Below are 230,686 nucleotides of genomic sequence, written 5' to 3'. Positions count from 1 at the left end.
CTTCCCTGTAGCCGGAGCGGGACGATGGCGCAAGCCCTGTGGACAAGATGGGGCAGCGCAATGTCAGACTAGGAGTAAATATGACCGATTTGCGGTATTGGACTCCGCTGGGCGTCGGAGTGTTGTCCACAGGCGGTGGCTGAAGTCAGCGCGCGGGACAAGAATCTGGGCATGATGTGAGCGCGACCACACCCGACGACGGGAGGCAGCGGTGAGGACAGCGACTCTGGGCCCGGCGGAGCGCGCCGCGGCACTGGCGGCCATGGCCGAGCGCGAGCTGGACATTCTCGTCGTGGGCGGCGGCGTGGTCGGCGCGGGCACGGCGCTCGACGCGGTCACGCGCGGCCTGTCCACCGGCCTGGTCGAGGCCAGGGACTGGGCGTCGGGCACGTCGAGCCGCTCCAGCAAGCTCATCCACGGCGGCCTGCGCTATCTGGAGATGCTGGACTTCGCCCTGGTCCGGGAGGCCCTGAAGGAGCGCGGCCTGCTCCTGGAGCGCCTCGCCCCGCACCTGGTGAAGCCGGTGCCCTTCCTCTACCCGTTGCAGCACAAGGCCTGGGAGCGGGTGTACGCGGGCTCGGGCGTCGCGCTCTACGACGCGATGTCGATGGCCCGGGGCCACGGCCGGGGCCTGCCGGTGCACCGCCACCTGACCCGCCGTCACGCCCTGCGCGTGGCGCCCTGCCTGAAGAAGGACGCCCTGGTCGGCGCCTTGCAGTACTACGACGCGCAGATGGACGACGCCCGCTATGTCGCCACCCTGGTCCGCACGGCCGCCGCGTACGGGGCGACGGTCGCCAACCGCGCCCGGGTGACCGGCTTCCTGCGCGAGGGCGAGCGGGTCGTCGGCGCCCGCGTCCAGGACGTCGAGGCGGGCGGGGAGTACGAGATCCGCGCGAAGCAGATCGTGAACGCCACGGGCGTGTGGACGGACGACACGCAGGCGATGGTCGGCGAGCGCGGCCAGTTCCACGTCCGCGCCTCCAAGGGCATCCACCTGGTCGTGCCGAAGGACCGGATCAACTCGACCACGGGCCTGATCCTGCGCACGGAGAAGAGCGTCCTGTTCGTCATCCCCTGGGGCAGGCACTGGATCGTCGGCACCACCGACACCGACTGGGACCTGGACAAGGCCCACCCGGCGGCCTCCAGCGCGGACATCGACTACCTCCTGGAGCATGTGAACTCGGTCCTCGCGGTGCCGCTCTCGCGCGACGACGTCCAGGGGGTGTACGCGGGCCTCAGGCCGCTGCTCGCCGGGGAGTCGGACGCCACCAGCAAGCTCTCCCGCGAGCACACGGTCGCGCACCCCGCGCCCGGCCTGGTCGTCATCGCGGGCGGCAAGTACACGACGTACCGGGTGATGGCCAAGGACGCCGTGGACGAGGCGGTGCACGGCCTGGACCAGCGCGTCGCCGACTGCGTCACGGAGGACATCCCCCTGGTCGGCGCCGAGGGGTACCGGGCGCTGTGGAACGCCCGCGCGGGCATCGCCGCGCGCACGGGCCTCCATGTGGTGCGCGTGGAGCACCTGTTGAACCGGTACGGCTCGCTGGCCGAGGAGGTCCTGGCGCTGATCGAGGCCGACGCCTCCCTCGCCGCCCCGCTGGGCGCGGCCGACGACTACCTGCGCGCCGAGGTGGTCTACGCCGCGTCCCACGAGGGCGCCCGCCACTTGGACGACGTGCTCACGCGGCGCACCCGCATCTCCATCGAGACCTTCGACCGGGGCACGCGCAGCGCCCGGGAGTGCGCGGAGCTGATGGCGCCGGTGCTCGGCTGGGACGAGGACCAGATCGAGCGCGAGGTCCAGCACTACGAGAAGCGGGTGGAGGCCGAGCGCGAGTCGCAGCGCCAGCCGGACGACCTGACGGCGGACGCGGCCCGCCTCGGGGCGCCGGACATCGTGCCGCTGTAGCGGGGGTGCCTTTAGTGGTCCCGGCGGGTCGCTGTCAAGGAGGGACACGCCGGGATCGGGCGGTTTTGGGCCGAGGAGGGTGAGCAAAGGGGGTATGGCCAGGGGGGTTTGGGGTGGTGCGCCGGGCTTGGCGCGGCCGGGATGTCCCTGATGGGGGAGTTCGGACCCGCGGCGTCGGCCGGTCCCCGGGTGAGGGACAATGGGGGCTCTGTCAGGGCGGGTTGTGCGGGTAGTTGAGGGGACGCATGTCGGAGGCGGAGCAGACGGGCGGGGCTCGTCAGGAACAGAGCGCGCGTCTCCTAGCGGGCCGCTACCGACTCGGTGACGTGCTCGGCCGGGGCGGCATGGGCACGGTCTGGCGCGCCAAGGACGAGACCCTCGGGCGCACGGTCGCGGTGAAGGAGCTGCGCTTCCCGTCGAGCATCGACGAGGAGGAGAAGCGGCGCCTGATCACGCGCACCCTGCGCGAGGCCAAGGCGATCGCGCGCATCCGCAACACGGGCGCGGTGACGGTCTATGACGTGGTCGACGAGGACGACCGCCCCTGGATCGTGATGGAGCTGGTCGAGGGCAAGTCCCTCGCCGAGGCCGTCCGCGAGGACGGGCTGCTCACGCCGCGCCGCGCGGCCGAGGTCGGTCTCGCCGTGCTCGACGTGCTGCGCTCGGCGCACCGCGAGGGCATCCTGCACCGCGACGTGAAGCCGTCGAACGTGCTCATCGCCGAGGACGGCCGCGTCGTCCTCACGGACTTCGGCATCGCGCAGGTCGAGGGCGACCCGTCGATCACGTCGACGGGCATGCTCGTCGGCGCCCCGTCGTACATCTCGCCGGAGCGGGCCCGCGGCCACAAGCCGGGCCCCGCGGCCGACCTGTGGTCGCTCGGCGGCCTGCTGTACGCGGCCGTGGAGGGCGTGCCCCCGTACGACAAGGGCTCGGCCATCGCGACGCTCACGGCGGTGATGACCGAGGCGGTCGACCCGCCGGAGAACGCGGGCCCGTTGCTGGAGAAGGTCATCTACGGCCTGCTCGCCAAGGACCCCGAGCAGCGCCTCGACGAGGCGGGCGCGCGCGCCCTGCTCCTGGACGTCGTCAACGCCCCGGACCTGCCGGACGACCAGGGGCACGAGGAGCCCGCGGAGGCGACGAAGGTCGTGCCGCTGCCGCCGGTGCCCCCGCAGGCGGGTCCGTCCGGCGGCCGCAAGACCGAGGGCCGCAAGGGCGAGGAGGCGGCGGAGCGGCTCAAGGGCGCGTTCCGCTCGGTGCGCAAGAAGGCGGGTACGGCTTCTCGGGGCGCGGGCGCGGGTGCGGGCGCCGGTGCGGTCGGGGGTGGCGCGGCGGCGAGCGCCGCGGGTTCCGCGTCCGTCGGCGGCAGCGGTGCCCTGACGTCCGGTTCCATCACCTCCTCGGGCCCGGCCACCGGTACGGCGGGCGGCGCGGCGGCGTCCGGCACCGGCGTGTCCGGTGCCGCGGGCAGGGCCGCCCCGAAGGCCGACGGGGCCGCCGCTGCCGGGACCGGCTCGGCCGCGGGCGCCTCGGGCCTGGCGGGCGCGCCGGTGACGCCGCCTGTGCCGCCCGCGCCGCCCGTGGCCACCGCCGCGGCGGCTGCCCGCGCCCCGCACATCCCCGCGCAGCCGGGCACCCCGCCGGGGACTGCGGGTCCGTCGGGGCCAGCGGGTCCGACGGGTTCGGCGGGTTCGACGGGCTCGACGGGTTCGTTCGGGCCTTCGGGGCCGCCCGCCCCGCCGCCGAGGGCGCCGCTCACGGACGTCGTGCCCCGGCGCACCCTCGTGATCATCGCGGTGGTCGTCGTCCTGGCCGTGCTCGGCACGGTGCTCGCGTTCGCGCTGAGCGGCGACGAGGGCGGCGGCAAGAGCGGCAAGGAGGGCCAGGACAAGTCCTCCTCCAGCGGCGCGACCGCGGGCGGCGACGGGGACAAGGGCGGCGGCAAGGACGACCAGGGAGACAAGGGAGACAAGGCCGACAAGGGCAAGGACTCCGGAGAGGGCGGGGATCCGGGCGAGAAGGGCGACGGCCAGGGTTCCGGCAAGGACGACGGCCAGGGCGCGCCCATCGGCGGTGACAAGGGCAAGGGCGACCGGGGCAAGGACGACGGTGCCGAGTCGACGTACCAGCACGCGCAGGGCTTCTCCATCGGGCTGCCCAAGGGCTGGAAGTTCAGCACGACGGACCGCGCGGGCGCCCGCTTCACCGGCCCGAACGGCCAGAAGCTGCTCATCGGCTGGACCGGCACGCCGAAGGACAACCCGGTGGCGGACTGGAAGAACCAGGAGCTGGGCATGCGCCGGGCGCAGTACAAGCGCATCCGGATAGAGAAGGTGGACTTCCGCGGCTGGCTCACCGCCGACTGGGAGTTCACCTACGTGGACGGCGGCACGAAGTACCGCTCGATCGACCGCGGCTTCGTGGTCAACGGCGGCTTGGGCTACGGATTGATGTACACGGCGAAGGCGGACGGCTGGCACGAGGGCCAGCGCAGGGACACCTGGCGGACGTTCACGCGGACCTTCGAGCCGAAGAAGTGACCGGAGCGGCGGCGCCGGGAGCGACCAGGGGGACCGGGGGAACCGGTGAGATCTCGCATCCCCTCATTACGTTCGGGCGCTGGCACGTATCGTGAGTGCTTGCGGAGGGTAAGCAGCCGCAACGAGCCGTAAAACGAACGGAATTGACCACCGGGCGGTTGGGGGAGGCATCGTGGACGACTATGCGGGACGGGTGCTCGCCGACCGCTACCGCCTGCCGCTGCCCCCGGCGGACGCGTACGAACTCGCCGAGACCCGCGCCTTCGACACCTACAGCGGTCAGGAAGTCCTGGTCAGGCAGGTGCCGTTGCCCGAGGTCGTGGACGCGGAGGTGGTCGGCGACGAGGGGTTCGGCGACGGTGACCTGAGCGACGTGCTGCCGGGCGGGCTGCCCGACGGCTTCCGCAGCGCGGGCCGCCCGGGGAGCCGGGGCGCGGGCCGCCCGGCGTCGCGGGCCACGCGCAGGCCCAGCGATCCGGCCGTGCGCCGGGCCGTGGAGGCCGCGCAGGCCGCCGCGCGCATCCCCGACCATCCGCGCCTGGACCAGGTCTTCGACGTGTTCGCGGAGGACGGTTCGCTGTGGATCGTCAGCGAGCTGGTCGCGGCCCGGCCGCTGGCGGCGCTCCTGGCCGACAAGCCGCTGAACCCGTTCCGGGCGGCGGAGGTCGCCGCCGACGTGGTGACCGCGCTGCGCGTGCTGCACGCGCACGGCTGGGTCCACCGCAACATCACCGCGCGCACGGTGCTGGTGTGCGACGACGGCCGCGTACTCCTCACGGGCCTCGCGGCGGGCGCCGCCGAGGAGGCCCTGTGCGGCTACGACCCGCGCCCCGAGGAGGACGACTTCTCCGGCTTCACCGCCACGGGCCCTCAGGCCGGGGGGCCCGACGAGGGGGAGCGGTACGAGGGGGGCGAGGAGGACTTCGGGGGGCCGGAGGGGGACGCGTACGGCGACGACGCGTACGGAGACGACGCGTACGGAGACGACGCGTACGGAGACGACGCGTACGGAGACGACGCGTATGGAGACGGGCGCGAGCACGGGGACAGGGACGGGGGCGGGGACGAGGCCGCGTACGGCGAGGCTGGTTCGTACGGGGAGTCTGATGCGTACGGGAAGTCCGCGCCGTACGGGGACTCGGGGGCGTACGGGGGGTCCGAGGCCCATGGTGCGTCCGAGCCGTACGAGGGGTCCGAGGCCTACGGTGCGTCCGAGCCGTACGGAAAGGCCCCGTCGTACGGGGAGTCCGAGCCGTACGCGGGCTCCGCGTCCCGGGGGGCGGGGGAGCCCTACGGGGCGGTCGAGCAGGATGCGCGAGCGGCGCGCGCCGGTGCGTTCGCCGCGTACCGCGCGGGCGCGGCGCGGGCCGCCGCGGCGCGGGTGAACGGGGCGGACGTCGAGGTGGACGCCGGGCCCGAGGGCGCCGACGACCAGGGGCGGATCTCGGACCCGTACGGGGTCCGGGGAACGGCCGGGAGCGCACCCCGTGGCACGGGGCGGTGCCGCGCGGCGGCCTCCCCGCCCAGGGCGCGCCGACGCGAGGCACGCCCCCGCAGCTCCCGCCCGCCCAGGGCGCCGCCCCCGAGGTCCGCGGGCTCGCCGAGCGCGGCGGCCCGCCCGCGCTCCCGGCCCAGGGCCGCCGGGCCCCCGCCCCCGACCTGACCAAGGCCCCCGCCCCGGAAGCGGCGCGCGCTCCCGAAGCCCCTGAGACCCCGGACGCCCCCGACACCCCGGAGGCTGGCGGCTGGGGCGACCCCCAGGAGCGCGGGCCCCGGCGCGGCCCCGCCACCGCCCTCGCCGCGGAGCGGGCCCGGCACGCGCGGATGACCGTCGTCGGCGCGGTCACCGAGCGCTGGGCGCCCGAGCAGGCCGGGCCGGTGCACGAGAACTGGCAGCTCGCCGCCCCCATCGGCCCCGCCACCGACCTGTGGGCGCTCGGCGCGCTGCTCTTCCGCGCCGTCCAGGGCCACGCTCCGTACCCGGAGGACAGCACGGCCGAGCTGGTGCAGATGGTGTGTGCCGAGCCGCCCGCGTTCGCCGAGGAGTGCGGGCCGCTGCGGCCCGTGGTGGAGTCGCTGCTGCGCCAGGACCCGACCGAGCGCATCGACTTCGAGGAACTGAGCGGCTGGCTGCGGTCGTTGGTGCGGTCCGCGCCCGAGCCGGAGGCGGGTGCGCACGTGGTCCCGGCCCCGCCGTACGACGGCGGCAGGCTGCCCGTCGTGCGCCGCCGCGGCGAGGTGGTGCGCAAGCGCCGCCCGCCCGCCCCGGTCCCCACGGGCAGCGGCCACGGGCGGCACAAGCGCGGCCGGGAGCGCGCCCGGGACACCCGGCCGGTGAAGGCGCCGCGCCCGGAGCGGGCGCCACGGACCGCGCGCGGGCCGCGCTCGCTCGGCCGGACGCTGCTCATCGTCATCCTCGCGGGCCTCACGGCCGCCGTGGTGTACGCGATGGTGTTCATGCCGAAGGCGGACGACGACGGCGGCGGCGCGGACCGCACGGGCAACGCGGGCGAGGTGAGCCCCGCGCCCGACGACCGCGGGGACAAGCCCGGCGGCGGGTCCGGCGACACGTCCGACGAGGAGCCGGACGGCGCACCGGGCGGCGACGACGATGAGAAGACATCCGGCGCGACCCCCGGTTCGCAGGAGCCGCAGACCACCGACCCCGACGTCGCGTCCGGCTTCACGCTGCGCAAGGACGAGGAGGGCTTCCGCGTCGCCGTGGCCAACGGCTGGGACCGGCAGCCGATGAACGGCCGCGGCCAGGTGGTGTACACGCACGGCAAGTTCGAGCTGCTCGTGGTGCCCGGCAGGGACGGCACCGACGAGTACGGCACGGACCCGATGAAGTACCAGAAGCAGGACGAGCGCGAGCTCCAGCCGTTCCGCGACTCCACGTGGGCCACGTCCGGCGGGCTGCGCCGCGTCGACGTGGGCGGCCGGACCATGGCCGAGGGGCAGTTCACCTGGCAGGCGCCCGACGGCACCGAGGTCTTCGTACGCAACCTGGCGATGGTCGTGGGCGGGAAGTACCACGTGGTGCAGGTGCGCGGCCCCGAGGCCGAGCGGGACGAGGTGACCCGGCTGTACGAGCAGGCGTCGAAGTCGTACCGGGTCACCAAGTAGGGCCGCGTCGCCGGGCCCACGGGGCAGGACGGCCGGGCCGCCAAGGAGGGCGGCCGGACCACGGGCAGGGCGGCCGGTCACGGGGCAGGACGGCCGGGCCGGGCGGTGGGGCAGGTCAAGGCGGCGCGCCGGGCCAGCCGTCCAGCGAGGACGGATATCCGGAGCTGACCGTTCCGTACGGGGGAAGTAGGGACGACTCCGTCACAGTGCGGTCTCCCAGGCCCCCCGGCCGTTCCCCGCGCCCAGGTGCCTCCTTAATCTGGCACTGTCAACCATCTGGGCCCTGTCCAGACCAACTGCGGGGAAACGTGAATCAGATGCAGGGCCTGCTCCTCGCCGGCCGCTACCGCCTTGGCGAGTCCATCGGCACCGGTGGCATGGGGCGCGTGTGGCGCGCCCGCGACGAGGTGCTGCACCGGGCCGTCGCCGTCAAGGAACTGACGGCCGCACAGTGGGTGCAGGAGGCCGACCGCGCGGTGCTCCTGACGCGGACCCAGACCGAGGCCCGCGCCCAGGCGCAGATCAACCACTCGGCCGTCGTCACCGTCCACGACGTCCTGGAGTACGACGACCGGCCGTGGATCGTGATGGAGCTGGTCGAAGGGCGCTCGCTCGCCGACGCCGTGCGCGACCAGGGCCGCGTCGAGGCCCGCGAGGCCGCCCGGATCGGCCTGTGGGTGCTGCGCGCCCTGCGCGCCGCGCACGCCGCCGGGGTGCTGCACCGCGACATCAAACCGGGCAACGTCCTGCTCTCCGACGACGGCCGGGTGCTGCTCACCGACTTCGGCATCGCCGCGATCGAGGGCGACGCGACCATCACCCGCACCGGCGAGGTCGTGGGTTCCGTCGACTACCTGGCGCCGGAGCGCGTCAGCGGCCGGGACCCGGGCCCGGCGGCCGACCTGTGGGCGCTCGGCGCCACCCTGTACACGGCGGTCGAGGGCAACTCGCCGTTCCGGCGCACCTCTCCGCTCGGCACCATGCAGGCCGTGGTGACCGAGGAGCCTCCGCCGCCCGCCCACGCGGGCCCGCTCGGACCCGTCATCGCGGCCCTGCTGCGCAAGGATCCGGCCAGTCGCCCGGACGTGGACGAAGCCGAGCAGATGCTCGCCGAGGCCGCGGAGGGGCGGCCGCCCAGCGGGTCGCAGGCGTATGTGCCGACGCGGGGTCACACCCGGCCGCAGGGCCCGGAGAACGCCCCGTACGGCACGGCCCCGAGCCCCCACGGCACGGTCCCGGGTCCTCACGGCGCGGCCCCGGCCCACGCCTCCTACGCCCAGGCCCCCGCCTCCCACCCCCTGGCCACCGCCGCGGCCCCCTACCCGGCGCCGCCCGCCCGGCCCCGGCGGCGCCGGACGCTCGCGCTGCTCGCCGCGGCCGTGCTGCTCGTCGGCGGCGGTGGCGTGGCCGCGTACCTCAACGCGAACGACGGCGGGAAGGACGAGGCCCGGACCGGTGCCGGGACCGGCGGCAAGGGCGGAGGCAAGGACGACGGCAAGGGCGGGGGCAAGGACGACGGGAAGCTCGTCGGCGGCATCCCCAAGGACTGGGTGCGCACGCGGGACGCGGAGGGCTTCAGCCTGATGCTGCCCAAGGGCTGGAAGCGCCGCGTGGACGGCAGCCAGATCGACTACACCCCGGACAACGGCCGCCACTTCGTCCGCATCGGCATCGACCGGACCCCCGAGTTCGACTCCCCGTACGCGCACCAGCTCGACCTGGAGAAGCAGCTCAAGCTCCCCGGCTACCGGCGGCTCCACCTGAACTCCAACACCTTCCGGGACCAGCCCGGCGCGCTGTGGGAGTTCAGCTGGACGGCCGGTTCGAGCGACACGACCAGGGGTCCGCGGCGCGCGATCTCGCAGATGTTCCTCAGCCGGGGCGGCGTCGAGTACGTCATCTACATGTCGGCGCCGGAGGGGAGTTGGGACACCACGCGGGAGCAGTTCGACGCCGTGCTGCGCAGCTGGCGCGAGTGAACCCCGAGCGGCGCCCCGCGCACACGCGCCCCGCGCCCGTGTGCCGCCCCGCGCCCGCGCGGGCACCGGCCTGAACTGGCCGTTCCCGCGGATTCGCCCCCGCTGACACGATCCGTGACCTTACCTGTGGGGCATGATGGCCGCATGGGGAGCCTGGGTGACAGCACCCGTGTGATCGCCGGGCGTTACCGCCTGGAGGCGCGCCTTGGCCGCGGCGGCATGGGCGTCGTATGGCGCGCGACCGACCAGCTCCTCGGCCGCCGCGTCGCCGTCAAGGAGATCGCCCTCGACGAGACGCTCTCCGACGAGGAGGCCGCGCGGCAGCGCGCGCGGACGCTGCGCGAGGCGCGCGCGGTGGCGCAGTTGCGGCATCCGCACATCATCGTGGTGCACGACGTCGTCGTCCACGACGAACGGCCGTACATCGTCATGGAGTTCATCGACGGCGGCTCCCTCGCCGAGCGCGTCGCGCGGGCGCCGCTCGGCCCGCACGCCGCCGCGCGGATCGGCCTCGACCTGCTCGGCGCGCTGCGCGCCGCACACGCCGCGGGTGTGCTGCACCGCGATCTGAAGCCCGCGAACGTCCTCCTCGAAGAGGCCACCGGCCGGGTCGTGCTCACGGACTTCGGCATCGCGAAGGTGTCGGGCGCGACCACGCTCACGGAGGGCGAGTCGTTCGTCGGCTCGCCCGAGTACACCGCGCCGGAGCGGATGTCCGGCGAGCGCACCGGGCCCGCGTCCGACCTGTGGTCGCTCGGGGCGCTCCTGGTCGCCGTCGTCAGCGGCGAGTCGCCCTTCCACCGGGACTCCATCGGCGGGGTGCTGCACGCCGTCGTCTTCGACGAGATCCGCCCCCCGCGCGCGGCCGAGCCCCTCGCGCCCCTGGTCCTCGGGCTGCTCGAACGCGACCCGGAGCGGCGGCTCGACGCGACGCAGGCCGAGCGGCTGCTGCGGGCGTACCTGGTGACGGGCGCGATGCCACGGCTCTCCGGGGACCGGGCGGGGCCGGGTCTGCTGCGCCCGGCGCTGCGGCCGCGGCCCCCGCGGGACGTGCCGCTGCTGCCCCCTCCGCTGTCCGGCGCGCCGGGGAACGCGTCCGCCGCCGGGGGCCGTCCGCGCGCGGCCCGGCCGCCGTACGCCGCGTACGCCACGCGCGCCACGCGTGCCGCGAGGCCGCTGAGGCCGCTGAGTGCGCGGCAGGGCCGGGCGATGCTGATCGCCGCGGTGCTCGTGGCGGCCGCGGCGGGCGGCGCGGTGTCGGCGGCGGCGCTGCTGCTCGGCCGTGACGGGGACGGCGCCCCGGCCGCGACCACGACCACCTCGCAGGGCACCGGGGGCACCCGTGAGGGGACGGCCGCCCCGCGCCCCACGGCCACCTCGACCGTCACCAAGACCCCCGGCACCGTGCGCCCCTCGCCGCCCGACGCCCCGCGCGGCTACCGCCTCGCCAGGGACCCGCGCGGCTTCGAGTTCGCCGTGCCCCGGGGGTACGTCCGCGCCTCGGACGGGCCGCGCACCCTGTACTCCTCGCGGGACGGCGCCGTCCGCGTCGCCGTCGAGCCGGGCCGCCCCCGGCCGGGCGGGCCGCTCGCCGCGCAGCGCCGCGCCGACGCCGAGGGCCCGCGCCGCCACCCCGGCTACCGCGACGGCGCGGTCACCGAGACCACCCGCAACGGCCGCCCCGCCGCCCTGTGGCAGTTCACCAGCGACGGCCGCACCGCGGGCGAGGGCGCCCGGCGCACATACGACGTCTTCTGGGAGGAGGGCGGCCGGGGGTACGAGGTGTGGGTGTCGGCCCCGCTGCGGCGGGCCGGGGAGGCGCGGCGGCACTTCGACACGGCGGTGGACACGTTCGTGCGGCGGTGAGTGGCGGGGGCGGGCGGGTTCGCCGAGGGCTTCCGTACGGGGCTTCCGTACGGGGCTTTCGTACGGGCTTCCTGCGGGGCTTTCGTACGGGGCTGGGGGACGGCGCTGGTACGGGGTGGACGGCGCTGGGGCGCACGCGCCGCATCACCCCGGTCACAAGTGCGTGACCCGACTGGAACCGGACAGCCTTGGCGGGATAAGCATGAGGCATGAGCAACGACGGGGGAGCCGTGCACGGCCCGAACGAGACCACCAGCTACGGGCTCCAGCCGCCCCGCCCGCCGGAGGACGCGGGCGCTTCGTACCCTGACCCGACGCAGGTGGTACCGCACCAGCAGGCCCAGGCCCAGGCCCAGGCCCAGGCCCAGGCCCAGGCCCAGGCCCAGTCCCAGGCCACCCAGGCCGACCCGGGCGCGGGGCGGCTGGTCGGCGGCCGGTACCGGCTGCTGTCCAAGCTCGGCCACGGCGGCATGGGCACGGTGTGGCGGGCCAAGGACGAGACCGTCGACCGCGAGGTGGCCGTCAAGGAGCCGCGCGTGCCCGACCACCTGCCGGAGCGGGAGCGGGCCAACGCCTTCGAGCGGATGCGCCGCGAGGCGCGCGCCGCGGCGCGCCTCGACCACCCGGCGGTGGTGAACGTCCACGACGTCGTCGTCGAGCACGGCCAGCCGTGGATCGTCATGGAGTTCGTGCAGGGCCGTTCGCTCGGGGCGGCGCTGCGCGAGGGCACGCTGGGGGCGCGGGAGGCGGCACGCGTGGGGCTCGAAGTCCTCGGCGCGCTCCAGGCCGCGCACGCCGCGGGCATCCTGCACCGCGACGTGAAGCCGGACAACGTGCTGCTCGGCAACCACGACCGCGTCGTCCTCACCGACTTCGGCATCGCCCAGATCGAGGGCGAGACGAACCTGACGGACACCGGCGGCTTCGTCGGCTCGCCCGAGTTCATCGCCCCGGAGCGGGTCCTCGGGCAGCGCCCGGGACCGGCGTCCGACCTGTGGTCGCTCGGCGTCGTGCTGTACGCGGCGACGGAGGGCGTGTCGCCGTTCCGCCGCAACAACACGCCCGCGACGCTCCAGTCCGTCCTCAACGCCACGCCCGCGGCGCCCGCGTCCGCGCAGGGCCCGCTCGCCGACGCCATCAACGGCCTGCTGCACAAGGACCCGGCCCACCGCCCGGACGCCGCGCGGGTCCGGGCGCTCCTGGAGGAGGCGGCGAGGCCCCCGCAGCCCCCGCCCACCCAGGTGATCACGGCCCCGGGCGACACCGCTCCGCGCGGCAAGGGCGTGTTCCTCGGCCCCAAGGCGCTCGCGGCCGTCGGGGGCGTGGTCGTGGCGGCGGTGGCGGCGGGCGTGCTGGTCGCGGTGAACCCGTTCGGGGGCTCGGACTCCGGCACCTGGCAGGAGAAGGAGGCGAAGGGCCTCGGCGCCACCGTCTCGGTGCCGGAGGGGTACGTCACGTCGCTGCCCGACCCCGGTTCCACGGCGAAGGAGCACTGGGTCACCTACCGGGACACCAGCGGCGCGGTGTCGGTGACGCTCTCCCTGGACAAGAAGTCCGAGGACAGCATGAACGCCATCGCGGGCACCTCGATGGCCGAGGCGTACGAGGACATGAAGGCCCTTCAGGACGGCGGTTCGGTCGGCGGCCTGAGCCCCGACGAACTGGGCAGCGGCACGAAGACCACGCAGGGCGACTACGAGGGCAGCCAGTCCGCGGAGAACCTCATCCCGTACGTGAACAAGGAGAGCGAGATCACCTACCCGCGCGAGGCCCGGATCTTCTACTACCGCACCAAGTCCGGCGACATGTACAAGCTGTGGATTGACTACCCGGCGAAGAGCGACTTCACGGAGCGCGGCCGGGAGGTGGCCCGGAAGGCCATCGACAACTTGCGCATCGCCAAGCCTTAACCTGGCGGGGGCGCCTCGCACCGCCCCCTCGGCGCACCGCGCCTCGTCCTCAAACGCCGGACAGGCTCCCCCTCCACGCGCCCCCGACGCCCCTCCCCCCGCCACGACTGATGTAGCCCGTCCGGCGTTTGAGGACGAGCGCGGAGCGCGATGGATCAAGCCCGTCCGGCGTTTGAGGACGAGCCGCGGAGCGGCGATGGAGGCGGGGTGCCAGGGGCGGCAGCCCCTGGTTTCGGGAAAGGGGCGGGATTGGGGGCCACGCGGCGGCGGACACCCCCACCCCCCCAAGAACCCCCTGATCAGCCACTTCACCGCCAGCAATCACTGGCGCCATGTGAGCGCCCGGTGAAACCTCGTTACCCATGGGTACCCAAAGCGCCCGCGCAGGCATACCCTCACCGGCATGACGGACTCGCAGGCCCCCGCGGCACCCCACGGCACCGGCACCGGCACCAACCCGACCGCCCCGACCCCCGCGGGCACCCGCACCGCCGCCGACGTGGTCACGCCCGAACTCGTCGCCCAGCTCACCCGAGGCGTGCTCGGCTCCGGCCGCACCGCCAACCACACGCCGTTCACCGGCGAGAAGCTGGCCGACCTGCCCGAGTCCACGCCCGAGGACGTCGCCACCGCCTTTGAGCGCGCCCGCACGGCGCAGATCGCCTGGTCCAGGACACCGGTGCGGCAGCGCGCCGCGGTCCTGCTGCGCTTCCACGACCTGCTGCTCCAGCGCCAGGCCGAGGCGCTCGACCTGATCCAGCTGGAGACCGGCAAGGCCCGGCTGCACGCGCACGAGGAGATCCAGGCCGTCGCCGTCGCGGCCCGCCACTACGGCCGCCGCGCCGCCGCGTATCTGAACCCCAAGCGGCACACCGGCGTCGTACCGACCCTGACGAAGGTCACCGAGCTGCGCCAGCCGCGCGGCGTCGTCGGCCAGATCGCACCCTGGAACTACCCCCTCGAACTGTCCATCGGCGACGCCCTGCCCGCCCTCGTCGCGGGCAACGCGCTGGTGATGAAGCCCGACACGGAGACCGCCCTGACCGCGCTGTGGGCGCGGGACCTGATCGTCGAGGCGGGGCTGCCCGCCGAGGCCTTCCAGGTCGTCCTCGGCGACGGCCCGGTCATCGGCCCCGAGGTCGTCCGGCACGCCGACTACGTCTCCTTCACCGGCTCCACCCGCACCGGCCGCGAGGTCGCCCAGGGCGCCGCGGCCCGGCTCGTGGGCGTCTCCCTCGAACTCGGCGGCAAGAACGCCATGCTGGTGCTGCACGACGCCGACGTGGAGAAGGCCGCCGCGGGCGCGGTGCGCGCCTGCTTCTCGTCCGCGGGCCAACTGTGCATCTCCATCGAGCGGTTGTACGTCCACGAGTCGATCGCGGACGCCTTCGTGGCGCGGTTCGCGGCGAAGACCAAGGCGATGCGCCTCGGCCGCTGTCTCGCGTACGGCGCCGAGATGGGCTCGCTGGTCGGCGAGCGGCAGTGGGAGACGACGAAGCGGCACGTCGAGGAGGCCGTCGCCAAGGGCGCCACGCTCGTCGCGGGCGGCACGCCCCGGCCCGACATCGGCCCGTACTTCTACGAGCCCACCATCCTGGACGGCGTCGAGCCGCCCATGGCCGTGTGCACGGAGGAGACCTTCGGCCCGGTCGTCTCGATCTACCGCTTCACCGACGAGAACGAGGCGGTCGAGCTGGCCAACGCCACGCCCTACGGCCTGAACTCCTCCGTGTGGACGAAGGACGGCAAGCGCGGCCGCGCCCTCGCCGCCCGCCTGCGCACCGGCACCGTCAACATCAACGAGGGCTACGCGCCCGCCTACGGCAGCGTGCAGTCGCCGATGGGCGGCATGAAGGACTCGGGCCTCGGCCGCCGCCACGGCGCCGAGGGCATCCTCAAGTACACCGAGGCGCAGACCGTCGCCCACCAGCGGCTGCTTCCGCTGGCCCCGTCGTTCGGCATGGACGACGAGAAGTACGCGGCGTTCATGACGGCGAGCCTGAGGGTGATGAAGGCACTGCGCCTGCGCTGAGCCCCCAAGGGGCGCGGGGCCGTGCCCGCGGGCGGCCCCGCCGCGTGGGCGCGCCCAGCCACGGACGGTCCACGGTTCCAACTCGCACCGAGGAGAGCCAATGCCACAGGAGAACTCTGCCCGGAGCGCGGGCAGCCCGGTCAGGGCCGACAGCACAGTCAGGGCAGCCAGGGCAGACAAGGCAGACAGCGCGGGCAGCGCGGACAGCGACGGCCACGGCTGCGACCACGACCACGACTACGACCACGGCTACGACTACGACTACGACTACGACTACGACGTCATCGTCATCGGGTCCGGCTTCGGCGGCTCCGTGTCCGCCCTGCGCCTCACGGAGAAGGGCTATCGCGTCGCCGTACTCGAAGCGGGCCGACGCTTCACGCGTGAGACGCTCCCGAAGAACTCCTGGGACCTGAAGAACTACCTCTGGGCACCGGCGCTCGGCCTCTACGGCATCCAGCGCATCCATCTGCTGGGCAACGTGATGGTCCTGGCGGGCGCGGGCGTGGGCGGAGGGTCGCTGAACTACGCGAACACGCTCTACGTGCCCCCTGCGGCGTTCTTCAACGATCCGCAGTGGAAGGACATCACGGACTGGCAGGACGAGCTGGGTCCCTACTACGAGCAGGCCAAGCGCATGCTGGGCGTGCGGCTCAACCCCACGACCACCCCCTCCGACGTGCATCTCAAGGCTGCCGCCGAGGCCATGGGGGTGGGCGACAGCTTCCACATGGCGCCGGTCGGCGTCTTCTTCGGTGACGGGCGCGACGCCACCGGTGAGTCAACGGCCGGGCCCGGCGCGGAAGTTCCCGACCCGTACTTCGGCGGTGCCGGGCCCGCCCGCAGGGCCTGCACCGAGTGCGGCGAGTGCATGACGGGCTGCCGCCACGGCGCGAAGAACACCCTCACCGAGAACTACCTCTACCTCGCCGAGAAGGCCGGTGCCGTCATCCACCCGATGACCTCCGTCGTCACGCTCACCGAGGACTCCCGGGGCGGCTACGCGGTGGGCACCCTGCCCACCGACAACAAGCGCCGCGGCCGGGGCCGCACCTTCCGGGCCCGCCGCGTCGTCCTCGCCGCGGGCACCTACGGCACCCAGACCCTGCTGCACCGCATGAAGGACAGCGGCCTGCTGCCCCGTATCTCGCCCCGCCTCGGCGAGCTGACCCGCACCAACTCCGAGGCGCTGGTGGGCGCCCAGACCAGCGACCGCCGCTACCGCAAGCGCCACGGCCACACGATGGGACCCCGCGCCGACTTCACCCGGGGCGTGGCCATCACCTCGTCCATCCACCCCAACGACACCACCCACATCGAGCCCGTCCGCTACGGCAGGAAGTCCAACGCGATGGGCGGCCTGACCATCCTCCAGGTCCCGTACACCGCCAAGGGCGGCAAGGCGCGCGTCGCCGGATGGCTGGCCAACTCCGCCCGCCACCCGCTGCTCACCCTGCGCTCCCTGTCCAACCGCCGCTGGTCGGAGCGGACCATCATCGGCCTGGTCATGCAGACCCTGGACAACTCCCTGACCACGTACCGCAAGGAGAAGGGCCTCGGCAAAGGCCTGCTGACGGCCCGTCAGGGGCATGGGGCGCCCAACCCGGACCAGATCCCGGAGGCCACCCGCGCCGCGAGCCTCATCGCCGAGGAGATCAACGGCTTCGCGGGCTCCAACGTCGGCGAGCTGATGGGCACCCCGCTGACCGCGCACTTCCTGGGCGGCTGCCCGATCGGCGACTCGGCGGCCACGGGCGTCATCGACCCCTACCACCGCCTCTACGGGCACCCCGGGATCAGCGTCGTCGACGGTTCCGCGGTCTCCGCGAACCTGGGCGTGAACCCGTCCCTGACCATCACCGCGCAGGCCGAGCGCGCCATGGCGTTCTGGCCGAACAAGGGCGGCGCGGACCCCCGTCCGGCGCCGGGCGCGGCGTACGCGCGGATCGCGCCGGTCGAGCCGAAGGCGCCGGTGGTCCCGGCGGGCGCGTTCGGCGCGCTGAGGCTGCCGTTCCTGGGGGTGCCTGTGGTGCCGCCCAAGGGGTGAGGCCTCGCCGCCGTACGTCCGTGACGCCGCCGTCCGGGCCGGGATGGCGAAAGGACCTGCACCCCCCTCCGAGTGCAGGTCCTTCGCGTCTTGCGGTGGTCTCGTGTCACACCCGCGCGCGGGGCGCGTTACGCGGTGGCGTCCGAGTTACCACGGCGGCGCACCACGTAGACGGTGCCCGCGCCCACGGCCACGGCGGCGCCGCCGACGATGCCGAGCGTCGGCAGCATGGAGCTGGAGCCGGTCTGGGCGAGGCTGCCGGACGGCGGGGTGCTGCTGGTGGGGGCGGTGTCGTCCTTGGCCTGGCTCACCGGCTTGATGCCGCCCTGCGGCCTGGGCCGGGGGCGCGGGGCGGGCTTGTCGGGCAGCGGCACCGCCTCGCCCGGGTAGTCGATGGAGCTGCCCGCCTTCTCGACCGTGAAGTCGAAGTACGAGAACGAGCTGTGCACGCACTCCAGCTCCTCGTCCACGTACCCGCCGAAGCCGAGCGCGTAGCCCGGGCCCGCGGGGGCCTTGGCGCTGATGCTGAGGCGCAGCTTCAGCTCGACCTGCTGGCTGGCGCCGAGCGTGGTCGAGTCGAAGTAGGTGCCGTTGGCGGCCTCGTCGACGATGGACTTCCAGCCCTTGGCGGCGGGGTCGTAGAACTGGACGCGCGCGTAGGTGCTCAGCCAGTCCTGCTCGTCCTCGCTCTCGGAGAAGTTGTCCGCGGCCACCAGCCAGTTGACCTCGCCGAGGTCGTCGTCGCCGACGTTGGTCGCGGTCAGCGTGAACTCGTGCCAGCCGCTGCCCGCGGCGATCCTGCCGGGGAGGCCGTCGAGTTCGAGTTCGAGGTCGTTGCCGAGGTCCTCGCCGTTGTCGTTGTCGTTGTCGTTGTCGGTGTCGCCGTCGGTGTCGCCGTCGGGCTCGCACGGCTCAAGGGAGGGGTCTTCCTCGCCCTCGTCCTCGCCGTCCCCGTTGCCGGGCTTGGCGCCGGGCTTCCCGCCGGGCTTGTCGCCGGGTTCGGTGCCGGGCTTGCCGTCGGGGTCGGTGCCCGGGTCGCCGGGTGTGCCGGGCTCGCCCGGCTTGCCGCCGGGCTTCTCCCCGGGCTTGCCGTCGGACGGCTTCTGGGGGTCGCCGGGGGTGCCGGGGTCACCCGGCTTGTCGCCGGGCTTCTGCGGGTCGCCCGGGTTCGGGCGGGACGGGTCGTCCGGGTTGGCAGGGGCGTCCGGGTCGGCCGGGTCCTCGGGGGCGCCCGGAGTGCCGGGGTCCGCGGGCTTGTCGGCGGGCGCCGGGGTCTCGTTGGCACTCGCGCCGGGCGTCGTGGTGCCGCCCTCAGTCGCGAGCGCGGCCGGGGCGGACAACAGTGCGAGGGGAGCGATGGCGGCCGTCGCGGCTGCGACGGACAGTGCGCGGCGAAGCTTCATGACGACCTCGGGAGTCCGGCGCACCGCGCGTGGCCACGCGGCACGGAGTGGGGGCCCACCCCGCCGGAGCGCGGGAGCGGCCATAGTTACGCATGCATGACTTGTGTTTGCTGTGAATGGTTGTAGGCGAACTCACGGAATATTTATGTGGCTTGGGTCACATGTTTGGAGGTTGTGGGAAGACTTGCCTTGTGCGCCCTCGGTGGGGTGCCGTAGAACTTCCCCCGTTTGCAAGCGAGATGGAACCCAGCAGGCATCCAGATCCAGAAGGCATCCACAGGGAACCCGCCGTGGGGGATCCGGGCGGGGGAGGGGGCGTAAGTGTCCGTGCAGTCGCCGCGTGAGCCCGACGACGAGGCGTCCATACCCGACGAGGTGTGGCGGAAGTTCGCGGAGGACAGCGAGCGGGACATCCGCGCCTCCGCGCCGAAGGAACCGTCCGCGCGGGCGCGCATGGTGGCCGACCGGCTGCGCCGCCTGGACGAGCAGGCGGCGCGCAAGGAGGCCGAGGGCACCTTGGGGCGCAGGCGCCGCCGCCGCAAGGAGGAGGCTGCGGCGCCCTGGCGCCCCGACGAGTGGCGCGCCGCGCCCACGGGGCCGCGGTTGCGTTCGGAGCGGTCCGAGCGCTGGCGCCAGGTGCGCAGCGTGGTGATCGTCGTGGGCTGCATGATCCTCGCCATCGCCCTCCTGGGCCCGTACCGGTTCTGGGCCTGGTAGCCCTCTTCTCCTTCCCTCTCCCTCCCTCTTTGCCGCCGGTGCGGTGGAACCGCGGGCGTGGATCTTCAGTCGTAGAAGTGGTGCGGGTGACTCCGCATCCAGGAGTTCCATGAGGCCCACGAGGTTTACGACGCCTACGAGGTCTACGGGCAGCAGGGCGTGGGCGTGCAAGGTGAAAGCAGGGGGAACGTGAAGTCAGCTGTGTCGCGTGTCGTGGTGACGGTCTCGGTCGCGGCGGCGTTGGGTCTGACCGCCGCGTGCGGCGAGGGTGACGGGGACGGCGGCGACGGCGGCCGCGACGGTGGCACGTCGTCGACGGCGCAGGCGAAGCCGGAGGGGCCGGGCGGCGGTTCCGGCGGTCCCGGCGGTTCCGGCGGGGGCGCCGACGAGGGCTCGCCCGCGGCGCGGAGGCTCGCGGCGTCGGCCCTGGCGAAGGGCGACGTCGACGGCTACGCGGTGGGCCGCAAGGAGGAGTCCGCCGTGGAGGCCGCGTCGGCCGGTGCCCCGGTGAAGCCGTCCGTCTGCCGCCCGCTCTGGGACGTGCTGGCCTCCGTGACCCCGCCGAAGGCGAAGGCCCGCGTCAGCCGCACGGTCGTGGCCACGTCCGACGCGGACGCCGCGACGACGGACGTTCAGCTCTTCGCGTACGCCGACGAGGGCGCCGCCCGGCAGGCGCTGCGGGAGGTGCGTACGGCGACGCGGGCGAACCCGTGCGGCTCCTTCCGCTCCGGCGGCCTGCGCTTCAGCGGCGTCACCGCGCTGCCCGCGCCGGACAAGGGCGACGAGGCGGTCGCGTACAGGATGGGCAGCCGCGAGCAGCAGTTCCAGCGGCGCAACACCGTCACCGTCGTACGCAAGGGCGTGACCCTCGTCTCCTTCGCCGCGTCGAACCAGTACGACCCCGAGAGCGTGGCCAACGACGAGCAGAGCCGCGCGGAGAACCCGGGCGGCCCCGACCTGCCCGGGACGGCGAAGGCGGACGACGAGCCCACGATCCCGACGGCGGTCGTGGACGCACAGCTCAAGAAGCTCAAGTAGGGGCGAGCGGGAGAGGGCGCCGGTCGCTCTGCGCGGCGCCGCGCAGAGCGAAGGGCCCCGCGGGACGGATCCGCGGGGCCCTTGGCCGTCAGCATCGACGTCAGGGCAGCGCCGATGCTTCGGGCGGCGCCGGGGGAGTACGCCGCCTGGTTCTCGTGTGCCGGTGGTCCACCCGGCGCGCCGGGGAGCGTGTCTGGATTAGACCAATGGCAATGACGGTGCGGAAAGCGGCGTTTGCCGCCTGCCCTCTAGGCATCGTGGAGGATGGCCGGTTCCCCGCGCAACCGTTTCGACTACATCCGGATGCCACCGTCTGCAGCGCCCGGAGCGGCACCCGGGCCCCGAATCCGCGAAGCGGAGGCAGGCCGCGCGGAAAGGGGTGCGGGGGAGCTGCGGGATCGGGAGAGCGGAACGAAATCCGGAAGGAGATCCGACAGGAGGTCTGGAAGAAGGTCTGGAAGACCGTCTGAGCGGAGATCCGAATGCAGATCCGAATGGATCGGAAAGGTGCCCGGACGGATCCGGAAGTGCAGGGAATCCGGTGGGGACTGGCCGATCGACCCCGGGCGTCCCCGGAGCCGACCGTTCCCTGGGTGACCGGGCTGCTGTCCCCTGCCGTCCGGTCACGTCTCTGGGGCGAGGTCCCACGGCGCACGGACGTGCCGTACGCCTCATCGCCCCAGCGGAGCCACGCGTGGTTCTTTCGGGCCCGCCCCTGGCTGGCGCGGACACACCGGGACCAACGAAGCCCGTCGGAACCCGGTCACGCGCCGTACGGGTGAGAAGCGATCCGAACTCAGGTCCGTGGCGCAGTGGTTCCGCCGGGCCCCCGCGCGGCCGGGCGCGGGGGTGCCGCCCGTGCCCGGCGGGGCCTGTGCCCGGCGGGGGCCTGTGCCCGCCGGGGGTCAGACGCGGCCCCGGCACAGTTCGAGCAGCGTCATGGCGAGGGCGGTGCCGGGCTTGCCGAGTGCGTCCCGGTAGTGGCTGAGGACCTCCATCTCGCGCGAGAGGTTCACGCGCCGCCCGCCCGACCCGATGCGGGCCTCCTGGATGACGGCGGAGACGGCCATCCGCTCCTGGACCAGACCAATGATCCGGTCGTCGAGCACATCGATCCGCTCACGGGCGGTACCGATCAGCTCCGCGGCCTCGGTGGTGCGGGCGCCGGTCTTCTCGGCGGGCGTGGCGGTCTGCGTGCTGGTGGTCATGCGGGGCTCCTCGCTGGAATCGGGTGGCGGGGTGCCCCGGGCGACAGGTCCGGAGACGACAGGCGCCCCGGGCCGTACGGCCCGGGGCGCCTGGAAGTCGCTTGTCAGGAGATCAAGCAGCTCGACCATGGCAGCCGGCGGGCCGGATGCCATAGGTAAAGAGGAAGCTGAGGTGCTTGGTCACCCGCCCAGTATGCCCGCAGCCACCGGCTCCCGGTCAAACGCGCGCCGCTTCAGCGCCGCCCGTCGGCTTCAGCGCCCCCGTCGGCGGGGGCGCAGCCCCGGGGCGGACGGCGGACGGCGGAGGGCGGGCGACGGGGGGCGGACGGCGGACGGCGGCGCAAGGGAACCCGACAGGAACCCGACGCCCACACGCCCCCCCCGCGGCAACCACGGCACACCCCGAGGACACCCCCGCGCCCCCACCCCGGCACACACCTCCGTCGGATGCGACGAACCCGCCGCACGCGAGCCCGTTAGAATCGACAAAACAACCCCAGCTCCAACCGCGCGCGCACGCCCCTCGCGACCCCCCGCTCGCGAGCGAACCCCCTGCGCACGCTCAACGCCGGAAGGCCGCCGCCGTGTCCTCAGCGACTCCCGCTGCCGCCGCTCCCGACACCGTCCTGGTCGTCGACTTCGGAGCGCAGTACGCCCAGCTCATCGCCCGCCGCGTCCGCGAGGCCCGGGTCTACAGCGAGATCGTGCCGAGCACCATGCCGGTCTCCGAGATGCTCGCCAAGAACCCTGCGGCGATCATCCTCTCCGGCGGTCCCTCGTCGGTGTACGCGGACGGCGCCCCGTCCGTGGACCGCGCCCTGTTCGAGGCGGGCGTGCCCGTCTTCGGCATGTGCTACGGCTTCCAGCTCATGGCCACCACCCTCGGCGGCACCGTCGACAACACCGGCGCCCGTGAGTACGGCCGCACCCCGCTGGCGGTCTCCAAGCCCGGCTCGACGCTCTTCGAGGGCACCCCGGCCGAGCAGTCCGTGTGGATGTCCCACGGCGACGCGTGCAGCGCCGCCCCCGAGGGCTTCACCGTCACCGCCTCCACGGACGTCGTCCCGGTCGCCGCCTTCGAGAACGACGAGAAGAAGCTCTACGGCGTCCAGTACCACCCCGAGGTCATGCACTCCACGCACGGCCAGCAGGTCCTGGAGCACTTCCTGTACCGCGGCGCGGGCCTCAAGCCGACCTGGACCACCGGCAACGTCATCGACGAGCAGGTCGCCGCGATCCGCGCCCAGGTCGGCACCAAGCGCGCCATCTGCGGCCTGTCCGGCGGCGTCGACTCCGCCGTGGCCGCCGCCCTCGTCCAGAAGGCCATCGGCTCCCAGCTGACCTGCGTCTACGTCGACCACGGCCTGATGCGCAAGGGCGAGACCGAGCAGGTCGAGAAGGACTTCGTGGCCGCCACCGGCGTCCAGCTCAAGGTCGTCGAAGCCCAGGACCGGTTCCTGTCCGCGCTCGCCGGGGTCTCCGACCCCGAGGAGAAGCGGAAGATCATCGGTCGCGAGTTCATCCGCGTCTTCGAGCAGGCCCAGGCCGAGATCGTCGCCGAGGGCGCCGCCGACGGCGAGGACGTCGCCTTCCTGGTCCAGGGCACCCTCTACCCGGACGTCGTCGAGTCCGGCGGCGGCACCGGCACCGCCAACATCAAGTCCCACCACAACGTGGGCGGCCTCCCCGAAGACCTGGAGTTCCAGCTCGTCGAACCGCTGCGCAAGCTGTTCAAGGACGAGGTCCGCATGGTCGGCCAGGAACTCGGCCTGCCCGACGAGATCGTCCAGCGCCAGCCCTTCCCCGGCCCCGGCCTCGGCATCCGCATCGTCGGCGAGGTCACGAAGGACCGCCTCGACCTGCTCCGCGAGGCGGACGCCATCGCCCGCGAGGAACTCACCGCCGCCGGGCTCGACCGGGACATCTGGCAGTGCCCGGTCGTGCTGCTCGCCGACGTCCGCTCCGTCGGCGTCCAGGGCGACGGCCGCACCTACGGCCACCCGATCGTGCTGCGCCCCGTCTCCTCCGAGGACGCCATGACGGCCGACTGGTCCCGCCTGCCGTACGACGTGCTCGCGAAGATCTCGACCCGCATCACCAACGAGGTCGCCGACGTCAACCGCGTCGTCCTCGACGTGACGAGCAAGCCGCCGGGGACCATCGAGTGGGAGTGACCTCCCCGCAGCGCTGACACGGCGCCGTCCGCCCCGCACGGGGCGGGCGGCGCCGTTCGCGTCCACGGGCCGCCCCCACCCCGCCGGGCCCGGCGTCAGGTGCGCCGGAACTTCCGCACCGGCCGCCCCGGCTGCCACAGCCGCACCGCCAGATATCGCCCCTCCTCGATATACGTTCGCACTACCTCCGTCAGCTCCGCCCGGAACAGGTGGAACGCGTCCGGGTCCGGCGGATGCACCGCGTCCGCATACCGCGCGATCACCTCCGGGTCCCGCACCTCCACCGCGCGGCCCGCGACCCGGATGTCCCCGCCGCCCATCTCCGTGCCCGGCCCCGGGTTCGCCTGCAGCGCGAAACGCGGGTCGCGCCGCAGGTCCAGCGCCTTGAGTGAGCTGGGCATCATCCCGAGCCACAGCTCCCCGTGCAGGAACCGCACCTCGATCCCGGTGGTCCGCGGCGCCCCGTCCCTGCGCAGCGTCGCGAGGACATGGTGCGTGAACGCCCCGAACCGCTTCTCCACGACCTCCGCGAACTCGGGCTCCGCAGCGGCGAAGGCTTCCCAGTTGAACGACATACGGGCTCCCAGGCTGGACGACATACGCCCAGCCTGCCGCCAATACCAGACACCTCTTGTCGCCTTTCCCGGCTCTCCTCTCACCTCCTCTCCCGACTCTCCTCTCGACGCCCCTCCCGCCCTCGTCCCCGTCCTCGGCGGCCCGCCCGCTTCCGCTCTCCGCCCCGCTGATCGCAAGGAACGGCTCGCGGGCGCCCTGCGGATCCTCGGACGGCTCGGCTACGAAGACGGCGTCTGCGGCCACACCGCCGCCCACGGCCCGGACCACCCTGACTGCTTCTGGGTGAACCCGTTCGGCATGCCGTTCCAGCACGTCACCGCCCGCGACCTCGCCCTCGCCAATGTCGACGGGCAGGCCGTCTAGGGCCGTCACCACCTCCACCAGGCGGCCTTCATCGACCACGACGAGCAGGCCCGGCCGACCCGCGACCACCTCGGCGGCGGCCTCGTGGCCTGGATCAGCTACCGGCCCCCCTGGCAGGGCATCAGCCGCGCCGAACCCGACCTGCTCGCCTGACCCCAGCGAACCCTTCGGACGCGTCACCCGCCCGGCCCCCGCCCGCCGCTCCACGGCCGACGTCAACACGCGTCCTCCAAGGCCACCCTCACTGACCTGACCCGAGGAGCACGCACAGGCGTCCGTACGGCACAATTCCCAGTCGGTGCAGGGTAGTTCACGAGCCCACGGCGGACGGGAGATCCGATCGCGGGTTCGACGACGACTTCGGTCGAGGGTGGGGAAGGCGGCGTACGCGGTGGCGGTGCAGGAAGCCAGGCAGGACGCGCACGGGGGTGGCTGCACGTGCGGCGACTGCCCGCACGGAGCGCGCGCGGGACACCGGCGCGCCGTGGCCGCGTTCCTCACCAAGCGCGACGAGCTAGCCGCCGGGCGCGGGCTGCCCGCGGCCGTCGCCCACTCCGCGGGCGCCTCCCGCCAGTGGGTCTCGGACGAGCTGACGCAGTCCGCCCGGGACGTCGCCGAACGCGGCCGCGCCGAGGGCGCCGCCTGGCTGTCCCGGCTGTGGCGGTACACCCTCGCCGCCGTCTGGGCCGGAGTCGTGGCACTGCTGCTCGTCCAGGCGCTCACCGCCGTCGGCACCGGCTGGACCGACACCCGCACGGCCGGGCTGCTCGCGGCCCTCGCCCTGGCCTGCCTGCTGTCCGGCGCCGCATACCTCCACCGGGCGCGGGGCGGGGTGCTCGCACCGGTGATCGGTGAGGACAACCGGCTGTCCACCTCGCGCGCCGTCGCCGCCAGCTGGGTGCTGCTGACCGTCTTCGCCGTGCTCGTCCTCGCCTGCGAGCTTGCCGCCGCCTCGTCCCGCGCGGAGCGGGACGGCCTCATCGACGGCCTCGAACTGGCCCGCGCGGCGGGTCTGGTGACCGTCCTCGCCGTCGTGTGCGCCGTCGCCGTGCTCGTCCGGCGCGTGGTGGGCCTGAGGGTCCTCGCCCAGCGGCTCCAGAAGGTCCGCGCCGACCGGCCGCGCGCCGCCGACCTGCTCACCGACGACTCGGGCCGGGGCCACTTCGCTGACGTCCAGTACGTCCTCGTCAGCACCGTCGCCGTGGTCTTCGCCGCCGTCCGGCTCGCCCGCCGTCCCGAGCAACTGCCCGACCTGCCGTGGGGCCTCGCCGTCCTCGTGCTCGTGTCGGCCGCCACATACGTCGCGGGGAAGTACGCCGAAGGCGGCCGCCCCGTGATCCTCTCCGTCGTACGGCGCCGCGAGGCGGGCGACCTGGACGCGCCGATCCGCACCGGCGACGACATCGAGATCCGCGGCGCAGGCTTCGTGCCGCCCGGCGCGGGCAGCGCCGACCGGCTGGCCCGGATGGCCGTCCGCATCGGCGCCGTCCACGTCCACGTGCCGCTCGTCCCCGTCTCCGGGGGCTTCACCAACCCGACGGACACCGTCCTGACCGTGCCCGTACCCGTCGACGTCGAGCCCGGCCGCGTCGACGTCCAGGTCATCACGGCGGCGGGCGTCGAGACCAACCGCTGCACCATCGACGTCACGGACTGACCCCACCCCCGCGCCAGCCCCACGCCACTCCGCGCGACCGCCCGCACCACGCCCCGCACTCCCTCGCGCACCGCTCCGAATGGACGCATGACATTCCCCCTCCTGTGTGCTCCCCGAACCCTCCCCGGGCCCTCCCCGACCCCGGACCACGCCCTTTCCCGCACCCCCGCCGCGACATCGGCCGCACGCCACTGAGCAGCGGCTCCCTCCCGTACGTATCGTCAGTTGACGAGTCAACGGGAGAGGCGGACAGCGATGGCTCACGGCATGCGCACCGACAGCCACACCAGCTTTGTCAGGCGCGACGACTGGCGGGAGTCCGCCACTCGCTACGCCCTGCTCCCGCTGAGGGTCTTCCTCGGCGTCACCTTCATCTACGCGGGTCTGGACAAGCTCACCGACAGCGCCTTCCTGAAGGCGAACGGAACCGGCTCCATCGGCGAGACCATGCGCGGCGTCCGCGACCTCGCCGCGTTCCCCGAACTCGTCGACCTGGCCCTGAAGAGCCCCGTCGGCTTCGGCTACGCCATCGCCCTCGGTGAACTGGCCGTCGGCATCGGCACCTTGATCGGCCTCTACGCCCGGCTCGCCGCGCTCGGCGGCGCCCTGATCTCCCTCAGCCTCTGGCTGACCATGAGCTGGCACGAGGAGCCCTACTACTACGGCAACGACCTCCCGTACCTGATGGCTTGGCTGCCGCTGCTGCTCGCCGGGGCGTCCGTCTTCTCCGTCGACAGCTGGCTCGCCGAACGCCGCCGCGGCACCGGACTGCGCCTCGGCTAACCCCCGCCGGACCCGGCGCCGGGCGCCCCGTCCGCGGCGGCGGCCTTCCTGCGGCCCGCGCGCTGCTTGCGTATGCCGTGGGCCACGGTCGCCGCGGCGCCCGCGAGGCACAGACCTCCCGTCACGATGGGGATGACCGCGAACCAGGGGGTCTCCCACAGGCCGCCCGCGTCGCCCGCGTACACCAGACCGGCCACGGTCAGGAAGAAGCCCGCCACCAGCCTGCCCGGCTGGAAGTCATGACGCAGCACGTGCCACCTCCGCCTGTCCGACGCCGACCTCAAGCCGCAGGTCGACGACGCCCGACGCCTTGCTGCCCTTGGGCGGCTCCAGGGTCGCCTCACGCTCCTTGCCCGGGGCGATGTCCACGTCCTGCCGGTCGTCGCTCGGCAACTGGATGTCCCCGACGCCCACTTCCGCCCGCAGCTTCACCGTGACGTCCCGCGGCACGATCACCCGCAGACGGCCCGCGCCCAGCTCGCCCCGTGTGGTCAGCGTCTGGCCCTTGCTGAGGTCGATCCGGCTCAGGTCCAGCGTGGCGACGCCCGAGCCCAGCTCGTACCTCGGGCGGACGTCCGCTGCCGTGGTGGGGCGCCAGTCCTTGCGTATCCAGTCCGTCGTGATGTTCTTCGGCAGGGCCGCCGAGGTCGCTACCAGGGCGGCCGTGAGGACCGCGAGGACGATCGAGCCCGCGCCCGTGCGCCCCAGGAACGAGCTGATCGCGATGCCGAGGCCGAGCACCGCGAGCGCGCACGCGAAGCCGGTCTGCAGGCTGGTGCCGAGCGGCTGCTCCTGCCAGGTCAGGCCGGTGCCGAGGCCAGCCGCGAGGAGGGCGGTGAGGAACACCCAGCCGCCGATCCAGCGCGGGCCGCGGACAGCGCTGCGGGCGGCGGCGCTCACACGGGCCGCGGCCGTGGCGTGCGCGGACACCGGGTCGTACTCGAAGGCGACCGGGTCCGGGCCCCAGAAGTACTGCGGGATCTTCTCCTGCACCCCGTCTCTGACCAGCGGGTCGCGCCACCAGGACGGGGCCCCCGTCATGGGCGGGGCCTTGGTCTCAGGCGGGGCGTCCGCCACGGCCTGCGCGGCCGCCGGGTCCGGGTCGGGGGCGCCGCGCTGCCGCGACCAATATCCCGCGCCCGCGAGGAGGAGGCTGAGGACCGCCGCGAACGTCAGCGCCTGGCCGTTGCCCAACAGCGTCAGGAACACCCCGCAGCCGACGAGCGCGAAGAGGACCGCCGTCAGCGCGTGACCGTCGACGCGGGCGGTCAGCAGGCGGCGCGCCTCGTTCTCCTCCTCGTCCTCGTAGGGAATCAGGAGCCATGCGAAGCCGTAGAACACAAGGCCCAGGCCGCTGGTGATCGCGAGGACCACCACGCCGATGCGGAAGATCACCGGGTCCATGTCGCAATGCCGCCCGAGGCCCGCGCACACGCCGCCCAGCTTGCGATGCCTGCGGTCGCGGCGGAACATGCGCTCCCGCACGCCCTCCAGCCCGCCCGGCTCGTCGACCGGGTCGGACAGGGGATCGCGCGGCGGGGCCGTCGGGCCCGGCGCGGGCTGCTGATCTGTCATGGATCCATGGTGACGTCCCCGGCCCGCCCGCGGCAGTCGGGACAACCCTGGCCGAACCCTGATATCGCCCCTGACGACCCCGGCCCGGCACGGATCAGGGCAGAGATCAGGGGAGTCTGGGGGATCGACCCTGATGCCCCCGCCGCCGCCCGCGTGTGACCATCGATGACATGCCAGAAGCCGCAGCGATTCCCATCGAAGACGAGCGGCCGCTGCGGAAGCTCTATCGCAGCGGCGAGGGCCGCATGCTCGGCGGAGTCGCACGCGGACTCGCCGGGCACCTCGGCCTGCCCGTGATCTGGGTGCGGCTCATCTTCATCGGCCTGTTCACGGCGAACGGCCTGGGCGCGCTGCTGTACGCGGCGTTCTGGTTCTTCGTCCCGCTCGGCGTCGGCGGTGTCGGCGACGGCCGCCATGGGGTCGTCGGCACGGAGACGGCCCCCGACGGCCGCCGAAGACTCGTCGCCCGCAAGCCGGACAAGGGGCAGATCTTCGCGCTGCTCGCGATGGTCGTCGTCTCCATGGTCTTCATCAGCAGCGTCGACCTCGGCGGCCCGACGAAGGCGTATCTCTGGCCGACGCTGCTCGTCGCCGCCGGTGTCGCCCTCGTCTGGCGCCAGGCGGACAACGCGCGGCGGGCCCGCTGGATGGAGGTCGGCCGCAAGAGACGCACCCTGACGATCGCCCGCACGGCCGCGGGCGTGCTCCTCGTCGGCGTCGGCGTGTCCGGCATCTTCGTGCTGCGCGGCTCCGCGTCCGACCTCGGCGCGGCCCTCCAGGCGGCGCTCGCCGTCCTCGTCGGCATCGCGCTGCTCGCGGGCCCCTACCTCGTGCGCATGACGCAGGACCTCTCCGAGGAGCGGCTGATGCGCATCCGCGCCCAGGAGCGCGCGGAGGTCGCCGCCCACGTGCACGACTCGGTGCTGCACACCCTCACGCTGATCCAGCGCAACGCGGAGAGCCCGGGCGAGGTGCGCCGCCTCGCCCGCGCCCAGGAGCGCGACCTGCGCGCCTGGTTGTACAAGCCGGAGGGCACGGGCAAGGAAGAGGCCGAGGAGCCCGACACGCTGGCCGAGGCGGTCCGCCGCAGCGCCGCCGAGGTCGAGGACAAGCACGGCGTCCCGATCGAGGTGGTCGTCGTCGGCGACTGCCCGCTCGACGACCGCCTGCGCGCCCAGATGCAGGCCGCGAGGGAAGCGATGGTCAACGCCGCCAAGTACGGTGGCGAGGGCGGCGCGGTGCAGGTCTTCGCCGAAGTAGAGGGGGAGACGGTCTTTGTGTCCGTCCGGGACCGCGGCCCGGGGTTCGACCTGGATTCCGTGCCGGACGACCGCATGGGCGTACGAGAATCGATCATCGGCCGCATGCAGCGCAACGGCGGTACGGCGCGGCTGCGCGCGGTGCCGGGCGGCGGCACGGAAGTCGAGCTGGAGATGGAGAGGACGGCGGCGACATGAGCGACGCGACCGAGGCGAGCGGGCCCGCGGAGCAGGCCGGGACGACGGGGCCCGCGGACCCCGCCACCGGAGCCGGGGAGGCCGCCGACACGGACGCGGCGACCGGCGCCGGGCGGCATGTGAAGGTCGTCCTGGTCGACGACCACCGCATGTTCCGCACGGGAGTGCAGGCGGAGATCGGCCGCACCGAGCAGACGGGCGTGGAGGTCGTCGGCGAGGCGGCGGACGTCGACCAGGCGGTCTCGGTGATCACGGCGACGCGGCCCGAGGTGGTGCTGCTCGACGTGCACCTGCCGGGCGGCGGCGGGGTCGAGGTGCTGCGCCGCTGCGCCGCGCTGATGGCGGACGCGGAGGAGCCGGTGCGATTCCTCGCGCTGTCCGTCTCCGACGCCGCGGAGGACGTGATCGGTGTGATCAGGGGCGGCGCCCGCGGCTACGTCACCAAGACGATCACGGGCACTGACCTGATCGACTCGATCTTCCGGGTCCAGGAGGGCGACGCGGTGTTCTCGCCCCGCCTCGCCGGTTTCGTCCTGGACGCCTTCGCGTCCACGGACGCGGCGCCGGTCGACGAGGACCTGGACCGGCTCACGCAGCGCGAGCGCGAGGTCCTGCGCCTGATCGCCCGTGGATACGCGTACAAGGAGATCGCCAAGCAGCTGTACATCTCCGTGAAGACGGTCGAGTCCCATGTGTCGGCGGTCCTGCGGAAGCTCCAGCTCTCCAACCGGCACGAGCTGACGCGGTGGGCGACGGCCCGCAGACTGGTGTGACGTCCGCCGGGCGCGGCGGTGTCACACCACCCGCGTCGCCCCGGCGAACGGCATCTGGTCGATGGGGGCGACGCGGACCGGGGCGCTCGGGTTGGGGGCGTGGATCATCTGGCCGTCGCCGACGTAGAGGCCCACGTGGCTGATGCCGGAGTAGAAGAACACCAGGTCGCCGGGGCGGAGTTCGGAGCGGGAGACGCGCTTGCCCGCGCCGATCTGGGCGTAGGTGGTGCGGGGAAGTGAGACGCCCGCCGCGCGGTAGGCGGCCTGGGTGAGGCCGGAGCAGTCGAAGGTGTTCGGCCCGGTGGCGCCCCACACATAGGGGCTGCCGAGCGCCTTGCGGGCGTAGGCGATCGCCGCGCCGGCCCGGGAGTCGGGGGCGGGCGCGGTGCCCGTCGCCGGGCCGCGGTCGGCGGCGCGCGAGGCCCGCGCCGAGCCGCCCGCGGAGCCACCCGCGCCCTCGCCCCGCTCGTCGGCGGCGAGCCGGGCGCGCTGGGCGGCGGTCAGCCGGTCGAGCAGCCGCTTGGCCTCATCCAGCTTGCCCGTGACGGTCTTCTTGTGCTTCTTCAGGGCGGCCTGGCGGGCCCTGAGGTCGGCGAGGGTGTCGTCCGCCTCGGCGCGCACCTGGTCGAGCTCGCGCAGCTGCCCGCGTACGTCGTTGACGGTGGCCGCTTGGCGCTGGCCCGCGCGGTCGGCGCGGCTGGCCCGGTCGAGGTACTCGTCCGGGTCGGAGGACAGCGCCAGCTGGAGGGAGGGGGCGACGGAGCCGGTGCGGTACTGGGCGGTGGCCAGGGAACCGAGGCCCTGGCGCGCGGAGTTGAGCCGTTCCGTCCTGCGGGCCGCCTCGTCGCGCAGGTCGTTCAGGGTCCGCTCGGCCTTGTCGGCCTTCTCCTTGGCGCCGTTGTACTTCTCGGTGGCGACCTCCGCCTCGCGGTAGAGCTTGTCGACCTTGGTCTTCACTTCGCTGGGGGTGAGCTGGGGCTCGGCGTGTCCGGTGCCTTCGAAGGCGGTCGCCGTGGCGGCCGACGCGAGGGCGAGGGTAGCGGCGGTGCGGGCGGTATGGCCGCTGAGCGAGCGCTTTCGGGGCTTGCGGTGCTCTGCCACGGAGGCTCCACGTCCTTCCAGGGGCCGGTCCGGTACGCGCCCGGGAGCCGCGGCGGGTGCCCGGCGGTCCAGCGCGGTCCGGCGGCGCCCCGCACAGGGGAACGGCGCGCCGCCGGACTTCTCGGCGGAGGCGATCGGCTGCCGTCCACGGACCGGACGGCGGTGGGGAGCCGGTCACCTGGAGCAGGACGCTAAACCGCGCCGTTGCCGGACCGTGACCCGATGCGCGGAAGTGGAAGGTGCGGGCCGCGGGGTGAACGCAAGCGATCGGGCAGGGGACCACCCGGTGCCCGCTTCGCCCGATCCTGTGACCGATGTGGCGTTAGGGGCCCACCTGCCTGGAGAGAGGTGCTAGGGGCCCGGCTAGGCTCCGCCCCATGGACGTACTCATCCATTTCTTCGTCGGCCTGCACATCATCGGCATCGCCTCGCTCCTGGGCGGCTTCCTGACCCAGATGAAGGCCATGGGTGAGGGCACGGCCCGGTTCAGCCCCGCGATGCTGCACGGCGCGCTGACCATGCTGATCACCGGTGTGGCCCTGGTCGGCCTGAACCAGGCCGACGACAACACGGTCAACAACGTGAAGATCGGCGTGAAGCTCGCGCTGCTCGTCGTGATCCTCGCGCTGGTGTACGTGAAGCGCGACGAGGAGAACCTCGACAAGAGCGGCAAGGCGATGTTCGGCGCGGTGGGCGCGCTCACGACGGCGAACATCTTCATCGCCGTCCTGTGGACCTGAGCGGACGGCCGCCGCGCGCGTGAGCGGGCCCGCACCCTGACAGGGGCGCGGGCCCGCCGTCGTATCGCCCTGCTCCCTGAGAAGGCGGGCCTCTCCGTAGGAGACGGGTCTCTTCGGAGACAGATCTCTACGGAGACGGGTCTCTACGGAGACGGGTCTCTACGGAGACGGGGCGCCGTCCGGCCGGAGGGTTACGCGGGGCGTGTCACGCTGTGGATCGGCATGGAGTAGATCGACTCGACGCGGACGTTCGCGCCGGGCTTCGGGGCGTGGATCATCTTGCCGTCGCCGATGTAGATCCCGACGTGGCTGATGTCGTCGTAGAAGAAGACCAGGTCGCCGCGCTTGGCGTTCGCCGCCGAGACCTTCGTGCCGACCTTCACCTGGTCCCAGGTGGTCCGCGGCAGCGAGATCCCCGCGGTCTTCCACGCGGCCTGGGTGAGCCCGGAGCAGTCGTAGGAGCCGGGCCCGGTGGCGCCCCACACATAGGGCTTGCCGATCTGCTGCTCGGCGAAGGCGATCACCTTCTCGGCCTTGGCGGCGTAACCGCTGTCCGTGCTGCCAGACCCGGAGCCGGACCCTGACCCTGTCCCTGAGCCGCCGTCCGAGCCGGACCCCGACCCTGACCCGGCCCCCGTCCCGGACCCCGACCCCGTACCGGAGTCCTGCTCCCGCTCCCGTTCGCGTTCCCGCTCGCGCCGCCGCTCCGCCTCCTCGGCCTTCCGCTCGCGCTCGGCCTCCGCCTGCTTGCGCGCGAGTTCGGCCGCCCTGCGCTGGGCCGCGGCCTCCTTCCGCTTCTCGATGGCGGCGAGCCGCGCCTTCTCCTCGGCGGTCAGCTTCGACAGGAGGCCGCGGGCCTCGCTCAGCTTGGTCTGGACGGTCCGCTTGCTCGTCCGCAGGTCGTCGCGGGAGTCCTGGAGCGACTTCAGGCTCTTGGCGGCCTTCGCGCGCTGCTTGGTCGCGGCGACGGTCTGCGTCTGGAAGTCGTCGACGGCCTTCTTCTGGCGGCTCGTGAGGCGGTCGGCGAGGTGGTTCTGGTCGAAGAACCCCTTCGGGTCGTCGGCGAGCATCATCGTGGCGGTCTCGGAGACGGTGCCGGTGCGGTACTGCGCGGCGGCGAAGGAGCCCAGCCGACGGCGGGCGTCGTTGAGGCGGTCGGTGCGGCGGGCCACGTCGTCCAGGAGGCGGTCGACCTTCTTGCGCTGCCGGTCGGTGCGCTCCTTGGCCGCGTTGTACCTCTGCGTGGCCGTGCCCGCCTGCCGGTAGAGGGCGTCGACCTTCCTCTGGACCTCTTCGAGGGACGGCTTGCCCGGCGCGGAGGGGGCGTGGGGGCGCGTGGGGGCGGACGGCGCGGCGTTCGCGCTCTGCGAGAGCAGGGCCACCGAGGTGAGGGCGGCCGTCGTGATGCCGAGGGCGGGGGTCGTGCGTATGCGGGCCGGGCGGCTGCGTGGCTTGCGGTGCGACGCCAAGGTCGGCGACTCCTTCCGTGGACCGCCTACCGGGTTAGCTGTCGGGTTCGGGCGGACGGATCGGAAGGCTGCCCTACCGTCCCGTACGGAGGTACGGGACCGATTCACCCCGGGATCGTGGTGGGTCCCCGGCTCCGGAAGCGTCACGTGACCGTGGCGTCACGCGGTGCGCCGGACTCGGCGGAGGCCGCGCGGTCCGGCGTGGTTCGCCGGTTGGGGGACGTGCGGCCCGCGGGGCACGCTAGCCAACTCCTGTGGCGCCGGGGAAGGTTGGTGTTCGATATGCCCGATACGTTTTCGTCGCGCTGCGGGGCCTGTGGCGCGACAGGGGGGCGCCATCGCATAGGGTGACCGCACGGTGACCGAGGGGAGTGGCCGGGGGCAGGGCGGGGTTGGCCGGAACCCGGGGCGGGTTGTCAGTGGGTCCGCCTAGACTCGGGAGGCGATGAGCAGCCTCTTTGACGACAGCTTCCTGGCGGACCTCACACCCCCACAGGGTGCCGAGGAGGAGCCCCCGCCGCCGCCCGAGGACAGCGCCCCGGAGACCGTTCCGGACGACCTGTTCGACGGGAAGTTCGACGCGCCCGTGGACCGGGACGCGTACTACCGGGACGGCGCCCCGCGCCCGGCGATCGACCCGGCCGCCCTCCTGGACGGGCTGAACGAGAACCAGCGCGCGGCCGTGGTGCACGCGGGCTCCCCGCTGCTCATCGTCGCGGGCGCGGGCTCCGGCAAGACCCGCGTCCTCACGCACCGCATCGCGTACCTGCTCGCCGAGCGCGGCGTGCACCCCGGCCAGATCCTCGCGATCACCTTCACGAACAAGGCCGCGGGCGAGATGAAGGAGCGCGTCGAGCAGCTCGTGGGCCCGCGGGCGAACGCGATGTGGGTGTCGACGTTCCACAGCGCGTGCGTGCGCATCCTGCGCCGCGAGTACAAGAAGCTGGGCTTCACGTCCTCGTTCTCGATCTACGACGCCGCGGACTCCAAGCGCCTGATGGCGCTGGTCTGCCGGGACCTCGACCTGGATCCGAAGAAGTTCCCGCCGAAGTCGTTCAGCGCCAAGATCTCCAACCTGAAGAACGAGCTGGTCGACGAGGAGGACTTCGCCGCCCAGGCCGCCGACGGCTTCGAGAAGACCCTCGCCCAGGCGTACGCGATGTACCAGTCGCGCCTCCGCGAGGCCAACGCCCTCGACTTCGACGACCTGATCATGACGACGGTCAACCTGCTGCGCGCCTTCCCGGACGTCGCCGAGCACTACCGCCGCCGCTTCCGCCACGTGATGGTCGACGAGTACCAGGACACCAACCACGCCCAGTACGCCCTCGTGCGCGAGCTGGTCGGCCCCTCCCGGCAGGACTCCGACGGCGAGGACGGCGGCGGGGGCGAAGGCGGTGGCGCAGGCGGGGCCGAGGGCCCGGCCGAGCTGTGCGTCGTCGGTGACGCCGACCAGTCGATCTACGCCTTCCGCGGCGCCACCATCCGCAACATCCTCCAGTTCGAGGAGGACTACCCGGACGCGACCACGATCCTCCTGGAGCAGAACTACCGCTCCACCCAGACGATCCTCAGCGCCGCCAACGCCGTCATCGAGCGCAACGAGTCCCGCCGCCCGAAGAACCTGTGGACCAACCAGGGCGCGGGCGCCCGCATCACCGGCTACGTCGCGGACACGGAGCACGACGAGGCCCAGTTCGTCGCCGACGAGATCGACCGCCTCACGGACGCGGGCGACGCCAAGGCGGGCGACGTCGCGATCTTCTACCGGACGAACGCGCAGTCCCGTGTCTTCGAAGAGATCTTCATCCGCGTCGGCCTGCCCTACAAGGTCGTCGGCGGCGTCCGCTTCTACGAGCGCAAGGAGGTCCGCGACGTCCTCGCGTACCTGCGCGTCCTCGCCAACCCGGAGGACGCGGTCCCGCTGCGCCGCATCCTGAACGTGCCCAAGCGCGGCATCGGCGAGCGCGCCGAAGCCATGATCGACGCGCTCGCGCAGCGCGAGCGGATCTCGTTCCCGCAGGCCCTGCGCCGCGTCGACGAGGCGTACGGCATGGCGGCGCGCTCCACCAACGCCGTCAAGCGCTTCAACACGCTGATGGAGGAGCTGCGGACCATCGTCGAGTCCGGCGCGGGCCCCGCCGTCGTCCTGGAGGCCGTTCTGGAGCGCACGGGGTACCTCGCGGAACTCCAGGCGTCCACGGACCCGCAGGACGAGACCCGCATCGAGAACCTTCAAGAGCTCGCCGCCGTGGCCCTGGAGTTCGAGCAGGACAGCAGCGCCGCCGCCGAGGGCGCGGAGGCCGCGGAGGGCGCCGCTCCGGCCGGGTCGCTCTCGGACTTCCTGGAGCGCGTGGCGCTGGTCGCCGACTCCGACCAGATCCCCGACGAGGAGGACGACGGCTCCGGCGTCATCACGCTGATGACGCTGCACACCGCCAAGGGCCTGGAGTTCCCCGTCGTGTTCCTCACGGGCATGGAGGACGGCGTGTTCCCGCACATGCGCGCCCTCGGCCAGACCAAGGAGCTGGAGGAGGAGCGCCGCCTGGCGTACGTGGGCATCACGCGCGCCCGGGAGCGGCTGTATCTGACCCGCTCGTCCATGCGCAGCGCCTGGGGCCAGCCGTCGTACAACCCGCCGTCGCGCTTCCTGGAGGAGATCCCGGAGGTGCACGTGGACTGGAAGCGGAAGGGCTCCGTCGGTGCGCCCGCCGCGTCCGGTCCGGCCGCGGGGGTCGCCTCGTCGCTGTCGTCGTCGCGTTCGCGCGCGGGCGGGGCGCAGGGCTTCGCCACGCGCCGGGCGGGCAGCGAGAAGCCCGTGGTGTCGCTCGCCGTGGGGGACCGGGTCACGCACGACCAGTTCGGCCTCGGCACGGTGGTCGCGGTGAAGGGCACGGGGGCGAACGCCGAGGCGTCGGTGGACTTCGGAGAGGGCAAGCCGAAGCGGCTGCTGCTGCGGTACGCGCCGGTGGAGAAGCTGTAGCCCTGAGGGGGCTGTAGAGAAGCTGTAGCCCCGAGGGGGCTGGGGTGGGTGACTCCGGTCGCGGGGGCCGGAGTCACGCCTCGCCCGGGTGCGCCGCGCCGCGCGCGATGGGTGCGGGGTGCGCGTCGGGCTGCCCGGTGGTTCGGCGGGCCCTACGTCGGGTCGAGTCCGTGGCTGCGCAGCCACGACAGCGGGTCTATGGCGGAGCCGCCGCCCGGCCGGACCTCGAAGTGCAGATGGGGACCGGTGGAGTTGCCGGAGTTCCCGGAGAAGGCGATGACGTCGCCCGCCTTCACGGAACCGCTGGAGACCTTGTGCGTGGAGAGGTGGCAGTACCAGGTCTCCGTGCCGTCCTTGGCGGTCACGATCGCCATGTTCCCGTAGGCGCTGTTCCACTTCGTGGAGACGACGCCGTCGGTCGCGGCCCGGACCGGCGTGCCGTACGACACCGGGAAGTCGATCCCGGAGTGCTGCGACATCCAGTTGACGCCCGCCTGGCCGTAGTACGCGCTCAGGCCGTGCTGGGCGACGGGCAGCGCGAACTTGGGGCGCAGCCGCTCCTTGCGGGCCGCCTCGGCGAGCGCCTTGCGGTGCGCGGCGTCCTTGGCGGCCTTCAGGTCAATACGTTCCTGCGTACGGCTCGCCCGGTTCTTGAAGTCCCCACGTCGGCGGAGACGTTGGCGAGCTGGGTGTCGAGCTTGCTGTTGGCGGTGGACGGTTTCACCGCCGTCGCGTCGGGGGCCGAGGCCCGCGACTCCTTGTCGCCGTCGCCTCCGCTGAGCCCGCCCACCGACGCGGCGGCGACGCCCGCGACGCCCATCACGCAGGCCGAGGGCACGGCCACGGTGAGCAGCGCCGAACGCTTCGCGGGGGAGCGGCGTCCCCGGCCGCGCGTCCGTGACGCGGCGGCGCGTGAGGCGCGACCGCGCTCCGCGCGGCTCGCGGGGGGCTGTTCGGGCGTGATGTCCGCGATGTCGGTGCTGTCGTCGTCCGCCGCGACGCCGCCGTCGATGCCGTTGACCGGGCCGCTGTCGATGCCGTTGCCCAGGCCGTTGTCGATGCCGTCGATGCCGTCGATGCCGTCGATGCCGTCGATGCCGTCGATGCCGTCGATGCCGTCGATGCCGTCGATGCCGCCGGGCTCGTCGGCGGAGGGGGCGATGGCCTCGAACTCGTGCGTGTCGCCCACCGCGTGGCCCTGCGGCGCGTCGTCGCTCTGGTGCGTGGAGGCTTCGTACGGCTCCTGGGGCGCGCTGTACGCCTCGTACGCGTCGTGCGCGCCGCCCGAGTTCCACGCCGTGGCGTCGTACGCGCCGCTGTCGAAGACCTGTGTGGTGGCCCACCGGCCGGTGCCCGTGTCGCCCACCGCGCTCCACGGGGAGGCGTCCCACACGGCGGAGCTGTCGGGGCCGGGCTGCGAGGGGATGTCCGCGAGCTGCTGGTAGCCGCCGGTGCCCCACAGGGCCGTCGCGTCGTGGCCGCCCGTGTCGTACGCGGCCGGTGCGGCGTACGGATCGTGGCCGACGGGCTGCTGGGTGGCCGTCGTCGTGGTCCACTGGCCGGTGTCGGCGGCACCGCCCGGCAGGTCGCCGAAGAGCGGGTCGGCGGCGAAACCCCCGCCGGGCACGGCGAATCCGGAGCCGGATGTGTCGAAGACGCCCGTGGTGTCGTAGGCGCCCAGGGCGTTGAAGCCGGTGGCGGAGAAGGTGCCGGTGGCGTAGCCGTCGTATCCGGCGTAGCCGACGTGCTGTGCGCTCTGCTGCTCGTAGGAGCCGTAGGGCGTGTAGTCGGCGTCGGGCGCCGGGGCCGGGGTGGGGGACCCCGACGGGTGACGGTCGTTCACCAACTTCTCTTTCGCCTCGACAGCATGGGCTGGCAGAGCAGTGCCGCGACTGTACCCGGCGGTATGCGGGCGCGACAATCTTCGGCAGGTTCCGCGCTCGCAGGAAACGGGCATTCGGCCGCCTTTCGGCGGACTGCGGGCCGAGGCTTGGCCTTGCGTTCGAGAGCTGTTCGAGTCGGGGAGGGGTCTGTCCGTCCGGTTGCGGGGGGCGGCGGGGGGCGATCGCGGGTGTTCTCGGGGTGCTGCGCGGGTGCGACGGGTGGGGCTGGACGTTCCGGTTGCCGTGGGCGGGCGGGGTGGGTTGCCAGGGGTGGCTGGGGTGCCTGGGGTGTCTCGGGTGGCGGGGGTGGTTGGGGCGGACGGGGTGGACGGGGCGGTTGGGGGCGGTCGGGGTGGTCAGGCCACCGTCAGGCCGTTCGCCGTGGCGGCGGGGTCCGTGCCCGGCTCCGCCGCGTCAAGGGCCTGCCGGATCGCGGCCGCGACCGCGGGGTGCACCGGCAGGGCGAGATGGCCGATGCCGGAGACGAGGACGTTGTGCGCGGTCAGGTCCGGGTGGTCGACGCGGGCCGCCTCGACGGGGTCCACGATCCGGTCCAGCTCGCTCCAGAAGCTCACGAACCGCGTACGGCAGTCCGGCGCGGGCTCGCGCAGCTCTTCCACGACGTCCGAACCCGGCCGCATCTGCCGGACGACGGGGTGCGCGTCGGCGAGCGGCGCGACCCGCGTGCCCCCGTGCGGTGTGCCGAGCGTGACCAGGGTGCGGACGCGGGCGTCGCCGCCGAGCCGCTGGGCGTAGTACCGCGCGATGAGCCCGCCGAGGCTGTGGCCGACGATGTCCACGCGCGGCTGTCCGGTGCGCTCGCAGACCTCCTCCACGTGGCGGCCGAGCAGCTCGGCGGCGGTGCGGATGTCGCAGGTCAAGGGGGAGTAGTTGAGGGACTCGACGTGCTGCCCGGCGTGCTGGGCGAGCGCGCGGCGCAGCAGCACGAACACCGAGCGGTTGTCGATGAAGCCGTGCAGGAGCAGGACCGGGGGCCTGGCCCGCGCGGGCAGCGTCGGCGCGTCCGGTGGCGGGGGCGCGGGGACGACCCTGCGCTCCTGTGTGATGCCCGACGGGTACAGCAGGACGTGACCGGCGAGGATCGCCAACTCCAGCGCGGTCGCCTTGAGGAGGGCGAGGGGGAGGCCGGAAAGGCCCGCCGACAGAAGTTCGCCGCAGCGGCGAAAGGGCTGGTGAAAAGGCTGGTGAAAGGGCTGGCGAAAGAGCTGGAGTCCCGCGACCGTCATGGCGACCTCCCGGTCGGCACGCGGGCGGACACCGCTGTCCCCCGTGTGCCCTCGTGGGAAACCGTGGCCGAGGCACGACGGATCACAGCGCGTCGTGCCTCGGGCGGCGCACCGCGGCCGCCGCGCCGTGCGGCTGGCGGCGCGGTGGTGCGGTGACCTCGCAGCGGCTCCCCTGGCGCGGCCCCTTCCGCGACCCGGGTGCGGGGCGGGAAACGGCCCGGGGGCCGGGCCGGGTCCGTCCCCGTGGGCCGGGTGGGACGGGAGCGGCGCGCAGCGAACGTGTCCCACCGTGTGATTTCCCCCTCCCTCTCCACCACGAAACTGCGGCTTGCGCGATCCTGGAGATAACGTTCGTTCACCTACCCGGCCGGTGCGGCGCGGGGTATCCGTGCTGGGACGCTGGATTTCCTTACGGGGACGTCGGTACATGGAGGCAGTGATGGGTGTGGGAGCCGGTCCGATCCGCGTGGTGGTCGCCAAGCCGGGCCTCGACGGTCACGATCGCGGGGCCAAGGTGATCGCCCGGGCCCTGCGCGACGCTGGCATGGAGGTCATCTACACCGGCCTGCACCAGACGCCCGAGCAGGTGGTGGACACCGCGATCCAGGAGGACGCCGACGCGATCGGCCTGTCCATCCTGTCCGGAGCGCACATGACCCTGTTCGCCCGCGTGATCGAACTCCTCAAGGAGCGCGACGCGGCGGACATCCAGGTCTTCGGCGGCGGCATCATCCCCGAGGAGGACATCCCGCCGCTGAAGGAGATGGGCGTCGCGGCGATCTTCACGCCGGGGGCGACCACCACGGCGATCGTGGAGTGGGTCCGGGAGAACGTGCGGCAGCCGGTTTAGCCCCGGCGGATTTCGCGGGGCGGGCCGCCTTCTGGCCGCGGGGCGGCGGGTGGCGCGCCATGCGGTGGGGCCCCGGCCGTGCGGTGCCCCAGCCGTGCGGTGCCGCCGCCGATGCGCGGGCGCCCTCCCTCCCCGGGTTGGGAGTCACGCGGCTAGCTCCTCGTGCATCGTCGCGCGCAGCCGCAGCGTCGTCACCAGGCGTTGGAACGCCTCCGACCAGTAGCCGCCCGCTCCCGGTGACGCGTTCTCCGGCTCGTCCGGTACCGCCGTGAGGGCGTCGAGCCGGACCGCTTCCGCCGGGTCGAGGCACCGTTCGGCCAGGCCCATCACGCCGCTGAAGCTCCAGGGGTAACTGCCCGCGTCCCGCGCGATGTTCAACGCGTCCACGACCGCTCGGCCGAGGTCCGGGGCCCAGGGCACCGCGCACACGCCGAGCAGCTGGAACGCCTCCGACAGGCCGTGCGCGTCGATGAAACCGGCGACCCACGCGGCCCGCTCGGGCGCGGGCAGGGCGGTGAGGAGCTTGGCCCGCTCGGCCAGGGACACCGCGCCGGGGCCCGCCGCCTCGGTCGCGGAGGGCGCGCCGAGCAGGGCCCGGGACCAGCCGGTGTCCCGCTGGCGCACGGCGGCCCGACACCACGCCGCGTGCAGCTCGCCGTGCCAGTCGTCGGCCACGGGCAGCGCCACGACCTCCGCCGGGGAGCGGTCACCGAAGGTGCGCTGCCAAGTGGCCAGCGGGGCCGCCTCCAGCAACTGGCCCAGCCACCAGGCGCGTTCCCCGCGGCCCGCCGGTGGCTTCGGGACGACGCCGTCCCGCTCCATGCCCGCGTCGCACGCGTGCGGCGGCTCCACCGCGAGCGTCGGCGTGCGCGCGGTGCCATCCAGGGTCACGCAGGCCGCGGCGCGCTCGGCCATCCGCCCCGCGAGGGCCGAGCCGGGCAGGGTGGACAGCAACTCGGCCGCCGTGGAGCGGACGTTGCGGCTGCGGTCGCCGAGGGCCCGCTCCAGGAACGGCTCGTCGGCGGTGCTCAGACCCGTGCGCAGCGAGTCGAGGAACATCAGCCGGTCCTCGGCCCGCTCCGTCGTCCACGTACTCATGAGCAGCTCGCGGGCCGCGTGGGGATCCTGCGCCCTCAGCGTGGTGAGCAGCGCGACGCGCTCCGCGAACAGGCCCTCCTGCCAGCGGCGTTCCACCTCTTCGGCGGCCCGTGCGTCCGGTGTGCCGGGGCCGTCCTGCGGGCCGGGTGCGGGGACGCTGCCGGGGCTTGCGCGCAGGGCGAACTTCCAGTCCGCGTTCAGCGTGGCCAGCCAGCGGGCGCGCGGGCCCGCGAAGGCGAGGGCCTGCGGGCGCAGGTCGGTGCGGCCACGGGCCGCGGACAGCAGGGCGGGCAGCAGCTCCGGGGGCGCCGCGAATCCCCGTTCGTTGGCGAGGGCCAGCCACTGGGGCAGCAGCTCCATCAGGTCGGGTGCGGCACCGCGGCGGCCGCCTCCCGGGCCCGGGCGGTCGGCCAGCAGCGTCGCTAGTCTGCGCCGGGCCGCCGGGGGCACGACCGGGCGGGGGTCCTCGGCCGCGGGCTCGGGGCGCGCGGCGGCCGGGGCGGGTCGCAGACCGGCCCGGCGCCGGACCGTCTGCACGGCGGCCGCGTCCAGGAGGGCGGTCGGGGCGTCCTTGCCCGGCACTGCGACGGGCGGCGTGCGCCGGTCCGTGCCGAGCAGCGCCGCCGTCACCAGGTCCTCCCAGGGGGCGCGCGCGAGGTCCGCGGCGGCGTCCGCGTGCGCCTGTTCGTGCGCCCGGGGCGCGGGTGCCTGTGCGGGGGTGGTGGGTGTGCTCATGTCCCCTCCTCCTGCTCCTTCTGCGTCCTGATGGGTCCGTACGCGTTGCTCCGGGCCGTCCTTCTGGGACCGTGCGCCGCCGCTCCGCGGGGTCGCTTCGTACCGGGCTCGGTCGTCACAGCCGTACCGTCTCCGCCTCGGCGTGCGGCCAGGCCGCCAGCGGGGTGAAGCCCCGGTGGCCGCACTCGCCGAAGACCGTGAGCGGGGCCCCTCCGGAGAGGGCCACCAGCCGCCACAGGCCCGAGCGGGACGTGGCGGGCGGGGCTATCGGCAGGGCCAGGTCGCCGTCCGCGTCGGCCAGTTGCCAGCCCGCGCCGTCCGGCACCGGGATCACCCGGCCCAGGGTGACGGGCCAGGACTCCAGCCAGGGGTCGTCGCGCACGGCCTCGCCGTACCGCGCCGCCGCCTCCGCCGTGGGCAGGCCCGGCGGGTGGCCCGTCGTGGGGCCCGGGGCGGTGAACTGCTCGCCCAGGTCCGCGCGCAGCTGCCGGGACGCCGGGTCGGTGGCGTACGGAACCAGCTCGGCGTCGAGCGCCAGGCCGACCGGCAGGGACAGCGCGGGCGCGCGGCCCGCCGCGCCGTACGACAGGAGCAGTGCCGTGCGCCCCGACTCCTTGCCGTACAGCCAGATACGGCGCGTGGTCAGCTTGCTGTCCGCCGTGTCGTACTGCGCGAGGACCTGCCAGTGGTCCTGGAGCGGTGGGCCCTCCGCCGCCGTCGGCAGGCCGACGCGGGAGCGGACCGTGGCCGCGAGGGCGTCCGGCAGCTGGTCCCGGCGCAGCCAGCCCGCGCCGAGCAGGTGCAGCAGCGCGCACTCCTCGAGCAGCCGCACCGGCCAGCCCGGCCCCGACCCGGGGAGGGCGCCCAACTCCCGCACGCGGGCGGCGAGCCCGGGTGCCTGCGCGTCGACCATGCGGGCCGCGGTCTCCTCCCACAGCCCGTACCCCGCCTGCTCGGCCGTGGCCAGGCCGCCGCGCAGCAGGTCGGTCAGGCGGCGCTCCAGCTCCGTCGCGCCCGCCGTGACGCGCTCGGCCCTGCGCTCCGCGCGCTTCCGCGCGGCCTCCGGATCGGACGGCTGCTGCGGCGCCGCGGCCGAACTCCGCTTGGCCTCGGCCCGCTTGCGCCGCCCGGCCAGCCACTCCCGCGCCCAGTCCGGCGGCTGCTCCCCGGCCGCCACGACCGGCTCGCCTCCGGGGCCCGCCCAGAGCAGCAGCAGCCCGAGGGCGTGCTTGCACGGGAACTTACGGCTCGGGCAACTGCACTTGTACGCGGGGCCCGCCACGTCCGCCACGTCGATCACCGTCTGGTACGGCTTGCTGCCGCTGCCCTTGCACAGGCCCCACACCGCCCCCTCGCCCGAACTGCCCGTCTGCGACCACGGCCCGGCCGTGCCGAGCTTGCTTCCCGCCTTGCGTGACGATGCGTCAGGTGCCAGTGCCAGCACCTGGTCCGCCGTCCAGCGCACCCCCTGCTGAGTCATGTCCTCGAAGGTAGGTCCCGCCACTGACAATCGACCGGCGGCCAATGAACGCCGCAGGTCAGAGCCGTTCTCAGGGCGATTGTCAGTGGCGTGGTGCACGGTGGGAACACATCGCGGCCGAGCCGTCGGCGAGGGCCGCGTCGTCGCTGCCGCATGCGTGAGCGCCGGTCGCTTCCGCATGCCCGAGCTGGAGGGGGACCACCATGACCGTTTCCGTGGAGCAGACCACGGGCGGCGCCGCGCAGGCCGCGCCCGGCGCCGCCGACGCCGTGCCCGAGTCCGCGGGCCAGGCCGCGGGCGGGAGTGCCGCGCAGGCCCTGCGGCCGCACGCCGAGGACGCCTTCGCGGCCGAACTCGCCGCGCTCGCCGCGCAGGACGACCGCCCGCGCCCCGCCCGCTGGCGGCTCTCGCCCTGGGCCGTGGCGACGTACCTGCTGGGCGGCACGCTCCCCGACGGGACCGTGATCACGCCGAAGTACGTGGGCCCGCGCCGCATCGTCGAAGTCGCCGTCACCACCCTCGCCACCGACCGCGCGCTGCTGCTGCTCGGCGTGCCCGGCACGGCCAAGACCTGGGTGTCCGAGCACCTCGCGGCGGCGGTCAGCGGCGACTCCACGCTGCTGGTGCAGGGCACGGCGGGCACACCGGAGGAAGCCATCCGGTACGGCTGGAACTACGCGCAGCTGCTCGCCCACGGCCCCAGCCGCGACGCGCTCGTGCCGAGCCCCGTGATGCGCGCCATGGCCGAGGGCATGACGGCCCGCGTCGAGGAGCTGACCCGCATCCCGGCCGACGTGCAGGACACGCTGATCACGATCCTGTCGGAGAAGACCCTGCCCATACCGGAGCTGGGCCAGGAGGTGCAGGCCGTCCGCGGGTTCAACCTGATCGCCACGGCCAACGACCGCGACCGCGGGGTCAACGACCTGTCCAGCGCCCTGCGCCGCCGCTTCAACACGGTGGTGCTGCCGCTGCCCGCGAGCGCCGACGCCGAGGTCGACATCGTCTCGCGCCGCGTCGACCAGATCGGCCGCTCCCTGGACCTGCCGACCGCGCCGGACGGCATCGACGAGATCCGCCGCGTCGTCACGGTCTTCCGCGAGCTGCGCGACGGCGTCACGACGGACGGCCGTACGAAGCTGAAGTCGCCGAGCGGCACGCTCTCCACGGCCGAGGCGATCTCCGTGGTCACCAACGGCCTCGCGCTCGCCGCCCACTTCGGAGACGGCGTGCTGCGCCCCGGCGACGTGGCCGCGGGCATCCTCGGCGCGGTCGTGCGGGACCCGGCCGCGGACCGCGTGGTCTGGCAGGAGTACCTGGAAGCGGTCGTGCGCGAGCGCGACGGCTGGAAGGACTTCTACCGCGCCTGCCGCGAGGTGAGCGCGTGACGACGGCCAGGGAAGTCACCGCGGCGGGCGGGCCGCTGCTCCTCGGGGTGCGGCACCACGGGCCCGGCTCGGCGCGGGCCGTGCGGGCCGCGCTGGACGCGACGGAGCCCCGCGCGGTCCTCATCGAGGGGCCGCCGGAGGCCGACGCGCTCGTCGCCCTCGCCGCCGACGAGGACATGCGGCCACCGGTGGCGCTGCTCGCGCACGTGGTGGACGAGCCGGGGCGGTCGGCGTTCTGGCCGCTCGCCGAGTTCTCCCCGGAGTGGGTGGCGATCCGGTGGGCCGTGGGGCGGGGCGTGCCGGTGCGCTTCATCGACCTTCCGGCCGCGCACTCGCTGGCGCACGGCGCGGAGGACGGGGACGAGGGCGAGCAGGACGCTCCCGAACCGCCGCGGACGGACCCCGAGGCACCGCGGGCGGACGGGGAGAGCGACGCCGAGGGCCTGCGCGTGGACCCCCTGGCGGCGCTCGCCGAAGCCGCCGGGTACGACGATCCGGAGCGCTGGTGGGAGGACGTCGTCGAGCACCGGGGGGCGGGCAGCGACGCGCTCGCGCCGTTCGCGGCGCTCGGGGACGCCATGGCGGTGCTGCGCGAGACGCACGGCACCGCCGGGCGCGACCGCGACCTGCTGCGCGAGGCGTTCATGCGGCTCCAGGTGCGGGCGGCCCAGCGGGAGTTCGGCGCCGACGGCGTGGCGGTCGTCTGCGGCGCCTGGCACGTGCCCGCGCTGCGGCAGAAGGTGACGGTCGCCGCCGACCGGGCGCTGCTCAAGGGCCTGCCGAAGGTCAAGGTCGACATGACGTGGGTGCCGTGGACCCACCGCCGCCTGGCCCGCGCCAGTGGGTACGGGGCGGGCATCGAGTCCCCGGGCTGGTACGGCCATCTGTTCGCAGCGCCCGACCGGCCCGTCGAGCGCTGGCTGACCAAGGTCGCCGGGCTGCTCAGGGACGAGGACCGGATCGTGTCGTCCGCGCACGTCATCGAGGCGGTGCGGCTCGCCGGGACGCTCGCCGTGATGCGGGGGCGGCCGCTGCCGGGGCTCACGGAGACGATGGACGCGGTGCGGGCCGTGATGTGCGAGGGCTCGGACGTGCCGCTCGCGCTGGTGCACGACCGGCTCGTGGTCGGCGACGTGCTCGGCGAGGTGCCCCCGTCCGCCCCGGCGGTGCCGCTCCAGCGGGACCTCACGCGCCTCCAGCGGTCGCTGCGGCTCAAGCCGGAGGCCCTGGAGCGCGAGCTGGAGCTGGACCTGCGCAAGGACACGGACGCGGCGCGCAGCCGACTGCTGCACCGGCTGCGGCTGCTCGGCGTCGACTGGGGCGAGCCGACGCGCTCGCGCGGCAGCACGGGCACGTTCCGGGAGACCTGGCGGCTGCGGTGGGAGCCGGAGCTGTCCGTGCGGGTCGCCGAGGCCGGGGTGTGGGGGACGACGGTGCTGGGCGCCGCCACGGCCAAGGCGGAGGCGGACGCCCTGGGCGCGGAGGTCCTGGCGGACGTCACGGCGCTGGCCGAGCGGTGTCTGCTGGCGGAGCTGCCGGACGCGCTGCCGGTGGTGATGCGGGTGCTGGCCGACCGGGCCGCGCTCGACGCCGACGTGGGGCATCTGGCGCAGGCGCTGCCCGCGCTGGTGCGGTCCCTGCGGTACGGGGACGTGCGGGGGACGGGCACGGGGGCCCTGGGGGAGGTGGCGCTCGGGATCGCCGAGCGGGTGTTCGTGGGGCTGCCCTCGGCCTGCGTGGGGCTCGACGCGGACGCGGCGGGCGTGGTGCGGGGGCACGTCGACGCCGTGCACATGGCGGTGGGGCTGCTGGGGGAGCTGGCCCCACCGCCCCCGCCGCCCTCGGAGGCACCACCTGGCGAAGCGGCGCCCGGCGCTGGGGAGCCGCCCACGGCAGGGGCGGGTTCCGGGGCGTCCGGCGCTGAGGGGCTCGGTGCCGGGCTTCGGGAGCGTTGGCAGGGGGTGCTGCGGGGGCTCGCCCGGGGGGAGCGGGTCGTGGGCGTGGTGCGGGGGCGGTGCGCGCGGCTGCTGCTGGACGACGGAGTGCTCGCGGAGGGGGAGGCGGCCCGGCTCATGGGGCTCGCCCTGTCCGTGGGGACCGAGCCCGCCGAGGCCGCCGCGTGGATCGAGGGGTTCGTCGGCGGCGGCGCCGGGGGCGGGATGCTGCTGGTGCACGACGAGCGGCTGCTGGGCCTCGTCGACCAGTGGCTGGCGGGGGTGCCGGACGACGCGTTCGTCGACGTACTGCCGCTGCTGCGCCGGACGTTCTCCGCGTACGAGCCGGGGGTGCGCCGCACGCTCGGGGAGCTGGTGCGGCGCGGGCCCGGGCAGGTGAGCGCGGCGTCGGCGACGGCGGGGACCCCCGGGTTCGGGGGCGAGCTGGACCGGGAGCGGGCCGAGGCCGTGCTGCCGGTGGTGGGACTGCTCCTCGGCCTGGGGAGCGGCATGGACGCGAACGGAACCGGCGGACCCAGTGGGTCCGGCAAAACCGGCAAAACCGGCAAACCCGATGGGTCCGGTGGGAACAGCCTTGTGGGGGTGGCCTGATGGTGGAGGTGGGCGGTCCGGTGGACGAGCGGCTGCGGCGGTGGCGCCTGGTGCTCGGCGGCGGCTCGGCGGACGGGACGGGGTGCCCGCTGGCCGGGCGGGACGCGGCGATGGACGGCGCGCTGGCCGCCCTGTACGGGGGCGGCGGCGGGGACAAGGAGCGGGGCCGGGAGCGCTCGGCGGGGCTCGGGGCGTCGGCGCCGTCGGTCGCGCGCTGGCTCGGCGACATCCGGACGTACTTCCCGTCGTCCGTCGTGCAGGTCATGCAGCGGGACGCGATCGACCGCCTCGGGCTCTCCGCCATGCTGCTGGAGCCCGAGATGCTGGAGGCCGTCGAGGCGGACGTCCACCTGGTCGGGACGCTCCTCTCGCTCAACAAGGCGATGCCGGAGACGACGAAGGAGACCGCGCGCGCGGTGGTCCGCAAGGTCGTCGAGGACCTGGAGAAGCGGCTCGCGACGCGCACCCGGGCGACGCTCACCGGCGCGCTCGACCGCAGCGCCCGCGTGACCAGGCCCCGCCACCACGACATCGACTGGAACCGCACGATCGCGGCCAACCTCAAGCACTACCTCCCGGAGTACCGCACGATCGTCCCCGAGCGCCTGATCGGGTACGGGCGGGCCGCGCAGTCGGTGAAGAAGGAGGTCGTCCTCTGCATCGACCAGTCGGGGTCGATGGCGGCCTCCGTGGTCTACGCCTCGGTCTTCGGCGCGGTGCTCGCGTCCATGCGGTCCATCAGCACGCGCCTCGTCGTCTTCGACACGAACGTCGTCGACCTGACGGACCAGCTCGACGACCCGGTGGAGGTCCTCTTCGGCACGCAGCTCGGCGGCGGCACGGACATCAACAGGGCGCTGGCGTACTGCCAGTCGAAGATCACGCGGCCCGCGGACACGGTGGTGGTGCTGATATCCGACCTGTACGAGGGCGGGATCCGTAACGAGATGCTGAAGCGGGTCGCGGCGATGAAGGCGTCCGGGGTGCAGTTCGTGACGCTGCTCGCGCTGTCGGACGAGGGGGCGCCCGCGTACGACCACGAGCACGCGGCGGCGCTCGCGGCCCTCGGCGCCCCGGCGTTCGCGTGCACGCCCGACCTCTTCCCCGAGGTGATGGCGGCCGCGATCGAGCGGCGCCCGCTGCCGGTGCCGGACCAGGACACCCGCCGGTAGCCCCCGGGGGGCACGTGCCGCCGGACGCCCGCCAGCGGCCCCGCCCCGCCAGCGCCCACGCGACACCCCGCCCCCCAGCGCCACCCGGCCCCAGCGCCACCCGGCCCCAGGCCCCCGGCCAGCCCACCCGGACCCCGCCGCTCCAGCGATCACGGTGGCAAACGGAACGCCCGGCGGCACCCCGCGCGCCACACCGGGCGCCACCGTCCCCCGCCCCGGAAAGCCCGGGACTGACCCAGGGAGCGGCCTTTGTGACCGTCATCACCGCGCAAATGTGATCTGCGATTTAGGGGCGCACGTCCGACGGCGATAACCTGCGAGACGGACATGCCGCGTACCGGACTCTTCGGCTACGCCTCCCTTGTGACAGCGCAGTCACGTTGCCCTTCGCGGCACGCCCACGCAGAGCACGCAGAGACTGAAGCCGCTGCACTAGCGACAGCGGCGCGAGATCACTGAAAAGGGACGGACGCGCGTGGACCTGTTCGAGTACCAGGCGAGGGACCTCTTCGCCAAGCACGGTGTACCGGTGCTGGCCGGTGAAGTCATCGACACGCCTGAGGCGGCGCGCGCGGCGACCGAGCGCCTTGGCGGCAAGTCGGTCGTCAAGGCGCAGGTGAAGGTCGGCGGCCGCGGCAAGGCCGGTGGCGTGAAGCTGGCCGCGACCCCGGACGAGGCCGTCGCCCGCGCGACGGACATCCTCGGCATGGACATCAAGGGCCACACGGTCCACAAGGTGATGATCGCCGAGACGGCCCCGGAGATCGCCGAGGAGTACTACGTCTCCTTCCTCCTGGACCGCACCAACCGCACCTTCCTCTCCATCGCCTCCGTCGAGGGCGGCGTGGACATCGAGGAGGTGGCGGCCACCCGCCCGGAGGCCGTCGCCAAGACCCCGATCGACGCCAACGAGGGCGTGACCCCCGCGAAGGCGCAGGAGATCGTCAAGGCCGCGAAGTTCCCGGCCGAGGTCGCCGACAAGGTCGCCGCCGTCCTGGTGACGCTCTGGGAGACCTTCGTCAAGGAGGACGCCCTCCTCGTCGAGGTCAACCCGCTGGCCAAGGTCGCCTCCGGTGACGTCATCGCCCTCGACGGCAAGGTGTCCCTGGACGCCAACGCCGACTTCCGCCAGCCGGAGCACGAGGCCCTGGAGGACAAGGCGGCGGCCAACCCGCTCGAGGCCGCGGCCAAGGCCAAGGGCCTCAACTACGTCAAGCTCGACGGCGAGGTCGGCATCATCGGCAACGGCGCGGGCCTGGTCATGTCGACCCTGGACGTCGTCGCGTACGCCGGTGAGAACCACGGCGACGTGAAGCCCGCCAACTTCCTCGACATTGGCGGCGGCGCCTCCGCCGAGGTCATGGCGAACGGCCTGGAGATCATCCTCGGCGACCCGGACGTCAAGTCCGTCTTCGTCAACGTCTTCGGCGGCATCACCGCCTGCGACGAGGTCGCCAACGGCATCGTCCAGGCCCTGGAGCTGCTCAAGTCCAAGGGCGAAGAGGTCACCAAGCCGCTGGTCGTGCGCCTCGACGGCAACAACGCGGAGCTGGGTCGCAAGATCCTGAGCGACGCCAACCACCCGCTGGTCCAGCGTGTGGACACCATGGACGGAGCGGCCGACAAGGCCGCCGAGCTCGCCGCGGCTGCGAAGTAAGGGATCGAGGGACACAGACCACCATGGCCATCTTCCTCAACAAGGACTCCAAGGTCATCGTCCAGGGCATGACCGGTGCCACGGGCATGAAGCACACCAAGCTCATGCTGGGCGACGGCACGAACATCGTCGGCGGTGTGAACCCGCGCAAGGCGGGCACCACCGTCGACATCGACGGCACCGAGATCCCGGTCTTCGGCACCGTCGCCGAGGCGATCGAGAAGACGGGCGCCAACGTCTCCGTCCTCTTCGTGCCCCCGGCCTTCGCCAAGGCGGCCGTCGTCGAGGCCATCGACGCCGAGATCCCGCTCGCGGTCGTCATCACCGAGGGCATCGCCGTGCACGACTCCGCCGCGTTCTACGCGTACGCCGTGGAGAAGGGCAACAAGACGCGGATCATCGGCCCGAACTGCCCGGGTCTGATCACGCCGGGCCAGTCGAACGCGGGCATCATCCCGGGCGACATCACCAAGCCGGGCCGCATCGGCCTGGTCTCGAAGTCCGGCACGCTGACGTACCAGATGATGTACGAGCTGCGGGACATCGGCTTCTCGTCGGCCGTCGGCATCGGTGGCGACCCCGTCATCGGCACGACGCACATCGACGCCCTGGCCGCGTTCGAGGCCGACCCCGACACCGACCTGATCGTGATGATCGGTGAGATCGGCGGTGACGCGGAGGAGCGCGCTGCGGACTTCATCAAGGCCAACGTGACGAAGCCGGTCGTCGGCTACGTCGCGGGCTTCACGGCGCCCGAGGGCAAGACGATGGGCCACGCCGGTGCCATCGTCTCCGGCTCGTCCGGCACGGCCGCCGCGAAGAAGGAGGCCCTGGAGGCCGCCGGTGTGAAGGTCGGCAAGACGCCGACGGAGACGGCGAAGCTGGCCCGCGCGATCCTCGCTGGCTGACGCTCGCGTCCCGCACGACGAAGGCGGGCCCGCACCCCATGCCCGGGGTGCGGGCCCGCAGTCGTCCCACGGCGGGGCTAGCGCGGCTGCGGCGTCAGGCGTTCCGGGCCCTGGTGGGGCTCGGACCGCAGCTTCTGCCGGAGGGACTGGTCCTGGTCGGTCAGGGGGCCCGGGCCCATGCGCGGGGGGACGCCGGAGATGGCCCGGCCGGGGGCCTGCGGGGGTTCGTAGTGGGTGGGGGCCGTGCGGACCGTGAGGGCCGTGGCACCGATGATCAGGGTGGTGAAGGCGATGGCCGCGCGGGTCCACAGCCGGGCGCGGCGTTCGCTGCCCGCGCGGACGGCGGCGGGCTGCGGGGGTACGAGGTCCACGGCGCGGCCCAGGTCGTCCAGGCGCTGGTGGAGGCAGTCGGGGCGGTCGGCGAGGTCGGGCAGGCGCTCGGCGAGGGCGGTGCGGGCGTGCGTCAGACGGGCGGCCGCGGTGGGCGTGCTGGCCTCGGTCTCGGCGGCGGTCTCGGGCAGGTCGAGGCCGACGCCGTCGTAGAGCAGCACGGTGCGGCGGCGCGCGGGCGGCAGGGCGAGCAGCGCGTCGAGGACGTCGCGGTGGGCGGCGTCGGCGGGCGGGGCGTCGGGCTGGCGCAGGCGCGGGCGGAACCGGTGCCAGGGCGACAGGGCGTACTCGTGGGCGGCCGAGCGGATCCAGCCCGCCGGGTCGCGGTCCCGGGCGACCTCGGGCCAGCGCTGCCAGGCGAGCTGGAACGCCCGTTCCACCGACTCGGCGGCGAGCGCGCGGTGGCCGGTGAGGGCGTAGGCCTGCCGGACCAGGACGGGGGCGGTGCGCGCGCACAGGGCGTCGAAGGCCGCCTCGGGGGTGGCCGGGGGTGATGCCTCGCCGGGCGGCTCCGGCTCGGGCACCGGCTCGGGCACCGGCACCGGCCGTGGCGTCGGCGGGCTCTTCGGCCGCTGCGCCTTCGGTCGCTTCCGCGGCCGGGACGCGCGGGGCGTACGGGGGGCGTGCTCCGTGGCGAAGGTCGCGAGGAGGCGCGCGTACGCCTCGCGGCGGCGCCCGCGCGGGTCGGTGCGGCCGGACTCCCAGGAGCGCACGGTCTCACGGGTGACGCCCACCAGCGCGGCGAGTTCGGCCTGGCTCAGCGACCTCGACTCGCGCAGCCTGCGGCGTTCCTTGGGGGACGGCAGCGGGAGGGCGGGGCTCTGCGTCATGGTCAGCCGTTCCGCCGTACGAAAAAGAACATAAACGTATCTTGAGCGACACATCCGGCATTCGCCCGTTACGCGGAGAAAGCGCGTGTCGTTGGGAGCATGGCCGGGTGACCCACAGCGCTGACTCCGGCTCCGTCTGGCCCGCCCGCGAGCCGTTTCCCGAGCCGTCATCGGAGCCGTCCCGCGAGCGGACGCCTGAGTGGACGCACGAGCGGACGCCCGAGCCGATGCCTGAGCTGGCGCAGCCGCCGGTGCCGCCGCCCGCCGCGCCCGCGGTGCCTGACCCGGCTGACCCGGCTGACCTGGCTGACCCTGCTGTTCTGGCTGTTCCGGCCGGGCGTGGGCGGGGCGCCGGGCCCGGGTTCGCCACGTGTGTCGTCGGCGGGGCGATCGCGGCGGGGCTCGGGCTCGGCGCGTTCGCGGTGCTGGTGATGGTGCTGTGGATCAGTTCGCCGTACCCGGACAGCGGACCGAGCGGGGCGCTGCACGTCGCGGCCTCGCTGTGGCTGCTTGCGCACGGCACGGAACTCATCCGTACGGAGACCCTGTCCGGGCTCCCCGCGCCGGTCGGCGTCACCCCGCTGCTGCTGGTCGCGCTGCCGGGCTGGCTGCTGCACCGGGCGGCGCGGGACGCGGCGGACCCGGAGGGGCGCGCGGGCGCGCCGCGCGCGGCGTGGTGGGGCGTGGTCACGGGCTACGTCGCGGTGGGCGCGGCGGCGACCCTGTACGCGCAGGGCGGCGCGCTCCGCCCCTCCTGGCCCAGCGCGGTGGCGCACGTGCCGCTGCTCGCGGTGGCGGCGGCCGGGCTCGGCGTCTGGACGGCGTACGGGCGTCCGCGCGGCCCCCTGCCGCAGGGGGTCGCGCGGGTGGTGGCGGCGCTGCCGGAGCCGGTGCGGGGCCTGGTGGTACGGGAGGGGGCGCGCGACTTCGTACGGGAGCGGGCGTTCGTGGTCGTCCGGGCGGCGCTGGCGGGCACGGTGGTGCTGGTGGGCGGTGGCGCGCTGCTCGTCGGGGCGTCGCTCGTGGCGCACGGGGGCCTGGTGCGGGAGTCGTTCCTGGACGTCACCGGCGTGTGGTCGGGGCGGTTCGCGGTGCTGCTGCTCGGGCTCGCGCTGGTGCCGAACGCGGCGGTGTGGGGGGCGGCGTACGGGCTCGGGCCGGGGTTCATGCTCGGCACCGGGACCGTGGTGGGGCCGCTGGGGACCGGGGCGGCGCCGCCGCTGCCGGAGTTTCCGCTGCTCGCCGCGGTGCCGCAGGGTGGGGGCGGGTCGCCCTGGACCTGGGCCGCGGGGGTGGTGCCGGTGGCCGCGGGGTGTGCGGTGGGGTGGTTCACGGTGCGGGCGGCCGCGGCGGGCCCTGGCGGGCGGGAGGGGATGTGGTCGGTGGGGCGTACGGCCTGGGCTGTGGGGGTGGCCGCGGGGCTCTGCGGGGGTGCGTGTGCGGTGCTCGCGGGGGCGGCGGGTGGGGCTCTGGGGGTGGGGGTGCTGGCCTCGTTCGGGCCTGTGTGGTGGTGGGTGGGGTGTGCGGCGCTGGTGTGGACGGGGGTTGTGGGGGTGGGGGTGGCGTTGGGGGTGCGGGCGTGGTGGGGGTGGCGGGGGTAGGGGGCCTCGCGGGGGCGCCCCAGACCCGCCCCTTCACCGAAACCAGGGGCTGCCGCCCCTGGCACCCCGCCTTAGTTGCCGCTCCGCGGCTCGTCCTCAAACGCCGGACGGGCTGAATCATCGCGCTGGCGCGCTCGCCCTCAAGCGCCGGGCGGGCTTGATTTGTCGTGGCGCGCGTCTCGTCCTCAGGTGCCGGGCGCCGAGCCGGGGGATTCAGCCCGTCCGGCGTTTGAGGACGAGCGCGGAGCGCGATGAAGGGCGGGTGGGTGGGACAAGGCAGGCAGGTGCAACCAGGGGGCACCGCCAGGCTCAGTCACGGTCAGTGAGCAGCGGCCGCAACTGGCTCGGCAGCAGATCCTCGCAGGACTGCTTCGACTCGTTGGTGAGGGCGTCGTCACGGCACGTGTAGTAGTCCCGGTAGACGAGCTGCGCCCCGAACGTCGCCAGGACCATGACCAGCGCGAGGGACGCCGTCACCAGGCCGCTGATGGCGGCGGTGGTCTGCGGACGCGCCCCCGAGCCGGGGGCGTCCCCGCGCGGCTTGCCCCGCAGCGCGCTGATCCCCCAGTACAGCCCGAGCGCCCCGAGCAGCAGCGCCACGTACCGCCAGCCGAACAGCGCGAAGAAGAAGCCCCACATACCGGACAGGAGCGCGTAGCGCGCCCGGCGCTGCGCGGGGTCGGTGGGGTCCCAGCGGAGCCCGCCCTGGCCGCCGCCGGGGCCGGACCCGGGGCCGTCGGGCCCCTGGCTGCGGGGCCGCTCGCCGAAGCCGCCGGAGGAGCGCCCCGGCTGCTGGTCGCTCCACTGGCTGCCCCACGGCGAACCGCCCTGACCGCCCTGACCGCCCTGGTCGCCGTCACCGCCGTCGCCGCTGCCGTCGCCCCCGTTCGCCGGGCGCCGCGGCTGCCACGGCTGCTCCGGAGCGCCCTCCGGCGGCGGCGCGAAGGGGTTGTCGTCCTGCGTGCCCTGTGACCCCTCGGGCGCCTGGGACGACGACCCGGGGCGCCCCTCGCGGAGCAGGGGTCGTACGGAGGGAGGCGTGCGGCGGAGGCTGCGGTCCGGCATCAGGTGTGCGTCTTCCCTTGGGTAGAGCTCGGCGGCTCGGCTTGCGGAGCCGGGCGGCGCCGGGCAACTGGGCGGTGGTGCTTGGTGACTCGGCCTGCGGGCGTCTGCCCCCTCAGACGCTACCTCGCGCCCGAGCCCCCGTCCCGTGAGGGGCCTGAAGGGAGTGCCGGTATCGTTGCTGGCGGTCGGCCGCTTCGTAGGGTTCCCCGTATCGGGCAGTGCGAAGCCTTCGTACGACCGTACAAAGAGCACTCCCGAGAAAGGGCCCCGCCGTGGCCAAGGCCAAGCGACTCGTCGTGCTGGTCTCCGGATCAGGAACGAATCTGCAGGCCCTCCTCGACGCCATCGCGGAGCAGGGCCCCGACGCCTACGGCGCCGAGATCGTGGCCGTGGGCGCCGACCGGACCGGCATCGCGGGCCTGGAGCGCGCCGAGCGCGCGGGCCTGCCGACGTTCGTGTGCCGGGTGAGGGACTACGCGAGCCGGGCGGAGTGGGACGCGGCGCTCGCCGAGGCGACCGCCGCGTACGAGCCGGACCTGGTCGTCTCCGCCGGTTTCATGAAGATCGTCGGCAAGGAGTTCCTCGCGCGGTTCGGCGGGCGCACCGTCAACACGCACCCCGCGCTGCTGCCCAGTTTCCCGGGGGCCCACGGCGTCCGCGACGCGCTCGCGTACGGCGCCAAGGTCACCGGCTGCACCGTCCACTTCGTCGACGACGGCGTCGACACGGGTCCGATCATCGCGCAGGGCGTGGTGGAGGTCAGGCCCGAGGACGACGAGAGCGCTCTGCACGAGCGCATCAAGGACATCGAACGAAGCCTGCTCGTCGACGTCGTGGGGCGCCTGGCCCGCGACGGCTACAGCATCGAGGGACGAAAGGTAGTTATCCCGTGACCGCCGAGAACACGGTGCCCGGAACCGATCAGCGGCCCGTGCGCCGCGCACTGATCAGCGTCTACGACAAGACCGGCCTCGAGGAGCTGGCGCGCGGCCTGCACGAGGCGGGCGTGGAACTGGTGTCGACCGGGTCCACCGCCGCGCGGATCGCCGCCGCGGGCGTCCCCGTCACCAAGGTGGAGGAGCTGACCGGCTTCCCCGAGTGCCTGGACGGCCGCGTGAAGACCCTGCACCCGCGCGTGCACGCGGGCATCCTCGCCGACCTGCGCCTTGAGGACCACCGCAAGCAGCTCCAGGAGCTGGGCGTGGAGCCGTTCGGCCTGGTCGTGGTGAACCTCTACCCGTTCCGCGAGACCGTCGCCTCCGGCGCCAGCGTCGACGAGTGCGTCGAGCAGATCGACATCGGCGGCCCCTCGATGGTCCGCGCCGCCGCCAAGAACCACCCGTCCGTGGCCGTCGTCACCAGCCCGGAGCGGTACGCTGACGTCCTCACCGCCGTCCGCGGCGGCGGCTTCGACTTCGCGACCCGGCGCGCGCTCGCCGCCGAGGCGTTCCAGCACACCGCCGCGTACGACATCGCGGTCGCCAACTGGTTCCTTCAGACGGAGCCGGGCGCCGACGAGCGCTTCCCGGCCTTCGTCGGCGCCGCCTTCGACCTGAAGAACCAGCTCCGCTACGGCGAGAACCCGCACCAGAAGGCCGCCCTCTACACGGACGGCAGCGGCGGCCTGGCCGAGGCCGAGCAGCTGCACGGCAAGGAGATGTCGTACAACAACTACACGGACACGGACGCCGCGCGCCGTGCCGCGTACGACCACGACGACCCCTGCGTGGCGATCATCAAGCACGCCAACCCGTGCGGCATCGCCATCGGCGGCACCGTCGCCGAGGCGCACCGCAAGGCGCACGCCTGCGACCCGCTGTCCGCGTTCGGCGGCGTCATCGCCGTGAACCGGCCGGTCACCAAGGAGATGGCCGAGCAGGTCGCCGAGATCTTCACCGAGGTCATCGTGGCACCGGACTACGAGGACGGCGCGCTTGAGGCCCTCACCAAGAAGAAGAACATCCGCGTCCTGCGCGCCCCGCAGGCGCCGTCCGCGCCCGTCGAGGTCAAGCCGGTCGACGGCGGCGCGCTGCTCCAGGTCACCGACCGCCTCCAGGCCGACGGCGACAACCCCGCCAGCTGGACCCTCGCGACCGGTGACCCGCTGTCCCCGGGCGAGCTGGCCGAACTCGCCTTCGCCTGGCGGGCCTGCCGCGCGGTGAAGTCCAACGCGATCCTGCTCGCCAAGGACGGCGCGTCCGTCGGCGTCGGCATGGGCCAGGTCAACCGCGTGGACTCCGCGAAGCTCGCCGTGGAGCGGGCGGGCGAGGAGCGGGCGCGCGGCGCGTACGCCGCCTCCGACGCCTTCTTCCCCTTCCCCGACGGGCTCGAGGTCCTGACGGCCGCGGGCGTCAAGGCCGTGGTGCAGCCGGGCGGTTCGGTCCGCGACGAGCTGGTGGTCGAGGCCGCGAAGAAGGCGGGCGTGACCATGTACTTCACGGGGACGCGGCACTTCTTCCACTGAGCCGCGCGCACCCGGACGCGGACGGCGCGGGCGCCGCACCCCTCGAAGGGTGCGGCGCCCGCGCCGTCCGTGCGTGGTGCGTGCCGCCGGGTCAGTTGTTGGAGCGCTGGATGACCATCGTCTTGGCGGCCTTGTCGTGCCAGCCCTGCTGGCGGCCGGTGTTGTCCCAGAACGGGGACAGATAGACCAGGAGCTGGCCGATGCCGCACAGGACGCCGCCCACCATGGGGATGATCCAGCGGATGAACGCGGCGCCGACGCCCGGCTTCTGGCCGGTCTCCGCGTCCACGACGCGGATGCCGACGGCGAGCTTGCCGAGGGTGCCGCCCGCCACGCTGATCATCAGCCACTCGTAGAGCAGGCTGATCACAGCGAAGGCGCCGAGCACGGCGCCGAACTGGGTCGCGAAGTCGGACCCCGCGTCGCTCATGCAGCTGTCGTAGGCCGCGGAGCCCGGATCGCAGTCCTTCGCGTCGTTGAACGCGCTGATCGCGCCCGCGGCGATGAGGATGCCGAAGACCACGCCGAACACCACGCCGTCGATGACGCGGGCGCCGAAGCGGCGGCCCATGGACGCCACCGTCGGGCCCATGCCGCCCGGGTAGCCGTAGCCGCCGGGCTGCTGCGGGTAGCCGCCGTACGGCTGGGCCTGCTGGGGGTAGGGGGCGTAGTGCTGGCCCGGGTAGCCGCCCTGCTGGGGCGGGACGCCCTGGGGGGCCTGCTGCGGGTAGCCGTATCCGGGGCCCTGGCCGGGCTGGGGCTGTCCGGGCTGCTGGGGCGGCGGCCCGTAGGGGTTGCTCATGGCGGGGATTCCTCCGTCGGGAGTGCGGGGACGACGCGGCCCGCACGCGGAGGAACATTCACAGATGCGTCCGTCCCCCCGACACCGGCCGCGGCACTGTGCGCCATATCGTTCTTCAGCGCGCGCTCGTTTGTCCAGCCGCTTCGCCGCGGGGTTGTGCGAGTGCAACGACGCGCCCCGTGGACGGCCGCGCGGGTGCCCCGGATTGGTACGCGGGCGGGCTCATCCGGGAGGATGGGAGCATGACCGCCCAGATTCTCGATGGCAAGGCCACCGCAGCAGCGATCAAGTCCGAACTGACCGCCCGCGTGGCGGCCCTGAAGGAGAAGGGCGTCACGCCCGGCCTCGGCACGATCCTCGTCGGCGACGACCCCGGAAGCCAGAAGTACGTCGCGGGCAAGCACCGCGACTGCGCGCAGGTCGGCATCGCGTCCATCCAGCGCGAGCTGCCCGCGACGGCCTCGCAGGAGGAGATCGAGGCCGTGGTGCGGGAGCTCAACGAGGACCCCGCCTGCACCGGGTACATCGTGCAGCTCCCGCTGCCCAAGGGCATCGACGAGAACCGGATCCTGGAGCTGATGGACCCGGCCAAGGACGCCGACGGACTGCACCCCACCAACCTCGGCCGCCTCGTCCTCAACGAGCCCGCGCCGCTGCCCTGCACGCCGTACGGGATCATCCGCCTGCTGCGCCAGCACGACGTGGAGATCAAGGGCGCGGAGGTCGTCGTCATCGGCCGCGGCGTCACCATCGGGCGCCCGATGCCGCTGCTGCTGACCCGCAAGTCGGAGAACGCGACGGTGACCCAGTGCCACACCGGCACCCGGGACCTGGCCGCGCACCTGCGCCGCGCCGACATCATCGTGGCGGCGGCGGGCGTGCCGCACCTGGTCAAGCCGGAGGACGTGAAGCCCGGCGCGGCCGTCCTCGACGTCGGCGTCTCGCGCGACGAGAGCGGGAAGATCGTCGGCGATGTGCACCCCGGCGTCGCGGAGGTCGCGGGCTGGCTGTCGCCGAACCCGGGCGGCGTGGGCCCCATGACGCGCGCCCAGCTCCTGGTCAACGTCGTCGAGGCCGCGGAACGCTCCGCGAGTTGAGCGGGGAGGGGTGACCCCATGAACGTAGAGGAGAAGGGCGCGGCGCAGCCCTCGGGCGCGGACGGCGCGGCGGAGCCCGCCGCCAAGGGCGCGGTCAGCGCGCCCGGGCCCGACGGGCAGCCGCGCAAGACCTCCCGGCGCTTCCCGCTGTTCACCCGGGACACCGCCCGGCCCGAGGGCGGCGGGCGGGCCGCCCGGGGGACGCGCCCGCGCCCGCGCGGCAGTGGCCGCTGCTCGCCGTCGCGTCGGTGGTGGCCTTCGGGCTGCTGCTGACCGCGCTCGACGTGTTCCGCGTCGGCACCCTGCTGGTCGGGCTCGCGCTGGTGGCGGGGGCCGTGCTGCGCTGGTGCCTGCCGGGCGTCGGCATGCTGGCGGTCCGCTCGCGGTTCACGGACATGGTGACGTACGGCGCGCTCGGCCTCGCCATCGTGCTGCTCGCGCTGATGGCCCAGCCGAATCCGTGGCTGGAGATCCCGTTCCTCGACGACACCCTGCACTTCACGGTCAGCAGCTAGCCGGAGCCCCGGCTGACACACCAACGGCCCGTACTCGCCAGGAGAGTACGGGCCGTTGGCCGTGGGGGCTGGGTGGTGCTGCTGCGGTCGCGGGCCCGTTCCCCCGTGCGCCCCTGCACGAGGCCGCGACCTCAGTGGTCATCGGTGTGTTCCGGCTGTTCTGGTGTTCCGGTTGTTGTTCCGGTTGTCTGGCGGTTTGTTGTTCCGGTTGTTTGGCGGTGCGCGCCGCCGTCGCGTGCCACCGCTTTCCGGGGCGCAGACCCAGTCCCCGTGAAACCCCCGTTTCGACGGGCCCGCGCCCCCTTCCCCCGGCGCGCCGTTCGTCGGGCGGCGCGGGCGGTGTTGCTGGAACAAGAAGCTACGGGGAGCGGGCGCCCGGCGTCGTCCCGTGCCGGGTTGACGTTCGCGTACCACCCAGGGCGTATCGCGCGGGGGCCTACAACTCCCGCGGTACGGCGACCGATGGACGTAGCACGCCGCACACGCGCGTTACCCTGCGGCGATGCGTCTGAGTCCGTTCACCGCCGACGTGCTGCTTACCCTCGGGCAAGTGGCGCTGCTGGCGTTGATCGGGCGGGAGGCGACCAACATCGGCTGGCCCGCGCTCGACGTCAGGGGGTACGCCCTCGCGGTCCTGGTCAGCCTGCCGACCCTGGTCCGCTCCCGGGCGCCGCTGGCCGTCTGCCTGGTGACGTACAGCATCTGGTTCGTGTACGTGGCCGCGGGCTACTGGCCCGTGGCGACCTCCTTCGGTCCGATGCTGAGCCTGTACACGGTCGCTGTGCAGTGCCCGCCGCGGACCACCGGGTACTGCGCGGGCCTGATCACCGCCATCTGGATCTTCGGCGGCATGGTCAGCCACGACAACGCCTCCATCCCGTCGGTGGCCGCGCAGGCGATCTGCATCAACGCCCTGGTGTGGCGCATGGGTTACCTGGCGCGGCGGTCCGCGGAGCTGGCCCGCAAGACGCGCGCCGAGCAGCAGGAGAAGGCGCGCCGCGCGGTCGTGGAGGAGCGCGGGCGGATCGCGCGCGAGCTGCACGACGTGGTCGCCCACCACATGTCGGTGATCTCCGTGCAGGCGGGCCTCGCGAAGTTCGTCTTCGACACCGACGCCAGCACCGCGCGGTCGGCGCTCGGCACGATCTCCGGCACCAGCGCCGAGGCCCTGGAGGAGATGCGGCGCATGCTGCGCGTGCTGCGCGCGCAGGAGGACGACGGCGAGGTGCCGGACGCGCCGATGCCGGGGCTCGCCCGCATCGAGGAGATGGCCGACCGGGTCAGGGCCGGAGGCGTGCCCGTCGAGTTCCGCGTCACCGGGACGCCGCGGCCGATCGCGCCCGGCGTCGAACTGTGCGCCTACCGCGTGGTGCAGGAGGCGCTCACCAACGTACTGAAGCACGCCCGGCACGCCAGTGCCACCGTTGAACTGCGGTATCACCGCGACCACATCGAGGTGTCCGTCGCCGACGACGGAGAGGGGGTGATTCCGGACAGAGTCGGACGAGGGGGCGGGCATGGCTTGATTGGCATGCGTGAACGGGCCAAGCTCTACGGCGGGACGATCAGCATCGGGCCGCGCAGCACCGGTGGGTTCGCCGTCAGACTGACCCTGCCCACGTCCGCGCGGGCCGCACCGCCGGGAGACGATGCCACCGCATGAGCCCGAACATCAAGGTGCTGGTCGTGGACGACCAGTTCCTCATCCGCGCCGGGCTCGTCGGTGTGCTGCGCGCGGCGCCGGGCATCGAGGTCGTCGGGGAGGCGGGTGACGGCGCGGAGGCGGTGGAGCTGGCGGCGGCCACGCGTCCGGACGTGATCCTGATGGACATCCGCATGCCCGGCACGAACGGCATCACGGCCACCGAGCGCATCCTCGCCGCGGCCGCCGACCCTCCGCCCCGCATCCTGGTCCTGACCACCTTCGACCTCGACGAGTACGTGTACGGGGCGCTGCGCGCGGGCGCCGCCGGGTTCCTGCTGAAGGACTCCGGGCCCGAGCGGCTGCTGGCGGCGGTGGCCGCGGTCGGCAGCGGCGACGCGCTGTTCGCGCCGAGTGTCACGCGCCGCCTGGTGGAGGCGTTCGCGGTGCGCACCGGTGCCGCGCCGGGCGCGGCGGGACCGCCGCCGGACCTGGAGGCGCTGACCGGCCGGGAGCTGGAGGTCCTGAAGCTGATCGCCCGCGGCCTGTCCAACGCGGAGATAGCGGACCGCCTCTACATCAGCGAGGCCACGGTCAAGACCCACCTCAACCGCACGATGAACAAGCTGAACCTGGACACCAGGGCGCAGGCCGTGGTGATCGCGTACGAGACGGGCCTGGTGACGCCGGGCGGCTCCGCGCTCTGATGCCGACGGCGGCCCGCCCTGCCCCCCGACCGGGGCGGGCCGCCGTGCGGCGCGCGGACTCAGCGGCGGGGCGTCGCGCCCCAGCCGCTGTCCTGGCCGTCCCCCGTGGCCGTCCGCGCCGTGCGATCGCGGTTCATGTGTGTCCCCCGTAGTGACTCGCTCTGGCTGACGTGCTGACGTGCTGTGCCGTGCTGGGTCGTGCTGTGCTGTGCTGTGCGGGCGACGCGGGGGTGGACCGCGTCGCCCTCTGTGCACTCACCGACTGTGCCGGTGCGCCCCGGGCGAAGGCGAGGGTTCCCGCTCCAGTTGGGTCGGCTTGGGACGTCCCACGCGCTGACCTGCGGGGACACGGCCCGGCGCGACGGCGTCGTGGGACGGCTCCGCGGGGCGGTCTCGCGGGGCGGGGACAGCGGACGGCGCCCGTCCTCTCCCCCGTGGGAGGACGGGCGCCGCCGGTCCGTGACAGCGGGCCGTGCGCCCGCTGTGACTCAAGCGTCATGGACACGCCGCACCCCGCTCAAGGGGCGCTGGTTCCCTGTGGCACGGAAGTGACCATTCCGCAACGGTGTTCTCGGGCCGCTACGGCTGGGGAACGGGCAGGTCGGAAAGGGGTGCACGGGCGAACCGGACACGCCCCCGGCTCGTCAGTGGGGCATACCCGGCCGCACAGGGGGGCTTCGTGGGGACAGGGGGTGCTTCGTGGGCGCACGCGCGGGCAACTGGCAGCCGCTGCCGGGCGGGCTGCCGCCCGAGGTACGGCACTTCGTGACGCAGCTGCGCCAGCTCAAGGACCGAACGGGCCTGAGCCTGGTCGCGCTGGGCCGCTCCACCGCGTACAGCAAGTCCTCCTGGCAGCGCTACCTCAACGCCCAGCAGCCCCCGCCCCGCCAGGCGGTCGTGGCGCTGTGCCGCATCGCCGGGGCGGACGCGGCCCGGCTGACCGCGGGCTGGGAGCTGGCGGTGAAGGCGTGGCCGCGGGCGACCGCCCCGGAGCGGCCGGGGCAACCGGAGCGGCCGGGGCAGGGGCGGCAGGCGGAGCGGGAGCGGCCGGGGCGTCCCGGCCCGGCGGAGCGGGACGATCGCCGGGTGCGTGCCGGGGCGCCGTGGCAGCGGGCGGCGCGGTCCTGGCGGCTGGTGGCGTGCTCGGCGTTCGCCGTGATCGTCCTGCTCCTCGCGAGCCTGCTGTGGGCGGTGGTCCAACTGGCGCTGGTGCGGGGGGAGTCCCCCGAGGGCCCGCCGTGGCGGCCGGGGGCGAGCGTGTCCGAGCGGCTGGGTACGGAGTCCGGGCGGGCGTCACGCACCGGGGACGGAGGGTGACGGGACGGTTGCCTATTGAGGGGGTGCGGTCGATAATGCGTTCCCACCAGGGGGCGTAAAAGGGGTCAACTGCCGTATTCGTGGTGCTTCTGGGGTGTCCGGGTACGGTAGCTGGGGTTCCGCTTCGGGGCGCGGGGCGGCGGTGGGAGACTGTGCCACGGTCCGTGAGGCGTGCGACGGGGGCACTCCGCGGCCGCCGTGCACCCGTGCGCCCCTGTTCCGGGAACTGCCGTCCCGGCCGCGCGCATCCCTCTGGGTAGTCCAGAACGGGGACGTTCGGGGGCTGTGCGGGGCGCCGGGGCAGGGGGCACGATGCGCGGGGAGCAAGCACGTACGGGGGAGTAGGGGGAGCAATGCCTCGTTGGAAAGCGCTACCGGACGACCTCGACCCGCAGATCAGGGAGTTCGCGGGCCAGTTGCGCGGACTCGTCGACCGCAGCGGGCTGAGCATCGCGGCCGTCGCCGACCGGACCGGCTACAGCAAGACGTCGTGGGAGCGCTATCTCAACGGGCGGCTGCTCGCTCCGAAGGGCGCGATCGTCGCGCTCGCCGAGGTCACCGGCACGCCGCCGGTCCACCTCATCACGCTGTGGGAGCTGGCCGAGCGCGCCTGGAGCCGCTCGGAGATGCGGCACGACATGACCATGCAGGCCATCCGCATCTCCCAGGCCCGCGCGGCCCTCGGCGAACTCGCCACCAGCCCGCCCAAGGGCAAGGCCCCCAAGGCCCCCAAGGACAAGGGCAAGGACAAGGCCGAGTCGGGTGCGTCGGGCAAGGCGGGCGGTACGGGCAGGGCGCGCGGCGGCGTCGGCGCGGTGACCGGTGTGGCGGGTCCCGCCGGGGTGTCGCCGACGATGCCGCCGCCGCAGCGGTACGGGACGGCGACCCCCACCGCTCCCGCCCCCTCCGCGTCGGCTTCGTCCTCCGCGTCCTCGTACGAGGCGTCGGCGACGCCCCCCACGGCGGCCGCGTCCGCGCTGGCGTCGGCCTCCACGGCGTACGGCGGTGCCGCGCGGGGCGTCGTGGGCGCGCCGCCCGGGCCCGGCGGGGCGGGGGCGGACGGGCAGCGGCGCAAGCGGAAGCTGACGATGTTCCTCGCGGGGGTCGTCGGGGCGCTCGTGGTGATCGCCGTCGCGGTGTTCCTCACCGGCGTCGGCGAGGGCGACGAGGGCGACGACGCCAAGGCGTCGCCGTCCCCGACCGCGTCCACCGCGAAGCTGCCCGCGGGCGTCGAGTGCAACGGGGCCGCGTGCGCGGGCAAGGACCCCGAGAAGATGGGCTGCGGCGGCGAGTTCGCGCGGACGACGGCCCGGGCGACCGTCGGCACGAAGACCCTCGTCGAGGTGCGCTACAGCAAGACGTGCGGTGCCGCGTGGGCCCGCATCACGCAGGCGACGCCGGGCGACAAGCTGCGGATCACTGGCAGGGGCGCCTCCGGTCGGCAGAGCGGCACCGTTGACGGCGACCTGGACGCGTACACCCGCATGGTGGCCGTCGCGTCCGCCGCCCAGGCCAAGGCCTGCGCGACGCTCGCCTCCGGCGAAACGGCCTGCACCAAGTAGCCCCCGGGCCGCACTGGTGTCCCCCCACCCAGCTCCGGGGGCCGGGCACCCACCGCCCCGCGCGGGGGTGGCCGCGCGCCCCGCGGCGGTACGGCTTGCGCCCCGCAGCCCCCGGCTGCAACGTCGCCGGTGTCCCCCACCCGCCCGCCCATGGCAGCTCCGGGGGCCCGGCATCCACCGCCCTGCGCGGGGGCGGCCGTGGACGGCGCGCGGCCGTGCGCCTCCGGCGGTAGGGCCTGCGCCACGCAGCCCCCGGGTCGCAGCGTGACCGGTGTCCCCCACCCGCCCGCCCATGGCAGCTTCGGGGGCCCGGCACCCATTGCCCCGCGCGGGGGCGGCCGCGCGCCCCGCGGCGGTAGGGCCTGCGCCCCGCAGCGTCGCCGGTGTCCCCCCACCCGCCCGCCTACAGCACACCGCCAACGCACTCAGCCGCGCGAGGGGCGCCCACCCCTCAGGTGACGGTCATGGGCGGGTGGGTGGGAGGGAAAACCACCCGCTCAGCCCCGGCGGGAGCGCCTGCCTGTCAGGTGACGGTGCCGGGTGGGCGGGTGGGAGGAGAAACCACCCACGCGGCGGGGGCCGCCGATGGTGCTCAGCCCCGGCGAGGGGCGCCCACCTCCCCGGTGACGGTGCCGGGTGGGCGGGTGGGAGGAGAAACCACCCACGCGGCGGGGGCCGCCGATGGTGCTCAGCCCCGGCGAGGGGCGCCCACCTCCCCGGTGACGGTGCCGGGTGGGCGGGTGGGAGAGGAGACCACCCGCGCAACGGGAGTCGCCGACGGCGCTCAGCCCCGGCGAGGGGCGTCCGCGACGCGGCGGCAGCCGCCAACGGCGAAGGACCCCCGCGAGGGGCGCCCGCCTCCCCGAGGGCGGTGCCGGTGGGGGGCCGCCGACGGCGAGCGGCCCCCGCGAGGGGGGGAGGGCGACCGCCACCTCGGGAGAGGGGACGTGGCGGCCGCCTGGGGGTGTGACCACTCCCGTGGGGGTACCGTGCGCCTGCCCCCGCAAGCCCGCCCCATGCCCCCGAACCGCCGACTTTTTCGCCCTCACCCCACCGTGTGGGGTGAGCCACACCGCCCGCTCGCCCCCGGCGAGAACCCGCGCGGTAGCCTGACCGCGGATCTCTCTTGATGCCGAGAGATCGATCATCGAGAGGCGATCGGCGACGGCGTCGGCACGGGGATCCAGCACATGGGGCAGGGACCCCCACCGCCAGCTCTCTTACGGAGATCGCCATGACCCGCACTCCCGTGAATGTCACCGTCACCGGCGCGGCCGGCCAGATCGGCTACGCGCTGCTGTTCCGCATCGCCTCCGGCCACCTGCTCGGCGCGGACGTGCCGGTGAACCTGCGCCTCCTTGAGATCACCCCGGCCCTGAAGGCGGCCGAGGGCACGGCGATGGAGCTCGACGACTGCGCCTTCCCGCTGCTGAACTCGATCGAGATCAGCGACGACCCGAACGTGGCCTTCGACGGCGCCAACGTCGCCCTGCTCGTCGGCGCCCGCCCGCGCACCAAGGGCATGGAGCGCGGTGACCTCCTGGAGGCCAACGGCGGCATCTTCAAGCCGCAGGGCAAGGCCATCAACGACCACGCCGCGGACGACATCAAGGTCCTGGTTGTGGGCAACCCGGCCAACACCAACGCGCTCATCGCGCAGGCCGCCGCCCCGGACGTACCGGCGGAGCGCTTCACCGCGATGACCCGCCTGGACCACAACCGCGCCATCTCGCAGCTCGCGAAGAAGACCGGCGCCGCCGTCTCCGACATCAAGCGCCTGACCATCTGGGGCAACCACTCCGCCACCCAGTACCCGGACATCTTCCACGCGGAGATCGCGGGCAAGAACGCCGCCGAGACCGTCAACGACGAGCAGTGGCTGGCCGACACCTTCATCCCGACCGTCGCCAAGCGCGGCGCCGCGATCATCGAGGCCCGCGGCGCGTCCTCGGCCGCCTCGGCCGCGAACGCCGCCATCGACCACGTCCACACCTGGGTGAACGGCACCGCCGCCGGTGACTGGACCTCCATGGGCATCCCGTCGGACGGTTCGTACGGCGTTCCGGAGGGCCTGATCTCCTCCTTCCCCGTCACCGCCAAGGACGGCAAGTACGAGATCGTCCAGGGCTTGGAGATCAACGAGTTCTCCCGCGCCCGCATCGACGCCTCCGTCAAGGAGCTGGAGGAGGAGCGCGAGGCGGTCCGCGCGCTCGGCCTCATCTGAGCCGACGCCCGCCGACAGCCAGCACGCGCTGAGCCAGCGTCTTCCGACGACCGCCCCCGGTCCTCCCGCCTACGCACGCGGGACCGGGGGCGGTCGTCAGTTCAGGGGACTGCCCCTCCGTTCGCCGGACAGGCGCGCGGACGCGCCGCTAGCGTGCCACCTCCGTCACCGCGCGAGCGCGGATCCCACGGGTATCGGGGGTAGCAGCACATGCAGGACGAACCGCCCACGCGGCGGTACGCGCGCACCGAGGCCACCCGGCTGCTGAGCGCCGGAGCCCATCTGAACGCGGCGTTCCGCAGACGGGTCGTAGAGGAACTCGTCGGCCACGCCGAGCGCCCCGTGGCACCGCCGCTCGGCGCCGACGTGCTCACGGTGCTGGCGCACGCGCTGCGCGCCCGGCGCGACGAGATCGTCACCGCGCTGCTGCTGCTCGCCGTGTGGGCGGGGTTCCTCGTCACCGACGCCGTGATGGCGTGGGACGCCCTGGAGGACCGCTCGGGCGGCGAGTCCGACCTCTCCTTCGGGGACTTCCTGGCGCTCGCCCTCGACGGCGACGACTTCGGCGGCGAGCGGCCCGGCGGCCCCGGCGGCCTGGTCCCGGGCGGCTGGGCGCTGCTGTACGCGGCGGTCGTGCTGCTGCTGTGGTGCGGGCGCGTCGTACGCGGCCGGGACACCGGCGGCGGGGCGCCGCTGACGCCCGTGGTGCTGCCGGGGTGGCTGAGCTGGCTGCGCGGCCGCCTCGGCTGGCTGGTGACGGTGAACGCGTGGGGGCTGGCCGCCGTGTACTGGTTCGCCGCCTGGGGCGGCGTCGCCGACTCCCCGTACCCTGTCATCTTCCCGCTGCTCGTCGCGGTCGTCGTCTGGCGCCACCAGGCCGTGCGGAAGCGGACGCTGCGCGCCTGCCTGACCCGGCAGCTGTTCGCCGAGTCCGACCAGCCCGCGCTGCCCGGCCGGTACGCGGCGATCGCCGCCTGCATCCGCCGCGAGCAGGACGCGCCGCTCACCCTGTACGACGTCAACCGGCCCTTCGTGGGCGCGGGAACGCCCCGCAAGCCCTGGTCGGTCGTCCTGGAGCTGAAGCGCGACGACACCCGGCACGGCACCGGCGCCCTGGAGGCCAACGGCGCGCTGCCCCCGCAGGGCGCCCGCGGCCCGCTGTCCGCGCGTGACGTCCTCACCATGATCCGGCCGCGCCTGCGGGCGCTGCGCCGGTCCGCCGGGACCACCGGCAAGGACCGCCTGCGGCACCTGGAGATCGAGGAGTTCGTCTACCTGCCGTCGGGCGCGGGCCGCGACGAGGAGCTGTACACGGGACAGGACGGCAGGACCGCCCTGGTGTACGACCCCGAAGAGGCCGAGCGGCACATCGCGGAGGCGGTCGGCGAGGGCGGCGAGGCCCGGAGGCACTTCCTGCGCATCCGCGTGGGCGCCTGGAACGAGCAGGTCGTCGTCACGCTCCTGGTCCGGGTGCACACCCAGGGCGGCATGCTGGTCCTCGAAGTGGTGCCGCACGTCCTCGGCCCGGTCCTGCCCGAGTTCCGCGCGGTGGACGCGGTCACGGCCAGCGAGCCGGAGGGCCCGGTGCGCGACGCCGTGCGCGCCCTCGTCGACGCCCCCGCGTTCGGCGTGACCACCGGCGTCGGCGCCCTGCGCGCGCTGCCCTCGCTGCTGCCGTCGCTGCGGCTGTGGCTCGCGGCCGACGCGGCGCCCGCGCCGGACGACAAGCCCGGGAGCGCGCCCCGGCACGCCCGCGCCGTCCACGCGCTGCGCGCCCTCGGCGCCCGGCTGCTGCCCGTGCGGACGGCGCCGCCCGACGCGCCGCTGGTGTCGCTGCGGCAGCTCGCCGCCACCGACGAGCTGTCCCTGTTCCAGGAGATGGACGTCGCCCGGTACACCCGGACCCTCCAGGACCGCATCGGCGAGGGCGTGCGCGACGCGCTCCGGGCCAGCGGCTACCGCACGGACCGCCTGGAGCAGAACATCACGCAGATCAACAACAGCGGCGTGTACATCAACGAGATGTCCGGCGGCGCCCTCGCCACCGGCAGCCACGGCCAGGCCACCCACACGGAGAAGAGCGCGCTATGAGCGACGAGACACGCGACGGCGGCGGAGTGACCGTCAACATCAACGCGATCAACGGCGGTTCCCAGGCCTTCGGCGCCCACGGGACGGCCGAGTCCACCAACTACACGGTCCTCGCGGCGAGTTCCGAGTACGCCTCCCTGCTCACCGCCGTGCGCGCGCTGCGCCGCGGCCTCGCGGAGGAGGAGCGCACCCCCGAGGACGAGGTCCTCGACGCCGAACTCGCCGACGTCGAGGGCGAGATCGCCCGCACCGGGCGCTCCACCGACGGGCCCCTGCGGCGGCTCGGCGACCGCCTCGGCGACTACGCGCCCGCCGCCTCCACCGCCGCGGCGGTCACCGCCGTGCTCCAGGCGCTCGCCCAGCTCCCCCAGATCCCCGGCTGAGCGCCGTGCGCGTCTTCGACAGCAAGCGCCAGGACTGGGTCGCCGTCGAGCGGGAGCGGCGCCTCGCCGACCTCCACCAGCGGGACGCGGGCCGCCAGCGGGCGGCGCTGCGCGGGGCCGCCGCCGTGCTCGCCGTCTGCGGCCTCGCCTTCGGCACGTGGGCCGTCGGCTGGAAGGACGAGCCGGAGCCCACGGTGTACTTCTCGGGTCCCGTGAGCGCCGGTGCGGACACCGCCGACCGCACGGGCTCGGGTTCGGGCTCGGGTTCGGGGGCGCCCTCGCCCTCTTCGGAGGGGGCCGGGCTGCCGTCCGGGTACGAGAGCGTGGCGGACCCCGAGGGGTTCCGCATCGCCCTGCCGATCGGGTGGGCCCGTACCTCCACGGGCGCCGACTACGGCATGGACATCGTCAACTACCGCAACCTCGACGGCACTCGGCGGGTCCAGGTGTACGAGGTGAGCGAGCCCACGCCCTACGCCTCCGTCATGGACTTCCTCGACGAGACGAAGGTGCCCAAGCCGGAGGGGTTCCGGCGGGTCTCCCTGGAGCGGCTGTCCGAGGACGGGCGGCCCGCCGTGCGCCTCGCCTACGTCACGGACCGGATCGAGGGGGAGCCGGACGTCGGGCTGTGGTACGTCGAGGACCACCGGTTCCAGGGGGCCGACGGGAAGCGGTACGCCGTCGCGGCGTACGGGGTCGAGGCGCGGGGGCGGGGGGAGGTCCGGGAGCTGCTGGACACGGCCGTCGGGGGGTTCTGTCCGCCCGGCACGGTGTGTGGGTGAGCCCTCGCGGGGCGCCCCAGGCCCGCCCCTTTCCCGAAACCAGGGGGCTCCGCCCCCTGGCACCCCCGGATATCGCCGCTTCGCGGCTCGTCCTCAAACGCCGGACGGGCTCTTTCTTCCCATGCCCGCCGTGGTGAGGAGTGCCGCCACGATGACCGCCGTGCCTATGACGCGCAGGGACGATGACATTCCTGTCGCGAAGTCCGTGTGCGTGGCCAGGATCGTGCCCGTGATGGCCACCCCCAGGGCCGCGCCCAGTTCCCGGACGGACGTGCCGAGGCCCGAGGCCAGGCCCGCCTGGTGCGGGGGGAGGGACGTGACCACGGCCATGGTGAGGGCGGGCATGCACAGGCCGGTGCCCGCCGAGATGACCAGGAGCCAGCAGGAGTACACCGCGTAGGGCGTGGTCGCGTCGGCGGTGGAGACGCCCAGCAGGCCCGCGCCGATGAGGAGGAGGCCGCCGCCCACGACCGCGCGGGGCGCGCCCGACCAGCGCGCGGCGATCCGGGGACGAGCACCATGCCGACCGTCAGCGGCACGATGGCGAGGCCCGCGCGGGCGGCTCCGTACCCCTTCACGTACTGCAGGTACTGCGAGTTGACGTAGAAGAGCGCGAACAGGCCGAAGAAGCTGGTGGCCGTGCCGAGGGCCGCCGCGCACAGGCGGCGCGAGCGGAACACGCGCGGGTCGAACAGCGGCGTCGCCGAGCGCAGCGCGTGCGCGGTGAAGCCCGTGATCAGCACCGCGCCGACGGCGAACGCGGTGAGGATGCGCGGCGACGTCCAGCCGTACAGCGGGCTCTCGATGATGCCGAAGAGGACGGCGACCAGACCCGCCGTGATCAGCAGCGTGCCGACCGGGTCGGGGACTTGGCGTCCGGCGCGGGGGCCGTACGGGGCGTGGTGCGGGCGACCGCCAGGGCCAGCAGCGCGGCCAGCGGCAGCATCACCCAGAACAGGGCGCGCCACGGCAGGTACGCGCCGATCAGGCCGCCGCCGAGGTTCCCGGCGAGGCCGCCCAGGCCCAGCGCGAGCGTCCAGGAGGCGAGTGCGCGCGGGCGCTGCTCGGGCGGGGCGGTCCGCATCAGGATGGTCATCGTCGCGGGCATGATCAGCGCGGCACCGGCGCCGGAGACGCCGCGCCCCGCGATGAGCACGGCGGGCGCGGTGGCGAGCGCGCTGACCGTGGCGCCCGCGCCGAACAGGGCGAGCCCGGCGAGCAGCGCGCCCTTGCGGCCGTACCGGTCGCCGAGCGCGCCCGCCGGGATCAGCAGGCCCGCGAAGACGACGACGTACGCGTCGACGGTCCACAGGATCTCGCTGGACGACGGGTGCAGGGACGACGAGACGAGCTGCGGGATCAGCAGGTTGATGGCGGCGACCATGCTCTGCGCGACGAGGACGCATGCGCAGAGGACGAGCAGGGCGGTCCGGGTCAGGGCCGGGGGAGCGGGCGGGACGGCCTGATCGGTGAGGGAGGCGTCCTGGGCTGCCGGGTGGTTCCGGGTCGGTGGCTGGTTCTGGGCCGGTGGCTGGTGCTGGGCCGGTGGGTGGTCTTGGGCCGGTGGCTGGTGCTGGGCCGGTGGGTGGTTCTGGGCAGGCGAGGGCAAGGCTCCTCCTCGGGGAGCGGCGTGGCGTGGGATGTGCCGCCACCGTAGGCTCGGCCCGTACCTGCTTTCCAGTGCAACTTTCGCAAGGGATACCTGCACGTGACGCAATCAAGGGAGCCGGGCCGCCCCGACCTGGACCTGAACCTCCTGGTGGCCCTCGACGTGCTGCTGGACGAGCGCAGCGTGCGCGGCGCCGCGCTGCGGCTGCACCTGTCGGAGCCCGCGATGAGCCGCACCCTCGGCCGGATCCGCAAGGCGCTCGGCGACCCGGTGCTGGTGCGGGCGGGCCGCCAGATGGTGCCGACGCCGTACGCGCTCGCCGTGCAGGCCGAGGTCAGCGCGGTGGTGGAGCGGGCGCGGGCGGTGTTCGCCGGGCCCGGGGCCCAGGACCTGCGGACCGTCGAGCGCACCCTGACGATCGTCGGCCAGGACGCGCTGGCCGCCACGTACGCGCCCGCGCTGTTCGCCCGCGCCGCCGCCGAGGCCCCGGGCGTGCGGCTGCGCTTCATGCCGGAGAGCCACCAGGGCGAGCCGGTGCTGCGCGACGGCACCGCCGACCTGGAGGTCGGCGTGATCGACACGGTCGCCCCCGAGGTGCGCGTCGAGCACCTCTACGAGGACGTGATGCTCGGTGTCGTACGCGCCGGACACCCCTTGCTGGAGGGCGAGTTGACGCCGCGTCGGTTCGCGGCGGCCGAGCATCTGACGGTGTCGCGCAAGGGGCGCATGGCGGGGCCGCTGGACGCGGCGCTCGCCGAACTCGGGCTGCGGCGGCGGGTGGTGGGCACCGTGGGGACGTTCACGGGGTCGCTGTTCATCCTGCTCGGCACCGACCTGGTCGGTCTGACCGCCTCCTGGGTCCGGCCGATGACCGACGCGCTCGGCCTGGTGACGTTCCCCGTCCCGGTGCCGCTGCCGCCGCTGTCCCTCGCCCTGGCCTGGCATCCGCGCCACGACGCGGACCCGGCGCACGCCTGGCTGCGCGGCTGCGTACGGGACCTGATCAACCCGCTCAGGCCAGGTCGAAGCTCAGCTCCGGGCGCTCCCAGGTGATCCGGGGCGGCTTGGGCGGCACGGTGCCGGTCCTGACGGCGCCGACGCTGCGGTAGAAGCCCTCGGCGGGCGGGTTGGACACCACCCGCACCGCGCGCAGGCCCGCGCTCCGGGCCCGCTCCTTCATGTGGTCCATCAGCAGCCGCCCGACGCCCCGCCCCTGCGCCGCGTCAGCCACGAACGCCAGGTCCAGCTCCGGCGGGTCCAGGACCAGGGGGTCGAGGACCAGCGCGTAGAACCCGAGCAGCCGGTCGCCGTCGTCGGGGTCGACGGCCTTGTACACCTCGTGGCGGGCTATGTACGCGGCGGTCACGCGGTAGCCCTCGATCATCGGGGCGTACGCGCCCTGGTAGGCGCGGGAGGCGTGCATCAGGGCGGTGAGCGGGGCGGCGTCCTCGGCCGTGGCGCGCTGGATGAGCGGTGTTCCCATGGGGGAGTATAGGGGCGCCATGCGGTTGTGACACTTACAGGTGGCTCACGCGGATGCGGGGCCGATGTTGCCTGCCTGCTGTGGAATGTAGTACTTCTTATACATGAGCGAGCAAGTCCACAACAGGTTGGCCGTGGTGCGCGCCGAGCGGAAGGTGTCGCGCCAGAGCCTGGCCGAGGCGGTGGGCGTCCACTACCAGACCATCGGCTACATCGAGCGGGGGCAGTACAACCCGAGCCTCGACCTCGCCCTGAGGATCGCGCGGCACTTCGGGCTGCCCGTCGAGGCGCTGTTCTCCCTCGAACCGTTCAGCCCGCTCACGGACCAGGTGTACGGGAGGGACCAGTAAGTCATGGCACAGCAGCAGTTGACCGCGTACGACCGGCGGATGCGCGCCCTCATGAACCGCACGGAGGGCCACCCCCTGCACCGCACGGCGGCCCGCCGCCGCGCCGCCGTGTGCGCGCACATCGCGCTGACGGCCGGTTCCGTCGCGGCCTGGCTCGGCCTGGTCCTGGGGGAGCGGGCCTGGTGGGGGTACGTACTGCTCGGGCTGCTGCTGCCCTGGTGCGTGGCCACCGGGGTCATCAACGGCGCGACGCGCGGCCTCCTCGAACTGCGCACCCGCGCCCTGGACGAGCGCCAGCGCGCCGAGCGGAACCGGGTGCGGGCCCGCGCCCACCAGCTCATGACCTGGCTGCTGCTGGCCGCGGCGGTCGGCACGGGCGTCGCCGGGATCTCGGGCACGGAGGTCAGGGCGCTGGTGTTCCCGGTGGTGCTCTGCGCCCTGGTGGCCCACTGGCTGATGCCGCTGTGGGTGGCGGGCCTCTCCGCGCGGGACGAACCCGCCGACGACTTCACCGACGAGGCAGCCGCCTAGCTGGCCGCCGCCTAGCTGGCCGCCGCCTGGCCCCGCCCTCCCGGCGCGTACGCCGCGTTCCGTACGCCGCGGCCGCCCGGTCAGGTCCGCTGCAACCGCTCCTTCAGCTTCGCGATGTCCACCGACTCGTCCGCCGATGGGGTCCTGGTCGGCACCGGCTCGTCGTAGTCGCTCAGGATGGTCGTCTTGTCCTCGCCGTCGCCCTTCTCCGTGGCGCGCAGCAGATAGGGCTTGCCCTCGGCGGCCACGTACAGGGTCTTCTCCTTGCCGTCGTCGGTGGCCGTCAGGGGGATGACCTTGGTGCCGTCGACGGTCGTGACCTCGCCCTTCTTCAGGTTCCTGACGTCGTCGTCGGAGCCGTCGGAGTCGTCGGCGACCGAGTCCTGGAGCTCCCGCAGGTCGCAGACCTCGGCGAGGCCCTTGAGCATCGGGTCGGTGGTGCTGCCGTGGATGTAGCGGTTCTTGAACAGCTCGGCGGCGGCCGCGCCGCCCCCGTTCGGCACCTGGGTGCGCCAGAAGGCGCTGTCCGGCTTCATCCACACCTTGTCGCCCCGCTTCACCAGGTCGGCGGAGCCACCACCGGTGCCGAAGGTGAGCTTGCCGACGCAGTTGCCGTCCCGGTCCAGGGTGAGGTCGACCGAGGCCGGGTCGTCCTTCTCGACGTCGGTGCCCTTGTCGGTCAGCCTCAGGTGCACCGACCTGGCGTCGAGCAGTTCCCGCTTCGCCTTGTCGGAGATCTCCCGGGCGCTGAGGTCCGAGGTCGAGTCCCCCGCGACCTCCTTGTCGCCCTTGCCACTCTTGCCGCCCTTGTCCCCGCTGTCGTCGTCCGACCCGCACGCGGGGACGAGCAGCAGGATCGCCGCCGCCGCGCAGGCTCCGGTCGCGGCTCGCGCCCGGGTAAGAGACATTCGGCTCATAACGTCACCTCCGGTGACACAACGTGCTTCGAGCGTACGTTTCACCTCGCGTACCCGCATACGCAGTGACACAGCGCACTTTCGGCCATCGAATGCGCATGCTTTCCCGGGGCCAGGGCAGGTGCACCCGGCCACTACGGGTGACCACGTGGGGCATCAGGCAGGAATGTGCCAGGAACGGAAGGCAACGAGGACGTGTCCGCTCAACAGACCATCCACGTCGGCGGCGAATGGCGCGCGGCCGCATCAGGCGCCACGCGCGACATCATCGACCCGGCGGACGCCAAGCCCTTCGCGGTGATCGCCGAGGGCGGGGCCGAGGACGCGGACGCCGCGATCGCCGCCGCCCGGAAGGCCTTCGACGAGGGCCCCTGGCCCACCACGCCCGTCGCCGAGCGCGCCGCGCTGCTGCGCCGCGTCGCCGACCTCCTGGTGCGCGACCGAGAGAAGATCGGCCTGCTGGAGTCCCGCGACGCGGGCAAGACCGTCGAGGAGGGCCGCGTCGACGTCGACTGCGTCGCCGACGCCTTCCGGTACTTCGCCGACCTCGTCGTCGGCGAGGGCGCGGGCCGCGTCGTCGACGCCGGGTCCGACGACGTCCACAGCGTCGTCGTCCACGAGCCCGTCGGCGTCTGCTCGATGATCACGCCCTGGAACTACCCGCTGCTCCAGGCCAGTTGGAAGATCGCGCCCGCCCTGGCGGCCGGGAACACCTTCGTCATCAAGCCCAGCGAGATCACCCCGCTCACCACGGTCGCGCTGATCGAGCTGCTGGTCGAGGCCGGTCTGCCCGCGGGCGTCGCCAACATCGTCACCGGCCCCGGCCACACCGTCGGCGCGCGCCTCGCCGAGCACCCCGACGTGGACCTGGTGTCCTTCACCGGCGGGCTCGTCTCCGGCACCAAGGTCGCCCAGGCCGCCGCGCTCGGCGTGAAGAAGGTCGCCCTGGAACTCGGCGGCAAGAACCCCAACGTCGTCTTCGCCGACGCCGTCGCCACCGACGAGGGCTTCGACACGGCCGTCGACCAGGCCCTGAACGCCGCGTTCATCCACAGCGGCCAGGTCTGCTCCGCCGGTGGCCGCCTCATCGTCGAGGAGTCCGTGCGCGAGCGCTTCGTCGCCGAACTCGCCCGCCGCGCCGAGCGGATCAGGCTCGGCCGGGGCACCGAGGACGGCGTCGAGTGCGGCCCGCTCGTCTCCGCGCAGCAGCGCGAGAAGACCGAGGGGTACGTGGCCTCCGCCCTCGCCGAGGGCGCGGTGCTGCGCTGCGGCGGCAAGCGACCCGAGCCCAGCGAAACCCGCCCCGCCACCGGCTACTTCTACGAGCCGACCGTCCTCGACCGCTGCCACCGCGAGATGAAGGTGGTCCGCGAGGAGGTCTTCGGGCCGGTCCTGACCGTGGAGACCTTCACCACCGAGGACGAGGCGCTCGCGCTCGCCAACGACACCGAGTACGGGCTCGCGGGCGCCGTGTGGACCGCCGACCCCGGCCGCGCCCGCCGCATGGCCCGCCGGATGCGCCACGGCACCATCTGGATCAACGACTTCCACCCCTACCTGCCGCAGGCGGAGTGGGGCGGCTTCGGCAAGAGCGGCGTCGGCCGCGAGCTGGGCCCGGCCGGTCTCGCCGAGTACCGCGAGGCCAAGCACGTCTACCAGAACCTGGCCCCCAAGCCGGTCCGCTGGTTCGCGGGCTGACCCCCGGCGCACACGAGGACGCGCGGGGCGGCGACCACCGTCCCGCGCCCCCGTTCCCGTACCCCCTCGCACTACCCGCGCGCACCCCACGCACGCGCCCCCACGCACCCCCTCGGCTCATCACGTCCCATTACGCGCGAGCACCTTGCACGACCTCGCAGGAAGAGGAGCACCCACGCATGTCCGACCAGACCGAGTTCGACTACGTCATCGTCGGCGGAGGCACCGCGGGATCGGTGATCGCCTCCCGGCTCACCGAGAACCCGGACGTCACCGTCGCCGTCATCGAGGGCGGCCCGAGCGACATCGACCGCGAGGACGTCCTCACGCTGCGCAAGTGGCTCGGCCTGCTCGGCGGCGAACTCGACTACGAGTACACGACGACCGAGCAGCCGCGCGGCAACTCGCACATCCTGCACAGCCGCGCCAAGGTGCTCGGCGGCTGCTCCTCGCACAACACGCTGATCTCGTTCAAGCCGCTGCCGTCCGACTGGGACGAGTGGGAGGCCGCCGGGGCCACCGGCTGGAACGCCAAGGCCATGGACCCCTACTTCGGCAAGCTGCGCAACAACGTCGTACGCGTCGCCAAGAAGGACCAGAACCAGATCGCCACCGACTGGATCGAGGCCGTCAAGCAGGCCCTGGGCGTCCCCGAGGTCGTCGGCTTCAACGACCGGCCCTTCGACGAGGGCGTCGGCTTCTTCGACCTCGCGTACCACCCGGAGAACAACAAGCGCTCCTCCGCCTCCGTCGCCTACCTCCACCCGCACATGGAGGCCGGGGACCGCCCGGGCCTCCACCTGTTCCTGGAGACCTGGGCCTACCGCCTCGAACTCGACGGCAAGGCCGCGCGCGGCGTGCACGTCCGCACCAAGGACGGCACGGAGAAGCTGCTCACCGCCCGCCGCGAGGTCGTCGTCTGCGCGGGCGCCGTCGACACCCCGCGGCTGCTGCTGCACTCCGGCATCGGACCGGCCAAGGACCTCGAAGCCCTCGGCATCCCGGTCGTCCACGACCTGCCGGGCGTCGGCGAGAACCTCATCGACCACCCCGAGTCGGTCATCGTCTGGGAGACCCACGGGCCGATCCCCGGCAACTCCGCGATGGACTCCGACGCGGGCCTGTTCGTGCGGCGGGACCCGGACCACAAGGGCCCGGACCTGATGTTCCACTTCTACCAGATCCCGTTCACCGACAACCCGGAGCGCCTCGGCTACGAACGCCCCGAGCACGGCGTGTCGATGACCCCGAACATCCCCAAGTCCCGTTCGCGCGGCCGCCTCTACCTCACCTCCGCCGACCCCGAGGTCAAGCCCGCGCTCGACTTCAAGTACTTCGAGGACGAGGACGACTACGACGGGCGGACCCTCGTCGACGGCATCAAGCTGGCCCGCAAGGTCGCCGAGGCCGAGCCGTTCAGGAAGTGGCTCAAGCGGGAGGTCTTCCCCGGCCCGCACATCACCGACGACGCCGAGATCAGCGAGCTGGTCCGCAAGGCCGCGCACACCGTCTACCACCCGGCGGGCACCTGCCGAATGGGCGCTTCCGATGATGAACTCGCCGTGGTGAACCCGGAGTTGAAGATCCGGGGCCTCAACGGAATCCGTATCGCGGACGCATCCGTCTTCCCGACGATGCCCGCTGTGAACCCGATGATCGGAGTGCTCATGGTCGGGGAGAAATGTTCCGAGATCCTCGGGGGTGACGCCCGATGACCCACCCCGTGACAGCCCCGGCAGCCGCCCCGCACGCCCCACCCGCCACGGCGGGCGCCCGTACCGCCCGCCCAGGCGCCCGCACCGCCCGCCCAGGCGCCCGCGCCCGGCTTCGCGCCCAGCGAGGTGAGCGCCGATGACCGAAGCCGTCGCCACCACCCCCCTGGACGAGAGCGGCGCCGCCCCGGCGGCCCCCGTGTTCGCCGTGCGCAACCTGTGGAAGGTCTTCGGACCGAAGGCCGACCGCGTCCCGGGCGACCCGGAGCTGACCGGCCTCGACCCCGCCGGGCTGCGGGAGCGCACCGGCTGCACCGCCGCCGTGCGGGACGTGTCGTTCGAGGTCGCCAAGGGCGAGGTCTTCGTCGTCATGGGCCTGTCCGGCTCCGGCAAGTCCACCCTCGTACGCTGTCTGACCCGGCTCATCGAGCCGACGTCCGGGTCCGTCGAGATCGACGGCGAGGACGTCCTCGCGATGGACGCGAACCGGCTGCGCGAACTGCGCCGCCACCGCGCGTCCATGGTCTTCCAGCACTTCGGCCTGCTCCCGCACCGCACGGTCCTCGACAACGTCGCGTACGGCCTGGAGATCCAGGGCGTCAAGCGCGCCGAGCGCCGCGCGCGGGCCGCCGAGGTCGTCGCCAAGGTCGGCCTCGAAGGCCTGGAGCAGCGCAGGCCCGGTCAGCTCTCCGGCGGCCAGCAGCAGCGCGTGGGCCTGGCCCGCGCGCTCGCCGCGGACCCCGAAGTCCTGCTGTTCGACGAGCCGTTCAGCGCCCTGGACCCGCTGATCCGCCGGGACATGCAGGAGGAGGTCGTGCGGCTGCACCGCGAGGAGGGCCGCACCATGGTCTTCATCACCCACGACCTGAGCGAGGCCCTGAAGCTCGGCGACCGCATCGCGCTGATGCGCGACGGCCGCGTCGTGCAGCTCGGCACGCCCGAGGAGATCGTCGGCTCCCCGGCCGACGACTACGTCCGCGACTTCGTCCGGGACGTGCCGCGCGAGCAGGTCGTCACCGTGCGCCGCGCGATGCGCCCGCTGGACTCCGCCTCCGAGGCCGAGGCGCGCGGCCCGGCGGTCGCGCCCGACGCCACCGTCTCCGAGGCCATCGAGGCCGTCGCCCGCACCGGCCTCCCGGCGCGCGTCATGGACGACGGCCGCTGCCTCGGCGTCGTCGACCAGGAGCGGCTGCTCGGCGTCGTCGCAGGAGTGCCCCAGGCCGACCCCGCCGGTGAGGTGGTCGACTGATGGCCACCGCCACCGCGTCAACGTCCGTACGAGATACGGGCATCGGCGCCCTGCTGCGGCACCGTGCCGTGCACAAGCTCCTGCTGCTCGCCCTCGCGGCAGCGATCACTGTGCCGATCGTCAACGCCAAGTGGGCCTCCGGCGCCTGGCCGGACGCGCTCACCGTCGACCTGTCCGAGCCGCTCGGCAAGGCCAGCGACTGGATCATCGACAACCGCGACAGCCACCCGCTGTTCCTCTACTTCCTCGGGCACGTCTCCAACGCCGTCGTGCTCGCCGTGCGCGCCGTCTACCTGACGCTGCTCGCCGCGGGCTGGGCGGGCGTGACCGTCGCCGCCGGGGTCATCGCCTGGCGCGTGGCGGGCGTGCGGCTCGCCGCGCTCGCCGCCGCCTCGTTCGGCCTGTGCGGGCTGCTCGGCATGTGGGTGCCGACGATGCAGACGCTCGCCCTGATGGTCGTGGCCGTCCTCGTGTCCGTGGCGCTCGGCCTGCTGCTCGGCCTCGCGGCCGGGCTCAACGACCGGGTCTTCCGCATGATGCGCCCGGTCCTCGACACCATGCAGGTGCTCCCGGCCTTCGCCTACCTGCTGCCCGTCGTCCTGGTCTTCGGTATCGGCGTGCCCGCCGCCGTCCTCGCGACGGTCGTCTACGCGGCCCCGCCGATGGCCCGCCTCACCGCGCTCGGCCTGCGCGGCGCCGACGGCGGCGTGATGGAGGCCGTGGCGTCGCTCGGCGCGACCGCCCGCCAGCGCCTGTTCTCGGCCCGTCTGCCGCTGGCCCGCAGGGAACTCCTCCTCGGCGTCAACCAGACGATCATGATGGCCCTGTCCATGGCCGTCATCGCCTCCGTCATCGGCGCGGGCGGCCTCGGCGACCGCGTCTACCAGGCCCTCGCCTCCGTCGACGTCGGCCAGGCGCTCGCCGCGGGCATCCCGATCGTGCTGCTCGCCGTCGTCCTGGACCGTGTGACGGCCGCGGCGGGCGAACGCGTGGGCGCCCCCGCCGAGCGGACCTCCCCCTGCACGGCTGGCGCGGCTGGTCCCTCGCCGCCGCCCTGGCCCTGGCCGCCGCGCTCGCCTCCCGGTTCGCCGACCGCCTGGAGTGGCCGACGAGCTGGGTCGTGAACATCGCCGAGCCGGTCAACACCGCCAAGGACTGGATGGTCGACCACCTCTACACCGGCGTCCCCGTCGTCGGCGGCACCGCCGACTGGTCCGCGCGCTTCACCACATACGTCCTCGACCCGGTGCGCGACGGCCTCCAGGGGCTGCCCTGGTGGTCGGCGCTGCTGATCGTCGCTGCCCTCGCCTGGGTCATCGGCACCTGGCAGACGGCCCTGACCGCCGTCCTCGCCATGGCCGCGATCGGTGTCCTCGGCGTCTGGAACGCCTCCCTGGACACCCTCTCCCAGGTCCTCGCGGGCGTCGCCGTCACCCTCGTCCTCGGCTTCGCGATCGGCGTGGCCGCCTCGCGCAGCACGCGCCTCGAACGCCTCCTGCGCCCGGTCCTCGACGTCTTCCAGACGATGCCGCAGTTCGTGTACCTGATCCCGGTCGTCGCCCTCTTCGGCGTCGGCCGCGCCCCGGCGGTCTTCGCCGCCGTGGTGTACGCGCTGCCCGCCGTCGTCCGCATCACCACGCAGGGCCTCAAGCAGGTCAGCCCCGCCGCGATGGAGTCCGCGAAGTCGCTCGGCGCCACCAACTGGCAGGTGCTGCGCCAGGTCCAGCTGCCGCTGGCCCGCCCGGCGCTCCTTCTCGCCCTCAACCAGGGCGTGGTCCTCGTCCTCGCCGTCGTCGTCATCGGCGGCCTGGTCGGCGGCGGCGCCCTCGGCTACGACGTCCTCGCCGGACTCGCCCGCGGCGACCTGGCGACCGGCCTGGTCGGCGGCATCGCGATCGTCTGCCTCGGCCTGATGCTCGACCGGGTGACGCAGCCGACGGAACGCCGCGCGAAGAAGGGAGCCTGACATGCGTACGCGTACGCGCGTCACCGCCGCCGTGAGCGCGGGCGCGGCCCTGCTCGCCCTGTCCGGCTGCGGCGCCGCCGACATGTCCAAGCAGGCCTCGCCGTACGCCAACGCGGCGGGCGCCAAGACCGTGACGCTGTCCGTGCAGTCGTGGGTGGGCGCGCAGGCCGATGTCGCCGTCGCCGAGTACCTGCTCAAGCACGAGCTGGGCTACCGCGTCGACAAGGTCCAGATCGACGAGATCCCCGCCTGGGACGCGCTCAGCCAGGGCCGCGTCGACGCGATCATGGAGGACTGGGGCCACCCCGACCAGGAGCAGCGGTACATCAAGGACAAGAAGACGATCGTCCCCGGCGGCGACGTCGGCGTCACCGGACACATCGGCTGGTACGTCCCGACGTACTTCGCGAAGAAGCACCCGGACGTCACCGACTGGAAGAACCTCAACAAGTACGCCGAGGACTTCCGCACCCCCGAGTCCGGCGGCAAGGGCCAGCTCATGGACGGCTCCCCGTCCTACGTCACCAACGACAAGGCCCTGGTGAAGAACCTCGACCTGGACTACAAGGTCGTCTTCGCGGGCTCCGAGGCGGCCCAGATCACCCAGATCGAGCAGTTCGCCAAGCAGAAGAAGCCGTTCCTGACCTACTGGTACAAGCCCCAGTGGCTGTTCGAGAAGGTCCCCATGACCGAGGTCAGGCTGCCCGCGTACAAGGAGGGCTGCGACGCCGACCCCGAGGCGATCAGGTGCGGGTACCCGCACACGCCGCTCCAGAAGTACCTCAACGCGGACTTCGCGGAGAACGGGGGCGACGCGGCAAAGTTCCTGAAGCGGTTCCGGTGGTCGGAGGCCGACCAGAACGAGGTCTCCCTGATGATCGCCGACCGGAAGATGTCGCCCGAGGATGCGGCGGAGGCCTGGGTGAAGAAGAACGAGCGGAAGTGGCGGGGATGGCTCCCGTAGGGGCCGCCGGACGGGCTGGAACTTTGCCGAGACCGGCGGAATCCAGCCCGTCCGGCGTCTGAGGACGAGGCGCGGAGCGCCGAACGGGGGAGAGGGGCGGAGCCCCATGCGGATGCGGGGGCCGGGGCCGCGGCCTCAGGGAAGGGCGGGTGGGCGGGGGCGGTCACGGCAGGACGCGGCACAGGGCGGCCAGGGTCGCGGGCCAGGTGTGGTCGGCGGGGGTGCCGTAGCCGACGACCAGGCCGTCCTCGGGAGGGACGGCGGCGGCGGGGTGCCGGAAGCGGGACAGCCCCTGCAGCCCGAGCCGCTGCCAGCTCGCCGCCCGCACCACGGACTCCTCGGTGCCGGGCGGCAGCCGCAGCACCGCGTGCAGCCCGGCGGCGATCCCGCTGACCTGCACCTCGGGCGCCGCGTCGGCGACCGCCGCGACCAGCTGGTCCCGCCGCCTGCGGTACCGCAGCCGCGCCGACCGCACATGCCGGTCGTACGCCCCGGACGTCAGGAACTCGGCGAGCGCCAGCTGGTCCAGCACCCCGTTGGACGCCCCGGCGGCGAACTTCAGCTCGGCGACCTCGGAGGCGAGCGCCGCGGGAAGCACCATCCAGGCGAGCCGCAGTCCGGGCGCGAGGGACTTGGAGGCGGTGCCGAGGTAGACGACGCGTTCGGGGTCCAGGCCCTGGAGCGCGCCGACGGGCTGCCGGTCGTAGCGGAACTCGCCGTCGTAGTCGTCCTCCAGGATCAGCCCATCGACGTGCCGCGCCCAGTCGACGGCCTCGGCGCGCCGGTCGGGGTGGAGCGGCTTGCCCATGGGGAACTGGTGCGCCGGGGTGAGCAGGAGCGCCCGGTGCCCGGCGAGCCCGTCGGTGCGGGTGCCGAGGTCGTCGACGCCGAGCGGTTCGGTGCGCAGACCGGTGCGGTCGAGCCGGTCCCAGTGCAGATCGAGCCCGTACGACTCGACGGCGATCCGCCGCAGCCCCCGCGCCACCAGCAGCTCGCCCAGCAGGGTCAGGCCGTGCATGAAGCCGGGGACGACGACGATCCGCTCGGGGTCGGCGCGCACGCCCCGGGCCCGGGAGAGGTACGAGGCGAGGGCGGCGCGCAGTTCGACGCGGCCGCGCGGATCCCCGTACCCGAAGGCGTCGTCGGGTGCGGCGGCGAGGGCGCGGCGGGCGGCCTTCAGCCACTCGGCGCGGGGGAACGACGTCACGTCGGGCGTGCCGGGCATCAGGTTGTGTAGGGGCGCGCCGCTGGTGCGGGGCGGGCGCGCGGCCTTGGCGGGGCGCGGCACGTCACGGGAGGCGACGCGGGTGCCGGAGCCCTGGCGGGCGGTGAGCCAGCCCTCGGCGACGAGGTCGGCGTAGGCGTCGGCGACGGTGTTGCGGGCGACGCCGAGGTCGGCGGCGAGCGTACGGGACGACGGCAGGCGGGTGCCGGGGGCGAGCCGCCCGCCGCGCACGGCCTCGCGCAGGGCGTCCGTCAGCCGCTTGCGCACCCCTGAGCGCCCACCCGTGCCCGCCGCGTCGAGATGCAGGTCGACGCTCCAGGCACCGCCGCCCTCACGCCCTGAAGTGGCCCAAGATTTCCCCATGGGAATGGACCATACCCGTGGGCTAATCGCCTCGTAGATTCAAGGCATGACCACGAACACCAGCACCCACGCGACCACCCACACCCACGACGACCGGCTCCCCGAGCACGCCCCGCCTGAACATGGCGGAGCACGCCCCGGAGGCGTACAAGGCCATGATCCGGCTGGCGGCGGCGGCCAAGAAGGGCGTGGACCCGGTCATCTTCGAACTGGTCCAGATCCGCGCGTCGCAGATCAACCACTGCGCGTTCTGCCTGGACATGCACACCAAGGACGCGCTGGCGGCGGGGGAGAGCGTCGAGCGGATCATCCAGCTCAGCACGTGGGAGGAGTCGAAGCACTTCTACACGGCGAGGGAGATCGCGGCGATCGAGCTGACGGAGGCCGTCACGGTCCTGACCGACGGGTTCGTGCCGGACGAGGTGTACGAGCGGGCGGCCCAGCACTTCGACGACACCGAGCTGGCCCACCTGATCGCGGCGATCACCCTCATCAACGGCTGGAACCGCTTCGCCGTGACCAGCCGCATGGTCCCGGGCCACTACACGCCGGGCTCGACCGCGCACCGCCCCGCCAACTGACCCCGTACGCCGACACGTACGTACACATCCAACACGTACGTCCGCAGCCAACACATACATACGCAGCCGACACATACGTCCGCAGCCAACACGTAGGCCGATGAGCACCCCCGAGGAGCCAAGCCCCCATGAGCAAGCGCGCAGCGAAGATCAAACTGCCGGTCGTCACGGCCCTCCAGCAGGCCACCGAGGCGGCGTCCCAGGGCATGAACGTCCACCTCAAGTACCTGGTCATGATCCGGGCCTCCCAGATCAACCACTGTGCGTACTGCATCGACATGCACATCAAGGAAGCGAAGCTCGCGGGCGAGACGGACGAGCGGATCTACTTCCTCAACGCCTGGGAGGAGGCGGAGGGTTCGTACACCGAGCGGGAGCGGGCCGCGCTGGCCCTGACGGAGGCGATCACGCTGCTCACCGACGGGTTCGTGCCGGACGAGGTGTACGAGCGGGCGGCCCAGCACTTCGACGAGGCGGAGCTGGGCCAGCTGATCTCGATGATCACCCTCATCAACGCCTGGAACCGCCTGAACGTCAGCATCCGCAACCCGCCCACCTACCAGCCCTCCCGGACCGAGGAGCACAAGTGAGCGCGACGGCCGAGGCGTTCGGCGCCCTGCACCGCGACCGGGCGCCGGGCGACCCCCTGGTCCTGCCGGGCCCCTGGGACGCGGCGAGCGCGCGCGTCTTCGAGGAGGCGGGCTTCCCGGCCCTGGCGACACCGAGCGCGGGCGTCGCGGCGTCCCTCGGGTACGCGGACGGGTCCGTGCCGCCGCGCGAGATGTTCGAGGCGGTGGGGCGCATCGCGCGGGCGGTGTCCGTCCCCGTCAGCGCGGACGTCGAGGACGGCTACGGGCTGCCCGCCCGCCAGCTGGTCGGCCGCCTCCTCGACGCGGGCGTCGTCGGCTGCAACCTGGAGGACTCCTGGGGCGGCAAGGACGACGCCGCCGGGTCCCTCAAGGACGCCGAGGCCCAGGCGGAGTACCTCGCGGCCGTGCGCGAGGTGGCGGGCGCGGAACTCTTCCTCAACGCGCGCGTCGACACCTACGTCCGGGGGGTCGCCGACCTCGACGAGACGCTGCGGCGCGCCCGGCTCTACGTCGAGGCCGGGGCGGACTGCGTCTACGTCATCAAGGCACCGCCGGACGTGCTGCCCGCGCTGCGCGACGGGGTGGCGGCGCCGCTCAACGCCCTCTTCCTGCCGGGGGGACCTTCGGTCCGGGAGCTGGGGGAGCTGGGGGCGTCCCGGGTGACGTTCGGCCCGGGGTTGCAGCGGCGGGCGATGGCGGCGGTCGCCTCTTTCGCGGGGGGTTTGGGGTGACGGTGGGGGGCCTGCCGGGGCCCTAAGGTGACGGTGGGTGGGCCCTGCCGGGGCCCCCAATCCCGCCCCTTCTGGGCCCTGCCGGGTGGCCCCCAATCCCGCCGCTTCTGGGCCCTGCCGGGTGGCCCCCAATCCCGCCCCTTCACCGAAACCATGGGGCTGCTGCCCCTGGCACCCCCGCCCTCGTTGCCGCTCCGCGGCTCGTCCTCAAACGCCGGACGGGCTAGATCCGTCGCGCTGCGCGCTCGTCCTCAAGCGCCGGACCGGCTTGATCTATCGCGCTGGCGCGCTCGCCCTCAAACGCCGGGCGGGCTGGAAGGGTCGTGCTGCGCGCTCGTCCTCAAGCGTCGGGCGGGCTGGAACGGGCGCGCTGCGTGTTCGGCCTCGGGTGTTGGCGGGTTTGGTCTGTCGCGCTGGCTTGGGGGAGGGGCGTGAAGGGGAGTGGGAGGGGGCGCGGGGGTGTGCCGTTCGCAACTTTGGCGGAGTTGATGGGGGAGGGCGTCGGCTTGCCCTCGGCTCTGGCGGATCCCCGAGAAGACGTGCTCCGCACCCGCCGCCCGAGCCGGGCCATGGACCACCGGGTCACCTGCCCCCACTCCACCCCCGCCTTCGACTCCGTCCTCGGCTCCGTCCGAGGCTGGGCTCCGCCTTCGACTGCGACTCCGCCCCCCCGCCCACGCTCCACCCCTGACCCCGCCCCGCATCCGTCTCCCCCTTCGTCTCCGTCTATGCCTGCGCCTCGCCCTGACCTTTCCCGGAGACCTCACCCTGACCGTTCCCCGAAGGGGATTCGATCCGCGCTCGGCATCCGGGCCGGGCCGCCACGTCACCGATTCCGACTTCGTGTCGGCCCGTCCCTCCGCCAACCCCTCCCCCCGGCCGCTCCCGCGAGAGGGCGCGGCCCGCACCCGGCATCCCGGCCGGGCTATCGCGCCACCGATTCCGTCTCCACCCCCGCCCACGCCTCCTCCCCCCACCGTTCCCGCGAGATGATCCGGTCCGCACCCGGCAACTGAGCCGGGCCATTGAGACACGGGCTCGGGTTTCCGCTCGTGCTCCACGCTGACCGTTCCCTCAGGGAGACACGGCCCGCACCCGGCATCCCGGCCGGGCCATCGCGCCACCGATTCCGCCTCCACCTCCGCCCATCCCTCCCCTCGCCGTTCCCGCAAGAAGATCCGGTCCGCACCCGGCATCCGGACCGGACCATCGCGGAACCGAACCCGCCTCCGCCCCTGCCCACGCCTCCTCCCCCCACCGTTCCCGCAAGAAGATCCGGTCCGCACCCGGCAGCGAGACCCCACGTGACCACCGCACCCCCCCGTGGCCCCACCCCCAGGGCCGCCCGGACAACGGCACCTCGCGCTGGAGGGGCGGGAGTCAAGGGTGGAGCGCAGCGGAATCGGCGGAGCCGACGCCCGAAGGGCGCCCTTGACGCCCGCCCCGGAAGCGCCACCCTCCAACTGCCGGGCGGCCACGCCCACTTGTCACCCGTACGGCAGGAAAGCGGCCCCCGCGGCCCCCGCGGCCCCCGCGGCCCCCGCGGCCCCCGCGGCCCCCGCGGCCCCCACGGCCCCCACGGCCCCCACGGCCCCCACGGCCCCCACGGCCCCCACGCCCCCCGTCAAATCCCCCTCAACGGAAGTCGCCCGCATGCTCCGCCGCCCAAGCGGCAAACGTACGGGCCGGACGCCCCGTAACGTCCTCAACCGCCGACGAAACGGTGTAAGCGATGGCAGGCGGATTCAAATACCAGCCCACCACGTGATCAACCCCTTCCTCCGAGGCCCCCGTCGCCCGTACGACGGCCCGCGCCTGCTCCTCGGTCAGCTCCTCGAAGCGGAAGTCCCGGCCGACGGCATCGGCGAGAACACCCACCCGCTCGGCGGGGGTGAGCGCCTCAGGCCCGGTCAGGGTGTAACGCCGCCCGACGTGCCGCCCAACACGCCGCCCGACGTGCCGCCCACCGCGCAGCCCCCCACCCGCACCCCCCACAAGCGACTCCACCAGCGCGACCGCGGCGACCTCCCCGATGTCCGACTCATGGACGAGCGCACCGGGCCGGTCACCCAGCAGCCGGGCCACCCCCTCCGCCCGCAGGGAGTCCGCCCAGTCCAGCGCGTTGGACATGAACTCCACGGGTTCGAGAACGGTCCACCCGAGGCCGCTCTTCGCCAGGGCCCGCTCCACCGCCCCCTCCACTCCGCTCCACAGCACGGTCACGTGCCGCACCCCGCTCCGCTCCGCCAGCGCGACGAGCTCGCCCGCGACCTCCTCCGTGACGGGCTCGCCGTTCGCGCTGGTCATCAGGTGCACCCCGGTCACGCCGTCGAGGGCGGGGGCGAGGGAGGCGGGGTCGGACAGGTCCCCGGCCACCACCTCGACGCCCTCGGGGAGCCGGGCGGCCTCCGGCCGCCGGGTCAGGGCGCGCACGCGCACACCCCGCTTCAGCAGATGGCCGACGACTTCACGGCCGACCCGCCCGGTGGCCCCGGTCACCAACACGGTCATGACGCACTCCTCCGACTCTCCGGCTTGTCCACAGCTCTCCGCAGCCCACCGCAGCCCACCGCACCCCTCCACGGCACTTCACTTCTCCCCACGCGGCGGCAGACTCGCCAGGACCGTAAAAGGTGAAGGGAACTTGAGGTCAAGGGCAGGGATTATCGGCTTGCCGCAGGTCACCAGGGTCGGATAGGAAGCCCGCATGCTCAGAGGCAACAAGATCGGGCTCAGGGCCCGGTACGAGGACGACATCCCGGTCCTGCGGGCCGAGCTCTACGACGACGTGGCCGAATCCGCGCGGGCCGAGGGCGTGCCGTGGCGGCCCATCCCGCCCGGCACGAAGGACCCACGGCTCGTGGTGGACGAAACGAACCAGGGGAGCGTCCAGTTCTCCGTGGTGGAGCTGGAGGGCGGCGCACTCGTCGGCACGGCGGTGCTGTGGGGCATCGACACCCACAACCGCTGCGCGCACATCGGCCTCGGCCTGTTCCCCTCCGCCCGCGGCAAGGGCTACGGCACCGACGTGGTCGGGGCGCTGTGCCACTACGGCTTCGTCGTACGAGGCCTCCACCGGATCCAGATCGAGACGCTGGCGGACAACTACGGGATGCTGCGCGCCGCGGAGCGCAACGGCTTCGCCCGCGAGGGCGTGCTCCGGGCCTCGTCCTGGGTGATGGGCGAGTTCCTGGACGAGGTGGTCCTGGGCCTCCTGGCCCAGGACTGGAACCAGCGCCCGACCTCCCAGCCCGCGACCTGAAGGCCAGCGCGGCGGCGCGACGGCGCGACGGCGCGACGGCGCGGCAAACCAAGCCCGTCCGGCGTGTGAGGACAAGCCACGAAGCGGCAACGAGGGCGGGGCGCCAGAGGCGGCAGCCCCGGCACCCCGCCCTCCCCTCACGCACCCCCTTTGCCGCCATCCCACCTCAACTGCCCCTTAAGTACCGGCAGTTGACAAACGATCGAACGAACGTCTAGACAGGTCTCGCTCCTGGCATCTCATGAGCGCGTCTTCGCGCTGCCCGCACTTCCCCCATTAGCGGAGGTAGTTGGCACAGTGAGTACCAGACCTCGTACAACAACCAAATCGCGATCCCGAACCGGCACCAAATCCGGCACCAGAACAACCCCCACAACCACCCCCACAACCCCCCGCACCACCACCCGCCGCCTCCTGATCGGCGCCATCCTCTCCGCGGTCCTGGCCACCGCCCTCCCCCAACTCGCCGCGGCGACCCCCGCCCCCACGGCCCCCAACGCCCCCACCACCCCCACGAAGAGCAGCCCCACCCCCCACACCACCCCACCCAAGGACCCCCCGAAGCGGACCTACCCCCGCAACTCCCCCCACCTGCGCGTCACATACGGCGTGAACGGCACCCCCGCCCTCCGCGCACCCGCCGTCATCCACGGCACCGGCCCCGAACTCAGCTGGCCGAAGGCCACCTCCTTATCCGGGACCGGCCCGCACGCCAAGGGGGCCCGCGGCAGCGAGGTGACCGGCTACGAGGTGCACCGCTCCACCCGCCGCACCTTCTCGCCGACGACCTCCACCCTGGTCGCGGCCCTGGGCCCGGACGCCACCCGCTTCAGGGACACCAGCGCCGAACCGACCCCGCCCCGCAGCGCGTCGGAGACCGGGCGGACGTACGCGTACCGGATCGTCACGAGGACCAGGGACGGCCGCTTGTACGGCTCGCCGATCCGCAGCGTGGCGGTACCGAAGGCGGGCCACACCCTCCACCGGACCGAGCCCGGCACACACGAGCCCGGCACGCGCAGGCCCGGCACACACGAGCCCGGCCCGCGCAAGCCCGGCACACACGAACGCCGCACCCCGCACCCCGGTCGGCACCACCCCGCCCTCCCCAAGAAGGCCCGCGTCCTCAAGACCACCCCCCACCACGTCCTCTACACCACCCCCACCCCCTGGGACACCTACTACGCCCCCGCCACCCCCACCCGCATGACGGCCCGCAACACCTACCCGGTGGCCGTCACGCTCACCAACACGACCACCACCGACTGGCCCGCGGGCGAGCGCGAGCTGAGCTACCGGTGGGCGCACCCGGACGGCTCGGACGCCACGACCGCCGACAACCAGCTCCGCGCCGACGTCCCGGCGCTCGCCGCGGGCGCGTCGACGACCGTGCGGGCCACGGTCAAGGCCCCGGCCGTGGACGGCAACCGCCGCGCCGGGTACACCCTGACCTGGGACGTCCACAACAAGGCGGACGACACCTGGCTGTCGCAGAAGCCCGGCATCGGCGGCCTCGCCCAGACGACGGCCGTGGAGGACCCCACCGCGGACCGCCTGGGCCTCGAGGACTACCACGCGTACACCGGCAAGAACACCGGCGCGGGCTCCACGCTGATGTCCAACCTCGGCTCGGGCAACGCCGTGTGGTCGTACAACGCGTTCACCAACCCCGGCCGCGGCATCAACACCTTCGCGCGCTTCACGTACAACGCGCAGGACACCTCCGACAGCCACCTCGGCCACGGCTGGTCCGCGCAGGCCGCGGGCCCGCTGCGGCTCGGCACCGTGCTGGACTTCCACCCGGACGTCGACCCCGGCGAGGCGTACGTCGCCGACGGCGACGGCACCCAGCACATCTTCCGCAAGCAGGCCGACGGCAGCTGGCGGCCCTCGCCCGGCTACCACTACCGCCTCACGGCGAAGGACGGCGCCCCGACGTCATGCCTGCCCGGCGGGGGCCGCGAGGTGCCGGACGCCTGGACGCTGACCCGCCCCGACGGCACCCGCCTCCTGATCGGCTGCGACGGCTACCTGACGTCGATCGTGGACCGGAACGGCAACACGCAGACGTACGAGTACGAGCTGCGCGACTCCGGCAACCGCCGCGTCAAGTTCCTCACCCGCATCAAGGACCCGTCGGCCCGCACGACGCTCACGCTCGACTACTACCGGCCGGGCGACGCGACGTACGAGTACATCGACGACAAGGGCGACCGGGCCACCGGCAAGGACCTGTGGAACCCGCGCATCTACGACCACCTGAAGTCGATCACCGACGTCTCCGGCCGGAAGGTCGCCTTCCACTACACCGAGAAGGGCCTGCTCGGCCGCCTCACCGACGGCGAGGGCGCGTCCCAGCCGAAGGTCTTCCGGTTCGCGTACGACGGCACGCAGGGCGCCAGGAACCCGAAGCTGACGAAGGTCACCGACCCGCGCGGCCACGCCACCGGACTCGACTACTCCGTCACCGCCGACACCGACTACCGCTGGTCGACGAAGACCCTCACGGACCGCCTCGACGGCACCACGGACTTCGCGTACCGCAAGCGCTCGGGCGGCGGCGACGAGACCAAGGTCACTGACGCCGAGAAGCACACCTCCACATACGAGACGGACGACGGCGACCGCCCGGTGAAGGTCGTCAACGCCAAGTCCCAGTACACGAAGATGACGTGGGACGGCGACAACAACGTCACGCTCCTGGAGGAGAACAACGGCGCGAAGACGGCGTACTGCTACGACGAGAAGACCGGCTACCCGCTGTGGGAGCGTTCGGCGGAGGACAACAAGGAGGGCGTGCCGTCGGCCGACGAGTGCGCCCCGAACAAGTACCCGTCCCACGCGGTCCGTTACGAGTACCAGACGAGCGAGGGCGGCCACGTCGCCGACCTGCGGAAGAAGACCTCGGCGGAGAACCGCACGTTCGAGTTCGGCTACGACGCCAAGGGCAACCTGACGAAGGTCACCGACCCCAAGGGCGTCGCGTCCTCAACGGACGGCGACTACACGACGACGTACGCCTACGACGCGTACGGCCAGCTGACCAAGGCCACCGACGCCAACGGCAATCCCACCCTGTACTCGGACTTCGCGCCGTCCGGCTATCCGCGCACCACCACGGACGCGCTGAGCAAGACCACCAAGACCGAGTACGACGAGCGCGGCCAGGTCACGGCGGTGACGGACGCGCTGGGCAAGAAGACCACGCAGACGTATGACACGTATGGCCGTCCGCTGGTGTCGAAGGTGCCGAAGGACCAGGCGGCCGGGGTCTACATCACCACTCCCGCCCCTGACTACGACGCGAACGACAACGTCACCAAGTCGACGGCGCCCAACGGCGCGGTGTCGACGGCGGTGTATGACAAGGCGGACCAGGTCACGGAGGCGACGGCGCCGAAGGACACGGACACCTCGGGTGAGCGGCGCACGCGGTACGCGTACGACAAGGTCGGCAACCTGCTGACGACGACGGAGCCGAAGGGCGTGGCGACGCCGTCGGACCCCGACGACTACGTGACGACGAACCACTACGACGAGATCTACCAGCTCACCGAGGTCGTCAACGCCAAGAAGGAGAAGGTCAGTTACGTCTACGACGGCGTCGGCAACCCCGTCCGCGTCATCGACCCCAAGAAGAACCAGACCCCCGACCCCGACGACTACACCACCAAGACCGACTACGACATGAACCACCGCGTCGTGGCAGTCACGGACGCCACGGGCCGCACCACCAAGCAGGCCTACGACAAGGACTCCCTGGTCGTCTCCACGACCGACCAGGAGAACAACACCACCAAGAACCACTACGACGAGCGCGGCAAGCTCGCGGTGGTCGAGGTGCCGCACAAGGACGGCACGCTGCGCACGACGAAGTTCGGCTACGACGAGGTCGGCAACCAGATCAAGGTCTTCACGCCGCGCAGCGTCGCCGCCGACCGCGCTGACGCGTTCGTGGCGGAGACCACGTACGACGCCCTGAACCGTCCCGCGCGGCAGATCCAGCCGTACGACCCGCGCGATGCGCGCTACAACCGGAAGGTCTGGACGGAGACGACGTATGACGCGGTGGGCCGCGTGGCGAAGGTCTCCGCACCGCCCTCCGAAGGCGAACAGACCCGCGTCGACACGACGTACTCCTACTTCGACAACGGCTGGGTGAAGTCCTCCAAGGACGCCTGGGACATCACGACCACGTACGACTACACCGAGCTGGGCCAGCAGAAGGCGCGCCAGCTCACGTCGGCTGCGGGTTCGTCGAGCCGGACGATGCGCTGGGGGTACTTCCCCGACGGCAAGCTGAAGTCGCTGGACGACGACGGGGCGCCGGTGGGCCGCAACGAGGTGCTGGGGGAGCCGTCGCAGAGGCTGCCGATCCCGAGGTCGGGCACGTACACCGCGTACGCGGACCGGGCCGGTGACGGCAAGGGCTGGATCAAGCTCGGCAGGCAGGAGTACGAGAAGAACGAGTTCGTGACGCTGAAGGCGCAGGGCGCGGAGAAGGTCAAGCTGGTCCGGGACACCGCGGGTGTGGCGGACACGGAGAACAAGCGCTTCGCATACGCCTATGACGTCAACGGCAACCTCACCTCGATCGACGACAAGTCCACGGGCACGAAGGTCGACGCGTACACGATCTCCTACACCGGGTTGAACCAGGTCGAGAAGGTCGTGGAGGCACTGGCGGGCCAGGAGAAGAAGACGACGTCGTACACCTACGACGCCAACGGCCAGCCGGAGACTCTGAAGCACCCCGATCAGTACGCCAAGTACACCTACGACCTGCGGGAGCTGGTCAAGGAGGTCTCAGTAGGCAAGTCGCCCTCGGACTCCACGCCGAAGGTGACGACGTACGACTACACGTGGCGCGGCCAGAAGGCCAAAGAGACCAAGGCCAACAAGAACACCGTCGACTACGCCTACTACCTCGACGGCACGCTCAAGTCCCAGACGGAGAAGAAGCCCAACGGCACGCTGGTCTCCTCGCACACCTACGCCTATGACCCCAACGGGAACAAGGCGCAGGACGTGGCGAAGAAGATGAGCGGCGACGACACCACCAAGTACCTGTCGTCCACGACCGACTACTCCTACGACCCGGCCGACCGCCTGTCCAAGTCCGTCCGCACCGGCGACGGGGCCGGGACGGAAACCTACGTCCACGACGACAACGCCAATGTCGTCTCCCAGACCGTCAAGGGCAAGACGACGACGTTCGGCTACGACCGCAACCGCCTCCTGAAGGCCACGTCGGGCGGGGCGGAGGCCTGGTACACCTACGACCCCTTCGGCCGCCAGGAGTCAGTCACCAGCGGCGGCAAGGTCATCGAACGCAACGTCTACGACGGCTTCGACCGCATCCGCCAACACGAGAAGGCCGACACCGCCGGGGCCCTGAAGGCGACGAAGTACGCCTACGACCCCCTGGACCGCACCGCCTCCCGCACCGAGGCCTCCGGCAAGACCACGGACTACACCTACCTCGGCATGTCCGGCGAGGTCCTGGGCGAGGAAGTCGCGGGCAAGCTCACCAAGTCCTACCAGTACAGCCCCTGGGGCGAACGCCTCTCCCAGATCAAACACGCCGCCGACGGCAAGACGGAGGACACCTACTACGGCTACAACAGCCACACCGACGTCGAGACCCTGACAGACAAGGACGGCAACGCCAAGTCCACCTACGGCTACACCGCCTACGGCGACAACGCCCCGTCCGACTTCACGGGCATCGACAAACCCACGGCCACGGACCCCACGAAGGAGTCCTACAACCCCTACCGCTTCAACTCCAAACGCTGGGACGCGGCATCCTCCACCTACGACATGGGCTTCCGCGACTACAGCCCCGGCCTCAACCGCTTCCTCACCCGCGACATGTACAACGGCGCCCTCGCCGACATGAACCTGGTGTCCGACCCACTGACCGGCAACCGCTACGCCTTCGCGGGCGGCAACCCGACCACCTTCGTGGAGTTCGACGGCCACGGCTTCGGGATCCCCGCGCTGGACAACGCGCTCAAGGGCATACGCGAGGGCCTGAAGGACGGCCTGAAGGGCACCGTTAAGGGCGGCGCCAAACTGGCGGGCAAACGGAATCCTGTGGGCTTGGTCTTCAGCGCCCTCAGGGTTGTCGGAGCCATCGACGAGAACCCCTGGGACCGAGCTGTGGACAGCGCGGCTGACAGCGTGGCGGACGCGGTCTTCGGAGAGGACTCCGGTGGTGGGTCCAGGACGCGCAACCGGACGCTCAAGAAGCGCTGTGATGACGAACCGCGGTCCAAGCGGTTCAACTACCAGCCGCTGAAGGATGGTGCTCCCACGGGTGCTACCGCCCTGATCTGCCCGGAGGACCACAAGCCCCCGAATTCCCGAAGTAGTCGTCCCAGGACCTTGCCCAACCCGCCTGGTTACCTGGCGGCCAGGGATCGTGACGGGGTGTGGATATTCAATCGATCCCACATCATTGGCGACCGCTTCCGCGGTGAATGGGTGAGGGAGAACCTCTTCACCGGTTACTGGGAGATGAACCAGAAGGCGATGCTGGCCTGTGAGGATGAAATCGCCAGGGCTGTCAAGGGTGGCCAACCAGTCCTGTATTCAGGCCAGTTACATTATGGTGATGGTCGTCAGAACCTGCCGACCGGGATCACCATGACGGCTTCGACGTCAAGCGGTCGTCTCTTCAACGAGACCATAGAGAACAGGCCAGGAGAGCAGGTAACCTGTTGAGTGTCCAGCGTTTGGAGCAGGAGCTTTCCGGGCTCTTGCGGCATCGTGCCACAGAAACTCGCGCCATCAACTGGGGTGAGATCTCCGCTGAGCTCGGAACGGATCTTCCAGCGGACTTCAAGGCGCTGTCCGAAGCCTACCCCCGTTGACCATCGACGAATTTCTCGCGATTCTCATCCCGTCCCCCGGAGGAGAGCGCTTCTTCATCTCCGGAGTGCGGAGACTGCTCGACTTGCTGAGGCATCGACGGGATCGGGGGGCGTCGCACGGGTATGTCCCCTACCCCGAGGCGCATGGTCTGCTGCCCTGGGGGTCGTCCTCAGAAGGGGACATCTTCTACTGGAAGACTTCGGACGAGGGGCCCGATTCATGGACCATTCTCGTGAGTGGGCGCAACGACGACTGGTGTGAGTTCCAGGGGAGCCTCACGGAGTATCTGGCGGGGCTGGTCTCCGGAGCGGTGCCGCCTGATGGGCTGCCGCCGGACTTCCCCGGGCGGACGCCGACGGTCGAGGTCGGCTGAGATGGCGCCGGGCGGGCCGAGTGTGGCCCGTCCGGCGTTTTCGGGTGAATCGGTGCAGAAGGAGCCAAGTGGCGTGGAGGGAGGGGGCGCGGGCCAGGGGGGTTGGGGGTTTGCCTAGGGTGGGGCGCTGGTTGCGTACGTAGGTGTGCGTGGCAGGCGTACGACACGGGGGAGTGTCACCTGGCATGGCGGAAGAACAGGCCGCGCGGCGGCCGCGGCGGCTGCGGTCGAGCACCGTCGCCCTGGGATCCATGGGCGTGCTCGCCGCCGCCCTCACGTCCTGCGGCTCCGAGCCCGACAAGCGGTGCGTGGACCGGGGCAGCTACGACCTGGCCAAGGGCTACGAGATCGTGAGCGAGCGGCTGTGCGGCACCGGTGGCGCCGGATCCTCCGGCGGCAAGGCCCGCGCGGGCAGCCCCGGCACCCGCACCGACGCCGCCTGGTACTACGACCCCGACGTCGACGGCCGCCACGCCGACAACGGCACCTTCAGCCGCAGCGCGGCCGTCGACCGCGACGGCTTCGGCTGCTCCGGCTCCGGGGGCGGGTGACCCGGCACCACCATGGAACGCCGCACCATCACCCCCCGCCCCGACTGGCAGCGCACCGTCGAGGAGCAGGGGCTCATCTACCCGCTCACCCGCCACCCGGACGGCACCCTGCGCCCGTACTGGGACGAGTCCGCGTACTACGTCTTCTCTCTGCCCGAGGTCGAGGCCCTGGAGGAGGTCGTCGAGGAGCTGCACGCCATGTGCCTCGCGGCGGCCGCGCACATCGTCGAGCGGGACCGCCTCGCCGACCTCGGCATCACCGACCCGCGCCTGGCCGGGCTCGTCACGGAGGCCTGGCACCGGCGCGCCGAACTGCCCTCCCTGTACGGCAGGTTCGACCTCCGGTACGACGGCACGGGCCCCGCCAAACTCCTGGAGTACAACGCGGACACCCCCACCTCCCTCGTCGAGGCGGCCAGCCCCCAGTGGTTCTGGATGGAGGAGCGCTTCCCCGGCGCCGACCAGTGGAACTCCCTGCACGAGCGGCTCGTCGAGGCCTGGCGGAAGCAGGCGAAGCTGCTGCCCCCGGGCAGCCCCGTGCACTTCGCGCACTCCGCGGGCGACGAGCTGGGCGAGGACCTGATGACGGTCGCCTACCTGCGCGAGACCGCCGACCAGGCGGGCCTCGCCACGGAGGCCATCTCCATGGAGGACATCGGCTGGGACCGCCTCTCGGGCCGCTTCGTCGACCTGCGGCTGCGGTTCATCCGCGCCTGCTTCAAGCTCTACCCCTGGGAGTGGCTCACCACGGACCGCTTCGCGCCGCACGTCCTGGACACCCTGGACAACGGCGGCGGCACCGGCACCACCCTGTGGATCGAGCCCGCCTGGAAGATGCTGCTGTCCAACAAGGCGCTGCTCGCCGTGGTGTGGGAGCTGTACCCGGGGCACCCGAACCTGCTGCCCGCCTACCTCGACGGGCCCCGCGAGCTGGCCTCCGGCCCGGGATACGTGGCCAAGCCGCTGCTCGGCCGCGAGGGCGCGGGCATCACCGTGCACGAGCCCGGCGCCGCCCCCGTCGTACGCGAAGAGCCCTGCTGCTACCAGGAGTTGGCGCCGCTGCCCGACTTCGACGGCAACCGCGTCGTGCTCGGCGCGTGGGTCGTCGAGGACGAGGCCGCGGGCCTCGGCATCCGCGAGTCGACGGGACTCGTCACGGACGAGTACGCCCGCTTCGTACCGCACGTGATCCTCTGACCCGCGCCACTGACCCGCGCCACTGACCCGCACCACCATTACGCCCCCCCCACACACAGAAGACTGATCGGAAGCAAGGCATCCCATGAACACCCAGCGAGCCGTCCTCTCCCGCCGCCCCCACCGCCGTCGCCTCGGTCTCGCCGCCCTCGCGGTCGTCACCGCCGTCTCCCTGACCGCCTGCGGCGGCTCCGGCAAGAAGGACCGCAAGGACGGGAAGGCGGACGGCGCCGCCCAGGAGGCGAGCGAGGCCCCGAAGGACCTCAAGGTCGGCCAGGCGGGCCCCGTGCAGGAGATCACCCGCTACAAGAAGACCGGGAAGTTCTCCCTCACGCCGACGAAGGTCACCCTCGGCAAGCCGGAGGACCTCAAGGAGCTGAACGACCCGAAGAAGTACAAGGACCAGAAAATCGCCTGGATCTACGTCAAGGCCAAGCACGTCGGCGGGCCCGCCGTGAAGGAGCCGATGGTGATGAGCGACATCGGCGCCGAGACCACCTCCGGCTCGCCCGCCCGGAAGTTCATCGTCATCGGCGACCTGTCCAGCCAGCCCGCGGACTGCAAGGGCAACGACGCCGCCAAGGACCTCGGCGGCGACGACATCTGGAAGCGGGGCGAGGAGCGCACCGTCTGCGAGCCCTACCTCATCCCCGCCAACGCCGAGGTCAAGAACGTCACCTACTCGCAGGGCTTCTACAAGGAGCCCGTCAAGTGGGCCCTGCGGTAGCCCCGGCCTCCGGGGTTCGTAGGGTGACGGCGGGGCCTGGGAGAGTCGGCCCCGCCGTCCCGGCCGGACGTGCAGCCGAAGCGGAACGCTACGGGCCGGACGGCGGCTCCCCCAGGGGGCACGGCCCCAGACGACCGGGAAGGCGGAGCGGGCAGTCCGCGCGGGCGCCCCACCTCCGCGCCGCGAGCGCCCCGCGCGGGTGGGCGCCCCGTGCGGGTGGGTGCCCCGAGCGGTGGGCGTCCGGCGCGGTGGGCGCGCCCGGTTCGCTCGTGCGGGTGAGCCTCGGCATACGCGGAGACGACTGCGGGGAGTGACGAAACCGTTACGCTCGCCACTCCCCGAAAGGACCGCGCACATGCGCTTCCGCACCGCCCTGGCCGCCGCCGCGGGTGCCCTGATCCTGATCGTCGCCCTGCCCGTGTCGGCCGTCGCCGCCGAGGGTCAGTTCCAGTACACGTACAGCGGCCTGGACGGCAGGCCCCAGGTCGCCGTGGTCGACAACCCCGAGAGCGGGGAGTGCGTGACGCTGCCCGAGGTGGCGGACCCGGCCGACAGCTCCCCCGCCCACTCGCCGCGCAACCGGACGGACGAGTACGCCGTGGTCTTCACCGGCCCCGGCTGCACGGGCGACATGTTCAAGCTGCGCCCGCACACCGGCTACGGCAGCGAGCGGCTGAAGCTCCGCTCGGTGGTGTTCTTCAGCGCGTAGCCGCGTAGCCGCGTAGCCGCGTAGACACGTAGACGCTGAGCCCGTCACCCGGCGCCCGAGGCGGCCCGCGCGGACACCGCGCGGGCCGTCGCCGTGATGCGCTCGCGCACCCCCTCGACGTACCGCCGCATGTTCTTGTGCGCGGTGTCGGTGTCGGGGTGGCGGGCGGAGAAGTGCAGGCCGTCGTGGAAGCGGGCGATCCAGGCGCACACCTTGTCGCCGTACGAGACCCGGACCAGGCCGTGCGCCCGCATGTCCGGCCAGCGCTCGGAGCCGGGGATGCCGCGGGTGTCGACGTACGACACGATCGCGTACAGGTCCGGGGAGGTGGGCCGGAAGTCGGTGCCGAGCTGGTGCAGGACGCGGGCTATGGGGATGCGGGACAGCGGCCGGTTGCGGCGCAGCTCGTCGCGGACCAGGCGCAGCGCACTGTCGAAGTCGGGCGCCCGCGCGAGCGGGACCTCGATGGGCGCCCCGCCCACGTACCAGCCGAGGGAGTCCTGCCACTGGGACTTCACACGGGTGTGGAACGGCACCACCGCGCGGTACACCGGCTGGCCGCCCATCTCGTGCAGCACGAGCGCGGTGGCGGCGAGCATCCCGACCAGGCTGCCCCCGTACGGTCGGCAGTACGCCTCGAACGCGGCGGCGTCCGCGTCGTCCGCGAGCGGGGCGCGCAGCAGCTTCTGGGTGGGCAGCGGGCCGCCGGGGGTGAGGCCGAGGTCGATGGGAAAGTTCGGCAGGGTGCCGTCGCACTGGGCGAGGAACGCGCGCCAGCGGGCGACGATCGCGTGCGTGTCGTCGATCCGGTCGGCGCTGTCGCGCTCCACGGCGCAGAAGTCGACATAGCTGGCGACCGGCGGCGTCGGGTCGGGGCGGCCCGCGCGGGCGGCCTCGTACAGGTCGTGGATCTCGGCGGGCAGGCGGTACAGGGAGTACGCGTCGACGTTGCTGTGGTCGAACGCCGCGTACACGCTCGCCCCGCTCTCCCTGAGCACGGCCGTGAAGATGAAGTTGGGCCAGCTCAGCGCGTTCGCGGCGGTGTCGAAGCGGTCCTGGAGGTAGCGGGTGAGCACCGCCGCGTCGGTGAAGCCGCCGACCTCCTCGCGGTGCAGCGCGACATCGGCGGCGGCGAGCGTGAAGCGGCGCAGCTCGCCGTCCACCCAGCGCAGGCCGCTGCGCAGCGTCTCGTGCCGCAGCGTCCACGCCGTCAGGGCCTGTTGGAGCGCGGCGGTGTCGACCGGCCCGGCGAGGTCGAAGGCCGCGCCGAGCCAGGTCGGCACGGACAGCCCGCCGTCCCGCACCGAGCGGGCCGTGCGCACATGGGACTCCTGCACATAGGCGGGCGGCCGGGAGTCCTCCGGCAGTCCGGCCGCCGCCTCGACGGAACTGGGGTGCAGCGTCCACTCCACGACCCGCCCGGGGCGGACCTCGCAGCGCTGGATGTCGGTCATTCGCACGGGGCGCTCCGTTCCCGGGACGGCCAGGGCCGCCCCCGGCTGGCTTCGATGCCCGCTTGGGCCCGGCGGGGCATCCTCTGAGAGAGATCGGCGCGGCCGCAACCGCGCGATTCGGCCGTCGGGCACCCCTTCGGCCCCGCGCCGGACGCCCGCCGCTCAGGCTCGGGCGGCCCGGTAGTGGTCGGCGATCTCGTCGGACGTCGTCACCCAGACCGAGGGGTGGTTCACCACGTACTCCAGGGCCTGGTCCAGGTACTTGGCGCGAAATGCCTGACCGATGACGAAGGGGTGCAGCGCCAGCGGCAGCACGCGCCCGCTGTCGGAGGCCTCCGCGTCGGCGTGCAACTGGTCGACCTGGTCCTTGACCATCCGGACGAAGTCGGGACCCGTCGTGTTCTTGACCACGAACAGGTTGATGTCGTTCAGCTCCACCGTGTACGGCACGCTCAGGACGCCCGGCACGTTCAGCTCGAACGGCTGGTCGTCGGCCGTCCAGTCCAGTACGTAGTCCAGGCCCAACTCCTTGATCAGGCGCGGGGTGTTGAAGGTCTGGGTCAGGGCGGGGCCCATCCAGCCGCGCGGGCGGCTGCCCGTGGTCCGCTCGATGGTGGCGACGATGTCCTTGAGGGCGGCGCGCTCCTGGTCCTCCGACAGGCCGGTGTGCAGCACCGAGTTGGTCCTGCCGTGCGCCAGCCAGGCCCAGTCCCGGTCGCGGCCCGCCCGCACGATCTGCGGGTAGCGGTCGCCGACGTCGGAGTTGAGCAGGACGCTGGCGCGCACGCCGTGCCGGTCCAGGGTCTGGAGCATGCGCCAGAAGCCGACCCGCGCCCCGTAGTCGCGCCAGCCGTGGTTGAGGGGGTCCGGGGTCAGCTCGGCGGTGCCCGGATAGATGCTGGTGGAGGGCTTGCCCACCTCGAAGTGCTCGATGTTCAGGCCGATGTAGAAGGCGACGCGCTTGCCGTCCGGCCAGCGGATCGGCTCCCGCTCGACGATGGGGCTGTAGTCGTAGAGCTGGTTGTCCATGCTGCTCACCTCGGAGTGCGTCGTGACCGGTGACTGCCGTGCGCTGTGCACGGCAGTCATGCTCGAACGTTCACACTGATGTGAGGGTCAAGGCGATCGCGAATGTGGCGTGGGTCACGGTGGTACCGAGTGTGCGCCCTGTCCGCATGGTTGGCCCAGACCAATGAACTGTCAATGCCGGAAGGGGCTTCCGGCCCGTCCGGCAACGTATCCGGCCCGTCCGGCAACGTATCCAGCCCGTCCGGCGACGGATCCAGCCCGTCCGGCGTTTGAGGACGAGCCGCGCAGCGGCGATGGAGGCGGGGTGTCAGGGGGCGGCAGCCCCCTGGTTTCGGTGAAGGGGCGGGCCCGGGGCGCCCCGCGAGGGCCCAGCCCCCGGCACCCGGCCCGCCCCCGGGGCCCCGCTAGGCCAGCACGGCCCGCAGCTGATCAAGCCCCCAGTCCAGGTCGTCCTTGCTGATGACCAGCGGCGGCGCGATCCGGATCGTCGCCCCGTGCGTGTCCTTCACCAGCACCCCCCGCTCCATCAGCCGCTCGGAGACGTCCCGCCCCGACCCGTACGCCGGATCGATGTCCACGCCCGCCCACAGCCCGCGCCCGCGCACCTCCGTGACCCGGCCCGACTCCGTCAACAGGGCCAGCTCACCGTGCAGATGGTCCCCCAGCTCCGCCGCCCGCTGCTGGAACTCGCCGGTCTCCAGGAGCGCCACGACCTCCAGGGCCACCGCGCACGCCAGCGGGTTCCCTCCGAACGTCGACCCGTGCTCGCCCGGCTTGAACACGCCGAGCACGTCCGCGTCCGCGACCACCGCCGACACCGGCACCACACCGCCGCCCAGCGCCTTGCCGAGGACGTACACGTCCGGGACCACGCCCTCGTGGTCGCACGCGAACGTCCGGCCCGTCCGGCCGAGGCCCGACTGGATCTCGTCCGCGACGAACAGCACCCCGCGCTCCCGCGTCAGCTCCCGCACCCCCCGCAGATAGCCCGGCGGCGGCACCAGCACCCCGGCCTCGCCCTGGATCGGCTCCAGCAGCACCGCCACCGTGTCCTCGGTGACGGCCGCGCGCAGCGCCTCCAGATCGCCGTACGGCACGATGTCGAAGCCCGGCGTGAACGGGCCGTAGTCCGCCCGCGCCTCCGGGTCCGTGGAGAAGCTGACGATCGTCGTCGTACGGCCGTGGAAGTTGTCCGCCGCCACCACGATCCGGGCCCGGCCGTCCGGCACCCCCTTGACCTGGTACCCCCACTTCCGGGCGGTCTTCACGGCCGTCTCCACGGCCTCCGCGCCCGTGTTCATCGGCAGCACCATCTCCTTGCCGCACAGCCGCGCCAGGCGCGCGCAGAACTCCGCGAACCGGTCGTGGTGGAAGGCGCGCGACGTCAGCGTCACCCGCCTGAGCTGCTTCTCCGCCGCCTCGATCAGGCGGCGGTTGCCGTGCCCGAAGTTGAGCGCCGAGTAGCCCGCGAGCATGTCGAGATAGCGGCGGCCCTCCACGTCCGTCAGCCACGCGCCCTCCGCGGACGCCACCACGACGGGCAGGGGGTGGTAGTTGTGCGCGCTGTGCGCTTCGGCCGCGGCGATGAGGTCTTCCGTAGTCGTCACGGGGGGCTCCATTTCTCGCGTTTCGCACTCCGTCGTGCGAGTTCTTCCGGCTGGGAACGGCGCGGTGCGCGTTCTTGCGGGACAGGACGGGCACGCGGCCCAATTCCTATCGTCGCTCGCATCCTGGACGAAGAACCACGACACAGTGGAGCGCCCGATAGGCTGGTTTGCACAGCACGGCGACTGGCGCACAGGGAATCGACCCTGAGGGAGCCGTGCGAGGCAGGCCTTACGAGGTGCCGCCCTTCCCCAAGGTCTCGGCTCCGCTCGACCAGGGGAGACCCCATCGGCACCCCGGGGACACGACCGGACACCACCACCGCTCGCACCCGGAGGACGCCATGACGCCCACGCCCGCCCCCCGCCACCCCGCGCTCGCCGCCGCCGACCCCGAGCTGGCCGCGCTCGTCACCGCCGAGGAGCGCCTCCAGGCCGACACGCTCCGCCTCATCCCCAGCGAGAACTACGTCTCCGCCGCCGTCCTCGAAGCCTCCGGCACCGTCCTGCAGAACAAGTACAGCGAGGGCTACCCGGGCCGCCGCTACTACGAGGGCCAGCAGAACATCGACCAGGTCGAGCGGCTCGCCGTCGCCCGCGCCAAGGCCGTCTTCGGCACCGACCACGCCAACGTCCAGCCCTACTCCGGCTCCCCGGCCAACCTCGCCGTCTACCTCGCCTTCGCCGAGCCCGGCGACACCGTCATGGGCATGGCCCTGCCCATGGGCGGCCACCTCACCCACGGCTGGGGCGTCTCCGCCACCGGCCGCTGGTTCCGCGGCGTGCAGTACGGCGTGCGCCAGGACACCGGGCTCATCGACTACGACGAGGTGCGCGCGCTCGCCCTCAAGGAGCGCCCGAAGGTGATCTTCTGCGGCGGCACCGCGCTGCCCCGCACCATCGACTTCGCCGCCTTCGCCGAGATCGCCCGCGAGGCCGGGGCCGTGCTCGTCGCCGACATCGCGCACATCGCCGGGCTCGTCGCCGGTGGCGCCCACCCCTCGCCCGTGCCGCACGCCGACGTGATCTCCACCACCACCCACAAGACACTGCGCGGCCCGCGCGGCGCGATGCTGTTCGCCCGCGAGGAGCACGCCAAGGCCATCGACAAGGCCGTCTTCCCCGGCCTCCAGGGCGGGCCCCACAACCAGACCACCGCCGCGATCGCCGTCGCCCTGCACGAGGCCGCCGCGCCCTCCTTCCGCGACTACGCCCACGCCGTCGTCGCCAACGCCAAGGCCCTCGCCGAGGCACTGCTCGCCCGCGGCTTCGACCTCGTCTCCGGCGGCACCGACAACCATCTGATCCTGATGGACCTCACGCCCAAGGACGTGCCGGGCAAGGTCGCCGCGAAGGCCCTTGACCGGGCCGGGATCGTCGTCAACTACAACACCGTGCCGTTCGACCCCCGCAAGCCCTTCGACCCCTCCGGCGTGCGGATCGGGACCCCTTCCCTCACCTCCCGCGGGCTCGGCGCCTCGCACATGGAGGCCGTCGCCGACTGGATCGACCGGGGCGTGCGCGCCGCCCGCGAGGAGGACGAGGACGCCCTGCGGAAGATCCGGGGCGAGGTGGGCGAGCTGATGGCGGCGTTCCCCGCGCCTGGACTGGCCGTCGGCTGAGCAGGGGCTTTCCCGCCCGCCTGCCTGCCCGTGACCGTTGGCCGAGGGGGACCGCCCCTTGTGCGGGTGGTTCGCCGTCGGTGGCTGCGGGCGCGTTGGCGTGGGTGGGGGGCGGGCGCTAGGCGTCCAGGAGTTCCTGGCGGGGGGCCGTCTCCTTCGGCTCTCCGCGCCTGAGGCGCCAGACCGCTGCCGCGCCCATCGCCGCCCCGGCCGCCGCGCTCGGTATCGCCCAGCGCCAGCCCGTGTCGCCGTCGGCCGGACGGGCCGCCGCGGGGCCTTCCGGCCGCTCGGGCCTCTGCGGCGGCGGGGCCACTGCGCCGCGGCTGTCCTCGGAGGCCTGCCCCAGGACGTTCAGGTCGTGCAGCAGGGCGCGCAGGGCCCTTGGGTTCTCCGCCTTGTGCCAGCGGCCGGTCAGGGAGTCCATCTTCGTCGTCGAATGGATCCATATCGCCCGGTCCGCGGGCTTCGACACGGTGGGCATCGCGTACACCCGGTCCACCCGCCAGGGGCGCACGTCATGGACCAGCCAGGTCACGTTGATCTGGCGGGTCGCGGCCAGGCCCAGGCCCGGCGGGCGGTCGCGGTCGCCGCGGTCCGCCGAGCCCAGCAGGGTCTCCAACTCCTCGTACCGCCTGTCGCTGGTGTAGAGCGAGGCCGTCCGCGCGCTCTCCGGGGACGCCATGAGCACGCTCGTCGACCCGCCCGCCGCCGCGCCCGGCGCCCCGATCAGCACCGCCGCCAGCGCCCCCAGCAGCAGCACCGGCAGCCCCCTGATCGCCCTCGCGCCCTTCCTCCCCCGCGCTTCCGCTCGCATCCCAGACCCCCTACGACGTCCCCGGCACGGCCCCTCCGCGCCGACTCACTCCTGGTACACCGCCCAGCCCCTCCGGGTTCCCCTTTTCCTCCCACCGTTTTCCACCCCCGGCGCCGGACACCGACGGCCCGCTGCCACAGCCTCGGTACCGGGGCCACCGCTCGGCCCGCCCGGCGTCGACGGGGGAGCGACCAGCCTGCGGGCAGGGCATCTCCCTTCGTCAGCGCCGCGAACCTCCGTGTGAACCTCAGCAGGGCACTGACGTGTGGCCCCCGCGCTCCCCGATCAGTTGCGCGCGGCCCACCGCCCCTCCCGCCCGGGCCCGATCCCGTTCCGGCGGCCCAGCCCAGCGGCCGTACGCCCGCCTCACCCCACGATCACGGCCCCCCCGGAGTCACCCCCCACCGACCGGGCCACCCGCACCGCCCGGTCCTTCGTCGGGATGCCTTCGAGGCGGAGGGTGAGGGTTTCCGCGTGGGTCCATAGGAGCGTCGGGCCCGCTGGGCGGGCCGTGCGGGACCAGTGGTCGCCCCGCGGGGTGCGCATCCAGAATTCGAGGCGGTGGGGGCGGGGAACCACAGGGCCGTGTCGCGGCCGACCTGTGTCCACTCCGGGTGGTCGTCGATTCCCTTGGTGAAGCCCGGATCCAGCGGGGCCGGGAACTGGTCGAGGCGAATGGTCCGGCCCCGCTCGCGCCAGCACAGGGTGATCAGGAAGCGGTGGCGCGGCTCACGCGTCACCGACACCGCGTCCGGCTCGCCCAGGGCCCGCGGCACGACCGGGCGGAACCCGGCCTCGCGGGCCGCCCGCGCCAGCGGCACCGGGGCCGCGCCGCAGCCCGGCACGCCCGCGCTCGACGGCGGCGCCGACGGGTCGTACCGCACCTCGACGCCGCCGAAGTCGAACCAGGGGAACCAGTCGGAGACGGCCGCGCGCACCGGCGGGGTCAGCGCCAGCACCGTCAGCAGGGCGCACACCGACGCCGTGAGCGCCCGCCAGCGCGCTCGCAGCCCGCGCCGCAGCCGCCGCCCCCGCTCGCGGAGCCGGTCACCGGGGCCGGGCCGCCCCGGCAGCGCGCCCTCGGCGACTATCTGCGCCAGCACCCGCTCGACCATCGTCTCGCCGCGCTCCGGGCGGTCGAGGGCCCGCCCGAGGGCCCGCAGCTCCTCCGGCAGCAGGCGCGGGTAGTCACCCCGCCGCTGGCCGTCCCGCTCGCCGTCCCGCTCGCCGTCCCGCTCACCACCCACGCCTGCCACCTCCCTCGCGTCCCTCGTAACCCTCGCGTCCCTGGTATTCCTCGCGTTCGCGCCCCGCGCGCCCGGTCCCGCCGCACTCGGCCCCCGGCAGCAGCCGCTCCAGCTTGCGCAGCGCCCGGCTCAGCCGGGACTTGACCGTGCCCCGGGGCCAGCCGAGGGCCTGGGCGGTCTCGGCCTCGTCCATGTCCAGGAGGTACCGGTACGTCACGACCAGGCGGTGGGGCTCGCTGAGCCGGTCCAGGGCGGACAGGAGCACGGTGCGGCGCTCGCGGTCCAGGGCCGCGACCGCCGGGTCCGCCGATTCCGGTATCAGCGGCTCCGCCTCGGCGAAGAGCGCTTCGCGCCCCACCACCGAGCGCCGCCGCGCCGCCGAACGCACTGTGTTCCTCGTCTCATTGGCCACGATCGCGAGCAGCCACGGCCGGAACGCCGCGCCGTCCTGGAACCGCCCCAGCGCGCGATACGCCTTGAAGAAGGACTGCTGCACCACGTCCTCGGCGTCCGCGCCCGCGCCGAGCGCGGCCGCGGCCCGCAGCGCCACGCCGGTGAAGGCGCGCACCAACTCGGCGTACGCCTCCGGCTCCCCGGCGCGCACCCGCGCGATGACCGCCGCCTCGTCGACGCCGATGCCGTCCCCCTCCAGCGCCCGCCCCGCCTCGCGCCCCGGAGCCCGCTCCCGGGCCTTCCCCCGTGCACTCACACCTTTGGTACACCGCCCGGCCCCCGTCGGTTCCCACCCGGCGCCCCCTCTTTCCGGCCCGTTCCCGAGCAACGGGCGACACCTGAGAGAATGCTGGGCATGGCCTCTGAAAGTCCCCGCGTGCTCCCCGGCGACCGACCCCGGGTGCTCTCCGGAATCCAGCCCACCGCAGGCTCGTTCCACCTCGGCAACTACCTGGGCGCCGTACGCCAGTGGGTGGCCCTTCAGGAGTCCCACGACGCGTTCTACATGGTCGTGGACCTGCACGCGATCACGGTCCCGCAGGACCCGGCGGACCTGCGGGCCAACACCCGGCTCGCCGCGGCGCAGCTGCTCGCCGCGGGCCTCGACCCGGACCGCTGCACGCTGTTCGTGCAGAGCCACGTCCCCGAGCACGCCCAGCTCGCCTGGATCATGAACTGCCTCACCGGCTTCGGCGAGGCCTCCCGCATGACCCAGTTCAAGGACAAGTCCGCCAAGCAGGGCGCCGACCGCGCCTCCGTCGGCCTGTTCACGTACCCGATCCTCCAGGTCGCCGACATCCTGCTCTACCAGGCCCACGAGGTCCCGGTCGGCGAGGACCAGCGCCAGCACATCGAGCTGACCCGCGACCTGGCCGAGCGGTTCAACGGCCGCTACGGGGACACGTTCACCGTCCCGGCGCCGTACATCCTGAAGGAGACCGCGAAGATCTACGACCTCCAGGACCCGGCGATCAAGATGAGCAAGTCGGCGTCCACGCCGAAGGGCCTGATCAACCTCCTCGACGAGCCGAAGGCCACCGCGAAGAAGGTCAAGAGCGCCGTCACCGACACCGACACGGTGATCAGGTACGACGTCACGGACAAGCCGGGCGTCAGCAACCTCCTCACCATCTACTCGACGCTCACGGGCACCGGTATCGCGGAACTGGAGCAGAAGTACGAGGGCAAGGGCTACGGTGCGCTCAAGACGGACCTCGCCGAGGTCATGGTCGAGTTCGTGACGCCGTTCCGGGAGCGCACCCAGGAGTACCTGGACGACCCGGAGACGCTCGACTCGATCCTGGCCAAGGGCGCGGAGAAGGCCCGTGCCGTCGCCGCCGAGACCCTCGCGCAGGCGTACGACAAGGTGGGCTTCCTGCCCGCCAAGCACTGACGCGCCGCCGCGCGGGCCGCCCGCGCGTCCAGCAAGACGCCAAGGAACACGACGACAGGAGTACGACGTGGGGACCGTAACGATCGGTGTGTCGATCGCGGTCCCGGAGCCTCACGGCAGCCTGCTCCAGGAGCTGCGCGCGGGCTTCGGTGACCCCGCCGCGCACGGCATCCCCACGCACGTCACGCTGCTGCCGCCGACGGAGGTGGACGCCGCCGCGCTGCCCGCGGTCGAGGACCACCTGGTGGCCGTCGCGGCGCGCGGGCGCCCCTTCCCGATGCGGCTCAGCGGCACGGGCACGTTCCGGCCGCTGTCGCCCGTGGTGTTCGTGCGGGTCGTCGAGGGCGGCTCGGCCTGTGCCTGGCTCCAGGAGCGGGTCCGCGACGCGTCCGGCCCCGTCGCGCGGGAGCTGCAGTTCCCGTACCACCCGCACGTCACCGTCGCGCACGGCATCGCCGAGGAGGCGATGGACCGGGCGTACGAGGAGCTGGCGGAGTACGAGGCCCAGTGGTCCTGCACCGGCTTCGCGCTCTACGAGCAGGGCGCCGACGGGGTGTGGCGCAAGCTGCGGGAGTTCCCCTTCGGCGGCAGCACCGTGCCGCCGCAGGGCACCGCGCGGGACCGGTTCACACGGGGAGCCGTCTGAACACCGGGCGCGGCACGTGCCGCAGCGCCGACATCACCACGCGCAGCGAGCCCGGCACCCACACCGTCTCCGAGCGGCGCCTGAGCCCCGTCTCGATCGCCTCCGCTACGGCCTGCGGGGTCGTCGCCAGCGGGGCGTCCGGCAGACCCGCCGTCATCTTCGTCCGTACGAAGCCGGGGCGCACCACCATCACGTGCACGCCGGTGCCGTGCAGCGCGTCGCCCAGGCCCTGGGCGAAGGCGTCGAGGCCCGCCTTGCTGGAGCCGTAGATGAAGTTCGAGCGGCGGGCGCGCTCGCCCGCGACGGAGGACAGCACGACCAGGGAGCCGTGGCCCTGGGCCTGGAGCGCGCGGGCGCACACCAGGCCGGCGGAGACCGCGCCGGTGTAGTTGGTCTGCGCGACGCGGACCGCGGCGGCCGGGTCGTCCTCGTCCCGCGCCTGGTCGCCGAGGATGCCGAAGGCCAGCAGCACCATGTCGATGTCGCTCTGCGCGAAGACCTTGCCGAGGGTCTCCTCGTGGGAGTCGGCGTCCAGGGCGTCGAAGGGCACGGTGTGGACGACCGCGCCGCGGTCGCGGAGGGTCTGGGCGGACTCCTCCAGGGCGGGTGAGGGGCGGCCCGCCAGCCAGATCTCGCGGGTGCGGGTGGCGGTGAGGCGGGTGGCCGTGGCGTGGGCGATCTCGGACGTGCCGCCGAGGATCAGCAGCGACTGGGGGGTGCCGAAGGCGTCCTTCATGGGGGTCCTTTGGGTTGTCGTGGGGCGGGGGACGGGTCTCGCGGGCGCGCCCCAGGCCCGCCCCTTCTCCGAAACCAGGGGCTGCCGCCCCTGGCACCCCGCTCTATCGGCGCTCCGCGCCTCGTCCTCAAACGCCGGACGGGCTGAGATCGGGGGCGGGGATGCAGCCCGTCCGGCGTTCGAGGACGAGCGCGCAGCGCGATGGGGCGGTTGCCCGGGCCGGTCAGAGGCCCAGGCGGCGGGAGAGGTCGGAGCGGAACACGCGGGCGGGGTCCAGGGTTTGGCGGAGCGCGCGGAAGTCGTCGAGGCGGGGGTACATGGCGGCGAGGAGTTCGGGGCGCAGGCGGGAGTCCTTGGCGAGGTAGACGCGGCCCCCGGCGGCGGCGACCTCCTCGTCGAGGGCGTCGAGGAACGCCGGGAGGCCCGGCAGCGTCGCCGGGATGTCCAGGGCGAGGGTCCACCCCGGCAGCGGGAAGGACAGCCAGCCGGGGTCTCCGGCGCCGAACCGCTTCAGGACCGCGAGGAACGAGGGGCAGCGGTGCCGCGCGATGCGGTCGACGATGCGGCGCAGGGCCTCCTCCTGCCCGTACCCGACGACGAACTGGTACTGGACGAAGCCGCCGCGGCCGTAGACGCGGTTCCAGTGCGGGACGCCGTCCAGGGGGTGGAAGAAGGCGGAGAGCTTCTGGAGTTCGCCCGTGCGGTGGCGCGGCGCCTTGCGGTACCAGAGTTCGTTGAAGAGCCCGACGGTGGTGCGGCCGAGGAGGCCGGAGGGGAGCAGGGAGGGGGCGGGCGGGAGGCTGCGGGGGTGGAAGGCGCGGGGTGCGCGCCGGGCGCGCGGCGGCAGCGCGTCGAGGGGTGCGTGGTCGCCGCGGGTGAGGACGGCGCGGCCGGTGGCGGCGCCCCGGGCGAGCAGGTCGATCCACGCGACGGAGTAGCGGTAGCGGTGGTCGGTGGCGGTGAGGCGGGCCATCAGGTCGTCGAGGTCCGTGGCGCGTTCGGTGTCGACGGTCATCAGGGACGTCTGCACGGGCACGCACTGGAGCCTGGCCCGCAGGATCACGCCGGTGAGGCCCATGCCGCCCGCCGTGGCGTCGAAGAGCCTGCTGCCGGGGCGGACCTTGCGCACGGTGCCGTCGGCGGTGAGCAGGTCGAAGCCGCGGACGTGCCGGGAGAAGGACCCGGAGACGTGGTGGTTCTTGCCGTGGATGTCGGCGCCGATCGCGCCGCCGACGGTCACGTAGCGGGTACCGGGCGTCACCGGCACGAACCAGCCGAGGGGGAGCAGGACTTCCATCAGGTGGTGCAGCGAGACGCCCGCGTCGCAGACCACCGTGCCCGCGTCCGCGTCGACGGTGTGCACGCGGTCCAGGCCCGTCATGTCCAGGACCGCGCCGCCCGCGTTCTGCGCGGCGTCCCCGTAGGCGCGGCCGAGGCCACGTGGGATGCCGCCGCGCTCGGCGCAGGCGCGCAGCGCGGCCACCGCCTCCTCCTGCGAACGGGGCCGCACCAGGCGGGCGGTGCTGGGGGCGGTGCGGCCCCAGCCGGACACGGACACGGGGGTGGCGGGCGCGGGCACGGCCGGTTCCGTGCCCGTGGACGCGGGTGCGGTGGTGGGAGACATGCCAGTGACCGTATCGCCCGGAAACAGCGTGTTAAGGGGGAGTTGAATGCTGTTTGGTATAAATCACCGTGCTCTCACCGAAATGGGTGATTACATGAGTGTCACCCAAGATTGTCCCGATTATTGGGGTGGCGGCTAGAAGAGTCGACCGCATGCATGACATGGACCACCGGCTCCTCACGGCCCTGCGCGACTGCGGCGGCGACCCGCGGGTGGCCGCCGCCGCCCGCGCCCTGTCCTTCAGCGGCGAGCACGGCGCGGTGTGGCTCGCCGCCGGTCTCACCGGCGCCGCGCTCGACCGCGAGCGGCGCACCGCCTGGCTGCGCGGCACCGCGCTCACCGCGGTCGCGCACCTGGTCAGCATGGGCGTCAAGCAGGTCGTACGCCGCCCGAGGCCCGGCCACGTACGGCCGCTCGTGCGCACCAGCGGGCGGCACTCCTTCCCCAGCTCGCACGCCACGTCCGCGGCGGCCGCCGCCGTCGCCTTCGGCGCGCTGCGCCCGGTCGGCAGCCACCTGGTGCCGCCGCTCGCCGCCGTGATGTGCGTGTCCCGCATGGTCGTCGGCGTCCACTACCCCTCGGACGTCGCGGCGGGCGCCGCGCTCGGCGCGCTCACCGTCTACGCGGGCGCCCCCTGGATGAAGGGAGCCCACCGCGATGCCTGAACGCACGAGCACCGCCAGCACCGCCAGCACCCGCGGCGGCACCGGCACGGCCACCACCGCCGTCCTGGCCCCGCCCCGCTCCCCGGCCCCCCGCCGCCCCGGCCCCGTGAGCCTGCCGCTCGGGCTCCTGAAGACCGCGCGGCCCCGGCAGTGGGTCAAGAACGTCCTGGTCATCGCCGCCCCGGCCGCCGCGGGCGAGCTGTTCTCGCGGCACGCCCTGGTCCAGGTCGCCCTCGTCTTCGCCCTGTTCACGGCCGCCGCCAGCGCCGTCTACCTCGTCAACGACGCCCGCGACGCCGACGCCGACCGCGCCCACCCCACCAAGCGGCGGCGGCCCGTCGCCGCGGGCCAGGTCCCCGTGCCCGTCGCGTACGCCGCGGGCGCCGCGCTCGCCGTCCTCGCGCCGCTGGCCGCCGCCGTCCTGTGCACCCCGGCCACGGCGGGCCTGCTCGCCGCGTACGTCGTGATGCAACTCGCGTACTGCGTCAGCCTCAAGCACGTCCTGGTCGTCGATCTCGCCGTGGTCGCCACCGGGTTCCTGATGCGGGCCATGATCGGCGGGCTCGCGCTCGACATCCCGCTGTCCCGCTGGTTCCTGATCACCACCGGGTTCGGCGCGCTGTTCATGGTGTCCGCCAAGCGCTACTCCGAGGCCGTGCAGCTGGCGGATCGGGCGGGCGCCACCCGCGCCCTGCTCACCGAGTACACCACCGGCTACCTGCGGTTCGTCTGGCAGCTCGCGGCGGGCGTCGCCGTCCTCGCGTACTGCCTGTGGGCCCTGGAGTCCGGCGGCATCGCGGGCACCGGACTGCTGCCGTGGCGGCAGCTGTCGGTGGTGGCCTTCATCCTCGCGGTGCTGCGCTACGCCGTCTTCGCCGACCGCGGCACGGCCGGTGAGCCCGAGGACGTGGTGCTGCGCGACCGGGCGCTCGCGCTGATCGGCGCCGTCTGGCTCGCCATGTACGGCCTCGCGGTCGCGGACTGGTGAGCGGGGTGCGCCCCGGCGCCCGCGAACTGCTCGGCTTCGCCGCCGCCGGGATCTGCGCGTACGCCGCCGACCTCGGCCTGTTCGTGTGGCTGCGCGGCCCCGGCGGCCTCGACCCGCTCACCGCCAAGGCCCTCGCGTTCGTCGCCGGGTGCACGGTGGCGTACGCGGGCAACGCCCTCGGCACCTACCGGCGGGCCGCCACCGGCACCTCGCGGGCCCGCCAGTACGCCGTCTTCGTCGCCGTGAACGTCGCCGGGGCCCTCGTCCAACTCCTGTGCCTGGCCGTGTCCCACTACGGCCTCGGCCTCACCTCGCGGCGCGCCGACATCGTCTCCGGCGCGGGAATCGGCATGGCACTCGCCACTGTCCTGCGGTTTTGGGGTACCCGGACCTTGGTATTCCGCTCACAGGCCGCGCGGACCGCGCGGGCCGCACCAGGAACGGGGCAGGCGACATGGACTGGCTGAAGAAGCTTCCCGGCATCGGGCCGTACGTCGAGAGACTGACGCGCACCCACGCGTGGCGCTCCTACGAACGCCTCGACCAGGTGCACTGGACCCGGCTCGCCGCCGCGATGACCTTCATCAGCTTCGTCGCGCTGTTCCCGCTGATCACGGTCGCCGCCGCCATCGCCGCGGCCACCCTCTCCACCCAGCAGCAGAAGAACATCGAGGACAAGATCGCCGAGCAGGTGCCGGGCATCTCCGACCAGCTCGACCTGGACGCGCTCGTCGCCAACGCGGGCACCGTCGGCCTCGTCGCGGGCGCCCTGCTGCTGTTCACCGGCGTCGGCTGGGTCGGCTCGATAAGGGAGTGCCTGCGCGCCGTCTGGCTCCTGGAGGACACCGACGAGAACCCGTTCCTGCGCAAGCTCAAGGACCTCGGCGTGCTCGCCGGGCTCGGCGGCGCCGGACTCGCCTCGCTGATCGCCTCCGCCGTGGCCTCCACCGCCGTCGGCTGGACCGCCGACCAGCTCGGCGTCGACCGCGACGGCCCCGGCGGCGTCCTGCTCCAGGCGGCCGCCTTCGCCATCGCCGTCCTCGCGGACTTCCTGCTCCTGCTGTACGTCCTCACGCTGCTGCCCGGCGTGCAGCCGCACCGGCGCGCCCTGCTCGTCGCCGCGCTCATCGGCGCCGCCGGGTTCGAACTCCTGAAGGCGCTGCTCGGCGGCTATATGAAGGGCGTCGCCGCGAAGAGCATGTACGGCGCGTTCGGGGTGCCCGTCGCGCTGCTGCTGTGGATCAACTTCACCGCGAAGCTGCTGCTGTTCTGCGCCGCCTGGACGGCGACGCCGAGCCAGCGGCGTACGGAGGACTCGCCCCGTACGGAGGACTCGCCTCCGACGGCGGAAGTCCCCCGTACGCAGGACGTCACTGGCGGCGCAGCGGCCAGCGGCGGTTGAGCAGGAACAGGCCGCCCGCGATCACCGCGAGGACCCCGGCCGCGATGCCGAGGGCCACGCCCATGCCGCCCGACTTCTCCTCGGAGGCGTGCGCCACGCTCTTGGCGGCGTCGCCGTTCGGCGCGCCCTTGCCCGCGCCGGTCCGCGCGCCCTTCGGGGCGACCAGCTCGCCGACCGGCTTCACCTTGCCGTGCGCGGCGAAGCCCCAGTCGAGCAGGCGGGCCGTCTCCTTGTAGACGGCGTGCGGCTCGGTGGACGACGGGTTCATGACGGTGACGAGCAGCACCTTGCCGTCGCGCTCGGCGACGCCCGTGAACGTGTTGCCCGCGTTGGTCGTCGAGCCGTTCTTGACGCCCGCGATGCCCCGGTACTGCCCGACGCCGTCGGCGCCCGTGAGCAGCCGGTTGGTGTTCTGGATGCCGAAGGACTCCCGCTTGGTCTTGCCCTTGTCCTTGCCCTTCTTGACCTTCACGGTCTTGCCGGGGAACTGGGCGGTGGCCGTCGCGCAGTACTCGCGGAAGTCCTTCTTCTGCAGGCCGGAGCGGGCGAACAGGGTCAGGTCGTACGCGGACGACACCTGGCCCTTCTCGTCGTAGCCGTCGGGCGTGACGACGTGCGTGTCGAGCGCCTGCAGCTCCTCGGCGTGCTTCTGCATGTCCTTGACGGTCCGCGCCACGCCGCCGTTCATGTGGGACAGCACGTGCACGGCGTCGTTGCCGGAGCGCAGGAAGACGCCGAGCCACAGGTCGTGGACCGAGTACGTCTCGTTCTCCTTGATGCCGACCAGGCTGCTGCCCACGCCGACGTCCGCCAGGTCCGCCAGCTCCACCTTGCGCTTCTGCGTCTTGGGGAACCTCGGCAGGATCGTGTCCGCGAACAGCATCTTCAGGGTGCTCGCGGGGGCCAGCCGCCAGTGCGCGTTGTGCGCGGCGAGCACCTCGCCGCTCTCCGCGTCCGACACCATCCACGAGCGGGCCGACAGCTTCTTCGGCAGCACCGGCGCGCCCGTCCCCAGGTCCACCTGCGTGCCGGGCTTGCCGAGGCGCGCCCCGCCGACCGTGGACATCTGGGCGGGCGGCTTCGGCTGTGTGGTCTTGTCGGCGCCGGGCTTGCCGTCGGCGAGCGCGGGCGCGGTGGCCGACAGGGACATCAGGGTCGCGGAGGCGACGACCAGGGCGGTCTTCTTGAGGACAGGCACGGACGAAAACGTACAGGGCCGGGCCGCGCCGCCGTCCGCCGAGGCCGCCCGCCGCGCCCCGCCGTGGTGACGGTCCTGGTCCGCACCGTGGTGACGGTCCTGCTCCCCGCCGTGGTGACGGTTCTGCTCCCCGCCGTGACGACGGTCCTGCTCCCCACCCCGAAGGCGGTGCGTGAGGGCGGCTGGCGATACTGAGCGTATGAAGCTCAGCCGTCCCGTCTCCTGGTTTCTGCTCGCCTTCGGCGTGTGGAGCTGGTTCATCTGGATCACTTTCGTCAAGAACCTCTGGAAGGACGGCAGCGGGCTCGCCTTCGACGACGCGGACAATCCGACCGGGTACTTCTGGGTGCACCTGACGCTCGCCGTTGTCTCCTTTGCCTTGGGGACGGCGGTAGGGGTCATCGGGTTCCGCGGAGTGCGCGCACTGCGCCGAACGTCATAGCCGTGGTCGTCCTGGTCCTGCTGGGTGTGGCCGTCGCCTTCGGCGGGCTGCTCTGGTACGTGTGGCGGCGCGTGGTCCGCGACACGACGGTCAAGGGCTCGCGGGCCCGCCGCCTGGGCACGGTCGCGTACGCCGCCGGGCCGCTCCTGATGTTCGGGGCGCTGGCCGCCGAGCGCTCCGGAGCGCCCTTCTGGCTCCAGCAGGTCCTGGCGTGGCCGGGCTTCCTGTGGATGCCGTTCGCGCTGTACCTGCTGTTGGCGCTGCTGGTGGGGGAACTCGTACGCCCCCTGCTGCTGAGGTGGACCCGGCGAGCCCGTCCGGCGCCTGAGGACGAGGCGCGCAGCGCCGACGAGGCGGGGCCCCCGCCGGAGGAGAAGCCCGCGGGGGAGTTGCCCCGGCGCCTCTTCGTGGCCAGAACGGTGGCCGCGGGCGCGGCCACCGTCGCCGCGGCCACCGTCGGCCACGGCACCCACAACGTCCTGCGCGGCCCCCGCGTGAAGCGCGTTACCGTGCCCCTCGCCAAGCTGCCGCGCGCGGCACACGGCTTCCGGATCGCCGTGGTGAGCGACGTCCACCTGGGCCCCGTCCTGGGCCGCGGCTTCGCCCAGCGGGTCGTGGACACCGTCAACTCCACGCAGCCGGACCTGATCGCGATCGTCGGCGACCTGGTCGACGGCGACGTCGAGGACCTGGCGGGCGCCGCGCGCCCCCTCGCGGACCTGCGCGCCCGGCACGGCGCCTTCTTCGTCACCGGCAACCACGAGTACTTCTCGGGCGCCGAGCAGTGGGTCGAGCACGTGCGGGAACTCGGCCTGCGCCCGCTGGAGAACGCCCGTACCGAGCTGCCGTACTTCGACCTCGCGGGCGTTAACGACGTCCAGGGCGAGGACGAGGGCGACGGCCCCGACTTCGTGAAGGCGCTCGGCGACCGGGACCGGGCGCGGGCGTCGGTGCTGCTCGCCCACCAGCCGGTCGTCATCCACGACGCCGTGAAGCACGGCGTCGACCTCCAGCTGTCCGGCCACACCCACGGCGGACAGCTCTGGCCCAACAACTTCGTCGCCGACCTCGCCAACCCGACGCTCGCGGGCCTGGAGCGGTACGGCGACACCCAGCTGTACGTGACGCGGGGAGCCGGGGCGTGGGGCCCGCCCGTACGGGTGGGCGCCCCGTCGGACGTCACGGTGGTGGAGCTGGCCTCGACGCGGGCCTGACCGGGGGGCCGGGGGACCGAAGGCGTCGGCGGGCGGCTCGGGCGGCCTGGGCGGCGCCGGTGGCCCCGGCGGCAGCGGCGGCTCCGTAGGCACCTCCGGAACTTCAGGCACCCCAGACTCCGTCGGCACCTCAGGCACCTCAGGCACCTCAGGCACCTCAGGCACCTCAGGCACCTCAGGCATCCCAGGCCCCTCCGGCACCCCCGGCACCCGCCCCGCCCCCGTCGGCGTACGCTGCGGCGGCACCGTCGGACGCGGGGGCGCCGCCGGGCCGACCGGTGTGCCCGGGAGCGTGACCAGGACCGTCAGGCCCTTGCCTGGGGCCGTGCGGACCGCGACGTCACCGCCGTGCGCCGCCACCACGCCCCGCACGATCGCCATGCCGAGCCCGCTGCCCGCGCCCCCGCCCGCCCCCGGAAGAACCGGTCGAAGACCCGGGCCGCGTCCCTGGGCGCCATGCCCGGCCCCTCGTCGGCCACGGTCAGCCGCACCACCCGGCCGCCGCGCCGCTCCAGGCGGATCCGCACCGGCGTGTCGGCGGGCGTGTGCGCGCGGACGTTGGCGAGCAGGTTGGCGAGGACCTTGCGCAGCCCCTGCTCGTCGGCCTGCACCAGGATCGCGCCGTCCGCGGACACCGTCAGCGGACGGCCGGGCTCCTGCGCGCGCAGGTCGTCCGCGGCGTCCCGCACCAGGCGGCTGAGGTCGACCGAGCGGTAGCGCAGCTCCGGCCGCTGGTCGAGGCGGGCCAGCGTGAGCAGCTCCTCGACCAGGTGGTTCATGCGGTCGGTCTCGGCGTTGACCCGGTCCCAGGCGCGGGCGCGCTCCTCCGGGGTGTTCAGCATCCCCCGGTCGTACAGCTGGAGGTAGCCGCGGATCGCGGCCAGCGGGGTGCGCAGCTCGTGCGAGGCGTCCGCGACGAACTGCCGCAGCTGGGCCGCGCTGCGCTCCCGCGTCGCGAAGGCCGCCTCGACCTGCTGGAGCATCGAGTTCAGGGCGAGCCGCAGCTGCTCGGTCTCCAGGACGGCGGCGCTGCTGGAGGGCACGCGCCGCTTCAGGTCGCCGTCGGCGATCGCGGACGCCGTCGCCACCATGTCCTCCAGGGGCCGCAGCCGCTGGCGCGCGGAGATCATCGTGAGGACGGCGAGCAGCGCGAGCAGCACCGCCCCGAGCGCCAGGTCCAGCTTGAGCGCCTGGCGGACACCGGCGTGCACGTTCTCCGTGGAGCTGGCCATCACCAGGACGGCCCCGCCGTCGAGCCGCGCCCCGATCGCGCGGTAGGAGTCGCCGCCGAGGCTCACGTCCCGCGGCGTGTCGGACCGGGCGAAGTCGGTGACGGGGGCGACGGCGCGGACCAGTTCGCGCTGGAGCCGCGACGGGGGAAGCGCGGTGAGGGAGACGGGCCCGTTCTGCGCGTTGGCCGCGACGATGACCGACTCGGACGCGGGCAGGGTGGTGGAGCCCTCGGTGTCCCACGGCAGGCCGTCGACGGAGTCCATGCCGATCAGCGACCTGAGCACGTCGACCCGGACCGACTTGTCGTCGAACGCGGAGCGCGACGACGTGAGTTCGGTGTCGGTCTTGTGCAGCAGGTAGTGCTTCATGCCCATGACGCTGACGGCGGTCGCGGCGACGATGCCGAGCGCGAGCAGGGCGACGTTCACCAGCGTGAGCTTGGCGCGCAGCGACTTCATGCCGAAGCGCCCGCGCGGGGCGCGCGCCGGGGCGCGCGGCGGCACGTGCCAGGGCAGCAGCCCCGGCACGGAGGTGCGGGCGGGCGCGTCAGGCAAGGCCGTACCCGACGCCGCGGCGCGTGGTGATCAGCGGCGGCCCCACCTGGTCGAGCTTGCGCCGCAGATAGCTCACATAGGTCTCGACGACCGTCGACTCCGCCGTGTGCTCGATGTTCCACACGTGCCGCAGCAGCTGCTCCTTGGGCACCGTCCGGCCGCCGTTGCGCACGAGGAAGCGCAGCAGCGCGTACTCGGTGGGCGTGAGCTGCACCGAGTGGCCGCCGCGGCGCACGACGTACGTGGTCTCGTCCAGCTCCAGGTCGCCGTAGCGCAGCGGCGGGCGCTGCGGCAGGACGTCGCCGGGCCGGGTGCGGCGCAGGACGGCGCCGATGCGGGCCACCACCTCGTCGATGTTGAACGGCTTGGTGATGTAGTCGTCGCCGAAGCCGAGCGCGCCGACGACCTCGGCGGGCGCGTCCCGCGCGGTGAGGAACACCAGCGCCAACTCGGGCCGCCGGGACCGCAGTTCCCGGCCGAGGGCGCGCCCGTCGCCGTCCGGCAGCATCACGTCGAGCAGCGCGCAGTCGGGGCGGGTGCGCTCGGCGCGGGCCAGGGCCTCGCGGACCGTCCCGGCCGTCATCACGTCGAAGTGGTGGTAGCGCAGGGCGATGGCGAGGACGTCGGCGATGCTCGGCTCGTCCTCCACGACGAGCACGGTGGCGCGCCGCGCGCCGGACGGGGGCCGCTCCCCGGCGGGCGCCCCGGCGGACACCCCCGCTGCCGCCCCTGCCGGTGTTCCGGCAGACGCCCCGGCGGGCGCCCCCGCGGACGTCCCGGCTGGTGCTCCGACAGGTGTTCCCCGGTGACCTTCGGCGTGGCTCATGTCCCCAGTATCCGCACGCTCGTTGTACGGCAGGTGGGTCCGTGCCTTGGAGTTCCTTGTGAATCCGGTCCGGGCCGCTCCGTTCACCGTCCACGCACCTGATGCTGGTGCGCGGCTCCCGAGCGGAGGGGCCCCAGCGGGCGGATGAGCACACGGAGCGGACCGGACCGGACGGCGGACAGCGCGAGACGAAGGGGCGTACATCGTGGCGGGGTTGGCACGCTGGTGCTGTCGGTACCGGTTCGTGGTCCTGGTGCTGTGGCTGGGCGCGCTGTGCGGGCTCGGCGCGGCGGGCACCGCCGCGGGCACCGCCTACACCAACGTCTTCACGCTGCCCGGCACCGACTCCCAGCGCGCCCACGACCTCCTTGAGCGGGCGTTCCCCGACCGCGGTGGCGACACCGACACCGTGGTGTGGCGCACGACTCCCGGCACCTCGGTGCGCGACGCCGCCGTACGCGGCCGCGTCGGGCCCGCCCTCGACCGGATCGCCGCGCTCGACGGCGTCGGCGAGGTCGCGAGCCCCTACGCGCCGGGACCGGCCGCCGCCGCGCAGGTCAGCGCGGACGGCCGCACCGCCTACGCGCGGGTCACCTTCACCCGGCAGGCCAACGAGATCCCCGAGGACCTGATCGAGACGGTCGTCGACACGGCGCGCGCGGCCGAACGCCCCGGCCTCGACGTGGCGTTGGGCGGCCAGGCCGTCGCCCGCACCCAGGAACCGCCCGCGGGCACCGCCGAACTCGTCGGCGTCGCGGCGGCGGCCGTGGTGCTCCTGCTCGCCTTCGGCTCCCTGTTCGCGATGCTCCTGCCGATCCTCACCGCCGTGTGCGCGGTCGGCGCGGGCACCCTCGGCACGGTGCTGCTCAGCCACGTCACGGACGTGCCCGAGGTGGCCCCGCTGCTCGGCACGCTCATCGGGCTCGGCGTCGGCATCGACTACGCCCTGTTCGTCGTCACCCGCCACCGCCGGGGCGTCCTGAGCGGACTCGACCCGTGCGAGGCGGCCGTGCGGGCCCTGGACACCTCGGGCCGTGCCGTGGTGTTCGCGGGCGGCACCGTGTGCGTGGCGCTCGCCGGGATGCTCGTGACGGGCCTGCGCTTCCTCGACGGGGTGGTCATCGCCGCGTCCCTCACCGTCGTCCTGAGCGTCCTCGCCGCGGTCACCCTGCTGCCCGCGCTGCTCGCCCTGCTCGGCACCCGCGTGCTCAGCCGCCGCCAGCGCCGCCGCCTCGCCGCGGCGGGCCCCGGGCCCGAGGAGCCGGGCGGCCTCGCGGCGCGCTGGTCCGCCGCCGTGGAGCGCCGCCCCCGTACCGTCGCCGTCCTCGCGCTCGCCGTGCTGGCGGCCCTGGCCGTGCCGCTGCTCTCGCTGCGCCTCGGCACCACCGACCAGGGCAACCACCGCGAGTCGACGACGACCCGGCAGGCGTACGACCTCCTCGCGGAGGGCTTCGGGCCCGGCGTCAACGGCCCCCTCCAGATCGTCGTCGACCAGCCGGACCCCGGGCGCGCCGAGGCCCTGGTGCGGCGCATCCAGGACACCGACGGCGTCGCACACGTCACGGCCGTGACCCCGCAGACCACCCCCGGCGCGCGGGGCACGGCCGTGATCCAGGTCGTCCCGGACTCGTCCCCGCAGTCGCGGGAGACCGACGTGCTCATCGACCGGCTGCGCGCCGACGTGCTGCCGCACGCGGGCGCCGAGGCGCACGTCGGCGGCGTGACGGCGGTGTTCAAGGACTTCGCCGCGGCGACGGCCGACCGGCTGCCGTACTTCGTCGGCACGATCGTCGCCCTCGGCTTCCTGCTGCTGCTCGTCGCGTTCCGCTCGGTGGCGGTGCCGCTCACCGCCGCCGCGATGAACCTGGTGGCGGCGGCCGCGTCCTTCGGGGTGCTGGTCGCGGTCTTCCAGTGGGGCTGGGGAGCGGAGGCCCTGGGCGTCGGCAGGGAGGGACCCATCACGGCCTTCCTGCCGGTCATCATGCTCTCCCTGCTCTTCGGCCTGTCGATGGACTACCAGGTGTTCCTGGTCAGCCGCATGCACGAGGAGTGGGCGCACACCGGTGACAACGCGCGCGCCGTGCGGGTCGGCCTCGCGGAGACCAGCCGGGTCATCACCTGCGCGGCGCTCATCATGATCTGCGTGTTCTCCGCGTTCGTCCTGAGCGGCGACCTGGAGGGCGCGATGGCGGGCGTCGGCCTCGCCGCTGCCGTGGCCCTGGACGCGTTCGTGCTGCGCACCGCGCTCGTGCCCGCCGTGATGCACCTGCTCGGCCGCGCCAACTGGTGGCTGCCGCGCGCCCTCGACCGCCGTCTGCCGCACCTCTCCGTGGAGCCGCGGCAGGCCCGGCCGCCGGAGCCGGAGGAACTGGAGGCCCTGGTGGCGGCGGCCCTCGGCAGACCGCACCCGGCGCCCACCCGGGACCGGGCGGCGGCCTGCGGACTTCCACACCAGCACGAGGGGCCTCCGTACGACCACGGGGCACTTCCGTACGACCAGGAGGGGCCTCCGTACGACCACGGGGCACTTCCGTACGACCAGGAGGGGCCTCCGTACGACCACGAGGGAACTCCGTACGCGTACGAGGGGCTTCCCTACGCGCACGAGCGACTTCCGTACGACCACGAGCGACTTCCGTACGCGCACGAGCACGCACCGCCGGACCAGAACGACAGGCTGACGAGACCGAACGGGGACGACATGCTGGACACCTACGGGCCGCTGGACGGATACGAGCCGCTCGACAGCTTCGAGCCGCTGGACAAGTACGGCCCGCTGGGCACCCACGAGCCCCTGGACGCCTATGTGCCGCCCGACGCTCCCGACGTCTGCGCGCCGCTGGACGCGTACGCGGCCCTGGCCATGCCCGAGCAGGCCGCGCCGGAGTGCCCCGAGGACACCGCGCCCGCCGTGCACGGCTACATCCTCACGCCGGACGGCGAGCCCATCCACGGCGTGACCCTCACCCTGCTGGCCAAGTCCGGCCGCCAGCTCGACCGCGTGTCGTCCCGCGCCGACGGCGCCTACGCGCTCCTGGCGCCCGCCCCCGGCGTATACCTGCTCGCGGCGACCGCACCCGGGTACGCGTCACGGGCGCGGCACATCATGCTCGGCGAGGGCCCGCTCACCTACGACCTGGAGCTGGTGGAGGCGGTGGGGACGGGGCGGCCCGCCCGGCCACCGCGCTGAGCGACACCGCCGACGCGGCGGCGGCCGCCCTGACCAGGGGGAGGCCGCCGCCGCGTCGGCAGCGCGGGCGGCCCGGCTCGGCGTCGTCCGAGGGCGCCCGGCGGGGCACGCCGTCCGACGGGGCCCGGCGGGGCGCCAGCTGGGCGCGCAGCCGCCGCAGCCCGCGGTGCAGCGCCATCCGCACGGCGCCCGGGCGCTTGCCGAGGAAGCGGGCCGCGGCCGGGCCGTCCAGGCCGACGACCACCCCGAGGTAGACGGCCCTGCCCTGGTCCGGGGGCAGCGCGAGGACCAGCTCCAGGGTGTCGTCGGCCGCCAGGCGCTCGATGACCTGCTCGGCGGGGTCACGCGGATCCGGCACGTCGAGCGCGTCGCCCTCGGCGAGGATCAGACGGGGGCGGCTCATGCGGCGGCGCAGGTGGTCGCGGGCGCGGTTGCGGGCGACGGTGGCGGCCCAGCGGCGGAAGTCCGCGCCGTCGCCGCTGAACCGGCGCAGATCACGGGCGATCTGCAGCCACGCCTCGGACGCCACGTCCTCGGCCTCGTCGCCGACGATGCCGCGCACGCAGCCGAGCAGGCCCGGGTGCACCCACCGGTACACCGTGGCGAACGCCGCGTCGTCGCCCCGCTGGGCGTCCGCGAGGGCCCGGCTCAGCGCGGCGTCGCCGATCTTCGCGCGCTCCCCCTGGCCCTGGCGCCCCCGCTCCCCGCCGGGGCCCCGTCTTCGGTCCCGTCCCTGCTCCCCGCCCGAGGTCACGCGCTCCTCTCCATCCGCTCGATCCGCTCGTTCCGCTCGATCCGCCAGTTGGCTCGTTCCGCTGGTTCCGCCCGGCCCGGGCCGGTGCCGTTCCCTCGGGTTCGCGTCCGCACCGAGGCCATGCCCTTCACGCCTTCGCCGCCGTCACCGGGACCGCGCGGGCTCCGGCTCCGCCCGCCCGTCGCCGGTGCGGGCGGCGTGCCGTCCCGGCAGGGTCAGGTAGAAGAGCTGAAGCGACTCCTCGGCCCCGGCCTCGTACCGGTTGACGACCTTGCCGAGCGGGCTCCACACCCGCCCGTCGGGCATCCGCACCCCCACCGGCTGCCCGAAGAACCGCCGCTGGCCGTCGTCGAAGTCCACCCAGACGGCGCCCGCGCGGCGCACCAGCACCTCGCCCACGTACGCCCCGAAGCCGAAGAGCGGCCCGGCCACCTCGGCCCGTCCGCGCCCGCTCCCGCGCAGCCCGTCGAGGACGAAGTCCACGACCCGCAGGCTCCGCACGGAGAAGTCCAGGGGGAGCCGGTTGCGCTCCGTCACATCCGCGACGAACCGCCGCGCGTACCCCCGCATCTGGTCCGCCCTCGGCGCCCTGGGCGCGCTCTGCCCCGCTCCGGCCACGGTTCCCCACCCCTTGTCCCCATGTCGTCCCCACTGTGCTCCGCTGTGTACGAGAGCAACGAGTGCCCTCACCGCTTAACAAGCGCAACCGACCGCCCGACTGTCACACTCCCACGCGGTGTCCGTTGTCACACGGCCAACTCCAGCCAGACGCACAACCTTTGATCACACGGCGGGTCTCCCCTCCCGGAGTGAGGGGGCGCAGTGGACAGGGACGAACTGTCGGAAGACGTGGTGGAGCTGACCGAGGAGGAACGGTCGGCCCTCGTGGGGGAGGTCCCGGACAGCAGGGTGGTGCTGGGCTGCCTGGTGGTGTGCGCGGTGCTGCTGGCGGCGGTGCTGTACGCGATCTGGGGCGGGCGGTGAGCCGCGGGGTCAGGCCCGGGCCAGCTCCGGCCGCTTCGAGTAGTCCGTGAAGCCGATGACGTTCCCCCAGGGGTCGGCGATCTCCACGGTCCAGCCCGTCGCCACGGCGAACGGCTCCGCGAGGACGGGGATGCCCGCCGCCGCCAGGGCCGCCGCCTTGGCGCGGGCGTCGCGCACCTCGATCCACACGCGGGGGGTGGGCCAGGGGGGTGGGCGGTGGGCGGCGCCGTCCTCCACGCGGAGCAGGAGGCCGGGGGTCTCCGGGCCCGCCTTCAGGATGGCGAGCCCGGCCTCGTCCAGGCGGTGGACGAGGGGGAAACCGGCGCGCCCGTAGAAGCCGACGGCCTCGTCGAGGGCGCCCACCGGGAGCAGCACGTGGTCGAACCCGAGGGGTACGGTGGGCTCCGCTCCAGCACGATCTGACATGCCGTCACCATAGGTCGGCCCCGCCCCCACCGGCGGTAGCCCTGCCGGGTGGCCCCCAATCCCGCCCCTTCACCGAAACCATGGGGCCAGCCCCCTGGCACCCCCGAATCGGCCTCCGGCCTCGTCCTCAAACGCCGGACGGGCTGGATCCAGCCCGTCCGGCGTTTGAGGACGAGCCGCGAAGCGGCAATGAAGCGGGGGTGCCAGGGGCGGCGCCCCCTGGTTTCGGGAAAGGGGCGGGTCTGGGGCGCCCCGCGGTGGATTCGGCCATGCGCGCGGTGTTCACTCGTACGGTGGAGAGTGATCCAACGCCCCTGGGTACGCTGGAGGAACAGGCGAGACTCCGTCCCATGGGAGCAACCATGAGCGCCGCATCCGACCAGGAGCACGAGCTCCAGGACGAGCCGGAGCAGTACCACTGGCCGATCCCGCCCGTCGAGGGCTGGACCGTGGACGACCTCGACCGGATTCCGGGCCTCCCGCCGCATACGGAGTTGATCGACGGGAGTCTCGTTTTCATGAGTCCGCAGCGCAGGTTCCACACGCGCACGATGTACTTGTTGGAAAGTGCACTCCTGCGGCAGACGCCGGACCATCTCGATGTCGACCGGGAGATGACGGTGAAGCTGGACGTATGGAACCGCCCCGAGCCGGACATCGTCGTCTATCACGCCGAAGCGGACACCGGGGATGACCAGACGTGGTTCAAGCCGGAAGACATCGTCCTCGCCATCGAAGTCGTCTCACCTGACTCCGTCATCCGCGACCGCGACGTCAAGCCGCGCAAGTACGCGGAAGCTGGTGTTCCGCACTTCTGGCGGGTCGAGCAGGACGGGGCCACGGGCCTCCCCGTCGTCCACACCTTCGTACTGGACCCCGGCACCAAGGCCTACGGCCCCACCGGTGTCCACTTCGACCGTCTCAAGACGTCCCGCCCCTTCGACATCGACATCGATCTGACGGCCCTCAACCGCCGCAGGCCGTGAGGGCGAGACCACGAGGGCCCCGCACCCGGAACCGGGTGCGGGGCCCTCGCTGCGGACCGGGCCGGAGGCTCAGTAGCGGCGCGTGATCAGCGCCCGCTTGACCTCCTGGATCGCCTTGGTGACCTCGATGCCACGCGGGCAGGCGTCCGTGCAGTTGAACGTGGTGCGGCAGCGCCACACGCCGTCCTTGTCGTTCAGGATCTCCAGGCGCTGCTCGCCCGCCTCGTCACGGCTGTCGAAGATGAAGCGGTGCGCGTTCACGATCGCGGCCGGGCCGAAGTACTGGCCGTCGTTCCAGAACACCGGGCAGGACGACGTGCACGCGGCGCACAGGATGCACTTCGTGGTGTCGTCGAAGCGCTCGCGGTCCTCGGCGGACTGCAGGCGCTCCCGGGTCGGCTCGTTGCCGGTCGTCACCAGGAACGGCATGACGTCCCGGTACGCCTGGAAGAACGGCTCCATGTCGACGACCAGGTCCTTCAGGACCGTCAGGCCCTTGATGGGCTCGACCGTGATCGGCTTGGCCGGGTTGATGTCCTTGATCAGCGTCTTGCACGCCAGGCGGTTCTTGCCGTTGATGCGCATCGCGTCCGAGCCGCAGATGCCGTGCGCGCACGAGCGCCGGAAGGTCAGCGAGCCGTCCAGGTCCCACTTGATCTTGTGGAGACCGTCGAGCACGCGCTCCTTCGGGTCGATCTCGAACTGGAAGTCCTCCCAGGTCGCCTCCGCCGAGACCTCGGGGTTGAAGCGGCGGATCCGGAAGGTGACGGTGATGAGGTGCGACGAGGCCGCGGCGTCCGCCTCGACCTTGTCCATCGTCGGGGTTGCCATCAGTACTTACGCTCCATCGGCTGGTAGCGGGTCTGGACGACGGGCTTGTAGTCGAGCCGGATCGAGTCCTTGCCGTCGGCCGTGACCTCGCGGTACGCCATGGTGTGGCGCATGAAGTTGACGTCGTCGCGGTTGGGGAAGTCCTCGCGGTAGTGACCGCCGCGGGACTCCTTGCGGGCCAGGGCCGACACCGCCATGACCTCGGCCAGGTCGAGCAGGTTGCCCAGCTCGATGGCCTCCAGGAGGTCGGTGTTGAAGCGCTTGCCCTTGTCCTGCACCGAGACGTTCTTGTAGCGCTCGCGCAGCTCGGCGATCTTCTCGACGGCCGTCTTGATGGTTTGCTCCGTGCGGAACACCATCACGTTGGCGTCCATCGTCTCCTGCAGCTCCTTGCGGAGCACGGCCACGCGCTCGGTGCCCGTCGACTCGCGCAGCCGCTCCACCTGGGAGGCGACGAACTCCGCCGGGTTCTCCGGCAGCTCCACGAAGTCGGCCTTCGCCGCGTACTCCGCGGCGGCGATGCCCGCGCGGCGGCCGAAGACGTTGATGTCGAGCAGCGAGTTGGTGCCCAGGCGGTTGGCGCCGTGCACCGACACGCAGGCGACCTCGCCCGCCGCGTACAGACCGGGGACCACGGTCGTGTTGTCGGCGAGCACCTCGCCCTCGACGTTCGTCGGGATGCCGCCCATGGCGTAGTGCGCGGTCGGCTGGATCGGGATCGGGTCCGTGTACGGCTCGATGCCCAGGTACGTGCGCGCGAACTCGGTGATGTCCGGGAGCTTGGCGTCCAGCTGCTCCGGCGGCAGGTGGGTCAGGTCCAGGTAGACGTGGTCGCCCTCGGGACCGCAGCCGCGGCCCTCGCGGATCTCCGTGTAGATGGACCGGGACACGACGTCGCGGGACGCCAGGTCCTTCATGACGGGAGCGTACTTCTCCATGAAGCGCTCGCCGTCCTTGTTGCGCAGGATGCCGCCCTCACCGCGGGCGCCCTCCGTGAGCAGGATGCCCATGCGCCAGATGCCGGTCGGGTGGAACTGGAAGAACTCCATGTCCTCCAGCGGCAGCCCGCGCCGGTAGCAGGCCGCCTGGCCGTCACCGGTGAGGGTGTGCGCGTTGGAGGTCACCTTGAAGAACTTGCCGGTGCCGCCGGAGGCGTAGATCACGGCCTTCGCCTGGAAGACGTGGATCTCGCCGGTGGCCAGCTCGTACGCGACCACGCCCGCCGACTTCTTGACGCCGTCGACCTCGGTGATCAGCTGGTCCAGGACGTAGAACTCGTTGAAGAACTCCACGCCCTCCTTCACGCAGTTCTGGTACAGCGTCTGGAGGATCATGTGGCCGGTGCGGTCCGCCGCGTAGCAGGACCGGCGCACCGGCGCCTCGCCGTGGTTGCGGGAGTGACCGCCGAAGCGGCGCTGGTCGATGGTGCCGTCCGGGGTGCGGTTGAACGGCAGGCCCATCTTCTCCAGGTCGAGGACCGCGTCGATGGCCTCCTTCGCCAGGATCTCGGCGGCGTCCTGGTCGACCAGGTAGTCACCGCCCTTGATCGTGTCGAAGGTGTGCCACTCCCAGTTGTCCTCCTCCACGTTGGCCAGCGCGGCGGCCATGCCGCCCTGCGCGGCGCCCGTGTGGGAGCGGGTGGGGTACAGCTTGGTGAGCACGGCGGTGCGGCTGCGCTTCGTCGCCTCGATGGCGGCGCGCATGCCCGCGCCGCCCGCGCCGACGATGACGGTGTCGTACTTGTGAATCTTCACTGCGGTCGCCTCGGCTCTAGCGGATGTTCGGGTCGAAGGTGAAGATCACCAGCGTGCCCAGGAGGATGGTGAACACCGTGGCGGTGTACAGCAGGCCCTTGAGCCACAGGCGCGTGTTCGGGCGCTCCGCGTAGTCGTTGATGACCGTGCGCAGGCCGTTCGCGCCGTGCAGCATGGCGAGCCACAGCATCAGCAGGTCCCAGACCTGCCAGAACGGGGACGCCCAGCGGCCCGCGACGAACGCGAAGCCGATCTTCGAGACGCCGCCGTCGAGCACCAGCTGGATCAGCAGGTGCGTGATGACCAGGACGACCAGGACGACGCCGGACAGGCGCATGAACAGCCACGCGGCCATCTCGAAGTTGCCGCGGGTGGAGCGGGGGGTCTTCGCGGTGCGCTTGCGCGGGGCCTCGATGACCGGGGCCGGGTTGTCGACGTCGTAGAGCGAGCCGCCTTCGACCGGGCCCACTCCGGACTTCTCAAGCGTGGTGTCGGACATATCGGCCTCAGCTCCCGAACAGTTCGCGGACGGCGTGGCCGAGGACCGGGTACAGCGCGCCGACCATCAGCACGACCCAGACGCCCACGACGGTCCAGAGCATCTGCTTCTGGTAGCGCGGGCCCTTCGACCAGAAGTCGACGGCGATGACACGCAGGCCGTTCAGCGCGTGGAAGAGGATGGCGGCGACGAGGCCGTACTCAAGGAGCGCGACGATCGGCGTCTTGTAGGTGGCCACGACGTCGTCGTACGCCTCGGGGGAGACACGGACGAGAGCGGTGTCGAGGACATGGACGAACAGGAAGAAGAAGATGAGGACACCGGTGACTCGGTGAGCCACCCATGACCACATGCCTTCCCGGCCGCGGTACAGCGTTCCAGCCGGCACGGAAGAACCCTCCGGGAGCGGGGATGTGGGGCCGGCCGGCTTCGGTGTCGGACGAGCCCGGCCGGGTACGGTCCACCGGCCGCTCGTCATCGTATCGACGACTTGTCGGCGTCCTCGCCCCGGGTCCTCGGGTGTGATCAAACAGGCAATCAAACTGGTACGTACGGGCTATCGCCACGTGATCCGGCGGCGCGGTCCGGGGCCTCGTGGGGCGCCGGAACGGCGGCCGCGGACCGGGCCCAGGAGTGCGCGAGCCGGGTGAGCCGACCGCGGGCCACGCGCCGCAGCTCCTCCGCCGCGACGGCGCGCTCCTCCTCCCGCTCGTGGCCGAGCCGGGCGCGCAGCGAGGCGAGCAGGTGGTCCAGGGCCTCGCTGGGCGGCACGTCGTCCAGGCAGATCACGAAGGCGTGCCCGAAGCGGTTCTCGTACGCCGCCGTGGCCGCGCGCAGCGCCGTCGCGGCCACCGCGGCGTACGCGCTGCCTGGGGGCAGCGCCGGTGCCAGGGGCTCGGCGGCCAGGGCCTCGGCGAGGTCGGCGGGCGTCAGGTCGTACGCCGCCTCGTCCGCGGCGGCGAGCAGGGCGTCCAGGTCCGGATAGGGCCGGTGCGCGGTCAGGCGGCGCGCCCAGTGGCGGCTTCCGCAGCAGGTCAACAGGGTGCGGGTGGCCTCGTCGGCCGGTGCGGCGTTCAGGGGTTCCGGTATGGCGCGGTGCGACGGCAGGGGGGCTCCTCGGCGGAGGCGTGGGTGGGGTGTGGCGCAACGCTATCGGGGTGGCGCAGGGGGTGGCGGGCGGCTTCGGGGAGTTCTCGGAAACGCCGGGGGGATTTCATTCGGATGAGGGAGTTTGGGCGGCGGGTCTGAACGGGCCCCGCGGGGGTACGCCGCACGTGGGCGGAGGGGTCCCGCGTCCGCCGCCGCCGTGGCATCTTTGGCGGTCCTCGTGCGGGCGCGGCACGCTGGACGGGGTGTCCGCCGGGGGCGGGAGAGCGCGGGCGGGCGGTGGGGGAGGGACGGAGGCGTGTGCGGGTGAGGCGTACCTGGGTGGCCGTGGGCGGAGCCGCGGTGCTGGTCGTCGGCGTCGGCGTGGGGGTGCTGGCGTGGCCCGACGGGGACGGAGGCGGGGGCGGGGGCGGGGGCGGGCGCGCCGCCGAGTCCGCGCCCTCGCGGTCGCCGTCGCCGACCCGCGCCTACCCCTGGTCCAAGGCCCCGGCCACCATCCCCGCCGTACGGGAGCACCAGGCCGCCCGCGGCCCCGGCTGGCGCCCCGAGAAGGGGCGCCGCGTCGTCGTCGGCGACGAGCGCCTCGCCGGGGAGGCCCGGCTCCTCGCGGGCGAGCTGCGCCTGCGCTACGGCGGCACGGCCCGCCCCCGGCCCGGCGACGTCCGCCTGGACCTCGCGGGCACCGGCGACCCGGAGTCGTACACCCTCACCGTCAAGGACCGCCTGGTGCGGATCGCCGCCCCCGCCGACGCGGGCGTCTTCTACGGCACCCGCACCCTCAAGCAGGCCGTCGCCGACGGCCGCACCGCCCCGGAGGGCACCGTGCGGGACGCGCCCGCCAAGCCCCGCCGCGGCTTCATGGTGGACATCGCGCGCAAGCATTTCGACGCGGAGTGGATCGAGGACCGGATCAAGGAGCTGGGCGACCTCAAGTACAACGAGATCGGCCTGCACTTCTCCGACGACCAGGCCTTCCGCATCGCCTCCGACTCGCACCCCGAGGTCGTCTCCGCCGACCACCTCAGCAAGGACCGGGTGCGCCGCATCGTGGATCTCGCCGCGAGCCGCCACCTCACCGTCGTACCGGAGATCGACTCGCCCGGGCACCTGGGCGCGGTGCTCCAAGCCCACCCGGACCTGCGGCTGCGCGACGCGCGCGGCGCGGTGGCGGGCGGCGCCGTGGACATCGCGAACCCGGGGGCGGCGCGGATCGTCGACGACCTGCTGAGGGAGTACGCGGAGCTGTTCCCCGGCGCCCGGTGGCACATCGGCGCGGACGAGTACCGCGCGCTGATGTCGGCGTCGCCCGAGACGCGCTACCCGCGCCTGGCCGCCGCCGCGCGGGAGCGGTTCGGGCCGCGGGCGCGCGTGCGGGACCTGGCGACGGCGTGGCTGAACGACCGCGCGCGGACCGTGGGCGCGGGCCGCGCCGTCCGCGCCTGGAACGACGGCTTCTACCGCGGCGGCGTCGTGGCCGCCGACGACGCCATCGAGGTCGCGTACTGGACCGGCAAGGAGATCGGCGCGCGCGAGCCCCTCGCCTATCTGGAGGAGGGCCGGAAGGTCGTCAACTACAACGACGAGTTCCTCTACTACGTCCTCGGCGAGCCGAACGACTTCCGCTATCCGACCGGGCAGCGCATCTACGAGCACTGGACGCCCCGCGTGCTGCGCGGCACGGCCCCCGTGCCCGCCGCCCACGACGGTCGCGTCCTCGGCGCCAGCTTCGCCGTGTGGTGCGACATCCCCGGGGCGCAGACGCAGGAGCAGGTGGCCCGGGGCATCCGTATGCCGCTGCGGGCGACCGCGCAGAAGGTGTGGGACGCGCGCCCGCCGACCCGCCCCTGGCCGGAGTTCGTCCGCCTGGCCGCCGCGGTGGCGCCCTGAGCGTCCGGCAGATCCGCGGTTCTGGTGGCGGCCGCCGCGTGCCGTGTGGTGTATTCGGCCGGAAGTCGCAGCTACGGGGAAGCAGTACGGGGGGCACGGGCATGGGGTACTGGGGCTACTACGTCGTGGGCCGCAGCGAGCGGCCGCTCGGCGAGTGCGCGACCGTGGAGGGCGTGCGCGGCGAGCTGACGCTGCTTGAGCGGCGGCCCGACGGCTGGCAGGTGTGGGAGTGCCCGAGCGACGGCAGCCAGGACGTCGGCAACATGAACGCGCTCGCCGAGGAGACCGGCGCCCCCGCGCTGTTCGGCTTCGTCCTGGACAGCGACTGCGTGGTGGTGGAGGCCGCCGCGCCCAAGAGCGGCGCGTGGACGACCTGCCTGGGGCGCGCCGCGATGGCCGGGTACCTGGCGGACGCGGACCTGACCGTCGACGACTACTTCCTGGAGCCGCGCGACGCCGCCGAGCGGGCGGTCGCCTGGGCCGCCGAGTCCGGTCGGCGGGCGCGGACGGCGGCGCTGCTCGACGTCCTCACCGCCGACGCCGAACCCTCCGCCGAGGAGCTGTTCTTCCGGCTGCTCGACCGGCTCGGGGTGTTGCCCCAGTAGGAGCCGCACGGCCGCGAGCAGCGGCCCGCACGGCCCCGGCGGCGATCACTTTCGGCCTCAGTGACGTTATTCCGCCGCCGGACGCAGTAAGGGCGTGAGGGGTGCGTGCGGGTGCCCCGTCCGGGACAGGAGACCGCGTACGCCATGACTGCGAGCCCTTTGCCACGCCCCGACTCCGGCGCGCACCCCAGCCTGGTGGAGCTGATAGCGCAGGCCGACGAGCGGGCCCTGGCCGCCAGCGGGCTCGCCTGCCTGGACCGCTGCCTGCCGCTGCTCGGCGGCGCGGACCAGGCGCTCCGGCCGCTGTGGGTGAGCCTGGCGGAGGACACGGCGTGGGGGGCGGAGCTGGCCGAGGTCCGCGGGGAGCTGGCCGCCGACGCGGACGGCGGGGACGCCGCCGCCCTCACCGCCCGCATGCTGGACGCGGTGCCCGCCCAGCGGTCCGCCGACGCGCTGCGCCCCTGGGCGGACGCCTGCTCGGCGGCGGCCCTCCAGATCCACCGCCTCCTGGACGGCCCCACCGACGGCGTCTCCCCGCTGGCCTCCGCCGAGCTGCGCCGCCAGATACGGGTCCTCGAACTCCTGGCCGCGGGCGGTCTGCGGCAGGTGGTGGAGGTGTCGGCGGAGGGCCGCCGGGTCCTCCAGGCGGCGGTGTCCCGGGCGCGGCGCGCCCAGACGTCGCCGTCGTAGCCCGTCGCCCTTGTAGCCCGTCGCCCTCGCAGCCGCCGGACGAGCGCGGGGCTGAGCCGACCGCGGCGGACCCGCCCATCGACAAGCACCCCTCGGGGCTAAGGCGCCAGGGCCTGCCCCAGATAGGCGCCCGCGGGCGTACCGAGCTGGGCCCGCCCGTAGTACACCCCGCGCCCGACCGACAACACCGTCCCGGCGTTCGCGTCCTCCCCTTCCACGCCGACCACCGGGTCGCCCCGGCCGTCGCCGTCGAAGTCCCCGAGGCTGACGGCGGACCCCAGCCGGTCCCCGGACTCCGTGGCGCCCGGCACCCCCGGCTCGTCCTGGCTGACGGCCACCGCGCCCGTGCCGGTGAGCCCGGACCGGCCGCCCTTGAACAGCAGTGAGGTGCCCGCGTCGACGCGGGTCTTGCCGTCGCGTGTGATGTCCTCGCCGGGGGCGCCCGCGTAGACGTCCGCGTACCCGTCGCCGTCGGTGTCGCCGACCGCCACCGACCAGCCGAGCGCGTCGCCCGCCTCGGCGGCGCCGACGACGCCGGGGGTGGCCTGGTGGACGGTCTTCGCGCCGGTGGAGGTGAGCCCGGAGGCGGAGCCGGGGACGACGGTGACCTGGCCGCCCGCGTGCGCGCCGGACTCGGAGGTGTAGGGCTGGCCGATGGCGAGGTCGTCGTAGCCGTCGCCGTTGACGTCGCCCGCGGCGACCGCGCGGCCGCCCTTGGCCGACAGGTGGCCGACGCGGCTGAGGCCCGACCGGGTGCCCTTGAACCAGACGACGCGGCCCTTGCCCGCCGCGTCGCGATAGCTGAGCGCCACGTCGGCGTACCCGTCGTGGTTGAAGTCGCCGGACGCCGCGTCCGGGTACGCGATCGGCCGCTCGTCGGCGGTGAAGGTGCCCGCGGCCTGGTGGTCGGGGAGAACCGCGCGGCCCAGCTGCCGCCGGTGCCGGTGGACGCGGCGAACACGTCGGCCCTGCCGTCGGCGTTGAAGTCGCCCACCGCCACCGCCGAGCCGAACCGCGCCCCGGTGTACGCGAAGTCCTCCGACAGCTGCATGTCGGTGCCGGAGGTGAACTCCGGCCCGAACAGCACGGTGACCGCGCCGCGGTCCTTGTGGCCGTCGGTGTCGTCCTCGCCGGGCGCGCCGATGGCGAGGTCGGCGTGGCCGTCGCCGTCGATGTCGCCCCACGCGGTGGCGGCGCCCCACTCGTCGCCGGACTCGTCGCGGCCGGGGACGCCGGGGCTGGACTGGGTGAGGGTCTTCTTCGCGGCGGCGACGGGGCCGTCGGGACCGCCCGGCACGATGGTCAGGGCGCCCTTCTTCTTGTTCGCGCGGGGTGTGGGCGCGACCAGGTCGGCGGTGCCGTCGCCGTTGAAGTCGGCCGTCGGGGCGGCGGAGTTCCGGCCCGCGGAGGCGGCGTACCGGCGGATCTCGCCGAGCCTCGCGTACAGGTTCTTCCCGGGCGACGCCGTCTTCGCCGCGTCGCGGCCGCCGGAGATCACGGGGATCCGGGCCCGCTCGTCCTTCTTCCACACGCCGGTGTCGGCCGTCGCGGTGAGCGTGGCCGTGCCGTTCGGGTCGCCGCCGTACTGGCCGAGCTTGTACGCGGCGACGCGGGCCACCGCCTCCAGGGCGGCGCGCGTGGGCCGGGCGGGCGCCGGGCCGCCTTCGAAGTCGCCGAGCACGGCGACGCCGGTGGTCTGGCCGTCGAAGCCGTCGGTGTGGCCGCCGACCACGGGCCGGTCGACGCCGCCCGCGCGGCCCTCGAAGATCCGGCCGCACTTGTCGACGACGAAGTTGGCGCCGAGGTCGGGCAGGCCGCGCGCCTGGACGTCGTACGCCATCAGGCCGCGTATCAGCGCGGGCGCGTCCGCGCAGCGGTAGTCGTTGGTGCCCGCCGTGTGGTGCACGAGGACCGCCGCGACCTTCGTCGCGTACCCGGGGTCCTTGGTGACCTGCGACTCGTCGGCGCCCCAGGCGGCGCGCGGGACGATCGGGGGCTGGCGGACCGTTGACGGAGGGGCGGCGGGGCCTGCGGGCTTCGCGGCGTACGCGGCCGGGGCCAGCGCCGGGGCGCGGGACTCGCGCGCCGGGGCGCCCGGGTCGACGAGGCTCACCTTGAGGCCGTCGGGCAGGGCGGCCCGGCCGGTCACCCGGGCCTGGACGCCGTCGGAGGGGCCCACCCACAGCGGCGCGGAGCCGGTGCCGTCCGCGCCCGCCGTGTCCAGGTGCCGCCAGGCGCTCCACCGTCCCGAACCGGCGGCGCGGGTGCGGACCTCGGCGGTGCCGTCGAGTGCGCGGCCTGCCCCGTCCCAGGCGATGCCGAGCAGCGAGAACCGGGCGGTGGACGTGCGCGGCAGCTCCCGCCGACCGGTGTCCGGGCCGCGCAGCGCGAGGTCCCGTACGGCCGCCGGGCGCGGGGAGCGCGCGTCGGCCGCCGGTGGCGGGCCACCGGCGGGCTCCGCCGTCGCGTACGTCACCGCTCCGGCCCCGCCGACGACGACCGCGCCGATCGTGAGCCACGCCCTGCGCCGGAGACTGAGCGGCCGGTAGGCATGCTTGCGCGGGCTCAATCGCCCCACCCCTTAGCGAACTCCTGGTCAACCTGGTGAATCAGCGAGTTCGTAAGACTTCCGGAAGAACGGAAGGGTTGTACGGGATCGAGCGAAAGACGACGTGATGTTTGCCGCAGCGTACGAATGTGACAACGCGGCGCCCGCGTGCGCAGGGTTCATGAGAGGCGCCGCTCATGAGAAGCGCATGAGAAACACGTACGAGCACACGCACGGGCACGCGCGAGCACACGTACGGGCACACGCGCGAGCACACGCACGAGAACGCCCATGAGGCACAGACGGCGGGCGCGGGACGTAACCGGAGAGGTCGGCGAAGACGGGTGGGGACTGTGGGGCACAAGGCCACGTGCGGAACTCGGGGCGGCGGGCGCCGCCGGAGGGCGCGGGCCGCGGCCCTCGCGCTCGCGGTCGGCGCGCTCGCGCCCTTGGTGGCGTCCTGCGGCGAGGAGGAGCCGGTGCGGCTGACCGGCGGGACGTTCACCGAGGAGCTGCCGCCGGAGCAGCGGCGCGGCCTGGAGCTGGCCGTGGACGGGGTGGAGCTGCTCAGGTCGGCCCGGTCGGTGCGGATCGACGTGACGCAGACGAAGGGCTCGGCGGTGGCCGGGACCGCGCGGCGCGAGCAGGTCGCGCTGCACATCGACCGGCGGAGCAACTGCACGGGCACGTTCGACGCGGGGCCCGGCCGCAGCGGCGACCTGATCGTGATCGGGGGCACCGCGACCTACATACGGTTCTCGGACGAGTCCCTGGACACGCTGGTGCGGATGGGCGAGGCGCGCGGGCCGCAGGCCGCGGCGACGGTCCGCGAGCGGGTCGCGCTGGTGCGCGGCAAGTACCTGAAGGCGCCGACGGAAGCGACCGGCGGGCGCCGGGCGACGCCCGCCCAGCAGTGCGACCTGGACGAGCTGGTCCGGAAGCTGGGCTCGCCCGACGACGCGGAGAACTCCGATGATGTCTTCCAGGCCGGATCGCCGACCTACCGGTACGGCAAACACGTGATCCCGATCGTCGACCCGACGGGCGACTCGGACGCCTCCATGTATGTGGCCGCCGAGGGAAAGCCGTACATCGCGGCCTTCGAGATGGAGCAGAACGGCCAGCGGATGGTCATGAAGATGTCCGACTATGACGAGCCGGTCGAGGCCCACGCACCGCCCGCGTCGCAGGTGGTGGAGGCCGACGACATCCGGGGGCCGGGGGCGCGGACCTCTTCGAGGTCTGACCGGGGTCTGACCGGGGCCAGGCCCGGGGGTCCCGCGCGGGGGTGAGCGGCCGGGGCCGCCACCCCCCACAGGAGAGGCCCCGGCCGTCACACGGCACGAACCGCGTGGCGGTCCGTACTCCCTACTGCGTCGGGGCTGCGTTTTGTGTCACACCTCCCCGGGGCACCCGCTAGTTGCATGTTGTACAAACATGGACGCGCACCGGTTTCACGCCGTAGCGTGCAGTTTCGCGCCGTGCTGCGACCCACCACCGCAGGCGCCCCCGGGACCGGGGAGGCGGCGCGCGACCGCGACAGGGACGACCCGTGAGAGCCGCGCCTGACCAGGCGCAGAGGGGCACGCAGTGCAGGGGGAGGACGACGCTGAGCTGACCGCCGCCGTGCTCGCGGCACAGGACGGTGACGAGACCGCGTTCCGTCATGTGTACCGCTCCGTGCACCCGCGGCTGCTCGGCTACGTACGCACGCTCGTCGGCGATCTCGACGCCGAGGACGTGGCGTCCGAGGCGTGGCTCCAGATAGCCCGCGACCTGGACCGGTTCAGCGGGGACGCGGACCGGTTCCGCGGCTGGGCCGCGCGCATCGCCCGCAACCGGGCCCTGGACCACATACGCATGCGCGGCCGCCGCCCCGCCATCGGCGGCGACGAGACGGAGCTGACCGGCAGGCCCGCCGACGCGGACACCGCGGGCGAGGCCATGGAGTCCCTCGCCACGGACGCCGCGCTCGCGCTGATAGCCCAGCTCCCGCAGGACCAGGCGGAGGCCGTGGTGCTGCGGGTCGTCGTGGGGCTCGACGCGAAGAGCGCCGCCGAGACCCTGGGCAAGCGCCCCGGAGCCGTCCGTACCGCCGCGCACCGCGGGCTCAAGCGGCTCGCCGAGCTGATGGGCGCCGACGACGCCGCGCGGCGGCGCGGTCTGGGCGCCGTGCCCCCGCAGCCCGACCCGCACGACCGCGCGGCGCCGTCGACCCCGTCGTGTGTGACGCATTCGCGTACGCGGACGCAGAAGGACATGTGATGGCCGACGAGCAGGACAAGTGGCTGGACCGTGACGTGGCGGAGCGTTTGCTGCGCGGCGAGCGGCCCGACGACACCGGCCATCACGAGAGCGAACAGCTCGGCCGCCTGGCCGACGTGCTCGGCGCGCTGTCCGCGGCGAAGCCCGCGAAGACCGGCGCGGACGGTGAACTTCCGGGCGAGGACGCGGCGTTGGCGGCGTTCCGCGCGGCGCGCGGCGGGCGGACGTGGGCGTCCGCCGGGGCTGCCGAGTCCAGCGGGGGCGCTTCGGGGGCGGCGGTGGCTGCCGGGGCGGCTGGGTCTTCCGGGCCTTCCGGGTCTGCCGGGTCTGCCGGGGCCGCTGGTGCGAGTGGTACTCGTGGTACTCGTGGTACGAGTGATGCGGGCGGGGCGCTCGGTGTGGCCGGAGGGCGCGCCGTCGGCACCGCGGACGGTGGTGTCGGCGACGGCGGTGACCCGCCCGTGCGCCTGGGCGCCGGTGGCGCCGTCACGCGCCCCTTGCGCTGGGGGCGCCCCGTGCGCTTCGGCGTGGCGGCGGCGCTGGCCGCCTGCATGGCGGGCGGTGTCGCGGCGGCCGGGGCCGGGGTGATCCCGTCGCCGTTCGAGTCGGGCGAGCGCGGGCCCGCGACCAGCGCGTCCCCCGCCCCGTCGCCGACGAAGCCGCTGCGCTCGCCGTCGGCGGACGTTCCCGCGCCGCCGGACGACGTCCCGGACGACGCCAGCTCCTCGCCCGACGACGACCCGTCCCGCTCCCCGGAGACCAGCGCGCCCCCGACGGACGAGGACCGCGCGGGCGCCAACGGCGAGGGCACGGGCCGCGCCCCCGACGACCGGCCCGACGCGGGCGAGGACGGCGGCGGCGACGGCGATGGCAAGGGCGGCGTGAAGAAGTGGTACAAGCGCGCCGCCGACGACTGCCGCGCCTACCGCAACGGTGAGCTGAACGACGCCAGACGCCGGGGCCTGGAGCGGCTCGCCCGTGGCAGCGAACGCCTGACCGCGTTCTGCGACCGGATCCTCGGCGGTGGCGGCAAGCACGACGGCGACCCCGGCGGGGGCAACGGCAACGGCGGTGGCAACGGCGGCGGCCGCCCCGGCGGCGGCGACGAGGACGACGACTCCGGAGGCGGCGGCCACCACGGCCCCGGGAACGGTCACGGCAACGGCCCCGGCCATGGCCCTGGCAAGGGCCCCGGAAACGGCCACGGCGGTGGCGGCGGCCACGGCCGCGTCCCACCGGTCACCCTGCCCCACCACCCGGACCCGACCCCGACGTACTCGGCACTCCCGGTCCTCTGAGCCCAGGCGACGACGGCCCGCCGCGCCCGGCGGGCGGTGGCACGGCCGTCACGGCGGCCGCCGGTCGCGCTCCGGTGCGGGCCCGGCGCCCCCTTCCGTGCGGGGGTGTGGGGCTGAGGGTTTGCTGATCCGGGCGGCGGCCCCACGGTGTGCGGGGCGCGGGTGGTGCTGCCCCGCCGGATGCCGGTTGCCAGTCGCCTTGCTCCGTGTCCGGCGCTCGTCCCGCTGTACGGGGCTCAGCCCGCCCTGCGGCACCGGGCTCGGCCCTCACCGAGGGCCCGGCACCCCTGCCCGTGCGGGGGTGTGGCGCTGGGGGTCTGCTGATCCGGGCGGCGGCCCCACGGCATGCGGGGCGCGGGTGGTGCTGCCCCGCCGGTCGCCGGATGCCGGTCGCCAGTCGCCTCGCTCCGCGTCCGGCGCTCGTCCCGCCGTACGGGGCTCAGCCCGCCCTGCGACTCGACGGCTGACAGTTCCCTTGCCTGACGGGCGGCGGCCCCACGACGTGCGCGGCGCTGGCAGCCCTCCCCGCCGGATGCCGGATGCCGATTGCCGGTCGCCTCGCTCCGCCTCCGGCGCTCGCCCCGCCGTACAGGGCCCAGCCCTCGCCAGTACCGGGCTCGGCCCCCAATGAGGCCCGGCACCCCTCCCGCGCGGGGCGCCCAGCGCCCCCAAGCGGCGGCCCGGCCAGCCCCGGCAGTGGGCCCCCGGCCAGCCCCGGCCGCCCCCCACCCGAGTGTGATCCAGACCGCACCACCCAGGTGTGACGTTTTCCGGAGTGACGGCGCAGTAAGGAGTGAGCCGACTGGTCATCGGCCCACGCACGAGCCGGGGTTCCCCCGTACCTACGGCTCCGTGCCATTGGCGCGGGCGGGATTCGTTCCCCGATCCCGCCCGCGCCCTCAATCCGGCAGCGCGGCAGCCCGGCACCTAGGGGGCCCGGCCCCGTCACCGATAGATGACCACCCGATCCCCGTCCTTCACCTGCTTGAACAGCCGCGCGATCCCCGCCTTGTCCCGCACGTTCACGCACCCGTGCGACGCCCCGGCGTACCCGCGCGCCGCGAAGTCGGACGAGTAGTGGACGGCCTGGCCGCCGCTGAAGAACATCGCGTACGGCATCGGCGTGTCGTACAGCGTCGACACGTGGTGGCGGGACTTCCAGAACACGCGGAACTCGCCCTCGCGCGTCGGCGTGTACTCCGAGCCGAAGCGCACGTCGACCGTCGTGACCGCCTTGCCGTCGATCATCCACGTCAGCGTGCGGCTCTTCTTGCTGATGCACATGACGCGCCCGGTCAGGCACCGCCGGTCGGGCTTCGCGGGCGGCATGCCGCCGTCCGGGTACAGCTCGTACCGCGTCGGGCGGCGCGTCATCCGCACCAGCGCGTCCCACGTACGGGTGTCGGTCGCGCCGGTCTGCCGCAGGCCCCGCTTGCCCTGGAAGCCCGCGACCGCCGCCGTCGTCGCCGGTCCGTACAACCCCGTCGGCGCCTGGTGGAACCAGGCCAACTGCCGCAGCCGCGCCTGGAGTTCGCGCACCTTCGCGCCCCGCTCGCCCCGCGCCATGAGCACCGGGCCCGGCGGGGGAGGGAGCGGCGGCGTCGCCCGGGGCCTAGTGGGCGTCGGCGTCGGCGAGGGCGGCAGCTCGGCCCGCGACACCGGGGACTTGATCCTCGGCTTGGGCGAGCGGGTGTACGTCGGCTCCGGGGCGTCCGGCGCCGAGCGGGCGCGCGGGGCCCGCTCGGCCCTGGACACCGGGCCGCCCCGGTCGTCCGCGCTGGCCCTGCCGTCCCGGCCGCCCCGGCCGTCCCCGCCGTCCCGGCCGGACGAGTCGATGGCCCCCGCCGTGCACCCGCACGCCAGGGCGAGGGCGACCACCGCGCCCGCCGCCGCGCGCGCCGTGGCTGCCGTGCCCCTGCTCATGGCATCCCCCACGTCATCCCACTGTCACCAACACTGTCGAACGCTGTCGCTCGGCTGTCACTTCACTGGACAACTCCCTCTGAAGTCTTGCCCATTGGGCTGCGGATGGGAACCGGGCCCCGACCGGGCCTCAGTGGTGCCAGGCCCGGCCGCCCACGTTGTGGATCATCCGCTGGAGCACCTTGAGGGCGCGGACGTACTCCTCGTCGTCGATGCCCTCGTGGATCTCGTCCCGCGTCCGGCCCTGCTGCTCGGCGACCTTCCGCTGGAGCGCGGCGCCCTCGGCGGTGATGTGGATCCTGCCGTCGCCGTCCTGCGTGAGCAGCCCGCGCGCGATCAGTACGTCGGTGTTGTGCTCGATGCCGCTCGCGCCGAACTCCAGGTAGCCGCGCAGGACGTCCACGACCTCCGCGCGGTCGCGCCCGCCGTCGTGGCCGATGACCTGGTTGAGGACCCACCACTGCGGCTGGGTGAGCCCGTGCTCGGCGAGCATGGTGCGGATGTGGTGGACGACGGCCTGGCCCGCCGCCGAACTCCAGTAGCCGATGGGCTGGTTGACCAGTTCGGCGTCGCTGTGGGAGGGGGTGAAGGGGGTCTTGGCGGCCTCGATGGTGCTCGTGTCGTTCGTCATGCCCCCGAACGTAGAACCTCAAGTTTGGTCGAGGTCAAGAAGTCCCCGAGGCCGTCCGCGTCCCGGCCCGCCCAGCCCACGTAGCCGTCCGGCCGGATGAGGAAGACTCCCGGGCCGTAGGCGTCCAGGGCGTCGGCACGTCGTACACCTCGTATCCGCACCAACTCGCTCTCTCTGTACGGGAGTTCCGATGCCCCCTGGCCGACGGCGAGGAGGGTGAAGTGCGGCCCCCGGAGCGCGTCGAAGAGGCGCCCGGCGTCCAGGGGCCCGTCCGGGGCGCGGTCGCCCGCGCGCACGCCGTCCCCGGCGGTCCGGTCGGTCCGGGTGTCCCGGGTCAGGGAGGAGTCCCGGTAGGCGAGCCCGAGCTGGCGCGTCGCCGCGCCCCGGCGGGCCTCGCCGCGGTGGATGCGGGTGGACAGGTCCAGCATGCCCGCGGCGATGGGGCGCCGCTCCTCCTCGTACGTGTCGAGCAGTGACGGGCTCGCGCCGTGGCGTACGACGAGGCCGAGCTTCCAGCCCAGGTTGTACGCGTCCTGGACGCTGGTGTTGAGGCCCTGGCCGCCCGCGGGCGAGTGCACGTGCGCCGCGTCGCCCGCGAGGAACACCCGGCCCGCACGGAAGCGGTCCGCGAGGGCGGCGCGCGGCCGGAAGTCGGAGGCCCAGCGCACCTCGGTGACGTCCTCGGCGGCCAGGTGGGTGCGGGCGGCGACGGCCTTGCGGACGCCGTCGGGGGAGGTGTCGGGCGCGCCGCCGTCCGTGAACTGGGCGGTGAGCTGGAAGTCCGGCGTGCCGGGCAGCGGACAGATCGCCGTGAAGCCCACGCCGTCGGACGGCGGGAAGATGTGCCAGTTGTCCCGGTCGAGCGCGGCGCCGCGGACGCGGATGTCGGCGACGAGCACCGGGTGCGGGTCGACGGTCTCGCCGGTCATGCCGATGCCCAGGGCGCGCCGCACGGTGGAGCGCCCGCCGTCGGCGGCGACGGCGTACGCGGCCCGGACGGCCCCGCCGCCCGCGAGCCGCACGGTGACGCCGTCGGCGTCCTGCTCGACGCCCACGGCCTCCGTGCCGAAGGCGACCGCGCCGCCGAGTGCGACCAGCCGCTCGTACAGGATCTCCTGCGTACGCCACTGGGGCACCAGCCACGGCCCGGCGTACGGCGCGGAGTCCGTCGGCGCCGGTTCGTCGAACATGCGGTGCTCGCCCTGCCGGACGCCGTCCGCCCACACCATCCCGACGGGCGGGGGCCCGCCCGCGGCCCGGATCTCGTCGCTCACGCCGAGGTCGTCGAAGACCTCCAGCGTGCGCGGCTGCACCCCCTTGCCGCGCGAGCCCGGGAACAGGCGCGGGGCCCGCTCCAGGACCAGGGCGCGCACGCCCCGGCGTGCGAGATCGCAGCCGAGCGTGAGCCCGGCGGGCCCGCTCCCCACGATGACGACATCCGTTTCCTTAACGTCGTTAAGTTCCATGTCCGCGAGCGTGCACTTAACGTCGTTAAGCTGTCAAGCCCGAACGCTGTTAAGTTGTGGGGGTGGCTAAGGACGCGACCGACGGTGTGACCAAGGGCGGCGGCAAGGGGCGCGGGAACCGGCTCGACCGCGCCCGCGTGGCGGCCGTCGCCCTGGACCTCCTGAACGAGACCGGCCTCGACGGCCTGACCCTGCGCGCGATCGCCCAGCGCCTGGACGTCAAGGCCCCGGCCCTGTACTGGCACTTCAAGGACAAGCAGGCGCTGCTGGACGAGATGGCGACGGAGATGCTGCGCCGCATGGCGGCGGACCTGGAGGGCGCCCCCGACGCCGACTGGGCCACCGCCCTCACCGACGCGATGCGCGGCCTGCGCCGCCACCTGCTCCGCTACCGCGACGGCGCCAAGGTCTACAGCGGCACCCACTTCACCGACACGTCGTACGCCGCCCCGATGGAGGCCCAGCTCCACCGCCTCACCCGCGCGGGCTTCACCCCGGCCGCCGCGGCCCGCGCCTGGCTCACCGCGTACAGCTACACCATCGGCTACGTCATCGAGGAACAGGCCACGGCCCCCGACCCGACGCACGCCCCCGACGGCTACGACCTCGCCGCGCGCGCCGAACGCCTCCGGGACTATCCCCTGGCGGTGGCGGCGGGGAGGAACTGTTCCGGGGCTACGAGGAGGGCTTCGAGACGGGGCTGGCGGCGGTGGTGGCGGGCATCGGGGCGACGCTGCGGCCCGCCTGAACGGCTCCTCGCGAGGCGCCCGTTACTCGCGGGGCGCCTGTCACTCGCGGGGCGCGTTCAGCTCGGCCCAGACCTGCTTGCCGGGCCCGTTCCGCGCGCCCGCGCCCCACCGTTCCGCCAGCGCCGCGACCAGCGGCAGCCCCCGGCCGCCCTCCGCGCACGGATCGCAGGCGGCGCGCACGACCGGCAACTCGCTCGCCGCGTCGTGCACTTCGATCCGTACGGTGCCGCCTTCCAGGCGCCGGAAGCGGGTCTCGACCTCCCGGCCGGGGGTGCCGTGCGCGTGCCGCACGGCGTTGGTCAGCAGCTCGGACAGCACGACGAGCGCCGCGTCCTCGATGCCGACGGCACCCCAGTCGGCCAGGCGCTTCCGCAGCTCCTGGCGGGCCCTGCTCACGGAGCGTGGATGCCGTGGCCACCGCAGAATCACTTCTTCGCCGTCCGTCGTCACCTGAGAACTCCCTCGTCGCCCCGCGTACCGGCGTTTACCCGACGAGCGTCCCAGCGTGACGCTACGCTCACCAAGAGTTACGGTTTTCAGCGGCCCGACGCGAAAACGGGGGCAACGATGCCCGCACCGAAGAAACTTGACCCGACGACGTCCCTGGCGGCGCTCTACGGCACCAAGCTCCGCCGACTCCGCCAGCGCGCGGGGTGGACCCAGCGGCAACTGGGCGCGCAGGTGCCCATCGCCCACAGCCGCATCGCCCAGTACGAGCTGGGCAACGAGATCCCGACCAAGGATGTCTCGGACATCCTCGACCGACTCCTAGGCGCCAACGGCGAGTTGAGCGAGCTGTGGTGGCATGTGCAGCGGGAGGCGATTCCGGATTGGGCGCGGAAGTATGTGGAGTTGGAGGCGAGGGCGAACGTCATCCGGAAGTATCAGGCGCACACCGTTCCGGGGCTGCTCCAGACCAACGCGTACGCATGGGCTCTGTTGGCCTTGGCGCACGGTGGTGATGAGCTGGAGAAGTTGGTGTCGGCCCGGCTAGTACGCCAAAAGCTCCTGACCAAGCCCAGTCCTCCTGTGCTCTGGGTCATCCTGGATGAGGCGGTGCTGCGGCGCCCAGTGGGCGGAGCCACTGTCATGCGGGGTCAGCTTGCTCATTTGCTCCGCACTGTGGAGGAGTTCGGCCGTGTGACGGTTCAGGTGCTGCCCTTCGAGCAGGGAGAACACCTGCTCATGGGTGGTTCAGCGACTGTACTGTCGTTTCCCCGGCGGCCGGATGTGGCGTACTTGGAAGGCCCTCAGTCGGGAGAGCTTGTCGAACGAGGGGACTCGGTCACAGAGTATGCCTTGGCGTTCGAACACTTGGTGGCCCGGGCGCTGCGGCCGGAAGAGTCGGTCGACCTGATCCGTTCCGTGATGGAGGGGCTTCACCGTGACGCGCATGTCCCAACTCGACCTCAGCGGCGCCGTCTGGCGCAGGTCCAGCTACAGCAACCAGGCGGGTGGCGACTGCGTAGAGGTCGCTGACGGCTTCCCGGGCGTGCTGCCCGTACGGGACAGCAAGCGCCCGGAGGGTGCGGTGGTCCTCGTCTCTACGAAGGCGTGGACCGCTTTCGTAGACGGCCTACGAGGCACGTCGTGACGCGCGCGCCCCACCCTGCCGCGTGGCGCAGGTCCAGCTACAGCAACGCGCAGGGCGGCGAGTGCGTAGAAGTCGCTGAAGGGGCCCGGGGGTGCTTGCCGTGCGGGACAGCAAGCACCGGGAGGGGCCGAGCGTGGTCTTCTCGGCGGGTGCGTGGGTGGGTTTCGTCGAAGGGGTGCGAGGCCCGTGGCGCCGGTCCAGTTACAGCAATACGCAGGGCGGCGAGTGCGTCGAGGTCGCCGACCGGCTTCCTGGCGTGCTGTCCGTGCGGGACAGCAAGCGCCCGAGGGGTGCGGTGGTTCTCGTCTCAGCGAAGGCATGGACCGCTTTCCTGGACGGCATGCGAGGTGCGTCGTGACGCGAGTGTCCCGCCCTGACGTGTGGCGCAGGTCCAGTTACAGCAACCAGGCGGGTGGCGAGTGCGTGGAGGTCGCCGACAGCGTCCCGGGGGTGCTTGCCGTACGCGATAGCAAGTACCGGGAGGGGCCGAGCGTGGTCTTCTCGGCGGGTGCGTGGGCGGGTTTCGTCGACGGGATGCGAGGCCCGTGGCGTCGGTCTAGTCACAGCAATACGCAGGGCGGCGACTGCGTGGAGGTCGCTGACCGGCTTCCTGGCGTGCTGTCCGTGCGGGACAGCAAGCGCCCGGAGGGTGCAGTGGCGATTGTCTCGGCGAGGGCGTGGGCCGCTTTCGTTGAGGGCCTACGGGGCGCGTCGTGACGCGAGTGTCCCGCCCTGACGTGTGGCGCAGGTCCAGCTACAGCAACGCGCAGGGCGGCGAGTGCGTAGAAGTCGCTGAAGGGGCCCCGGGGGTGCTTGCCGTACGCGACAGCAAGTACCGGGAGGGGCCGAGCGTGGTCTTCTCGGCGGGTGCGTGGACGGGTTTCGTCGACGGGATGCGAGGCCCGTGGCGTCGGTCCAGTTACAGCAACGCGCAAGGCGGCGACTGCGTGGAGGTCGCTGGCGGCTTCGTGGGGGTGCTCGCTGTCCGGGACAGCAAGCACCCCGAGGGGCCGAAAGCGGCCGTTTCGGTGGAGCGTGGGCGGCCTTCGTCGGTCAGGTGGTGTCGTTGACCCAGCCGACGTCCAGGTAGGTCGTGCGGGACGTCGGCCCTTTGAGGGGCGTGCTCCGGTCCTCCAGGACGCGCCCGTTCTTCGGGTCGATCACACAGGAGAAGGAGCGCCTGGACGGGTGGGGTTCGACGAAGGTGATGCCGGTGCCGGGGCGGCCCCTGCTGTCCTCGGTAGCGCCCGTCAGGGTCGCCCCGGGAATGCGGGCGAGTACCTTGTAGAGCGCGGACCGCAGGTGCGGGTTCCCGGGAGAGTGCTCCAGGAGTTCCACGGCCTGGCGGAACCGCAGCCTGGGATCCCGGGGGAGCCGCTTGGACAACTCCGGTGCTATGGAGAGCTTTTCGAGTTCCGCTGGGCTGAACCGCGACGCCCCTACTGACCAGCGGCTGATGCCCAGACTGTAGAGCTTGCCGTCGGGCTTCCGCTCCAGGCCCTCGCCGCCGATGCTGGTGTACCACGTCCTCGTGAACACCTTGTTGCCCTCAGCCGTTTCGTACCGGACCCTCCAGTACTTGGTGGGCCTCCGCAGCGGCTGCTGCGCGGAGATATCCGCCATCTTGTTCAGGAACGGGGCCGCCGAAGGCTGGGACGCGGGCGTCGTGCCGTCCACCCTCAGCACCGGATACGACGCCGCCCCCGCGGCGACCGCCGCCACCGCCGCCGCCGCGATCAGCACCCGGCGGCGGGAGTGCCGCGCGGCCGGTGGGGGCGCCCCGTGGCCGAGGACGATCAGGGGGGCCTCCGGCGCGGCGGGCGGTGCGGTGGCCGTCGGGGCCGGGGGGAGCGCCAGCCGCCTGCGTACCGCCGCGATCGCGTGGGGCGGCGGTGGGGGCACCGCGCCCGCCGCGATCAGTTCGTCGGCGCCGGGGAAGTCAAGGAGGTCGTCGCGTTCGGTGCGCTCGGTCATGTGCGGTCTCCCGTCATGTCGCACGCGGCACCGGCGCGCATGCGGTTGCGGGCGCGGTGCAGGCGGGTGCGGGCCGTCGCGGCGGGGATGCCGACCACGGCCGCCGCCTCGCTGGGTGTGAGCTGCTCCCAGGCGACGAGGAGCAGTAACTCCCGTTCCATCGGGGGGAGTTCCCGGAGCCGTTCTCTGAGTCTGGGCGCCAGCGCGGCGGCTACCAGGCGGTCGTCGACGGCCTCCCACGGGTCGTCGCTCCCGGCAGGACGGGGCACGCGGGGCCCGCCGGAGGCGAGACCGCGCCAGTGCGCCGCCAGCACGTTCCTGGCCACGCCGAACAGCCAGGCCCGTACGGAGCCGCGCGCGGGATCGAAGCCGCGCCGGGCGGCGTACGCCCGCAGCCACAGCTCCGCGTGCAGGTCGTCGGCGGCCTGGGGCGCGCGGCGGGCGAAGTAGCCGTGCAGGTCCGCCGAGTGCCGTTCGACGAGCGACGCGAAGACGGCCGGGTCCCGTACCGCGTGCCGCTCCTCGTCGTCCGGGTCCTTGGCCACGGAGCCCCCCTCTCAGGGACCGCCCGTCGGCGGCCCTCACCCCGTACTTGTCACCGGGGCGCCACAGCGTTCGCGGGGCGTGCCCCCAGGGCGCCGCCGTCGCGCCCGCTTCCCCCGGCCCCCACGGCCGCCCCCCTCTCCGCGCCCGCGTGTTCGCCCAGCACGCCCCGGCGTTCGCGGCAAGGCGCGGACCAGGCCACTTTTCGACGGGCCGCCCCCGCAGGACCCGAGGGTCCGGCGCCCGCGCCCCTCGGCCATTTCAGGGGGAGCGGGCGTTCGCGGGCACGGACTTCCGCCGTGAGTTCATCGGCGTACGGCGCTGAGTTCACCGTGAATTCAGGCAGCGAACGGCCGGGAGGCGACGGTCCGGCCACCCGGTGCGTTGAGCTGGCCGGAGTCCGCCTGTCAGCATCAGGCCGCCGCCGAGCGGGCCGCCGCCCCGCACCGCCGCGCCGCCCGCCACCCCGCCGCCCGCCACCAGAGCGCGCGGCAGCGCCGCCGAGCGCCGCACCACCCCGTACCGGAAACCCGCCCGAGAGAGCACAGGTGCGCCCGTGAGCCATCGACCACCGAGACTGTCCGTCGTCGTGCCCTGCTTCCACGTCGAGGCGTACGTCCCGGACACCGTGACCAGCCTCGTCCACAACGCCCGGGACGACATCGAGTTCGTCTTCGTCGAGGACCGGTCGACGAGGGACCGGACGTACGAGGCGCTCCTGGCGCTCACCCGGCGGCTGCCGAACAGCCGGGTGATCCGCCACGAGCACAACAGCGGCCTCGCCACCGCCCGCAACACCGGCATCGACGCCGCCGAGGGCCGCTACCTCACCTTCCTCGACGGCGACGACTGGCTCGCCCCCGGCTACCTCACCGCCCTCGTCGACTGCGCCGAGCACTTCGACGCCGACTTCGTCCGCACCGACCACGTCCAGGCCGACGGCACCGCCCGCACCCTCCACCGCGCCCCCGAAGGCCGCCGGAACACCCTGCTCGACCCGCGCTCCTCCATCCTCCCCGTCGACGCCACGACCATGGTCGACTACCCCTACGCCTGGGCGGGCGTCTACCACCGGCGGCTGCTCGACCGGGGCCTGCTGCGCTTCCACGACGGCCTGCGCACCGCCGAGGACCGTCCCTGGATCTGGGCGCTGCACCGGAAGGCGGACTCCTACGTCGTCTCCAGCCTGCGCGGCGTCTTCTACCGCCGGGGCCTCGCCGCCTCCCTGACCCGCATCGGCGACGACCGCCAGCTGGACTTCTTCCGCGCCTTCACCCTCGTCCTCACCGAACTCGCCGACGACCCCCGGGCGGACGCGCTGCGCCGCAAGGCCCTGCGCGCCTACTGCGTGGTCATGGCCCACCACCTCCTCGACCGCGACCGCTTCGACCGGGCCGTCTACGCCGAGCTGCGCAGCAGGAGCGCCACCGCCCTCGCGCGGATGACGGACGCGGAACTCGACGACGCGCTCGTGGGCATGGGCGAGAAGCGCGTCCACACCCTGCGGCGCGTCCGCGGCGGCATGAAGGACATCGCGACGTGATCCAGCTCTTCTTCGCGGCCACGCAGTACGCCGCCGCCACCGTCACCGCCGCCATCCGGGCGGGCCTCTTCGGGCCGCGCGCCGCCCACCGGCGCGTCCTCGTCGTCAGCAACGTCGCCCCCGTACCGGAGGTCACCACCCCCTGGGACCGCACGGCGGGCTTCGAGGAACTGCGCACCGAGTTCGACGCCGTCCACTCGTGGAACGCGTGCGTCGCGCCCTACCACCCCGCGGGCTGGTCCCCGCGCGCCCAGGACGTCCCTCTGTGGGAGAAGGCCCTGCGCCTGCGCTGGGACCTGGGCGACGCCCCGGTGGAGATCGCCTGCGAGTCGATCCAGGCCAACCCCTCCCGGGCCGCGGCGGAGATCTTCGCGGACAGCCCCCTGCACGTCTACGCCGACGGCCTGATGAGCTACGGCCCCACCCGCAACCGCGTCCCGCAGGGCGTCAACAGCCGCATCGTCCGCGTCCTGCACCTCGACCTCGTCCCCGGCCTGCGCCCCCTGCTGCTGTCCGAGTACGGCGTCGAGCCCCAGGTCATCCCCGACGAGGCCGTCATCGACGTACTCGCCCGGATCGGCGCGGACGGCGCCCGGGCCCTCGACGACGCCCTGCCCGCCACCGGGCGCCCCACGGCGGTCCTCCTCGGCCAGTACCTCTCCGCCCTCGACCTGATCAGCCCGGACGAGGAGGCGGACCTGTACGTGCGCATGGTGGGGGCCGCCGTTCGGGCCGGGCACCGCAGCGTGCTGTTCAAGCCCCACCCCAGTGCTCCCGCCGGGTACGACACGTCCCTTGAGGCCGCCGCTCAGGCGCTCGGCGTGCAGCTGACCGTCCTGCGCGAACCCGTGCTCGCCGAGACCGTCTTCGCCCGCCTGCGCCTGGCGCTGGTCATCGGCTGCTTCTCCACGGCCCTGCTGACCGCCGCCGCCTTCTACGGCATCCCCGTCGCCCGCGTCGGCACGGACCTGCTGCTCGAACGCGTCACGCCGTACGAGAACAGCAACCGCGTCCCGCTCACCCTCGTCGACGCGGCCCTGCCCGACGCCGAGCACGACCCGGTCGGCACCCCGCTGGACCTGGCCGCGCTCGCGCCACGACTGGGCCCGCTGCTGACCGCCGTCGGGTACTGCATGCAGTCCCGCAAGCACCACGCGCTGCGGGCCGAGGTGGCCGCCTGGCTCGACGGCCACCTCGCCGACCACGCGCGGTACTTCAAGAAGCGCCGCCTGACCAGCCTGCGGCTGCCCGGGGGCAGCCCCGTGCGCGCGGAGGCGCTGCGGCGCAACCCGGTGGTGCGGCGCGTCGTGCGCCGGATCCGCTCGGCGCGGACGTCCTGACCGCCGCCCGCGCCTACGACCGCCCCTTCCGCACAGCCCTCCGCACCACCGGCGGCAGCAGGTCCGCCGCCAGGCGGCGGGCCCGGGTGCGGGAGGGCTGGGGTGGGAGGGACGGCAGGGCGGGGGCGGGCGGGCGGTAGTGGCGGGAGCGGGGGAAGGGCGGCGGGGTGAGGCCCTTCTTGGACTTGAGGCGGATGATGCGGTGGCCCGCGGCCTCCTGGACGCTCAGGTGGCAGTCGTCCCGGCCGCGCACCATCGCCAGCAGGTCCTCCTGTACGGGCTCGGGGTCGGCCCACGTCCCGTACAGCTTCTGCGTGCTCAGGCAGATCGGCCTCAGGCCGCGGTTGAGGACGGCCTCCCAGGCCGCGATGGACACGCCGGGCGTGTGCTCGGAGCGGAAGTCGTCGAGGACGACGACGCCCTCCGGCTTCAGCGTGTCGCGCGCCGCGCCGATGTCGCCGCGCACGTGCTCGTACAGGTGCGAGGCGTCGACGTGCACGAACCGGCAGGAGCGCGGCGCCACCTCGTCGGGCACGACGGAGCTGGGGGCGCGCAGCACGCGCGGCAGCTCGTCGTGGAACGAGAGGTAGTTGCGCTCGAAGGCGCGCTTGGTCAGCGTCGGGTACGACTTCGCCGACTCCGCCTTGTTGGCGCCGTCCGGGGCCTCGTCCTCGAACAGGTCGCACACCGTGTAGTCCTCGCCGTCCTGGCGGTGGTGGCCGAGGAAAATCGCACTCTTGCCCATGTACACGCCGATCTCCAGGAGATCGCCGCGCATGCCCCGGGATTCCTGTCTGGACAGGAACCAGTCGAACAGCATCTGGTCGAGGTGCGGGAACCAGCCGGGTACGTCGCCGAGTTCCCGCGGAAGCGTGGAAGTGTCGTGCGCAGCAGGCATGAGGGAATATCGCTCTCGTGTCGCGGACGCAATTCCTCCGGGACGCTAGGGGCTCATTCCAGGAGTGGTCAAGGCGGGCGACGCAATGCCGGTTTCGGCCAAAGAGGCACGGCCGGGGGATGAATTCCCGGTAAAGGGGGGCGGGGTGCGGGGTGAAAGTCAGACAACCCCGCACCCCGCACCCCGCGTGCCGCTCGCGTGCGCCGGGACGTCAGCCCAGCGCCGCCCGCTTGATCGACCGCGCCCGCCGCGCCACCTTCCGCACGGCCGCGTTGCGCGGGATGAAGGCCAGCTGCACCGGAACGCCGCCCGGCAGCGCCAGCGACGTCAGCCGCCGCTTCTTGAAGTACCGCCATGTGCGGTCGTTCAGATGGGCCGTCAGATAGCGCTCCGCCGCCGGGCGCAGGCTCGGGTAGATCTTCGGCTGCATGGCGAAGCCCACGGCCCGCACCAGGGAGCCGAGCGCCTGCGGGTCGGGGCGCGGGCCCTGCCGCTCGACGGCGGCCCGGTCGGTGACGTCGGGCAGGAGCGCGTCGACGAGGGTGACCGGAACGCGGTTGCTGTTCTCGTACGGCTTCAGGCGCTCAAGGAGCAGCTCCGTGCCGGTGCGGGCCACCGGAAGGTCGTAGAACGCGGACGCGGTGAGCAGCGCCGTCGAGAAGCAGCCGACGACGAGCGCGGGCCGCATCCGCTGGTAGAGGACCTCCGCGAGCACCGGCGTGTCCAGGACGGTCAGCTCCACGCCGAGCCGCTCGGCCTCCGCCTCCAGCTGCCGCGACCAGCGCGCCGGGGCCGTCGGGTGCGGCTTGAACACCACGCGGGTGTGGCCGAGCGCGGCGGCCGAGCGCAGCATGCGGCTGTGCAGGTCCTCCTCCTCCTCGGCGGTGAGGATGTTCAGCGCGGACAGGTACTGGCCGAGGAGCAGGGCGGGCCCGGTGATCTGCGGCAGCGCGTCGAGGGTGCCCGACTCGGCCTCGCCGTCGGCGAGTTCGCCGAGCACCTTCAGGAAGGTCTCGGTGGGGACGACCTCCGGCTCCACGCCGAACTCGGTGAGCAGCATCGGCTTCAGGCCCGGCACCAGGTCCAGGTGGAGCAGGCGGCGCACCCGCGTGCCGACCAGCGGGTCCAGCTTGCTGCGGGTGGGGCCGTAGCTCATCAGGCCGTCGGCGTAGACGGTGACGGGGGCGCCCTGGAAGATCCGGGTGACGGCGAGGGCCGGGTTGACCTGGATCGACTCCACGGCCAGCTCGACGTTGTCGTCACCGAGGTGCCAGGCCAGGCGCAGATAGCGCTCCCACAGCGGCAGGTCGTCACCGCGCGGGGACCAGCCGCCGGGGTGGAAGGGCGAGATGGCCTCGTTCCACGACAGCACGTCGTCGAAGCGGCCGCGCAGCTTGTCGAAGCCGGGCATCGTGTCGACGGACGGGGTGGTCTCGGGCGTCGCCGCGTTGTTGGCGACCAGCAGCACGCGCCGGTCGGCGGGGGCGAAGCGGTCGGCGTCCAGGGCGGCGGCGAGGGTGGCGACGCCGTACAGCGTGGACGCGAAGAAGATCTGGGTGGTGCGGCGGCGCGCGTCCGGGCGCGCGGCGGCGAGGGCGGCGGCGTGCGGGTCGCGCACCGGGGCTCCGGCGGGGGTCACGGTGACTCCGGTGGGGGTGATTCGGGTGGTGGGGGACACGGGTGTGTCGGGGGTTTCGGGGGTGTCAGCTGTGCCGGGTGTGGCGGGGGTGTCTGCGGGGGCGGGGGCGCCGGACGCGTCAGGGGCGCTGGCGGACGCGTCAGGGGCGCCGGAGCTGCCGGAGGCCCCGGAGCTGCCGGTGACCCCCGAGCCGCTGGAGGCGCCGGAGGCGTCCGCGGGGGCGCTCACGCGGCCACCTCCCCGGGGTCGACCGCCCGCCGCCGCAGTCGGCGCAGGCGCGTGGCCCGCTGGACGTCCATGGAGTCGAGGGCCTCGTCGAGGACGCCCTGCGGCATCCGCTTCAGCGCGGCGGCGCTCAGCGTCTTCAGCTTCTTCGCCACGGCGGGCTCGAAGCGCTCGATGGACCCCAGGTGGTGGGAGATGATCGCGCAGTACGTCCGCACGGCCTTCGGCAGCAGCCGGGCCGCCTCGCGGTCCTCGGCCGTCTCCCGCACCACTTGGTCGAACGCCTTGATGAAGTCCAGCTGCCGCACGTCACCGATCTGCGTCAGCGAGGAGGCGACGCCGCGCCGGTAGAACACGCCGAGCAGGCTCACCACGGCGAAGGTCTCCGCCTCCCGGTGCAGCTTCCAGATCCACGGCCGGTCCTCGGCGGTGCGCAGCCCGTGCGTGAAGTGCAGCAGGCCCTGGTCGAGCAGGCGCCGGTGGTAGACGCCCGCCCACGCGAAGGCGTAGTCGACGGACGTGGAGCGGTCCGCGGGCAGTATCACGTCGCGCGGGTTGAGGACCGTGCCGCGCAGGCCGACCGGCACCCGGTGCACGCCGCGCGCCCGCGCCGTGCACTGCACGTGGTCGGTGCGCAGGAAGTCGCAGCCCAACTCCTCGATGGCGCCGACCAGTTGCTCGTAGTACCCCGGAGCGAGCCAGTCGTCCCCGTCGAGGAAGGTGATGTACTCGCCGCGGGCCGCGTCCAGGCCGGTGTTGCGGGCGGTGGCCAGGCCCCCGTTCTGCTCGTGTCTGAGATGCACGGCGCCCGGGAGTTCGCGCGCGGCGCGCTCCAGGATGTCGGGCGTCCCGTCCGCCGAGCAGTCGTCGACGAGAATGAATTCGAAGTCTCTCCGCGCGTTCGCACGCAGGGACTTCAAGGTGTCGGGCGCGTATTGCTGCACGTTGTAGAACGGCACGATGACGGAGAGCTTAACCACGTGCGAGACGTTAGGTGTCGGCCCGGCATTCGTCTTGACCCAGGGTGGGATGTCAGGTGAACGAAGCGTGGCGGGATGGTTAACCGCCACCCGTCCGCGTTCGGCTTCACCCGTTCGCGTCACCGATTCGCCATTCGTCGGCTCGCTGTTAACCGTTTGTTGCATCTGAGTTGGGCCATCAATCGAAATCGGTTCCTAGCGTCTTCGACGTGCCAGTAAGCAACAAGACGACGCGAGTCGCCGTGCTCGCCGACTCCGACACCCGGTGGAAGTGGGGCGCGCTCACCGCGAGCCGCCTCGCGGGTGCCGCCCCCGGGGCCAGTGAGGCCGGAGAGGCCAGTGAGGCCGGGGAGGCCGAGGAGTTCAGCCTCGACGGATATCTCCTGCGCGGCCGCGCCACCCCCACCCCCCGCCAGCTCCAGGAAGTCGGCGTCCGCGCGGACAGCCTGCGCGAGGTCACCGCCATCGAGTTCCTCAGCGAGCTGCGCGACCGGGCCGGGGAGTACGACATCCTCGTACTCGCCCTCGTCGGCGGCGGCGTCCAGGCCGTCCTGCACGGCCTCGCCCGCGTCTGGGAGGGCGCCCGGCAGCGCCCCGTCGTGGTCACCGGCTACGTCGGAGTGGTCTACGAGAAGCTGGCCGACGGCCTGCTGCTTCGGCACGGCGCGGACGTGGTCCTCGCCAACTCCCGCCAGGACGCGGAGCGCTTCCGCGCGGTGTACGAGGGCGTGGGCGCCGACGCCACGAGTGTCGTGGAGGCCGCCCTGCCGTTCCTCGGCGGCGAGCCGTACGCGCCCCGCGACCCGTACACCGTCGTCTTCGCCGCCCAGCCCTCCGTGCCGGAGAAGCGCGCCGACCGCGTCTACCTGCTCGAACGCCTCATCCGGCACGCGCGCCGCCACCCCGACCGCGAGGTGCTGCTCAAGCTGCGCAGCAAGCCCGGCGAGCACACCACGCACATCGAGGAACTCCCGTACCAGAAGCTGGTCAAGGGCATGGACACGCCCGCCAACTTCCGCCTCGTCTACGGGCACATGGGCGAGGTCCTGGACCGCACCGACCTGCTGGTCACGGTCAGCTCCACCGCCGCGCTCGAAGCGCTGCACCGGCGCGTCCCGACGGCCGTCCTCACCGACTTCGGCATCCGCGAGGCCCACGGCAACCACCACTTCATCGGCTCCGGCTGCCTCGCCTCCTGGGACCAGCTCGACGAGGGCCACACCCCGAAGCCGGACCCCGAGTGGGTCGCCCGGCAGGGGGTCGCCGCCGACGGCACGTACGCCACCGCCTTCGACGAGGCGCGCGAGCGCGTCACCGAGCTGACCGGGCGCGCCCGCGCGGAGGGACTGCCGCCGCTCGCGCCCTACTACACCCGCACCACCGCGCCCGGCTACCTGCCCGGTATCCTCGCCCGCCACCACCTCGGCCCCGACGGCGCCCCGCTGCCCGGCGCCCCCGCCGCCGACCGCGACCCGGGCCCGGTCCGCCAGGCCGTCCGCAGCGCGGCCCGCGGCGCCTACCGCCACGGGGTGCAGCGCGTGGCGCCGGTGATCCGGCGGATGGGGGAGCTGTGACGGCGCCGTACGAGTCCGAGGGCCAGGGCGCCGTGATCCCGCCGCGGGGTGCCGGGCGCCCCGCCCGGTCAAGCCCCCGTCCGGCACCCCCGGACCAGGCACCCCCGAGTCCGGCACCCCCGAAGGAGCCGCCATGAGCAACCCCCACCAGCAGGGCGCCCGCCGCGTCCTCGCCGTCATCCCCGCGCGCGGCGGATCCAAGGGGGTGCCCGCGAAGAACCTCGCGCCGGTCGGGGGCGTCCCGCTGGTGGCCCGCGCGGTCCGCGCCTGCACCGCGGCGGCGCTGGTCACCGACGTCGTGGTCTCCACCGACGACACGGTGATCGCCGAGACGGCCCGCGCCGCGGGCGCCGAGGTGGTGCTGCGCCCGGCCGCGATCGCCGGGGACACCGCCACCAGCGAGGCCGCGGTGCTGCACGCCATGGACGCGCACGAGGCGCTGCACGGCGCGCCGGTCGACGTGGTCCTGCTCGTGCAGTGCACCAGCCCCTTCATCACCCGCGAGGACGTCGACGGCATCGTCGAGGCGATCGTCACCGGCGGCGCCGACACCGCGCACACGGTGGCCCCCTTCCACGGCTTCGTCTGGCGCGACGCGGGCGACGAGCCGCCCGCCATCGACGCCGAGCGCGCCGCCGTGGAGGGCGGCGCGACCGCGGTCGTCACCGAGACCACCACGTCCGGCGGCTACGGCGTCAACCACGACAAGTCCTTCCGCCCGCGCCGCCAGGACCGCCCCCAGGACCTCCTGGAGACCGGCGCCGTCTACGGCATGGACGCGGCGGGCTTCCGCGCCCACAAGCACCGCTTCTTCGGCCACACCGAACTCGTGCGGACCGACCCGGCGCGGGTCCTGGAGATCGACGACCCGCACGACCTGGCCCGCGCCCGCGCCCTCGCGCCGCTCTTCGACGCGGACCGCGCGGTCGCCGAGGCGGCCCTTCCGACCCGCGACGACATCGACGCGGTCGTACTCGACTTCGACGGCACCCAGACCGACGACAGGGTGCTGATCGATTCCGACGGACGGGAGTTCGTCACCGTGCACCGCGGTGACGGCCTCGGCATCGCGGCCCTGCGCAGGTCGGGCCTGTCGATGCTGATCCTGTCCACGGAACAGAACCCGGTCGTCGCCGCCCGGGCCCGGAAGCTCAAGATCCCGGTCCTGCACGGCATCGACCGCAAAGACCTCGCACTGAAGCAGTGGTGCGAGGAGCAGGGCATCGCTCCCGAGCGCGTGCTCTACGTCGGCAACGACGTCAATGACCTCCCGTGCTTCGGCCTCGTCGGCTGGCCCGTGGCGGTCGCGAGCGCCCACGACGTCGTACGCGGCGCCGCACGCGCGGTCACCACCGTCCCCGGTGGCGACGGCGCGATCCGAGAGATCGCCGCCTGGATCCTCGGCCCCTCCCTCAACAGTTAAGGACAGTTCCTGCCATGAGCAACACGGCCGCCAACAACCGCCTGCGCACCCTCGGTTCCAAGACCGCAGGACCTGGCCAGCCCGTCTACGTCACCGGCGAGATCGGCATCAACCACAACGGCGACCTGGAGAACGCCTTCGCGCTCATCGACGTGGCCGCCGACGCGGGCTGCGACGCGGTGAAGTTCCAGAAGCGCACGCCGGAGATCTGCACGCCGCGCGACCAGTGGGACATCGAGCGCGACACCCCCTGGGGCCGGATGACGTACATCGACTACCGCCACCGCGTGGAGTTCGGCGAGGACGAGTACCGCCAGATCGACGAGCACTGCAAGAAGCGCGGCATCGACTGGTTCGCCTCCCCGTGGGACACCGAGGCGGTCGCCTTCCTGGAGAAGTTCGACGTCCCCGCGCACAAGGTCGCCAGCGCGTCCCTCACCGACGACGAACTCCTGCGCGCCCTGCGCGCCACGGGCCGCACGATCATCCTCTCCACCGGCATGTCGACGCCGAAGCAGATCCGCCACGCCGTCGAGGTCCTCGGCTCGGACAACATCCTGCTGTGCCACGCCACGTCGACGTACCCGGCGAAGGCCGAGGAGCTGAACCTCCGCGTCATCAACACCCTCCAGGCCGAGTACCCGAACGTCCCGATCGGCTACTCCGGCCACGAGACGGGCCTCCAGACCACGCTGGCCGCCGTCGCCCTCGGCGCCACCTTCGTCGAGCGCCACATCACCCTCGACCGCGCCATGTGGGGCTCCGACCAGGCCGCCTCCGTCGAGCCGCAGGGCCTGACGCGCCTCGTCCGCGACATCCGCACCATCGAGGCGTCGCTCGGCGACGGCGTGAAGAAGGTGTACGAGTCCGAGCTGGGCCCGATGAAGAAGCTGCGCCGCGTGGCGGGCGTCGTCGCCGAGGCGGAGTCCGCCGAGCGCGAGACGGTCGCTGTCTGAGCCGCCGTCCCAGGGGCCTTCGCCCCACGCGGGCGGGCGCGTACCGATCACTCACGCCACCGGTACGCGCCCGCCGGTCCCCGGCGCCTCCCGGGGCGCGCGGGTGCCGCTCCCGCGCCCGCGTCCCCGGGCGGCCTCTCCACACTCCCCGCATCGCACGCCACCCCACCCCCCTCACCCGCCCCGCCCGCACGGGAGGACCCATGTCAGCACGGAGCGCGCGCCGCGCCGCCGCGAAGGCACCGCACGGCACGCTCGCGTTCGTGGAGTCGCCGGTGCAGTTGCTCAACGTCCTGGAGTGGGCGTACGCGACGGGGGCGGCGGGCGGAGCCGAGACGGCGCTGCCGCCCGGTGACCTGACCCTGGTGGTCCTGTCGCCCACCGACCCCATGACCCGGGGCCAGCTGCGCCGCATGTCCGAGCTGGCCCGCGCGGAGGGCTACCAGGTCCGCTGGGAGGAGGCCCGCGGCGGCACCACGGCGCCCTTCCACACGGTGGGCGGCCTCGCCGCGCCGCTGCGCAGGGCCGCCCGGATCGTGATCGGCGACCCCTTCTCCCGCTACGTACAGCTCCTGCTCACCATCACGCGCGCCCGCGACCTGGTCGTCGTCGACGACGGCACGGCCACGATGGAGTTCGTGTCGCAGCTGGCGCGCGGGGAGCGCCTGACGCGCTGGCACCGCAGGGGCGGCCGCCCGAGCGCGCGGGACATGGTCTTCATGCCGGTGTCGTCGTCGGCCCGCCGCCGCCTCACGCCGAGCCCCAAGGGCCGCCGCCGGGTGGAGGTCTTCTCCTCCATGCCCATCGAGTCGGCGCCGGACGGCGTCCGCGTCACGACCAACGCCTTCGCCTGGACCAGGGCCCGCTTCGGCCCGCCGCGCATCACCAAGGGCGCGGACCTGGTCGGCACGTCGCTGGTGGAGACGGGCGTGGTGGACCTGGACCGCTATGTGGAGGCGGTGGCCGCCCTCGCCCGCACGCACGGCGCCGCGCGCTACTTCGCACACCGCCGCGAGAGCGCGGAGAAGCTCCACCGCCTGGCGGTCGACACGGGCCTCCAGGTGGTCCGCCCCGACCTCCCCCTGGAACTCATCGCCCGCCGCGGCCCCATCGGCCGCACCATCCTCAGCTTCCCCTCCACGGTCGTCCACACCCTCCCCCTGGCCCTCGCGGGCACGGAGGTCCGCGTCGCGGTCATGGACATCGACCCCACGTGGCTCACGGACACGGCGTCCCCCGGGCACAGGGCTTCCTGTCGGGGGTGACGGGCACGGCGAGAGACGTCCACCGGTTGGCGACGGTGGCCCATGGCTCGGAGTCGGCGTCGGCGGTACCCGCGTAGCACGCGGTGCCGACGGAGATCGACGAGGCCCTGACGGCCGGGCCCGTTTGGCAAAATCTTCGGGGAGCTGTGCGTGACGTGACGAGCCACGCCGGGCGGACGCCTGGCTGGTTCTCTGCACCCCAGCCGAGATCCTTTGCTTCTGCTTATGGATTGATCCTCTTGTGCCGTCGCTGATGAGCCCGTGTGTGGCGAGCCCAAAGCGCTCTGCCGCCTCCTGGGTGTCACGGGTTCCCGCCCAGTTGGCCGGTATTTACAGCGGGCTTCCTCCCTTGCTTACGCGCTGTGAGTCGGCGCTCAGCGCAACCCGTGCGCCCCCGTTGACGCCCCCACTCGGCCAGGTCTTTACTTCTGCACTCATGAACGCTCCGTAACGGCGATCCATGACTCTGGGGTGGGGACTGTGGAGTGGGGCCAGAACGTGCGCAGTGGTCTGAGGGTGACGAGTTGGGGAGCGGTCGCGAGCGCTGGTGGCCGCCCTGACGCTGTCCGTGAACGTGCCGTCGGCGGGCGCGGCGCCCGCGTGCACCGCCGGGACGGAGTCGGACTTCAACGGAGACGGCATCCGGGACACCGCCGTCGCGGACGCCGAGGCCACCGTGGACGGCAAGGTCGGCGCGGGCCTCGTCCGCGTCGTGCTCGGCGGCGGCAAAGGGGTCGCCGAGTTGTCCCAGCAGCTGAGCGACATGACCGCGAACCCGGAGGCAGGCGACAAGTTCGGCTCGTCGATCGCCGTGTACGACGCCGACCAGGACGGCTGCGCGGACCTGGTGGTGGGGACTCCGTACGAGGACGTCACCACCGCCGCCGGGCCGCAGGAGGACGCGGGAGCGGTGTACGTGATCCACGGCAGGCCCGCGGGCATCGGCGAGGGCTCCGTGATCGACAGCTACACCCAGGCGGGGCTCGACGGCTCCACCGTCACCGAGGCCGGGGACCTGTTCGGCGTGGCCGTCGCGGCGGGAACGACGTCGCACGGCAAGCCGTTCCTGGCCGTCGGAGTGCCGGGGGAGGACATCGGCACCGCGCAGGACGCCGGGAGCGTCCACTACGTCCAGGGCACCACCAAGTCAACGGTCAGCCAGGACGATCCGGGAGTCCCCGGCGTGGTCGAGGCGCACGACCGCTTCGGGTACGCGCTGGCGGCGACCGACCGGTACCTCACGGTGGGCGCGCCGGGCGAGGCGATCGCGGCCGAGTCCGGGGCGGGCGCGGTGGCGCTGTTCCGCCACACCCTCGACAACGGCCGCCCGGCCGTCGTCGACGGCCTGGACGAGAACCATTCGGCCCTGGTGTCCGGCACGTCCGAGAAGGGCGACCGCTTCGGCACCTCCCTGTCGATGGTCGCGTACCGCCCCGCGGGCACGGAGTCCGAGAAGGACGCCCTGCTGGCGATCGGCACCCCCAACGAGGACGTCAGCGACGTGACCGACGCCGGAGCCGTCACGGTCGTACACGTCAAGGAGAACGGCACCGTCAGTGAGGTGAACCTCATCGACCGCCTCTCCCCGCAGGTCGAGAGGACCCCGTGGTGAGCGACTTCTTCGGCCAGCGGGTCGCCCTGGCGCACACGGCTCCCGGCGCGGTGGGCACCGCGTCGACAGTCAAGCTCGCGGTGAGCGTGCCGAACCAGGAGGTGGGCCCCGCGGAGAACTCGGGGGCCGTCCATGTCTTCCGGGGACTCGGGGCACCGGGCACGGGTGACCAGATCCTGACCCGCGGTGGCGGGGTGCTGCCGGACGCCCCGGAGGCACGCGACTTCACGGGGCTCGGCCTGTGGGCCTCGGCCACGGACCTGTACGTGGGGGTGCCGTACAGCAAGACCGTGGGCGCGCAGAAGGGCGTGGTGTACGTGGCGCCGTGGAGCCGCGTCGGCGGTGGCGCAGGAGAGGTCCGCACGCTGAAGCCCGGCGCGGACGGCCTGCCCGACCAGGGCAAGGCCTTCGGCACCGCCATCCGCTGACGCTCTCCTCATGCCGCGAGGCACGACGGTGAGGCAGCACGGCGACGCACGACTCGACACCGACCGGCCACGGGGCGCGTCGGCACTCAACCAAAGGTGGGGGACACCGTGAACAGCAGAGCCATGCGCCGAGCCCGCGGTCGGGCCGCCATCGTGGTGTGCGCGCTGACCGTCTTGCTCACCGCCGGGATCTCCGGCCTCCCAGGGCCGGACACCGCGGTCGGCGCCGCGGACGGCGAGCGGAGGGGGAGCGCCACGGGCGACGCACCGCGTGCGAAGGCGCCCCGGAGCGCACCGACGGAGAGCGCCGCGACCACCGCGGCCGCACGTTCGGGCAAACCGGTCGAGGTGCTGTCCCTGCGGGGCGAGCGCGGTCAGACCTTCGCCAACCCCGACGGGACCTTCACCGCCAAGGAGTACGCGCGGCCCGTACGCACGCGCAAGCACGGCAAGTGGGTCGACATCGACACCACCCTGGTGAGGCGGCCGGGCGGCCACCTCGCGCCACGGGCCACGGCCACGGCCGTGACCGTCTCCGGCGGTGGCACCGGGCCGTTCGCGACCATGCAGCGCGACGGCAGGACAATGTCCGTCTCCTGGCCCGGCAAGCTGCCCGAGCCCGTGGTCGACGGCGACACCGCGACGTACCGGTCCGTCCTGCCCGACGTCGACCTGGTCGTCCGCGTGGAGAACGAGGGGTTCGCGCACCTGCTGGTGGTCAGGACTCCGGAAGCCGCGGACCACCCGCGGCTGAAGAGCGTCGAACTGCCCCTCCGGGTGCGCGGAGTCGACCTCGGCGCACACCCCGACGGCGGGTTCGTGGCCCGCGACAGGACGTCCCGAGGCACCGTGTTCGAGGCTCCGCAGCCCGTCATGTGGGACTCCCGTGGTGCCGCCCGGCCGCGCGGTACGGCCGCCGTGGCCCGCGCCGCCGCCGCGCCTCCGGACGGAGCACGCGTCGCCGACGTGGGCCTCGGCGTCGGCAACGGGAAGCTCACCCTGAGGCCGGACATGAACCTGCTCAAGGACAGGGAAACGCGGTACCCCGTGTTCATCGACCCGGTCAACAGGACCACGAGCCGCACCGGCTGGACGTGGGTGTCGTCCGGCAGCCCCGACAAGGAGGGCTGGAAGTTCCCCGACTCCGACGGCCCGGAGTTCGGTCGCGGCGTCGGCCGCTGCCCGACGAACGCCTCCACCCGCTGCACGGGGACGAACGACGTCCAGCGGCAGTACTACGCCCTGCCCACCGGCGGCCTCGGCGGCAAGACGATCCTGAAGGCCGAGTTCGCGATCACCCTCGTGGGGACGTACAACAGCGAGGCGCGCTCGGTGCAGTTGCACCGCGTCAACAGCTCCGGCGGCAGTGCCATCAACGCCCGGACGAACTGGTCCAATAAGCCGTCGAACAAGGAGCACCTGGCCTCCGACTCGCCGACGAACCCCGCGGGGACCTGCTCGCCGGTCAACCAGAACGTGCGGTTCAACGTCAAGGGCACGATGGAGAAGGCGGCGGCGAGCGGCTGGGACACCACGACCTTCGGACTCCAGGCCGCGACTGAGGACTCCGTCGTCTCCTGGAAGCGGTTCTGCAACAACGCCGCGCTGGAGATCACGTACAACCGGCCCCCGTACCAGCCGAAGATGAGCGAGCTGTCGATGGACCCCGGCGGCCGGTGTGTCTACGACGAGCCCGACAAGCACCTGACGAAGGTGCCTCCGACGCTGTCCGCGGTGATCTGGGACCCCGACCACGGAGACGCACAGGGCAACACCGAGAAGCTGCGCGCACAGTTCGAGGTCTTCTGGACGGAGAAGAACGGAGAGAAGAAGAGCTACACCGTCACCACCGGCTTCCTGCCGTCCAACACGTCCCCGACCCGCGACAGCGGGTTCGAGGAGTTCACCTACAAGGTGGGCAGCGACATCCCGGGTGATGGAACCGGCGCGTTCAAGCTGCCGGAGAACACCGAGATCGGCTGGTGGGTCCGTGGCGGCGACAGCGAGGCATGGGGCCCGTGGAGCCACGAGGGAGACGCGACGCGCTGCCAGTTCATCCTCGACACGACCAAGCCGGACGCCCCGGCGGTCACCTCGTCGGAGTACCCCAACGACGGCAAGCCGCACGTGGGCGTCGGCGACTACGGCACGTTCACGGTGCACGCGCCCGGCACCGACGTGGCCAGGTACCGCTATCAGTTCACCGGCGAGGCGGAGCGGATCGCCACCCCGCCCGAGCCGGGCAGGCCCGCCGTGATCCGCTGGATGCCGCCGCGCGAAGGGATCACCACCCTCTACGTCGAGGCCGAGGACAGGGCGGGCAACAGCCGCCGCGTCACCACGTCCCACCGCTTCCGCGTCACCAAGGGCCGGGCGCCGAAGGCATCCTGGGCCCTCGCCGACCCCGTCGGCTCCTCACACGCCGTCGGCGGCGACGGAACGGCACCCGCGCAGGCGGGGCGCGGGGTGGCCTTCGGCGCCGACGGGCCGCACGGCTCGCTGCGCACCGGAGCGCGGCTCGACGGCACGGCCGAGGCGTACCTCAACGCGGGCCGCCACATCGTGGACACTGACAAGACCTTCACGGTGGCCGCGTGGGTGCGGCTCCCGGAACTGCCGGACACCTCGATGAGTGTCCTCAGCCAGGACGGCTCCGCCCAGTCCGGCTTCTCGCTCGGCTACGACGCCTCGTCCCGGCGCTGGTCCTTCCTCGCCCCCGACACGGAGGTCGACTCAAGGATCTCCTGGGAGGTCCGGGGCCCCAGCCGGTCCCCGGCGAATGGACGCACCTAGTCGGCGTCTACGACAAGGATGAGGCCACGGCCGCCCAGGCGGGCCCGACGGGCGTCATGCGCATGTACGTCAACGGGACGCTGGTCAGCGGCGACGTCCAGGAACGCCCGACGACCTGGAACGCCACGGGCTCCCTCCAGATCGGACGGGCCCTCGAACCCGCCGGGTACACCGCTCACCTCAAGGGCACGATCGCCGACGTCCAGGTCTTCGACCGGGTCGTGACCGCGGAGGAGACCCAGAGCCTCGGCGGCGTCCCGCCGCTCCAGCTCGCCTACTGGGACGCGGACGAGGCCGTCGCCGGACAGGTGCCCGACCGCGTCGGCGGCAGCGGTCTGACGCTCGCGGGCGACGCCTCCGTCTACCAGCCGGACGACACCTGCGAGCCGACCGACCCGTCATGCGTCCCCGCCGCCCAGCCCTTGTGGGGCGACGGCCACCTCGCGTTCCCCGGCAAGGACGGCTACGCGAGCCGCCCGCCCGGCCTGCTCCAGCCGAAGGCGAGCTTCACCCTGGCCGTCCGTGCCCGGCTCTCCGCGCCGGACGCCAGGACCGACCAGGCCGTGATCACGCTGCCCGGCACGAAGGGGCAGGCCGCACGGGTGCGGTACGACGCCGGGAGCAAGCGCTGGCAATTGGTCCTCACCGCGAAGGACGCGACCAACGCGGCCGAGACCCGCGTCGAGGCCACCGGAACCACCCCCAGCAGCGAGGGCGTCGGCGACCACCTGGCGCTGGCCTACAACGCGCTCTTCGGCGAGGTACGGCTCTATGTCAACGGCAGGTGGACCGGACAGGCCGTGCCGTGGACCCACAGCTGGGACCTGTCCACGACCGGGCTCCAGGTCGGGCGCACCGGCCTCGCCGCGAACGGCTCGGAGTACTTCTCCGGCGCGATCGACGAGGTGCGCGTCTTCGCGGGCGCCCTGGACGAGCCGCTGGTGGCACGGATCTCGGGCCTCACGTCCGGCCGGTCCGCCTCCTGAGCACGGCCCGAACCCCGACGTCAGACTCCCTGGAGAGGTGACATGCCTACGCTCAGATGGTTCCGCTCGCCGTCGCGTCGCGCGCGTCGGGGGATCCGCCGTCAGATCGTGACCGGCCTCGGCGTCGCGCTCGCCGTGAGCCTGCTGCCCCCGTACACGCCAGCAGCCCCAGCCGACGATTCACGCACCCAACCCCCGAGTCTCCAGAGCGACTTGGGCAAACCCGTACCAGGCGAGGATCTGAAGCCGAAGGCGCGCGGAGCCAACCCGGTGGACAAGGCGAGGGTCACCGAGGCTCCCGACGTCAGATGGCCGAAGCCGGGCCGCGACGTCGTCACCCTCGGTGACAAGGGGACCCGGGCAGAGGGGTTGCCCGTCGAAGCCGGACCCCCGATCCCAGGGCGAGATCGAGACCCGTTCCCGAGACGGTCGCAGTCCGCGTACTGAGCCGGGAGCGAGCGAAGGCGGCGGGCGTCGACGGAGTGCTGCTCACCGTCGCCGACGCGCGGCCCGAGGACGCGAAGGCCGGGGGGACCGTCCACGTCGCCCTCGACTACTCCGGCTTCGCCGAGGCCTACGGCGCCAGCTACGGCTCCCGACTTCGCCTCGTGCAGCTGCCGGAGTGCGCCCTGACCACCCCGCGCACCGACCGCTGCACCACTCCGCGCGCGCTGCCCAGCAGCACCAACCACAGCGCGGACCGGACCGTGAGCGCGGACGTGCCGGTCCGCGCGGGCGGCCCGGCGGACGAGGCACCGGTGACCGTGCTCGCCGCCACGGCCGGTCCCTCGGGCGACCAGGGCAGCTTCGGCGCGACCCCGCTAGCACCGTCGTCGGAATGGAGCGTGGCGAACTCCTCCGGCGCCTTCAACTGGTCCTACCCGCTGCGCACCCCGCCCGCGCCGGGCGGCCTGGTCCCGTCGGTCACCCTCGGCTACAACTCGCAGGGCGTCGACGGCCAGACGGCCGCCACCAACAACCAGGGCTCCTGGATCGGTCAGGGCTTCGGCTACGAGCCCGGCTACATCGAGCGCCGCTACAAGCCGTGCGCCGACGACGGCCACCCGAGGACCAACGGCGACCTGTGCTGGGCCTACGACAACGCGACCATCCAGCTCGCGGGGGGCACTTCTGGGGAGCTGATCAAGGACGACGACACCGGCGAGTGGCGGGTCAGCGGCGACGACAACAGCAAGATCGAGAAGCTCACCGGTGCGAGCAACGGCGACGACAACGGCGAGCACTGGCGCCTCACCACCACTGAAGGCACTCAGTACTACTTCGGCCTGGACAACCTCCCCGGCTACACCACGGGCAAGGAGCAGACCCGCTCCGCCTGGACCGCCCCCGTGTACGGCGACGACTCCGGCGAGCCCTGCCACGACGCGGACCTCGGCAAGGCCCACTGCAAGCAGGCCTGGCGCTGGAATCTCGACTACGTCGTGGACCCGCGCGGCAACGCCATGTCGTACTTCTACGGCAGGGAGACCAACCACTACACGCAAGGCCTGCTGACCGAGGAGAACGGCAAGCCCTACACCCGGGGCGGCTACCTCAAGCGCGTCGACTACGGGCAGCGCGACGGCAAGGTCTACGACGTCCCGGCCGCAGCGCGCATGGTCTTCGACATCGACGAGCGCTGCCTGGGCCCGGCCGCCGACTGCGAGCCCGGCGACCTCAACGACGCTACGGCCGCCCGCTGGCCGGACGTGCCGTGGGACCTCAACTGCAATGCCGACACCAAGTGCAAGGGCCAGAACAGCCCGACCTTCTGGACCCGCAAGAAGCTGAGCAAGGTCACCACGCAGATCCGCGACGGCTCCGGCTACGCCGCCGTGGACTCCTGGACGCTTGGTCACGACTTCACCGACAACCGCGACAGCTCCAAGTCCCTGTGGCTCAACAGCATCAAGCACACCGGCCACGCGGGCTCGGGCACCGCTGAGTTGCCCGCGGTCGAACTCCTCGGCCAGCAGCTGCCCAACCGGGTCGACAAGCCCGGCGACAACATCCAGCCGATGAACCGCTTTCGCCTGTCCGGCGTGGCCAACGACACCGGCGGTCAGCTGAACGTCCACTACCGCGCCGCCGAGTGCAAGGCCGACGCGTTGCCGGACCCGGACGCCTCCAGCAAGGCCTGCTACCCGGTCAAGTGGAACCCGCCCGGGGAGGACAAGCCGATCACCGACTGGTTCCACAAGTACCTGGTCGAGCGCGTGGTGGAGAAGGACCTGACGGGCGGCGCCCCGGACATGGTCAGCACCTACGACTACCTCGGCAACCCCGGCTGGCGGAAGGCCAAGGCCGACGGCATCACCAAGGACGAGTACCGCACCCGCAGCGACTGGCGCGGCTACGGCAAGGTCCGCGTCACCAAGTCCGACGGCACCGCCCACGCGTCCAACCAGCGCTCGGAGCACGTCTTTCTGCGCGGCCTCGGCGGCGACGTCACCGACTCCACCGGCACCAAGCACGCCGACAACGAGGAACTCTCCGGCCACGAGCTGGAGACGACCACCTACGACGGTGGCTTCGCCGAGGACAAGGTCGTCGAGAAGAGCATCAGAACGACCTGGTCACGCGCCACGGCGACCCGCGTCAAGGACTGGGGCACACGCAAGGCGCACTACGTCCGCCCCGCGGCCACGACGACGTACACGGCACTCTCGTCCGGCGGATGGCGGGAGACCAAGTCCATCCACCGCTACGACACGGCCACCGGCCGCGTCGTCGAGACCGACGACTACGGCAAGGTCGGGGACGCCGACGACAACCAGTGCGTCCGCACCGAGTACGCGGACAACGCGGGCAAGCGGCTCCTCGGTCTGGTCTCCCGGGTGGAGAAGGTCGCCGTCTCCTGCGACGCCAAGCCTGACCGGGCGAAGGACGTCATCTCCGACGACCTCACCTTCTACGACGGCAAGGGCCTCGGCGAGGCCCCGGTCAAGGGCGACATCAGCAAGGTCCAGCGGCTCGCCTCACACGACGGCACCAAGGCTGTGTACGAGACGGTGACCGAGACGCCCGACTACGACGTCTTCGGTCGCCCGCTGCGCGTCAAGGACGCCAAGGGCGCCGAGACGAAGCTCGCGTACACCGAGACGGATGGTCTGACGACCAAGCTCACCGAGACGAACCCGCTCGGCTGGGAGATGTCGACGGAGTACGTCCGCTCCTGGGGCAGCGTGGCCGCGCAGATCGACATGAACGGCAAGCGCACCGACCTCGCCTACGACCCGCTCGGCCGCCTCACCTCGGTCTGGCTGCCCGACCGCTCCAAGTCCTCCGGCGTCACCCCGTCGGTCAAGTACGGCTACCTCGTCCGCAAGGGCGCGCCGACCGCCGTCAAGACGGAGCGGATCGGGAACGACAACACCTACGGCACCGAGTACGCCCTCTACGACGGCATGCTGCGGCCCCGCCAGGAACAGGTGGAGGGCCCCGAGGGCGGCCGCCTCATCGCGGAGACCCACTACGACGGCCTCGGCAACGTCGTCGAGACGGACAGCGACTACTACGCCAGGGGCGCCCCGAGCGACGCGGTGTTCGTACCCACCGGCGAGATCGACGGGCGGACCCTCACCCGGTACGACGGCGCCGGACGCAAGACCGCGGAGATCTTCCAGTCGGCCGACGTGGAGAAGTGGCGCACGACGTACGCGTACGGCGGTGACCGGGTCCACGTCGACCCGCCCGCGGGCACCCCGCCCACCACGACCATCACCGACGGCCGCGACCGCACGACGGAGATACGCCGCTACAAGGGCGACAAGCCGCAGCCCACGGGCCCGGCCGCCGACTACGAAGCGACCACGTACACGTACACCCCGGCCGGTGAGCTGAGGGCGGTCAAGGACCCGGCGGGCAATACCTGGTCGTACGACTACGACCAGCGAGGCCGCAAGGTCGCGTCGCGGGACCCGGACACGGGCAGGTCCACGTACGCGTACGACGTCCTCGACCACCTCACGGCGACGACGGACGCGCGCGACAAGAAGACATCCACGAAGTACGACGTGCTCGGCCGCCCGAGTCCACCTGGGAGGGCGAGCCGGACACCGGCACCCGCCTCACGGTCACCAGCTACGACAAGGTCGCCAAGGGGCAGCTGTACGGCACGTACCGGTATGACGAGGGCAAGCCGATGGCCGCGACCCTCAATGTCCAGCTCGACGCGATGTACCAGCCGCTCAGGACCCAGGTGGCGCTCAGCGGCACGGCCGAGCCCGAGCTGAAGGGAACCTACGAGTTCGGCACGTCGTACAACCCGGACGGTACGGTCGCCGCGCAACGCCTGCCCGCGGCGGGCGGCCTGCCCGCCGAAACCCTCGACTACGTCTACGACGACCTTCAGCGCCCCACCCGCCTCAACACCACCCTGGGTGACCAGCCCACCGGCACCTACGTCTCCCAGGCGGCGTACGCCCCCACCTCCCAGCTCCAACGCTTGACGCTGGGACCGACCGGAGGGTCCGGGACCAGGACGGCGCAGCTGTCGTACGAGTACGAGCGTGGCACCGACCGGCTCACCAACTCCAGTGTGTACACCGCCGACACGGACCTGCTGTACGACGCCGACTACACCTACGACGAGTCCGGCAACGTCACGTCCATCGCCGACACCCCCAAGAACGGCCAGGCCGACGTCCAGTGCTTCCGCTACGACTGGCAGCGCCGCCTGAAGACGGCCTGGGCGACCGCCCTCTCCTCCGACGGCGCGGCGGGCACGAGCAAGCAGAACGCGGCGTGCGCCCCCGACCCGACGCGGGCGACGCTCGGCGGCCCGGGCGCCTACTGGCAGGACTTCGCCTACGACACCGCGGGCAACCGCAGTCAGCAGACCCTGCACGGGGTGGGTGGCAGGCCCGACGTCACGCGCACCTACACGTACGGCGAGGACTCGTCCGGCGACGGCGGCCCGCACACACTCACCAAGGTCGTTCAGGAAACCCCCGCCAGCGGTGCGGGACCGGCGGTCACGTCCCAGGACACGTACGAGTACGACCAGGCGGGCAACACCGAGCGCCGCGTCCTCAACGGCACGACGACGGACCTGAGGTGGAACGTCGAGGGCGGTCTGGCCAGGGCCTCGAAGGGCGGCGGTCAGGACACGGCGTACCTCGCTGACCCGTCCGGCGCCCGGCTGCTCCGCAAGGCACCGGGCAAGCACACGCTGTACCTGCCGGGCATGGAGCTGGCCCTCGACACCTCCTCGCGCGCGGTCGAGGCGACCCGTTACTACACCTTCGCGGGCCAGACGGTTGCCCTGCGCACCGCGAAGGGTGTCCAACTCCTGGCGGGCGACCACCACGGCACCATGTCCCTCGCCCTGGACGCGGCCTCCGGCCAGGTGACCCGCCGCCGCCTCGACCCCTTCGGCAACGGGCGCGACCTCGCCCCCGGCGGCGGCTCCTGGGTCGACGACAAGGGCTTCCTGAACAAGCCGGTCGACGCCGCGACGGGCCTGACGAACATCGGTGCCCGCGAGTACGAGCCCGAGAACGGCCGCTTCATCTCCGCCGACCCCTTGATCGACTTCACCGATCCCCAGCAGATCAACGGCTACGCCTACGCCAACAACAACCCCGTCACCCAGTCCGACCCGTCCGGCGAGGCCCCCATCGACTGCGCCCTGATCGGCGTGTCGTGTGCGAAGAACGACAAGGGCGGTTTCGACGTCAAGACGACGGACGCGTACGAGGAGTACCACGGGGTCGGCAAGACCGACACGGAGAAGAGGGCCGAGTCCGCCCGGGCGCAGGCCAATCACGAGAGCTCGACGGCGAAGTCGACCGCCAAGGCGCTCGCCAAGCTCGTCGGCGAGGAGCTGGGCATCAGCGACGCCCTCGACTGCTTCACGACGGGCAGCCTGGGCAGCTGCGGCAATACCGCGATCGGCGTGCTCACCAACCTGGGCCCGGCGAAGATCGCCAAACTCCTCAAGAAGTACGCCCTGCATCCCCGGAAGCTCGCCGTCCTGGTGAAACGCACCGTGGGGCTGATCGACAAGCTCAAGGACAGCTTCCAGCGCTGGCGCAAGCTCGACAAGAAGGCCGACGAACTGGAGGACGCCGCCAGGAGGGAGTGCCTGTCCAACAGCTTCACACCGGACACGAAGGTCCTGATGGCAGACGGCCGTACGAAGGCCATCAAGGACGTCAAGGTCGGCGACAGGGTCGTGACCACGGACCCGAAGACCGGTAAGAAGCGGATCAGGACGGTCACGGCGGAGATCAAGGGCGAGGGCGCCAAGCACCTGGTCAAGGTCACGATCGACGTGGACGGCGGCAAGGGCACCAGGACGTCCTCCATCACCGCGACCGGCGGCCACCCCTTCTGGGTCCCGAAGCTGAACCGGTGGCTGGACGCGACGGACCTTCACCCGGGCCAGTGGCTCCGCACGAGCGCGGGAACACTCGTCCAGATCACGGCGGTCGAGCGGTGGACCCAGCGGGCAGGCGTTCACAACCTGACGGTCGCGGATGTCCATACGTACTATGTGCTGGCGGGACAGACGCCGGTGCTCATTCACAACAGCAATGGCTGTCCTAATGGCAAGCTGTCAGATCCGCTTCCGCAGGGGATGTCGAGGCACTTCGTCAATGCGTATGACGAAATCAGGGCCGGGAGAGGCGTTCCGCAGACGGATCCTGCCACGGGAGCGCAGAAGGTATTCCAAGGCAGGGCGACTCACGAGAAGCGATGGGCCGGCGCCTTGGAGTATCGAGTTCCCGGATCTAAGGGGGACAGCGCTCGGATTCTAGCGAAGACCCTGCCCGATGGTCGGGTAGTGATGGGATGGACGAACGACCACTACAAGACGATCAAGCCCTTCAGTGCGCCTCACTTCCCTGACTCTGGGTGGTAGTAGGTAGGAGTAAATACAATGGAGAGTCCGGAGAGGTCACCGTCAAGCCTCTCCGGATTCTCCGCTAGAATTCGCCTGGTCGGCAGCGGGAAGGTGCGAGATGAGTGAAAGCGGTTCGATTATTCCCCTCTATCACCTAGTCGAAGAAGAGACCGGAACGGTAATTATCGCGGCGCGCGAAATTGGCGGGTTCTTTGTGGAGTCGGATCACGCGCAACCAGAGGAAATCTTGATCTACGGGTCGGCGCGAGAACCGGTCCGCCTCGGCAAGGACCTGTTCGACGTGGAGCTGCGCGTGGTCAACTCGCTCGGCAAGGCGATCGGGTCGTATTACATCGGGCGGGTGGGGCTGCGCTCTACGTTCGAAGGGGAGGGAATACCCGAGCGGGGCGGCTTCGTTGCAACCTTCTATGGCCATACCTGCCCGTACGCCACGGCGGGAGCGATCTGGCGTCGTTGGGCTTCGGGAAGTCCCCTCGAGAATGGGGAATGGGCCAGGTATCCCGTCGAATCGCATGATAGCTGGCTCCATGTGGTTCAGAACTCCTGGTTCGAAACTGGTCATGCGGCTAAGAGATACGGCGGTGGAGAGACCTGTGTAATCGATGGCAGGCAGATTCTCGGTGAAAGTAGCTTCTACTGCGCACTTGGTGAATCGGTTAATGGCCCCGGTGGATATTTTGGATCCACTCTCGACGGGCTTGCTGATTGTCTTGCGTCGTCCCGAAATGCTGGCGCTCCGTTCGAGTTGGTCTGGGAACACTTTTCCGGTGCGCAGGAAAGGATGGGTGCCTCGCTGTCGGCGTCCGTCATGGACGTTCTGAGGGAATTCGGCGTAGACGTGAAGCTCAGGTAGAAGCGCTCGGTTTCTGGAAATCGGGAGTGCAAATTTGAAGGCCCGCCGGGCGATTCCTGGTGGGCCTTCAGTGGGTCTTTACGGCAGTAGTTGACGGCAACGTCAGTGGGCGCGGGCGGCACAGATTGGCGGTTCGTCGCCGTCGGAGCGTGCCGTCTCGTCGGCCTCCCGGCTGACGAGCACGGTGCCGAGGGTGTCGATGGCGTCTCGCTGGGGGCGGAGCCTGACGTGGGCGTAGACGGTGGCGGTGACGCCGATGTGGGCGTGGCCGAGGAGTTCTTTGATCACGACGAGTTCGACTCCCTGCTTCAGGAGCAGGGTTGTGGTGGAGTGGCGGAGGTCGTGAAAGCGGATGCGGCGGAGACCAGCACTGCGGAGGAGTGTGGTGAAGGCGCGGGTGAGGTTGGTCGGGTCGATCGGTCGGCCTTGCGCAGTGGTGAACACGTGCCGCTGTGCTGCCACGCGGCGTCTGCGGCCTCACGTTCGCGCTGTTGCTGCTCACGGTGGAACTTCAGCGATTGGACGCAGCGGGTGGGGAGGGCGATGCGGCGCTCGGAGGCTCGCGTCTCGGTGGGCAGCGTGGTGAGATCGCCCGCATTGGTGCGCTGGAGGGTTCGGCGGATGACGGCGGTGCCCGTGTCGAGGTTGAGGCCTTCCCAGTGGACCGAGGAGTTCGCCCTTGCGGAGTCCGGTGTGGAGGGCGAGTTCGAACAGGGCGTACAGCCGGTGGCCTTGGGCTGTGGTGAGGAGCTGGCGGGCTTCGTCGGCTGTGAGGGGTTCGAAGCGTCGGGGCCGCGGAGTGCCGGTGCGGACGTTGCGGGCGGCGTTGCGCGGGATCTTGTCCTCCCTGACGGCGTGCTCGAGCGCGGACACGAGGACGGAGTGCACGCAGGTCAGCGTCAGCGGTGACAGGGTCATTCCGCGGCACCTGCCGAGCGCACAACAACGGGGGTGGTTGCGCCGGGTGTCGAGGCCGCCTGCGCGGCTGGCACTGGGTGCGGAGCTGGTTGAGCCAGGCGCGGACGTCTCCGGCCCTGCGGGGCCGCAGCCCGTTCCTGTCTCCGCCCCGCTTGCCGTCGGCCTCACCGGTGCGGGTGCGCAACTGCCCTACAGCGAACTACCCGCGGCACTGCCGCAGACCTCGGCCCTCTTTGAGGGTGGCGGACTGGCCTGGAAATGGCCCTTGGCGCAAGAAACTGAACAGGTACCTTGGGCCAAGATCAGAGACTCGCATTTCGTTCAACCTGGACGGGTTCACAGACCCCGTGGCGTCAGCACGTGACGGCAGGTTGGTTGACCCGAGCGGATTCGAAGGGTTGACCAACTGGGAACTCTATCGGGTGATCCAGTCTCCACACGTGTGGGGCAGGATCACTGGTACAGAAGGGGAGAGCCGGTTGACAATCCATTCCGATGATGAATCCGATCCTTCCGCATGGCTCTCCTCTGAACGCACTTTTAGGGTTTGGCGCTATGAGGGGCACTCCCAGCTTCTCATCCATGCCGCTCCGGCCGACGCGGAGGAGTCATCGCTCGACTTGCTCTGTGAAGGCGTGCAGGCGATGCAACTGGTCGTGTGGTACCGAGAGGTCGTTGATCCGCTGTGCCGAGGAAGCGGAGCGCATGCGGATGTTGGCCTTCGCTGACATCCGAGAAGAATGGTGGGAGCGGTATCTCACTTGGACTGCGCTACCTGAGCGGATCGGGATTCGTGCTGTGCGGGCACCTTTCTGCGGTGCGTCGAGAGCCCGAACACTCGCTTGGTGCTGGCGAGTTCGACGGGCCACATGTCGTATGGAGAACTCGCCGATAATGGCTCCGGGGGCGGAGGCGCGCTCTGTTTGGACGTTGGTCGAGCGGTCGGTGGCGGTTTACCGCCGTCGGGCCGCACACCCGGCCACGCGACTGGGCCCCACCCCGCTTCTCGTCTGCCAGACGTAGTGCGTGCGTGACAGTCCTGATGGCCGCTCAAGAACCCCGCTTTTCTGAGCAGGGCGAGGGACGAGGGATGGGGCTGGGCGGAGGTGTTCCGTTGACGACATCCCCGTAGACCCCGTAGACCCCGTGGGCCCGCGCTTCAAAGGCCTGCCTTGTCCTCAGAGGCGGAAGACGCGGCCGTGGCGCCACCGCTGCGGCCGTGGTCAGCAGCGCCGTCGTACAACTCGGTGCCAGGAGAGGCACGGTGTGCGGGACGCGTCCGCTCATGGTGCGAGGGCAGAGGGGCGGGCGGGGCGGGGAAGAGGGGAGCTGTCATGCAGGTGGTGGGACGTGGCGGGCGCTGAGGGATAGGGCGTTCGTTGTTGTGTAGTAGGGCCTGAGGCGGGTGGGGCCGGTGTGGGGGTGGGGGAGGTGCACCGGGGGGTAGGGGTTGGGCTTTTTGCGGTCGGGGATGTCGCCGGTGATGCGGCCCAGGGGGACGCGGGTCGTGGGGGTCTGGACGTGGAGGTCCCAGATGGTGTGGTCCGCCGTGCCGTGGTGGGTGTGGGCCTCGGCGTAGGGGAGCGTGAACTGGAAGCGGGGGGTGGGGGGGCGGTGAGGGGAGGGGGTGGAGCGGGACGGTGATGTCCGGTGCGAGTGGGGGTGTGGGGCCGCCGGGGATCGGCGGCGCCGGTGTGCGGCGCGTGGCCGTTGCCGTCGCGCCGGTCGGGGGGAGTTCCGCGGCGCCCAGGAGCAGCCCCGTCACCGTCAGGCCCTCCTCGGTGACCAGCACCCGTTCCACCTCCGCGTGCGCGGGCCGCAGCCAGGTGCGCAGCGCCAGGTAGCCGTCCGCTGTGGTGTACGGGATCCAGGAGGAGACGGACCCGTCGGCGGCGATGACCGGTGGGAGGGTCAGCAGGGCCGCGGTCTCGACGAGATGGGCGCGCAGGCGGTGACGGTCGGCGGGCTTGTCGCTGGGCGTGACGTGGTCGCTGGGCGTGACATAGCAGTCCCAGCGGCCCTCGGTGAGGACGTGGGCCGCGCGGCGCACGGTGGCGACCGTTTCCACCACACGCGGCGCCACCGGCACCGGCGGCGGCACCGGCAGCCGCACCTCGCGCCGCTCGGGGTCCTTCCGCTTGCGCAGGAGCAGGTCGAGGGGGCCCCGCGGGAGCGTGCGGTGGGCGAGGACGACGGCCAGGCTCCCGTCGGCGGTGACGCGGGCGGAGGCGGTAGCGGCGGTAGCGGCGGTGGCGGCCGTGGGGAGCGCGGTGGCCCGCTCCGGCACGGGCGCGGGCGTGGCGCGGTACGGGCCGCCGGTCACGGCCCGGCGGAGCCGCGTACTCAGGCGCGGCCGGGCCGGAGACGTGCGCAGCAGGGACTCGAACAACTGCTCATAGCGGCGCGCGATCACCGAGGGGGCGTACGTCGCCGCCTTCGCGCGGGCCGCCGCGCCCAGTCGGGCGCGCAGACCACCGTCCCCGATGAGCGCCTTCAGCGCGTCCGCGTACGCGTCCACCTCGCCCGCCAGCGGTACGAGCAGACCGTCCTCGCCGTGCGTGATGATCTCCGCCGGGCCGTGGGGGCAGTCCGTCGCGACGACGGGGACACCGCAGTGCATGGCCTCGACGATCGTCATTCCGAACGACTCCATGTCGGAGGAGACCGCCGCGACCGCCCCCTTCGCCCACTCCGTCTCGACCGGCGACACCGGCCCCATGAGGAACGCCCGGTCGTAGAGCCCGAGTTCGTCGATGAGGCGGCGCAGCCGGGCGCGGTCGGGACCGCGGCCGTAGATCCGCAGCGTCCAGTCGGGGTACTCGGCGGCGACCTTCGCGAACGCGGAGACCAGCCGGTCGTACCGCTTCACCGCCACCAGGCGGCCCGCCGCCACGATCACACGGGAGTCGAGGCGCGACGGCGCGACCGCGGGCGCGCTGACGCCGTTCGGTACGCACAGGATTCTGGCCCCGACGCCGGGAAGCGCCGCGCGGTACGCCGCCGCGTCCGCCTCGGAGACCGTCACGAAGGCGTCCAGTCCCCGCGCCGTCGCGGAATTCTGGTCGCGGCGCAGCTGCTCGCTGTGGGCGTTCAGAGAAAGGTGTTCCTGGCCTATGCGGAGATATCCGCCGCGCTCGCGCATCGGGCGCCCGTAGCGCGCCAGATATCCGTTGAGTATGGGGCGCGTCGCGATGACCGCGTCGGCGTCCGTCGCCTTCAGGTACGCGGCGATGCGCCGGTCGTGCAGCGCGGTGAAGCGCAGTCGGCCGAAGTCCACGCCCTTCTCGGGGAACATGCTGTTCGGGCGGCGCGTCAACGCGTGCTCGCCCTCGTACGACGGGCTGTCCTCGCGCATGTCGATCAGCGCGTGTAACCGTACGCGCGGGTCGAAGGGTAATTCCGGTTCCTCCGCCACCCGGTGCACGCTGACGACCTCGACCTCGTGACGGGCGGCGGCGAGCGCGCCGGAAAGGTTCGCCGTGGCGCGGATGGTGCCGCCGATCCCGTACGCGTTGTGAATCAGGAATGCGATTTTCAACCCAGATCTCCCGGTCCGAAGAACGGGCATGAATTCATGGCGCGCGAGGCGTTGTCAACGCGGGGGATAAAAGCGGCGAATGGGGGGTGGGGTGCTGTCGTGGGCCGGGCGTGCGGGGGCGGTTCGCGGGTGGGGCGGGTGTGGTGTGCGGGCGGGAGGTGTGGCGGGGCGTGTGGGTGGGGCGTGCGCGGGGCATGCGCGGCGGGCGTGCGGGCCGGTGGGAAGGTCACCGGCCCGCACCGTCCGCCGCTCCGGTGGGACAACCGGCCGCGACGCGGCGGACCACCCGGCACCCGGTCGTCGCGGGGAGCATGCCGGGTGCTGGCGCGCGGCTCGTGACTCCCCGGCCAGGGACAGTCCGCGGAGCCCGGGACGGAGCCGCACACCCTTACGTTCGGCCGGGAGCGGCGCGCGGATTGGTGCGGGCCCCGTGGATTCGGTGGGGGCGGATGTGGAGCGGGGCGCACGGATCGGTGTGCGCCGCACGGCTTCGGCGGTGGCAGGCGCCGCGCCGAGCGCCAGCGGCGGACCGTTCAACCGTTGTTGATCATTCGTTGAGCGGCGCCCTCGAGAATCGGGCGCAGGCACCGCGCCCGCCCCCCTGGCCGGTGCCGACCACCTGCGGGCCGCGCCGCCGTGCGCCGACCCGGTCGCGTCCGGGAGTCATGTGCTGTTGTGTCCCGGCCCGGACAGCGGCGACGCGCCCGCAGGCCCACCCGCGCGCCAAGGCGGGCCGCCCCAAGCCGCGCCACACCCCGCCAAGCCAGCGCCCCCAGCGCCCCTGGTCCCCCCAACGGCCCGAGTGCCCCGGCACCCCGGCACACCCACCCCACCCCGCCACAGCCCCGCCCCCTGCCCGTCAGCCGCTTGGCGGGACTCGCCCCCCTCCTCCGCCTCAAGGATGACCCTGCATCGCTGGTTTGAGGCAGCTGACCTGCGGTGATCGCTCTCCGCAAAGAGGAGGTAACTATTCTTCCTACCCTCCGGATGAAGCGGACATGCGCTCGGGGGCCACTTTTCTTACCTCAATCTGGCTGAACTTTTGTTGATCGAGGCTTAGTTGACCGGTTGGTCGTCTTACCCTTCACAGGGTGAAGCAATTGATGTCCCGCGAGTCCGCATCCGAAGGCACGTCCGAAGGCGCCGGGGCCACGCCACCCGGAGAACCAACGGGCGCCGCCGAGCCGACCGGCGCGCGCCCCGACCTGCCCGGCACCCTGCCGGAGGCCCTCCGCGTCGAACTCGTCGCGTTCCGCCGCGACTTGCACATGCACCCGGAGCTCGGCAACCAGGAGTTCCGTACGACGTCGGCGATCAAGGCCCGCCTGGAGCGGGCCGGACTCGCGCCCCGCGTACTCGGCGGCGGCACCGGACTCGTCTGCGACATCGGCGGCACCCCCGACCTGCGCGGACGGCCCATCCTCGCGCTGCGCGCGGACATCGACGCCCTGCCCATCCCGGACACCAAGCGGAACGTGCCGTACCGTTCCACCGTCCCGGACCGCGCCCACGCCTGCGGCCACGACGTGCACACCACCGTCGTCCTCGGCGCCGGGCTCGTCCTCGCCGACCTGGCGGAACGCGGTCAACTGCCGCAGCCGGTGCGGCTCGTCTTCCAGCCCGCCGAGGAGGTGCTGCCCGGCGGCGCCACCGACGCCGTGGACTTCGGCGTCCTCGACGGGGTGGGCCGGATCATCGCCGTCCACTGCGACCCGCGCGTCGACGCCGGGCGCATCGGCCTGCGGCAGGGCCCCATCACCTCCGCCTGCGACCGCCTTGAGGTCTTCCTGGACGGCCCGGGCGGCCACACGGCCCGCCCGCACCTGACCGTCGACCTCGTCACGGCCGCCGCGAAGGTCGTCACGGAGGTGCCCGCGCTCGTCGCCCGCCGCGTCGACGCCCGCTCGGGCCTCGCCCTGACCTGGGGCCGCGTCGACGCGGGCCACGCCTGCAACGTGATCCCGCAGCACGCCGAGCTGTCCGGCACCATCCGCTGCCTCGACATCGACACCTGGCGCCGGGCCCCCGACCTCGTGCACGCCGCGCTCCAGGAGGTCGCCGACCTGTACCGCGCCAAGCTGGAGATCAACTACGTCCGGGGCGTGCCGCCGGTCGTCAACGACCCGGACGTGACGGAGCTGCTGCGCGACTCCATGGCCGCCCGCCGCGGCCCCGACGCCGTCGAGGGCACCGAGCAGAGCCTCGGCGGCGAGGACTTCTCCTGGTACCTGGAGCACGTGCCGGGCGCCATGGCCCGGCTCGGCGTCCGCTCGCCCGGCGAGCGCACGGTCCGCGACCTCCACCAGGGGGACTTCGACGCCGACGAGCACGCGATCACGGTGGGCGTGGAGCTGTTCACGGCCGCCGCGCTCCTGGACGCCGCCACGAATCGGTAACGGCCGTCTCCGGACGCGTTCCCCTCCCTTTCCCCTCCCTTTCTACGCGCGTTAGGGTGCGCCGGATCGGCGCCCACAGCGGCGCGGAATCCGCGCCCGTCAGGGGCGCGTCGGGGAACGTAAGGGGTGCGTCCAGTGCTTCCAGTACGTCCGCAGCAACCACGTCCCGTACCTCCGCAGCAGTCCCGTCCCGTCCGTCCGTCGCGGCAGTCCCGTCCCGTCCGTCCGCGCAAGCGCGTGACCCGCGTGTGCCTCGCGGTGGCCGCCCTCGCCCTGGTGGCCACCGCCTGCGGTGAGACCAGCAGCGACGCCGCCAAGGACGACGACAGCGGCGGCCGCGACAAGGGCGGCTACCACGGCAAGGGCATCGGCCTCGCGTACGACATCGGAGGCCAGGGCGACCAGTCCTTCAACGACGCCGCGCACAGCGGCTACGAGCGGGCCCGCAAGGACTTCAAGATCGGCGGCGTCGACATGGAGCCGGGCGACGGCGAGTCCAGTGCCGACAAGGTCCAGCGCATCGAGCAGCTCGCCCGGCAGGGCTACGACCCGGTCATCGGCGTCGGCTTCATCTACGCCCCCGCCGTCCAGGAGGTCGCCAAGAAGTTCCCGAAGACCACCTTCGGCGTCGTCGACGACAACACCGTCCAGGCCGACAACGTCGCCGACCTCGTCTTCCACGAGGAACAGGGCTCCTACCTCGCCGGGGTCGCTGCGGCGAAGGCCACCAAGGCCCGGCACGTCGGCTTCATCGGCGGCGTCGACATCCCGATCATCCACAAGTTCGAGGCCGGGTTCGTCCAGGGCGTGAAGTCGGTCGACCCGAAGATCAGGATCGAGAAGCGCTATCTGACCGAGAAGCCCGAGGAGGGCGGCTTCGCCAGCCCCGACAAGGGCCAGGACGCCGCGAGCGGCCAGCTCGAAGCCGGGGCGGACGTCCTCTACCACGCCGCCGGGCTCTCCGGGCAGGGCGTGATCCAGGAGGCGGGCTCCCAGAAGAAGTGGGCGATCGGCGTCGACTCCGACCAGTACCGGCAGAAGGCCCTGGCCAAGTACCGGAAGTACATCCTCGGCTCCGCCTTCAAGGACGTCGGCGGCGCGGTGTACGACCTGACGAAGTCGGTCGTACGGGGCAAGCCCATGTCCGGCACCCAGCGGTACGACCTGCGGTCGGGGCGGGTGGGGTTCTCGGACTCCAACCCCGCGTACCGGAACAACAAGGACATCGTCGCCGCGGTCGAGAAGGCCAAGGAGGACATCATCAGCGGCAGGGTCAAGGTCAGCACCAAGCCGTAGGGGAGCGGCCCGCCCGGAGGCCGGGGGCGAGCCCGAGGGGCGATTTCCAGCCTCCGCGCGGCCCTCGCAGCGGCCTCCGCGCGGCCCCCGCCCGGCCCTCGCAGAGGCCCCCGCCCAACACCCGCAGAGGCCCCCGCCCGCCCCCGCCCGCCCAGGCGCCGGTGATCACTCCGGGGCCCAAAGCCACCCCACCGTGGGGAGGTTCACGTCGTACGTATAACTCCCGCGCCACCCGCTTCACACCGCGTTCACGCGTCGTACGTATAACCCGTTGGCCCCCGGACGATCCGCCCCAGGTGGGGCCCCTGACGGCGTGATCACCCGGCCGTCATCCCCCCGTCGCCCGGGGGCCACAGCTCGATAACGGAGCGGACAGAAGGGTTCTTATGTCAGGTCTACGCGCGTTACGCTGCGGCGAAATCGCGCCGGGTGAGGCGCACCTCACGTACGTCCTCGCGTACGCCCCCGTACGTCTTCGCCGCGCACGCACGCCAAGCCGCGCACCCGCGGCGACCGTGCCCGCGTACGCGCCAGGTCCTTGTCTAAGGAGTTCGTCCCTATGCGCCGGGTGTCCCGAATCGCGCTCGCGTCCGCCGCGACCGCCGCCCTCGCCGTCACCGCCACCGCCTGCGGCGGCACCTCCAGCGACGCCGCCAAGAGCGAGGACGGCGGCAAGAAGAAGGGCGTCGCGATCGCGTACGACATCGGCGGCGCGGGCGACCAGTCCTTCAACGACGCCGCGACGGACGGCATGAACCGCTCGGCCAAGGAGTTCGGCATCGGCAAGAAGGCCGTCGAGCCCACCGACGGCGAGTCCGACGCCGACAAGATCCAGCGCCTCACCGAGCTGGCCAAGCAGGGCTACAACCCGGTCATCGGCGTCGGCTTCGCCTACGCGCCCGCCGTCAAGGAGGTCGCGGCCAAGCACCCCGACACCACCTTCGGCATCGTCGACGACGCCACCATCGACGCCAAGAACGTCGCGGACCTGGTCTTCAACGAGGAGCAGTCCTCCTACCTGGCGGGCGTCGCGGCCGCCAAGGCCACCAAGTCCAAGACCGTCGGCTTCGTCGGCGGCGTCGACAACCCGCTGATCCGCAAGTTCGAGGCGGGCTTCGTCCAGGGCGTGCAGGCCACCGACAAGTCGGTGAAGATCAAGCGCCAGTTCCTCACCGAGAAGGCCGAGGACGGCGGCTTCTCCAGCCCGGACAAGGGCAAGGAGGCCGCCAGCGGCCAGATCGAGGACGGCGCCGACGTGGTCTACCACGCCGCCGGTCTCTCCGGTCAGGGCGTGATCGAGGCCGCCGCCGCCAAGAAGGTCTGGGCGATCGGCGTCGACTCCGACCAGTACCAGCAGAAGGCGCTCGACAAGTACAAGAAGTACATCCTGACGTCCGCCACGAAGGACGTCTCCGGCGCGGTGTACAACCTGGTGAAGTCGGTTCAGGATGGCAAGGCCGAGGGCGGTGTCGTGCGCGCCGACCTGAAGTCCGGCGGCGTCGGACTCGCCGACTCCAACCCGGAGTTCACCAAGATGAAGGACCTTCAGGCCGCCCTGAAGAAGGCCGAGCAGGGCATCACCAGCGGCAAGATCAAGGTCAAGACGGCGCTGTAGCGGCGACGTGATCGCCGCGGGACGGGGTGTGGGGACGACGGCCGGACGGCCAGCTCACACCCCGTTCGCGCGGCCAAGGCCTCCACCACCGCGCCCCGCCGGTCAGTCGGCGGGCGCGGTGGCGCCAGAGGCGTGAAGCAGGGGCACCACCGCGTGCGCGGCGCAGGCCCCTTTCCTTATCGACCTGGGGTGCGACAGGTCGTAAGTCCCCAAGGAGAGTGCGCCATCGACGCGTCCACCACCCCTCCGCCCACCGCCACCACCGCCTGCGCGGTGGAACTGACCGGCATCACCAAGCGGTTCCCGGGCGTCGTGGCCAACCACGACATCCACCTGAGCGTCCGCAAGGGCACCGTGCACGCCCTCGTCGGCGAGAACGGCGCGGGCAAGTCGACCCTGATGAAGATCCTCTACGGCATGCAGAAGCCGGACGAGGGCACCATCGCCGTCGACGGCCAGCAGGTCGCCTTCCACAGCCCCGCCGACGCCATCGCGCGCGGCATCGGCATGGTGCACCAGCACTTCATGCTCGCCGACCAGCTCACCGTCCTGGAGAACATCGTCCTGGGCAGCGAGAAGCTGTACGGGATCGGCTCCCGGGCCCGCCGCAGGGTCCTGGAGATCTCCGAGCGGTACGGCCTCGGGGTGCGCCCCGACGCGTACGTCGAGGACCTCGGCGTCGCCGACCGCCAGCGCGTGGAGATCCTCAAGGTGCTCTACCGCGGCGCCACCACCCTGATCCTCGACGAGCCGACCGCGGTCCTCGTGCCGCAGGAGGTCGACGCGCTCTTCGACAACCTGCGCGAGCTGAAGTCCGAGGGCCTGTCCGTCATCTTCATCTCGCACAAGCTCGGCGAGGTCCTGTCCGTCGCCGACGACATCACCGTCATCCGGCGCGGTACGACGGTGGGCACCGCCGTGCCGTCCGAGACCACCCCGCGCCAGCTCGCCGAGCTGATGGTCGGCAGCGAACTGCCGACCCCGGAGACCGCCGAGTCGACCGTCACCGACCGGCCGATGATCGAGGTCGAGAGCCTCAGGCTGCTCGCCGACGGCTCGGACCGGGCGCTGCTCGACGACATCTCCTTCACCATCCACGAGGGCGAGGTGCTCGGTCTCGCGGGCGTCGAGGGCAACGGCCAGACCGAGCTGATCGACGCCCTCATCGGCCTGAGGCACGCCGACTCCGGCACCATCCGGCTCGCCGGTGAGGACATCACCGCCTGGGAGACCCGCAGGCGCCGCGAGGAGGGCGTCGGCTACATCCCCGAGGACCGCCACCGCCACGGCCTGCTCCTGGAGTCCCCGCTCTGGGAGAACCGCATCCTCGGCCACGTCACCGAGAAGCCCAACGTCCGCGGCAAGCGCGGCTTCTGGCTCGACACCAAGGGCGCGCAGGCCGACACCCGGCGCATCGTCGAGGAGTACGACGTCCGCACGCCCGGCATCGACGTCACTGCGGCCTCGCTGTCCGGCGGCAACCAGCAGAAGCTGATTGTCGGCCGCGAGATGAGCCACAAGCCGCGCTTCCTGATCGCCGCGCACCCCACCCGGGGCGTGGACGTCGGCGCGCAGGCGCAGATCTGGGACCAGATCCGCGAGGCCCGCCGCGAGGGCCTGGCCGTGCTGCTCATCTCCGCCGACCTGGACGAGCTGATCGGGCTCTCCGACACCCTGCGGGTGATCTACCGCGGCAAGCTCGTCGCGGACGCCGACCCGGCGTCGATCACGCCGGAGAAGCTGGGCTCGGCCATGACGGGCGCGGCGTCGGGGCACCTGGAGCAGGCTCAGCCGCCCCGGGAGCCCGGCGACACCGTGGCCCCCGAAGACGTAACAGAAGAAGCCGGTCCGGAGGACGAGGCCCGATGAAGAAGTTCGACAAGGAGCGCCTGCTCCTCGCGCTGGCCGGACCGGTCATCGCGCTCGTTGCGGCCATGGTGCTCACCTCGGTCGTCCTGCTCGCCTCGGGCAAGAGCCCGATCGAGCCGTACACCCTGATGTTCGAGCAGGCCACGTACTCCGACGTCCAGGTCCTGATCATCAACGAGGCCGGGATGTACTACCTGGCCGCGCTCGCGGTGGCCATCGGCTTCCGGATGAACCTGTTCAACATCGGCGTCGACGGCCAGTACCGGCTCGCCGCGATGGTCACCGCCGTCGTCGGCGCGCACGTGTCGCTGCCGTCCGGGCTCCAGCTGCCGCTGCTGATCCTGGTCGCCATGCTCACCGGCGCGTTCTGGGCGGGCATCGCGGGCGTGCTGAAGACCACCCGCGGCGTCAGCGAGGTGGTCGCCACGATCATGCTCAACGCGATCGCGACGAGCCTGATCGCCTGGCTCACCCTGGACGAGAACTTCGGCGTCCCGGTCGGCAACAACCAGACCACCGGCGTGATGCACAAGTCGGGCTGGTTCCCCGGCATCGACATGGGCGCCTCCGGCGAGATCTACGGCTTCGTGATCCTCGCCGTCGTCGCGGGCGTCCTGTACTGGCTGGTCCTCAACCGCACCCGCTTCGGCTTCGACCTGCGCGCCACCGGCGCCTCGCAGTCCGCCGCCGCCGCGTCCGGCGTCAACGCCAAGCGCATGATGCTCACCGCGATGGTGCTCTCCGGTGCCGTCGCCGGTCTCGCGGGCATGCCGATCCTGCTCGGCGACGTCCACACCTACAGCCTGAGCTTCCCCACCGGACTCGGCTTCACCGGCATCGGCATCGCCCTGCTCGGCCGCAACAACCCCGTCGGCATCGCCCTCGCCTCGCTGCTGTGGGCCTTCCTCGCCAAGGCCTCGCAGGCCCTGGACTACGAGGGGTACGACAAGGAGATCGCGGTCATCATGCAGGGCCTGATCGTGATCGCGGTCGTGGTCAGCTACGAGGCCGTGCGCCGCTGGGGCCTCAAGCGCCAGCAGCAGCGCGTCGGTGAGGAACTCGCCGCGGCCGCCCGCGCTCAGCACAACGGCACCAACGACTCCGTGAAGGAGGTGGCCGCCCGATGAGCACGGCGACCGTCACCAAGGCAGCGCCCGCGAAGCCCACCCCGGGCAGCCGCCGGATCTCGCTGCCCGTCCTGCTCCTGATCATCGCGGGCGTCCTCGTCCTGACGTCGGTCGTCCGCATGGTCACCGACGCGGACGGCATCACCTCCACCGGCCAGATGTCCAGCGCCCTGCGCCTGGCCGTGCCGATCGGCCTCGCCGGTCTCGGCGGCCTGTGGGCCGAGCGCGCGGGCGTGGTCAACATCGGCCTCGAGGGCATGCTGATCCTCGGCACCTGGTTCGGCGCCTGGGCGGGCTACCAGTGGGGCCCCTGGACCGGCGTCGTCTTCGGCGTCCTCGGCGGCGCGATCGGCGGCCTGCTGCACGCGATCGTCACCGTCACGTTCAACGTCAACCACATCGTGTCCGGCGTGGCCCTGAACATCCTCGCCCTCGGCACCACCCGCTACCTGTCCACCTTCGCCTTCGAGGGCGAGGAGGGCGGCACGTCCAAGCAGTCGCCGGGCGTGGAGTCCCTGGGCAAGTTCTCCGTCCCCGGCCTCTCGGACTGGCTGACGGACCTCAACCAGAAGCACTGGTTCCTGGTCTCCGACGTGGCGGGCCTGCTCGGCGGGCTGCTCACCGACGTCTCCCCGCTGACCGTGATCGCCGTGGCGATGGTGCCGCTGAGCTGGTTCGTGCTGTGGCGCACCTCCTTCGGCCTGCGGCTTCGCTCCTGCGGCGAGAACCCGGTCGCGGCCGAGTCGCTCGGCGTCAACGTCTACAAGTACAAGTACCTGGCGGTCGTGATCTCCGGCGGCCTCGCCGGGCTCGGCGGCGCGTTCCTGTCCCTGGTCGCCTCCAACATCTACCTGGAGGGCCAGACCGGCGGGCGCGGCTACATCGGCCTCGCCGCGATGATCTTCGGCAACTGGATGCCGGGCGGCCTCGCCCTCGGCGCGGGCCTGTTCGGTTACACCGACAGCCTGAAGCTGCGGGGCGGCGGCACGAATGTCCACGCCCTGCTGCTCCTGATCGCCATCCTTCTGGTCATCGGTGCGATCTACCTGGTGTGGCGCAAGCGCTATGTCCCCGCGGCGATCACCGCGGCGGTCTCGGCGCTGATGTTCGCCTGGTACGGCCTCACCGACGAGGTCCCGAACCAGGTCGTCACGGCCACTCCGTACGTGGTGACGCTGCTCGTCCTCTCCCTGTCAGCCCAGCGCCTTCGGATGCCGAAGGCGGACGGCATGCCGTACCGGAAGGGACAAGGCAAGTGACCACCGCTGTCGACTGGGAGGCCCTGCGGGCCGCCGCGCGCGCGGCCATGTCCCGCGCGTACGCGCCCTACTCGGGCTTCCCGGTCGGCGCGGCGGCCCTCGTCGACGACGGCCGCACGGTCTCCGGCTGCAACGTGGAGAACGCGAGCTACGGCCTCGGCCTGTGCGCCGAGTGCGGCCTGGTCTCGCAGCTCCAGCTCACCGGCGGCGGCCGTCTCACGCACTTCACGTGCGTGGACGGCGAGGGCGAGGTCCTGATGCCGTGCGGGCGCTGCCGCCAGCTCCTGTACGAGTTCGGCGGCGCGGAGCTGCTCCTGGAGACGGCGTCCGGGGTGCGGACGCTGGGGGAGCTGCTTCCGGACGCGTTCGGCCCGGAGAACCTGAACTGAGCAGGGCCCCCGCCGACGGTGGGGGCCTTCTTCAGCTCCGGTCTCTATGCGCGTAGAGTCGCGAGCGCGTACGGCACCGCACGGACGTACGCCGAACAGCCGGAAGGGAAGTGCCATGGACGTCATCTCCGTCATCCGTACGAAGCGGGACCGGGGCGAACTGAGCGACGCGCAGATCGACTGGGTCATCGACGCGTACACGCGCGGCGCCGTCGCCGACGAGCAGATGTCGGCCCTGGCCATGGCGATCCTCCTGAACGGCATGAACCGCCGGGAGATCGCCCGCTGGACCGCCGCGATGATCGCCTCCGGTGAGCGCATGGACTTCTCCTCCCTCTCCCGGCCCACCGCCGACAAGCACTCCACCGGCGGCGTCGGCGACAAGGTCACGCTGCCGCTGGCCCCGCTGGTCGCCGCGTGCGGCGCCGCCGTCCCGCAGCTCTCCGGGCGCGGCCTCGGCCACACCGGCGGCACCCTCGACAAGCTGGAGGCCATCCCCGGCTGGCGCGCCCTGCTCTCCAACGAGGAGATGCTGAGCGTCCTCGACGGCGTGGGCTCCGTCATCTGCGCGGCGGGCGACGGCCTGGCCCCCGCCGACAAGAAGCTCTACGCGCTGCGCGATGTGACCGGCACCGTGGAGGCCATCCCGCTGATCGCCTCCTCCATCATGTCCAAGAAGATCGCGGAGGGTACGGGCTCCCTGGTCCTGGACGTGAAGGTCGGCACCGGCGCCTTCATGAAGACGCTCGACGACGCCCGCGAACTGGCCTCCACGATGGTCGGGTTGGGCACCGACCACGGCGTCCGCACGGTCGCCCTCCTCACCGACATGGCCACGCCGCTCGGCCTGACCGCGGGCAACGCCCTCGAAGTCCGCGAGTCCGTCGAGGTCCTTGCGGGCGGCGGCCCGGCCGACGTCGTCGAGCTGACCCTCGCCCTGGCCCGCGAGATGCTGGACGCGGCGGGCCTGCCGGACGCCGACCCGGCGAAGGCCCTCGCCGACGGCTCCGCGATGGACGTCTGGCGCCGGATGATCGCCGCGCAGGGCGGCGACCCGGACGCGGCCCTGCCCGTGGCCCGCGAGACCCACGTCGTGACCGCCCCCGCCTCCGGTGTCCTCACCCGTCTCGACGCGTACGACGTCGGGGTCGCCGCGTGGCGCCTGGGCGCGGGCCGCGCCCGCAAGGAGGACCCGGTGCAGGCCGGGGCGGGCGTCGAACTGCACGCCAAGCCGGGGGCCGACGTGACCGCCGGGCAGCCGCTGCTCACCCTCCACACGGACACCCCTGAGCGCTTCGAGTACGCGCTCCAGGCGCTGGAGGGGGCGTACGACATCGCCCCCCAGGGCACGGAGTTCACGGCGGGGCCGATCGTCCTGGAGCGGGTGAGCTAGCCCTCGCGGGGCGCCCCGCTGTATCCATGAGCGCGCTCCGCGCGCGGGCGCCCCTTTCCCGAAACCAGGGGCTGCGCCCCTGGCACCCCGCTCTTATCGCCGCTTCGCGGCTCGTCCTCAAACGCCGGACGGGCTGGATCGGCCCACCGATGAGTTCCGGCGGGTCGCGCGGTCCCTCATACGTGGCATCCTCAACGAACCTGATGGTCCTCACCGGCCCCGTCCGCAAGGACGACGTCCCGGCGCTGTGCGCGCAGTTGCACCGCCTCGCCGGGCACGGGCCCCCGGAGGTCGTGTGCGACCTGCGCGCGGTCACCACGGCGGACCTGGCGACGGTCGACGCGGTCGCCCGGCTGCGCCTGGCGGCCCGCAGGGCGGGTGTGGGGCTGCGCCTGCGCGCCCCCACCCCGGCCCTGTGGGCCCTGCTCCGCCTGGTGGGCCTCGCGGAGCTATGCGTCGAGGTGGAGGGGGACCCCGAAGAGCGGGAACCACCGCTGGGTGTCGAGGAAGCAGTGGAATCCGGCGACGCGCCCCCCGAGATCTCGATGACCTGGATCGCCCACGGCATGAAGCCGCCGTTCTCCGGGTCGGGCTTGTACTGGGCGAACGCGGGCGTGCCGTTGGCGGCCACCGGGAGCAGGCGGGAGCCCGCGCAGGGCGCGCCGAAGGTCGCCATGAAGCCCGTGATGTCGCCGGGACCGCTCAGCCACAGGTCGAACGGCGGCATCGTCATGACGGCGTCCTCGTGCAGCAGGGCGGTGAGCGCCGCCATGTCATACCCCTCGAAGGCCTTCACATAGCGGTCGAGGAGCTTGAGCTGGTCCTCGTCCAGCGGGTCGGACGTCGCCGTGTCGTCGGCGGGGCGCTCGGCGAGGGTGGCGCGGGCGCGCTGGAGGGCGCTGTTGACCGAGGCGACCGTGGTGCCGAGCAGCTCGGCGACCTCGCTGGCCTTCCACGCCAGGACCTCCCGCAGGATGAGCACCGCGCGCTGCTTGGCGGGCAGGTCCTGGAGGGCGGCGACGAAGGCGAGCCGCACCGACTCCTTGGCGACGGCGGCCTCGGCGGGGTCGCTGACGGAGGGCAGCACGCGCGCGTCCGGGACCGGCTCCAGCCAGACGTGGTCCTCGCGGGGGTTGAGGGCCGCCTGGGCCAGGGGCGTGGCGGCCGTGAGGTCCATGGGGCGGGCGCGGCGGTTGCCCGCGTTCAGCATGTCCAGGCAGACGTTGGTCGCGATGCGGTAGAGCCAGGAGCGCAGGCTGGAGCGGCCCTCGAACTTGTCGTAGCTCCGCCAGGCGCGGACCATCGTGTCCTGCACCGCGTCCTCGGCCTCGAACGCCGAGCCCAGCATGCGGTAGCAGTACCCCGTCAGCTCGACGCGGTGCTTCTCCAGGCTCGCGTCCAGCTCCGTCGTCGCCCCTACAGTCCTGCTCATTCCGACCCACCCCTGTGCCTTCGCCCGCCGGCGCGGAAATACCAGTACGGGGAAGCTACAGCAGCCCACTGACAACGGCCTCCGGAGCGGAGGAACCCGCAGGTCAGGGCCGTTCACGGCCGGGGTGCGCCCCCGGCCGCGCGCCCGCGCCCCGCGCCCCCGCCGTGGCCCCGTACGCTCCCGCGAGCAGCACCGCGCAGCCCGCGATCTGGAGCGGGCCGGGGCGCTCGCCGAGCGCGGCGGCGCTGAGCGCGAGCGCGGCGACCGGGGTCAGCAGGAGCAGGATCGCCCCGATGTGGCTCGGCAGCCCGGGGGAGTGCACCGCGACGAGCAGCCAGCCCACCACGCCGCTGGTGAAGGCCGCCCCCGCGAGCCAGCCGAGCGTCGGCGCGGCCGGGGCGAGGTCGACGCCGTACCAGAGCAGCCCGGCGAGCAGCGATCCGGTGGCCGCCGCCAGCGTCACCACCGTGTACGTCTGCCGGGCGTGCCCGCCGCCCCCGCCGCGCCGCAGCAGGAACAGGAAGCCCGAGTAGCACAGCGCCGCGAGCACCGCGTGCAGCGTGCCCGCGGCCGGGTCGCTGCCCGTGCCGCCGCCCCCGACCACGCCGCCGGTGAGCACCACGCCCACCGCGAGCACGGGCAGCCAGCACAGGAAGCGGCGGGGCACCGGCTCCCGGTCGACGGCCCACGCGAGCAGCGGCACCAGGACCACCTGCACATTGACGAGGACGGTGGAAAGGCCCGCGCCGACCTCGCCGATGGACTGGGTCCACAGCAGCATGTCCCCGGCGAACAGCAGCCCGGCGAGCGCCGCCGTGCCGTGCTGGTGGCGGGTCGGCGCGCCCTCGCGGCGCCGCTCGGGGACGGCGAGCAGCGCGAGGAACGGCAGCGCGATCACACAGCGGAAGAACGACGCCGTGGCCGCGGACGCCTTCGACAGGTCGAGCAGGACCGGCGCGACCCCGAGCGTGACCGCGCCGGTGGCCACGCCCCAGAAGGGCCGCGCCGCCCGCCCGTCGTCGGCGGTGCGGCGCGCCGTGCCCGTACCCGCGGAAGTGTTCGTACGTTCCTGAGCAGTCGTACGCCTCACGGTGACCCGGATCCCTCAACGGCGGAGCCCGGACGGGCAGGGGGAGGGGCACCCGCCCGGGACGCACCGGGTACCCCAGGAGTCGCCGGGAAACACACGCCGACCGGCGCGCGCACGCGCCGGTCGAAGGGCGGACCTCAGTGGTGCGCGGCCGCCGCGCCCACCCGCGCCACCCGCGTCCCGTACAGCGTGATGCCCACGACGCCGACCACCGCGAGGACGCCGAGGGCGACCGTGCCGCCCCACCCGCCCGCGTGGAAGGCGACCGCGCCGAGCGTGCCGCCCGCGCTGCTGCCCACGTAGTACGCGGACTGGTAGAGCGCGGAGGCCTGGGCGCGGCCCTCGGTGGCGGTGCGGCTCACCGAGGAGGACGCGACGGCGTGGCCCGCGAAGAAGCCCGCCGTGATCAGGACCAGGCCGAGCAGTACGCCGAGCAGGTCGGAGGAGAGGGAGAGCAGCAGCCCGGCGGCCGTGGTGCCCGCGCCGAGGTAGAGGGCTCCGCGCCGCCCGAGGCGCGCGACCAGCTTGCCCGCCGCCGCGGAGGAGGCCGTACCGACGAGGTAGACGAGGAAGATCGAGCCGATGACGCCCTGCGGGAGCGAGAACGGGGCCTCGGTGAGGCGGTAGCCGATCACGGTGTAGACGGCGCCGAACACCGTCATGAACAGCGCGCCGATCGCGTACAGGCGGCACAGGAGCGGGTTCGACAGATGCGAACGCACCGTGCGGGCCAGGGACTTCACGCTGAGGGTGCCCGGAGTGAAGTGGCGCGGCGCGGGCAGCAGCGCCCGGAAGGCGAGGGCGCACAGCACGGCGAGGGCGCCGACCACGCCCACCGCCCAGCGCCAGCCCCATGCCTGCGCGATCCAGCCGGTGATGATGCGGCCGCTCATGCCGCCGATGGAGTTGCCCGCGACGAACAGGCCGATCGCGGCGACCAGCGCCCTGGGCCGCACCTCCTCGGCGAGGTATGCCATCGCCGAGGCGGGCAGTCCGGCGAGCGCGGCGCCCTGCACGGCGCGCAGCGCGATCAGCCAGCCGACGCTCGGCGCGAACGGCACGAGCAGGCCGACCGCGACGGCCACGGTCAGCGACGCGGTCATCAGGGTGCGGCGGCCGAACCGCTCGGACAGCGCGCTCAGCGGAAGCACGCACAGCGCGAGCGCGCCGGTGGCGGCCGACACGGTCCAGCTGGCGGTGGACGCGCTGGCGCCGAAGTCACCGGAGATCAGGGGGAGGAGGGCCTGCGTGGAGTACAGCAGGGCGAAGGTGGCGACGCCCGCGAGGAAGAGCGCGAAGCTCATGCGGCGGTAGCCGGGGCCTCCGGGTGCCATGCGGGCGTCGTCGGGGGGCGTGGAAGGGGTCGAAGGGGACGCTGGGGTGAGGGCGACCGCGTGGGTGGCGGGCGCCCCGCTACTGGCAGGAGGCATGCCACGAACGTAGGCCCGTCCCGGTTCATGCGTCCAATGCATGAACCGGCCATAATCCATCCCATGGTGCATCAACACAGGTCACGGGCGCGGCTGTCGCAGAACAGTGACACAGAGGACACAGATCACATCGTGCGCCTGCTCGCGCCCCGGCTCGCGTACTTCGCCGGGGCGGCCCGCACCGAGCACGTCACGCGCGCCGCCCAGGAGCTCCAGGTGCCGCAGTCGACCCTGTCCCGGGCGCTGGTGCGCCTTGAGCGGGACCTGGGCGTGGAGCTGTTCGCCCGGCACGGCCGCACGGTGTCGCTGACGCCGTCCGGCCGCACCTTCCTCGCGTCCGTCGAGCGGGCCCTCGCCGAGGTCGGCCGCGCCGCGGAGTCGGTGCGCGCGGACGCGGACCCGGAGTCGGGGAAGGTCGCGTTCGGCTTCCTGCACACCATGGGGTCCGAGACCGTGCCCGGCCTCATCCGCGCCTTCCGCGCCGACCACCCGCGGGTGCGCTTCAGCCTCGTACAGAACTACGGGGAGGCGATGCTGGAGCGGCTGCGCGCCGGGGAGCTGGACCTCTGCCTGACCTCGCCGGTGCCGGACGCGCCCGACCTGGTGGCCCGGCGGCTCGACGAGCAGAGGCTGCGCCTGGTGGTGCCGGACGACCACCGGCTCGCGGGCCGCAAGCGGGTGCGGCTCGCCGAGGCCGCGGACGAGGCCTTCGTGACCCTGGAGCCGGGGTACGGGCTGCGCCGGATCACCGACGCCCTGTGCGCGGAGGCGGGGTTCCGGCCGCGGATCGCCTTCGAGGGGGAGGAGGCCGAGACGCTGCGGGGCCTGGTCGCGGCCGGGCTCGGGGTGGCGCTGCTGCCGCCGCCCGCGGTGGCGCGGCCGGGGGTGGTGGAGCTGGCGGTGACGGGGCAGCGGGCGGTGCGGGAGATCGGCGTGGCGTGGCTGGACGGGCATCCGGACTCCGCGCCCGTCGCGGCGTTCAAGAAGTTCCTCCTCGGCAGGCGGGGCCAGCTGCTGCCCCGCTGAGCCGCCGCCGTGCCGAACCAACGCCCCGCCCAACCAACGCCCTTGAGGGCCGCCGCCCCGAACGCGCTGGTATGAGCGCGTATTGACCGATGTCAAGGAATCGGACGAGTTGCACATGCTGCAACCAACCGTTGTTTCGCTGGCAGTTCGGACAGTTTTATCGATCGAGGTGTTGCGTCACACCAGTAACGCTGGTCTAGGCTCTGATCGATCATCGTTCGATGGGTCTTCAACTTCCTTTGTGGCCACGCCCGTTGGGGGAGCGTGGCCAGGCGCGAGACAAGTGAGGCATACATGGCAAAGAACGACAGATCCCTGGGCCGCAGATCCCTCCTGACCGGAGCCGCCGCCGTCGCCGGTGGGGCGGCCGTCAGCTCGGCCCTCCCCGCGACCGCCCAGGCCGCCCCGCGCTCCGCCGCCCCGGCGACCGCCGCCGCGGCCGGTGAGGCCACCGTCGCGACGCCCGACTACATCACCGTCAACCCCAGCGACCCGCGCTTCCCCGACCTGGTGCGCGGCATCAACCAGCGCTGGGTCGCCCAGCCCGACTACGTCCGCCTGGTCACCACCACCGCGCAGGCCGTGCGCGCCGTGCAGGAAGCCGTCTCCGCGGGCAAGCGCCTCACCGTCCGCAGCGGCGGCCACTGCTACGAGGACTTCGTCTTCAACAAGGACGTCCAAGTCGTCATCGACATGTCGGGGATGACCCAGGTCTACTACGACAGCGCCAAGAACGCCTTCGCGGTCGAGGGCGGCGCCTCCAACCTCCAGATCTACGAGACGCTCTACAAGCTGTACGGCGTCACGCTCCCCGCGGGCTCCTGTGCGTCCGTCGGCGCGGGCGGCCACATCTCGGGCGGCGGCTACGGCCTGCTCTCCCGGCTGCACGGCCTGACCGTCGACCACCTGTACGGCGTCGAGGTCGTCACCGTCGACAAGAACGGCACCGCCAAGGCCGTCGTCGCCACCCGCGACTCGACCGACGCCAACCTCAAGGACCTCTGGTGGGCCCACACCGGCGGTGGCGGCGGCAACTTCGGCCTGATCACCCGCTACTGGCTGCGCTCCCCGGGCGCCACCGGCACCGACCCCTCCAAGCTGCTGCCGAAGCCGCCGTCCGAGGTCTTCGTGCACGCCACCGCCGTCAAGTGGGCGGACATGACCGAGGCGTCCTTCACCCGGCTGCTCCAGAACTGGGGCACCTGGCACGAGCAGAACTCGGCGCCGGACTCCAAGTACAACTCGCTGTTCGGCCTGCTGAAGCTGAACCAGAAGGCCCACGCCAACTCCGAGATCGTCCTGCTCACGCAGATGGACGCCACGGTCCCCAACGCCCAGGCCCTCCTGGACGACTACCTGACCGCGGTCTTCGGCGGCGTGAGCGCCACCCGCCGGGCCATGACCCAGCGCTCCGGCGAGCACGCGGCGATGCCGCAGTTCGCCGCGCCGCGCACCCTGCCGTGGTACATCGCCACCGACTACCTCAGCGGCGGCAACCCCACGCTGTACGGCAAGTACAAGTCGGCGTACGCCCGCAAGGGCTTCACCGCCACCCAGATCAAGGCGATGTACAAGCACCTGACGCGCACCGACTACAGCAACGGCGACGCGCTGCTCCAGGTCGACTCCTACGGCTGCCGCATCAACTCCGTCAGCCCCGGCGCCACCGCGGTCCCCCAGCGCGACTCGGTGCTCAAGCTCCAGTACCAGACCTACTGGACCAACCCGGCCGACGAAGCCAAGCACCTGGCCTGGATCCGCGAGTTCTACAAGGACGTGTACGCCGAGACCGGCGGCGTCCCCGTGCCCAACGACGTCAACGACGGCTGCTACGTCAACTACCCCGACAAGGACCTGGGCGACGCCGCCTGGAACACCTCGTCGACCTCGTGGAACAGCCTCTACTACAAGGACAACTACACCCGCCTGCAGAAGGCGAAGGCGACCTGGGACCCGAAGAACGTCTTCCGCCACGCCCAGTCCGTCCGCCTGCCGTAAGGCGGTAAGAAGCTAGACCGCGGGAATCCCCGCGCCCGAAGGGGCGCGGGGAACTGCGCGACCAGCCACAACGCACCCGCGGACGAACGATGAACCCCTCAGTCCCGCAGCGTCCTCCCAAACCCAGAGGCGAGCGGCATCCGTAAACCAATGGGCGGCGGAGCCGCGAGGGCATCCTCCAACGGCCGGGCAAAGGCATACCCGTAGAGCGCGCCCCGCAAGAAGTTCGCGGAGAGCGCCATGACCTCGTCATGGTGCTGGCTGAGCCGGTGCCCGTCCGAGTGGACCTCGAACCGGCACACGTCCCGGTTCGCCTTCTTCGCCCGCTCCGCGAGCCGGAACGACAGCTCCGGATCGGTCCGCTCGTCGTTCGTGCCGTGCACGATCAGCACCTGCCGCCCCACCAGCTGCCGCACCGGCTCGGGCGGCGCCGCCACGTCGTCCTCCGGCAGCCAGGGGGCCAGCGCCAGCACGGAGTTGACCGCGGTGTGACCGGCGGCCCGCAGCGCCGCGCGCCCGCCCATGTCGACGCCGACCAGGCACACCGGCACGTCCCCGTAGCGGCGCACGACCTCGTCGGCGGCCCAGGTGGCGTCGCGCGCGAGCTGCGCCTCCGCCCCGTTCCAGCCGCCCACCCGGTAGTGCACCGTGTGCGCCACGAGTCCGTCGGCCCGCCCGGCCCTGGCCAGCTCGCGGCCGAGGGAGCGCACCGCGGCACGGGCCAGCGGCGAGGGCCTGCGGTCGGACGTCTCGTGGCCGCCGGGGAGCAGCAGCGCCACCGCGGTCACCGTCCGGGGGCGCGCACCGATCGGGCGCCCGAGTCCGGCCGAGCGCGCGGGTGCGGAGGTCGCTTGCTGAGCCATGGCAGAACAGTGTCAGAAGTCCGTATGGATGCCACCCGTCCGCCGGGTCACTGTTACGTATCGACCAGTGAGTTCTACGCGCGTAGGCGTTAGAGTGCGGAAATGACGAGCCAGATCAACAAGATCACGGAACGGAGCGGTCACACGGACCGTGGCACCGCCCCCGGAATCCCGGACTCCGAGCAGATCCGCCGCGCCCCCAAGGTCCTCCTCCACGACCACCTCGACGGCGGCCTGCGCCCCGGCACCATCGTCGACCTCGCCCGCGCGGGCGGCTACGCGGGCCTGCCCGAGACCGACCCGGACAAGCTCGGCGTCTGGTTCCGCGAGGCCGCCGACTCCGGCTCCCTGGAGCGCTACCTGGAGACGTTCGCGCACACCTGCGCCGTCATGCAGACCCGCGAGGCCCTGGTCCGCGTCGCCGCCGAGTGCGCCGAGGACCTGGCGGAGGACGGCGTCGTCTACGCCGAGGTGCGGTACGCCCCCGAGCAGCACCTGGAGGCGGGCCTCACCCTCGAAGAGGTCGTCGAGGCCGTCAACGAGGGCTTCCGCGAGGGCGAGCGCCGGGCCCGCGCGAACGGCCATCGCATCCGCGTCGGCGCCCTGCTCACCGCGATGCGGCACGCCGCCCGCGCCCTGGAGATCGCCGAGCTGGCCAACCGCTACCGCGACGCGGGCGTCGTCGGCTTCGACATCGCGGGCGCCGAGGCGGGCTTCCCTCCACCCGCCACCTCGACGCCTTCGAGTACCTGAAGCGGGAGAACAACCACTTCACCATCCACGCCGGTGAGGCCTTCGGCCTGCCCTCCATCTGGCAGGCCCTCCAGTGGTGCGGCGCCGACCGCCTCGGCCACGGCGTGCGCATCATCGACGACATCGAGGTCGCCGACGACGGCACCGTCAAGCTCGGCCGCCTCGCCAGCTACGTCCGCGACAAGCGCGTCCCCCTGGAGCTGTGCCCCAGCTCCAACCTCCAGACGGGCGCCGCCGCCTCCTACGCCGAGCACCCCATCGGCCTGCTCCGCAAGCTGCACTTCCGCGCCACCGTGAACACCGACAACCGCCTGATGTCCGGCACCAGCATGAGCCGCGAGTTCGAGCACCTGGTCGGCACCTTCGGCTACACGCTGGACGACATGCAGTGGTTCACCGTCAACGCGATGAAGTCCGCGTTCATCCCATTCGACGAACGACTGGCGATGATCAATGACGTGATCAAGCCCGGATACGCCGAGCTGAAGTCCGAATGGCTGTTCCGCCAGACCGTCTCCACCAGCGGATCCGTCAGCAGCTGAGCTGATTTTGTACGTCAACACGGCGGTCGGGGCAGTAACCCCCGGCCGCCTTCGACTGTTTGCGGGCTGTACGAGCCGGTGCCTACCGTCGGGCCCCGCTCGACGTCCCCGTCATCCCCGTCATCAAGGACGCAGTGAAGATGAAGCAGTCCACCGCCAAGACCCTCGGTGTCGCCGCCCTCGGCGCCGCCTTCGCCGCCGCGGCCGCCGGTGTCGCCAGCGCCGCCCCCGCCCTGCCGGACGCCAGCGGCGCCGTCGGCACCGTCGGCTCCCTGTCCTCGGCCCTGCCGCTCGAGCAGGCCGCCTCCACCCTGCCCGTCGGCGGCCCCGAGGCCCTCGTCGCCGGTCAGAACGCCCTGGAGAACGGTCTGACCGCCGCCCAGCCCACCGTCGAGAAGGTCCTGTCCGGCGCCGCCGAGCAGGGCGAGCCCGCCGACGACCACGGCGAGGACGGCAAGAAGGCCGCCGCCGCCAAGCCCAAGCCCGCCGACCCGGTCGGGCAGCTCCTCGGCGGCCTGCCCACCGGCCCCGTCGCCACGCAGGGCCTGCCGACGAAGGGCCTGGGCCTGCCGCTCTGAGGCACCCCGCGCGGCATCCACCCACGCGCGGCACCCACGAACAGGCGGGGCGCACCCCTCAGCGGGGCGCGCCCCGCCTGTTCGTGCGCGGAGTGCCGGGCGTCACCAGGCGGTCTTCGCCTTGCCCTCCGCCGGGAGCAGGATCCACAGCGCTATGTACAGCAGGAACTGCGGGCCGGGCAGCAGGCAGGACGCGACGAAGACGACCCGCATCGTCGTCGCGGACGTGTTGAACTTGCGGGCGAGGGCTGCGCACACACCGCCGATCATGCGGCCGTCGGTGGGGCGGGCGAGGGCGGTCATGGTGGCTCCTTCGTGGACCGTTGCCGGTGCTTCGATGACTCCACCGTAGGCCCACGAAGCCGGGCAAAGCATCGGGCTACGGGGCGATCCCGACCCTGGGAATCGTCGGGGTCGACCCCTGGGGGGCCTCCTCCCTGGAGGTGAGCGTGGCTCTCGCGGCGCCCCGGCGCGGGCGGGCCTGCCTGCGGCGCAGCCGGGCCCGCGCGGCGGGTACGACCGCCAGGTGCGCGAGGGCCACGCCCAGGGTGTTGAGCAGCAGCGAGTCGACGTCCACGACCTGCCCCGGCACACCGGTCTGGAGCAGCTCGATGCCGAGCGAGATCAGCGCGCCCGCGGCGACCGTGCGGGCCAGCGACGCCAGCGGTGACACGTGGAGGCGGCCGCCCGCGAGCGGCAGCAGCACGCCGAGCGGGGCGAGCAGCAGCAGCGCGCCCCCGATCTGCCGGGTCGCCTGCTTCGGCCCCCGCGCCAGGTCCGCCTTGATCCCGGCGAGCGGCTCCAGATTCGCGGCGCTCACCCAGGGGACGTCCAGTGGCCGCAGCGTGATCCACGCGACGACCAGGAGATGCGCGACGAGGAGTACGCCTCCTGCCGCGCGCGAGCGGATGGCGGCTTGGTGGCCGCCCGAGCCTTGACGCACGCTTCCCTAGACGCCGGGGCCCCCGGATCCGGTTCCCCGGCCCTGGGCCGCCGCCTGCGGGGTGGCCGTCCCTCGCGGGGCGCCCCAGACCCGCCCCTTCCCCGAAACCATGGGCTGCCGCCCCTGGCACCCCGCCCCATCGCCGCTCCGCGGCTCGCCCTCAAACGCCGGGCGGGCTTGGTCTGTCGCGCTGACGCGCTCGTCCTCAAACGCCGGACAGGCTGATCCCACCCGCCCGCCTCGGAGGGGGTGGGCGGGTGGGGGACGCCGGGTGCGGCGACCGCTGACGGCGCCCGCGGCGCTACGCGGTCAGGGGCTGCGACGGCGGCGCCACCGCGTCGGGCCGGTTGCGGACCTCCGCGGGGCACTCGTAACGCCGCAGCCCCGTCCCCGGCGGTCCGCCCAGGACCACGCTGCCCGCCCCGTCCGACGCCGCGCTGTCCACGTACGTGCACACCAGCTGCGCCAGGGCGTGCGCCCGCAGCCCCTGCGGGCGCACGCTGAGCCGCAGCGCGTCGCCCGGGTCGCCCCGCCGCGGCCCGCTGACGGTCATGCCACGGCGTACGTCCGTGGCGTACCCGGCCTCCTTCTCGGCGGCCGACGGCGGCGCGGACAGCTCATCGAGCAGCGCCTGGGCGATCCGCACCCGGTCGGTGTCCGCCTTCTCGGTGGGGATCCGCACCGTGCGGTCCACGCCGACCAGGCGGGACGCGCACACCAGGAAGATCTGCACGGGCACACCCGTCGCCTGGTCCTGCGCCGACACGCCCGACACGGACGTCCCGCACGGCGGCCGCGAGGGCGCGGCGCCGAAGTCCGTCGGCACCTCCGTGGAGCGGATGCCGCACCCGGCGAGCACCGTGGTGAGCGCGGCGGCGGCCAGCGCGGCCCGGAGCCGTCGCCTGGTCATGTCGTTCCCTTGCCTTCCTCGGTACGGTCCCCGGCCGCGTCCCGCTGCCCGCCCTGCCCGGCGGCGTCCCGCGCCGCCCCCGGCTCGGCCGTCAGCGGCGACGCGTCCCGCGGCAGCCTCAGCGTGAACACGGCACCGCCGTCGGGCGAGTTGGCCGCGGTGATCTCCCCACCGTGGATGTGCGCGTTCTCCAGGGCGATGGACAGGCCGAGCCCGCTGCCCTCCGACCGCGGCCGGGACGCGCTGGCCTTGTAGAAGCGGTCGAAGACGTGCGGCAGCACGTCCTCGGGGATGCCGGGGCCGTGGTCGCGTACGGAGATGACGAGGCTGTCGCCGTCCAGGCGCACCGACACGTTCACCGGGGAGCCGCCGTGCTTGAGGGCGTTGCCGATGAGGTTCGCGAGGATCACGTCGAGGCGGCGCGGGTCGAGCCGCGCCGTGATGCCGCGCTCGGCGTCCAGCTCCACCGCGTCGAGCCAGGCGCGGGCGTCGACGCACGCCGTGATCTGGTCGGCGATGTCGACGTCGTCGAGGACCAGCTTGGCGGTGCCCGCGTCGAAGCGGGTCACCTCCATCAGGTTCTCCACCAGGTCGTTCAGGCGCCGGGTCTCGCTGACCACGAGCCGCACCGCGGGCTCGATCATCGGGTCGACGCTGCCGGTCTCGGCGTCCAGCTCCTCCTCCAGGACCTCCGTCACCGCGGTGATCGCGGTCAGCGGCGTACGCAGCTCGTGCGACATGTCGGCCACGAACCGGCGGCTCGCCTCGTCGCGGGCGCTCATGTCCGCGACCTTCTTCTCCAGGTTCTCGGCGGTCCGGTTGAACGTGCGCGACAGCTCGGCCAGCTCGTCGGTGCCGGACACCCGCAGCCGCGTGTCGAGCTTGCCCTCGCCGAGGCGCCGCGCGGCCACACCCAGGCGGTGCACCGGTTTCAGCACGGTCGTCGCGGCGGCCTGCGCGAGCAGCGCCGAGCCGACGAGCGCGAGCGCCGTCGCGATCGCGAGCGACCAGCCAAGGGAGCTGAGGTCCTTCGCCTCCGGCTCCAGGGTCTTCAGCATGTACCCCGTCGGCCCGCCCCCGACGATCTTCGAGCCGCCCACCAGGTAGGGCGTGCCGCGGTCGACGGTCCGCTGCCAGTACAGGTGGTACGGGCTCTTGTTGCCGTCGTCCAGCGGCTGCTCCTTGGCGACCGCCGCGCGCAGCGGCTCCGGCACCTTGGCGAGCGTGAACGCGTCCAGGTCCGAGTAGCCGTAGATGCGCTCGCCGCGCGCGTTCTCCCCGACCAGGAGCACGCTGTAGCGCTGGCTGCTCTTGGCCATCTGCCCGGCCGCGGCCTGGAGGTCGTCCTGCGTGTAGTGCGTCGGCAGCGCGCCCGCGCGGGTCTGCATCTGCTGCCGGAAGTCCTTGAGCGCCGCGTCCTGCGCGCGCGTCAGCACCGCCTCGCGGTTCAGCCAGTACGCGATGCCGGACGCGGACACCGCCGCGGTCAGCGCCACCAGGGCGAAGACGACCACGAGCCGCAGCCGCAGGCTGGTGAAGCGCAGGCCGGACAGGAACGCCTTGCGGGCCGCGGGCAGACCGCGGGACGTGTCGTGCGAGTCGTGCGGTGGGGTCACTGAGGCGTGTCCAGCCGGTAACCCACGCCCCGCACCGTACGGATCAGCGTCGGCGAGGACGGCACGTCCTCGACCTTCGCGCGCAGCCGCTGCACGCAGGCGTCGACGAGCCGGGAGTCGCCGAGGTAGTCGTGCTCCCAGACCAGCCGCAGCAGCTGCTGGCGCGACAGGGCCTGGCCCGGCCGCCTGCTCAGTTCCAGCAGCAGCCGCAGCTCGGTCGGCGTGAGCTGCAGGTCCTCGCCGTTCTTCGTCACCGTCATCGCCGCGCGGTCGATGACCAGGGAGCCGAACGTCGCCGCGTCGTTGGCCTCGCGCTCGCCGCGCCGGAGCACCGCGCGGATCCGCGCGTCCAGGACGCGGCCCTGCACGGGCTTCACCACGTAGTCGTCGGCCCCCGACTCAAGGCCCACGACCACGTCGATGTCGTCGCTGCGGGCGGTGAGCAGGATGATCGGCAACTGGTCGGTGCGCCGGATGCGGCGGCACACCTCGAAGCCGTCGATGCCGGGGAGCATCACGTCCAGCACGATCAGGTCCGGCCGCTGCTCGCTCAGGAGCTTCAGACCGTCCTCGCCGGTGGCAGCGGTGGCCACCCGGTGCCCCTGGCGCGTCAGCGATAGCTCCAGGGCCGTCCGGATGGCGTCGTCGTCCTCGATCAGCAACAGGGAAGGCACGAACGTCATTCTGTCCCATGGTGCGGGCCCAGTTCGACTGTTGGCCGGGCTCTCACACCGCACCTGCACGTGCGGGCCCCGCAGTCGATCTTCACACGGCCCGGCGGGGACCCCTGTGACAGGCCTGTGACAGTCGGCGGACACCGCCATGAAGTCGCTCGGGCAGAGTTTTGGGCACACGGAAATCCCAGACTCCACGACGGGGGGCGCGAGATGAACACGCTGCACAGCACCAGCTCAAGCGCAGTTGTCACGCGTCTGCACGACCTGGGCCGGAGCTCTGAGAAGCACGAGAAGTCCGGTGCCGTGAGCGGGCGGGGGTGCGCTCGCGGCACCGGGCGCCAGCACACCGGTTACATGACGGTGGTTGGCGCACTGAAGGGCGGCAGTGACGGGGGAGCTCACGGGGGAGCCGCGTACAGGGAGGAATCGGGGGAGCGGGAGTCCCGTTCGGAGGCCGAGTTCACGGCCTACGTCCAGGAGCGCCGCGCCTCCCTGTACGCCACCGCCTACCACCTGACCGGCGACCGCTTCGAGGCCGAGGACCTGCTGCAGAGCGCCCTCTTCTCGACGTACCGCGCCTGGGACAGGATCAGCGACAAGGCCGCCGTCGGCGGCTATCTGCGGCGCACCATGACGAACCTGCACATCAGCGCCTGGCGGCGCCGCAAGCTCAACGAGTACCCGACCGAGGAGCTGCCGGAGACGGTCGGCGACACGGACGCGATGCGCGGCACCGAACTGCGCGCCGTCCTGTGGCAGGCCCTGGCCCGGCTTCCCGAACTCCAGCGCACCATGCTGGTCCTGCGCTACTACGAGGGCCGCACGGACCCGGAGATCGCGGACATCCTCGACATCAGTGTCGGCACGGTGAAGTCCAGCATCTGGCGGTCGCTCCGTCGGCTGCGCGAGGACGAGGTCCTCAGCTTCGGCCGTGACCAGGAGGAGTCCTTCGGCGAGTTGGTCGCCTGAGGACGGGGCCCGAGGCGCCAGCGCACCGGGTCCCACGGGGAAACACGGGGCCGCCGCTCCCGGGGGAAGCGGCGGATGCAAGGGGGAAACAAAGGGGGATCTGGGGGATCCCCGCACGGGGGCACAACTGCGGGACCGGGAGGCCGGGGGGTCTTTCCGGTCCCGCGCTTTTCGCGGCTGAACCGCCGCCGCTCTCGCGGAGCTGGTCGCTCGCCGCGGGGGTTGCTCACTTGATGGTTGCCGTGGGGCTCGTGCTGGGTGTGGTGCTTCTTGCTTTGACGCACCGGCCCGCCGCCGCTGCCGCCAGGCGGCCCAGGGCCTCGTCCTTTCCGCAGGGGTGGGCGCCCAGTGCCGTCTGGCGGGCCACGATCGCGCGTTCCGCGCGCATCAGGCGCCAGCCGCGGCGCAGCAGGAACGGCACCGACTTGCGGCCCTCCCGCAGGTCCCGCAGCAGCCGCCGCCGGAACGTCGTCGACGGGCGTCCGCGCAGGCAGATCGCGTCCGCGAGCACGCCCATCTCCCGGCAGCGGTCCACGATGTCCGCCGCGAAGATCCCCTCCGCGATGAACAGGGGAGTGCGGTCGATGTCCAGCGCGTCCTCGCCGACCCGCGCGCTCGTCGCGATGTCGTACACCGGAACGCGGGTACGGCCCGTGCGGCACAGCTCCTCGATCGCGGCCAGCGCCACCTCGGCGTCCCAGGACCGCGGAGAGTCCCAGTCGATGTCCGAACTGCCGGGGACCAGCGGCAGCGAAGGGTCGGTGCCCTCCTTGTAGAAGTCGTCCAGGCACAGGACCGGCAGCCCGGTGCGGGCGGCGAACGACGACTTCCCCGAGCCTGAGGGCCCGGTCAGCAGGACGACGCGCGTGGGTATCGGCGGATGGGAGCTCACGGGACACCAGTGTGGGGCATTCCCGCGCCCGGGCGACCCGGCGGGGCGGGCTTTGAAGCGAATGTCCCGGCTCAACTACTGTGCGTGTGCGTACGATTACGCAAACGACTCGTTCCGTATGGTTTCGGCAGGTGGTTCACATGGCTCGGCCCTCGCGACGGCACGCGACACCCCCCTACTCCCCGTCCTCGTCGTCTTCCTCGCCCTCCCCGTCCTCCTCGCCCGCGCGGGCGCTGCTGCGTGCCGGGGTCGCGCTGGGCGTGGCGGGGGTCGCGCTGGGCGCGGGGGGTGCGGGTGCGGTGGCCGCGCCCGCGGCGGCGCCCGCCGAGGCGCCTGCCTCCGGGCTCTCCGGGCTGGGGAACCTCGACGCCACGACGGCGGGGGAGGGGCTGCTGCACGGCCTGGGGCAGGCCGTGCGGCCCGTGAAGCGGCTGCAGCTCGATCCGCTGGCCGGGACGGGGGTCGATCCGCTCGACAACGCCGTGGGGACGCAGGTGGCCGACTTCAAGCCGGTGTCCTCGGCGGTGGCCACGGCGCCGATCACCCAGGGCGGGTCGATCTCCGACCTGCCGGTCGTGGGGGCGGTGGCCAACGCGCTGCCGGGTTAGCCCGGGCCCCGGGTTCGTCTGGGGCTTCGCCCCTTTCCCCTCGTCGCCGCTTCGCGGCTCGTCCTCAAACGCCGGACGGGCTGTTTCCAGCCCGTCCGGCGGCCGGTGGGTGACGCCCTAGTAGGAGGAACCGGCGGCGCCCAGGGAGCCCGTGGGGTGCCAGACCGTCTTCGTTTCCAGGAACGCGGTGAGGCGGTCCGTGCCGGGCGTCGCCGCGTAGTCCACAGGCTGTGGACGCAGCACGCGCTTCAGGTTGTCCGCCGCCGCGATCTCAAGCTCCTTCGCCAGGGCGGCATCCGCGCCCGCGAGGTCGATCGCGTTCACGTCCTGGTGCGCCGCCAGCGGGGCCGCCAGCTCCGCCGTCCTGCCGGAGAGGACGTTGACGACGCCGCCGGGGACGTCCGACGTGGCCAGGACCTCGCCCAGGGACAGCGCGGGCAGCGGGGCCTTCTCGGAGGCGATGACGACCGCCGTGTTGCCCGTCGCGATGACCGGGGCGAGCACCGAGACCAGGCCCAGGAAGGACGACTCCTGGGGGGCGACGATCGCGACGACGCCCGTCGGCTCGGGGGTGGAGAGGTTGAAGAAGGGCCCCGCCACGGGGTTCGCGCCGCCCACGACCTGGGCGACCTTGTCCGTCCAGCCCGCGTACCAGACCCAGCGGTCGACCGTCGCGTCGATGACCGCCGCCGCCTTGGACTTCGACAGGCCCTCCGCGTCGGCGACCTCGCGGACGAACTGGTCGCGGCGGCCCTCCAGCATCTCCGCCACCCGGTACAGGATCTGGCCGCGCAGATACGCCGTCGCGTTCGACCAGCCGCCGAACGCCTTGCGCGCCGCGACGACCGCGTCCCGCGCGTCCTTGCGGGAGGACAGGGGAGCGTTGGCCAGCCAGTTGCCCTTAGGGTCCGTCACCTCGTACACCCGGCCGCTCTCGGAACGCGGGAACTTGCCGCCCACGTACAGCTTGTAGGTCTTGAGCACACTCAAACGGTCAGACATCGAGGTACGCCTCCAGGCCGTGGCGGCCGCCCTCGCGGCCGAAGCCCGACTCCTTGTAGCCGCCGAAGGGCGAGGTCGGGTCGAACTTGTTGAACGTGTTGGCCCAGACGACCCCGGCGCGGAGCCTGTTCGCGACCGCGAGGATGCGCGAGCCCTTCTCCGTCCAGATGCCCGCCGACAGGCCGTACTGCGTGTTGTTGGCCTTGGCCACGGCCTCTTCCGGGGTGCGGAAGGTCAGCACGGACAGGACCGGGCCGAAGATCTCGTCGCGGGCGATGGTGTGCGCCTGGGTGACGTTCGTGAAGAGCGTCGGGGCGAACCAGTAGCCGGTGGACGGCAGCTCGCACGGGGCGGTCCAGCGCTCGGCGCCCTCGGCCTCGCCCGTCTCCGCGAGCGCGGTGACGCGGGCCAGCTGCTCGGCGGAGTTGATCGCGCCGATGTCGGTGTTCTTGTCCAGGGGATCGCCCAGGCGGAGGGTCGACAGGCGGCGCTTGAGGGAGTCGAGCAGCTCGTCCTGGATCGACTCCTGGACCAGGAGGCGGCTGCCCGCGCAGCAGACCTGGCCCTGGTTGAAGAAGATGCCCGTGACGATGCCCTCGACGGCCTGGTCGATGGGGGCGTCGTCGAAGACGATGTTGGCGCCCTTGCCGCCCAGCTCCAGGGTGAGCTTCTTGTCCGTGCCCGCGACCGTGCGGGCGATCTCCTTGCCGACGGCCGTGGAGCCGGTGAAGGCGACCTTGTTCACGTCGGGGTGCGCGACCAGGGCCGCGCCCGTGTCGCCGTACCCGGGGAGGATGTTGACGACACCCTTCGGCAGGCCCGCCTGGCGGCAGATGTCCGCGAAGAACAGGGCGGACAGCGGGGTCGTCTCGGCGGGCTTCAGGACCACCGTGTTGCCCGTCGCGAGGGCCGGGGCGATCTTCCAGGCCAGCATCAGGAGCGGGAAGTTCCAGGGGATGACCTGGCCCGCCACGCCGAGGGGCCTCGGGTTCGGGCCGAACCCGGCGTGGTCGAGCTTGTCGGCCCAGCCCGCGTAGTAGAAGAAGTGCGCGGCGACCAGGGGGAGGTCCGCGTCGCGGGTCTCCTTGATCGGCTTGCCGTTGTCCAGGGTCTCCAGGACGGCCAGCTCGCGGCTGCGCTCCTGGATGATCCGGGCGATGCGGAAGAGGTACTTGGCGCGCTCGGCGCCGGGCAGGGCCGACCACTTCTCGAAGGCCCTGCGGGCGGCCTTCACCGCGCGGTCCACGTCGTCCGCGCCCGCCTGCGCGACCTCGGAGAGGACCTCCTCGGTGGACGGCGAGACGGTCTTGAAGACCTTGCCGTCGGCCGCGTCGGTGAACTCGCCGTCGATGAACAGGCCGTAGGAGGGGGCGATGTCGACGACCGAGCGGGACTCGGGGGCCGGTGCGTACTCGAATGCGTTTGCCATGGCTTATCAGTCCACCGTCACGTAGTCAGGGCCGGAGTAGCGGCCGGTGGCCAGCTTCTGGCGCTGCATCAGCAGGTCGTTCAGGAGGCTGGACGCGCCGAAGCGGAACCAGTGGTTGTCCAGCCAGTCCTCGCCCACCGTCTCGTTGACCAGGACCAGGAACTTGATCGCGTCCTTCGTCGTGCGGATGCCGCCCGCGGGCTTCACGCCGACCTGGACGCCGGTCTGCGCGCGGAAGTCGCGGACCGCCTCCAGCATGAGCAGGGTGTTCGCGGGGGTCGCGTTCACCCCGACCTTGCCCGTCGACGTCTTGATGAAGTCGGCGCCCGCGAGCATGCCGATCCAGCTCGCGCGCCGGATGTTGTCGTACGTCGACAGCTCGCCGGTCTCGAAGATGACCTTCAGCCGGGCCCCGGCGCAGGCCTCCTTGACGGCGACGATCTCCTCGTACACCTTCAGGTAGTCGCCCGCGAGGAACGCGCCGCGGTCGATGACCATGTCGATCTCGTCGGCGCCCGCGGCCACCGCGTCGCGGACGTCCGCGAGCTTCACGCCGAGCGCGGCGCGGCCCGCGGGGAACGCGGTCGCCACGGAGGCGACCTTCACGTCCGTGCCCGCGACGGCCTCCTTGGCCGTGGCCACCATGTCCGGGTAGACGCAGACCGCGGCGGTGCGGGGCGTCGCGCGGTCCGTCGGGTCCGGGTTGACCGCCTTCGCGCCCAGCGCGCGGACCTTGCCCGGGGTGTCGGCGCCCTCCAGGGTCGTCAGGTCGATCATGGAGATCGCCAGGTCGATGGCGTGGGCCTTCGCGGTGGTCTTGATCGAGCGCGTGCCGACCGCGGCGGCGCGGGCTTCCAGGCCCACCGCGTCCACGCCGGGCAGGCCGTGCAGGAAGCGGCGGAGGGTGGCCGCCGACGCCGTGACGTCGGCGTACGGGGTGCCGGGCGTTGCGGCTGCCCCTGGGGGTGGTGTCGTCGTCGGCATAGTCACGAGGGGAGCATATCTACGCGCGTAGCTGCGTGTACAGGGGGGCGTTCTCTGGCGGGGGCGCCCTGGGCCGCCCTCGATTGGCGCTCCGCGCCTCGTCCTCAAACGCCGGACGGGCTGGATTGTCGTGCTGCGCGCTCGTTCTCAAGTGGCGGGTGGGTTTTTCGTACGCTGGCTCCTATGGGGAAAGCCGACGACGGGGTCATGGGGGTCGCCACCGCCTTGGTGCGGGGGGCGTTTCTGGTCAATGCCGTGTACGCCGAGTCCAGTCGGGAGTACGGGATCACCGCGCAGCAGGGGCAGCTGCTGTGCGTGCTGATGGCGCAGCCGTACGGGATGAGCGAGCTGGGGGCGGCGCTCGGGCTCGCCAAGTCGAGCCTGACGGGGCTCGTCGACCGGACCGCCCGGCGCGGCCTGGTGCGCCGGGAGCCGGATCCGGCCGACGGGCGGGCCATCAGGGTGGCGCTCACCGAGGAGGGCGCCGACCTCGTGGAGGAGTTCTACGCGACCACCTGCCGTCGGATGGAGGAGCTGCCCGCGGGCTTCAGCGAGGCCGAGCGCGCCCAGCTCGCGGGACTGCTCGGGCGGCTGGTGCGCGACAACGAGGTGCCGGTGGTGTTCGCGGACGAGGGCGCCGCCGCCCCGGCGGGCTGAGGCGCGGGCGTCAGTCCCGGCGCGTGCCGAACAGCTCCGCGAACCGCTCCGTGAACAGCGTCGCCCCCTTGTACTCGGCCACCGCCGCCGCGGGCAGCACCTGGACGCTGCCGTCCTCCGCGGGCAGCTGGCCCACGCCGCCCGCCGGGCCGAGCGGCAGCAGCACGGCGGGGACGGGGAGGGGCGGTAGGTGGCCGTGGGGGCCTCGCCGCGGGCCTGGGCGAGGACGTTCTCCGCCACCACCTCCGCGTGCCGCATCGCGTGCCCGGCCATCTTGGCCTCGGCCAGGTCGGTGAGGTCGCCGAGGGCGTACACGTGGTCGTGGCCCTCGACGGTCAGGTGCTCGGTCACGCGGATCCGGCCCTCGGGGGTGCGGGTGGTGAGGCGGCCGTCGCTCAGATAGTCGCCGTTGGTGCGCACCCCGTGGCAGCGGAACCAGATGTCGGCGGTGATCTCCTCGCCGCCGCCCGTCGTGACGGTGAAGGTGCCCGCCCGGCCCGGGGCCGTCGGCGGCTCGCCGGTGAGGCGCGTGGACAGGCGCAGGTCGACCTTCAGGTCCTCCAGCTGGCGGCTCAGGTCCGCGCGCAGAACCGGGTCGAAGCCGGGCAGCAGCGTGGCGGCGGGGTCGGTGACCGTCACCCGCTTATCGGGCCAGACCGCCTTGATCTCGCCCGCCAGCTCCAGGCCCACCGGACCGGCGCCGACGAGCAGCACCCGCTCGGCGCCCGCCAGTTCGCCGTGCGTGGCGCGCAGCCGCTCCAGGGCCTCGGCGGCGGTGTCCGTGTCGGTCTTGGCCGGGTACGGGTAGCCCGAGCCGGACGCCAGGACGATGAGGTCGGCCTCGACGCGGGCGCCGGAGGCCAGGGTCACGCCGGACGGGTCGACCGAGGCGGCGTACTCCCGCACGACCCTGCCGCGGCGCAGCAGGCCCTCGTACGGGAAGAAGATGTTCTCCGCCCAGTCCGGGCGGACCAGGGCGCGCAGCGATCCGGCCGCGTGCACGAAGGCGTCCTTCGGCTCGATCAGGACGACGTCCAGGTGCTCGTCGAGCGCCTTGGCGACCGCTGCGCCGCCGTAGCCCCCGCCGATGACCGCGACGGTAGTGCTCATGTCGTTCACTCCCCCTGGGCCCGGAGTACGCGCTTGCTGGCGTACCCCTGTGTAGTTCGTGCCGCGAACTTTATTAGTTCGTGGCACGAACTACCAACGTCCTTCGGGTGTGGGGTGGATCACCTCCCTGGGGTGGCGGGGTGGGCGGTCACTTCAGGCCGTTGTCGAGGGCGGTCATGAGCGTGCCGGTCGGGGTGTCGCCCGACAGCTCCCAGACCATGCCGCCGAGCAGGCCCTTCGAGCGGATCCACTGGGTCTTCTTGCCGATCGACCAGGGGTCGTCGAAGCTCCACCACTGGCCGTTGTTGCCGGTATAGCCGTAGGTGGAGACGGACTGCTCGTCGTGGACGATCGTCATGTTCGGGACGCTGTTGAGCAGGTTGTGGTAGCCCCGGGTGCCCGCTTCCTCCTGGAACTGGCCGGGGGCCGCGCCGTTGGCCGACTGCCACTCGCCCTTGACGCCGCCGTCGGCGACCTCCTTCCAGCCGCGCCCGTAGAAGGGGAAGCCGACCGTGAGCTTGCGCGGGTTGACCCCGGCGTCGAGATAGGTCTGGATCGCCTTCTCGATGCTGAAGTCGAAGGAATAGGGGTCCTGGGCGTCGCGGTGCAGGTTCGCCTGGTGGCCGGTGCGCTTGGGCTCCCAGGAGTTGTCGCTGCCCGCGCCGTGGAAGTCGTAGCCCTGGACGTTGGCGAAGTCCAGGTACTCGAAGATCTTCTTGATGTCCCAGCCCGCCTCGATCTTCACCGGGTCGGCCGGGGTGAACGCGGTCAGGAGCTTGTGCTGGCCGCCGGTGGCGTCGAGCTGCTTGCGGAACTCGGCGAGCAGCGCGGTCAGGTTGTCCTTGTCCTCGGCGGCGTAGTGGTTGCCGGGGTGGCCCTCCGCGCCCGGCCACTCCCAGTCGATGTCGATGCCGTCGAAGACGCCCGCGCCCGTGCCGGGGCCGCCCGCGCCGTTGTAGACCGGCAGGTTGCCCTTGATCCAGGTGTCCACACAGGACTTGACGAACTTCTCCCGGGAGGCGGGGGTCTTGGCCGCGTCCGAGAAGAACTTCGAGAACGTCCAGCCGCCGAGCGAGACGACGACCTTCAGGTGCGGGTGCTTGGCCTTGAGCTTCTTGATCTGGTTGAAGTTGCCGCGCAGCTTGCCCCAGCCGTCGTCCGCGACGCCGTCCACCGACTGCGCGGCGGAGAAGGCCCGCCCGTAGTCGGCCTCGGCGTCACCCGCGCCGGTGCCCTCGTCCGGGTCCTGGGGGCCGCCGGAGACGCCCTTGACCACGCCCGCGAGGCAGGTGTGGTTGACCGGGTCGACGTTCTCGAAGGCGTAGTTGATGACGTCGAGCTTGGCCGCCGCCCCCGAGGTGTCCAGGTTCTTGATGAAGTGCTGGCGGCCGTAGATGCCCCACTGCGCGTAGTAGCCGACCTTGAGGTGGTTGCCCGGCCCGGCCGCGTCGTCCGTGGTGACGGTCACCGCGTTCGAGGCGGGCGAGGAGTTGTCGGCCGTGTCCCGCGCCTTCACGGTGAAGGTGTAGGAGGTGGCCGGGGTCAGGCCCTCGACGGTCGCGGTGGTCGCCGACGCCGGGACCGTCTTCAGCAGGGTGGAGCCGCGGTAGACGTCGTACGCCGCCACGGCCACGTTGTCCGTCGACTTCTCCCAGGCCAGGGTCGCCGAGGACTGGGTCTTGCCGGTGGCGCGCAGGTTGCCCGGCGCGGTCGGCGGGGTCGGGTCGGTCGACGGGTCGACGGTGGTCGCGGTGACCGGCGGGCTCTCCGGGCTGGTGTTGCCGCGGCGGTCCTTGGCGCGGACGGTGAAGGTGTAGCGCGTCGCCGGGGTCAGGTCCGTGACGGTCGCGCTGTTCGTCGCCGAGGTCGCCACCACGCCGGAGCCGTTCAGCACCTCGTACGTCGTGACCGGGTAGTCGCCCGCCCCGGCCGGGGGCCAGGTCAGGGCGATGGTGCGGGACGTGGCGGTGGTCACCGTCGGGGCGCCGGGCGCGGACGGCGGCTTGTCCGGGGAGCCGTCGCACTTGTCGCCGTTGACGGTGCAGCCGGTGGGCGTGCCGATCGGGCCGCGGCCGGTGAACTGGTAGCTGTACGGCTCGGTCGAGCCGCCCGCCGGGACGCGGCCGTTGTAGAAGGCGTTCTTCACGGTGACGTGACTGCCCGAGACGGTCGCCTCGCCGTGGGTGTGGCCGCTGATGGTGACGCCGGGCGGCAGGTCGAACTCCAGCGTCCAGGAGGTGGACGCGGCCGAGCCGCCGTTGCGGACGACGTACTTGCCCTGCCAGGACGTCCCGCTGCCCTCGGTGCTGAAGGTCGCGGTGAGGCCCCCGGCCTTGGGGGCCGCGGTGGCGGTCAGGGAGGTGAGCAGGGCCGCGGGGAGCAGCAGGGCCGCGAGCAGGACGGCCGCGCGGCAGCGCAGGGCCCGGCCGAGGGCTCTTCGTAAGACTCCGGGCGCGCTCCTGGCGCCTCTTCGTGTGGGGGTCATGACTCTCCTCGGGGGTGTGTCGTGCCTCGTTGGTGCGTGGGAGGGCTCCTCGGGGGGTTGGGGTGGCGCCGGTCCGCCTGGGGCGCGGGGCGCCGGTCGGTGCGCCGCCGGGGCGGCGGGGGTGCGTGCCGCCGGGGCGGCGCTGGGGTGTGCCGCCCAGGCGACGGTTAGGCGTACATGACAAATCTCTGGCAACTCCGACCGTACTAGGTCTGGACCAATCCCCATACCCCTGCCGCGCGCGGCGGGCGCGGGAGCGTCAGGCAGAATCAGCCGTATGACGAGCGACCCGCAGCCCACCCCGGCGGACCCGGCCTACCAGGACCGCGTCTACCGGTCCCACGCAGCCATCGCAGGAGGCGTCCTGCTGCTCGCCATCGGCGTCTGGCTCGGCGTCGACGCGCTGGTCCGGGGCGAGGGGCGCACCCCCTGGGTGGCCCTCGCCGGACTCCTCTTCGCCGTGCCCCTGGTCGTCGCCTTCACCGCGCGGCCCGCCGTGTACGCCAACGAGGACCGGCTGCGCGTCCGCAACCCGTTCCGCACGATCACCCTGCCGTGGGGCGCGGTCTCCGGGCTGCGCTCGGGCTACTCCAACGAGGTCTTCACGCAGGACGGCACGAAGTACCAGCTCTGGGCCATCCCCGTGTCCCTGCGCGGCCGCAAGCGCGCGGCGCGGCGGCACGCCCAGCAGGTCGCGTCCGACGACCCCGTCGGCAGCCGGGTGCGCCCCGGCGCGCCGGGCGCCACCCCCGACGGCACCCGTGCCGCCGGGGACCAGGCCATGGACGACCTGCGGGAGATCGCCGAGCGCCGCGAGGGCGCCGAGACGGCGCAGGGGGAGCCGGTCGTCCGGTGGGCGTACGAGGTCCTCGCGCCGTGTGCCGCCGGGGCCGTGCTGCTCGGGGTGCTGCTCGGGACCGGGTGAGCGGCGGGGCGGGCTGCTCGCGGGTCCGCCGCGGCTGGCCGCGCCCGCGCGGGGCGCCGACCCTGGGCGGCTGCTCACTCCAGCCGCGGCATCTCGCCCTCCGTCGTCGCCAGGTCGATCACCGCGAACGCCGCGCCCTGCTGGTCCGACACCGCCGCGAAGCGGCCGAAGGGGCTGCCCATCGGGCCGAAGCGCAGCGCGCCGCCCAGCCGCCGCACGGTGGCCACCGCCGCGTCGCAGTCGTCCACGCCGAAGTAGACGCTGATGTACGGCGGCACCTCGGCCGGGACCTCAGGGCCCAGCCTCATCCGGCCGATCACGGGTCGGCCGTCCAGCTGCCAGACCTGGTAGTCGACGTGCTCGTCCGCGATCCGCTTCGCCTCGAACGGGAAGACCGAGCGGAAGAACGCGTCGGCGCTGTCCGTGTCCCGTGTGTTGACCTCGGCCCAGCAGAACGCGCCCGGCGCGTCGCGCTTCTCGAAGCCCTGGTGGCCGCCCGGCTGCCAGGCGCTGAAGTGCACCCCGCTCGGATCCCGGGCGGTGAGCATCGTGCCGAACTCGCCGACCCGCATGGGCTCCACCACCAGCGTCCCGCCGCCCGCCCTGATCCGCGCCGCGGTGGCGTCGGCGTCCGGCGTGGCGAAGTACAGGTTCCAGGCCGGGGGCTGCTCCGCCGCGTCCGGCATCCGCGGCATCACGGCGGCCACGGCCGCGCCGTCCGCGTACGCCTGCGCGTAGCCGCCGTACTTGGGGTCGCCCTCGGCGAACGTCCAGCCGAGCAGCTCGCCGTAGAAGTCCTTGGCCGCGCCCGCGTCGGGGAACACGGCGTCCGCCCAGCAGGGCGCACCCTCGGGGTGTCCGGTCATGGCGGTCGGTCCTCCCGCCCCCCCGCTGCGTCGGTGGTCCCCGCTCCCACCGTAGGCGCCGGGGCTTCCGGCCGCCTCCGGGGGCGGACCCCGCGTGGGCCGGGCGCGGGTCGGCCGCCGGGCGCGCGTGGACCCGGGGGTCCGGCGCGCCGGGAGCGGCCGCCGTGCCCGGCCGTGCGGCGCCCGCGCAAAGGGGTGGGTGGGGGCGCCTGTCGCGACGGCTCCCGCTGGGGGGCTGGGGACCGCCGGACCGTGCGTCCATACTGCGGCATGGGGGTGCGGCGGCGATCACCGGGGGTCCTCCGATGGCCCCAACTCCTCGACCAGGGGCCCCAGTTAGGCCGTCACGGCGGGCCGAGCCACACCAGGAGCATGTGCCCGCCGAACGCCGCCGACGCGAGGGCCGCCCCCGCGACCACCGGCACCGCCACCCGCGCCCGGGACCGGGCCAGCGCCAGCGCGACCGGCAGCAGCAGCGGGAAGCCCGGCAGCAGGAACCGCGCCCTCGGGAAGTACACCCCGCTGGAGCCGAGCACGATCGCCAGCAGCAGCCCCGTGAACACCAGCAGCGGCAGCGGCTGCGCCCGCCCGGCGACCGAGAGCACGTACAGCACGACCGAGCCGAGCAGCACGATCGTCACCAGGACCAGGAACAGCTGCGGCCGCTCCACCAGGAACAGCTGCTTCATCCAGCGCAGCGTCCCCACGCCGCCGTCCCACTCGTTGTGCCACCACTTCTGTACGGCGAAGTAGCCGTCCCAGCGCCCGAGGCGGACGCCCACCCAGCCGACGTACGCCAGCCAGCCGAGCGGCGCGAGGGCCGCGCCCAGGAGCGCGCGGGCGTCGAAGCGGTGACGCAGCGCGAGCCCGGCCGCCACGCAGACCGCGGCGGCGAGGGCGATTCCCGTCGGGCGGGTCAGGCCCGCGAGCGCGGCCAGGGTCCCCGCCGTCACCCAGCGGCCGGTGAGGACCGCGTACAGGGACCAGGCGGTGAGCGCCGTGAACAGGGACTCCGTGTAGCCCATCCACTGCACCAGCGCGACCGGCAGGCTGCCCCACAGCGCCACCAGGAGCACCCCCGTGCGCCGCCCGTGCAGCCGGTCGCCGACCTTGAAGATCCCCCACGCGGCGGCGAACGAGCAGACGAACGCGATGCCGAGCCCCACCGCGCCGCGCGGCCCCGGCAGCACCTGCTCGCCCGCCCGGATCAGCAGCGGGTACAGCGGGAAGAACGCCAGGTTGTTGGAGTCGAAGGTGTGGCCCAGCGTGTCCGCGTACCCGTGCTCGGCGATCTTCAGGTACCAGTCGCAGTCCCAGGACTCGGCCAGCAGATGCCACACGCCCCGGTGCTCGCGGCGCGCCCAGACGGCGAAGACCAGCAGGCCCAGGGCGCGCACCGCCGCGTACACCAGCAGGGCGGGGGCCGCGTGCCGCAGGGCGGCGGCCGCCCGCGCGCGCGGGCCGGGCGGCGGCTGCTCGGTGGCGCGGGGGCGGCGCGAGGCGGGGACGCGGGACGGCGCGGCGGCCGGTGGGGAGGAGAAGGGGTGTCCGTGCGGCACTGCGGCTCCCGGGCGTGACAAGCGTGAAGGTGCGCTACCGGTCGGACCCTTCCTGGGGGACCGGTGGCGCACCTTCACGCTGCGTCAGTTGCCGCGCGGAACCACCCGTACGGGTGGCGCCCGCCGAGGGCGGTCAGATTCCTGCGGCCGCCGCGAAGTCCCGCTTCAGGGCGGCCAGCAGCTCCGCCGCGCGCGCGTGCGCCGACGGCAGCGCGGCCCGGTCGGCGACCGGCACCACGACCTCCAGGTAGCACTTCAGCTTGGGCTCGGTGCCGCTCGGGCGGACGATGACGCGGGCGCCGTCGAGCGCGTACCGCAGGCCGTCCGTGGGCGGCAGCGTCTCCGTGCCCCGGCTGAGGTCCTCCGCGCGGAGCACCGCGAGACCGGCCAGCTCCGCGGGCGGCCGCTCGCGCAGGCGGCGCATCGCGTCCGCGATCAGCGACAGGTCCTCCACGCGCACCGACAGCTGGTCCGTGGCGTGCAGGCCGTGCTCCACCGCGAGGTCGTCCAGGAGGTCGAGCAGCGTGCGCCCCTCCTCCTTCAGGGCCGAGGCCAGCTCCGTGACCAGCAGCGCGGCCGTGATGCCGTCCTTGTCGCGGACGCCCTCGGGGTCCACGCAGTAGCCGAGCGCCTCCTCGTAGCCGTACCGCAGGCCCTCGACACGGGCGATCCACTTGAAGCCGGTCAGTGTCTCCTCGTACCCGAGGCCCGCCTTCTCGGCGATCCGGCCGAGCAGCGACGACGACACGATCGACTCGGCGAACACGCCGCGCGCGCCCCGGCGCACCAGGTGCGCGGCGAGCAGCGCGCCCACCTCGTCGCCGCGCAGCATCCGCCACTCGGTGCGCTCGGCGTCCGTCGGCACGGCCACCGCGCAGCGGTCCGCGTCCGGGTCGTTGGCGATCACCAGGTCGGGGCGGGCCTCGCGGGCCGTGGCGAACGCCAGGTCCATGGCGCCCGGCTCCTCCGGGTTGGGGAACGCCACCGTCGGGAAGTCCGGGTCCGGGTCGGCCTGCGCGGACACCAGGACCGGCTCCGGGAAGCCCGCCCGCGCGAACGCCGCGAGCAGGGTGTCCTTGCCGACGCCGTGCATGGCCGTGTAGACGGCGCGGGCGGTGCGCGGCGACCCCTCGGCCAGGACGGCGTCCGTGCGCGCCAGATAGGCCTCCAGGACGCCCTCGTCGAGGGTCTCCCAGCCGGACTCCGGGCGCGGTACGCCGTGCAGGCTCGCCACCGCGGCGATCTCGGCGGCGATCTCCCCGTCGGCGGGCGGCACGATCTGCGAGCCGTCGCCCAGGTAGACCTTGTAGCCGTTGTCGCGCGGCGGGTTGTGGCTCGCGGTCACCTCGACGCCCGCGACGGCGCCCAGGTGCCGTATGGCGAAGGCCAGCACAGGCGTCGGCAGCGGGCGCGGCAGCACGGCGGCGCGCAGGCCCGCGCCGACCATCACGGCCGCCGTGTCCCGCGCGAAGTCCGCCGACTTGTGGCGCGCGTCGTAGCCGATCACGACCAGGCCGTCGCCGTGGCCCTTGCCCTTCAGGTACGCGGCCAGGCCCGCGGCGGCGCGGATCACCACGGAGCGGTTCATCCGCATCGGCCCCGCGCCCAGCTCGCCGCGCAGGCCCGCCGTGCCGAACTGGAGCGTGCCGCCGAAGCGGGCGGCGAGGTCGGCGCGGACGTCCGGGGCGTCCGCCGCCGCGATGAGCTTCGCCAGCTCGTCGCGGGTCTCGGCGTCCGGGTCCTCGTCGAGCCACGCCCGGGCGCGCGCGAGGAGCCCGTCGCGGTCCTCGGGGCCTTCGGGGGTCACGCGGTCCTCGCGGTCCTCGCGGTCCTGGTGGTCCTGCACGTGTCGTCAGCCTCTCCGTGAGGGGGTCGTACGGCTCGGGGCGCCGGGGTCAGAGGCGGCCGAGGACCTGGCCGAGCAGCTCGCCCATGCGGGTCGCCGAGTCGCGGCCCGCCTGGAGGACCTCCTCGTGGTTCAGCGGCTCGCCGGTCATGCCCGCGGCGAGGTTGGTGACGAGGGAGATGCCGAGCACCTCGGCCCCGGCCTCGCGCGCCGCGATGGCCTCCAGGACGGTCGACATGCCGACGAGGTCCGCGCCGATGGTGCGGGCCATGCGGATCTCGGCCGGGGTCTCGTAGTGCGGGCCGGGGAACTGCGCGTACACGCCCTCTTCGAGGGTGGGGTCGATCTCCTTGCACAGCGCGCGCAGGCGCGGCGAGTACAGGTCCGTCAGGTCCACGAAGTTCGCGCCGACGATCGGGGAGGTCGCCGTCAGGTTCAGGTGGTCGCTGATCAGCACCGGCTGGCCCGGGCGCATGCCCTCGCGCAGGCCGCCGCAGCCGTTGGTCAGGACGATGGTCTTGCAGCCCGCGGCGACGGCGGTGCGCACGCCGTGTGCCACGGCGGCGACGCCGCGGCCCTCGTAGTAGTGCGTGCGGCCCAGGAAGACCAGGGCGCGCTTGTCGCCGACCTTGATCGACCGGATGCGGCCGCCGTGGCCCTCGACGGCCGGGGCGGGAAGCCGGGCAGCTCGGTGACCTGGAACTCGGCCTCGGGGGTGCCGAGCGCGTCGACCGCCGGGGCCCAGCCGGAGCCCATCACCAGGGCGACGTCGTGGGTCTCGGTGCCGGTCAGCTCGCGCAGGCGGGTGGCGGCGGCGTCGGCGGCGGCGTACGGGTCGCGCTGGATGTCGTCCGGAATAACTGAAGCGTTCACGCCGAAGAGGGTAGCCGGTTACGCCCTACGCGCGTAGATGACGATGGTCACGGGATGTCGGGCGTGTGCTTGTACCTTCCGCCAAGGTGATCGCTTAGGGGCGCCCTCGCGGGGGCGCCCAGACCCGCCCCTTCCCCGAAACCAGGGGCTGCCGCCCCTGGCACCCCGCTTCATCGCCGCTTCGCGGCTCGTCCTCAAACGCCGGACGGGCTGGAACTCTGCCGCACCGGCAGAATCCAGTCCAGCCCGCGACAATCCAGCCCGTCCGGCGTTTGAGGACGAGGCCGAAGGCCGATTTCCGGGGTGTCAGGGGGCTGGCCCCATGGTTTCGGGGAAGGGGCGGGTTTGGGGCGCGCCGCGAGGGTCAACAAGGGCGTTTGCGGAGTTCCATGACGTAGTCGTGGGGCGCGCCCGCGGACTCGGCGGCGTCGGCCAGCTCGCCCAGGTACCGCGCCGACGGCAACCCGCCCTCGTACCCGTTGAGGACGTACACCCACGCGGGCTCCTCGCCCTCCAGGGTGTGCACCCGCACCCGCATGCGCCGGTAGATGTCGAGGCCCACGCCCTCCCAACGGTCCATGGAGTCCTCGTCCATCGGAGCGATGTCGTACAGCGCGACGAAGACCTGTGACCTCGGCGCCTCGACGATCGTGGCGAGGGCGCCCTCCCAGCCCATGTGCTCGCCGCCGAAGGTCAGCCGCCAGCCGTTGAGCCAGCCGGTCGCGCGCAGCGGCGAGTGCGGGGCGCGGCGCGTCATGAGCCGCGCGTCGAGATTGCCGGCGTACGCGGCGTAGAGCGACATGCCGTCGAGCGTACGGCTTTCTGGCGGGGGCGCCCTATGCGGTTGGCGTTTTGGGCGCGCCCCCCTTGTTGGCGCTGGCGCGCCTCGTCCTCAAACGCCGGACGGGCTTGAATCTCGCGCTTCGCGCTCGTCCTCAAGCGCCGGACGGGCTGGATGGTTGCGCTACGCGCTTGTCCTCGGGCGCCGGACGGGCTTGGTTGTCGCGCTGGCGCGCTCGTCCTCAGGCGCCGGATGGGCTTGGGGGCGGTTGGGGGCGCCCCCGGGTCACGGGGATCGGGGCGTGCGGGAGAATGGAGTACGTGACTCGGATCGTGATCATTGGTGGCGGACCCGGCGGGTATGAGGCGGCGCTGGTCGCGGCGCAGCTCGGCGCGGAGGTGACCGTCGTCGACTGCGACGGTCTGGGCGGGGCGTCGGTGCTCACCGACTGCGTGCCGTCGAAGACCCTGATCGCGACGGCCGAGGTCATGACGACCTTCGACTCGTCGTACGAAGAGCTGGGGATCATCGTCGAGGACGACACGCCGCACATCGACCAGGCCGCCCGGGTGGTGGGAGTCGATCTCGGCAAGGTCAACCGGCGTGTGAAGCGGCTCGCGCTGGCGCAGTCGCACGACATCACCGCGTCGGTCACCCGGGCGGGCGCACGCGTGCTGCGCGGGCGCGGGCGCCTTGAGGGGCAGCAGGCCATGGACGGCTCGCGGACCGTCGTGGTGCGCGCCGCCGACGGCAGCGAGGAGCGGCTCACCGCTGACGCCGTGCTCATCGCGACCGGCGGGCACCCGCGCGAGCTGCCCGACGCCCAGCCCGACGGCGAGCGCATCCTGAACTGGACGCAGGTGTACGACCTGGACGAGCTGCCCGAAGAGCTGATCGTGGTCGGGTCGGGTGTGACGGGTGCCGAGTTCGCCGGTGCCTACCAGGCGCTGGGCTCGCGGGTCACGCTCGTCTCGTCGCGCGACCGCGTGCTTCCCGGCGAGGACCCCGACGCCGCGGCCGTCCTGGAGGACGTCTTCCGGCGGCGCGGCATGAACGTCATGGCGCGCTCGCGGGCCGCCAGCGCGAAGCGGGTCGGGGACCGGGTCGAGGTCACGCTCGCCGACGGGCGCGTCATCTCCGGCACGCACTGCCTGATGGCCGTCGGCGCCATCCCCAACAGCAGCGGGATGGGCCTGGAGGAGGCCGGGGTCAGGCTGAAGGAGTCCGGGCACATCTGGACCGACCGGGTGTCCAGGACCTCCGCCCCCGGCGTGTACGCCGCCGGTGACGTCACCGGCATCTTCGCGCTGGCGTCCGTGGCCGCCATGCAGGGCCGCATCGCCATGTACCACTTCCTGGGCGACGCGGTGACCCCGCTGAACCTGAAGACCGTCTCGTCGAACGTCTTCACCGACCCCGAGATCGCCACCGTCGGCTACAGCCAGGCCGACGTCGACGCGGGCAAGATCGACGCCCGCGTGGTGAAGCTGCCGCTGCTGCGCAACCCGCGCGCCAAGATGCAGGGCATCCGGGACGGCTTCGTCAAGATCTTCTGCCGTCCGGGCACGGGCATCGTGGTCGGCGGCGTCGTCGTCGCGCCCCGCGCCTCGGAACTGATCCACCCCATCTCGATCGCGGTCGACAACAATCTGACGGTGGAGCAGATCGCCAACGCGTTCACCGTGTACCCCTCGCTTTCGGGTTCGATCGCCGAGGTCGCCCGTCAGCTCCACACCCGCAAGGTGACCGGCGAGGCCTGAGTCCGGCACCGCGACAGCACCCACCGGCCGTCGGAACTGATCCCTCCGGCGGCCGGTTTGCACGCTCCGCGGGTCACAGGCTGTTGCCGTCCATGCGTCCGGCATAGACGCCGGGAGTACCCCTATACCACTTCCACCCCTGCCGTGCGTACAACTTCTGTAATTCGGCGCAAACTGCTGAAAGCAGACGGTCGTTGGGGTTACTGTCAGTTTCGTGTTCGCTGCAGAACGTCGCCAATTGATCCTCGAAATGGTGCGGGCCAACGGAGCGGTGTCGCTCCGTGAGCTCGCCCGCGTCGTCCAGACCTCCGAAGTGACCGTACGGCGGGACGTGCGCGCGCTGGAGGCAGAAGGACTCCTCGACCGCCGACATGGCGGTGCGGTATTGCCGGGCGGATTCACGCGGGAGTCCGGCTTTCCGCAGAAATCACATCTCGCGACCGCCGAGAAGACGGCCATCGCCGACCTCGCGGCGGGTCTCGTCGAAGAGGGCGAGGCCATCGTCGTCGGGGCGGGTACGACCACGCAGGAGCTGGCCCGTCGGCTCGCGCGCGTACCCGGCCTGACCGTGGTCACCAACTCCCTCCTGGTGGCCCAGGCGCTGGCCCACGCCAACCGGGTGGAGGTCGTCATGACCGGCGGCACCCTGCGCGGCTCCAACTACGCGCTGGTGGGCAGCGGGGCCGAGCAGTCCCTCCAGGGGCTGCGGGTCTCGCGGGCCTTCCTGTCGGGCAGCGGCCTGACGGCCGAGCGCGGCCTGTCGACCTCCAACATGCTGTCGGCGAGCGTGGACCGCGCGCTCGTGCAGGCCGCCGCGGAGGTGGTCGTCCTCGCCGACCACACCAAGCTCGGTACGGACACCATGTTCCAGACGGTGCCCACGGACGTGATCACCCGGCTGGTGACCGACGAGCCTCCGGCCCACGACGACCGTGCCGCCACCGAGTTGCAGGCCCTCGCGGACCAGGGCGTCCAGATCGCCGTCGCGGGCGGCGCCACGGGCCCCGGTCAGGCCCCCGGGGTTGACTCCGTCCCGGCGGGCCGCGCGGCCCGCCGGGACGTGCCGCTGCCCGGGCCCCGGCGGGGGCATGGCGCGGGGGGTTCCGGGGCGGGGCCGCAGTTGCGGAGTGCGGCGGTGCTGGGGGAGGCGGCCGCGGGGGAGCGGTCGGCGCGGGTGGCGGACCTGCGCCGTCGTTAGCCCTTCGCGGGGGGCGCCCCGCTGCGTCCATCAGCGCGCTCCGCGCGCGGGCGCCCCTTTCCCGAAACCAGGGGGCTGCCGCCCCCTGGCACCCCCGTTCATCGGCCTTCGGCCTCGTCCTCAAACGCCGGACGGGCTAAGACTCTGCCGCGATCGGCACCATTCAGCCCGTCCGGCGTTTGAGGACGAGCGCGGAGCGCGATCGACGGGGGTGCTAGGGGGCGGCAGCCTCCTAGTTCGGGGAGGGGTGGGGCTGGGGCGTGGCCGCGAGGCCCCGTAGCGTCAAGGAGAGGAGGCGGTCCGCCAGTTCCGGGTCGTCGGGGGACTCCTCCGCGGCCAGGGCGATGGCGTTGGTGAGCTGGAGCAGGTCCTCGATGGGCACCCCGGCCCGCACCGCGCCCGCGGCCTGCGCCCGTGCGAGCAGCGCCGACCCGGCCTCCCGCATGGGGCGGCTGCACCGCGCCAACGGGGTGCTGTCGTCCCGGGACACGGTCATGAGGGCCCGCGCGAGGCCCCGGTACTCACCGGCGTGCGTCACCACGGCCCGCAGCCACTCCACGAGCGCCGCACACGGCTGCGGCGCGTCGAGCAACTCCCGCGAGCGGGCCAGCAGATCGCACACCGCGTCCTCGAACACGGCGCTGATCAGCGCGTGCCGGTTCGGGAAGTGCCGGTAGAGCGTGCCGATGCCGACGCCCGCTCGCCGGGCGACGTCCTCAAGGGACGTGTCCGTACCGTGCTCCGCGAACGCGGAACGGGCCTCCTTCACGAGGCGCTGGCGATTGCGAAAGGCGTCGGCGCGCATGTGCTCCTCCGTCCGGCTGGCCGGGGTCCGCTGCAAGGAAGCGCCGGACGGGCCAGTTATAGCCCGTCCGGCGCTTGAGGACGAGGCCGAAGGCCGATCACATGGCCCGGGCGCCCCGCCAGAAGAGGTCAGTCCTTGATCTCGCAGATCACCGCGCCCGACGTGAGGCTCGCGCCCACCTCCGCCTGGAGGCCCTTGACCGTGCCGGTGCGGTGGGCGTTCAGGGGCTGCTCCATCTTCATGGCCTCCAGGACCACGATCAGGTCGCCCTCCTTGACCTCCTGGCCCTCCTCCACGGCGACCTTGACGATCGTGCCCTGCATGGGCGAGGCGAGCGTGTCGCCGGAGGCGGCCGGGCCGGACTTCTTCGCGGCGCGGCGCTTGGGCTTGGCGCCCGCCGCGAGGCCCGTACGCGCCAGGGACATGCCGAGCGAGGAGGGGAGGGAGACCTCGAGGCGCTTGCCGCCCACCTCGACGACGACCGTCTCGCGGCCCGGCTCGTCGTCGCTCTCCGCGTCGGCGGGCGCGGCGAACGGCGGGATGTCATTGACGAACTCGGTCTCGATCCAGCGGGTGTGGACCTTGAACGGCTCGCCGGAGCCGGTCAGTTCGGGCGCGAACGCCGGGTCCGCGACCACCTTGCGGTGGAACGGGATGGCCGTGGCCATGCCCTCGACCTGGAACTCGGCGAGCGCGCGGGCGGCGCGCTGGAGCGCCTGCTCGCGGGTCGCGCCGGTGACGATCAGCTTGGCGAGCAGCGAGTCCCAGGCCGGGCCGATGACCGAACCGGACTCCACGCCCGCGTCCAGGCGGACGCCGGGGCCCGTGGGGGCGTCGAAGCGGGTGACCGTGCCGGGGGCCGGGAGGAAGTTGCGGCCCGGGTCCTCGCCGTTGATGCGGAACTCGAAGGAATGGCCGCGCAGTTCCGGGTCGCCGTACCCCAGCTCCTCGCCGTCGGCGATGCGGAACATCTCGCGGACCAGGTCGATCCCGGCGACCTCCTCGGTGACCGGGTGCTCCACCTGGAGACGGGTGTTGACCTCGAGGAAGGAGATCGTGCCGTCCAGGCCGACCAGGAACTCGACGGTGCCCGCGCCCACGTACCCGGCCTCCTTGAGGATGGCCTTCGACGCGCGGTACAGCTCGGCGTTCTGCTCCTCGCTCAGGAACGGCGCGGGGGCCTCCTCCACCAGCTTCTGGTGGCGGCGCTGGAGGGAGCAGTCACGGGTGGACACGACGACCACGTTGCCGTGCTGGTCCGCGAGGCACTGGGTCTCGACGTGGCGCGGCTTGTCCAGGTACCGCTCGACGAAGCACTCGCCGCGGCCGAAGGCGGCGACCGCCTCGCGCACCGCGGAGTCGTACAGCTCCGGGACCTCTTCGAGGGTGCGGGCGACCTTCAGGCCGCGGCCGCCGCCGCCGAACGCCGCCTTGATGGCGATGGGCAGGCCGTGCTCCTCGGCGAACGCGACGACCTCGTCCGCGCCGGACACCGGGTCCGGGGTGCCCGCGACCAGCGGGGCGCCCGCGCGCTGCGCGATGTGCCGGGCGGCGACCTTGTCGCCGAGGTCCCGGATCGCCTGCGGCGGCGGGCCGATCCAGATCAGACCGGCGTCCAGGACGGCCTGCGCGAAGTCGGCGTTCTCGGAGAGGAAGCCGTAGCCGGGGTGGACGGCGTCGGCCCCGGAGTCCTTGGCGGCCGCGAGGACCTTCGCCATGTCGAGGTAGCTGGTCGCGGGAGTGTCACCGCCAAGGGCGAACGCCTCGTCTGCGGCCCGCACATGCAGTGCGTCCCGGTCGGGGTCCGCGTAGACGGCGACGCTCGCGATCCCGGCGTCCCGGCACGCCCGGGCGACCCGGACAGCGATTTCGCCACGGTTGGCGATGAGCACCTTGCGCACGATGGCTCCCTCCTTGAAACAAGCCGAGTTTAGGGACTGCCGACACGGCCTTACGACCCGTCCCCATTGGTGAGCTTGCCCACACGGAGCGTGATCCGAGGCCCGCAGGATCCCCGAAATCCCTTGTCGCACCACGGTACGCAGGGTCCCTTCCCGGCAGCGTAGCCCTCTTGTGTGGTCAAGGTCTCTGTGAGGCAGCGCTGCGGCGCGGGACCTTTCTTTGTGGAGTCCCTACGAACGGCCCAACGATTCTTTGCCTTCCGCCCGGCTCTTGTCCCGCGGTTTACCGATTAGTAGCGTGCCGGATGTCTCGTCCGTACTGGCGGTAACAGGGTTCGGAGCAGCTCGAAAGAGAGTGGGTGGGCGCCGTGGCGCGCAGGCCGGTGGCGTGGGTGGGCGCGGTGGCGCTGTGGGCGGAGGCGGTCGGCGTCGCGCTCCTGAACTGGTTCCTCGGCCTCGTCGTCGACGAGCAGGACATGTCCCTGGCCGGGCTCGACCCGCACGCGATGTCCGTGTCGGCCTGGATCATGGGCGGCGTCTTCGCGCTCTACCTCGCCCTGTGCGGGCTGCTGCTCGCGCGCACCGCCGTGCGGGACCGCGCGCCGGGCGGCCTCGGGCGGCTCCTGCTGATCAGCGCCGCCGTGGTGCACGGGCTGCTCGGGGCGTTCGCGGTGGGCCTGCTGGGCTGGGCGGCGTTCGCGGGCCTGATGGTGGTGCTCGGCCTCATCGTGCTGACGCTGGTGGCCTACGAGCGGCACGAGCAGCGGCACGAGCGGTACGAGGAGGGGGGCGCCCCCCAGGCCGCCTGAGGGACGCGTCGGCTGACCGGAGGGGGTTCAGGGGGTCCAGGGAGCTTCGGCGGCCTTGCCGCGGGCCCGCTAGCGGTCCGCCCACAAGTCCGTGATGGCGACGCCCAGTTCGGCGAGCAGGCGGCGCAGCAGCGGCAGGGACAGGCCGATGACGTTGCCGTGGTCGCCGTCGATGCCCTCGATGAACGGGGCGGAGCGGCCGTCGAGCGTGAACGCGCCCGCCACGTGCAGGGGTTCGCCGCTCGCCACGTACGCGGCGATCTCGGCGTCGCTGGGCTCGCCGAAGCGGACCACGGTGGAGGCGATCGCCGACGCGTACCGGCCGGACGCCGTGTCGTACACGCAGTGTCCCGTGTGCAGGACACCGGCGCGGCCGCGCATGGCCTTCCAGCGGGCGGTGGCCTCCTCGGCGTCGGCGGGCTTGCCGAGCGGCTGGCCGTCCAGGTCGAGCACCGAGTCGCAGCCGACGACCAGGGCGTTCCCGGCGTCCGGGCGGGCGGCGACCACCGACGCCTTGGCCTCGGCGAGGGCCTTGGCCAGCTCGGCCGGGGTGGGGGCCGACACCTTGTCCTCGTCCACGCCGCTGACGATCACCTCGGGGGCGAGGCCCGCCTGGCGGAGGAGGCCGAGGCGGGCGGGGGACTGGGAGGCCAGGATGAGGCGGTGGGTGGGGTGAGCGGTCATGGGGTCAGGGTAGTGGGGCGGGTGCGGCTGGGCGGGGGTGCCCTCGCGGGGCGCCCCGGGCCCGCCCCCTTCTCGGAACCAGGGGCCGCCGCCCCCGGCGCCCCGCCGTCA

The 230,686-nt window shown here is 73.0% G+C and carries 172 protein-coding genes, 19 pseudogenes and 1 riboswitch (1 of these 192 running past the window's edge); of the genes and pseudogenes, 116 read left to right on the top strand and 75 right to left on the bottom strand.

Going from position 1 to position 230,686, the window contains the following annotated elements; translation table 11 throughout:
- Positions 1–211: 211 nt before the first annotated feature.
- The 8 genes and pseudogenes from ACOBQU_RS15340 to ACOBQU_RS15305 all read left to right on the top strand — a co-directional run bounded on the left by ACOBQU_RS15340 (position 212) and on the right by ACOBQU_RS15305 (position 17,421).
- Positions 212–1,918 carry a glycerol-3-phosphate dehydrogenase/oxidase gene (locus ACOBQU_RS15340; RefSeq protein ID WP_423627470.1) on the top strand — a complete coding sequence of 569 codons (1,707 nt, stop codon included), beginning with the start codon at positions 212–214 and terminating at the stop codon, positions 1,916–1,918.
- 245 nt (positions 1,919–2,163) lie between these two features.
- Positions 2,164–4,461 carry a serine/threonine-protein kinase gene (locus tag ACOBQU_RS15335; protein WP_423627468.1) on the top strand — a complete coding sequence of 766 codons (2,298 nt, stop codon included), beginning with the start codon at positions 2,164–2,166 and terminating at the stop codon, positions 4,459–4,461.
- Positions 4,462–4,633: 172 nt separating this feature from the next.
- Positions 4,634–7,587, top strand: a pseudogene (locus ACOBQU_RS15330) (protein kinase).
- 317 nt (positions 7,588–7,904) lie between these two features.
- On the top strand, positions 7,905–9,566 hold the full coding sequence (locus tag ACOBQU_RS15325; protein ID WP_423634511.1) for a protein kinase domain-containing protein: 1,662 nt from the start codon (positions 7,905–7,907) through the stop codon (positions 9,564–9,566).
- Between the two features lie 144 nt (positions 9,567–9,710).
- Entirely contained in the window at positions 9,711–11,432 is a 1,722-nt protein-coding gene (locus tag ACOBQU_RS15320; RefSeq protein WP_423627466.1) for a protein kinase domain-containing protein, read from the top strand.
- Between the two features lie 209 nt (positions 11,433–11,641).
- A complete protein-coding gene (locus tag ACOBQU_RS15315) occupies positions 11,642–13,342 on the top strand; it encodes a serine/threonine-protein kinase (protein WP_423627464.1) in 1,701 nt (566 codons plus the stop codon).
- A 403-nt stretch (positions 13,343–13,745) separates the two neighbouring features.
- A complete protein-coding gene (locus ACOBQU_RS15310; RefSeq protein WP_423627462.1) occupies positions 13,746–15,374 on the top strand; it encodes a succinic semialdehyde dehydrogenase in 1,629 nt (542 codons plus the stop codon).
- Positions 15,375–15,474: 100 nt separating this feature from the next.
- Positions 15,475–17,421, top strand: coding sequence for a GMC oxidoreductase (locus tag ACOBQU_RS15305; RefSeq protein ID WP_423627460.1), 1,947 nt, complete (start codon positions 15,475–15,477; stop codon positions 17,419–17,421).
- A gap of 128 nt (positions 17,422–17,549) precedes the next feature.
- Here the strand turns inward: ACOBQU_RS15305 and ACOBQU_RS15300 are convergent, their stop codons facing one another.
- Complete coding sequence (locus ACOBQU_RS15300; protein WP_423627458.1) at positions 17,550–18,761, bottom strand: hypothetical protein; 1,212 nt, start codon at positions 18,759–18,761, stop codon at positions 17,550–17,552.
- A gap of 384 nt (positions 18,762–19,145) precedes the next feature.
- Here ACOBQU_RS15300 and ACOBQU_RS15295 point away from each other — a divergent pair, with 384 nt between their 5' ends.
- Both ACOBQU_RS15295 and ACOBQU_RS15290 read left to right on the top strand, forming a co-directional pair.
- Positions 19,146–19,541, top strand: coding sequence for a hypothetical protein (locus ACOBQU_RS15295; protein ID WP_423627456.1), 396 nt, complete (start codon positions 19,146–19,148; stop codon positions 19,539–19,541).
- 189 nt (positions 19,542–19,730) lie between these two features.
- On the top strand, positions 19,731–20,579 hold the full coding sequence (locus tag ACOBQU_RS15290; RefSeq protein ID WP_423627454.1) for a hypothetical protein: 849 nt from the start codon (positions 19,731–19,733) through the stop codon (positions 20,577–20,579).
- Between the two features lie 905 nt (positions 20,580–21,484).
- Here ACOBQU_RS15290 and ACOBQU_RS15285 read toward each other — a convergent pair.
- The gene (locus tag ACOBQU_RS15285) at positions 21,485–21,787 is read right to left on the bottom strand and encodes a chorismate mutase (protein ID WP_423627452.1); all 303 of its coding nucleotides are present in this window, start codon (positions 21,785–21,787) and stop codon (positions 21,485–21,487) included.
- Between the two features lie 584 nt (positions 21,788–22,371).
- On the opposite strand from ACOBQU_RS15285, the gene guaA reads away from it, so the two are divergent.
- Positions 22,372–23,961, top strand: coding sequence for a glutamine-hydrolyzing GMP synthase (gene guaA / locus ACOBQU_RS15280; protein WP_423627450.1), 1,590 nt, complete (start codon positions 22,372–22,374; stop codon positions 23,959–23,961).
- Between the two features lie 95 nt (positions 23,962–24,056).
- Here the strand turns inward: guaA and ACOBQU_RS15275 are convergent, their stop codons facing one another.
- Positions 24,057–24,536: a pyridoxamine 5'-phosphate oxidase family protein gene (locus tag ACOBQU_RS15275; RefSeq protein WP_423627448.1), complete on the bottom strand. Its 480-nt coding sequence runs from the start codon at positions 24,534–24,536 to the stop codon at positions 24,057–24,059.
- Between ACOBQU_RS15275 and ACOBQU_RS15270 the strand changes: the two genes are divergently transcribed.
- From ACOBQU_RS15270 to ACOBQU_RS15260, 3 genes are all read left to right on the top strand, one after another.
- On the top strand, positions 24,526–24,900 hold the full coding sequence (locus ACOBQU_RS15270) for a class II aldolase/adducin family protein (RefSeq protein ID WP_423627446.1): 375 nt from the start codon (positions 24,526–24,528) through the stop codon (positions 24,898–24,900). The genes ACOBQU_RS15275 and ACOBQU_RS15270 overlap by 11 nt on opposite strands.
- Positions 24,901–25,291: 391 nt before the next feature.
- Positions 25,292–26,557 (top strand): hypothetical protein, encoded by a 1,266-nt coding sequence (locus ACOBQU_RS15265; RefSeq protein WP_423627444.1) that lies wholly within the window; start codon positions 25,292–25,294, stop codon positions 26,555–26,557.
- Positions 26,558–26,812: 255 nt separating this feature from the next.
- Entirely contained in the window at positions 26,813–27,340 is a 528-nt protein-coding gene (locus ACOBQU_RS15260) for a DoxX family protein (protein WP_423627442.1), read from the top strand.
- Here ACOBQU_RS15260 and ACOBQU_RS15255 read toward each other — a convergent pair.
- Together ACOBQU_RS15255 and ACOBQU_RS15250 are read right to left on the bottom strand one after the other, a co-directional pair.
- A complete protein-coding gene (locus tag ACOBQU_RS15255; protein ID WP_423627441.1) occupies positions 27,337–27,591 on the bottom strand; it encodes a hypothetical protein in 255 nt (84 codons plus the stop codon). The two genes, ACOBQU_RS15260 and ACOBQU_RS15255, sit on opposite strands and share 4 nt — an antisense overlap.
- Positions 27,578–28,915: a PspC domain-containing protein gene (locus tag ACOBQU_RS15250; protein ID WP_423627439.1), complete on the bottom strand. Its 1,338-nt coding sequence runs from the start codon at positions 28,913–28,915 to the stop codon at positions 27,578–27,580. Before ACOBQU_RS15250 ends, ACOBQU_RS15255 begins: the two co-directional genes overlap by 14 nt.
- Positions 28,916–29,085: 170 nt before the next feature.
- Here ACOBQU_RS15250 and ACOBQU_RS15245 point away from each other — a divergent pair, with 170 nt between their 5' ends.
- Both ACOBQU_RS15245 and ACOBQU_RS15240 read left to right on the top strand, forming a co-directional pair.
- Complete coding sequence (locus ACOBQU_RS15245; protein WP_423627437.1) at positions 29,086–30,372, top strand: PspC domain-containing protein; 1,287 nt, start codon at positions 29,086–29,088, stop codon at positions 30,370–30,372.
- Positions 30,369–31,145 carry a LuxR C-terminal-related transcriptional regulator gene (locus ACOBQU_RS15240; protein WP_423627435.1) on the top strand — a complete coding sequence of 259 codons (777 nt, stop codon included), beginning with the start codon at positions 30,369–30,371 and terminating at the stop codon, positions 31,143–31,145. Before ACOBQU_RS15245 ends, ACOBQU_RS15240 begins: the two co-directional genes overlap by 4 nt.
- A 21-nt stretch (positions 31,146–31,166) precedes the next feature.
- Here ACOBQU_RS15240 and ACOBQU_RS15235 read toward each other — a convergent pair whose 3' ends face one another.
- Entirely contained in the window at positions 31,167–32,246 is a 1,080-nt protein-coding gene (locus ACOBQU_RS15235) for an NlpC/P60 family protein (protein ID WP_423627433.1), read from the bottom strand.
- 377 nt (positions 32,247–32,623) lie between these two features.
- On the opposite strand from ACOBQU_RS15235, the gene ACOBQU_RS15230 reads away from it, so the two are divergent.
- Positions 32,624–32,986, top strand: coding sequence for a hypothetical protein (locus ACOBQU_RS15230; protein WP_423627432.1), 363 nt, complete (start codon positions 32,624–32,626; stop codon positions 32,984–32,986).
- 191 nt (positions 32,987–33,177) lie between these two features.
- On the opposite strand, the gene ACOBQU_RS15225 is transcribed toward ACOBQU_RS15230, so the two are convergent.
- On the bottom strand, positions 33,178–34,455 hold the full coding sequence (locus ACOBQU_RS15225; RefSeq protein ID WP_423627430.1) for an NlpC/P60 family protein: 1,278 nt from the start codon (positions 34,453–34,455) through the stop codon (positions 33,178–33,180).
- Positions 34,456–34,463: 8 nt separating this feature from the next.
- Positions 34,464–34,608: riboswitch (cyclic di-AMP (ydaO/yuaA leader) on the bottom strand.
- Between the two features lie 292 nt (positions 34,609–34,900).
- On the opposite strand from ACOBQU_RS15225, the gene pcrA reads away from it, so the two are divergent.
- Complete coding sequence (pcrA, locus tag ACOBQU_RS15220) at positions 34,901–37,438, top strand: DNA helicase PcrA (protein WP_423627428.1); 2,538 nt, start codon at positions 34,901–34,903, stop codon at positions 37,436–37,438.
- A 152-nt stretch (positions 37,439–37,590) separates the two neighbouring features.
- Here the strand turns inward: pcrA and ACOBQU_RS15215 are convergent.
- Both ACOBQU_RS15215 and ACOBQU_RS15210 read right to left on the bottom strand, forming a co-directional pair.
- A pseudogene (locus tag ACOBQU_RS15215) lies at positions 37,591–39,281 on the bottom strand (M23 family metallopeptidase).
- Between the two features lie 396 nt (positions 39,282–39,677).
- Complete coding sequence (locus ACOBQU_RS15210) at positions 39,678–40,568, bottom strand: esterase/lipase family protein (protein WP_423627426.1); 891 nt, start codon at positions 40,566–40,568, stop codon at positions 39,678–39,680.
- Positions 40,569–41,007: 439 nt separating this feature from the next.
- On the opposite strand from ACOBQU_RS15210, the gene ACOBQU_RS15205 reads away from it, so the two are divergent.
- Positions 41,008–41,418: a cobalamin B12-binding domain-containing protein gene (locus tag ACOBQU_RS15205; RefSeq protein ID WP_423627424.1), complete on the top strand. Its 411-nt coding sequence runs from the start codon at positions 41,008–41,010 to the stop codon at positions 41,416–41,418.
- 144 nt (positions 41,419–41,562) lie between these two features.
- On the opposite strand, the gene ACOBQU_RS15200 is transcribed toward ACOBQU_RS15205, so the two are convergent.
- Together ACOBQU_RS15200 and ACOBQU_RS15195 are read right to left on the bottom strand one after the other, a co-directional pair.
- Positions 41,563–43,251, bottom strand: coding sequence for a DUF5691 domain-containing protein (locus tag ACOBQU_RS15200; RefSeq protein WP_423627422.1), 1,689 nt, complete (start codon positions 43,249–43,251; stop codon positions 41,563–41,565).
- A gap of 115 nt (positions 43,252–43,366) precedes the next feature.
- On the bottom strand, positions 43,367–44,731 hold the full coding sequence (locus ACOBQU_RS15195; RefSeq protein ID WP_423627421.1) for an SWIM zinc finger family protein: 1,365 nt from the start codon (positions 44,729–44,731) through the stop codon (positions 43,367–43,369).
- 203 nt (positions 44,732–44,934) lie between these two features.
- On the opposite strand from ACOBQU_RS15195, the gene ACOBQU_RS15190 reads away from it, so the two are divergent.
- The 5 genes from ACOBQU_RS15190 (at position 44,935) to sucD (ending at position 52,402) form a co-directional block, all read left to right on the top strand.
- Positions 44,935–46,119, top strand: a complete 1,185-nt coding sequence (locus ACOBQU_RS15190) for an ATP-binding protein (RefSeq protein ID WP_423627420.1) — start codon at positions 44,935–44,937, stop codon at positions 46,117–46,119.
- On the top strand, positions 46,116–48,665 hold the full coding sequence (locus ACOBQU_RS15185) for a DUF5682 family protein (RefSeq protein ID WP_423627418.1): 2,550 nt from the start codon (positions 46,116–46,118) through the stop codon (positions 48,663–48,665). The genes ACOBQU_RS15190 and ACOBQU_RS15185 overlap by 4 nt, the downstream gene beginning before the upstream one ends.
- Positions 48,665–49,837 carry a VWA domain-containing protein gene (locus ACOBQU_RS15180; protein WP_423627416.1) on the top strand — a complete coding sequence of 391 codons (1,173 nt, stop codon included), beginning with the start codon at positions 48,665–48,667 and terminating at the stop codon, positions 49,835–49,837. The genes ACOBQU_RS15185 and ACOBQU_RS15180 overlap by 1 nt, the downstream gene beginning before the upstream one ends.
- 475 nt (positions 49,838–50,312) lie before the next feature.
- Positions 50,313–51,494, top strand: a complete 1,182-nt coding sequence (gene sucC / locus ACOBQU_RS15175) for an ADP-forming succinate--CoA ligase subunit beta (protein WP_423627414.1) — start codon at positions 50,313–50,315, stop codon at positions 51,492–51,494.
- 23 nt (positions 51,495–51,517) lie between these two features.
- The gene (gene sucD, locus ACOBQU_RS15170) at positions 51,518–52,402 is read left to right on the top strand and encodes a succinate--CoA ligase subunit alpha (protein ID WP_423627413.1); all 885 of its coding nucleotides are present in this window, start codon (positions 51,518–51,520) and stop codon (positions 52,400–52,402) included.
- Positions 52,403–52,479: 77 nt separating this feature from the next.
- Here sucD and ACOBQU_RS15165 read toward each other — a convergent pair whose 3' ends face one another.
- A complete protein-coding gene (locus tag ACOBQU_RS15165; protein ID WP_423627412.1) occupies positions 52,480–53,622 on the bottom strand; it encodes a helix-turn-helix domain-containing protein in 1,143 nt (380 codons plus the stop codon).
- Between the two features lie 107 nt (positions 53,623–53,729).
- On the opposite strand from ACOBQU_RS15165, the gene ACOBQU_RS15160 reads away from it, so the two are divergent.
- Positions 53,730–55,223 carry a DUF6350 family protein gene (locus ACOBQU_RS15160; RefSeq protein WP_423627411.1) on the top strand — a complete coding sequence of 498 codons (1,494 nt, stop codon included), beginning with the start codon at positions 53,730–53,732 and terminating at the stop codon, positions 55,221–55,223.
- Positions 55,224–55,532: 309 nt separating this feature from the next.
- Here ACOBQU_RS15160 and ACOBQU_RS15155 read toward each other — a convergent pair whose 3' ends face one another.
- Complete coding sequence (locus ACOBQU_RS15155; RefSeq protein ID WP_423627410.1) at positions 55,533–56,288, bottom strand: hypothetical protein; 756 nt, start codon at positions 56,286–56,288, stop codon at positions 55,533–55,535.
- A 272-nt stretch (positions 56,289–56,560) separates the two neighbouring features.
- On the opposite strand from ACOBQU_RS15155, the gene purN reads away from it, so the two are divergent.
- Positions 56,561–57,181: a phosphoribosylglycinamide formyltransferase gene (gene purN / locus ACOBQU_RS15150; protein ID WP_423627408.1), complete on the top strand. Its 621-nt coding sequence runs from the start codon at positions 56,561–56,563 to the stop codon at positions 57,179–57,181.
- Positions 57,178–58,752: a bifunctional phosphoribosylaminoimidazolecarboxamide formyltransferase/IMP cyclohydrolase gene (gene purH / locus ACOBQU_RS15145; protein WP_423627407.1), complete on the top strand. Its 1,575-nt coding sequence runs from the start codon at positions 57,178–57,180 to the stop codon at positions 58,750–58,752. Before purN ends, purH begins: the two co-directional genes overlap by 4 nt.
- 91 nt (positions 58,753–58,843) lie before the next feature.
- Here the strand turns inward: purH and ACOBQU_RS15140 are convergent, their stop codons facing one another.
- Positions 58,844–59,554, bottom strand: a complete 711-nt coding sequence (locus ACOBQU_RS15140; protein WP_423627405.1) for an RDD family protein — start codon at positions 59,552–59,554, stop codon at positions 58,844–58,846.
- Between the two features lie 242 nt (positions 59,555–59,796).
- Between ACOBQU_RS15140 and ACOBQU_RS15135 the strand changes: the two genes are divergently transcribed.
- The 10 genes and pseudogenes from ACOBQU_RS15135 to ACOBQU_RS15090 all read left to right on the top strand — a co-directional run bounded on the left by ACOBQU_RS15135 (position 59,797) and on the right by ACOBQU_RS15090 (position 71,874).
- The gene (locus ACOBQU_RS15135) at positions 59,797–60,651 is read left to right on the top strand and encodes a bifunctional methylenetetrahydrofolate dehydrogenase/methenyltetrahydrofolate cyclohydrolase (protein WP_423627403.1); all 855 of its coding nucleotides are present in this window, start codon (positions 59,797–59,799) and stop codon (positions 60,649–60,651) included.
- 18 nt (positions 60,652–60,669) lie between these two features.
- Positions 60,670–61,166: pseudogene (locus tag ACOBQU_RS15130) on the top strand (DUF3017 domain-containing protein).
- Between the two features lie 502 nt (positions 61,167–61,668).
- Positions 61,669–62,829 (top strand): sensor histidine kinase, encoded by a 1,161-nt coding sequence (locus tag ACOBQU_RS15125; RefSeq protein WP_423627401.1) that lies wholly within the window; start codon positions 61,669–61,671, stop codon positions 62,827–62,829.
- The gene (locus tag ACOBQU_RS15120) at positions 62,826–63,515 is read left to right on the top strand and encodes a response regulator (protein ID WP_423627399.1); all 690 of its coding nucleotides are present in this window, start codon (positions 62,826–62,828) and stop codon (positions 63,513–63,515) included. The genes ACOBQU_RS15125 and ACOBQU_RS15120 overlap by 4 nt, the downstream gene beginning before the upstream one ends.
- A gap of 699 nt (positions 63,516–64,214) precedes the next feature.
- Positions 64,215–64,500 (top strand): annotated as a pseudogene (locus ACOBQU_RS15115) (helix-turn-helix domain-containing protein); the annotation flags it as partial.
- 685 nt (positions 64,501–65,185) lie between these two features.
- Complete coding sequence (locus ACOBQU_RS15110; protein ID WP_423627397.1) at positions 65,186–66,394, top strand: DUF2690 domain-containing protein; 1,209 nt, start codon at positions 65,186–65,188, stop codon at positions 66,392–66,394.
- A 1,234-nt stretch (positions 66,395–67,628) separates the two neighbouring features.
- Positions 67,629–68,618 carry a malate dehydrogenase gene (locus tag ACOBQU_RS15105; protein WP_423627395.1) on the top strand — a complete coding sequence of 330 codons (990 nt, stop codon included), beginning with the start codon at positions 67,629–67,631 and terminating at the stop codon, positions 68,616–68,618.
- A 210-nt stretch (positions 68,619–68,828) separates the two neighbouring features.
- Entirely contained in the window at positions 68,829–70,709 is a 1,881-nt protein-coding gene (locus tag ACOBQU_RS15100) for a hypothetical protein (RefSeq protein ID WP_423627393.1), read from the top strand.
- Positions 70,706–71,092: a hypothetical protein gene (locus ACOBQU_RS15095; protein ID WP_423627391.1), complete on the top strand. Its 387-nt coding sequence runs from the start codon at positions 70,706–70,708 to the stop codon at positions 71,090–71,092. The genes ACOBQU_RS15100 and ACOBQU_RS15095 overlap by 4 nt, the downstream gene beginning before the upstream one ends.
- 5 nt (positions 71,093–71,097) lie before the next feature.
- Entirely contained in the window at positions 71,098–71,874 is a 777-nt protein-coding gene (locus tag ACOBQU_RS15090; protein WP_423627389.1) for a hypothetical protein, read from the top strand.
- Positions 71,875–71,967: 93 nt separating this feature from the next.
- On the opposite strand, the pseudogene ACOBQU_RS15085 reads toward ACOBQU_RS15090, so the two are convergent.
- A pseudogene (locus ACOBQU_RS15085) lies at positions 71,968–73,526 on the bottom strand (MFS transporter).
- Between the two features lie 50 nt (positions 73,527–73,576).
- Here ACOBQU_RS15085 and ACOBQU_RS15080 point away from each other — a divergent pair.
- Complete coding sequence (locus ACOBQU_RS15080; protein WP_423634509.1) at positions 73,577–74,536, top strand: LysR family transcriptional regulator; 960 nt, start codon at positions 73,577–73,579, stop codon at positions 74,534–74,536.
- On the opposite strand, the gene ACOBQU_RS15075 is transcribed toward ACOBQU_RS15080, so the two are convergent.
- Positions 74,496–74,966, bottom strand: coding sequence for a GNAT family N-acetyltransferase (locus tag ACOBQU_RS15075; protein ID WP_423627387.1), 471 nt, complete (start codon positions 74,964–74,966; stop codon positions 74,496–74,498). The two genes, ACOBQU_RS15080 and ACOBQU_RS15075, sit on opposite strands and share 41 nt — an antisense overlap.
- Positions 74,967–75,069: 103 nt before the next feature.
- On the opposite strand from ACOBQU_RS15075, the gene ACOBQU_RS15070 reads away from it, so the two are divergent.
- The gene (locus tag ACOBQU_RS15070; protein ID WP_423627385.1) at positions 75,070–75,315 is read left to right on the top strand and encodes a helix-turn-helix transcriptional regulator; all 246 of its coding nucleotides are present in this window, start codon (positions 75,070–75,072) and stop codon (positions 75,313–75,315) included.
- Between the two features lie 3 nt (positions 75,316–75,318).
- Positions 75,319–75,846, top strand: a complete 528-nt coding sequence (locus tag ACOBQU_RS15065; protein ID WP_423627383.1) for a hypothetical protein — start codon at positions 75,319–75,321, stop codon at positions 75,844–75,846.
- Positions 75,847–75,926: 80 nt separating this feature from the next.
- Here the strand turns inward: ACOBQU_RS15065 and ACOBQU_RS15060 are convergent, their stop codons facing one another.
- Positions 75,927–76,763 carry a hypothetical protein gene (locus ACOBQU_RS15060; protein WP_423627382.1) on the bottom strand — a complete coding sequence of 279 codons (837 nt, stop codon included), beginning with the start codon at positions 76,761–76,763 and terminating at the stop codon, positions 75,927–75,929.
- Positions 76,764–76,958: 195 nt separating this feature from the next.
- On the opposite strand from ACOBQU_RS15060, the gene ACOBQU_RS15055 reads away from it, so the two are divergent.
- From ACOBQU_RS15055 to ACOBQU_RS15035, 5 genes and pseudogenes are all read left to right on the top strand, one after another.
- On the top strand, positions 76,959–78,461 hold the full coding sequence (locus ACOBQU_RS15055; RefSeq protein WP_423627380.1) for an aldehyde dehydrogenase family protein: 1,503 nt from the start codon (positions 76,959–76,961) through the stop codon (positions 78,459–78,461).
- Positions 78,462–78,640: 179 nt separating this feature from the next.
- Positions 78,641–80,176, top strand: coding sequence for a GMC family oxidoreductase (locus ACOBQU_RS15050; protein WP_423627378.1), 1,536 nt, complete (start codon positions 78,641–78,643; stop codon positions 80,174–80,176).
- Between the two features lie 136 nt (positions 80,177–80,312).
- Positions 80,313–81,422, top strand: a complete 1,110-nt coding sequence (locus ACOBQU_RS15045) for a quaternary amine ABC transporter ATP-binding protein (RefSeq protein WP_423627377.1) — start codon at positions 80,313–80,315, stop codon at positions 81,420–81,422.
- A pseudogene (locus ACOBQU_RS15040) lies at positions 81,422–83,388 on the top strand (ABC transporter permease). The gene ACOBQU_RS15045 and the pseudogene ACOBQU_RS15040 overlap by 1 nt, the downstream one beginning before the upstream one ends.
- A gap of 1 nt (position 83,389) precedes the next feature.
- Positions 83,390–84,352: a glycine betaine ABC transporter substrate-binding protein gene (locus ACOBQU_RS15035; RefSeq protein WP_423627375.1), complete on the top strand. Its 963-nt coding sequence runs from the start codon at positions 83,390–83,392 to the stop codon at positions 84,350–84,352.
- Positions 84,353–84,515: 163 nt separating this feature from the next.
- On the opposite strand, the gene ACOBQU_RS15030 is transcribed toward ACOBQU_RS15035, so the two are convergent.
- Complete coding sequence (locus ACOBQU_RS15030; protein WP_423627373.1) at positions 84,516–85,940, bottom strand: PLP-dependent aminotransferase family protein; 1,425 nt, start codon at positions 85,938–85,940, stop codon at positions 84,516–84,518.
- A 122-nt stretch (positions 85,941–86,062) separates the two neighbouring features.
- Here ACOBQU_RS15030 and ACOBQU_RS15025 point away from each other — a divergent pair, with 122 nt between their 5' ends.
- The 3 genes from ACOBQU_RS15025 (at position 86,063) to ACOBQU_RS15015 (ending at position 87,842) form a co-directional block, all read left to right on the top strand.
- A complete protein-coding gene (locus ACOBQU_RS15025; RefSeq protein ID WP_423627371.1) occupies positions 86,063–86,521 on the top strand; it encodes a carboxymuconolactone decarboxylase family protein in 459 nt (152 codons plus the stop codon).
- Positions 86,522–86,649: 128 nt separating this feature from the next.
- Positions 86,650–87,111, top strand: coding sequence for a carboxymuconolactone decarboxylase family protein (locus ACOBQU_RS15020; protein ID WP_423627369.1), 462 nt, complete (start codon positions 86,650–86,652; stop codon positions 87,109–87,111).
- Positions 87,108–87,842 carry an isocitrate lyase/PEP mutase family protein gene (locus ACOBQU_RS15015; protein ID WP_423627368.1) on the top strand — a complete coding sequence of 245 codons (735 nt, stop codon included), beginning with the start codon at positions 87,108–87,110 and terminating at the stop codon, positions 87,840–87,842. Before ACOBQU_RS15020 ends, ACOBQU_RS15015 begins: the two co-directional genes overlap by 4 nt.
- 1,635 nt (positions 87,843–89,477) lie before the next feature.
- On the opposite strand, the gene ACOBQU_RS15010 is transcribed toward ACOBQU_RS15015, so the two are convergent.
- A complete protein-coding gene (locus ACOBQU_RS15010) occupies positions 89,478–90,353 on the bottom strand; it encodes an NAD(P)H-binding protein (protein ID WP_423627366.1) in 876 nt (291 codons plus the stop codon).
- A 196-nt stretch (positions 90,354–90,549) separates the two neighbouring features.
- Between ACOBQU_RS15010 and ACOBQU_RS15005 the strand changes: the two genes are divergently transcribed.
- The 7 genes from ACOBQU_RS15005 to ACOBQU_RS14975 all read left to right on the top strand — a co-directional run bounded on the left by ACOBQU_RS15005 (position 90,550) and on the right by ACOBQU_RS14975 (position 101,540).
- Positions 90,550–91,104, top strand: a complete 555-nt coding sequence (locus tag ACOBQU_RS15005) for a GNAT family N-acetyltransferase (protein WP_423627364.1) — start codon at positions 90,550–90,552, stop codon at positions 91,102–91,104.
- Positions 91,105–91,401: 297 nt separating this feature from the next.
- Positions 91,402–97,833, top strand: a complete 6,432-nt coding sequence (locus ACOBQU_RS15000; RefSeq protein ID WP_423627362.1) for an RHS repeat-associated core domain-containing protein — start codon at positions 91,402–91,404, stop codon at positions 97,831–97,833.
- 145 nt (positions 97,834–97,978) lie between these two features.
- The gene (locus tag ACOBQU_RS14995; protein ID WP_423627361.1) at positions 97,979–98,356 is read left to right on the top strand and encodes a hypothetical protein; all 378 of its coding nucleotides are present in this window, start codon (positions 97,979–97,981) and stop codon (positions 98,354–98,356) included.
- A gap of 185 nt (positions 98,357–98,541) precedes the next feature.
- The gene (locus tag ACOBQU_RS14990) at positions 98,542–98,907 is read left to right on the top strand and encodes a hypothetical protein (RefSeq protein WP_423627359.1); all 366 of its coding nucleotides are present in this window, start codon (positions 98,542–98,544) and stop codon (positions 98,905–98,907) included.
- A 12-nt stretch (positions 98,908–98,919) separates the two neighbouring features.
- Positions 98,920–100,104 (top strand): glutathionylspermidine synthase family protein, encoded by a 1,185-nt coding sequence (locus tag ACOBQU_RS14985; protein ID WP_423627357.1) that lies wholly within the window; start codon positions 98,920–98,922, stop codon positions 100,102–100,104.
- 85 nt (positions 100,105–100,189) lie between these two features.
- Positions 100,190–100,831 carry a hypothetical protein gene (locus ACOBQU_RS14980; RefSeq protein ID WP_423627355.1) on the top strand — a complete coding sequence of 214 codons (642 nt, stop codon included), beginning with the start codon at positions 100,190–100,192 and terminating at the stop codon, positions 100,829–100,831.
- Positions 100,832–101,186: 355 nt separating this feature from the next.
- Positions 101,187–101,540: a hypothetical protein gene (locus ACOBQU_RS14975; RefSeq protein WP_423627353.1), complete on the top strand. Its 354-nt coding sequence runs from the start codon at positions 101,187–101,189 to the stop codon at positions 101,538–101,540.
- Positions 101,541–101,584: 44 nt separating this feature from the next.
- Here ACOBQU_RS14975 and ACOBQU_RS14970 read toward each other — a convergent pair whose 3' ends face one another.
- The 3 genes from ACOBQU_RS14970 to rocD form a co-directional block, all read right to left on the bottom strand.
- Complete coding sequence (locus ACOBQU_RS14970; protein ID WP_423627351.1) at positions 101,585–102,994, bottom strand: condensation domain-containing protein; 1,410 nt, start codon at positions 102,992–102,994, stop codon at positions 101,585–101,587.
- Positions 102,995–103,156: 162 nt separating this feature from the next.
- Complete coding sequence (locus ACOBQU_RS14965; protein ID WP_423627349.1) at positions 103,157–104,083, bottom strand: polysaccharide deacetylase family protein; 927 nt, start codon at positions 104,081–104,083, stop codon at positions 103,157–103,159.
- Between the two features lie 344 nt (positions 104,084–104,427).
- Positions 104,428–105,630 carry an ornithine--oxo-acid transaminase gene (rocD, locus tag ACOBQU_RS14960; RefSeq protein WP_423627348.1) on the bottom strand — a complete coding sequence of 401 codons (1,203 nt, stop codon included), beginning with the start codon at positions 105,628–105,630 and terminating at the stop codon, positions 104,428–104,430.
- 341 nt (positions 105,631–105,971) lie between these two features.
- Here rocD and glyA point away from each other — a divergent pair, with 341 nt between their 5' ends.
- Positions 105,972–107,249 carry a serine hydroxymethyltransferase gene (gene glyA / locus ACOBQU_RS14955; RefSeq protein ID WP_423634507.1) on the top strand — a complete coding sequence of 426 codons (1,278 nt, stop codon included), beginning with the start codon at positions 105,972–105,974 and terminating at the stop codon, positions 107,247–107,249.
- A gap of 118 nt (positions 107,250–107,367) precedes the next feature.
- Here glyA and ACOBQU_RS14950 read toward each other — a convergent pair whose 3' ends face one another.
- The 3 genes and pseudogenes from ACOBQU_RS14950 to ACOBQU_RS14940 form a co-directional block, all read right to left on the bottom strand.
- Complete coding sequence (locus ACOBQU_RS14950) at positions 107,368–108,063, bottom strand: hypothetical protein (RefSeq protein WP_423627346.1); 696 nt, start codon at positions 108,061–108,063, stop codon at positions 107,368–107,370.
- Positions 108,064–108,429: 366 nt separating this feature from the next.
- Positions 108,430–109,310, bottom strand: a pseudogene (locus ACOBQU_RS14945) (hypothetical protein).
- A complete protein-coding gene (locus tag ACOBQU_RS14940) occupies positions 109,300–110,019 on the bottom strand; it encodes an RNA polymerase sigma factor (protein ID WP_423627344.1) in 720 nt (239 codons plus the stop codon). Before ACOBQU_RS14940 ends, ACOBQU_RS14945 begins: the two are co-directional and overlap by 11 nt.
- A gap of 99 nt (positions 110,020–110,118) precedes the next feature.
- Here ACOBQU_RS14940 and trpS point away from each other — a divergent pair, with 99 nt between their 5' ends.
- Positions 110,119–111,156 (top strand): tryptophan--tRNA ligase, encoded by a 1,038-nt coding sequence (gene trpS, locus ACOBQU_RS14935; protein WP_423627342.1) that lies wholly within the window; start codon positions 110,119–110,121, stop codon positions 111,154–111,156.
- A 67-nt stretch (positions 111,157–111,223) separates the two neighbouring features.
- Complete coding sequence (locus ACOBQU_RS14930; protein WP_423627340.1) at positions 111,224–111,802, top strand: 2'-5' RNA ligase family protein; 579 nt, start codon at positions 111,224–111,226, stop codon at positions 111,800–111,802.
- On the opposite strand, the gene ACOBQU_RS14925 is transcribed toward ACOBQU_RS14930, so the two are convergent.
- Positions 111,783–112,538 carry a decaprenylphospho-beta-D-erythro-pentofuranosid-2-ulose 2-reductase gene (locus ACOBQU_RS14925; protein ID WP_423627338.1) on the bottom strand — a complete coding sequence of 252 codons (756 nt, stop codon included), beginning with the start codon at positions 112,536–112,538 and terminating at the stop codon, positions 111,783–111,785. The two genes, ACOBQU_RS14930 and ACOBQU_RS14925, sit on opposite strands and share 20 nt — an antisense overlap.
- A gap of 223 nt (positions 112,539–112,761) precedes the next feature.
- Positions 112,762–114,162, bottom strand: coding sequence for an FAD-binding protein (locus ACOBQU_RS14920; RefSeq protein ID WP_423627336.1), 1,401 nt, complete (start codon positions 114,160–114,162; stop codon positions 112,762–112,764).
- 152 nt (positions 114,163–114,314) lie between these two features.
- On the opposite strand from ACOBQU_RS14920, the gene ACOBQU_RS14915 reads away from it, so the two are divergent.
- The 4 genes from ACOBQU_RS14915 to ACOBQU_RS14900 are packed head-to-tail and all read left to right on the top strand — an operon-like array spanning position 114,315 to position 117,217.
- Positions 114,315–114,827 (top strand): phosphatase PAP2 family protein, encoded by a 513-nt coding sequence (locus ACOBQU_RS14915; protein ID WP_423627335.1) that lies wholly within the window; start codon positions 114,315–114,317, stop codon positions 114,825–114,827.
- Positions 114,820–115,815, top strand: coding sequence for a decaprenyl-phosphate phosphoribosyltransferase (locus ACOBQU_RS14910; RefSeq protein WP_423627333.1), 996 nt, complete (start codon positions 114,820–114,822; stop codon positions 115,813–115,815). The genes ACOBQU_RS14915 and ACOBQU_RS14910 overlap by 8 nt, the downstream gene beginning before the upstream one ends.
- A 5-nt stretch (positions 115,816–115,820) precedes the next feature.
- Entirely contained in the window at positions 115,821–116,282 is a 462-nt protein-coding gene (locus tag ACOBQU_RS14905) for a GtrA family protein (protein WP_423634505.1), read from the top strand.
- Complete coding sequence (locus tag ACOBQU_RS14900) at positions 116,270–117,217, top strand: YihY/virulence factor BrkB family protein (RefSeq protein ID WP_423627332.1); 948 nt, start codon at positions 116,270–116,272, stop codon at positions 117,215–117,217. The genes ACOBQU_RS14905 and ACOBQU_RS14900 overlap by 13 nt, the downstream gene beginning before the upstream one ends.
- On the opposite strand, the gene ACOBQU_RS14895 is transcribed toward ACOBQU_RS14900, so the two are convergent.
- Positions 117,186–118,415 (bottom strand): D-alanyl-D-alanine carboxypeptidase family protein, encoded by a 1,230-nt coding sequence (locus tag ACOBQU_RS14895; RefSeq protein WP_423634503.1) that lies wholly within the window; start codon positions 118,413–118,415, stop codon positions 117,186–117,188. The two genes, ACOBQU_RS14900 and ACOBQU_RS14895, sit on opposite strands and share 32 nt — an antisense overlap.
- 63 nt (positions 118,416–118,478) lie before the next feature.
- Here ACOBQU_RS14895 and ACOBQU_RS14890 point away from each other — a divergent pair, with 63 nt between their 5' ends.
- From ACOBQU_RS14890 to ACOBQU_RS14880, 3 genes are read left to right on the top strand one after another with little or no spacing between them, the layout of a single operon-like run.
- Positions 118,479–118,610, top strand: a complete 132-nt coding sequence (locus ACOBQU_RS14890; protein WP_423635025.1) for a hypothetical protein — start codon at positions 118,479–118,481, stop codon at positions 118,608–118,610.
- A 4-nt stretch (positions 118,611–118,614) separates the two neighbouring features.
- Positions 118,615–118,857, top strand: a complete 243-nt coding sequence (locus ACOBQU_RS14885; RefSeq protein WP_423634501.1) for an SCO4848 family membrane protein — start codon at positions 118,615–118,617, stop codon at positions 118,855–118,857.
- Positions 118,854–120,071: a metallophosphoesterase gene (locus ACOBQU_RS14880; RefSeq protein ID WP_423634499.1), complete on the top strand. Its 1,218-nt coding sequence runs from the start codon at positions 118,854–118,856 to the stop codon at positions 120,069–120,071. Before ACOBQU_RS14885 ends, ACOBQU_RS14880 begins: the two co-directional genes overlap by 4 nt.
- A gap of 279 nt (positions 120,072–120,350) precedes the next feature.
- On the opposite strand, the pseudogene ACOBQU_RS14875 reads toward ACOBQU_RS14880, so the two are convergent.
- Both ACOBQU_RS14875 and ACOBQU_RS14870 read right to left on the bottom strand, forming a co-directional pair.
- Positions 120,351–121,762: pseudogene (locus tag ACOBQU_RS14875) on the bottom strand (sensor histidine kinase); the annotation flags it as partial.
- 88 nt (positions 121,763–121,850) lie between these two features.
- Positions 121,851–122,516 carry a response regulator transcription factor gene (locus ACOBQU_RS14870; protein ID WP_423634497.1) on the bottom strand — a complete coding sequence of 222 codons (666 nt, stop codon included), beginning with the start codon at positions 122,514–122,516 and terminating at the stop codon, positions 121,851–121,853.
- 382 nt (positions 122,517–122,898) lie between these two features.
- On the opposite strand from ACOBQU_RS14870, the pseudogene ACOBQU_RS14865 reads away from it, so the two are divergent.
- Both ACOBQU_RS14865 and ACOBQU_RS14860 read left to right on the top strand, forming a co-directional pair.
- Positions 122,899–125,040 (top strand): annotated as a pseudogene (locus tag ACOBQU_RS14865) (MMPL family transporter); the annotation flags it as partial.
- Between the two features lie 345 nt (positions 125,041–125,385).
- Complete coding sequence (locus ACOBQU_RS14860) at positions 125,386–125,874, top strand: carboxypeptidase-like regulatory domain-containing protein (protein ID WP_423634495.1); 489 nt, start codon at positions 125,386–125,388, stop codon at positions 125,872–125,874.
- On the opposite strand, the gene ACOBQU_RS14855 is transcribed toward ACOBQU_RS14860, so the two are convergent.
- A complete protein-coding gene (locus ACOBQU_RS14855; RefSeq protein WP_423634493.1) occupies positions 125,810–126,541 on the bottom strand; it encodes an RNA polymerase sigma factor in 732 nt (243 codons plus the stop codon). The two genes, ACOBQU_RS14860 and ACOBQU_RS14855, sit on opposite strands and share 65 nt — an antisense overlap.
- Before the next feature lie 231 nt (positions 126,542–126,772).
- Positions 126,773–127,198 (bottom strand): hypothetical protein, encoded by a 426-nt coding sequence (locus tag ACOBQU_RS14850; protein WP_423634491.1) that lies wholly within the window; start codon positions 127,196–127,198, stop codon positions 126,773–126,775.
- Positions 127,199–127,450: 252 nt separating this feature from the next.
- Here ACOBQU_RS14850 and ACOBQU_RS14845 point away from each other — a divergent pair, with 252 nt between their 5' ends.
- The gene (locus tag ACOBQU_RS14845; protein WP_423627330.1) at positions 127,451–127,612 is read left to right on the top strand and encodes a hypothetical protein; all 162 of its coding nucleotides are present in this window, start codon (positions 127,451–127,453) and stop codon (positions 127,610–127,612) included.
- 9 nt (positions 127,613–127,621) lie between these two features.
- On the opposite strand, the gene ACOBQU_RS14840 is transcribed toward ACOBQU_RS14845, so the two are convergent.
- On the bottom strand, positions 127,622–128,038 hold the full coding sequence (locus ACOBQU_RS14840; protein ID WP_423627329.1) for a VOC family protein: 417 nt from the start codon (positions 128,036–128,038) through the stop codon (positions 127,622–127,624).
- A 362-nt stretch (positions 128,039–128,400) separates the two neighbouring features.
- On the opposite strand from ACOBQU_RS14840, the gene ACOBQU_RS14835 reads away from it, so the two are divergent.
- Positions 128,401–129,024 carry a Uma2 family endonuclease gene (locus ACOBQU_RS14835; RefSeq protein WP_423627327.1) on the top strand — a complete coding sequence of 208 codons (624 nt, stop codon included), beginning with the start codon at positions 128,401–128,403 and terminating at the stop codon, positions 129,022–129,024.
- A 69-nt stretch (positions 129,025–129,093) separates the two neighbouring features.
- On the opposite strand, the gene ACOBQU_RS14830 is transcribed toward ACOBQU_RS14835, so the two are convergent.
- From ACOBQU_RS14830 to ACOBQU_RS14810, 5 genes are all read right to left on the bottom strand, one after another.
- Positions 129,094–129,855 (bottom strand): succinate dehydrogenase iron-sulfur subunit, encoded by a 762-nt coding sequence (locus ACOBQU_RS14830; protein WP_423627325.1) that lies wholly within the window; start codon positions 129,853–129,855, stop codon positions 129,094–129,096.
- Positions 129,855–131,609 (bottom strand): succinate dehydrogenase flavoprotein subunit, encoded by a 1,755-nt coding sequence (gene sdhA / locus ACOBQU_RS14825; RefSeq protein WP_423627323.1) that lies wholly within the window; start codon positions 131,607–131,609, stop codon positions 129,855–129,857. The genes ACOBQU_RS14830 and sdhA overlap by 1 nt, the downstream gene beginning before the upstream one ends.
- A gap of 16 nt (positions 131,610–131,625) precedes the next feature.
- Complete coding sequence (locus ACOBQU_RS14820) at positions 131,626–132,108, bottom strand: succinate dehydrogenase hydrophobic membrane anchor subunit (protein WP_423627322.1); 483 nt, start codon at positions 132,106–132,108, stop codon at positions 131,626–131,628.
- Between the two features lie 7 nt (positions 132,109–132,115).
- Entirely contained in the window at positions 132,116–132,496 is a 381-nt protein-coding gene (gene sdhC, locus ACOBQU_RS14815) for a succinate dehydrogenase, cytochrome b556 subunit (RefSeq protein ID WP_384544331.1), read from the bottom strand.
- A 149-nt stretch (positions 132,497–132,645) separates the two neighbouring features.
- Positions 132,646–133,146 carry a 2-oxo-4-hydroxy-4-carboxy-5-ureidoimidazoline decarboxylase gene (locus tag ACOBQU_RS14810; protein ID WP_423627320.1) on the bottom strand — a complete coding sequence of 167 codons (501 nt, stop codon included), beginning with the start codon at positions 133,144–133,146 and terminating at the stop codon, positions 132,646–132,648.
- Between the two features lie 375 nt (positions 133,147–133,521).
- Between ACOBQU_RS14810 and ACOBQU_RS14805 the strand changes: the two genes are divergently transcribed.
- The 3 genes from ACOBQU_RS14805 (at position 133,522) to ACOBQU_RS14795 (ending at position 136,397) form a co-directional block, all read left to right on the top strand.
- A complete protein-coding gene (locus ACOBQU_RS14805; RefSeq protein ID WP_423627318.1) occupies positions 133,522–135,102 on the top strand; it encodes a beta-N-acetylhexosaminidase in 1,581 nt (526 codons plus the stop codon).
- Between the two features lie 101 nt (positions 135,103–135,203).
- Positions 135,204–135,707: a hypothetical protein gene (locus tag ACOBQU_RS14800; RefSeq protein ID WP_423627316.1), complete on the top strand. Its 504-nt coding sequence runs from the start codon at positions 135,204–135,206 to the stop codon at positions 135,705–135,707.
- A gap of 144 nt (positions 135,708–135,851) precedes the next feature.
- The gene (locus ACOBQU_RS14795; RefSeq protein ID WP_423627314.1) at positions 135,852–136,397 is read left to right on the top strand and encodes a hypothetical protein; all 546 of its coding nucleotides are present in this window, start codon (positions 135,852–135,854) and stop codon (positions 136,395–136,397) included.
- 98 nt (positions 136,398–136,495) lie between these two features.
- Here ACOBQU_RS14795 and ACOBQU_RS14790 read toward each other — a convergent pair whose 3' ends face one another.
- Together ACOBQU_RS14790 and ACOBQU_RS14785 are read right to left on the bottom strand one after the other, a co-directional pair.
- On the bottom strand, positions 136,496–137,209 hold the full coding sequence (locus tag ACOBQU_RS14790; RefSeq protein WP_423627313.1) for an FG-GAP repeat protein: 714 nt from the start codon (positions 137,207–137,209) through the stop codon (positions 136,496–136,498).
- A 320-nt stretch (positions 137,210–137,529) separates the two neighbouring features.
- A pseudogene (locus ACOBQU_RS14785) lies at positions 137,530–138,303 on the bottom strand (N-acetylmuramoyl-L-alanine amidase); the annotation flags it as partial.
- 37 nt (positions 138,304–138,340) lie between these two features.
- Here ACOBQU_RS14785 and ACOBQU_RS14780 point away from each other — a divergent pair.
- The 4 genes from ACOBQU_RS14780 (at position 138,341) to ACOBQU_RS14765 (ending at position 142,508) form a co-directional block, all read left to right on the top strand.
- Positions 138,341–138,946, top strand: coding sequence for a hypothetical protein (locus ACOBQU_RS14780; RefSeq protein ID WP_423627311.1), 606 nt, complete (start codon positions 138,341–138,343; stop codon positions 138,944–138,946).
- A 352-nt stretch (positions 138,947–139,298) separates the two neighbouring features.
- Positions 139,299–140,237, top strand: coding sequence for a hypothetical protein (locus ACOBQU_RS14775; RefSeq protein ID WP_423627309.1), 939 nt, complete (start codon positions 139,299–139,301; stop codon positions 140,235–140,237).
- 298 nt (positions 140,238–140,535) lie between these two features.
- Positions 140,536–141,210 carry an RNA polymerase sigma factor gene (locus ACOBQU_RS14770; protein ID WP_423627307.1) on the top strand — a complete coding sequence of 225 codons (675 nt, stop codon included), beginning with the start codon at positions 140,536–140,538 and terminating at the stop codon, positions 141,208–141,210.
- A complete protein-coding gene (locus ACOBQU_RS14765; protein WP_423627305.1) occupies positions 141,210–142,508 on the top strand; it encodes a hypothetical protein in 1,299 nt (432 codons plus the stop codon). The genes ACOBQU_RS14770 and ACOBQU_RS14765 overlap by 1 nt, the downstream gene beginning before the upstream one ends.
- A 945-nt stretch (positions 142,509–143,453) precedes the next feature.
- Here ACOBQU_RS14765 and ACOBQU_RS14760 read toward each other — a convergent pair.
- From ACOBQU_RS14760 to ACOBQU_RS14750, 3 genes are all read right to left on the bottom strand, one after another.
- Positions 143,454–144,431 (bottom strand): L,D-transpeptidase family protein, encoded by a 978-nt coding sequence (locus tag ACOBQU_RS14760; RefSeq protein ID WP_423627303.1) that lies wholly within the window; start codon positions 144,429–144,431, stop codon positions 143,454–143,456.
- Between the two features lie 130 nt (positions 144,432–144,561).
- Positions 144,562–145,062, bottom strand: a complete 501-nt coding sequence (locus ACOBQU_RS14755) for a MarR family winged helix-turn-helix transcriptional regulator (protein WP_423627301.1) — start codon at positions 145,060–145,062, stop codon at positions 144,562–144,564.
- Complete coding sequence (locus tag ACOBQU_RS14750) at positions 145,059–146,528, bottom strand: FAD-dependent monooxygenase (RefSeq protein WP_423627299.1); 1,470 nt, start codon at positions 146,526–146,528, stop codon at positions 145,059–145,061. Before ACOBQU_RS14750 ends, ACOBQU_RS14755 begins: the two co-directional genes overlap by 4 nt.
- A gap of 56 nt (positions 146,529–146,584) precedes the next feature.
- On the opposite strand from ACOBQU_RS14750, the pseudogene ACOBQU_RS14745 reads away from it, so the two are divergent.
- A pseudogene (locus tag ACOBQU_RS14745) lies at positions 146,585–147,130 on the top strand (TetR/AcrR family transcriptional regulator C-terminal domain-containing protein); the annotation flags it as partial.
- 186 nt (positions 147,131–147,316) lie between these two features.
- Here ACOBQU_RS14745 and ACOBQU_RS14740 read toward each other — a convergent pair.
- Positions 147,317–147,673: an ATP-binding protein gene (locus ACOBQU_RS14740; protein WP_423634490.1), complete on the bottom strand. Its 357-nt coding sequence runs from the start codon at positions 147,671–147,673 to the stop codon at positions 147,317–147,319.
- Positions 147,674–147,682: 9 nt separating this feature from the next.
- Between ACOBQU_RS14740 and ACOBQU_RS14735 the strand changes: the two genes are divergently transcribed.
- From ACOBQU_RS14735 to ACOBQU_RS14710, 6 genes and pseudogenes are all read left to right on the top strand, one after another.
- Positions 147,683–148,756 (top strand): helix-turn-helix domain-containing protein, encoded by a 1,074-nt coding sequence (locus tag ACOBQU_RS14735; RefSeq protein ID WP_423634488.1) that lies wholly within the window; start codon positions 147,683–147,685, stop codon positions 148,754–148,756.
- Positions 148,671–148,871 carry a DUF397 domain-containing protein gene (locus tag ACOBQU_RS14730; RefSeq protein ID WP_423627298.1) on the top strand — a complete coding sequence of 67 codons (201 nt, stop codon included), beginning with the start codon at positions 148,671–148,673 and terminating at the stop codon, positions 148,869–148,871. The genes ACOBQU_RS14735 and ACOBQU_RS14730 overlap by 86 nt, the downstream gene beginning before the upstream one ends.
- Positions 148,832–148,924, top strand: a pseudogene (locus ACOBQU_RS14725) (hypothetical protein); the annotation flags it as partial. The gene ACOBQU_RS14730 and the pseudogene ACOBQU_RS14725, both read left to right, overlap by 40 nt.
- 38 nt (positions 148,925–148,962) lie before the next feature.
- Positions 148,963–149,229 carry a DUF397 domain-containing protein gene (locus ACOBQU_RS14720; protein ID WP_423627296.1) on the top strand — a complete coding sequence of 89 codons (267 nt, stop codon included), beginning with the start codon at positions 148,963–148,965 and terminating at the stop codon, positions 149,227–149,229.
- Positions 149,190–149,588: a DUF397 domain-containing protein gene (locus ACOBQU_RS14715; protein ID WP_423627294.1), complete on the top strand. Its 399-nt coding sequence runs from the start codon at positions 149,190–149,192 to the stop codon at positions 149,586–149,588. The genes ACOBQU_RS14720 and ACOBQU_RS14715 overlap by 40 nt, the downstream gene beginning before the upstream one ends.
- A complete protein-coding gene (locus tag ACOBQU_RS14710) occupies positions 149,585–149,941 on the top strand; it encodes a DUF397 domain-containing protein (protein WP_423627292.1) in 357 nt (118 codons plus the stop codon). The genes ACOBQU_RS14715 and ACOBQU_RS14710 overlap by 4 nt, the downstream gene beginning before the upstream one ends.
- Here the strand turns inward: ACOBQU_RS14710 and ACOBQU_RS14705 are convergent.
- Together ACOBQU_RS14705 and ACOBQU_RS14700 are read right to left on the bottom strand one after the other, a co-directional pair.
- On the bottom strand, positions 149,925–150,845 hold the full coding sequence (locus ACOBQU_RS14705; protein ID WP_423627290.1) for a hypothetical protein: 921 nt from the start codon (positions 150,843–150,845) through the stop codon (positions 149,925–149,927). The two genes, ACOBQU_RS14710 and ACOBQU_RS14705, sit on opposite strands and share 17 nt — an antisense overlap.
- Positions 150,842–151,390, bottom strand: coding sequence for an RNA polymerase sigma factor (locus ACOBQU_RS14700; RefSeq protein WP_423627289.1), 549 nt, complete (start codon positions 151,388–151,390; stop codon positions 150,842–150,844). The genes ACOBQU_RS14705 and ACOBQU_RS14700 overlap by 4 nt, the downstream gene beginning before the upstream one ends.
- A 554-nt stretch (positions 151,391–151,944) precedes the next feature.
- Between ACOBQU_RS14700 and ACOBQU_RS14695 the strand changes: the two genes are divergently transcribed.
- Positions 151,945–152,931 (top strand): glycosyltransferase family 2 protein, encoded by a 987-nt coding sequence (locus ACOBQU_RS14695; RefSeq protein WP_423627287.1) that lies wholly within the window; start codon positions 151,945–151,947, stop codon positions 152,929–152,931.
- Positions 152,928–154,271, top strand: coding sequence for a polysialyltransferase family glycosyltransferase (locus ACOBQU_RS14690; RefSeq protein WP_423627285.1), 1,344 nt, complete (start codon positions 152,928–152,930; stop codon positions 154,269–154,271). The genes ACOBQU_RS14695 and ACOBQU_RS14690 overlap by 4 nt, the downstream gene beginning before the upstream one ends.
- A 13-nt stretch (positions 154,272–154,284) precedes the next feature.
- Here the strand turns inward: ACOBQU_RS14690 and ACOBQU_RS14685 are convergent, their stop codons facing one another.
- From ACOBQU_RS14685 to ACOBQU_RS14675, 3 genes are all read right to left on the bottom strand, one after another.
- On the bottom strand, positions 154,285–155,169 hold the full coding sequence (locus ACOBQU_RS14685) for a class I SAM-dependent methyltransferase (RefSeq protein WP_423627283.1): 885 nt from the start codon (positions 155,167–155,169) through the stop codon (positions 154,285–154,287).
- Between the two features lie 211 nt (positions 155,170–155,380).
- Positions 155,381–156,787 (bottom strand): polysialyltransferase family glycosyltransferase, encoded by a 1,407-nt coding sequence (locus ACOBQU_RS14680; protein ID WP_423634486.1) that lies wholly within the window; start codon positions 156,785–156,787, stop codon positions 155,381–155,383.
- Positions 156,788–157,032: 245 nt separating this feature from the next.
- Positions 157,033–158,013, bottom strand: a complete 981-nt coding sequence (locus tag ACOBQU_RS14675) for a glycosyltransferase family 2 protein (protein ID WP_423627281.1) — start codon at positions 158,011–158,013, stop codon at positions 157,033–157,035.
- Between the two features lie 209 nt (positions 158,014–158,222).
- Between ACOBQU_RS14675 and ACOBQU_RS14670 the strand changes: the two genes are divergently transcribed.
- The 11 genes and pseudogenes from ACOBQU_RS14670 (at position 158,223) to ACOBQU_RS14620 (ending at position 176,774) form a co-directional block, all read left to right on the top strand.
- Positions 158,223–159,587 (top strand): DUF6716 putative glycosyltransferase, encoded by a 1,365-nt coding sequence (locus ACOBQU_RS14670; protein ID WP_423627279.1) that lies wholly within the window; start codon positions 158,223–158,225, stop codon positions 159,585–159,587.
- Between the two features lie 133 nt (positions 159,588–159,720).
- Complete coding sequence (locus tag ACOBQU_RS14665; protein ID WP_423627277.1) at positions 159,721–161,010, top strand: cytidylyltransferase domain-containing protein; 1,290 nt, start codon at positions 159,721–159,723, stop codon at positions 161,008–161,010.
- Positions 161,011–161,024: 14 nt separating this feature from the next.
- Positions 161,025–161,966, top strand: coding sequence for an N-acetylneuraminate synthase family protein (locus tag ACOBQU_RS14660; RefSeq protein WP_423627275.1), 942 nt, complete (start codon positions 161,025–161,027; stop codon positions 161,964–161,966).
- 203 nt (positions 161,967–162,169) lie between these two features.
- Positions 162,170–163,308, top strand: a pseudogene (locus ACOBQU_RS14655) (hypothetical protein).
- A gap of 470 nt (positions 163,309–163,778) precedes the next feature.
- A complete protein-coding gene (locus tag ACOBQU_RS14650; RefSeq protein ID WP_423627273.1) occupies positions 163,779–164,843 on the top strand; it encodes a VCBS repeat-containing protein in 1,065 nt (354 codons plus the stop codon).
- Positions 164,840–165,271, top strand: a complete 432-nt coding sequence (locus ACOBQU_RS14645; RefSeq protein WP_423627271.1) for a hypothetical protein — start codon at positions 164,840–164,842, stop codon at positions 165,269–165,271. Before ACOBQU_RS14650 ends, ACOBQU_RS14645 begins: the two co-directional genes overlap by 4 nt.
- 108 nt (positions 165,272–165,379) lie before the next feature.
- Positions 165,380–168,064 (top strand): LamG-like jellyroll fold domain-containing protein, encoded by a 2,685-nt coding sequence (locus tag ACOBQU_RS14640; RefSeq protein ID WP_423627269.1) that lies wholly within the window; start codon positions 165,380–165,382, stop codon positions 168,062–168,064.
- Positions 167,971–169,050 (top strand): LamG-like jellyroll fold domain-containing protein, encoded by a 1,080-nt coding sequence (locus tag ACOBQU_RS14635; protein ID WP_423634484.1) that lies wholly within the window; start codon positions 167,971–167,973, stop codon positions 169,048–169,050. Before ACOBQU_RS14640 ends, ACOBQU_RS14635 begins: the two co-directional genes overlap by 94 nt.
- A gap of 482 nt (positions 169,051–169,532) precedes the next feature.
- Positions 169,533–173,285, top strand: coding sequence for a hypothetical protein (locus ACOBQU_RS14630; RefSeq protein WP_423627267.1), 3,753 nt, complete (start codon positions 169,533–169,535; stop codon positions 173,283–173,285).
- Positions 173,195–175,918, top strand: coding sequence for a polymorphic toxin-type HINT domain-containing protein (locus ACOBQU_RS14625; protein ID WP_423627265.1), 2,724 nt, complete (start codon positions 173,195–173,197; stop codon positions 175,916–175,918). Before ACOBQU_RS14630 ends, ACOBQU_RS14625 begins: the two co-directional genes overlap by 91 nt.
- A gap of 100 nt (positions 175,919–176,018) precedes the next feature.
- Positions 176,019–176,774: a barstar family protein gene (locus tag ACOBQU_RS14620; RefSeq protein WP_423627264.1), complete on the top strand. Its 756-nt coding sequence runs from the start codon at positions 176,019–176,021 to the stop codon at positions 176,772–176,774.
- A 102-nt stretch (positions 176,775–176,876) separates the two neighbouring features.
- On the opposite strand, the pseudogene ACOBQU_RS14615 reads toward ACOBQU_RS14620, so the two are convergent.
- Together ACOBQU_RS14615 and ACOBQU_RS14610 are read right to left on the bottom strand one after the other, a co-directional pair.
- Positions 176,877–177,807: pseudogene (locus ACOBQU_RS14615) on the bottom strand (tyrosine-type recombinase/integrase); the annotation flags it as partial.
- Positions 177,808–178,851: 1,044 nt separating this feature from the next.
- Positions 178,852–181,230, bottom strand: coding sequence for a glycosyltransferase family 4 protein (locus ACOBQU_RS14610; protein WP_423627262.1), 2,379 nt, complete (start codon positions 181,228–181,230; stop codon positions 178,852–178,854).
- Positions 181,231–182,333: 1,103 nt separating this feature from the next.
- Here ACOBQU_RS14610 and ACOBQU_RS14605 point away from each other — a divergent pair.
- From ACOBQU_RS14605 to ACOBQU_RS14565, 9 genes and pseudogenes are all read left to right on the top strand, one after another.
- Positions 182,334–183,626: an amidohydrolase gene (locus ACOBQU_RS14605; protein ID WP_423634482.1), complete on the top strand. Its 1,293-nt coding sequence runs from the start codon at positions 182,334–182,336 to the stop codon at positions 183,624–183,626.
- Positions 183,627–183,863: 237 nt separating this feature from the next.
- Positions 183,864–184,922, top strand: coding sequence for a BMP family lipoprotein (locus tag ACOBQU_RS14600; protein WP_423627261.1), 1,059 nt, complete (start codon positions 183,864–183,866; stop codon positions 184,920–184,922).
- A 559-nt stretch (positions 184,923–185,481) separates the two neighbouring features.
- A complete protein-coding gene (locus ACOBQU_RS14595; protein ID WP_423627259.1) occupies positions 185,482–186,537 on the top strand; it encodes a BMP family lipoprotein in 1,056 nt (351 codons plus the stop codon).
- Positions 186,538–186,762: 225 nt separating this feature from the next.
- A complete protein-coding gene (locus ACOBQU_RS14590) occupies positions 186,763–188,406 on the top strand; it encodes an ABC transporter ATP-binding protein (protein WP_423634480.1) in 1,644 nt (547 codons plus the stop codon).
- The gene (locus tag ACOBQU_RS14585; RefSeq protein ID WP_423627257.1) at positions 188,403–189,533 is read left to right on the top strand and encodes an ABC transporter permease; all 1,131 of its coding nucleotides are present in this window, start codon (positions 188,403–188,405) and stop codon (positions 189,531–189,533) included. Before ACOBQU_RS14590 ends, ACOBQU_RS14585 begins: the two co-directional genes overlap by 4 nt.
- Positions 189,530–190,792 (top strand): ABC transporter permease, encoded by a 1,263-nt coding sequence (locus ACOBQU_RS14580; protein WP_423627255.1) that lies wholly within the window; start codon positions 189,530–189,532, stop codon positions 190,790–190,792. Before ACOBQU_RS14585 ends, ACOBQU_RS14580 begins: the two co-directional genes overlap by 4 nt.
- Positions 190,789–191,181, top strand: a complete 393-nt coding sequence (locus tag ACOBQU_RS14575; protein ID WP_423627253.1) for a cytidine deaminase — start codon at positions 190,789–190,791, stop codon at positions 191,179–191,181. Before ACOBQU_RS14580 ends, ACOBQU_RS14575 begins: the two co-directional genes overlap by 4 nt.
- A gap of 115 nt (positions 191,182–191,296) precedes the next feature.
- Positions 191,297–192,574, top strand: a complete 1,278-nt coding sequence (locus ACOBQU_RS14570; RefSeq protein WP_423627251.1) for a thymidine phosphorylase — start codon at positions 191,297–191,299, stop codon at positions 192,572–192,574.
- 26 nt (positions 192,575–192,600) lie between these two features.
- Positions 192,601–192,957 (top strand): annotated as a pseudogene (locus ACOBQU_RS14565) (STAS domain-containing protein); the annotation flags it as partial.
- A gap of 66 nt (positions 192,958–193,023) precedes the next feature.
- Here the strand turns inward: ACOBQU_RS14565 and ACOBQU_RS14560 are convergent.
- From ACOBQU_RS14560 to ACOBQU_RS14550, 3 genes and pseudogenes are all read right to left on the bottom strand, one after another.
- A pseudogene (locus tag ACOBQU_RS14560) lies at positions 193,024–194,006 on the bottom strand (sigma-70 family RNA polymerase sigma factor).
- A gap of 103 nt (positions 194,007–194,109) precedes the next feature.
- Positions 194,110–195,096 carry a DMT family transporter gene (locus ACOBQU_RS14555; RefSeq protein WP_423627249.1) on the bottom strand — a complete coding sequence of 329 codons (987 nt, stop codon included), beginning with the start codon at positions 195,094–195,096 and terminating at the stop codon, positions 194,110–194,112.
- A gap of 137 nt (positions 195,097–195,233) precedes the next feature.
- Positions 195,234–196,526, bottom strand: a complete 1,293-nt coding sequence (locus ACOBQU_RS14550) for an MFS transporter (RefSeq protein ID WP_423627248.1) — start codon at positions 196,524–196,526, stop codon at positions 195,234–195,236.
- 63 nt (positions 196,527–196,589) lie between these two features.
- Between ACOBQU_RS14550 and ACOBQU_RS14545 the strand changes: the two genes are divergently transcribed.
- Together ACOBQU_RS14545 and ACOBQU_RS14540 are read left to right on the top strand one after the other, a co-directional pair.
- Entirely contained in the window at positions 196,590–197,552 is a 963-nt protein-coding gene (locus ACOBQU_RS14545) for a LysR family transcriptional regulator (protein ID WP_423627246.1), read from the top strand.
- A 294-nt stretch (positions 197,553–197,846) separates the two neighbouring features.
- Positions 197,847–199,550: an FAD-binding oxidoreductase gene (locus ACOBQU_RS14540; RefSeq protein WP_423627244.1), complete on the top strand. Its 1,704-nt coding sequence runs from the start codon at positions 197,847–197,849 to the stop codon at positions 199,548–199,550.
- 98 nt (positions 199,551–199,648) lie between these two features.
- Here the strand turns inward: ACOBQU_RS14540 and ACOBQU_RS14535 are convergent, their stop codons facing one another.
- Entirely contained in the window at positions 199,649–200,413 is a 765-nt protein-coding gene (locus tag ACOBQU_RS14535; RefSeq protein WP_423627242.1) for an alpha/beta hydrolase, read from the bottom strand.
- 102 nt (positions 200,414–200,515) lie between these two features.
- On the opposite strand from ACOBQU_RS14535, the pseudogene ACOBQU_RS14530 reads away from it, so the two are divergent.
- Together ACOBQU_RS14530 and ACOBQU_RS14525 are read left to right on the top strand one after the other, a co-directional pair.
- Positions 200,516–201,708: pseudogene (locus ACOBQU_RS14530) on the top strand (adenosine deaminase).
- Between the two features lie 140 nt (positions 201,709–201,848).
- A complete protein-coding gene (locus ACOBQU_RS14525) occupies positions 201,849–202,286 on the top strand; it encodes an ATP-binding protein (RefSeq protein WP_423627240.1) in 438 nt (145 codons plus the stop codon).
- A 102-nt stretch (positions 202,287–202,388) separates the two neighbouring features.
- Here the strand turns inward: ACOBQU_RS14525 and ACOBQU_RS14520 are convergent, their stop codons facing one another.
- From ACOBQU_RS14520 to afsQ1, 5 genes are all read right to left on the bottom strand, one after another.
- Positions 202,389–202,589 carry a PspC domain-containing protein gene (locus tag ACOBQU_RS14520; RefSeq protein ID WP_423627238.1) on the bottom strand — a complete coding sequence of 67 codons (201 nt, stop codon included), beginning with the start codon at positions 202,587–202,589 and terminating at the stop codon, positions 202,389–202,391.
- Between the two features lie 76 nt (positions 202,590–202,665).
- Positions 202,666–203,229 carry a VanZ family protein gene (locus ACOBQU_RS14515; protein ID WP_423627236.1) on the bottom strand — a complete coding sequence of 188 codons (564 nt, stop codon included), beginning with the start codon at positions 203,227–203,229 and terminating at the stop codon, positions 202,666–202,668.
- 301 nt (positions 203,230–203,530) lie between these two features.
- Positions 203,531–204,139 carry a hypothetical protein gene (locus ACOBQU_RS14510; protein ID WP_423627234.1) on the bottom strand — a complete coding sequence of 203 codons (609 nt, stop codon included), beginning with the start codon at positions 204,137–204,139 and terminating at the stop codon, positions 203,531–203,533.
- A complete protein-coding gene (locus ACOBQU_RS14505; RefSeq protein ID WP_423634478.1) occupies positions 204,136–205,854 on the bottom strand; it encodes an ATP-binding protein in 1,719 nt (572 codons plus the stop codon). The genes ACOBQU_RS14510 and ACOBQU_RS14505 overlap by 4 nt, the downstream gene beginning before the upstream one ends.
- The gene (gene afsQ1, locus ACOBQU_RS14500) at positions 205,752–206,429 is read right to left on the bottom strand and encodes a two-component system response regulator AfsQ1 (protein ID WP_030562528.1); all 678 of its coding nucleotides are present in this window, start codon (positions 206,427–206,429) and stop codon (positions 205,752–205,754) included. The genes ACOBQU_RS14505 and afsQ1 overlap by 103 nt, the downstream gene beginning before the upstream one ends.
- A gap of 213 nt (positions 206,430–206,642) precedes the next feature.
- On the opposite strand from afsQ1, the gene ACOBQU_RS14495 reads away from it, so the two are divergent.
- Positions 206,643–207,401 carry a SigE family RNA polymerase sigma factor gene (locus ACOBQU_RS14495; RefSeq protein ID WP_423627232.1) on the top strand — a complete coding sequence of 253 codons (759 nt, stop codon included), beginning with the start codon at positions 206,643–206,645 and terminating at the stop codon, positions 207,399–207,401.
- 226 nt (positions 207,402–207,627) lie between these two features.
- Here the strand turns inward: ACOBQU_RS14495 and ACOBQU_RS14490 are convergent, their stop codons facing one another.
- Positions 207,628–208,293: a uridine kinase family protein gene (locus ACOBQU_RS14490; protein WP_423627230.1), complete on the bottom strand. Its 666-nt coding sequence runs from the start codon at positions 208,291–208,293 to the stop codon at positions 207,628–207,630.
- Between the two features lie 140 nt (positions 208,294–208,433).
- Between ACOBQU_RS14490 and ACOBQU_RS14485 the strand changes: the two genes are divergently transcribed.
- Entirely contained in the window at positions 208,434–208,901 is a 468-nt protein-coding gene (locus ACOBQU_RS14485; RefSeq protein WP_423627228.1) for a hypothetical protein, read from the top strand.
- 117 nt (positions 208,902–209,018) lie between these two features.
- Here the strand turns inward: ACOBQU_RS14485 and ACOBQU_RS14480 are convergent, their stop codons facing one another.
- Genes ACOBQU_RS14480 through deoC form a run of 3 tightly spaced genes read right to left on the bottom strand, consistent with a single transcriptional unit; the run spans position 209,019 to position 212,322 of the window.
- The gene (locus ACOBQU_RS14480; protein WP_423627226.1) at positions 209,019–209,903 is read right to left on the bottom strand and encodes an aldehyde dehydrogenase family protein; all 885 of its coding nucleotides are present in this window, start codon (positions 209,901–209,903) and stop codon (positions 209,019–209,021) included.
- The gene (locus tag ACOBQU_RS14475) at positions 209,896–211,332 is read right to left on the bottom strand and encodes an aldehyde dehydrogenase family protein (RefSeq protein ID WP_423627224.1); all 1,437 of its coding nucleotides are present in this window, start codon (positions 211,330–211,332) and stop codon (positions 209,896–209,898) included. The genes ACOBQU_RS14480 and ACOBQU_RS14475 overlap by 8 nt, the downstream gene beginning before the upstream one ends.
- A gap of 6 nt (positions 211,333–211,338) precedes the next feature.
- Positions 211,339–212,322, bottom strand: a complete 984-nt coding sequence (gene deoC, locus ACOBQU_RS14470) for a deoxyribose-phosphate aldolase (protein ID WP_423627222.1) — start codon at positions 212,320–212,322, stop codon at positions 211,339–211,341.
- Positions 212,323–212,523: 201 nt separating this feature from the next.
- Here deoC and ACOBQU_RS14465 point away from each other — a divergent pair, with 201 nt between their 5' ends.
- Positions 212,524–212,973 (top strand): MarR family winged helix-turn-helix transcriptional regulator, encoded by a 450-nt coding sequence (locus ACOBQU_RS14465; RefSeq protein ID WP_423634476.1) that lies wholly within the window; start codon positions 212,524–212,526, stop codon positions 212,971–212,973.
- Between the two features lie 339 nt (positions 212,974–213,312).
- Here the strand turns inward: ACOBQU_RS14465 and ACOBQU_RS14460 are convergent.
- Positions 213,313–214,083, bottom strand: a pseudogene (locus ACOBQU_RS14460) (FAD-dependent oxidoreductase); the annotation flags it as partial.
- A 148-nt stretch (positions 214,084–214,231) separates the two neighbouring features.
- The gene (locus ACOBQU_RS14455; protein WP_423627221.1) at positions 214,232–216,568 is read right to left on the bottom strand and encodes a glycosyl hydrolase family 18 protein; all 2,337 of its coding nucleotides are present in this window, start codon (positions 216,566–216,568) and stop codon (positions 214,232–214,234) included.
- A gap of 277 nt (positions 216,569–216,845) precedes the next feature.
- Here ACOBQU_RS14455 and ACOBQU_RS14450 point away from each other — a divergent pair, with 277 nt between their 5' ends.
- Positions 216,846–217,493 carry a PH domain-containing protein gene (locus ACOBQU_RS14450; RefSeq protein WP_423627219.1) on the top strand — a complete coding sequence of 216 codons (648 nt, stop codon included), beginning with the start codon at positions 216,846–216,848 and terminating at the stop codon, positions 217,491–217,493.
- A gap of 74 nt (positions 217,494–217,567) precedes the next feature.
- On the opposite strand, the gene ACOBQU_RS14445 is transcribed toward ACOBQU_RS14450, so the two are convergent.
- From ACOBQU_RS14445 to ACOBQU_RS14425, 5 genes and pseudogenes are all read right to left on the bottom strand, one after another.
- On the bottom strand, positions 217,568–218,359 hold the full coding sequence (locus tag ACOBQU_RS14445) for a VOC family protein (protein WP_423627217.1): 792 nt from the start codon (positions 218,357–218,359) through the stop codon (positions 217,568–217,570).
- A gap of 344 nt (positions 218,360–218,703) precedes the next feature.
- Positions 218,704–219,918, bottom strand: a complete 1,215-nt coding sequence (locus ACOBQU_RS14440) for a mannosyltransferase family protein (protein ID WP_423627215.1) — start codon at positions 219,916–219,918, stop codon at positions 218,704–218,706.
- A 133-nt stretch (positions 219,919–220,051) separates the two neighbouring features.
- Positions 220,052–221,725 carry a phospho-sugar mutase gene (locus tag ACOBQU_RS14435; protein ID WP_423634474.1) on the bottom strand — a complete coding sequence of 558 codons (1,674 nt, stop codon included), beginning with the start codon at positions 221,723–221,725 and terminating at the stop codon, positions 220,052–220,054.
- A gap of 88 nt (positions 221,726–221,813) precedes the next feature.
- Positions 221,814–222,637: pseudogene (locus tag ACOBQU_RS14430) on the bottom strand (purine-nucleoside phosphorylase).
- A gap of 364 nt (positions 222,638–223,001) precedes the next feature.
- Positions 223,002–223,439, bottom strand: a complete 438-nt coding sequence (locus ACOBQU_RS14425) for a gamma-glutamylcyclotransferase (RefSeq protein ID WP_384806512.1) — start codon at positions 223,437–223,439, stop codon at positions 223,002–223,004.
- A gap of 290 nt (positions 223,440–223,729) precedes the next feature.
- Here ACOBQU_RS14425 and ACOBQU_RS14420 point away from each other — a divergent pair, with 290 nt between their 5' ends.
- Both ACOBQU_RS14420 and ACOBQU_RS14415 read left to right on the top strand, forming a co-directional pair.
- A complete protein-coding gene (locus tag ACOBQU_RS14420; protein ID WP_423627213.1) occupies positions 223,730–225,178 on the top strand; it encodes an NAD(P)H-quinone dehydrogenase in 1,449 nt (482 codons plus the stop codon).
- A gap of 214 nt (positions 225,179–225,392) precedes the next feature.
- Positions 225,393–226,376, top strand: coding sequence for a DeoR/GlpR family DNA-binding transcription regulator (locus ACOBQU_RS14415; RefSeq protein WP_423627211.1), 984 nt, complete (start codon positions 225,393–225,395; stop codon positions 226,374–226,376).
- A gap of 232 nt (positions 226,377–226,608) precedes the next feature.
- On the opposite strand, the gene ACOBQU_RS14410 is transcribed toward ACOBQU_RS14415, so the two are convergent.
- Entirely contained in the window at positions 226,609–227,181 is a 573-nt protein-coding gene (locus ACOBQU_RS14410; RefSeq protein WP_423627210.1) for a TetR/AcrR family transcriptional regulator, read from the bottom strand.
- A gap of 128 nt (positions 227,182–227,309) precedes the next feature.
- Positions 227,310–229,082, bottom strand: coding sequence for an acetyl/propionyl/methylcrotonyl-CoA carboxylase subunit alpha (locus tag ACOBQU_RS14405; RefSeq protein WP_423627208.1), 1,773 nt, complete (start codon positions 229,080–229,082; stop codon positions 227,310–227,312).
- 359 nt (positions 229,083–229,441) lie between these two features.
- Here ACOBQU_RS14405 and ACOBQU_RS14400 point away from each other — a divergent pair, with 359 nt between their 5' ends.
- Positions 229,442–229,891 (top strand): hypothetical protein, encoded by a 450-nt coding sequence (locus ACOBQU_RS14400; RefSeq protein WP_423627206.1) that lies wholly within the window; start codon positions 229,442–229,444, stop codon positions 229,889–229,891.
- Positions 229,892–229,960: 69 nt separating this feature from the next.
- Here the strand turns inward: ACOBQU_RS14400 and ACOBQU_RS14395 are convergent, their stop codons facing one another.
- Positions 229,961–230,575, bottom strand: coding sequence for a nucleoside triphosphate pyrophosphatase (locus ACOBQU_RS14395; protein ID WP_423627204.1), 615 nt, complete (start codon positions 230,573–230,575; stop codon positions 229,961–229,963).
- 108 nt (positions 230,576–230,683) lie between these two features.
- On the bottom strand, positions 230,684–230,686 hold the 3' end of the coding sequence (gene mmpB / locus ACOBQU_RS14390; protein ID WP_423627202.1) for a morphogenic membrane protein MmpB. It continues 126 nt past the right edge of the window; the window shows 3 of its 129 coding nt (coding positions 127–129); the start codon falls outside the window, past its right edge — the gene reads right to left on this strand; its stop codon occupies positions 230,684–230,686.

Origin of the sequence: Streptomyces sp. G45 (genome assembly GCF_049542095.1) — a bacterium.
Lineage (GTDB): Bacteria > Actinomycetota > Actinomycetes > Streptomycetales > Streptomycetaceae > Streptomyces.
The sequence above is the reverse complement of the archived record's forward strand: the minus strand, read 5'-3'. Positions and strand labels throughout refer to the sequence as shown.

What these genes read in the sequence shown, in the direction of transcription:
- ACOBQU_RS15035 (WP_423627375.1), top strand. Translation starts at nt 83,390, where the DNA reads ATGCGTACGCGTACGCGCGTCACCGCCGCCGTGAGCGCGGGCGCGGCC.
- trpS (WP_423627342.1), top strand. Translation starts at nt 110,119, where the DNA reads ATGGCCTCTGAAAGTCCCCGCGTGCTCCCCGGCGACCGACCCCGGGTG.
- ACOBQU_RS15315 (WP_423627464.1), top strand. Translation starts at nt 11,642, where the DNA reads ATGAGCAACGACGGGGGAGCCGTGCACGGCCCGAACGAGACCACCAGC.
- ACOBQU_RS14620 (WP_423627264.1), top strand. Translation starts at nt 176,019, where the DNA reads ATGAGTGAAAGCGGTTCGATTATTCCCCTCTATCACCTAGTCGAAGAA.
- ACOBQU_RS15260 (WP_423627442.1), top strand. Translation starts at nt 26,813, where the DNA reads ATGGCTCACGGCATGCGCACCGACAGCCACACCAGCTTTGTCAGGCGC.
- ACOBQU_RS14485 (WP_423627228.1), top strand. Translation starts at nt 208,434, where the DNA reads ATGGCTCGGCCCTCGCGACGGCACGCGACACCCCCCTACTCCCCGTCC.
- ACOBQU_RS14850 (WP_423634491.1), bottom strand. Translation starts at nt 127,198, where the DNA reads ATGCGGGGGTACGCGCGGCGGTTCGTCGCGGATGTGACGGAGCGCAAC.
- ACOBQU_RS15045 (WP_423627377.1), top strand. Translation starts at nt 80,313, where the DNA reads ATGACCGAAGCCGTCGCCACCACCCCCCTGGACGAGAGCGGCGCCGCC.
- ACOBQU_RS15240 (WP_423627435.1), top strand. Translation starts at nt 30,369, where the DNA reads ATGAGCGACGCGACCGAGGCGAGCGGGCCCGCGGAGCAGGCCGGGACG.
- ACOBQU_RS15095 (WP_423627391.1), top strand. Translation starts at nt 70,706, where the DNA reads ATGAGCGACGAGACACGCGACGGCGGCGGAGTGACCGTCAACATCAAC.
- ACOBQU_RS14425 (WP_384806512.1), bottom strand. Translation starts at nt 223,439, where the DNA reads ATGTCGCTCTACGCCGCGTACGCCGGCAATCTCGACGCGCGGCTCATG.
- ACOBQU_RS14475 (WP_423627224.1), bottom strand. Translation starts at nt 211,332, where the DNA reads ATGGCAAACGCATTCGAGTACGCACCGGCCCCCGAGTCCCGCTCGGTC.
- ACOBQU_RS14570 (WP_423627251.1), top strand. Translation starts at nt 191,297, where the DNA reads ATGGACGTCATCTCCGTCATCCGTACGAAGCGGGACCGGGGCGAACTG.
- ACOBQU_RS15285 (WP_423627452.1), bottom strand. Translation starts at nt 21,787, where the DNA reads ATGACCACCAGCACGCAGACCGCCACGCCCGCCGAGAAGACCGGCGCC.
- ACOBQU_RS15210 (WP_423627426.1), bottom strand. Translation starts at nt 40,568, where the DNA reads ATGACGGTCGCGGGACTCCAGCTCTTTCGCCAGCCCTTTCACCAGCCT.
- ACOBQU_RS15335 (WP_423627468.1), top strand. Translation starts at nt 2,164, where the DNA reads ATGTCGGAGGCGGAGCAGACGGGCGGGGCTCGTCAGGAACAGAGCGCG.
- sucD (WP_423627413.1), top strand. Translation starts at nt 51,518, where the DNA reads ATGGCCATCTTCCTCAACAAGGACTCCAAGGTCATCGTCCAGGGCATG.
- ACOBQU_RS14830 (WP_423627325.1), bottom strand. Translation starts at nt 129,855, where the DNA reads ATGGCAACCCCGACGATGGACAAGGTCGAGGCGGACGCCGCGGCCTCG.
- ACOBQU_RS14860 (WP_423634495.1), top strand. Translation starts at nt 125,386, where the DNA reads ATGCTGGACACCTACGGGCCGCTGGACGGATACGAGCCGCTCGACAGC.
- ACOBQU_RS15075 (WP_423627387.1), bottom strand. Translation starts at nt 74,966, where the DNA reads ATGGGAACACCGCTCATCCAGCGCGCCACGGCCGAGGACGCCGCCCCG.
- ACOBQU_RS14980 (WP_423627355.1), top strand. Translation starts at nt 100,190, where the DNA reads ATGAACACCCAGCGAGCCGTCCTCTCCCGCCGCCCCCACCGCCGTCGC.
- ACOBQU_RS15070 (WP_423627385.1), top strand. Translation starts at nt 75,070, where the DNA reads ATGAGCGAGCAAGTCCACAACAGGTTGGCCGTGGTGCGCGCCGAGCGG.
- ACOBQU_RS14545 (WP_423627246.1), top strand. Translation starts at nt 196,590, where the DNA reads ATGGTGCATCAACACAGGTCACGGGCGCGGCTGTCGCAGAACAGTGAC.
- ACOBQU_RS14465 (WP_423634476.1), top strand. Translation starts at nt 212,524, where the DNA reads ATGGGGGTCGCCACCGCCTTGGTGCGGGGGGCGTTTCTGGTCAATGCC.
- ACOBQU_RS14395 (WP_423627204.1), bottom strand. Translation starts at nt 230,575, where the DNA reads ATGACCGCTCACCCCACCCACCGCCTCATCCTGGCCTCCCAGTCCCCC.
- ACOBQU_RS15180 (WP_423627416.1), top strand. Translation starts at nt 48,665, where the DNA reads ATGGTGGAGGTGGGCGGTCCGGTGGACGAGCGGCTGCGGCGGTGGCGC.
- ACOBQU_RS15320 (WP_423627466.1), top strand. Translation starts at nt 9,711, where the DNA reads ATGGGGAGCCTGGGTGACAGCACCCGTGTGATCGCCGGGCGTTACCGC.
- ACOBQU_RS15010 (WP_423627366.1), bottom strand. Translation starts at nt 90,353, where the DNA reads ATGACCGTGTTGGTGACCGGGGCCACCGGGCGGGTCGGCCGTGAAGTC.
- ACOBQU_RS15135 (WP_423627403.1), top strand. Translation starts at nt 59,797, where the DNA reads ATGACCGCCCAGATTCTCGATGGCAAGGCCACCGCAGCAGCGATCAAG.
- ACOBQU_RS14525 (WP_423627240.1), top strand. Translation starts at nt 201,849, where the DNA reads ATGAAGCAGTCCACCGCCAAGACCCTCGGTGTCGCCGCCCTCGGCGCC.
- ACOBQU_RS14685 (WP_423627283.1), bottom strand. Translation starts at nt 155,169, where the DNA reads ATGCCTGCTGCGCACGACACTTCCACGCTTCCGCGGGAACTCGGCGAC.
- ACOBQU_RS14900 (WP_423627332.1), top strand. Translation starts at nt 116,270, where the DNA reads ATGGACTGGCTGAAGAAGCTTCCCGGCATCGGGCCGTACGTCGAGAGA.
- ACOBQU_RS14550 (WP_423627248.1), bottom strand. Translation starts at nt 196,526, where the DNA reads ATGCCTCCTGCCAGTAGCGGGGCGCCCGCCACCCACGCGGTCGCCCTC.
- ACOBQU_RS14800 (WP_423627316.1), top strand. Translation starts at nt 135,204, where the DNA reads ATGGGGTACTGGGGCTACTACGTCGTGGGCCGCAGCGAGCGGCCGCTC.
- ACOBQU_RS15275 (WP_423627448.1), bottom strand. Translation starts at nt 24,536, where the DNA reads ATGTCGTTCAACTGGGAAGCCTTCGCCGCTGCGGAGCCCGAGTTCGCG.
- ACOBQU_RS15120 (WP_423627399.1), top strand. Translation starts at nt 62,826, where the DNA reads ATGAGCCCGAACATCAAGGTGCTGGTCGTGGACGACCAGTTCCTCATC.
- ACOBQU_RS14835 (WP_423627327.1), top strand. Translation starts at nt 128,401, where the DNA reads ATGAGCGCCGCATCCGACCAGGAGCACGAGCTCCAGGACGAGCCGGAG.
- ACOBQU_RS14455 (WP_423627221.1), bottom strand. Translation starts at nt 216,568, where the DNA reads ATGACCCCCACACGAAGAGGCGCCAGGAGCGCGCCCGGAGTCTTACGA.
- ACOBQU_RS14510 (WP_423627234.1), bottom strand. Translation starts at nt 204,139, where the DNA reads ATGACCAGGCGACGGCTCCGGGCCGCGCTGGCCGCCGCCGCGCTCACC.
- ACOBQU_RS15245 (WP_423627437.1), top strand. Translation starts at nt 29,086, where the DNA reads ATGCCAGAAGCCGCAGCGATTCCCATCGAAGACGAGCGGCCGCTGCGG.
- ACOBQU_RS14580 (WP_423627255.1), top strand. Translation starts at nt 189,530, where the DNA reads ATGAGCACGGCGACCGTCACCAAGGCAGCGCCCGCGAAGCCCACCCCG.
- ACOBQU_RS14975 (WP_423627353.1), top strand. Translation starts at nt 101,187, where the DNA reads ATGCGCTTCCGCACCGCCCTGGCCGCCGCCGCGGGTGCCCTGATCCTG.
- ACOBQU_RS14925 (WP_423627338.1), bottom strand. Translation starts at nt 112,538, where the DNA reads ATGAAGGACGCCTTCGGCACCCCCCAGTCGCTGCTGATCCTCGGCGGC.
- ACOBQU_RS14730 (WP_423627298.1), top strand. Translation starts at nt 148,671, where the DNA reads ATGTCCCAACTCGACCTCAGCGGCGCCGTCTGGCGCAGGTCCAGCTAC.
- ACOBQU_RS14715 (WP_423627294.1), top strand. Translation starts at nt 149,190, where the DNA reads ATGGACCGCTTTCCTGGACGGCATGCGAGGTGCGTCGTGACGCGAGTG.
- ACOBQU_RS14985 (WP_423627357.1), top strand. Translation starts at nt 98,920, where the DNA reads ATGGAACGCCGCACCATCACCCCCCGCCCCGACTGGCAGCGCACCGTC.
- ACOBQU_RS15305 (WP_423627460.1), top strand. Translation starts at nt 15,475, where the DNA reads ATGCCACAGGAGAACTCTGCCCGGAGCGCGGGCAGCCCGGTCAGGGCC.
- ACOBQU_RS14420 (WP_423627213.1), top strand. Translation starts at nt 223,730, where the DNA reads ATGGAGTACGTGACTCGGATCGTGATCATTGGTGGCGGACCCGGCGGG.
- ACOBQU_RS14705 (WP_423627290.1), bottom strand. Translation starts at nt 150,845, where the DNA reads ATGACCGAGCGCACCGAACGCGACGACCTCCTTGACTTCCCCGGCGCC.
- ACOBQU_RS14765 (WP_423627305.1), top strand. Translation starts at nt 141,210, where the DNA reads ATGGCCGACGAGCAGGACAAGTGGCTGGACCGTGACGTGGCGGAGCGT.
- ACOBQU_RS15190 (WP_423627420.1), top strand. Translation starts at nt 44,935, where the DNA reads ATGACCGTTTCCGTGGAGCAGACCACGGGCGGCGCCGCGCAGGCCGCG.
- ACOBQU_RS14625 (WP_423627265.1), top strand. Translation starts at nt 173,195, where the DNA reads ATGGCCGCGACCCTCAATGTCCAGCTCGACGCGATGTACCAGCCGCTC.
- ACOBQU_RS15200 (WP_423627422.1), bottom strand. Translation starts at nt 43,251, where the DNA reads ATGAGCACACCCACCACCCCCGCACAGGCACCCGCGCCCCGGGCGCAC.
- ACOBQU_RS14885 (WP_423634501.1), top strand. Translation starts at nt 118,615, where the DNA reads ATGAAGCTCAGCCGTCCCGTCTCCTGGTTTCTGCTCGCCTTCGGCGTG.
- ACOBQU_RS14970 (WP_423627351.1), bottom strand. Translation starts at nt 102,994, where the DNA reads ATGACCGACATCCAGCGCTGCGAGGTCCGCCCCGGGCGGGTCGTGGAG.
- ACOBQU_RS15060 (WP_423627382.1), bottom strand. Translation starts at nt 76,763, where the DNA reads ATGAGCCGAATGTCTCTTACCCGGGCGCGAGCCGCGACCGGAGCCTGC.
- ACOBQU_RS15205 (WP_423627424.1), top strand. Translation starts at nt 41,008, where the DNA reads ATGGGTGTGGGAGCCGGTCCGATCCGCGTGGTGGTCGCCAAGCCGGGC.
- ACOBQU_RS15325 (WP_423634511.1), top strand. Translation starts at nt 7,905, where the DNA reads ATGCAGGGCCTGCTCCTCGCCGGCCGCTACCGCCTTGGCGAGTCCATC.
- ACOBQU_RS14585 (WP_423627257.1), top strand. Translation starts at nt 188,403, where the DNA reads ATGAAGAAGTTCGACAAGGAGCGCCTGCTCCTCGCGCTGGCCGGACCG.
- ACOBQU_RS15100 (WP_423627393.1), top strand. Translation starts at nt 68,829, where the DNA reads ATGCAGGACGAACCGCCCACGCGGCGGTACGCGCGCACCGAGGCCACC.
- ACOBQU_RS14535 (WP_423627242.1), bottom strand. Translation starts at nt 200,413, where the DNA reads ATGGCTCAGCAAGCGACCTCCGCACCCGCGCGCTCGGCCGGACTCGGG.
- ACOBQU_RS14795 (WP_423627314.1), top strand. Translation starts at nt 135,852, where the DNA reads ATGACTGCGAGCCCTTTGCCACGCCCCGACTCCGGCGCGCACCCCAGC.
- ACOBQU_RS14450 (WP_423627219.1), top strand. Translation starts at nt 216,846, where the DNA reads ATGACGAGCGACCCGCAGCCCACCCCGGCGGACCCGGCCTACCAGGAC.
- ACOBQU_RS15050 (WP_423627378.1), top strand. Translation starts at nt 78,641, where the DNA reads ATGTCCGACCAGACCGAGTTCGACTACGTCATCGTCGGCGGAGGCACC.
- ACOBQU_RS14540 (WP_423627244.1), top strand. Translation starts at nt 197,847, where the DNA reads ATGGCAAAGAACGACAGATCCCTGGGCCGCAGATCCCTCCTGACCGGA.
- ACOBQU_RS15065 (WP_423627383.1), top strand. Translation starts at nt 75,319, where the DNA reads ATGGCACAGCAGCAGTTGACCGCGTACGACCGGCGGATGCGCGCCCTC.
- ACOBQU_RS15030 (WP_423627373.1), bottom strand. Translation starts at nt 85,940, where the DNA reads ATGGGGAAATCTTGGGCCACTTCAGGGCGTGAGGGCGGCGGTGCCTGG.
- ACOBQU_RS14920 (WP_423627336.1), bottom strand. Translation starts at nt 114,162, where the DNA reads ATGTCTCCCACCACCGCACCCGCGTCCACGGGCACGGAACCGGCCGTG.
- ACOBQU_RS14595 (WP_423627259.1), top strand. Translation starts at nt 185,482, where the DNA reads ATGCGCCGGGTGTCCCGAATCGCGCTCGCGTCCGCCGCGACCGCCGCC.
- ACOBQU_RS14760 (WP_423627303.1), bottom strand. Translation starts at nt 144,431, where the DNA reads ATGAGCAGGGGCACGGCAGCCACGGCGCGCGCGGCGGCGGGCGCGGTG.
- ACOBQU_RS14735 (WP_423634488.1), top strand. Translation starts at nt 147,683, where the DNA reads ATGCCGTGGCCACCGCAGAATCACTTCTTCGCCGTCCGTCGTCACCTG.
- ACOBQU_RS14445 (WP_423627217.1), bottom strand. Translation starts at nt 218,359, where the DNA reads ATGACCGGACACCCCGAGGGTGCGCCCTGCTGGGCGGACGCCGTGTTC.
- ACOBQU_RS15105 (WP_423627395.1), top strand. Translation starts at nt 67,629, where the DNA reads ATGACCCGCACTCCCGTGAATGTCACCGTCACCGGCGCGGCCGGCCAG.
- ACOBQU_RS15125 (WP_423627401.1), top strand. Translation starts at nt 61,669, where the DNA reads ATGCGTCTGAGTCCGTTCACCGCCGACGTGCTGCTTACCCTCGGGCAA.
- ACOBQU_RS14965 (WP_423627349.1), bottom strand. Translation starts at nt 104,083, where the DNA reads ATGACTGCCGTGCACAGCGCACGGCAGTCACCGGTCACGACGCACTCC.
- ACOBQU_RS15310 (WP_423627462.1), top strand. Translation starts at nt 13,746, where the DNA reads ATGACGGACTCGCAGGCCCCCGCGGCACCCCACGGCACCGGCACCGGC.
- ACOBQU_RS14915 (WP_423627335.1), top strand. Translation starts at nt 114,315, where the DNA reads ATGCATGACATGGACCACCGGCTCCTCACGGCCCTGCGCGACTGCGGC.
- pcrA (WP_423627428.1), top strand. Translation starts at nt 34,901, where the DNA reads ATGAGCAGCCTCTTTGACGACAGCTTCCTGGCGGACCTCACACCCCCA.
- ACOBQU_RS15005 (WP_423627364.1), top strand. Translation starts at nt 90,550, where the DNA reads ATGCTCAGAGGCAACAAGATCGGGCTCAGGGCCCGGTACGAGGACGAC.
- ACOBQU_RS14660 (WP_423627275.1), top strand. Translation starts at nt 161,025, where the DNA reads ATGAGCAACACGGCCGCCAACAACCGCCTGCGCACCCTCGGTTCCAAG.
- ACOBQU_RS14750 (WP_423627299.1), bottom strand. Translation starts at nt 146,528, where the DNA reads ATGGAACTTAACGACGTTAAGGAAACGGATGTCGTCATCGTGGGGAGC.
- ACOBQU_RS14950 (WP_423627346.1), bottom strand. Translation starts at nt 108,063, where the DNA reads ATGCGAGCGGAAGCGCGGGGGAGGAAGGGCGCGAGGGCGATCAGGGGG.
- ACOBQU_RS15195 (WP_423627421.1), bottom strand. Translation starts at nt 44,731, where the DNA reads ATGACTCAGCAGGGGGTGCGCTGGACGGCGGACCAGGTGCTGGCACTG.
- ACOBQU_RS14520 (WP_423627238.1), bottom strand. Translation starts at nt 202,589, where the DNA reads ATGACCGCCCTCGCCCGCCCCACCGACGGCCGCATGATCGGCGGTGTG.
- ACOBQU_RS14820 (WP_423627322.1), bottom strand. Translation starts at nt 132,108, where the DNA reads ATGTCCGACACCACGCTTGAGAAGTCCGGAGTGGGCCCGGTCGAAGGC.
- ACOBQU_RS14755 (WP_423627301.1), bottom strand. Translation starts at nt 145,062, where the DNA reads ATGACGAACGACACGAGCACCATCGAGGCCGCCAAGACCCCCTTCACC.
- ACOBQU_RS15140 (WP_423627405.1), bottom strand. Translation starts at nt 59,554, where the DNA reads ATGAGCAACCCCTACGGGCCGCCGCCCCAGCAGCCCGGACAGCCCCAG.
- ACOBQU_RS15165 (WP_423627412.1), bottom strand. Translation starts at nt 53,622, where the DNA reads ATGACGCAGAGCCCCGCCCTCCCGCTGCCGTCCCCCAAGGAACGCCGC.
- ACOBQU_RS14495 (WP_423627232.1), top strand. Translation starts at nt 206,643, where the DNA reads ATGAACACGCTGCACAGCACCAGCTCAAGCGCAGTTGTCACGCGTCTG.
- ACOBQU_RS15155 (WP_423627410.1), bottom strand. Translation starts at nt 56,288, where the DNA reads ATGCCGGACCGCAGCCTCCGCCGCACGCCTCCCTCCGTACGACCCCTG.
- glyA (WP_423634507.1), top strand. Translation starts at nt 105,972, where the DNA reads ATGACGCCCACGCCCGCCCCCCGCCACCCCGCGCTCGCCGCCGCCGAC.
- ACOBQU_RS15025 (WP_423627371.1), top strand. Translation starts at nt 86,063, where the DNA reads ATGGCGGAGCACGCCCCGGAGGCGTACAAGGCCATGATCCGGCTGGCG.
- ACOBQU_RS14665 (WP_423627277.1), top strand. Translation starts at nt 159,721, where the DNA reads ATGAGCAACCCCCACCAGCAGGGCGCCCGCCGCGTCCTCGCCGTCATC.
- ACOBQU_RS15250 (WP_423627439.1), bottom strand. Translation starts at nt 28,915, where the DNA reads ATGACAGATCAGCAGCCCGCGCCGGGCCCGACGGCCCCGCCGCGCGAT.
- ACOBQU_RS15230 (WP_423627432.1), top strand. Translation starts at nt 32,624, where the DNA reads ATGGACGTACTCATCCATTTCTTCGTCGGCCTGCACATCATCGGCATC.
- ACOBQU_RS14990 (WP_423627359.1), top strand. Translation starts at nt 98,542, where the DNA reads ATGGCGGAAGAACAGGCCGCGCGGCGGCCGCGGCGGCTGCGGTCGAGC.
- ACOBQU_RS14480 (WP_423627226.1), bottom strand. Translation starts at nt 209,903, where the DNA reads ATGTCTGACCGTTTGAGTGTGCTCAAGACCTACAAGCTGTACGTGGGC.
- ACOBQU_RS14410 (WP_423627210.1), bottom strand. Translation starts at nt 227,181, where the DNA reads ATGCGCGCCGACGCCTTTCGCAATCGCCAGCGCCTCGTGAAGGAGGCC.
- ACOBQU_RS15020 (WP_423627369.1), top strand. Translation starts at nt 86,650, where the DNA reads ATGAGCAAGCGCGCAGCGAAGATCAAACTGCCGGTCGTCACGGCCCTC.
- ACOBQU_RS14840 (WP_423627329.1), bottom strand. Translation starts at nt 128,038, where the DNA reads ATGTCAGATCGTGCTGGAGCGGAGCCCACCGTACCCCTCGGGTTCGAC.
- ACOBQU_RS14910 (WP_423627333.1), top strand. Translation starts at nt 114,820, where the DNA reads ATGCCTGAACGCACGAGCACCGCCAGCACCGCCAGCACCCGCGGCGGC.
- ACOBQU_RS14605 (WP_423634482.1), top strand. Translation starts at nt 182,334, where the DNA reads ATGTCCCGCGAGTCCGCATCCGAAGGCACGTCCGAAGGCGCCGGGGCC.
- ACOBQU_RS15110 (WP_423627397.1), top strand. Translation starts at nt 65,186, where the DNA reads ATGCCTCGTTGGAAAGCGCTACCGGACGACCTCGACCCGCAGATCAGG.